The organism is Devosia sp. ZB163, assembly GCF_028613635.1.
GTDB lineage: Bacteria > Pseudomonadota > Alphaproteobacteria > Rhizobiales > Devosiaceae > Devosia_A.
In genome coordinates, this window is record NZ_JAQRMY010000001.1 from 1 (window position 1) to 223,116 (window position 223,116).

Genomic DNA, 223,116 nt, shown 5'->3' on the forward strand with positions numbered 1-223,116 from the left:
CCGCAAGAACCTCGCCGTCCACGTTTCTCTTTCTTCAATCTTCACAATGTCAAAGAGCTGACCCCGGATACGTCTCGCGACGGCGGCGTCGGTGGAAGCACAGCTTCCGAATTTCGAGGACAATGATCTGGTCCCGGTTGCCCGGCAGCAAATCTGCCCTTTCAGTGAGCGCTGAACAGTGGGAGCAGCAAGTGCTCGGCGTCGTCAACGTGGCGGGTTGTATGCGAGACATTTCTGTCTGTCAACACCTCCGCCGACGAGATTGTCAGAAAGTTTGCTGCGCGTTTGAAGTTGCCCCAAAACTCCATCGAACGTGACGGAGACTCGCGTTGGTTTTTGGTCGATTTGGCCGGGGCGGGCGACGAGGGCTGGCAAGGAGGAACGCAGCGCCAGGTCCGTCGCGGGTTTGAAGGTGTCGGCGCATTCGCCAGGCGTCAGCCAACCGAGCCGGTAGCGCGGTCGGTTGAGGTCGTGGTCGGCCGCCACTCGCCACTCCGTCCTCGCCTGCGGGCGCGAGGGGAAGAGTGTCTCGCTGAGCACCGCATCCGTAGTCGCCCGTTGAAGCTCTCGATGAATGCGTTCTGGATCGGATTGCCGGAGCGATGGCGCCGGTCGATCCGCTGCCTGTCCGCGATGCCCAGGATGGCGCTCGCGGTGAACTCGGTGCCGTTGCCAGAGACGATCATTCCGAGTCGGCCACGAGCGTCTCTAGCCCGCGGGCGACCCTCAGGCCAGACATCTGCGTATCGGCGACGAGCCGTCAGGCACTCACGGGTACAGTCGTCGACCACCGGAAGCGCCGGCCGTCAAAGCGGCGAGGAGCTGATTCAGCGCATGGACGTCTCGTCGTTCCTCTTGAGGAGGAAGCCGACGAGAACGGCGGCATCGGGCGGCGCACGAGTCCCCAGCCAGAGCAAAATGCGTCGCTGTGGCCAAACCTATACTCGGCGGTCGCGGCCTGCCGCAGCTTATGGAGACCCTCGCCAGTGTGGATCGCGTTCGCTGGTCCGAAGGCGTGCCAACGCGTCATCCTTGGTGCCCAAGCCCTCCTTGAACTCGGTCTTGCCAAGGATCTCCCGGCAATCCTTCCGGAGCACTTGCCGGCACCGCCAGATCTCGTTCTTTTCCTGATGTAGCGGAGAGGTCATGCGCAGGCGTTACGAGAGTTCCGCAGTACCTGGGATTTCCGTCTTGCCAGTGACTAAAGACAGGAAGTGGCGGAGAGGGAGGGATTCGAACCCCCGGTGGAGTTGCCCCCACGCCGCATTTCGAGTGCGGTGCATTCGACCACTCTGCCACCTCTCCGCGAGGTCGAGCTCGCGTTGCCGCGGCTGGTCGAGACGGGCGGGCTTATGGCATAGCAATTGTGCTGCTGCAACAGTCTTTGGCGCCCTTTCTCATGCACCTGCCCCTCTTCGTCTACGGTACACTGCGCGATCCCGATCTGCTCGCCGGGATACTCGACCGGCCGCTGCGGGGCGAGAAGGTGCATGTGGCGCGCGCGCCGGGATTCCGCGCCGTGCACTACCCCGGTCGCATCTACCCTGCGCTGATCCGCGTGCCCGGCGCAGCAGCGGAGGGACTGCTGCTCACCGACCTCACACCCTTCGAACGCGACCTGCTCGATGCCTTCGAGGGTGAGGAGTACCGGCGCGGTACCGTAGCGGCGATGGTCGAGGAGGAGCTGTTCGAGGCCGACGCCTATCTCCCCGTGATCACCGTCGCCGATACGGGGGAGGACTGGTCGCTCGCCCGCTGGCAGGCCGAGCACAAGCCTCGTGTTCTCGATGCCGAGGCGGCGACGGCCGCCGATCTACGCCTGCGCCTGATTGCCATCCGCCCCCATTGAGGAGTTTTCGATGCTGAAACGACGCGACGTCCTGCTTGGCCTTGCCGGTCTGCCCATCCTCGGCACGATCCGCCCCGCCTTCGCGGCAGAGCCCAATGTGCTCACCACCTCGGCCGGCGATCTCTCCATCATCCCCGTGCGGCACGCGAGCCTCGTCCTGACCATCGGCGATAGCGCCCTCTATTTCGATCCGGCCGGTGGACCCGCGCCCTTCGAGGGCCTGCCTCCCCCCACGGCCATCTTCATCACCCATGCCCATGGCGACCATTTCGACATGGCGACGCTCAATGCCGTCGCCGGCGACACGGCGCCGATCCTCACCTCCGAGGAAGTGTTCGCTCGCCTCCCCGCAGCGCTCAAGGAGCGGGCGACGGCGGTTGCGAATGGCGCGAGCGCCGAGTTCGCCGGCATCCCGGTCGATGTGATCGCCGCCTACAACACGACCGAGGCGCGCCAGCGCTACCACCCGCCAGGCGTCGGGAACGGCTACGTGCTCAACATCGGCGGCAAGCGCATCTATGTCGCCGGCGACACCGAGGACACTGCGGAGATGCGGGCGCTCGAGGCCATCGACGTGGCCTTCCTGCCCATGAACCTGCCCTACACGATGAGCGCCGAGCAGCTGGCCGCCGCAGTCACCGCCTTCAAACCGGCGGTGGTCTATCCCTACCACTACCAGGGCGGCAAACTGGACAAGGTGGTCGAACTGATCGGCAACGCCGCCGAGGTCCGGCTCGCCGAGTGGTATCCGGCCTGACCCCGGCCCCTCCGGATCGTCCTTCCGGCCTTGACTCGTGGTCCGTTTGCATCGATAAGGCCGCTCGAATTGCGTGCGGCGTCTGCTGCGCGCATTTTTGGTTTATTCAACCGCTGTCCGAGGCCGCCGCCGACACAAGTCGGCCGTATCTCGAAGTCCGCAGGATCAGGCATCGCCTGCGGCGCCACAGGGCGCGACAACACGGAGGCCGGGGAAACCCGGCACGCGAATGACGTTTGCAGTGATCAAGACCGGCGGCAAGCAATACAAGGTTGCCGCCAATGATGTGGTGAAGATCGAGAAGATCGACGCTCAGCCCGGCGATGTGGTCACCTTCGACCAGATCCTCATGGTTGGCGACGGCGACAATGTCACCGTTGGCGCGCCCCTCGTGGAAGGTGCCCTGGTCGCAGGCCAGTTCATCGCCACGGAAAAAGAGCGCACCGTCATCATCCTGAAGAAGGAGCGCCGCCAGCACTACGATCGCCGCAACGGCCATCGTCAGCGTCTGTCGACCGTGCGCATCACCGAAATCCTCGTGGGTGGCGCCAAGCCGACCACGAAGGTCGACGAGATCGCCAAGGCCCGCGCCGAAAAGCGCGCCGCCGCCGCCGCCGAGACCGCCAGCGTGATCGAGGCGAAGCACGCCAAGGCCGCCGGCAAGCCGTCGGCTACCGCCGCTGCGCTCAAGGCCGCCGCGCCGAAGAAGGCCTCGGCCAAGAAGGCGGCTCCGGCTGCTGACGCGACCGAGACCAAGGCTCCCGCCAAGAAGGCAGCGCCCAAGAAGGCCGCTGCCGACGCTGGTGACAAGCCCGCGACCGAGAAGAAGGCCGCTGCCAAGAAGGCAGCTCCCAAGGCCGACAAGGAATAAGGAGAGTAACCGATGGCACATAAGAAGGCAGGCGGTTCCTCCCGCAACGGTCGCGATACGGCTGGCCGACGCCTCGGCGTCAAGAAGTTCGGTGGCGAGTCCGTCATCGGCGGCAACATCATCATCCGCCAACGCGGCACCAAGTGGCATCCGGGCAGCGGCGTCGGTATGGGCATCGACCATACCATCTACGCCCTCATTCCCGGCACCGTGGCGTTCAAAACCCGCGCCAACGCCAAAGTCTACGTGTCGGTACTCCCGGCAGCAGAAGCAGCAGAATAACCCGGTGAGGCCTAGCAACCCCTGCCGGAGACCCGCTCCCCGGCAAGGCGACTAGGCAGTCGACCGCGCGACAAGACCCAAGGGGAGCCGGAATCCGGTTCCCCTTTTGTCTTTTTCGTCGTGAGGGCGGCTGAAAATGAGACTGTACCTGAGCTCCTACCGGATCGGCGACCGCGCCGGTTCATTGCTGGCCCTGTTGGGAAACGGCCGGCGCACCGCAATCGTCGAGAACGCACTCGACCATATCCCCGAGGCCGCGCGGCAGCTCTACCGACGCGAAGGCTACGATCCGGCCGCCGAGCTCGCCTCGCTCGGCCTCATGTCCACCCTGCTCGACCTGCGCGACTACTTCGGCAATCCCGAAGGGTTGAGAACCACCCTTTCGGGCTTCGACCTCGTCTGGGTCCTCGGCGGCAATGCGTTCGTCCTCCGCCGTGCCATGAAGCAGTCGGGATTCGATGACGTGATTACCGACATGCTGGACAATGACGAGATCGTCTATGGCGGTTTCTCGGCCGGAGCGGTGGTGACCGCCCCGAGCCTCGAAGGCATCCATCTGATGGATGATCCCGACGAGGTGCCGGCCGGCTACGATCCCGAGGTCGTCTGGGATGGCCTGGGACTCATCGATCATGCCATCGTTCCGCACTATCGCTCACCCCATCCCGAGTGCGCGGCTGCCGAAAGGGCCGTCCGCCACCTCTGCAGCCGCGGTCTGCGCTATCGCGCGCTGCGCGACGGCGAGGTGATCGTGTGGACCGAGGACCGGCAGTCCTCGGTCGATCCGACGCGGAGGATCGCGTGATGAAAGAGATCGAGGACGACATTCTCCCCAAGCGCCGGTCCCATCTGATGGGTCCGGCCGCCCAGGCCAGGGCGCTGGCCGAGGCTACGGCTCAGCTTGCGGCGCGGCGGCAGCGCGATGCCCTGCCGCACCGCATCGAGACGCCCCGCCTCGTGCTGCGCGCGCCCATCCGCGGCGACGTGCCCGCACTGGTCAAGCTCGCCGACAACCTCAAGATCTACGAGGTTCTGGCCCGCCTGCCCCACCCCTATACCCGGGCCGACGGCATCGCCTTTGTCGAACTCATCGCGCAGCGGCCCGATGAGCGTCCCTATGCCATTACCCTCGATGAGCAGTTCATCGGCGTGGTCGGCTTCCACTTCCACGAGGGGCAGCCGCCCGAACTCGGCTACTGGCTGGGCGAACCCTACTGGGGCAAGGGCATCATGAGCGAGGCCGTGAAAGGCCTGCTCGAGGCAGCGTTTGCCACCCGCCTGTTCCCCAGGATCAAGGCCCGCGCCCTGGTCACCAATCTGGGTTCGCTCAACGTACTGGGAAAAGCCGGTTTCCAGCGTCTCGGCGAGGGGCCCGACCCGGTGGGGCAGAATGCCGGTAAGCTCGTGGCCTTCCTCGAGCTGGAGCAGCCCAAATGGACCTGACCATCAGGACGAGCCGGCTCCTGCTCCGGCCCCAGGTCGAAAGCGACATTCCCGCCATTGTCGCGGGGCTCAACGACTATGGCGTGACGGGCTATCTCACGGTGGTGCCCTACCCCTACACCGACGCTGACGCCACGGACTGGATTGCGATGCAGCAGCCGGCGCGGCCGGGAGCCGCGCAATTTGCCATCGACCTCCCCGGCACCGGATTGATCGGCGTCCTCGGGATCGGCAAGGAACTGGGCTACTGGCTCGCGCGCCGCCACCACGGGCACGGATACATGACCGAGGCCAGCGAGGCGCTGCTCGACTGGCATTTTGCGCTACTGCCGCACAGTGTAGTGCCGTCGGGGGCGCACGTTGGCAACGAGGCTTCGCTGCGCGTCCAGAAGAAGCTGGGCTTCGTCGACACGGGCGTTCGCGACATGCGCTTCGCCGCCTCGCAGCGGCGCGAAGTCGAGCACGTCAACACGAGCCTGGTCCGCGCCGACTTCGAAACCGCGCGCAAGAGTCTGCGGAGAGACTGATGGACGTATCTATTCGCACCCCCCGCCTCACGCTGCGCCAGCCGCTGCTCGACGATGCCGCCCGCGTCGCCCGCTTCCTCGACAACTTTGCCGTTTCGGGCAACCTCGCGCGCGTGCCCTATCCCTATCGGCTCTCCGACGCGAAAGCCTGGCTCAGGACCTGGCGGCCCGACCGGCCGGCGAGCGAGACGGCGTTCATGATCGACCTCGAAGGCGAGGGCGCCATCGGCAATGTCGGCTTCCACCGCGACATCGAGGGGACGGTGCTCGGCTACTGGCTGGCCCAGCCCTTCTGGAACCGCGGCCTGATGAGCGAAGCTGTCCGCGCAGCAGTAGACTGGTACTTTGAGAACACGGCCGCCATGAGCGTCGGCTCCGGCGTCTTCCACTTCAACAAGGCCTCGCTCGCCATCCAGAAGAAGATGGGTTTTGCCGAGATCGGCACCTCCATGCGGCTTTGCCTTGCGCGCGGTGAGGAGGTGCGCCATATCGACACCGAACTGACACGTGCCGCCTGGCTGGCCCATCGGCCGGTCGCCCAGGAAAGTACGAAATGAAATTTCTCGACCAGGCCAAAGTCTTTGTGCGCTCGGGCAATGGCGGTGCCGGCTCGGTCAGCTTCCTGCGCGAGAAGTTCCTCGAGTTCGGCGGCCCCAATGGCGGCAACGGCGGTCGCGGCGGCGATGTCATCATCCGCTGCGTCGATGGGCTGAACACGCTGATCGACTACCGCTTTCAGCAGCACTACAAGGCCGGCACCGGCCACCATGGCATGGGCAAGGACCGCCACGGCGCCAAGGGCGACGACATCATCATGAAGGTGCCGGTCGGCACCCAGGTGTTCGAGGAAGACAACGAGACCCTGATCGCCGATTTCACCGAGATCGGCCAGGAGATCGTCCTGCTCTCCGGCGGCAATGGCGGCTTCGGCAACGCCCACTTCAAGACCAGCGCCAACCAGGCGCCGCGCCGCGCCAACCCGGGCCTCGTCGGTACCGAAAAGTGGATCTGGCTGCGCCTGAAGCTCATCGCCGACGCCGGCCTCGTCGGCCTGCCCAACGCCGGCAAGTCGACCTTCCTTGCCGCGGTGTCGGCGGCAAAGCCCAAGATCGCCGACTACCCGTTCACCACGCTCCACCCCAATCTGGGCGTGGTCACCGTGGATGACCGCGATTTCGTCCTCGCCGATATTCCCGGCCTCATCGAGGGCGCCTCCGACGGCCTCGGCCTCGGCACCCGCTTCCTTGGCCACATCGAGCGCTGCTCCATCCTCGTGCACCTCATCGACGGCACGCAGGAGGACATCAAGACCGCCTACAAGACCATCCGCGGCGAGCTTGCGGCCTATGACGACGGCCTTGCCGACAAGCCCGAGCTGGTCGTCCTCAACAAGATCGACGCCATCGATCCCGACGAGCTCAAGGACAAGATCAAGACGCTGAAGCGGCTCTCGAAGACCGACGTGCTGACCTGTTCCGCCGTGACCGGCGAGGGCGTGCGCGAAGTGCTGTTCAAGGTCGTGGCCGCGATCGATGCGGACAAGGCCGAACGCGATGAAGCCGAACGCCGCAAGACCCAGCCGACCTGGACACCCTGATGTCGATGGTCCGTAGCCTCACCCCAAGCACCGGCGGTGCAGCATGACCAACGCCCTCGCGCCCTACCGGCGCCTCACCATCAAGATCGGCTCGGCCCTGCTCGTTGATGGCACGTCCGGCAAGCTCCGCTCCGAGTGGCTCGCGGCCCTCGCGGAGGACCTTGCCGAACTCAAGGCGCTCGGCGTCTCGCTCGTCATCGTCTCGTCGGGCGCCATCGCACTCGGCCGGCGCCTGCTCGGGCTCGACGCCAAGGTACTGCCGCTCGACCAGAGCCAGGCCGCCGCCAGCGCCGGCCAGATTGCCCTCAGCCAGGCCTGGGCCGATGCGCTCGGCAAGCACGGTATCGTCACCGGCCAGATCCTGCTGACACCCAACATCACCGAGGAGCGGCGCTACTTCCTCAACGCCCGCACCACCATCTCGACCCTCCTCGGGCTCGGCGCCATCCCGATCATCAACGAGAACGACAGCGTCGCTACAGCCGAGATCCGCTATGGCGACAATGATCGCCTTAGCGCCCGTGTCGCCACCATGATCGAGGCCGATTGCCTGATCCTGCTGTCCGATGTCGACGGCCTCTACACGGCGCCGCCCGCCAAGGATCCCACCGCCGCGCATATGCCCTTCGTCTCAGCGATCACGCCCGAGATCGACGCCATGGCCGGTGGCGCCGCGAGCCATCTCAGCCGAGGCGGCATGACCACCAAGGTGGAAGCCGGCAAGATCGCGACTCAGGCCGGCACCGCCATGATCATCGCCAAGGGCACCGAAATGCATCCGCTGCACGCCCTGACCGAAGGCGTGCGTCACACCCTGTTCGCGCCCGTCGAAACGCGCGCCCAGGCGCGCAAGCGCTGGATCATGGGCCATCTCGAACTGCTCGGCTCGATCCACGTCGATGCCGGCGCCGCCCGGGCCCTGCTCGATGGCCGCAGCCTGCTGCCGATCGGGGTCACTCGCGTCACCGGCGATTTCGAACGCGGCGACGCCGTCGCCATCTTCGATCCTGACGGTCGCGAGATCGCCCGCGGCCTTGCCGGTCTCGGCCGCGAGAAGGCCGATATCGTCAAGGGCAAGAACTCGAAGTCCGTATCCGACCTTCTCGGGATAGGCACGCGCTCCGAAATGGTCCACCGTGACAACATGGTGGTGCTGATGGGCCTGGAGGCCAAAGTCTGATGGCAATCATCCAAGCAGTCTTCGGCGAGCAGGGTCAGAGCCTCGAGGCGATGATGCTCGAGATCGGCCGCCGCGCCCGCGCTGCCGCCGACAAGCTCGCCTTCGCCGATCCCACAACCAAGACCAGGGCGCTCCACGCCGCCGCCGACGCGCTCGACAGCCGGCGCGACGACATCCTCTCGGCCAACGCGCTCGACATGCGCGCCGCCGAAGGCAAGGGCATCTCCAAGGCCTTCCTCGAGCGTCTGCAGCTCAACGACAAGCGCATCGACGGCATCATCGAGGGCCTGCGCACCATCGCCGATCTGCCCGATCCGGTCGGACGCGTCCTCGCCGACTGGACCCGACCCAACGGTCTCAACATCCGCCGCGTCGCCACCCCGCTCGGCGTCATCGGCGTCATCTTCGAGAGCCGCCCGAACGTCACCGCCGATGCCGGCGCGCTGACGCTCAAGGCCGGCAATGCGGTGATCCTGCGCGGCGGCTCGGACAGCGTGAACTCGACCCGCGCCATCCACGCCTGCCTCGTCGAGGGCTTGCGGGCCGCGGGCCTGCCGGCCGATGCGATCCAGATCGTCCCCACCACCGACCGCGCCGCCGTCGGCGAGATGCTGCGCGGGCTCGGTGGCAGCATCGACGTCATCGTGCCGCGCGGCGGCAAGACGCTCGTCGCGCGCGTCCAGGAAGAGGCGCGCGTGCCCGTCTTCGCTCACCTCGAAGGCATCTGCCACACCTATATCGACAGCTCGGCCACGCTCGACATGGCCGTGTCCGTCACCGTCAACGCCAAGATGCGCCGCACCGGCATCTGCGGCGCCACCGAGACGCTGCTCGTCCACAAGGATGTGGTCGCCACTCACCTCAAGCCCGTCATCGACGCCCTGATCGCCAGGGGCTGCGAGATTCGCGGCGATGAAACCGTGATGGCGATGGTCCCCGCGGCCCGTCCCGCCACCGAGGAAGACTGGCGCACCGAGTATGAGGACGCGATACTCTCGGTGAAGGTCGTCGCCGATGTCGGCGAGGCCATCGCACATATCGGCAAGTACTCCTCGCACCACACCGAGGCGATCATCTCCGAGGACCCGGCCTCCGTCGCCCGCTTCTTCAACGAGATCGACAGCGCCATCCTGCTCCACAATGCCTCGACGCAGTTCGCCGACGGCGGCGAATTCGGCTTCGGCGGCGAGATCGGCATCGCCACCGGCAAGTTCCACGCCCGCGGCCCGGTCGGCGTCGAGCAGCTCTGCTCGTTCAAATACCTCGTCGAAGGCAACGGACAGACAAGGCCTTGAACCCAGAGCACTTGGCCAGGCCCCTCACCCTGGCCCTCTCCCCGGAGGGGCGAGGGGACGATAGGACCACCGCCCGTGCAACAACGCCCCCTCGCCCCTCTGGGGAGAGGGTCGGGGTGAGGGGCGCCCCGCGGCCGGCGAGGGATGCCAGGCGCACATGACCCTCCCCCCCGACATAACCGCCCTCCCCCCCTGCGGCTCCGGCCTGCGCGTCGGCCTCTTCGGCGGCAGCTTCAACCCGATCCACGAGGGCCACCGGCTCGTCGCCGAGCAGTGCCTGAAGCGCCTCGCCCTCGACGCGGTTTGGCTGCTCGTCACCCCGGGCAATCCGCTGAAGGACCATGACGAACTGGCCCCGCTCGAGACCCGCGTCCACGCGGCCCGCGAGCTCACCGCCAACCCCCGTATCCACGCCACCGGCGTCGAGGCCGTGCATAATTTCCGCTACACCGTCGATACGCTCGAATGGCTCGTCGCCGCCTGTCCCGACACCCGCTTCGTCTGGATCATGGGGGCCGACAATCTGAGCCAGTTCGACCGCTGGGAGCGCTGGCAGGATATCGCGGCGCTGATGCCGATCGCCGTCTATGCCCGCCCCGGCTCGACCTTCCGCGCCACGGTTTCGAAGGCCGCCGTCGCACTCAAGAAGCACCGCCTGCCCGAAGCCGAAGCCGAGGCGCTGGCCTCGCGCGAGCCCCCCGCCTGGGTGTATCTCCACGGCATCACCTCACCCCAGTCTTCGAGCGCGATCCGCGCCCGCCGCACTGCCGAGGCAAATTGAATCGACCGCTCGCCTTGCAGAACGGGGCGCAAAGCGTCATATTGAGAGTGTAGTGGCTATTTTTGCCACTAAAGATGGGATTGCACCGATAGCTACGCAGTTGCGAGCCTTTCGACCCAACAACCAAGGACAGCTGAAACACGCATGACCCATGCTTGTGTCGCATGGGCTGAGGCCGCTTGATGGCTCAGCCCAGGAAGAACACCGAAACCGCCCCGGCGGCCGAAATTGCCCCGGAACCCCACATGATCGATCTGGTTCTGAAAAGCCTTGACGATGCCAAGGCAGAGCAGACCGTCGCCATCGATATCGCCGGCAAGTCGTCGCTGACCGACCACATGGTCGTCACGTCCGGCCGCTCGAACCGTCACGTCAGTGCAGTCGCCGACCAGCTGGTGAAAGCGCTGCGCGAGCATGGCTTCGGCAAGCCGCGGATCGAGGGCCTGCCGCACGCGGACTGGGTGCTGGTCGATGCCGGTGACGTCATCGTCCATATCTTCCGGCCCGAAGTGCGCGAGTTCTACAACATCGAGAAGATGTGGGCGGTCGATTTCGCCGCCGACGGCCGCTAGGCAACCTGCGGCCGTCCCGCCTTGCGCATTGCCATAGCCGCCATCGGCCGGATGAAGCAGGGCCCCGAGCGCGAACTGGTTTCGCGCTATCTCGACCGCGCCCGGGCGGCCGGCAAACCGCTTGCGCTCACCGGCTTCGATATCCTCGAATTCGCCGAGTCGCGCGCCGCGACAGCCGATAGCCGCAAGGCCGACGAGGGCGCGACGCTGCGCTCCGCCCTTCCCGAAGGCATCCGCATCGCCCTCGACGAACGCGGCAAGACCATTGGCTCTGCCGCATTCGCCACCCAGCTCGCCCGCTGGCGCGATGATGGCCGCCCGGCCGTCAGCTTCGTCATCGGCGGCGCCGACGGGCTCGATCCTGCCTTCGTCCAGGAAGCCGACCTGACGTTGAGCTTTTCTCCGCTCACCTGGCCGCACCAGTTGGTCCGCATCATGCTGGCCGAGCAGCTCTATCGCACCACCACCATCCTGTCGGGCCACCCCTACCATCGGGAGTGACGGCTCGTCGAAACGTCAGTGAAGACAAGCATGCAGAAGCCGATCGTCCACCACATTCCCGTCTGCCCTTTCTCGCAGCGGCTCGAGATCATGCTGGCCCTGAAAGGACGGCGGGACGCGGTGACGTTCTCGGTCGTCGACATCACGCGCCCCCGCTCGGCTGAACTGCTGAAACTGAGCGGCGGCAGCACTGCACTGCCGATCCTCGAAACTGCGGACGGGGTGCTGAAGGAAAGCCTCGTCATCCTCCGCTATTTCGACGAGATCTTCCCCGAAACGCCGATTGCCCGGGCGACGCCCTACGAGCGGGCCGTCGAGAACATGCTGATCGCCATGGAGGGCGACTTCACATCGAGCGGCTACCGGCTGGTGATGAACCAGGATCCGGCCCGGCGCGTGGCGCTGCATGACGCGGTCCTGGCCCAGTATCGGCGGATCGAGGCGTTTCTTGCGACCCACAATCCCGACGGGACGTTCCTGTTCGACCGCTTCGGGCTGGCGGAGGCCGTCTTCACCCCCATGTTCGTGCGCTTCTCGTTCCTCGAGTATTTCGAGGCGTTCGACCTGCCGGCCGAGGGCTATGAACGGGTCCGCCGCTGGCGCGCCGCCTGCCTCGCGCATCCTGCAGCGCAGCAGGTGAGCAGCGAGGAAGTGGTGAAGGCCTACTATGACTATGCGCGCGGCGCAGGCAACGGCGCGCTGCCGATGGGCCGGACGCTCTCCAGCTTCGTCTTCGAGCCGAGCTGGCGTGTGCGCCCGTGGCCGCCCAAGGACAAGTATGGTCCCGGCGCGACTGATGCGGAACTCGGACTGGTTGCGGCTGGCTGAGCTGCTGGGCGCCTCGTCGGCTGACGAGCAGGCCACGCAAAAGACAAAACGTCGGGATAAGGGCCTTCTGCGCTATGGTCGCACAATCATGATTCGGATGGGACTGAAGATCTGATGCCGGCAAAAGGCTGGTCGAGACATGCTGTCGCTGGAGGTACCCTCCTGGCGCTTGTGCTCGGCACCGCGAGCCTCGCCCAGCAGTCCACCGAACCGGCAGCGCCGGCCCCCGAGGTCACCACGCCCGCTCCGGCCGCCGGCGAACCGCCCGCCGCCCTAGCCCCGGCGACCGACCTGAACCTGCGCCCCTCGGTCGATTCCACGGCTCCAGCCGCTCCCGCCGACCCCGAGATGGCGGCCCAGCAGCAGGCGCTCGACCAGATCGAGGCCTCGATCTCCATTTCCAAGGAGCGCGCCGACGCCCTGAAGAAGGAGATCGTCGACATGCAGGGCGATCGCACCAAGCAGAATGCCGCGCTGATCGCCGCCGCCGCTCGCGTCAAGCGCGCCGAGGGCGACATCGCTGTGCTCGAGGAAAAGCTCGGCGACCTCATCGTCCAGGAGCTCGAAGTGCGCGGCCGCCTCGACGGCGCCGATGCCAACATTTCCAACGTCCTCGCCGCGCTCGAGCGCATCTCGCGCAACCCGCCGCCGGCCCTGATCGTCAACCCGTCCGACGCCCTCGGCTCCGCCCGCTCGGCCATCCTCATCTCGGCCATCCTGCCCGAGCTGCGGGGCAAGGCCGATCTTGTGATGGCCGACCTCGCCAAGCTCAGCGAGATCAAGTCCGCTGCCGTCAAGCAGCAGGAGCAGCTCGAAGCCAATCTGCACATCCTCGAGGAGGAGCAGCTTCGCATCGCGAGCCTGATCGCCGCCCGCAAGGAAAACGAGAACCGGGCCACGATCGCGCTGGCCGCCGAGGAGGCCGAGGCCCAGGCCCTCGCCGACAAGGCGACCTCGCTCAAGCAGTTGATCGACGATCTGCAGAAGCGCGCCGTCGCCGTCAACGCTGCCGCCGAGGCAACTGCGACCGCCAATGCCGGCGGCCCCGCGCCGACCCTCGACCAGGAGACGGTGCGCCTCGCCCTCGCCAATACCGACCGCAGCGAGCCTGCCGTGCCCTTCGCCCAGGCCAGGGGCTTTCTCACCATGCCCTCGAGCGGCGTGACCGTGATCGATTATGGCGCCGGCGACGGCTTCGGCGGCATCTCGCGCGGCCTCTCGGTCGTCACCCGCGCCGACGCCCAGGTGGTGTCCCCGGCCGATGGCTGGGTGCTATTTGCCGGCGAGTACCTTAATTATGGCCAGATCGTCATTCTCAATACTGGCCAGGATTACACCATGCTTCTCGCCGGGCTGGCCAAGGTCGATGTGCAGATCGGTCAGTTTGTGATGATGGGAGAACCCGTCGGCACCATGGGGTCACAGACAATTGGCCGTACCGTTGCGACCAGTGCTGGAGTCTCCCGCCCGACCCTCTATATTGAAATGCGAAAGAACAACGAGCCGGTAGACCCCACAGGATGGTGGGCGACGGTCTCGGTTCCAACCCAAAGTGGATGATTTGATGCGCCTGACGCCCCTCCGCATTGTCGCTTCGATGGCAGCTGTGTTTACGCTCGGCCTCGCCTGCGCCCCGCTGATCGCGCAGGACCAGACGCCCCAGGACACGCCGGCCGAAGTCGCCGGTCCCCGTACATCGGACGAGGTTTACTCCGATCTCGACCTGTTCGGCGAGGTCTTCGACCGCATACGCGCCGAGTATGTCGAGGCGCCCGATGAGCGTAAGCTCATCCACGCCGCGCTTCAGGGCATGCTGACCTCGCTCGACCCGCATTCGGGTTACATGGAGCCGGTCGAGTACTCCGACGTCCAGGAGGATACCTCCGGCCAGTTCGGCGGCCTCGGCATCGAGGTCCAGATGGAAGACGGCGTGATCAAGGTCGTCACTCCCATCGACGATACCCCCGCCGCCAAGGCCGGCATCCTTGCCGGCGACTACATCGTCGAACTCGACGGCACGCAGATCCAGGGCCTGACCCTCGATCAGGCCGTCGAGAAGATGCGCGGCCAGATCGGCACCAAGATCAAGGTGACCGTGGTGCGCGAAGGCGTATCCGAGCCGCTCACCTTCGAGCTCACCCGCGACATCATCGCGACCCGCGCCGCCCGCCTCACCATGCAGGACGACGTGGCCGTGATCCGTCTCGCCCGCTTCTCCGAGCAGGCCTTCCCGGGCATCCAGAAGGCCATCGATGACGCCTACAAGCAGCTTGGCAAGGCGCCCAAGGGCATCGTGCTCGACCTGCGCAACAATCCGGGCGGCCTCGTCGACCAGGCGGTGTTCGTCTCCGACGCCTTCCTCAAGCAGGGCGCAGTCGTTCTGACCCGCGGCCGCATCGAGCAGGAAAGCGCGCGCTACGACGCCAAGCCGGACGCGCTCGACGAGAAGCTCGCCCAGATACCGATGGTCGTGCTCGTCAACGGCGGCTCCGCCTCAGCGGCCGAGATCGTCGCCGGTGCCCTGCAGGACCACAAGCGCGCCACCGTCGTCGGCACGCGCTCGTTCGGCAAGGGTTCGGTGCAGTCGATCATCCCGCTTGGTCCCGATGGCGCCATGCGCCTGACCACGGCGCGCTACTACACGCCGAACAACCGCTCGATCCAGGCGGCCGGCATCCAGCCCGATATCGTCATCACCCAGGACGTCCCCGACGAATTCAAGGGTCGTGACGAGATCATCGGCGAGGCCGCCCTGCCGGGCGAGATCGGCGGCGGCACCGAAGAGCGCGCCACTGTCGGCTCGTCGGTCTACGTCCCGGCCGAGGCCGACAAGGACAACCAGCTGCAATACGCCATCAAGCTGATCCAGGGCACCGAGACCAACGAGGCCTTCCCGCCCAAGGCCGCGGGCTGATCTGGGCTCAGGGTTAACGCTCCGTTACCCATTGCCCACGCACTGTGCCTGATGACGGGGCGGCGATTCGCCGCCCCGCTCCATTTCTGTCCCTCCGGGGACGCGAGGCACGCCGATGACCGATCTCAGCGCCCCCTTGAAGCGCCGGAGCGCCAGGGCCCGCTCGGGCCCGCGCCTTCCCCGCCATATCCCCGTCACGCGTATCGCCCTGGGCCTTCTCGCCATTCTCGCAATCGGCGTCGTCGCGCGCGTTGTGCTGGTCGATGATCCCGACGGTGGCCGTCCGGGCGCGACGGTCGACATCGCCGCAAACACCGGCAACAACAGCCTTGCCGGTGCCATGGCGAGCCCGAGCACCGCGACCATCACCGCCGATCCCGAGATGTTCCCCGCCGACCAGGTCCCGGTGGTTTCGGCCACCTCCGTCAGCGACGCCGATCCTCTTCCCGATCCGGCCGCCACGGACCCCGAACTGCTCGAAGAGACCGAGTTCGGCCCCATTCCGCGCATGTCGGCCACGGGACTGCGTCCGTTCGATGCCTATGCGCGCCCCGTCGTCGCCGGGGATGGCCGGCCGCGCATCGCCCTTGTCGTCTCGGGCCTCGGCCTGAACCTCGACGGCACGCTCGAGGCCATCGAAGCCCTGCCCGATGAAGTGACGCTGGCCTTTGCTCCCTACGGCAAGACGCTCGATCGCACCGTCGGCGCGGCGCGGGTGGGCGGACACGAGATCTTCCTCGAGGTTCCGCTCGAACCCTTCGACTATCCCGACAATGACCCTGGCCCCGACACCCTGCTCACCGGCCAGGCGCCGCGCGACAACTTGCAGAAGCTCTTCCACGTCATGAGCCGTTTCCCGGGCTATGTCGGCGTGATCAACAACATGGGCGCCCGCTTCACCTCGTCCGGCGCCGATTTCGCCCCTGTGATGGAAGAATTGGGCGCGCGCGGTCTCGGCTATCTCGACGACGGCTCGTCCAACCGCTCGCTGGCGCCGCAACTGGCGCGCGCCAACCGCGTCCCCTTCGCGCGCATCGACGCCCTTGTCGACGCCAACCCGGCCCGCGAACCGATCCTGGCCGCGCTGCAGGACCTCGAGAAGAAGGCGTTGCAATCGGGTTCCGCCATCGGCATCGTCTCCGCCCTGCCCGTATCGATCGAAGCCATTGCCGATTGGGCCGCCGACCTTGCCGGCAAGGGCATCGACCTCGTACCGGCCAGTGCTCTGATGGGAGACAGCTGATGCCACGCCGCGAAGACATGCCCTACCGCGACTGTGTCGGGGTTGCTGTGTTCAACCGCGAAGGCCGCGTCTTCATCGGCCGCCGCAAGGCCGAGGGCGACCCGGAAAGCTCGGCCGCGCTCGGCGCCCCCTGGCAGATGCCGCAGGGTGGCATCGACAAGGGCGAGAGCGCCATCGACGCCGCCTGGCGCGAACTCTACGAGGAAACCTCGATCCGGACCGCCGACCTCATCACCGAGGCGCCGGACTGGATCTATTACGACCTGCCCGACGAGGCCCTCGGCATCGCGCTGAAGGGCAAGTATCGCGGCCAGCGCCAGCGCTGGTTTGCCTTCCGCTTCACCGGCGAGGAGAGCGAGATCGACGTCGAGACCCCCGGTGGCGGCGCTCACCCGGCCGAGTTCGACAAGTGGCGCTGGGAGGAACTGGAAAAGCTCCCCGACCTCATCGTCCCCTTCAAGCGCGACGCCTACCTGCAGGTCGTCGACGCCTTCCGCAAAGTGCCGGCCGGCGTTCGGGGCTAGCCACCGGGCGAATTCACTCCCGGTCCACGCCGGGGCGCGCTAGAAGCAACCGCATGAAAACCATCGGCCTCATCGGCGGCATGAGCTGGGAATCCACGGCTCACTACTACGCCATCCTCAATCGCGAGACAGCAGCCCGTCTGGGTGGCCTGCACTCGGCGCCCGTGATCGTCCACTCGGTCGATTTCGCCCCCATCGAGGCGATGCAGCGGGCGGGTGATTGGGAGGGCGCCGGCGCGATTCTCGCACGCATCGCCGCCTCGCTTGAGGCCCAGGGCGCCGGCGTCATCGGCCTGGCCACCAACACCATGCACATCTGCGCCCCGCAGATCGTCGCTGCGCTGAATGTCCCCTTCGTCCACATCTCCGCCCCCACCGCCGATGCCCTGCTGGCCGACGGCATCGGCAAGGTCGGGCTGCTGGGCACCCGCTTCACCATGGAGAAGCGCTTCTACATCGAGGGGCTGGAGCAGCGCGGCCTCGAGGTCCTGGTGCCCGATGTCGGCATCACCAACCTCAACGGCATCATCTACGAGGAACTCTGCCTCGGCATCGTGCGCGACGAGTCCCGCCGCATCTACATCGACGCCATCACCCGGCTGCAAGCCCGCGGCGCCGAAGCCGTGATCCTCGGCTGCACCGAGATCTGCATGCTGATCGACGACAGCGTCAGCCCGCTCCCGACCTACGACACCACCGACCTGCACGCCAAGGCGCTGGTCGCGGCCGCTTTGAGCTGAGCCCTCCCCTTGCCTTCTCCCCTTGTGGGAGAAGGTGGCGCGCAGCGCCGGATGAGGGGTCCCGCAGCCAATGGCTGCGCGATCGGAGCGTAGCGAAGAGCGATGGTGTGCGCGCAGAGATAGCCCTCATCCGCCCTTCGGGCACCTTCTCCCACAAGGGGAGAAGGTTGCCATCGACAGCTTCCGGGCTAAGCCGCCCGCCGCATCCCGCCATGCTGCTCCGACACCTGGAACACCTCGACGATCCGGTCGAGCTCGGAGGCCTGCGCCTCGGTCTGCTCGATCGCCGCATTGGTCTCCTCGACCAGCGCCGCATTATGCTGGGTCATCTCGTCCATCTGGCGGACCGCGGTGTTGACCTCTTCGATCGCCGCCGCCTGCTCCTGGCTGTCATTGGCGATCTTTTCCATCAGCTGGTTCGACGAACGCGCCGCCCCGAGGATGGCCTCGAGCTTTTCGGCTGCCTGGGCCACGAGCCGCGAGCCGGAGCCCACCTCGCTGCCCGATTGCTCGATCAGCGCCTTCACTTCCGCCGAGGCTTCCGCCGCCGACTGCGCGAGCCGCCGCACTTCCACCGCGACAACTGCAAAGCCCTTGCCCGCTTCGCCGGCCCGTGCCGCCTCGACCGAGGCATTGAGCGCGAGGAGGTTGGTCTGGAAGGCGATGTCGTCGATCATCCCGATGATGTTGGAGATCTTGGCCGAGGAGCTGGTGATCCGCTCCATGGCCGCATTGGCCTCCTGCATCACCTGGCCGCCCTGCTCGGCCGCGAGCGTCACCCGCCCTGCCGCCTCGCTTGCCTGCAGCGCGTTCTGGGCATTGGCGCCGACAGTGGTCGCCAGCTGCTCCATGGCCGCCGAGGTTTCCTCGATGGTCGCCGCCTGCTTGGTGGTGCGCTCGCTGAGATCGTTCGCGCCCGACAGGATTTCTCCGGTTGCCGTCTTCAGCCCGCGCGAGGTCTGCTTGAGCTGGCCGACAATCTCGGTGAGCCGTTCGGCCACGAGGTTGGTGTCCTGCTTGAGCCGCTGGAACGCCCCGCCATACTGGCCCGTGACACGCCGGGTAAGGTTCGTCTGCGCCAGCGCCGACAGCACCTCGCCGGTTTCGCCCAGCCCGCGATCCACCGTCTCGACCAGCGAGTTGACGCTGCCCGCGAGCGCATTGAGCTCCTGGTCGGGAAACTCCGCCGACACGCGCCGGGAGAAGTCGCCATCGATCGCGGCATCGACCACGTCGCCGAATGCGGATTGCAGCTCGGCCATCATGCGGGCCCGCTCTTCCTGGTCCCGGATGATGCGCACCGCCTCGGCCTCGGTCATCTCGGCGACTTTCTTGCCGTTCTCGCGGAACACCTCGACGGCGCGGGCCAGCGTGCCCACCTCGTCGATCCGCTCCGTACCCGCCACCGTGACCGAATAGTCGCCGTCGGCCATCGTCTTGACCGTCCGGCCCATCGCGCCGAGCGGACCGCCCACAAGCGTGCGGATCAGGACGAACAGCAGGGCACAGGCGGCGATCACGCAGATCGCCGAGAGCGCGATGATGGTCATCCGGCCCTGGTTCAGGGCCGCCTCGAGCGTCGCCACCGGCACGCTCGCGATCACCACCCAGCGATCCGCGGTCCCCGCGACGCTGAACGGCTGGGCCGTCTGCCGGATGGCTGTGCCGTCGGTGCCGGTGGTGTCGGCTTCCTTGGCGGCGCCGTCGGCAAGTGCGGTCGTGACGATGCCGCTGATCGGGTCGGCCGGATCGACCGTCTTGCCGATCATGGCCGGGTCGGGATGCGCGACGACGATGCCTGTCGCCGAAACGATGGTGATGCTGCCCGTGCCGAACGGCTTGATCTCGGCCATGCGGGTATTGATGTCGTTGAGCGCGAGGTCGACGCCGCCCGTGCCCATGTAGGTATCGCCGGCCTTGATCGGGCCGCTGAACGACATCAGCAGCACGTCCTTGCCCCCCACCACGTAGCTGTAGGGCTCGATCGCAACCATGCGACCCAGTTCCTTGGGCTTGAGGTAATAGTCGCCGGCGCCCGGCTGGTCGTAGCCGGCCAGTGCCTCGAGGACGACCTGGCCCGAGCCGCGGTTCCAATAGGGAATGTAGCGGCCCGTCGCGTCATGCCCCGGCTTGCCGGTGAACGCGGCGTCGTTGCCGTCGAGCGCATTCGGCTCCCAGCCCGACCAGGTGCCCAGAAGGTTCGTGTTGTTCTCGAGGAACCGCCGCAGGGTGGCATCGTAGACGGCGCGGTCCCGGATCCCCGCTGTATGCAGCCCTTCGATCGCGGCGATGATCCCCGCTGCCGCCCGCTCGCCGCGCATCAGCTCCGCCGACACGTCATTGGCGATCCCCTGGGTGGTCTCCGCCTGGAGTTCCCGCGTCTGGGACTCGATGGTGCCGCCGACCTGCTGCACCAGGAACGTCATGCCAACGGCAAACACGGCTGTAAGGGCGGCACCACCAAGCAGTGCCACCTTGAGGGATAGAGAACGTATACGCATGAAGAGCCGCTCCTCCGGCCGTGGAGACTTCTGTCGTGCCCAATAAAGCGGCAACAGTCGTTAATTAACTCTCAACCATGATTGCTGTTCGGCACGCCCGTCTTGGGGCCGTGCCGAACGCCTCGCGGCGCTAGAACTCGGCCCAGTCCCTCGCCACGGCGGCATTGCCGTCGAGGTAGTTGCGGGCTGCCGTCTTCACCCTCTGCTGGAGGGCCTGCACCGAACCTGGCCGGGGCATCTCGGGCGCCGGCATGGTCGGACCGTCCCCGATCGAGAATACGTCGACGATCCGGTCGAGCTCGTTGGCCTGCCCCTCGGTCTGCTCGATCGCTGCGTTGGTCTGTTCAACCAGTGCCGCGTTCTGCTGGGTCATCTCGTCGAGCGTGCGGACTGCGACGTTGACCTCCTCGATCGAGGAGGCCTGCGCCCGGCTCTCGCCGGCAATGCCCTGCAACAGCTCGTAGTTGGTGCGCGCACCCTCGAGCATGACCCCGAGCTTGGCGGCCGCCTCGGCCACCAGCCTTGAACCGCCGGCGACCTCCGTCCCCGATTGCTCGATCAGCGCCTTAACCTCGCTCGAAGCACTCGCGGCCGATTGCGCCAGTCGCCGCACCTCGACAGCGACCACGGCAAAACCCTTGCCCGCGTCGCCGGCTCGTGCCGCTTCCACCGATGCGTTGAGCGCCAGCAGATTGGTCTGGAACGCGATGTCGTCGATCATTCCGATGATGTTGGAGATCTTGGCCGAGCTCTGCGTGATCCGCTCCATCGCGGCAGTCGCCTCGCGCATCACCTCGCCGCCCTGCTCGGCGGTTCGCGATACGTCAGCGGCGTTGCTGCTCGCCGACTCGGCGCGCTTGGCATTCTCCAGCACCGTCACCGCCAGCTGTTCCATCGCCGCCGAGGTCTCTTCGATCGTCGCGGCCTGCTTGGTGGTCCGCTCGGAAAGGTCGTTGGCGCCCGAGAGGATCTCCCCCGTCGCCACCTTGAGCGAACGCGAGGTCGATCGCAGGTTGCTTACGACATCGGTCAGCCGGTCGCCGACCGCGTTGGCATCGTCCTTGAGCCTGAGGAACGCCCCCTCGTACTGACCCTCCACCCGTTGCGTCAGGTCCGTGTTGGCCAGCGCATTGAGCACGCCGCCGGTCTCGGTCAGCCCCCGCTCGACAGTGTCGAACAGCCCGTTGAAGGCCCGCGCGATGCCGGCGAGGCTCTCATCGTCGAAATCGGTGGGCAGCCGGCCGCTGAAATCGCCGCGCATCGCCGCACCGGTATGCTCGGCCAGCAGCGCCCCAAGGCGGTTGCCCTTCTCCTGCCGCACCCGCTCCACTTCCGCCGCGGCATCGCCCTCGGCGGTCATCTGCGCCCGGCTGATCAGCGCAGCACGGAAGTCCGCCAGCACGTCGCCCAGCATCGCCATCTCCGTGACGATGCCGCCACGCGCCGCTGCCACCTCCAGGTCGCCGCTCGACAGGCGCTTGAAGCCGGCCGTCATGCCGGCCAGCGGCCTCAGGAACAGGATGTTGGAAAGGACCAGCGTCGCGATGGCGAGGAGGACGATCATCCCCAGCCCCACGACGCTCGCGATATCGCTCAGCCGTGCCGTCTGCGCCGCCTCGGCCATCACGTCGCCATTGGCGGCCTCGATCGCGTCGGACACGGCGCTCAGCCGGTCCTCGAGCGCCTTGAACGCCTCGTTGAAGCGCGGCAGCGCCGCCTTGGCACCACCAAGATTGCCGCTCGCTACCGAGCTGACCACGTGCTCTGCCGATTCGAGATAGGCGTTGAGCGGTTCCGACACCGATCCGACCGCATCGATCACCGATTGCGGCACCGAGATGCTGGCTGCCGCCCCCACCGCTGCGCGCATCTCGGTCCCATACTCGGCGATCTCGGTGCCGGCTTCCGCCAGCCCGTTCGCATCGTAGGTGATGCCGGAGTACATCGCCCGGTACACCACGCCGCGCAACCCGTCATGGAGCATGTCGGCGGTCATGTGGGCCCGGAGCGCGCTCATGATGGCGGCCGAGTCGCGCGACGCTTGCTGGAAGCTCTGCGACACCATGAAGGTCATCGCCGAGTAGATGCCGCCGATCATGACGATCACGACGCCGAGCGCAAGCACGACCACTCTGGTCGGAATGCCCTTGCCGAGCACCTGACCCAACCCGAACACCATTCCGAACCTCCTGGTTCTCAGCGCGGCGACGACCAGCCTGGTGAAAACGCTTAGGGGGTTATGGTTAATGCACCGTTTCCGGTGGCCGCACCGCCGAGAATTCGGCTCAGTCTTCGGACTTGTTGGCCGTGCTTTCGTGGCTGAAGCAGCTCTGTGCCACCGTTATCTTCCGCGCCGGCCAGGTCTTTACCGCCGCGTATCCAGTTCGGGCACAGCGAACAATCCATGTTCACTTGTCCAATACAGCGGGGGAGGATCGAGGGGAGAAGGAAGAGCATAGGCCCCAACCCTCCTCCCCCTCGGTTGGCCTAGAACTCCGACCACTCGTCGGACTTGATCGCTGCGTTGCCGGAGCTGAGATAGGTCCTCGCCGCAGCCTGCACCTTCTGCCGGCTGACGGCGCCCTCCCGCCGCGGTGGCAACTCGCGAGCGGGAGCGACAGCTTCGTCCCGTCCGTCGAGGGTGAACACCGCCACGATCCGGTCGAGCTCGCTGGCCTGCGTCTCGGTCTGCTCGATGGCAGCGTTGATCTCTTCCACCAGGGCGGCGTTGTGCTGGGTCATCTCGTCCATCTGGCGCACCGCGGTGTTCACCTCCTCGATCGCCGAGGCCTGCTCGCGGCTGTCGCGGGCGATGCCTTCGAGCAGTTCGCGATTGCCGCGGACCGCGACGAGCATCGCCTCGAGCTTGCCTGCGGCGTCGGCGACGAGCTTGGAGCCCGCCTGCACCTCTGTGCCCGATTGCTCGATGAGCGCCTTGACCTCTCTCGAAGCTTCAGCCGCCGACTGGGCTAGCCGCCGGACCTCCACCGCCACAACGGCGAAGCCCTTGCCGGCTTCGCCCGCCCGCGCCGCTTCCACTGACGCGTTGAGGGCCAGCAGGTTGGTCTGGAAGGCGATGTCGTCGATAAGTCCGATGATGTTGGAGATTTTCGCCGAACTGTCGCTGATCCGGCCCATCGCGTCGTTGGCCTTCAGCATCACGGCGCCCCCCTCCTCGGCCGCGTTCGTCACCTGGCCGGCATTGTCGGAGGCGCCGGCGGCGCGTTGCGCATTCGCGAGGACCGTGGTCGCGAGCTGCTCCATGGCCGCGGACGTCTCCTCGATCGTCGCCGCCTGCTTGGTGGTGCGCTCGCTGAGGTCGTTCGCTCCGGCGAGGATCTCGCCGGTCGCATTCTTGAGATCGAACGAGGTCTTCTGCAGCTGGCCGACGATCTCGGTCAGCTTCTCGGCGACAGTGTTGGTGCTGTCCTTGAGGCGCGCGAACTCACCCTGGTACGCCCCTTCCATGCGGCGCGTCAGGTCGGCATGGGCCAGCGCCGAAAGCACGTCTCCCGCCTGGCTCAGGCCCGATGCAACGGTGTCCATCAGTCCGTTGAAGTTGGAGGCGATGCGCCGGATGTCACCATCCGTGAACTCGGCATCGATGCGCTTGCTGAGGTCGCCGCGCAGCGTTGCCGCCACCACGGCGTCGAACTCGTCCTGGAAGCCCTGCATCATGGTGGCACGATCGGCCGCCTTCTGGTGCCGGGTGCGCTCATCCTCGTTCATCTCGGCGACGCGGATGCCGTTCTCCTTGAACACCTGAACGGCGGCCGCCATCTGGCCGATCTCGTTCTTCTCGCCGGCATAGGGGACCTCGGTGGTGAAGTCGCCCTCCGCGATACGCGCCATCGTGTCGGTCACATGGGTCAGCGGCCGCGAGACGTAGCGGGTGCCGACATAGAGGGCCGCGCCCACCCCGGCGAGGAGTCCGAGCAGCGTCGCGCCGATCATCGCCGGCACGATCAGCCCCTGGAAGGCGTGCAACTCGTCCTCGATGGCGACGAAGTTGGCCTGGTCCTGTTCGACCAGCGCGTCGATCTCGGCCTGATAGGCCTTGCGGTTGGCGCGGTTGGCCTCGTTGTTGCCCTGGTCGTTGGCCTGCCGTGGATCGATCGTGCCGAGCCGCGCCGTCTCCGCGCGGAACTCACGGAACTCGGCGGAACGGGCGACGACCTTCTCGAAGGCCTCGAACCCGTCGGGCGTCACCAGCGGACGCCAGGCGGCGAGGTGCGCGTCGATCTTGTCGAGCGACTTGAGAATGCCCTCGCCGAAGGGCGCGGCCGCTTCGGTGTCCTTGGCCGCGTAGATGCCGCGCGCATCCATGACGACGGCCGTGACGAGGCGGTTGAGATGCTCGCCATTGTAGGCGCGCGTCGCAGCCGCTTCGAGCTGCAACATGCGGTCGGAGAAGGACAGCGTGGCGTAGACGGCAAGCCCGCCCAACAGCGACACGACCAGTCCCATGACGGCAACGATGAGAAATAGTCTCGTCCGGATCTTCATTGTCGACTAGGCGCACGGCCTCCCCGAAGTCATTTGGACATGAGCAGGCCGCTCCGGCGCAGGGTCCGGCAAACGGCTTGCGGTTGCTTGGTTGGTGGAATGCATAACGATAACCAGGCTCCGCCCCTCCTGTGGGCAGCGCGATGAATTTCTAGGCATTCCCTACATGACAGCTAGGCTGTTTTGCTTAACGACCGGTGAAGAGAAAGTGAGAGCGGCCGCGAGCACGTTCACGGGATGCTGAAAGCAGAACGGGCGCCCCGTTGGGACGCCCGTTCAAAACAGAGTTCCGGCAGATGCCTTAGTGCGCGGTCGCGCCCGTACCGACCGAGGATTCGAGCAGCAGGTTGCGCCAGCTGTCGATTTCCTGCTGCAGACGCATCTCTTCGTCGGCAGTGGTCGCCGCCTGCTGCGCGGTGAGACCGGCGGCAATCAGCCCTTCGATCTTGGCGCGGTCGAATTCGGCGATGTCCTGCGCTTCTTCGGCGAGGATGGTGAACCCCTCCGGCGACACGTCGGCGAAGCCGCCGCGCACATAGTAGACGTGGCTGATGCCGCCATTGTCCACCACGGTGATGAAGCCCGGCTTCATCGTCGTCATGAACGCGGCATGGTCGCCCAGCACGGTGAAATAGCCTTCGGCGCCCGGCACGGTGACCGACTTCACGGTCTCCGAGAAGAGCAACCGCTCGGGCGAGACGATCTCGAGTTTGACGCCTTCGGCCATGATCCTGCCTCGGAAAGAGTTCGGGTCCGCCTTTGCGGCGAACCCATCGTGTGGGTTGGTGCCCTTAGGCCGCGGCGGCCAGCTTCTGTGCCTTCTTCACCGCGTCCTCGATCGTGCCGACCATGTAGAACGCCGCTTCCGGCAGGTGGTCGTACTCGCCGTTCACCAGGCCCTTGAAGCCCTTGATGGTGTCTTCGAGCTGCACGAACACGCCCGGAGCGCCGGTGAAGGCCTCGGCCACGTGGAACGGCTGGCTCATGAAGCGCTCGACCTTGCGGGCGCGCGCCACGGTCAGCTTGTCCTCTTCGGAAAGCTCGTCCATGCCCAGGATCGCAATGATGTCCTGGAGCGCCTTGTAGCGCTGCAGGATCTGCTGCACCTGGCGGGCGGTGTTGTAGTGCTCTTCGCCGACGATGTTGGCCGAGAGCATGCGCGAGGTGGAGTCCAGCGGATCCACGGCCGGGTAGATGCCCTTCTCGGAGATGGCGCGGTTCAGCGTCGTCGTCGAGTCGAGGTGGGCGAACGAGGTCGCCGGCGCCGGGTCGGTCAGGTCGTCGGCCGGCACGTAAATCGCCTGCACCGAAGTGATCGAGCCCTTGTTGGTGGTGGTGATGCGCTCCTGCAGCGCGCCCATGTCGGTCGCGAGCGTCGGCTGGTAACCCACCGCCGAAGGAATACGGCCGAGCAGAGCCGACATTTCGGCGCCCGCCTGGGTGAAGCGGAAGATGTTGTCCACAAAGAACAGCACGTCCTGGCCCTGGTCGCGGAAGTGCTCGGCGACGGTGAGGCCCGAAAGCGCCACGCGGGCACGGGCCCCCGGGGGCTCGTTCATCTGGCCGAACACGAGGGCGCACTTGGAGCCTTCGGTCGAGCCGCCGTGCTCCTTGGGGTCCTTGTTCACGCCCGATTCGATCATTTCGTGGTAGAGGTCGTTGCCCTCGCGGGTACGCTCACCCACGCCGGCGAACACCGAGTAACCACCGTGCGCCTTGGCGACGTTGTTGATCAGTTCCTGGATCAGCACGGTCTTGCCCACGCCGGCGCCGCCGAACAGGCCGATCTTGCCGCCACGAGCGTAGGGGGCGATCAGGTCCACGACCTTGATGCCGGTGACGAGGATCTGGGCTTCCGAGCTCTGCTCGGTGAAGCTCGGGGCCTCCTGGTGGATAGCGCGACGCGACGAGGTCTTGACCGGGCCGGCTTCGTCGATCGGCTCGCCGATCACGTTCATGATGCGCCCGAGCGTCTCGTCGCCGACCGGCACCGAGATGGCTGCACCGGTGTCAACCACGGCGCCGCCGCGGACCAGACCTTCGGTCGTGTCCATGGCGATGGTGCGGACCGAGTTCTCACCCAGGTGCTGGGCAACTTCGAGCACCAGGCGGTTGCCGTTGTTGTCCGTCTCGAGGGCGTTCAGGATGGCGGGCAGGTGACCATCGAAGGTCACGTCCACCACGGCGCCGATCACCTGCGAGATCCGGCCGACCGACTTGCCGCCGGTGGCGACCGATGCGGTCGTGTCGGAGGCCTTGCGGGCCGGGGACTTCTTCGCGGCGGGAGCCTTTTCGGTCGCCGGGGCTTTTGCTGCAGTCGCTGCGCGGGCCATGTTGTTACCTCGTTCCTGCTAGAGCGCTTCCGCGCCCGAAATGATTTCGATGAGTTCTTTGGTGATCTGGGCCTGGCGCTGGCGGTTGTAGTTCAGCGTCAGCTTCTTGATCATTTCGCCCGCATTGCGCGTGGCGTTGTCCATGGCGCTCATCTGCGCCCCGAAGAAGGATGCGTTGTTCTCGAGCAGCGCGCGGAGCACCTGAACCGAGATGTTGCGCGGCAGGAGATCCTCGAGGATCGCCTCTTCGCTCGGCTCGTATTCGTAGATCAGCGTTTCGCCGGTCGGCGCTTCCGCCGTCTGGAGCTGCGCCGGGATCAGCTGCTGCGCCGTCGGCACCTGGCTGATCACGGACTTGAACTGCGCATAGAACAGCGTCGCGACGTCGAATTCGCCTGCGGCATACATCGCGAGGATCTTCTCGCCCACCAGCGACGCCTGCGCGAAGCCGATATTGCGAACCTCGCGGAAGCTGATCGCCTCGACGATCTTGTCGCCCAGCGTACGCTTGAGGATGTCGTTGCCCTTGCGGCCGACGGTGAGGATCTTCACCGTCTTGCCTTCGGCGAGCAGCTTGATCGCCGTATCGCGGGCGAGGCGCGCGATCGACGAGTTGAAGCCGCCGGCAAGGCCGCGCTCGCCCGTCGCGACGACGAGCAGGTGCACCTGGTCCTTGCCCGTGCCGCCCAGCAGCGCCGGAGCGTCCGCACGGCCGGCATAGGCAGCGCCCAGCGCCGCGAGCACCTTGCCGATGCGCTCGGCATAGGGCCGCGCAGCGACGGCGGCTTCCTGAGCGCGACGCAGCTTGGCAGCGGCCACCATCTGCATGGCCTTGGTGATCTTCTGGGTCGATTTGACCGAGGCGATCCGGTTCTTGAGGTCCTTTAGCGAGGGCATCGGGCCGCTCTTACTCCTCTGGGTGAAGCCGGGAAGGTCCGCGGACCTTCCGCTTCGACTTCACGTCTAGGGTCAACGGGCGCGGCCCGGTCGGGGCCGCGCGTCGATCCGAAGGTGTTACGCGAACGTCTTCTTGAACGCCTCGATGGCGGACTTGAGCTTGGCGCGCAGGTCGTCCGACAGCGCCTTCTCCTTGGCGATCGCCTGGAGAATGTCGGCGTGCTTGGAACGGAGGTTCCCGAGCAGGCCGTTCTCGAACTCGCTGACCTTGTTGAGCGGCAGGTCGTCGAGGAAGCCCTGGCCGCCGGCAAAGATCACCGCGACTTCTTCTTCCGGCTTCAGCGGCGAGAACTGCGGCTGCTTGAGGAGCTCGGTGAGACGGGCGCCGCGGTTCAGCAGGCGCTGCGTGGCGGCGTCGAGGTCCGAACCGAACTGCGCGAAGGCAGCCATCTCGCGATACTGCGAGAGTTCGCCCTTGAGCGAGCCGGCAACCTGCTTCATCGCCTTGATCTGGGCGTTGCCACCCACGCGGGACACCGAGATACCGACGTTCACGGCCGGACGGATACCCTGGAAGAAGAGGTTGGTCTCGAGGAAGATCTGGCCGTCGGTGATCGAGATCACGTTGGTCGGAATGTAGGCCGACACGTCGTTCGCCTGGGTCTCGATGACCGGGAGCGCCGTGAGCGAGCCGAGGCCATGCTCTTCGTTGAGCTTGGCGGCGCGCTCGAGCAGGCGCGAGTGCAGGTAGAACACGTCGCCCGGATAGGCTTCGCGGCCCGGCGGGCGGCGCAGCAGCAGCGACATCTGGCGGTAGGCGACGGCCTGCTTGGAAAGGTCGTCATAGGCGATCACGGCGTGCATGCCGTTGTCGCGGAAATACTCGCCGATCGCGGCGCCGGTCATCGGCGCGAGGAACTGCATCGGAGCCGGGTCCGAAGCGGTGGCTGCGATGACGATCGAGTACTCGAGGGCGCCGGCGTCTTCCAGCACCTTCACGAACTGCGCCACGGTCGAGCGCTTCTGGCCGACGGCGACGTAGATGCAGTAGAGCTTTTCCTGCTCCGAAGCACCGGCCGCATGGGCGGGCTTCTGGTTGAGGAACGTGTCGAGGATCACGGCGGTCTTGCCGGTCTGGCGGTCGCCGATGATCAGCTCGCGCTGGCCGCGGCCGATCGGGATCAGGGCGTCGATGGCCTTGATGCCGGTGGACATGGGCTCGTGCACGGACTTGCGCGGCAGGATGCCCGGGGCCTTCACGTCGACGCGGCGACGCTCGGTGTACTGGAGCGGACCCTTGCCGTCGATCGGGTTGCCCAGCGCGTCGACGACGCGGCCGAGCAGCCCCTTGCCGACCGGGGTGTCCACGATGGCGCCGGTACGCTTGGCGACGTCGCCTTCCTTGATGCCGCGGTCATTGCCGAACAGCACGACGCCGACATTGTCGGTCTCGAGGTTCAGGGCCATGCCCTTGATGCCGCCCGGGAACTCGACGAGCTCACCGGCCTGCACGTTGTCGAGGCCGAAGACGCGGGCGATACCGTCGCCGACGCTCAGCACCTGGCCGACCTCGGATACCTCGGCTTCCTGACCGAAATTCTGAATCTGCTCCTTGAGGATCGCAGAGATTTCCGCGGCTTTGATATCCATTATCCGACCTCTTTCATCGCGATCTTCATCGCCGTGAGCTTGGTTTTGAGTGAGCTGTCGATCATCTGGCTACCGACCTTGACCACGAGGCCACCGATCAGGCTGGAGTCGACATGTTGGTTGAGCGTGACGGACTTGCCGATCTTCGCCTTGAGCGTATCGGCCAGCGCCTTGGCCTGGGCCGCGCTGAGCGCAACGGCCGAAGTGACGTCGGCGGTGACTTCACCGCGATGCGCGGCAGCCCGCTCCTTGAACGCGGCGACGATCGCCGGCAGCGCAAAGAGGCGCCCGTTACGTGCCACGACCTTGACGAAGTTGCCGACCGTGGTGTGCGCCTTGGCCCGCTCGAGCACGGCGTGCATCGCCTGTGCCTTCTCCTCGGTGTTGATCACCGGGGAGCGCAGGAACCGCGCAAAGTCGATATTCTCTTCGGCAAGAGCGAGAAGCTTGTCCAGCCCCTGCTCGACTGCGGCGACGGACTTGTCGGCCTCGGCCAGTTCGAACAGCGCTGCCGCATACGGCCGCGCGATCTGGGAAAGCACTGAATCCTGCGCTGCCAATGCCCCGTCATCCTCGTGCTGCGCAACCCGAACCCGGCCACTGGAGGCGCCGGAGGCTGCTGTCGCTTATGATTGTTCGCCCGGGGAAAAACGTATGTCCCCCGGATTTTCGCGCCCCGTCTATCACGCGATGTTGGGCATCGCAAGGCACCGGAACACGAGTCTTTCGGGGAGTTTTGTCGCAGGGGAAAGCGTCCCGCGCCAAGGGCTTCCTCAAAGAAAACTCTGCGGATCGATATCCACCTGCACCCTGAGGTTGCCACTGACCTTCGGTCCCTGCTCCAGCCAGAAGCGGACATAGCCGGAAAGGTCGAAATCCTTGCCCGATTGCGCGAGGAGCCGCACCCGGTGGCGACCGCGGATCATGGCGATTGGGGCGTCTGCCGGCCCGAAGAGTTTCAGCCCGTCCGCCATCGGGGCCGCGCTGAGCAGCTGCTTGGCAAAACCGAACGCCGCGTCCTGCTCGTTGGCCGACACGATCAGCGCCGCTAGCCGCCCGAATGGCGGCAACTGCCCGGCTTCGCGTGCCAGGAGCTCGTGCCGGTAGAAGGCCTCGCGGTCGCCCTTGACCATGGCCTGCAACACCGCATGGCTGGGATGGTAGGTCTGGAGGAACGCCTTGCCCGCCCGGTTGGCCCGCCCGGCGCGCCCGGTCACCTGCGTGAGGATCTGGAAGGTTCGCTCTGCCGCCCGCGGATCACCGCGATCGAGCCCGAGATCGGCATCGAGCACGCCCACCAGTGTCAGCTTCTCGAAATGGTGCCCCTTGGCCACGAGCTGCGTGCCGATGATGAGGTCATGCTCGCCGTTTTCGATCTCGTCGAACCGCTTCTTGAGCTCGTGGTTCGAGCCCATGTCCGAGGACAGCACCACCGTCCGCGCCCCCGGGAAGCGCGCCGCCGCCTCCTCGGCCACCCGCTCGATCCCCGGCCCGATCGGGGTCAGCGAATCGACGGTGCCGCATTCCGTGCAGGTCTTGGGCGTCCGCACCGTGTAGCCGCAATGGTGGCACATCAGCACGCCGCGGAAGCGGTGCTCGACCAGCCAGGCCGAGCAATCCGGGCACTGGTACTGGTGCCCGCACGATTTGCACAGCGTCAGCGGCGCATAGCCTCGCCGGTTGAGAAAGAGCAGCGCCTGCTCGCCCCGATCGAGCGTCGCAAAGATCTCGCGCGCCAGCCTCGGCGCGATCCAATGCCCCTTCTCGGGCGGCTCCTCGCGCATGTCGATCGGCGTGATGTCGGGCAGCCCCGCCTCGGCAAAGCGCGAGGTCAGCAGCACATGCTTGTAGCGGCCCTGGTTGGCATTGTTCCGGCTCTCGACCGAGGGCGTCGCCGAACTGAGGATCACCCGCGCCTCGGCGAACTTCGCCCGCACCACCGCCATGTCGCGCGCGTGGTAGTTGACCCCGTCCGATTGCTTGAACGCCCCGTCATGCTCCTCGTCGAGGACGATCAGCCCGAGTTCCCTGAACGGGAGGAACAGCGCCGACCGCGCCCCCAGCACGGCGCGCACGTCGCCATTGAGCACGCCGCGCCAGGTCCGCGTCCGCTGCGCCGGCGTCATGTCGGAATGCCACTCGGCCGGTTTCGTGCCGAACCGCCTGGTGAAGCGCTGTACGAACGTCGAGGTCAGCGCGATCTCCGGCAACAGCACCAGCGCCTGCCGCCCTGCCCTCAGCGTATCCGCCACCGCCTCGAAGAATACCTCGGTCTTGCCGCCACCGGTGACGCCATCGAGCAGCGCCACGCCGAAGCCGTCGACCGGTATGTCGCGCAATTGCCCGAGCGCTACCGCCTGCTCCGCACTGAGCGTGGGGGGATCGGCGTCCGGATCGGGCGGCAGGGCGACGGGCGGCGGCGGCATCTCGATCCGCTCGACCGCGCCGGCCTTCTCCAGCCCCTCGATAACCGAAGCGGAAACCCCAGCCGCGCCGACCAGCGCCGATTTCGCCCACGCCTCGCCATCCATCAGCAGCTCGAGCACCTTCTCGCGCGAGCGGGTCATCTTGTCGGGATCGACCCCGGTCGACCGGAACGCCGTGATCGGCCGCTCCGGCTCGAGCGCCTCGGTCGAACGCAGCACGCTCCGCAGCACCAGCCCGGGCGCCGCCAGCGTGTACTTCGAAACCCAGTCGATGGTCTTCAGCAGCTCCTCGCTCAGCGGCGGCGTGTCGTAGACCTGCGCGATGTCCTTGAGCCGGTTATGCGCGAAATTGTCCTTGGGCACGCCCCAGACGACGCCAAGCGTCAGCCGGCCCACCAGCGGCACGGCGACGATCGAGCCGCGCTCCACCTTCATCCCATAGGGCACCCGGTAGCTGTACGGCCCATCGACCGACACGCTCACCATCACCGCCACGATGTCCGGAAGCTCTGCCATCTGTGCCCGCTTTGTTCACGTCCGGGCCGGGAAATGCAAGGCGATTTTGCACGATCCCGGACGGGAGCCTCCGCCCGGCTCTCCGCGTTTGCTTCCACGACTGCTGACAGTGCCTGTCATCGCGCTACCGGAGACTGCCGGGACACCAACCGAAGGAGCGTCTAATGCCCAGCAATATTCCCCAGGGCTACACCGCCGTTACGCCGTGGATCATCTCGGCCGATACCGGCCGCCTGCTCGACTTCATCGCCGAGGCCTTCGGCGGCACCGAGCTGGCCCGCATGACGACCGCCGAAGGGATCGTCGAGCATGCCGAGATCCGCATCGGCGACGCCGTGGTCATGGCCTTCGATGCCCCCGCGGGCACCCCGCCGCAACCCGCCTTCATCCGCCTCTTCCTGCCCGACGCGCGCGTCGCCTTCGCCAGGGCAATCCAGGCCGGCGCCACCGAGGTGACCAAGCCGACCCTGCTCGCCTTCGGCGACCGCGTCGCCCGCGTTCGCGACCCCTTCGGCAACATCTGGTGGCTGCAGCAGCACATCGAGGACGTCAGCGAGGAGGAAATGGGCAAGCGCGGGACCGATCCCAACTGGTCCACCCCCATGGCCTACGTGCAGAAGTCCCTGGCCGAAGCGCTCAAGGGTTAGTTCGGGATCATTCCTCTCCCCGCCGGGGAGAGGAATGGCACAAGTAGCCGGCCCCGCCGCATTCTTCTCCCCCGTCGGGGAGAAGGTGGCGCGTAGCGCCGGATGAGGGGTCCGTCTCCGAAGCTGCGGCTACATCACCAGGATCGGCGAGCCCGACGGCACACGCTGGTAGAGGTCGATCACGTCCTGGTTGAGCAGCCGCACGCAGCCCGACGAGATCGCCTTGCCGATGGTCCGCTCGTCGGTCGCGCCATGCACGCGGTAGATCGTGTCGCGCCCGTCCTTGAAGATGTAGAGCGCCCGCGCGCCGAGCGGGTTCTCGAGGCTCGGAGCCATGCCGCGGCGATAGGGCTCGAGCTCGGGCTGCCGCGCGATCATCTCGCTCGGCGGCGTCCAGGTCGGCCACTCCTTCTTGTACTGGATGACGCCGCGTCCCGACCAGGTGAAGCCATCGCGGCCGATGCCGACGCCATAGCGCATCGCCTTGCCGTTCTCCTGCACGAGGTAGAGGAAGCGGTGGGTCGTATCGACCACCACGGTGCCCGGCCGCTCGCCGGTCGGGTCGTCGACCACCTGCCGCCAGAACTGCGGCTCGATCAGATCCATGCGCGCCGCCGGGATCGGGAAGCGCTCCTCCGGCCGCGCCCCATACATGGCGAGGACGTCGTCGGGAATACGGACGGTCTGCGCTTCCAGCCTGCGCTGGCCGCTGGTCGCACAACCGGCGAGGGAAAGGGCAGCGAGGCTGGCCGCGCCGGCGAGCAGAGCCCGGCGGCCGATCATCAGTTCAGTCATGTGGAAAATCTCGTTGGCGGCCGGAAGGCCGCTGGTCAGTCGGGAGGGTGGAGGTGTCGGGCGCCTAGCCGAGGCGCGGCGGAGGGAGTTCCGCGGCCGGGGCGCGCCCCTCATGCATCGGCTCGTCCGCAAGACCGAGCGCCCACTGGGCCACCATCGCCCGCGGCACTTCGGCAACGAAGCGGGCGAGGTCGGACCGCGACGGCATCACGCGCTTGCCGCCCTGCATCTCGCAGGGGTTGGGCAGCGGCACCGAGCCGTCGTCGCCGGCCACCATCGCCAGGCCTCCATGCGCAACGCATACGCCCGTGGCAAAGCTCGGGCTGGCAAGCGCGAAGAGCGCGACGAAGACGATCAGGATGGAGAGAATCCGGTGCATACCTAGGCCGATAGCCCGCAGAATGCGGCACGCAAAGGGCGCCTCACGCCCGTGTGTCCCCCCAGGCAGCCGCCACCCCCCGAGTGATGCAGATCGGCAACAGTCGGGGACGCCAACCGGATTGCCGCGTTAGAACGAGCCCTTAAGTCCGGCCGAAAGGCTCGCCGCGAACAGGTCGCCCCCTCCGCCATCGACGTACGTGCCGTCATACACTCCATCGGTGATCCGGTAGCTCTCCGTATCGCCGCGCGCCGTGAACACCTGCTCGGCTGTGCCCTCGACGAAGAGGTCGAGTCCGTCTCCGAGCTGGTAGCGCACCGATGCACCGAGCGTGACCAGCGGAGCGGGATTGAGTGTGTCGATGAAGTTCAGGTTACGCTGCCAGTGGTGGTCGTCGCCCTGCGCATAGAAGGTGGCGCCGACCTGTGCTGAACCAGTTACCGTCCATGGCCCGTCGCTGATTTCTCCATCGATGCCGGCCACCAGCGCCGGGAAGGTCTGCCGGTAGGTAATACCCGGTTCCCCGTCGGAAAAGTCGCCGACACAGCCGCGAAAGCCGCAAGGGTCGCCGTCCTCGAAGTCGCTGTAGACGAACGAGCCGCCATAGGCCGCCCATTGCACGTCGGTGTACTTGAGCCCACCGTTGAGATTGACTCGCATCCCCTCGCTCACTGGCATGTCGTATCCAACCAGCAGCGAGCCGTTGAAGTACCAGTCGAGATTGGTGTCGTCGTGCTGCGAACGGTGCGTCCAGTCGTCCGAGTCGAAGCTCACGAATGCCGGCCCGAACCAGTCAAAGTCCTCCATGTAACTGTCGCCCGACATGGCGACCTGCGCCTTGGCGGCAAGGGTCCAGCCTTCCGGCGCCTTCACCGCAATGCCCGCCGACAGCATCGGCGCCGTGCTCTGCCAGATCAGGTGGCTCAACAGCGCCTCGGAGCCGGACCCGGCATAGACGTACTCGTGGGCTTCTAGCCTGACCACGCCGACCCCGCCCGTGAGGCTCACGCCGCTCTCTTCCGGCTCGCCTGTCGCGTAGTCCGACCAGCCAAGCTCACCCGCCACCGTCGTCCCACAGGCAAACAGCACCAGCACTGCCGCGATCTCGCGCGCCCCGATCCGCCCAATCATGAATTCCGCCCCAAAACACGTCGGCGGCCACGCGGCGCGACCACTCGTCTTCCGGCACGCTGCCAAATCAGACTTAACTTTCCGCTCGCGCGCGTGCTTAACGCGCTGTTGACGTCGCGCCGTTTGCCCAATGCTAACCACGCCGCGCTAGGCTGTCCGCATGTCCCACGCCCTGCTCGCCAAGCCCGACCTTGCCGCCGCCATTGCCAGCTGGCAGCGCGATCTCGGCGCCGTCCGCCGGCTCGCCCCCAAGACCCTTGAGGCTTACCTCAGCGATCTCGGCCAGTTCGTCACCTTCCTCAGCGCCCATACCGGCGGCGAAGTCTCGCTCGCAACGCTCAAGGAGCTGCGCGCCGCCGATATCCGCGCCTTCCTCGCCGCACGCCGGGGCGACGACATTGGCCCCCGCTCGCTCGCCCGCGGACTGTCGGCGATCAAGAGCTTCTTCGGCTTCCTCGAGCGCGAAGGCGTCCTCGCGACCGAAGCGCTCAACACCGTGCGCATGCCCAAGCAGCCGCGCTCGCTGCCCAAGGCGCTGACCGTGCTCGAAGCCAAGGCCACGATCCGCACTACCGACGAACTCGAGGACAAGCCCTGGGTCGCTGCCCGCGATATGGCGGTGATCTCACTCTGCTACGGCGCCGGCCTCCGCATCTCGGAAGCCCTCGCCGTCACCCGCGCCGACCTCGAATCGAGCGCTCTGCGCGTCACCGGGAAGGGCGGCAGGACCCGGCTCGTCCCGCTGATCGCGCCCGTGCGGCAGGCCATCGACGCCTATCTCAAGCTCTCGCCCTTCCATCCCGGCCCCGACGAGCCGATCTTCCGCGGCGAGAAGGGCGGCCCACTCTCGCCGCGCCTCATCCAGCTCCGCATGCAGCAACTGCGCGGCGCCCTGGGCCTGCCGCCCTCCGCCACCCCGCACGCCCTCCGCCACAGCTTCGCCACCCACTTGCTCGGCAAGGGCGGCGACCTGCGCACCATCCAGGAGCTCCTCGGCCACGCCTCGCTGTCGACCACGCAGATCTACACGGCCGTCGACACCGAGCGCCTGCTGGAGAGCTACAGGGCAGCGCATCCCAGGGCATGAGCTCTGATCTCACCGCGATCACCTTCTCCCCTTGTGGGAGAAGGTGATCGAAGGCCGGATGAGGGGTGATCCTCCCCTGCGAAGCGGGGGAGGGGGACCAGCGAAGCTGGTGGAGGGGGCGACCACAGGCGCCGGCGTTTCTAGGTGGAGCCCCAAAGGCGCCCACCGAACGCACCGTTCACCCAACCGCCCACTTTACAGCTGCACCGCCCGAGCGTACCTATCCCGCCATGACCGTTTGCATCCTAATTATTGGCAAAACCTGCCTTATCCCCTCCGGGGACCGGGACGCGACGGCCGTTTGACCCTCGATTGCTCACCGGGCCCCGCCATCAGGCGCAGGGACAACCGGTGTTCTGATGGCAGGGCCGCAACTGGACCCGCCAAATGTCTTCCGACACTGCGTCTACGCCGTCCATCTCTCGGCCAGGCTTCCGGCAGTTCGCCTGGGCCGGCATTGTGCTGGCGCTCGCCGGCGCCGCGTTCTTCGCCACCAAGGGCATCGTCATCAAGCTGGCGCTCCTCGAGGGCATCGACTCGGTCACCACCCTCACCTGGCGCATGATCGTCGCCGTGCCGATCTTCCTGACGGTCGGCATCCTCGGCTTTCGCACGAAGCTCGCCCAGCAGCCCGCCGGCGCCCCGCCAGTGCTGACCTGGCCCGTGCTGGCGCAGACCCTCGGCGTCGGCGTCATCGGCTACTATGTCGCGAGCTACCTCGATTTCTCGGCGCTCGAATACATCACCGCGCAGTTCGACCGGCTGATCCTGCTCACCTATCCGTTCTTCGTCGTCTTGTTCGGCGCCATCTTCTTCAAGCGCAGGATCACCCTGCCCATGGTCGTCGCGCTGCTGGTGTCCTACCTCGGCATCGGTGTCATCTTCTGGCATGACCTCCACATCGAGGGCGACAACGTGCTGCTCGGCGCGGCGCTCGTCTTCGGCTCGGCCATTGCCTACGCGGCCTACCAGATCATGGCCAAGCCTTTGATCGACAAGCTCGGCCCGCAGCTCTTCACCTCCATCGCCATGAGCGGCGCCGGCCCGGCGGTGATCGCGCACTTCCTCGTCACCCACCCGGTGAGCGACCTGGCGGTGAGCGGCAACGGCTTCATGCTCATGCTCGCCATCGGCACCATCTCGACGGTGCTGCCGGCCTACTGCATCTCGGGCGCCATCGCGCTGATCGGCCCCGAGCGCACCGCCATCATCGGCAACGTCTCGCCCGTGGTGACCGTCGGCCTCGCCATCTCCATCCTCGGCGAAGCCTTCACCGTCTACCATGCCCTCGGCACCGTGCTCGTCCTCGGCGGCGTCTTCCTCTTCACGCGGAAGGAAAAGCCGAAGGTGAAGGTGCTGGAGGAGACTACGGCCTGAGGGCTGTAGAGGCCCCGGAAAACGAACATCCCCGCTCACGCGGGGACGTTACAAGGCTACTGGATGGCGCAGGGCGAAGCCCCGCACCGAGATCAGATGTGGATGGCGCCATCCCCGCACATCAGCGCGGCTTCCTTCACCGCTTCGCTGAGCGTGGGGTGCGCGTGGGTCGTCCGCCCCAGGTCCTCGGCGCTTCCCGAGAACTCCATGAGCACGGTGATCTCGTGGATCATCTCGCCCGCGTTCTTGGCAATGATCTGTGCGCCCAGCACGCGGTCGGTCGCGGCATCGGCGAGGATCTTCACATAGCCCTGCGTCGCCAGCATCGCCTTGGCGCGGCCATTGGCGGTGTAGGGGAACTTGCCGGTCTTGTACTCGATGCCCGCCGCCTTGAGCTCGTCCTCGGACTTGCCGATCCAGGCGACTTCCGGGCTCGTGTACATCACCGAGGGGATGTTGCCGTAGTTGATATGCGGCTTCTGCCCGGCGATGATCTCGGCCACCGCGTGGCCCTCGTCCATCGCCTTGTGGGCCAGCATCGGCCCGGCGACCACGTCGCCGATGGCGTAGATGCCCCGCACATTGGTGCGGAACTGGGCATCGGTGCGCACCCGGCCGCGCTCGTCGAGCGCGACGCCCGCACCCTCGAGGCCGAGGCCTTCGGTGAAGGGCTTGCGGCCCACCGCGACGAGCACCGCATCGGCTTCCGCATAGGTCGCCTCGCCCCCGGCTGCGGGCTCGAGCCGAGCGCGGACCGAGCCGTCGGCCTGCTTCTCGATAGCCGTCACCTTGGTCGAAAGCTTGAACTCCATGCCCTGCTTCTGCAGCGTGCGCTGCATCTGGCGGGCCGCCTCGCTGTCGAGGCCGGGCAGGATCCGGTCGAGGAACTCGACCACCTGGATCTTGGCGCCAAGCCGGCCCCAGACCGAGCCCAGCTCGAGCCCGATGATGCCGCCGCCGATGACGAGCAGCCGGTTCGGCACCTGCGCGAACTTGAGCGCGCCCGTCGAGGAGACGATCTTTTCCTCGTCGATCGTGATGCCCGGCAGGCTGATCGGCACAGAACCCGTGGCGATCAGGATGTTCTTGGTTTCGATCGTCGTCGGCGCGCCGCTCTCGGGCGTCACCAGCACGCGGCCGGCGGCGGGAATGGAACCGGTGCCGCGGAAGGTCGTGATCTTGTTCTTCTTGAACAGGAATTCGATGCCGCCGACATTGGCCGTGACGGTGTCGTCCTTGTGCGTCAGCATCTGCTTGAGGTTCAGCTTCGGCGCGACCTCGATGCCGAACTGGGAGAACTGGTGGCCGGCTTCCTCGAACAGCTCGGAGGCATGCAGCAGCGCCTTGGAGGGGATGCAGCCGATATTGAGGCAGGTGCCGCCGAAGGTCGGCCACTTCTCGACCACTGCGACCTTCATGCCGAGCTGCGCCGCCCGGATCGCCGCCACATAACCACCCGGGCCGGTGCCGATTACCGTGAGGTCGAAATTGTCCGCCATTTTATCTCCGAGAGGCTGATACGCGCCGGGAGGAACCGGCGCCCGCGCTGCCGATATAGGGCTGAGGAACCGGTTAAACTACCCGCGTTTAGGATGGAACCCCGCACGTCGAGCGAGCCATGCGAAATGCTCATGATTCCTCGGGATTATGCCCCGCCCGTCGGGCAGGTCAGGTAAAGAGCGCGCGCCCCCCGGTCACCGACACCGTCGTGCCGGTCACGTAGGAGGCCTCGTCCGAAAGGAGCCACAGGATCACCTGGGCAACCTCCTCGGCTGTACCCGCACGCTCCATCGGGATGCTCGCTGCCAGCCGCTGCGCCCGGTCCGGCTCGCCGCCCTGGGCATGAAACTCGGTGTCGATGATGCCCGGCCTCACCCCGTTGACCCGGATCCCCTCCCCCGCCACCTCGAGCGCAAGCCCGACCGTGATCGTATCGAGCGCGCCCTTGCTCGCCGCATAGTCGAGATAGGACCCGGCGCCCCCGAGCTTGGCCGCGGCCGACGTCACATTGACGATGCCGCCACCCTTGCCGTCATGGCGGCTCGACATCCGCCGCACCGCTGCGGCTGCACACAGGAGGGCGCCCAGCGTATTGACCCGCAGGATCTCGGCCATGCGGCCCGGTTCCATCGCGTCGAGCCGCGATGCGGGCGCGATCATCCCGGCATTGTTGATCAGCGCCCCGAGCGGCCCCATGCGGTCGGCAGCACGGAAGATGTGCTCCACATCTTCCTCGCGCCCCACATCGCCCCGAACCGCCACCGCCTCCCCGCCATGGGCATGGATATCCGCGCACACCGCTTCCGCCGCCGCGACGTTGCCGAGGTAGTTCACCACCACGCCATAGCCGCGCTTGGCCGCCAGCCGCGCCGTCGCCGCTCCGATCCCCCGGCTCCCGCCGGTGACCACCATCACCTTGTCGGACATGACGCTCCTCCGCTTCGGCACCAGTGTAGCGCCGCGCTCCGCCGAGGCAAGGCGCGGAATCGGCAGCAAAACCAGCGACGTAGGTGAACCGCCGCTGAACGCGGGCTTCGGCTTTCGTTCAAGACGGCGTCCCTAGAAGCGGCGCCATCAACACGCCGGCACCGCGCCGGCCCAATGGACAATAAGATGAACAAGATCATTGCACTGGCGCTCGTTGGCGCCACCCTCGGCCTCGCTGTCGTCCCCACCGCCTTCGCTCTGGACAGCAGCATCTCCAAGCTCTGCGGCCCCGATGCCCCCGCGGGCTACAAGGCCCCCGGCGGCTTCTGCGAGCAGGTCAAGAACACCCAGTCCCTCGTCGAGGACTCAGGCGAGGACTTCGTGGTCATCGTCTACCACGACTGATCATCCGTAACGCCGGAACGAAAAAGGGCCCGCAACGCGGGCCCTTTTGCTTTGTCGATATACGGCGCGATCAGAGATCGAGCACCAGCCGCTCGGGCGCCTCGAGGCTTTCCTTCACCCGCACGAGGAAGGTCACGGCTTCCTTGCCGTCGACGATGCGGTGATCGTAGCTGAGCGCCAGGTACATCATCGGGCGGATGACGATCTCGCCGCCGACGACCACCGGCCGCTCCTGGATCTTGTGCATGCCGAGAATGCCCGACTGCGGGGCATTGAGGATCGGCGTCGACATCAGCGAGCCGTAGACGCCGCCATTCGAGATCGTGAAGGTGCCGCCCTGCATGTCGGCCATCGACAGCGCGCCGTCGCGGGCGAGCTTGCCCAGCCGGGCGATCTCCTTCTCGATGCCGGCAATCGACATCTGGTCGGCATTGCGCACCACCGGCACGACGAGGCCCTTGTCGGTCCCCACCGCGACGCCGATGTGGGCGTAGTTCTTGTAGACGATGTCGTCGCCGTCGATCTCGGCATTGACCGCCGGGATTTCCTTCAGCGCGTGCGTCACCGCCTTGGTGAAGAAGCCCATGAAGCCGAGCTTCACGCCGTGCTTTTTCTCGAACAGCTCCTTGTAGGAGTTCCTGAGGTCCATCACCGGCTTCATGTCCACCTCGTTGAAGGTGGTGAGCATGGCGGCCGTGCTCTGCGCTTCCTTCAGGCGCCGCGCGATGGTCTGGCGCAGCCGGGTCATCTTCACCCGCTCTTCGCGTCCCTCGTCCCCTGCGGCGACCGGACCACGGGCCTGGGGCACCGGTGCCGGCTCGGGAGCCTTGGCCAGCGGGGCCGGAGCGGGTGCCGGCTTGGCCGCCGGAGCTGCTGCCGCCGGAGCAGGCGCAGCCACTGCCGCGGCGCTCGCGGGCTTGGCCAGCGTTGCCAGCACGTCTTCCTTGAGTATCTGGCCGCGCTTGCCCGAGCCGCTGATATCGGCGTCGCCCAGGTTGTTCTCGGCCATCAGCTTCTGCGCGCTCGGGGCCGGCGGCATGGCCGACCCGTTGCCACTGGCGAACTTGAGCGCCGGCTCGGCGGCAACCGCCGCCGGCTGGGCCCCTTCGGCAGGCTTGGCTGCTGCGGCGGGCGCGGCTGCGGCAGCCGCACCGGCAGCGCCGATCGCGCCGATCAGCGCCCCCACGTTGACCGTATCGCCCGGGTTCGCCGTGATCGATTCGAGCACGCCGGCTGCCGGGGCCGGCACCTCGATCGTCACCTTGTCGGTTTCGAGCTCCACCACCGGCTCGTCGGCGGCGACCGTGTCGCCCACCTTCTTGAACCACTGGCCGATCGTCGCCTCGGTGACGCTTTCGCCCAGCGTGGGCACCCGGATGTCAGTCGCCATCAGTTATGGTCCTTTGCCGCCTATTCTAGTTACTTTGCGAAGGCTTCTTCGAGGAAGGCCTGCAGCTGCTGCAGATGCGTGCGCATCAGGCCCGTCGCCGTCGCAGCGGAAGCCGCACGGCCGACATAGCGCGGCCGGTTGCCCGGCTGGCCCATCTGCTCGAGCACCCAGTCGACATAGGGCTGCACGAACGCCCAGGCACCCATGTTCTTGGGCTCTTCCTGGCACCAGACGATCTCGGCGTTCTTGAACCGGTTGAGCTCGTCGAGCAGCGCCTTGGCCGGGAACGGATAGAGCTGCTCCAGCCGGAGCAGGTACACGTCGTTGATGCCGCGCTTCTCGCGATCCTCGAGCAGGTCGTAATAGACCTTGCCCGTGCACAGGATCACCCGGCGGATTTCCGAATCCGGTGCCAGCTTGATCGTCGTCTTGGGCACGCCCGGCGCCTCGGCATCGTCCCACAGCAGCCGATGGAAGGTCGAATCCGGCCCGAATTCGACCAGCCCCGACACCGCCTTCTTGTGGCGCAGCAGCGACTTGGGCGTCATCAGCACGAGCGGCTTGCGGAAGTCGCGCTTCATCTGCCGGCGCAGGATGTGGAAGTAGTTCGCCGGCGTCGTGCAGTTGGCGACCTGCATGTTGTCTTCGGCGCAGCTCTGCAGGTACCGCTCGAGACGGGCCGATGAGTGCTCCGGCCCCTGGCCTTCATAGCCATGCGGCAGCAGCATCACGAGCCCGCTCATGCGGAACCACTTGCGTTCGCCCGACGAGATGAACTGGTCGACCACCACCTGCGCGCCGTTGGCGAAGTCGCCGAACTGGGCTTCCCACAGGGTCAGCGTGTTCGGCTCGGCCAGCGAATAACCGTACTCGAAACCGAGCACCGCCTCTTCCGAGAGCATCGAGTTGATGACCTCGTAGCGCTCCTGATTGTCGGAGACGTTGTTGAGCGGGGTATAGGCGCTCCCGTTCTCCTGGTCGTTGAGCACCGAATGACGCTGGCTGAACGTGCCGCGCTCGACGTCCTGGCCGGAAAGCCGGATCGGGTGGCCTTCGGCGAGCAGCGTGCCGAACGCCAGCGCTTCGCCGGTCGCCCAGTCGATACCTTCGCCGGTTTCGATCGCGGCGAGCCGGTTGTCCATGAACCGCTTCACCGTCTTGTGGACGTTGAAGTCGGCCGGAACCTGGGTCAGCCGCTGGCCGATCCGGGTGAGCTCGGCGATATCGACGCCGGTGTCACCGCGGCGCGGGCCCTCGACATCGGCGCGCTTCAGGTCCTTCCACACGCCGTCGAGCCAGTCGGTCTTGTTCGGGCGGAAGTCCTGCCCCGCCTCGAACTCGGTCTCGAGATGGGCGCGCCAATCGGCCTTCATCCTGTCGACGTCCTCGGACGTCATCAGCCCCTCGGCGACGAGGCGCTTCGAATAGAGGTCGAGCGTCGTCTCGTGGCCACGGATCTTGGAATACATCAGCGGCTGGGTGAAGCTCGGCTCGTCGCCTTCGTTATGGCCGAAGCGGCGGTAGCAGAACATGTCGATGACGACGGGCTTGCCGAAGCGCTGGCGGTACTCGACCGCCACCTTGGTGACGTAGACCACCGCTTCCGGATCGTCGCCGTTCACGTGGAAGACCGGCGCCTCGATCATCTTGGCGACGTCGGTCGGGTACGGCGACGAGCGCGAGTACATCGGCGCCGTGGTGAAGCCGATCTGGTTGTTGATCACGAAGTGGATCGAACCGCCCGTGCGGTGCCCCTTGAGGCCCGACAGGCCCAGGCACTCGGCTACCACGCCCTGGCCGGCGAACGCGGCGTCGCCATGGATGAGCAGCGGCAGCACGACCGAGCGATCGGTCTGGCGCGTATCCATGAGGAAATGGCCGTCGACGGCCGAGCGCTGGTCCTGCTTGGCGCGCGCCTTGCCCAGCACCACCGGATCGACGATCTCGAGGTGGCTGGGGTTGGCCGTGAGGCTCAGGTGCACCGTGTTGCCGTCGAACTCGCGGTCCGACGAAGCACCGAGGTGGTACTTCACGTCGCCCGAACCCTCGACTTCCTCGGGGTAGAAGGCGCCGCCCTTGAACTCGTGGAACAGGGCGCGGTGCGGCTTGGACAGGAACTGCGTCAAGACGTTCAGGCGGCCGCGGTGGGCCATGCCGAGCACGATATCCTTGACGCCCAGCGCGCCGCCGCGCTTGACGATCTGCTCGAGCGCCGGGATCAGCGCCTCGCCGCCGTCAAGGCCGAAGCGCTTGGTGCCGGTGTACTTGACGTCGATGAACTTCTCGAAGCCCTCGGCCTCGACCAGCTTGTTGAGGATCGCCTTCTTGCCCTCGGGCGTGAACTTGATCTCCTTGTCCGGCCCCTCCATGCGCTCCTGAATCCACTGCTTGGCCTCGGGATCGGAGATGTGCATGAACTCGACGCCGACCGTCGAGCAGTAGGTGCGCTTCAGGATCTCCAGCATCTGGGGGATCGTCGCGTATTCGAGACCCAGATAGTTGTCGATGAAGATCTTGCGGCCGTAGTCGGCCTCGGTGAACCCATAGGTCCTGGGATCGAGCTCGGGCGCCGGGTCCTCGTCGCGCATCTTGAGCGGATCGAGATCGGCATGCAGGTGTCCGCGCATGCGATAGGCGCGGATCATCATGATGGCGTGGATCGAGTCGCGCGTCGCCTGCAGCACGTCGATCGCACTCGGCGCTGGTGCCTTCTCGGCCTTGGCCTTGTCGGCCACGGCCTTCTGCACCTTGACCTGGATATCGCCCCAGTTGCCGTCGAAGGCCGAGACCAGCTCGCCATCGGCGGATCGCGGCCAGTCGCTGCGGGCCCAGCTCGGGCCTTCGGCATTCCTGTCGATGTCCTGGGGGGCGTCTTCCAGGCGACCGAAATACGAGGCCCATGTCGGGTCGATCGAATTCGGATCCTGCTTGTAGCGGGCGTACAGCCCTTCGATGTAATCGGCGTTGCCGCCATAGAGGAAGGAAGAGAGCAAGAACTGTTCGTTCTTTTCTTGTCGGGTCATGTCCGTCGCGGGGCGTTGACCCCGCCATCCTTATCAAATGCCCGGGAATGCTCGACCGGGCCCTGCGCGCACGGGCCTAGATGCCCGTGAAGTCCTTTGTTTGACGTTAAGGCGCGGGTCTTTCCCTCCCGCGCCCCGTCATTTCGTCTCGCCTTTGCGTCAGCCTTTTAGAACTTCCGCAAGCGTTTGACCAATCCTTGCAGGCGACTGCGACACCTTTATGCCCGCACGTTCCATCGCCGCGATCTTGTCCTCGGCGCCGCCCTTGCCGCCCGAGATCACCGCACCGGCATGGCCCATCGTGCGGCCCGCCGGAGCCGTACGGCCGGCAATGAAGCCGGCCATCGGCTTCTTGCGGCCGCGCTTGGCCTCGTCGATGAGGAACTGCGCGGCGTCTTCCTCGGCGGAACCGCCGATCTCGCCGATCATGATGATCGACTTGGTGGCATCGTCCTTGAGGAACATCTCGAGCACGTCGATGAACTCCGTGCCCTTGACGGGGTCGCCACCGATGCCGACCGCAGTGGTCTGGCCGAGCCCGGCATTGGTGGTCTGGAACACTGCCTCATAGGTAAGCGTGCCCGAGCGCGAAACAATGCCCACCGAGCCCTTGGAGAAGATCGAGCCCGGCATGATGCCGATCTTGCACTCTTCCGGCGTCAGGACGCCCGGGCAGTTGGGTCCGAGCAGCCGCGACTTCGACTTCTCGAGCCTCGCCTTCACGCGCACCATGTCGAGCACCGGAATGCCCTCGGTGATGCAGACGATCAGCGGGATCTCGGCGTCGATCGCCTCGATGATGGCGTCGGCGGCACCCGGAGGCGGCACATAGACCACCGAGGCCGTCGCGCCCGTGCGCTCCTTGCCTTCGGCAACCGAAGCGAACACCGGCAGCGTCGCCGAAGCGTCGAGACCCGAAGTCCAGATTTCGCCGGCCTTCTTGGGGTTCACGCCACCAACCATCTTGGTGCCGTAGTAGGCGAGCGCCTGCTCGGTATGGAACGTCCCGGTCTTGCCGGTCAGCCCCTGCACCAGAACGCGCGTGTCTTTGTTGACGAGGATCGACATTGCTTCTTCCTGGCTCAGCGGGTCTTCACGGCGGCGACGATCTTCTGCGCCGCGTCGTCGAGGTCGTCGGCAGAGATCACGTCGAGGCCGGACGAATTGAGGATGGCCTTGCCTTCCTTGACGTTGGTGCCTTCGAGGCGCACCACCAGCGGCACCTTGAGGCCCACTTCCTTCACCGCCGCGATCACGCCTTCCGCGATGATGTCGCAGCGCATGATGCCGCCGAAGATGTTGACCAGGATGCCCTTCACCGCCGGATCGGCGGTGATGATCTTGAACGCCGCCGTAACCTTCTCCTTCGATGCGCCGCCACCGACGTCGAGGAAGTTGGCGGGCTCGGCGCCGTAGAGCTTGATGATGTCCATCGTCGCCATGGCGAGGCCGGCGCCGTTGACCATGCAGCCGATATTGCCGTCGAGCGCCACATAGGCGAGGTCGAACTTCGACGCCTCGATTTCCTTGGCGTCCTCTTCGGAGAGGTCACGCAGCGGCTTCAGCTCTTCGTGCCGGAAGCCGGCATTGTTGTCGAAGCTCACCTTGGCGTCGAGCACGCGCAGGTGCCCGTTCTCCATGACGATCAGCGGGTTCACTTCGAGCAGGGACATGTCCTTCTCGACGAAGGCGCGGTAGAGCGCCGGGAACACGAGGCCGGCATCGGTGCGGGCCGGGCCTTCGAGCTCGAGCGCATCGGCGAGCTTTTCGACATCGTCCGTGGTGACGCCCGTCTCGGGATCGATCGCCACGGTGACGATCTTTTCCGGCGTGTGCTCGGCCACCGCCTCGATGTCCATGCCGCCCTCGGTCGAAACCACGAAAGCCACGCGGCCGACGCTGCGATCGACCAGCAGCGAGCAGTAGAGCTCACGGGCGATGTCGGCGCCGTCTTCGATATAGAGCCGGTTCACCTGCTTGCCGGCCGGGCCGGTCTGCTTGGTGACGAGCGTATTGCCCAGCATTTCCCTGGCGTTGGTCACGACGTCGGCGACCGACTTGGCAAGGCGCACGCCGCCCTTGGCGTCAGGACCCAGTTCCTTGAACTTGCCCTTGCCGCGCCCGCCGGCATGGATCTGGCTCTTGACCACATAGAGCGGGCCGGGCAGCTGGGCCGCGGCGGCCTCCGCTTCCTCGGGCTTGAAAATCGCGACGCCCTTGGCCACGGGCAGGCCATAGGTTGCGAGCAGGGCCTTGGCCTGGTGTTCGTGGATGTTCATTGTGTCCTACTGACTTGCGTTCTGAGGAACCTGTCCCACCCACCGGGCTGATCCACGCCGGCGGCGGGAACGGTGTCGGCGATGGTGAGGCACGCTCTGTATCGGCGACGCTCCGGGCTACTCGGAACGCCTCCGGTTAAGGCTGCTCTCCCTTACGCCAGCTTCGGCGCGATCTTCTTGCAGGCATCGACGAGGCCGTTGACCGCAGCCACCGACTTGTCGAACGCCTTCTGCTCGGAGCTCGACAGCGAGATCTCGACGATCTTCTCGGCGCCACCGGCCCCGATCAGCACCGGCACACCTACATAGGTGCCCTTGACGCCGTATTCTCCCTTGAGGAAGGCGGCGCAGGGAAGGATCCGCTTCTTGTCCTTGAGATAGCTCTCGGCCATCTCGATCGCCGAAGCGGCCGGGGCGTAGAAGGCCGAGCCGGTCTTCAGCAGGCCCACGATCTCGGCGCCACCGTCGCGGGTGCGCTGGATGATCTGCTCGAGCTTTTCCTTCGACAGCCAGCCCATCTTGACGAGGTCGGGCAGCGGAATGCCGGCGACCGTCGAGTAGCGGGGGAGCGGCACCATGGTGTCGCCGTGGCCACCGAGCACGAACGCGGTGACGTCCTCGACCGAAACCTTCAGCTCCTCGGCGATGAAGTAGCGGAAGCGCGCCGAGTCGAGCACGCCGGCCATGCCGATCACGCGGTTGGCGGGCAGGCCCGAGAACTTCTGCAGCGCCCACACCATCGCGTCGAGCGGGTTGGTGATGCAGATGACGAAGGCTTCCGGCGCGTACTTGGCGATGCCCGCGCCCACCTGCTCCATCACCTTGAGGTTGATCTCGAGCAGGTCGTCACGGCTCATGCCGGGCTTGCGCGGCACGCCGGCGGTGACGATCACCACATCGGCGCCCTGGATGTCCTTGTACTCGGAGGTGCCCTTGAGCGAGGCGTTGAAGCCTTCCACCGGGCCGGACTGGCTGAGATCGAGCGCCTTGCCCTGCGGAACGCCGTCGACCACGTCGAACAGGATCACATCGCCCAGTTCCTTGGTCGCGGCCAGCAGAGCCAGAGTGCCACCAATCTGCCCCGCACCGATCAGAGCGATCTTCTTGCGCGCCATCCACCGAACCCCGTTTTGCTTATGCTGGAAATTGCGCGCCCCTATTAACCCTAGAGGGTGACGGGGGCAAGTCAGCCGTACGATCTACCTCGCAATTACCATGCCCTCCCGAAGCGCCTGCTTCCCGGGCACTTTTGCGGCTTCACTCGCCCCGGTGCGGGGCCGCGAGGTAGTCCGCCGACTGCATCTCAACCAGACGTGACACGCAGCGGGCGAATTCCGCCTTCGTCTTGTCGTCCTGCCCGAGCTCGTCGAGGGGCACCGCAAAGCTCGCCGCGAGCTTCACGCCGCGGTCGTAGAGCGTGTCGACGAGCAGGATGAAGCGCTTGCTCGCGTCGGTCCTGAGCCGGTTGAACTGCGGCACATGGTCGATCATCAGCGCCTCGTAGGCATGGCTGATCCGCACATAGTCGCGCGCCCCGAGCGGCTTCTCGCAGAGGTCCGCGAACTCGAACCGCGCTGCCCCCATCGCCGCGTGTGGCACATGGATCGTGCGCCCCAGCGACACCAGCTCCTCGGGCTCCCCCGCCTCGCCGCCGGTGAGCTTCAGCCACAACCGGTCCATCGCCCGATCCACCTCGGGCCCGGTGCCGAAGTGATAGACCGCCTCGCCCTCGAACTTCAGGCGCCGGTAATCCGTCGGCCCGTCGAGCTCGACCACCTCGGTATGCTGCTTCAGCTCGGCGATGAAGGGCAGCACCAGTTGCCGGTTGAGCCCGTGCTCGTAGAGGTTGTCCGGCCGGGTGTTGGACGTCGCGACGATCGTCACCCCGCCCTGGAACAGCCGGTCGAACAGCCGCCCCAGCAGCATCGCATTGGTGATGTCCTGCACCTGGAACTCGTCGAGGCAGAGCAGCCGCAGGTCCTCGAGCAGCGGCTTGGTCACCGCCGCCACCGGATCGGCATCCTCGCCTCGCCCCTTCCGCGACTTGCGGAAATCGGCGATCGCCGAATGCATCTCGTCCATGAACTCGTGGAAGTGCACCCGCCGCTTCTTGCTCGTAGGCGCGAGCGAGAAGAACAGGTCCATCAGCATGGTCTTGCCACGCCCCACCTGCCCGACCATGTAGACGCCGCGCACCGGCTCGGGTCCGCCGAAGAACGACGAGAAGAACCCGCGCGGCGCGCTCTGCTCGCCCAGCTCGTTCGCCACCCGGTCGAGCGACGCCGCCGCCCGCAGCTGGAGCGGATCAGCCGCGAGTGCGCCGGCCTCGACCAGCGCATTCAGTCTGTCGGTGATGGGTGTGCCTGCGGGCCCCTTCCGCTGGCTCGGCAAATTAGCCGACCATTGAGATGCCCTGGCCGCCCGCCAGGGTGCCGATGAACTGGCCGGCGGAGAGGATGAGCGAAGCGACGATATCGCCGTTCTCGTCGAACAGCTGGACCTGGTTGCCCACCAGCTGCCACGAGGCGACGACGTTCAGCCCCGTGAGCGCGCAGCCCGGCGTCGAGGCGCGATAGCGCGACGTGCCGGATTTGGCCGTCTGCGTCAGGTTGAGCTTGCACTGGTCCTGACCGGAAACGACGGTCCAGCCGCCGAGCAGCTTTTCGACCGAAAGTCCGGTGGACAGGTCGCGCCCCGGCATCGTCGGCGCACCCACCCCGCCGCCAAGGGAGAGGCTGTCGGCGCTCGCTGCATGAACGGGCGTACCGATCGTGCCGGGCGCTTGCGGCTGGCCCGGCACAAGCGGCGCCGGCTGCCCGAGCGAAGCCGGCTGCACCTGCGTGCCCGGCAGCGCATTGAGGTCGGAACTCGCCACCGGCGTATTCTGGATCGGCGTGATGGTCTCGGTGCTGGCGATGCTGCTGGTGGTCACGCCGCTCGAGGCGCACCCCGAGAGCAGCAACGCCGCCCCGGTGACCATAGCTACGGAAAAGCCCGCACGCTTCGACATCATCATCGGCCCTGCTCCGCCAATGGTTAAGGATATATGACCGGCGATACAGCCTCGACGCCGGAGCCGTCAACCGCCAAAGCCCAGCTTTCCTTAGGGGATAGCAATGTGGCGGAGTTATGGGCCGCAAAGCGGCCATCCCCAGACGGGCGAGCGCCTGGTGCCGCCCCCTCGGTCACCCCAACATCGGCTGTCATCCCTGCCATCACGCGGCCAGTGCCACCGGGAGACTACCGCTGCAGCATTTCCTTGAGCAGCGCCTCGGCCAGCACCCTGCCGTCCGCCGCCTCATCCTCGGGCAGCTCGATCGGGATGCCCTTGGGGCCATACACCCCCGCGAGCCCCGGCAAGCCGTCCTCCCCGCCCTGCTTGGGGTGGAACCCATGGGCCTTCAGCGCCGCGATCAGCACGCGGGCAACAGACGGATCCTCGATCTCGGCGACTGTCTCGTACAGCTTACGCAAACTCCCGCGTGACCATCATCTGCTTGATCTCGGCGATTGCCTTGGCCGGGTTCAGGCCCTTGGGGCAGACCTTGGCGCAGTTCATGATCGTGTGGCAGCGATAGAGCTTGAACGGATCCTCGAGATCGTCGAGCCGCTCCTCGGTCGCCTGGTCACGGCTGTCGATCAGCCAGCGATAGGCCTGCAGCAGCACGGCCGGGCCGAGATACTTCTCGCCGTTCCACCAGTAGCTCGGGCACGAGGTCGAGCAGCAGGCGCAGAGGATACATTCGTAGAGGCCGTCGAGCTTGGCGCGGTCGTCGCGCGACTGCAGCCATTCCTTCTCCGGCGTCGTGGTCGTCGTCTTCAGCCAAGGCTGGATCGAGCGGTGCTGGTCGTAGAAGGTCGTGAGATCCGGCACGAGGTCCTTGATCACCGGCATGTGCGGCAGCGGATAGACGCTGATATGGCCCGAGAAGTCGTCCATGCCCTTGGTGCAGGCAAGCGTATTGGCGCCCCCGATATTCATCGAGCACGACCCGCATATGCCCTCGCGGCACGAGCGGCGCAGCGTCAGCGTCGGATCGACCTTGTTCTTGATCCACAGGAGCGCATCGAGAACCATCGGACCGCAATCGTCGCGATCGACGAAATAGGTGTCGAGCCGCGGGTTTTCGCCGCTATCCGGATCGTACCGGTAGATGCGGAACTCGGTGAGCCGCGTCGCGCCTGCGGGCTTCGGCCAGGTCTTGCCCGGCATGATCCGCGAGTTCTTGGGGAGCGTAAGTTCAGCCATGGCTCAAAGTCCTAGGATACAATCTTGCACGTCTGCAGGGCCGTGGCAGACGTCTGGGTGACCGTGATCACGTCATTGGCACTCACATTGCCGATGACGGCCGGATCGAGAAGCTTTGCCGGGTCCGTCTGCGCATAGGCCGCGAGCCGCATCAGTTCCGGCTTGAGCCTGCTCTGCAGCTCCTTGGCGTAGCACTGGCAGCTCTCGACCGTGGTCCGCGGGATCTTCGCACAGGCATCGGCCACCTGCTGCGCCTCAGGCGACAGCCCGCAGGCGCCCAGCAACAGCGTTGCGAGGGCCCCAGCGATCAGTCCGGCGGTCTTGGGCAACAGGTTCGACACGTTCGGCCTCAGTAGTTCGGCTTGCAGATCTGGTTCGATTTGGCGACGTAGGTATTGTACGCCGAATATTGGTCGGCCGGCGGCGACTTGCCCTTCATCGAGGCGATCACCATCGCCATGAACTCGCCGTCGATCAGCGTCATCGCCGCATCCGCCTTGCAGGTGCAGAGCGCCTCGTCCTCAGCAATGCCATAGCAGGTCTTGTAGAAATCGGCCTTCTGCTCGGCGCTCGGCGCAGCCGCCTGCGCACCGCCAACCATCAGCCCCAGCGCTGCAAGCGCCACCACGAACGTCTTCATTCCTGCCCCGTTTCTCACCGCAACTCCTTGCGGATCATCAGTTTCAAACCCGACCACACGTCGCTGACCGCGGCCACCTTGATATCGACCAACCCGATCGGCAGCACCACCTCCCGGATCACATCTTCCGTGATGTCGGTCGGCACCTTGCTCGCCTTCTTCGGCCACGAGATCCAGATCACCCCATCCCGGGTAATCGCCTCCATCAGCGGCCGCGCATTGCCCTCGAGCACCCCGCGCGAAGCGGTGAACCCATGCACGAAGTCCCAACCCTTGCTGCCGCGCCACGTATCCCACTGCGCGTCACGCACCTCGACGAAATCGCGCGCGGCCTTAAGTTCTCCGAGCTCATCCGGCAACCCAAGAAACAGCACCCGCTGCCCATCCTTCATGCCGAGCTTCTGAGGGAGCGGCGTGCCGGAATAGCCAGGCTCACTAGACATAAACCACCATAATCGCGGCATCGATTGCAGCGAGGTTTGCGAACGGCCCACCCCTGACTTCCTCCGGGAAGATCGCTATGCGTCCATCGGCTTTGAGCCGGTCTGCATAGATTGCAAGCTGACCAATCGCGAGTGCCGCTGACTGCAGACTGGCTTCAGGTTTGACCTCCACCACATAAGTCTTGCCGTCTCTCTCGACGTAGTAGTCGGGGCGCCATCCGGTCCTGCTGACAGGCTCGAACCCTTCGGATTTGAGCCACTCCTGCGCGCGAAGAGAAACGGGATGGTGCTTGGGAAGGACGATGCAACCAGACCTATACCCATTGGCGCTTCGACCGTGATCACCCGCCCCTTCCCAACTGACGTCATCCGACGAAGCGGTGGGCTCGGCCGCGAGGTAGAACTCCATCATGCGGACACCAAGGCCTTCGCCGATCTCTCCAACGACGTACCACTCACGGGCGCCAGCCTGAACGACTGCAAAGGTCGGGCGCGGTCCAATCGCCAGCTGCTCGGGTGAGCGAAGCAGATAGTGCTTGCCGCATTCCACACCGACGGACGAGCGACGCCCTTTCCCCAGATTGAACTCTACAAGGTTCTGGTTTTCTGTTCGCAGCTGAACGAAATGTCCGAAGTACTGCTCATGATCGACGCAGACGATCCGATAGGTATCATCTACGACAATTTCGCTGGCACTCGAATCTGCCCACCTAGTGCGCTTCGCTCCGAAGTCGCCTTCCACCGCTCGCCTTACTTCTTCGGCGAACCTAGCGTTGTCAGACGACACCAGTTCCATCAATACACTCTCGCCTTCGGCGCGATCTTCTTCAGCGAGATCCCGCCCTCGCTCTCCGGCGTCAGTGGGTCGACATGCACCGGCCGATAGCCCAGCGTCACCTTGCCCGACTTGGTGTCGATCCAGCTCAGCGTGTGCTTCCGCCACTCGACGTCGTCGCGGTTCGGGAAGTCCTCGTGCGCATGGGCGCCGCGGCTTTCGTGCCGGGCTTCGGCCGAGACCACCGTGGTCGCGGCGCAGGCCATCAGGTTCTCGAGCTCGAGCGTCTCGACGAGATCGGAATTCCAGATCATCGAACGGTCGGTGACCTTGATGTCGTGGAGCGCGCCCCAGAGCTTGCCGATTCGCTCGACGCCCGACGCGAGCGACTTCGAATCGCGGAACACAGCGGCGTCTTCCTGCATGATCTTCTGCATCTTCTCGCGCACCTCGGCCGTCGGCGAGCCGCCCTTGGCGTTCCGCAGCCGATCGAACCGGGCGAGGATGCGCTCGTCCTCCGACGCGATCGCCGCCGGCACCATGGCGGCCTTGTCGACGGTCTTCGCGGCGCGGAGGGCCGCTGCCCTGCCGAACACGACGAGGTCGGTCAGCGAGTTCGAGCCCAGCCGGTTGGCGCCGTGCACCGAGGCGCAGGCCGCCTCGCCCACCGCCATCAGCCCCGGCACCACGCGATCCGGATCATCGGCGGTCGGGTTCAGCACCTCGCCGTGATAGTTCGCGGGGATGCCTCCCATGTTGTAGTGCACCGTCGGCAGCACCGGGATCGGCTCGCGCGTCAGGTCGACGCCAGCGAAGATCTTGGCGCTCTCCGAAATGCCCGGCAGCCGCTCGTGCAGCACCTTGGGATCCAGATGGTCGAGGTGCAGGTAGATGTGGTCCTTGTTCTTGCCCACCCCCCGCCCTTCGCGGATCTCGATGGTCATGCAGCGCGAAACCACGTCGCGCGACGCGAGATCCTTGGCGTTGGGCGCATAGCGCTCCATGAAACGCTCGCCCTCGGAATTGACGAGATAGCCGCCCTCGCCGCGCGCCCCCTCGGTGATCAGGCACCCCGCGCCGTAGATGCCGGTGGGGTGGAACTGCACGAACTCCATGTCCTGCAGCGGCAGCCCGGCCCGCGCCACCATGCCGTTGCCGTCGCCGGTGCAGGTATGCGCCGAGGTCGCCGAGAAATAGGCCCGGCCATAGCCGCCCGTCGCCAGCACCACGAGCTTGGCGCGGAAGCGGTGGAGCGTGCCGTCGTCGAGCTTCCACGCCATCACGCCCTGGCACGAGCCGTCGGCGCCCATGATCAGGTCGAGCGCAAAATACTCGATGAAGAACTGCGCATTGTTGCGCAGCGACTGGCCGTAGAGCGTGTGGAGGATCGCGTGCCCGGTCCGGTCCGCCGCCGCGCAGGTGCGCTGCACCGGCGGGCCGTCGCCGAATTCCGTCATATGCCCGCCGAACGGGCGCTGGTAGATGGTGCCCTTCTCGGTGCGCGAGAACGGCACGCCGTAGTGCTCGAGCTCGTAGATCGCCGCCGGCGCCTCACGCGCCAGGTATTCCATGGCGTCGTTGTCGCCCAGCCAGTCCGACCCCTTCACGGTGTCGTACATGTGCCACTGCCAGTTGTCGGGCCCCATGTTGCTCAGCGAGGCCGCGATGCCGCCCTGCGCCGCCACGGTATGCGAGCGGGTCGGGAACACCTTGGTGATGCAGGCGGTGTTGAGCCCCTGCTCCGCCATGCCCAGCGTTGCACGCAGGCCCGCGCCGCCGGCGCCGACGATGACCACGTCGAATTCGTGGTCGATGATCTCGTAAGCGGCCATGCGGCTAACCCCAGAAGACGAGCTTGGCGATGGCGCCCAGCGCCACCACGAAGAAGAAACCGGTGAACAGGTTGTTGGCGACCATCGCCCAGCTGTGTGCGCCCTTGTCGAAATAGTCCTCGATCGTGTCGCGCATGCCGTTGCGCATGTGGACCGACACGTTGACGACGAGCAGCACGAGGCCGATTGCGACGAACGGGTTGCGGGCGAGTTCGATCATCTCGGCCGGCGCCTTGCCGGCGAGGCTCACCACGAACCAGACCATGAACAGCGCGAACAGGATGTTGAACGCACCCGTGAGGCGCTGCGTGATGAAGTGCCGGGTCGCGGCCTTGCCATTGCCGTAGTGGGTCGAGGGCGCCTGGATCTGCGCCCGGGTCGGCTTGTCGCTGCTCATTTGAACCACACGAAGATTGCCCAGACGATGAGCGTCAACAGGATCGAGGCACCCAGCTGGATGCGCACCGCGAGCTCGCGGCCGACCGGGTCCATGGCCTTGGCCATGTCCCACACGAAGTGGCGCACGCCGCCAAGCATGTGGTGGAACAGCACCCAGGTGTAGCCGAACAGCACGAGCTGGCCGAACCAGGTGCCGAACAGCCAGGTGACGAAGTTGAAGAAGCCGCCGCCCGTCGCCGCCGCCACCAGCCACAGCACCAGCAGCAGCGTGCCGCCATAGAGCGCGATGCCGGTCGCGCGGTGCACGATCGACATGGTCATGGTGAGGGTGAAGCCATAGATCGACAGATGTGGCGAAAGCGGCCGTGAAGAAGGAGCCATACTCGTCTCGCGCCTCGCCCGGCCTGAGGGAGGAATGGCGGGCGTTCCAGTTTGGAATGGTTCGAGACTTCTAGCGGCGGTTTGCCCGGAGGTCAAAGGCTCTGCTTATGCCGAGCATTCGCCCTTCGGCCCATGCCTGTCAGCGGCCGGCCGGCTCGGGCAAACGAGCCAGGACCCCCGGCGCGGCCCGCAGCGCCTCGAGTGCGAGCACAAGGCTGAGCACTCGCTCGCTGCGGTTGCCGGACGCCACCGATGTGGAGGACGAAAGCGTGGGTGGGAGCACTGGGCTCTCGTTCCCTTGGACCTCCCGTACGAAGCTGCCATTGGTTGCCATGGGGGTGGCTGCAATGACGATGCCTGCGGCGAGTCGATCCATGTCTTTCGTCCCTTGCGGGCGCCCCATGGAGGTCACCGTGGGGTCCGCTGCTTGACGTTGTGTTTAGCGCCGGCTTGTTGGCCCTGCCGTGAAGCCGACATTCACATTGGGTTCAGCAACGCCTGTCATCGCTGCAGGTTCCAGATCGGGGGATGATGTGACAGAGAGAGTGCGGATCGTCGGCGAGGAGTTGCTCTCCGACAACTGGGGCGTGGTCAAGAAGACCACGATCGAACTCCGCCGCTCCAGCGGCGAGTGGCAGCGCCAGGTGCGCGAAACCTACGATCGCGGCGATGGCGCCGCCGTGCTGCTCTATAACCGCGAGCACCGCACCGTCGTCCTCACCCGCCAGTTCCGCTTTCCGGTCTACGTCCATGGCGCCCCGGGCACGAGCGGCGACCGGGGCTGGCTGATCGAAGCCGTGGCCGGCAAGCTCGACGGCGACGACCCGATCACCACGGCGCGCAAGGAGGCCGAGGAAGAATCGGGCTACCACGTCCACGACGTCGAACTGGTGATGTCCGCCTACATGAGCCCCGGCTCGGTCACCGAAAAGCTCTCCCTCTTCATCGCCGAGTACGACAGCACCACCCGGAAGTCGGCCGGCGGCGGCCTCGCCGACGAGGGCGAGGACATCGAGGTGCTGGAATTCGGCATCGACGACGCGCTCGCCATGATCGGCACCGGCGAGATCGCCGACGCCAAGACCATCATGCTGCTCCAGCACGTGCGGCTGAGGGGAATCATTTAGTGCGGAGCTCGGACAGCCCTGCCTGCCCAGTCAGCCCCTCATTGCCGGGCTCGTCCCGGCAATCCAGCCGCTCCGCGTCGGCGGAGCGAGAGGACGCACAGGCCTCACCGCGCGAACGGGTCGCTGTCCACTTCGAGCACGGTGTGGCGCGTCGGCAGCCGCACGGCCAGTTCGGTATTCTCGTAGGGGTCGAGCACCAGCAGCGAAAGAACCTGCGCCGTCTGCAACGACGGCTTGAGCTTGCCCAGGCTGGCGGGCGGCTGGCTGGCGAAAACCGCGAGCGGGAGCGCGACGGCAGCGAGTCCGGCGGCGGCGACAATCAGTTTGATCTGCATTTCGGAACCTCAATCGTGGCGCAATCTCTGCGCGTTGTTGAGGTCTTGTATCGGGGCTCGCCGGAACCGGCCTTGAACCTGCCGTTCAGTTTTCGTTAACGGGCCGCGGGTGGATCTCCTCCCCATCCGCAGCCCCTGCTTGCGACCGATTGTGCCGGCTGCTGGCCGGCGACTCATGCCTACACGTAGTCGACGAGCTTCCTGTCCGGATCGTAGGGCTGGTCGGACACGACCTTGGTCACGGCCTGCCCGCAGCGCATTTTTTTGGTCATTGCGTCATACGCATAACTGGAAGAGCCGTGCAGCTCCCAGCCCTCACTCAACGCCTTGGTAATCTTGTGGCAAAAGCTCGAGTCGTCCTCTCCCGACAGGAAACGATAGATCAACATGCAATATCCCTAACCCCCAGCCCGGTTTGCCCGGGCGATTGAAATTTAGTCCACTTACCGCTAATCGCTTCGGTATGGATCGGTTTCCAGCATTTTTGCTCGACGGCTACAAGTCGTTCATGTCCGACCGCTACGACCCCCAACAGGGCCGTTACCGGGAATTGGCGGACAACGGACAGTCCCCCACCACTATGATCATCGCCTGCTGCGACAGTCGTGCCGCACCAGAGACGATCTTCAACGCCGGCCCGGGCGAACTGTTCGTCCTGCGCAACGTCGCCAACCTCGTGCCGACCTTCCAGCCCGACGGCGGCCAGCACGGCACCTCGGCCGGCATCGAGTTCGCGGTGAACGGGCTCAAGGTCTCGAACATCGTCGTCATGGGCCATGGCCGCTGCGGCGGCATCCGCGCCGCGCTGAACCCCGCCGGCGCCCCACTCGCCCAGGGCGATTTCATCGGCAAGTGGATGAGCATGCTCGCCCCGGTGTCGGAGGCCGTGTCGAAATACACGCTGCTGACCGACAAGGAGCGTCAGACCACGCTCGAACGCTTCTCGATCCGCAACTCGATCGCCAACCTCAGGACCTTCCCCTACGTCCGCAAGCTCGAGGAAGAGGGCAAGCTCGCCGTCCACGGCGCCTGGTTCGACATCTCGACCGGCGAGCTGTGGGTGATGAACAGCGACGGCGACTTCTACCGCCCGGACGTCTAGAGCGCGCTCCGCCGTTTCGGCGAAGCGGTCAATGCTCTAGGCGGTCTTCCGCCGCTCGCGCCGCGAGCGGAACCCGATCACGGTCGCGATCACCACGCCCAGCGCCACGACGCCGATGATGATCGTGGCCAGCGCGTTCACGTCCGGCGACACCCCGAGGCGGATCTTCGAGAAGATCACCATGGGCAGCGTCGACGAGCCGGGGCCGGATACGAAGCTCGCGATCACGAGGTCATCGAGCGACAGGGTGAAGGCGAGCAGCCACCCCGAGACCAGTGCCGGCGCGATGATCGGCAGCGTGATGTCGAAGAACACGCGCGCCGGCGTGGCGCCCAGGTCCATCGCCGCTTCCTCGAGGCTGAGGTCGAGGTCGGAGAGGCGCGACTGCACCACCACCGTCACATAGGCCATGCAGAAGGTCGTGTGCGCGATGATGATCGTGGTGATGCCGCGGCCGGCGGGCCAGCCCAGCGTCGATTCCATCGCGACGAACAGCAAGAGCAGCGCAAGGCCGGTGATCACGTCCGGCATCACCAGCGGCGCCGAGACGGCGCCGGCCAGCACCGTGCGGCCGCGGAAGCGCTTGAAGCGCACCAGCGCCACGGCGCACAGCGTGCCCAGCACCAGCGCGAAGCTCGCCGAGAAGAACGCGATCCTGAGGCTGAGCCAGGCCGCGTTCAGCATCTGCTTGTCTTTGAACAGCTCGACGTACCACTTGGTCGAAAAGCCGGACCACACCGTCACCAGCTTGCTCTCGTTGAACGAGAACACCACCAGCGAGATGATCGGCAGGTAGAGGAAGGCGAAGCCGAGCGTTGCCGCGATGGGAAGGAACCAGCCGCGCCGCATCTACTTTTCCTTTTCGACCACGGCATCCTGCGCCTTCTGCAGCAGCAGGATGGGGATGACGACCACCACCAGCATGGCGACGGCGACAGCGGCGGCACGCGGCCAGTTGGTGGCCGTGAAGAATTCGTCCCACAGCACACGGCCGATCATCAGCGTCTCCGGTCCGCCCAGGAGCGACGGGATCACGAACTCGCCGATCGCCGGGATGAACACCAGCATGGAGCCGGCGATGATGCCCGGCAGCGACAGCGGCAGCGTGACCGAGAGGAACGTCTGCCAGGGGCGCGAGCCGAGATCGGCCGAAGCCTCGAGCAGCGACGTGTCGAGCTTCACCAGCGTCGTGTAGAGCGGCAGGATCATGAACGGCAGGTAGGTGTAGACGATGCCGACATAGACGGCGAAATCGGTCTGCATCATCACCAGCGGCTGGATGCCGAACACGCCCAGCACCTGGTTGATCACGCCATTGCCGCGCATGAAGCCGCTGAGCGCGTAGACCCGCAGCAGGAACGAGGTCCAGAACGGCAGGATCACCAGCATCAGGAGCACGTTGCGCCACGTCTCCGGCGCCCGCGCGATGGCATAGGCCATGGGGTAGCCGATAAAGAGCGTGATTACCGTCGAGATCAGCGAGATGCGGATCGAACTCAGATAGGCCGCCACATAAAGCGGATCGGTGAACAGCTTGACGTAGTTCGAGAGGTGCAGCGTCAGCTGCACCGTGCCGTCCTCGGTCTTGAGCAGCGGCGAGTAAGGCGGGCGGCCGAACTGCTTGGTGGCGAGCGAGATGCCGAACACCACCAGCAGCGGCACGAGGAAAAATACGGTCAGCCAGATTGCCGGCGCCGCGATCACCAGCGTGCGGCCGGAGATCCCGACATCGCGCAGGCGGCGCTCCAGCCCACTCCAGGGGCGGAGGCGACGCGGCGGCGGCAGCTGGTTACCGGTGAGGGTCATACCGTCAGCACCGATCCGGCATTGTCACCCCAGGTGACATAGACCTCTTCTTCCCAGGTGATCGCATCCGGCTTGCCGCGCACCGAGTTGGTCTGGCTGACGCGGATGCGTTTGCCGCTCTCGAGCACCACCTGGTAAACGCTCATGTCGCCCAGGTAGCCGATCTCCTCGACCACGCCCTTGGTGACGTTGGCGCCGTTGAGTTCCTCTGGCTTCTCGCGGCTCAGGTGCATCTTCTCGGGCCGGATCGCCCACCACAGGATCTGGTCCGGTGCGCAGTCGACGCCGTGGCCGACATAGATGTCCGAGCCCAGTTCCGCCGAGCGGATGCGCACATGGTCCGGTTCGTCCTCGGTGACGATGCCCTCGACCATGTTCACCGAGCCGATGAAGCCGGCGACGAAGCGGGAGTTGGGATATTCGTAGATATCGGTGGGCTCGCCGATCATGGCGATCTCGCCCTGGTTCATCACCCCGATGCGGGTGGCGAGCGTCATCGCCTCTTCCTGGTCGTGGGTGACCACGATGAAAGTGACGCCGAGCGATTCCTGGATCTTCACCAGCTCGAACTGGGTTTCCTCGCGCAGCTTCTTGTCGAGCGCGCCGAGCGGTTCGTCGAGCAGCAGCAGCTTGGGGCGCTTGGCGAGCGAGCGGGCGAGCGCCACGCGCTGGCGCTGGCCGCCCGACAGCTGGTGCGGCCGGCGCCGGCCGTAGTCCTGCAGCTTCACCAGCGACAGCAGCTCGGCAACGCGGTCGGCGATCTCGCCGCGGCCCATGCCGTCGCGCTTCAGGCCATAGGCGATGTTCTGCTCCACGTTCATATGCGGGAACAGCGCGTAGGACTGGAACATCATGTTGACGGGCCGGTTGTACGGCGGAACCTCCGTCATGTCCTGGCCATCGATCTCGATGGTGCCGGACGTCGGGTTCTCGAAGCCGGCGAGCATGCGGAGCAGGGTCGACTTGCCCGAGCCCGAGCCGCCCAGCAGGCAGAACAGCTCCGAGCGGTAGATGTCGAGCGACACGTCGGACACGGCCTGAACGTCACCGAATTTCTTGGTGACGTTGCGGATCCGCACAAAAGGCTTGGACGCCGGATCGCGCCAGGGGCGCGTATCGATGGCGAGCTGAGGCTTCTTGGCCATGCTGCACCTGAAAAGGCTGAGGGGGCGGAACGGGCCGCCCCCTGAAGGAGATTACAGACCGGTTTTGATGCGGGTCCAGGTCCGGGTCAAGACCTCTTCGAATTCAGGCGAGTGCGCCTTCATCACGAATGCCTTGGCGACGGTCTCGGCCGGCGGGTAGATGCCCGGGTTGGACTTCACTTCCTCGTTCACGAACTCGAGCGAAGGCAGGTTCGGATTGGCGTAGTAGACGTAGTTCGTGATCGCCGCCACCACCTCGGGCTTGAGGATGTAGTTGATGAACTTGTGGGCGTTGTCCGGATGCGGAGCATCGACCGGGATGGCGAGGAAGTCGAACAGCGTCGCCGCACCTTCCTTGGGGATCAGGTACTGCACCTCGACGCCCTGCCCGGCCTGGGCCGCGGCATCGGCAGCGATGAACACGTCGCCCGAATAACCCAGCGACAGGCAGACTTCGCCGTTGCCGAGGTCATCGATGTACTGCGAGGAATGGAAATAGCGGATGTGCGGCTTGATCGAGTTCAGCAGCGCTTCCGCCTTGGCCAGGTCCTCTTCCTTCTCCGAGTTCGGATCGAGCCCGAGATAGTGGAGCGCAATGCCCACCACTTCGGTCGGGCTGTCGAGCACGGTCACGCCGCAGGAGGCGAGCTTCTCGACCACTTCCGGCTTGAACAGCAGGTCCCAGCTGTCGATCGGAGCGTCGGCGCCCAGCGCTTCCTTCACCTTGGCGACGTTGTAGCCCAACCCGATCGTGTTGATCATGTAGGGCACGCCATGGGCGTTGTCCGGGTCCTGGCCGGCGGCGGTCGCCATCACGGACGGGTCGAGATTACCCAGGTTGGTCAGCTTGGACTTGTCGAGCGGCAGGATGAGGCCGGCCTTGATCTGGCGCTCGAGGAAGTTGCCCGAGGGCACCACGATGTCATAGCCCGAGTTGCCGGCCAGCAGCTTGGCGTCGACGATCTCGTTGTTGTCGTAGACGTCGTAGTTCACCTGGATGCCGGTTTCCGCCGTGAAGTTGGCGATGGTGTCCTCGGCGATGTAGTCCGACCAGTTGTAGACGTTCAGCACCGGCTCTTCCTGGGCCAGGGCGGGCGCGGCAATGGCCAGCGCTCCCAGGGCGATCATCAGGGGCTTCATCATAGTCGTGTTTCCTTGTGCGAGTGCCGAGGGTGGCCGACGGCGCATGGTTGATGGTTCCGGCGCTAGCTGCGTCGGTTGACGGAAGTCCAGTGGGACCAAAGGCGATGAGTGGGAGCTGGGCGCGTTGTACGACGGCGCGCGGATATGAGGGAGGGCAGGCCAAGCAGCGCGAGATCCGCGCCGGGAGAGGAAAGGTTCATCTTGTGCCCGGAGCCGGGCGCCCATCGATCCGGCGGAGGTTCCGGATCAACAATGACCTTAAGCAGTGAAGTTCCCCCTCGCGTCCTGCGCCTTCAGCCGCGCGATTCCTAGTAGCAAATCCCCTGTGGGGCAAGGGGTTTGGGGCAGCGTCCATGCCGCTTTTGTTGCCATGCGGCCGGAGCGCGACCAGTAGTCGCGCCGCACCCCCTCCACGCCGCCCCTCGACCCCATCCAGTTGAATTCGCCCCGGTTTCGGTCCAAGGGAGCAGGCAGCACAACAACAGGGGCCGCACGTGAGCCTTCGCAACCATCTTTCCATCTCGCCTGCCGTGCGCGAGGCCCTCGATTCCGGCCGTCCCGTGGTGGCGCTTGAATCCACCATCATTACCCACGGCATGCCCTATCCGCAGAACCTCGAGATGGCTGAGAACGTCGAGAAGGTGATCGCCGACAACGGCGCGGTCCCCGCCACGGTCGCCATCATGGACGGCAAGTTCAAGATCGGCGTCACCGCCGACGACCTCGAGCGCCTCGCCCGCACCGGCGGCAAGGCTGCCAAGGCCTCGCGCCGCGACGTCGCCGCCCTCCTCGCCTCGGGCGAGATCGCCGGCACCACCGTCGCCACCACCATGATGGGCGCCGAAGCGGCCGGCATCCGCGTCTTCGCCACGGGCGGCATCGGCGGCGTGCACCGCGGCGCCGAGTCGACCTTCGACATCTCCGCCGATCTCGACGAACTCGGCCGCACCCAGGTCGCCGTGGTCTGCGCCGGCGCCAAGTCCATCCTCGATATCCCCAAGACCCTCGAAGTGCTCGAGAGCAAGGGCGTCCCCGTGCTCGGCTTCGGCACCGACGCCTTCCCCGCCTTCTGGGCCCGCGAGAGCGGCGGCAAGGTCGATCACCGCGTCGACGATGGCGAAGCCGCGGCCAAGGTGATCGCCCTCCAGTTCGAGCTCGGTCTCGGCGGCGTCCTCGTCGCCAACCCGATCCCCGCCAGCCACGCGCTCGACCGCGACATGATCGAGGCCCGTATCGACCAGGCCATCAAGGGCGCCGAGGCAGAAGGCGTGAGCCGCAAGGACCTCACGCCGTTCCTTTTGAAGCGCATCTTCGAGTTGACCGACGGCAAGAGCCTCGTCGCCAACATCGCGCTTGTCGAGAACAACGCCCGCGTCGCCGCCCAGATCGCCGTTGCCCTGAGCAAGCGCGGCAAATGAACCAGACCGCCGGCCGGGTCATCGTCATCGGCGACGTGATGACCGACGTCATCGTCATCCCCGAGGGGCCGCTGGTACGCGGCTCCGACCGGCGCGCCTCGATCACCCAGCGCCCCGGCGGCTCTGGCGCCAACCAGGCCGTCTGGTTCGGCTCGATGGGCACCAATGTCAGCTTCGTCGCCCGCGTCGGTGCGCGCGACAAGCCGCATCTCGAGGCCTATCTCCGCGGCTTCCATGTCGACCCGATCCTCGTCGCCGACCCGGCGCGGCCCTCGGGCATCCTCGTCACCATCGTCGATCCCGATGGCGAGCGCAGCTTCCTCACCGATCGCGGCGCGAACCTCCTCCTGTCGCATTCCGACATGCCGGTCTGGCTGCTCGACGACACCCGCTACCTCGTCGTCTCGGGCTATTCGCTGTTTGCCGATCAGCCGCGCCACGCCGCCCGCTGGATGGCCGAGGAAGCCCGCTCGCGCGGCATCCTCGTCGCCGTCGACGCCGCCTCGGTCGGCTTCGTCGAGGAAGTCGGCGCCGGCCAGTTCCTCGAGTGGACCAGGGGTTTCACCACGCTCTTCGCCAACGAGGACGAAGCCCAGGCCCTCTCAGGCACCCCCGACCTCGACGCCCAGATGCGCCTCCTCGGCCCGAACTTCGGCCGCGTCGTCGTCAAGCTCGGCGCGAAGGGCGCGGCGGTAGGCGACGCGAGCGGCGTCCGCCTGCAGCTTCCCGCACCCGTGGTCGACGTCGTCGACACCACCGGCGCCGGCGACGCCTTCGCCGCCGCCTTCATCTCCGCCGAACTCTCGGGCGCCGGCTTGGAGACCTGCCTCGAACGCGCCATCACCGCCGGCTCCGCCGCCGTCACCAAGGTCGGCGGCCAACCGGAATAGCCCGGAATAGCTCCCCTCCCCCTTGAGGGGAGGGAGGCAGTGGCCCAATCATGGATTTCTCAGTCAGGCCTTCTCCCTTGATGGGAGAAGGTGGCCGAAGGCCGGATGAGGGTGGAGCAGCAGGACCGGATCGTCCGCCTGAACCCCTACAGCCCGCACCAATCCAGCCCCTGCCGCTTGAACTCCCCGCGCGTCCCCTCGATGTCGCCAAGCTCCGAGATCATGTGCGAGCGCACATCGTCCATCGTCGCGTGCGGCGCCGTCAGCTCGCAGCCGCGCGCCATCTGGTAGCGGTCGTTGTCGATCGGGGCGACTTCCTTGCCCGCCTCGGTGATCCGCTTCATCACCCGCACCAGCCGCCCGTCGGGCGAGAAATAGAGCCGCCCCTCGCGGGTGATCGCCGGCCCGTCGGCCCCCTGCGCCATGTTGGGCGAGGTCATCTCCGAATAGAGGAAGGCGAGCGTCCCATCCTTGCGGAAACAGGACGTGTCCTTCTGCGTCGCGATGGCGTCGATGAGCCAGGTCTGGACCAGCACGCCCGATCCGTCCGTCGCCTCGTGGAACTCGAAGTGGTCGGCATAGCCGCCGTCGAAATTCCGCCGCCAGCCGGTCCATTCGTTCGGGCTCTGGTCGATGAGGCCCGTGCACGCATCCCAGGCGCGCCGGATTTCCTCGATCTCGGCGTCCTGCGCCAGCACCGGCGTTGCGGCAAGGGCAAGGGCCACGATCAGTGCACGCATCGCCTACTCCTCCCTCAGGAACCGCGACGGCCTGATCGACAGCGCCGACCATGTCGTCAGCATGCCGACCACCACCGCCAGTACGATCGTTCCAGCCGCGACCCAGACGATGAGCCACAGATCGGCCCAGAAGTCGATCTCGAGCACATACTCGACGAAGGCCCATGTCCCGACGAGCCCCAGGATCGCCGCCAGCACCGCGGCGAGCAGCCCCAGTACGCCATACTCGACGAGGAAAGCCCGGATCACGTCGCCGCGCGTCGCGCCCAGCACCTTCGTCACCACCGCATCGGCCTCGCGCTGCTTGCGCCCCGCTGCCATCGCGCCAGCCAGCACCAGCACCCCGCTCACCACCGCCAGCCCGCCGATCACCTCCACTGCCGTCGTGACATTGGCGAGCAGTGCCGCGAACGTCTCGAGCGCCTCGCCCACCGGCAGGAACAGCAAGTCCGGGAAATCCGCCACCAGCCGCTGCTGCACCTCGCGCTCATGCCCCGGCGAGGCCTTGAGCAAACCCAGGTAGCTCAACGGGAAGTCCGCAAGCGCATTGGGCGAGAGCACGAAGCCGAAATTCACGCTGCCCGACCGCCAGGCATAGTCGCGGAAGCTGCCGATCTTCACCGTCACCGGCTCTCCGAAGATACGGAAGGTAATCTCGTCCCCGAGCTTCAATCCCAACGGCCCCTTGAGCCGCTCGAACACCGACACCTCCGGCGGACCGATGAAGTTCGGCGGCCACCAGCTCCCCTCGGTGATCTCCGACTGATCGGGCAAGCCTTCGGACGCGGTGAGCGGAATCTCGCCCTCGAGGACGAAGGCGAACTCGGAAGGCGGCTTGCGCCCCAGCTCCGCCACCGGCACGCCGTTGATGGATTCGATCGCCCCGGTGACCATGGGCAGCGACGCGAAATTCTCGACCTGCTTGTCGTTGACGGTGAAGTCCTTGAGCGCCTCCACCTCGTCATCGAACAGGTCCATGAACACGAAGCTCGGCGCATTCGGGATCGATTCCCGGTTGAGCTGGTGCCTCAGGTTCGCATCGATCAGCGCGATCAGCAGCAGCAGCGCCAGCCCCAGCCCCAGCGACAGGATCACCACCGGCGCCGGCGCCCCCGGCCGGTAGATCGCCTTCACGGCATTGCGCAGCGCCGCATTCGGCGCCGGCGGGATCAGCTTCAGCCCCCGCTGCAGCAGCCACCCTGCCCCGCGCAGCACGAGAAAGGCGAGGATCACCGCCACCGCATACCACAGCACCAGCAGCGGCCGCCCCGTGGTCAGGGCGGCGAGCAGGTAGATGCCGAGCGCCGCCAGCCCGAGCGGCAGCCACAGGCTCGGCCTCGCAAGGTCGCTCCAGCCCAGCCCCCCCTCCACCGCCGACCCCGCCGAGCGGAACAGCAGCGCCGGCTTCAGCTTCTCGGCCCGCACCAGCGGCAGGTAGCCGAAGGCGAAGCCGACCAGCGCCCCGAACCCGGCCGCCGTCCAAAGCGTGCCGATATCGACCACCGGCGGCAGGTTGACCGACAGCAGCCCGCCCAGGATGGGCAGGATCGCCATGCTGAGCAGCGTGCCGATGATGAGCCCCACCGCGATTCCCGCCACCGTCAGCAGCATCACCTGGGTGAGGAAGTGGAACAGGATGCGCGGTCCCGTCGCCCCCAGCGCCTTCATCGTCGCGATCGAGCGCTGCCGCTCGGTCACATAGGCCGAGATGGCATTGGAGACGCCCACCCCGCCGACGAGCAGCGAGGAGAGGCCCACGATGGTGAGGAAGCGCGCGAAGATGTCGAAGAAGCGTGCAAGATCAGCCGTCGCGTCGCGCGGCGCATTCACCTTCCAGCCCACCGTCGGGAACCGGGTCTCGATCGCCGCCTTCGCCGTCTCGAAATCCGTGCCGGGGTTGAGCAGCACCTTGTAGCGATAGGTCGCGAGCACCCCCGGCGCGAGGATGCCGGTGCCGTTCAGCGCCTCGACCGAGATCAGCACCGGCAACCCGAACTGGATGCCCGTCGTCACCTGGTCGGGGAGCTTCCCCAGCACACCCGTCAGCGTGAACTCGGCCTCCCCCACCGTCACCGGGTCTCCCACCTTGAGCCCCAGCCGGTCGAACATCAGCGGGTCGGCGACGAGCCCGAAACGGCCATCGCGCTCGGCCAGCAGCGCCGGCAGCGGCTCCGTCGCCCCCTCGACCGTCAGCGTGCCGATCAGCGGATAACCCGCATCCACCGCCTTGATGGCGAGAAAACTCGACCCGCTCCCGCCGTCGGCCCGCCCCTGCACCTCCACCACTTCGCTGAGCTGGCCGAGGCTCTGGAACAGCGCCCGCTCCTCGGCATTCGCAGCCCGATAGGTGAGCGTCGCCTCGAGGTCCCCGCCCAGCAGCGTCCGAGCATCACGCAGCAGCGCCGATTGCAGCGCCGCGCCCACCGAGCCGACGAGCGTGATCGTCGCCACCCCGAGCGCGAGGCAGGCGAGGAGGATTGCGAAACGCTTGAGGTCGCCGCGCAGGTCGCGCAACGCGACGCGAACCCAGCCCTTCAGCCAGCTCACGCCGGCACCTGCTCGCTGAGATGTCCTTCGTTCATCCTGAGCTGCCGGTCGGCCTTCCGCGCCAGCCCCGGGTCATGCGTGATCAGCAGGATCGCCGTGCCGCGCTCGCGCGCCAGCTTGAACATCAGCTCGATCACATGCGCCCCGGTTTCCTGATCGAGATTGCCGGTCGGCTCGTCCGCGAGAAGCAGTTTGGGATTTCCCACCATGGCGCGCGCCAGCCCCACTCGCTGCTGCTCGCCGCCCGAAAGCGCGCTGGGCAGATGCTCGAGCCGTTCGCCGAGCCCCACGTCGGTCAGCGCCGCTGCCGCCCGCTCGCGCACCGCCGCCCAGGGAAGCGCCGGCTCGGCGATCTCGAGCGTCAGCGCCACGTTCTCGAGCGCGGTCAGCGAGGGAATGAGGTGAAAATTCTGGAACAGGATGCCCAGCGCCTCGCGCCGGAACACCGCAAGCTGGTCCTCGTTGAGATCAGTGATATCGGTGCCGACCACATTGATCGTTCCGTCCGTCGCCTGCTCGAGCCCCGACAGCACCATCAGCAGCGAGGTCTTGCCGCTACCCGAGGGCCCGACGATTGCCACCACCTCGCCGGCCTCGAGCTTCAGCCCGACATCCTTGAGGATATGCAGCGGCGTCCCACCACTCCGCAAATGGAGGTTGACTCCTTGGGCATCGACGACGGAAGCGGTCATGGACTGGCCGTTTGCTATTGCTGGACAAGGAAATAGGCGGATCGCCACCACGGTTCAATGGACCGTGCCGCCGCGCGGTTCCGCAACACTAAAATTCAAGCACGCAATAAGCGCGAGCCGAATTGGACTCGAATGGACCCGCCCCCGGTAACCGCACGGTACGTTCCCGCGCGGTAATCTCAGCCCTGCCTCACTTGCTCCGGCCGTTCCGGGCGCGGCCCAAGGCGAGGACACCATGCGCAAACTGACCGCCCTGATCATCGCGGCGTCGATGGCTGGCTCCATCTACGCCGTGCCCACCATCAGCTTCGCCATGGATTGCAGCCTGCTCTGCTACGGCTTCTACCCACCCCAGTCGCTCCTTTCCGACAGGAACGACGACGACCAGTGCGAGCGCCGCGTCAATGACTCCGGCGGCTTCTGCACCAAGAACGGCAAGCTCAACCTCGGCAAGGACGTCCCCACCCGCGAGGACTATCTCCGCCGCTATCATCGCCAGAGGACCGATCTGCGCTGGTGGTGATCGGCCGCGGAAGGGCTGACGGTCAACCTTCGGGCAGCCCGAGGTCGAACATCGTCTCTAGGATGCCCTCGCTCGCCGCGACATAGGCCGGGCTGGTGTTCAGCGTAGGCGGCGCAACATTATGCGCCGTCGAGCCCGGACGAAGCGCCATCGCCCGGGCGAACGCCTCCCGTGCCTCTGCCGCGCGGCCAAGGCGCTGCTGCGCTACGGCAAGCAACAGGTGACTGCGGCCCGAGGCCGGGGTGATGGCGATGGACCGCTCGATCCACTCCACCGCCTCTTCGTTGCGTCCCAGCAGCAGGCAGGCCCACCCCGCACCCAGCATCCAGGTCCACCGGGACACCGCCGGAGTGTCATAGCGATCGGCCAGCCTGAACGACGCCAGCGCATCGTCGAAGCGGCCGAGGAACAGCTGTGCCAGCCCGATCTGGTAGAGCACCGATCCGTTCCACGGATCGAAGCTGGCCGCCTTCGCGCAGGCGACGAGGCTCTCGACGAAGCTGTTGGTCGCCGACAGGAACCGGCACTGCGCCTCGAGCGCCGCAATCGAGCGCGGCCGGGCAGCGACCGCCCGCTCCAGCAGCAGCTGCCCGCTATCCCGGGCACTGGCCGCGCCATCCGCGTCGTACCACACCATCTGGATGCCGCGGGTCCGCAGCGCAGCCAGCGCCACCTGCAGGTCCACGCTGTCGGGCTCGGCGACGAGCGCCCCTGCGAGCATGGTCTCGGCTGCGGCGAAACGCTCGCGCGATGTCTGGCTGATCGAGGCGGAAGCCTGCTCGATGACGACACGCGCCCCCGCCGCCGAGACCTTGCTGCCGGTATCTCCCTCGAGCAGCTCGTTCAGGTCCCGCGCCAGCGGATCACCCGCACCGGCGGCAAGCCGCACCTCCTGAAGCTCGGCGTCGAGGCCGGCATCCACCGTTGCGGTGGCGACCGACGCGACTTCGCCTGTACCGGTACGGATGGCGCGCAGCTTGAGCGTCCACGATCCGGCATCGCGATGCAGTTCGCCCCGGATCTCGAGCTCCGAGGACGGCCGGGAGCCCGCCCTGGGCACGACGACGCGCAGGTTGTCGATCCCCGCAAGCCCATCGACCAGCTCGTCTGTCACTCCCGCCGCCAGCGTGCCGCCCAGGGGATCGGAACTCACATCGAGGATCGGCAGCACCGCGACGGTCGGCGTCGATCGCTGGAAGACGAAACCGGTCGAGCCCGCAGCCAGCCCGACGACCGCCATCAGCACCACGCCGGCGACCAGCGCCACGCGGGTGCCAGCCCCGCCCCATCTCCGGCGCATCGCCGGTTCGGCGCTCGCTCCCTCGGATACTGCTGCGGCCGGCTCCGCCGATCCCGCCGCCACCTCGACCGCAAGCAGGTAGCCGCGGCCCGAGGCCAGCCTGATCATCTGCCGCTGCTCGTCGCCGAGCGCCGCCCGGATCTCGCGGATGCACTGGAACAGGCTATCCTCGCCGACATGGACGTTCGGCCAGACCGCCTCCATCAGTTCCTGCTTGCTCAGCACCTGTCCGGGATTGGCGGCGAACAGGCGGAGCATCTCGAAGGTCTTGGGGCGGAGCTTGACCATCGCGCCGTCCGGCCCGCGGAGCTCGGCGCGCTGTTCATCCAGCTCGAAACCGGCAAAGCGGAACGCCGTCACCCCTGTGATCCCCCAACCCCTCAACCGCGCCACGATCTATCGATTTCGACCCTAGCAGGCGAAGCACGAAATGCGAATTTCAGAAAATTTCAGAACGAAAACCCCTGCGCTTCAGGACGTAGTGCGTTGCCGGTGGGATGAGGGGTCGGTGATCCCGAGTCCCCGGGGTCCTGGGGGCAGCTCATGTCGGATCTGTTGTCGGCGGACACCGCATCGGTGCGCACCGTGGCACCGCATGAAGATCGCATGCTGATGACGACGGCCCTGTGCGCCCCGGCCGCCGCGCTCGGTCTGCGCGGCGCATATCAATTCGTGGTGGGCCAGGGTGGTCTTGCGACATTCAGCGGTGGCATCGGCTGGCGTCGTGGCTTTGGCGAGGCGCCCACCGCGCAACTCGGGTTCTACGGCGGCTCGCCATTCGTGGCTGAAGCCACCCCCGCCGCCGCGGACTCTCTCCTCGTCGATGCCGGCGACAAACGAGAAAAGCCCCCAAAGGGGCTATCCACAACGCCTGGAAAAGTCAGGAACAGACCGGAATGGTGGAGCTGAGGGGAATCGAACCCCTGACCTCATCATTGCGAACGATGCGCTCTCCCAACTGAGCTACAGCCCCGCTCCGATCGGTGGGCTTGTTAGCCGATCCGATCGGTTTGGGCTAGAGGTTTTTTGTGGGCGTCCGATCGCCCTCAGGCCTTCAGCAGGCCATGGACGAAGAGGCTTTCCGCCGTGGCCGTGACGGCTTCGGGCCCGGGGATGGTGGCGCGGCGCAAGAGCGCCCGGCCGGCATCCCCGTTGACCGGGCGGGTGCGGCCGAGTTCGGCTGTGTTGTCGCGGATCTGGCGGTCGAACAGGGCGACGAGCCGGACCAGCCAGTTCGGCAGCTCGAAGCGCGGCGTGCGCACATTGGGGCGCTTCAGCCCGGTCTGGATGGCATCGGCCATCTCCTGCAGCGTCATCTCGCGATCGGCGAGGATGAAGCGCCGCCCACCCGCCGCAGGGTCGGTCATCGCCGCAACCTGCGCCGCGGCGACGTCGCGCACGTCGATGACCGAGAACGACATCCTGGGCGTCCCCGGCATCGAGCCATTGAGGAGGCGAATGGCGATCAGGCCCGACGTGCCGGGATCGTCGTCCAGCAGCGGCCCGAGGATGGCACCCGGGTTGATCACCGCGAGCCGCTCGCGCGCCCCGAACCCTTCGGCGAGGCGCCAGGCTTCCTGCTCGGCCCGGGTCTTCGATTCCTGGTAGGGCGTGATGCGCGGGCTCTCGAGGTTGCTCCAGTCGGCCTCGGTGAAAGTCCGCTGCTGTTCGCGCTCGTGGCCGTAGGCGATGGCGGCGACCGAGGAGGTGAGGACGATCCGCTCGACGCCGCCCCCCATGGCCGCCGTAACGGCGCGGCGAGCCCCTTCGACGGCGGGTCGGATCAGCTCGTTGCGATCCCTGGGCTGCTCGATGACGAAGGGCGAGGCGACGTGCTGGACGTAGCGCACGCCCTCCATGGCCGCCTCCCAGCCCTCGTCGCTGAGGAGATCGAGCGCCACGAACTCGAGCCGCGAAACGTCCGCGCCATGGGCCGCGAGCGTCTCCCGCACCCTGTCCGCCTTGTCGAGGCTTCGGACGGAGCCGCGAACGGTGTATCCTTTGCGGAGCAGTTCGAGTGCGACGTGGCCGCCGAGGAAGCCGGATACGCCAGTGACGAGAACGCGGTCAGACATGGTCACCTCCATTGAACTGAACGAAATGTACGAATATCGTTCAGTTCGTTCAAGTGACTCGTGAAGGAAAATCGGCGTGGCGGAAAACGACAAAGAGCAGCAGATCCTTTCGGGGGCACGGCGGCTCATCCTGCGCCAGGGCCTGCGCGCCACCTCGATGGAGGCGATTGCCCAGGAGGCGCGGGTCGCCAAGCCCACGCTCTACAAGTACTTCCGGGACAAGAACGAGGTCTTCGAGGCCATCCTTGCCGAGCTCATGACCGAGCTGCACGCGAACTTCGCCAGAGCCCTGCACGGCGATGGCCCTGTCGTCGCCCGGCTGGGCGCGGCGCTCGCGGCCAAGTACGGCGCCATCTCGCGCCTCCTCGGCGATTCCCCGCATGCCGACGAGCTCTATGACGAGCACGAACGCGTCCGGCCCGAGGTGCGGGCCACCGAGAATGTCATCGAGCGGATGGTGGCCGAGGAACTCGGCACGGCCGGCGCCGCCGACCCCGAAGCCCTCGCCTGCCTCGTCCTCGACGCCGCCTACGGCATCAAGCGCAAGGCCCGCCCCACCGACGACATCGGCCCGGCGATCCGCCTGCTGGTCGAGCGGCTGGTGGGGCCGGAAGTGAAGGGGTAGCGACGAGCCACCTGCAAAGTCTCGGTCGGGCCTCCTTCTCCCCTTGTGGGAGAAGGTGCCCGAAGGGCGGATGAGGGGGTCGCCCCCACCCACCAGCCTGCGTGGAAGGTGCCGGCCTAGACCGTCGCCCACCCCCCGCTCTTCTCGCTGGCAAAGATCGCGTCCAGCACCTTCATCGAACTGATCGCATCCTCGACGCCCCACTCCATCGGCTTGCCCTCGAGCACCGCCTTGCAGAACGCATTGGCCTGCTCGGTATACTGGTCGCAGGGCGGGATGATCTCGCGGCGCGACAGGTGCCCATCCGGCGAATAGCCGTTGTCGATGATGATGGCCGTCGCCGTATCCGCCGGAGCGTTGAACGGGACGACCAGTTCCACCCGGCCCTTGGTGCCGATCAGCTCGAGCGACTGGTGCCCCACCGACTGCGTCGAGCACACGAAGCTCGCCTGCTTGCCGCCGCCGAAATCGAGCAGCACCGAAGCGAGCCGGTCGGTCTTCAGCACCGGGTCGCGGTCGACCAGCGATACGGCCCGCAGCGGCTCCGCCCCGAACAGGAAGCGCGAGCCCGTGACCGGATAGCAGCCGATGTCATAGATGCCGCCGCCGCCGATATCGGCCTGGTTGCGCACGTTCGTGGGGTCGGTGAGGTAGTAGGTGAAGACGCCGCGCACCGCCCTCAGCTCGCCCAGCTCGCCCGACCGCGCGATCTCCCGCGCCCGCTGCCATTGCGGGTGCCAGCGCACCATGAAGGCCTCGTAGAACACGATGTCCTTGGGCAGCTGGCGCAGCTGCTCGGCCTCTTTCGCATTGAGCGCGATCGGCTTTTCGCACAGCACGTGCTTGCCGGCCTTGGCGGCGGCGAGCGTCATCGGCACGTGCAGGTGATTGGGCAGCGGATTGTAGATCGCATCGACATTGGGGTCGGCGAGCAGCGCCTCGTAGCTGCCATGGGCCTTCGCCTTGCCGGTGAGCCCGAGCTCGGCGATGTACTCCTCGGCCTTGCCGAGGTCGCGCGAAGCCACCGCCACCACTTCGCTCAGCGGCGACTTCATGATCGCCGGCGTGACCTTCTTGAGCCCGATATTGGCAGTCGACAGAATGCCCCAGCGCACCTTCTTGGTCATGCAAAACCTCCCTGAAATGACGGGCGACCCTAACGGATGGACAGCGTCACTGCCATACATGTTATGACAATCCCGGATCGCGCCTCCGATCAGCCCTTCGTGATTTCCGTTGGCCGGACGCCGGAAGGCGCATAGTCTCTGCCGGTCACTCCCGGAGGAGGCATCGATGCGGCTTCGCACACTGCTCCTGAGTATCGCGCTTGCCACCATGGCGCCCGCGCTGCCTGCGCTGGCGCACCACGGCTGGACCTGGGCCGTGGACGAGCTGTCCGAGCTCACCGGCACCGTCAAGGCGGTCTATGTCGGCAACCCGCACGCCACGCTCGACCTCGATGTCGACGGCGTCGTCTGGCACGTCGAACTCGCACCGCCCGGCCCCACCATGGCGACCGGCTTCACCGAAGAGACGGTCAAGCCCGGCGATCAGGTGACCGCCATCGGCAACCGCTCCAAGGATCCCAACGAGACGCGGATGAAGGCGGTGCGCATCACCGCGGGCGGCAAGAACTACGACATCTACCCGGCGCGCGTACCCCAGGACTGAACATGGAGGAGGCGCTGGGGGCGATAGAGCAATTGGGCGTCGTCCAGGCGCTCAAGACCTCCTTTTTCGCCTACCCCGTCGTCAACGCCCTCCACATCCTCGCGATCGGCGCCCTGGTCACCACCGTCATCCTGATGGACCTCAAGCTGCTCGGCCTCTTCGACGAGATGCCCGAGCCGCATTTCATCCGGCTTCTCCGCCGCATCGCGCTCGGCGCCTTCGTGGTCGCCAGCGCCACCGGCCTCGCGCTCTTTTCCGTCCGCGCCAGCGAATATGCGGCCATGCCGCTGTTCTGGGCCAAGATGGGCCTGATCGGCCTCGCCGCCCTCAACTTCATCGCCTTCATCACGATCCGCAACGGCCCGAGGCGCGTCTTTGCCCTGGTATCGATCACCCTGTGGCCGCTGGCCCTGCTCGCCGGACGCTTCCTCGGCTTCGTGCTTTGAGCAAGGGGCGGGATGGAAACACGCGTCAGTGGAGGACGGCATGCCGGGGTTCGACGTCGGTTTCGTGATCTTCCCGCAGCTCACCCTGCTCGATTTCGCCGGCCCCTTCGAGGTCCTGAGCCGGCTCGGGACCCCGCCCTCGGTCTCGGTGCCGAGCCGTCTCCCCCAGACGAGGGTCCATGTTGCGGCGAGAACCATGGCGCCGGTGATGAGCGACCGCGGCCTCGCGGTCCTCCCCACCTGCACCTTCGAGGATTGCCCGCCGCTCGACCTCATCTGCGTTCCGGGTGGCGGCGGTGTTGCGGAAGCCCTCGGCAATCCCGAAACGGTCGAGTTCGTGCGCCGCCAGGCGGCAGGCGCCACCTATGTGTGCTCGGTCTGCATGGGCGCGTTCCTGCTAGGAGCTGCCGGCCTGCTGCAGGGGCGGAAAGCCGCGACGCACTGGGCCTATGTCGACCTGCTGCCGCTGGTCGGCGCCACTCACGCCCATGGGCGGGTGGTGCAGGATGGCCGCATCTACACCTCCGGCGGCGTCACCGCCGGGATCGACTTCGGCTTCCGCATCCTTGCCGATCTCGCCGGCGCGGAGGTGGCACAGGCCGTCCAGCTCGGGATCGAATACGATCCTGCGCCGCCCTTCGACGCCGGCCACCCGGCAAAGGCCTCCGAGGCCGCCATCGCCCTCATGGTCCAGCGCAACGCCGGCGCCCACGCCGAAATCCGCCGACGCCTCGAAGGCCGCGCGCCGTAGCCCCTAGGCCGCCTGCCCCGCTGCCCAGCCGCTGGCCCAGGCCCACTGGAAGTTATAGCCGCCCAGCCACCCGGTGACATCGACCGCTTCTCCGACGAAATAGAGCCCGGGGACGGTCCGCGCCGCCATGGTGGTGGAGTCGAGGCCGTCCGTGTCGATGCCACCCAGCGTCACCTCCGCCGTGCGATAGCCCTCCGAGCCGGTCGGCTTGATGGTCCAGCGGCGCAGCGCATCCTCGATCTTCTGGAAGCTCTTGTCGCTCATGTCGCCCATCATGGTGGTGATGCCGATCTCTTCGGCCAGCATCTGGGCGAGGCGCTTGGCGAGGTGGTTGGAGAGCACCGTCTGGAGCGCCAGCTTGGGCGTATCGCTGCGAGCCTCGCGCAGGATGTCGCCGAGGTCGCCATTGGGGAACAGGTCGATGACGATCGCGTCGCCCTCGCGCCAGTAGCTCGAAATCTGAAGGATCGCCGGACCGGAAAGCCCGCGATGGGTGAAGAGCATCGCCTCATCGAAGCTCTTCTTGCGCACCGAAATCCGCGTTGGATCGACGGCAATGCCGCTCAGCGGCGCCAGCCGCTCGAGAATGCGCGGCTCGAACGTCAGCGGCACCAGCGCCGGCCGCGTCTCGGTGACCTTCAGCCCGAACTGCGTCGCGAGCTGATAGGCCAGCCCCGTCGCCCCCATCTTGGGGATCGACTTGCCCCCGGTGGCGACGACCAGCGCCGCCCCCGTGAAGGACGCATCGGCAGCATTCACCGTGAACACGCCGTCGGCATGCGTGACGCCCTCGATCACCGTCTCGAGCCGCAGCGTGCCGCCGGCCTTGCGCAGTTCCGCCAGCAGCAGGTTGATGATCTGCTGGCTCGAGCCGTCGCAGAACAGCTGCCCCAGCGTCTTCTCGTGGAACGGGATCGAATAGGCATCGACCAGTGCGATGAACTTGTCCGGCGTGTAGCGGGCCAGGGCCGACAGTGCGAACCGCGGGTTCTGGCTGAGGAAGCGGTCGCGTCCCGCCTTCACCGTCGCGTTGATATTGGTGAAGTTGCAGCGCCCGCCGCCCGAGATGCGGATCTTCTCGCCGGCGGTCTTGGCGTGATCGAGCACGATCACCTTGCGCCCGCGCTTGCCGGCCTCGATCGCGGCCATGAGTCCCGCCGCGCCGGCGCCGAGGACGATGATGTCATATTGGGTCATGCCGATCACCTATCGCGCCCGTCGCAGGGCGACAAGCTGCCGGGGCCGGGTGCGGGTGGGCGACCGCACCACCCCACGACCCGGCCTGCCGCGACAGGACAATCACGAGCAAGAACGATCCATCTCGCTACAGTATTGATGCTTGTTGGATTTGACGAATGCACCATACGTCGCCATAGACACCCACCATCGACCAGAAAGATGTCACGACATATCGGGGGAACATTGCAGGGCATGGTCTGAATGCAGGCAGAAAGGTTCGAACCGCTGCCCTATTTGGAGAAACGGATCATGAGAAAGCACATCCTCGTCATTGCAGCTGCGGGTTTGATTGCCGCGACGGTCGGCGAAGCCGCGGCAGCCAACATCTGGAAAAACTACGGCTCCGGCAACAGCAACGGAGTCATCCAGATCGGCCCCAACTATTCCAGGACCGTGCAGAAGGGCGACGACAACAAGAACTACGGCGTGCAGGCTGGCGCCTACAACAAGGCCGTTACCCGCCAGAATGGCGACGGCAACACCAACGTCTTCGTCCAGGTCGGCAAGGGCAACGAGGCCAAGACCCAGCAGAGCGGCGGCGGCAACACGGCTGTCACGATCCAGGTCGGCAAGGACAACACCTCCTCCATCTCGCAGAGCAATGGCCTGCGGACCACCTCCAATCCCGACTGAGACCGGGCGAGGCCGCCCGGCCCAGCGCCGGGCGGCTACTCCTTCAGTAGCGTAGGCAATTTCCTACAGGTGATTGACTCTTGGCCAAACTGGCGTAGAAACGCGGCGCCGTTTGGAAAGGGATCGGTGCGCCATGCGCATGGACCAGATGATGTCAGCGACGACCGCGGAGGCCACGGGCCCCGGCGCGCTGCTCATGGCGGCGACCAAAACCACCAAAACCCCCTGAGCCGTCCCCGGGCCATCCCCGCCGGGGAGCGGCCCGAGCCATGCGTGCCGCGGACCGGTTGGTCCAGCGCGGGGGACTGAAGGCAAAGAGGACTTTTCAAAATGGGTTATCGCGTCGCTGTCATCGGGGCCACGGGCAATGTGGGCCGTGAAATGCTCAACATCCTCGATGAGCGGAAGTTTCCCGCTTCCGAGGTGATCGCGCTCGCCTCGGCCCGCAGCCAGGGCCAGGAGATCAGCTTCGGCGACAAGCGCCTCAAGGTGCAGAACCTCGAGAATTTCGACTTCTCGAACGTCGATTTCGCCCTGATGAGCGCCGGCTCCACGGTCGCCAAGGAGTATGGCGAGAAGATCGGCGCCACCGGCTGCATCGTCGTCGATAACTCGAGCTTCTGGCGCTACCACGCCGATGTGCCGCTGATCGTGCCCGAGGTGAACGCCCACGTGCTCGATGCGTACATGGCCCGCAACGACCGCAAGAACATCATCGCCAACCCCAACTGCTCGACCGCCCAGATGGTGGTGGCGCTGAAGCCGCTGCACGATCTCGCCAGGATCAAGCGCGTGGTGGTGGCGACCTACCAGTCGGTGTCGGGCGCCGGCAAGGAAGGCGTCGACGAGCTCTGGGCCCAGACCAAGGGCATCTTCGTCAACGACACGCCGACCCCCCGGAAGTTCTCCAAGCAGATCGCCTTCAACGTCATCCCGCACATCGATGTGTTCATGGAGGATGGCTACACGAAGGAAGAGTGGAAGATGGTCGCCGAGACCAAGAAGATCCTCGATCCCAAGATCAAGGTGACCGCAACCTGCGTGCGCGTGCCCGTCTTCGTCGGCCACTCCGAGGCGATCAACCTCGAGTTCGAGAACTCCATCACCGCCGACGAGGCACGTGACGCCCTGCGCGAGGCCGCCGGCATCTCCGTCATCGACAAGCGCGAAGCCGGCGGCTACGCCACCCCGATCGAGGCGGTGGGCGAGTACGACACCTACGTGTCCCGCATCCGCGAGGACGTGACGGTCGAGAACGGCATCGCCATGTGGGTGGTCTCGGACAACCTCCGCAAGGGCGCCGCCCTCAACACCGTCCAGATCCTCGAAACCCTCATCGAGCGCAACCTCGTGGAAAAGAAGGCGGCGTAAGGGAAGGACCTTGGGCCGCATCCCCTCACCCGTCCCGGCTGCGCCGGTCCACCCTCTCCCCGACGGGGGGAGGAACACCGGCGGCACGGCCGGCGCCCTTGTCTTCTCCCCGTCGGGGAGAAGGTGGCGCGCCGCGCCGGATGAGGGGCGCAAGGCACGATCGTCCATTCGCCACGGCGCCCCGAGACATCCATGTCCCCCCGCGACCTGATCCTCGCCCTCTTCGTCGTCACCGTCTGGGGCGTCAACTTCATCGCCATCCGCTGGGGTGTCGACGAGGTGGCCCCGCTCCTGATGACGGCGTTGCGCTACCTGCTCGCCGCCATCCCCGCGGTGTTCTTCATCCGCCGCCCCGCCGTCTCGCTCCCCATCCTCGTCGGCTATGGCTTCGCCATCGGCGTCGCGCAGTTCGGCCTGCTGTTCATGGCCATCCACCTCGGCATGCCCGCCGGGCTGAGCTCGCTGGTGATGCAGCTCCAGGCCTTCTTCACCATCGCGCTCGCCGTCATCTTCCTCGGCGAACGCCCGAGCCCGCTGCAATGGGCCGGCGCCGCCATCGCCTTTCTCGGCATCGGCCTCATCGGCCTCGAGCGGCTCGAGGGCGCCGCGTTCCTGCCGTTGCTGCTCACCATCGCCGCCGCCTTCTTCTGGGGCGTGGGCAACATCGTCACCAAGAAGGCCGGCAAGGTCGACATGCTGAGCTTCGTCGTCTGGTCCTCGCTCGTCCCGCCGCTCCCCATGCTGGCGCTGTCGCTGATCTTCGAGCCCGGCGCCATCCCGGCCGCAGCTGAGAACCTCACCTGGCAGGGCGGCGGCTCGCTGCTCTTCATCGCCTATGCCTCGACCCTGTTCGGCTACGGCGTCTGGTCGATGCTGCTCTCGCGCTACCCGGCCGGGCTCGTCGCCCCCTTCTCGCTGCTGGTCCCCATCGCCGGCATGGGCAGCGCCGCGCTGCTCCTGCACGAGACCATCAGCGGCATCGAGATCGCCGGCAGCCTCCTCGTCTTCGTCGGGCTGCTGATCAACGTCTTCGGCCCGCGCCTCCTGAAACGGGCGCCCGCATGACCACGCTCCGCCTCGCCACGCCCGATGATGCCGAGGCGATCGCCGCCCTCTTCCGCCGCTCGCGCGCCCTCCTCGCCTTCCTCCCCGAGCTCCACACCGCCGAAGAGGATCTCGGCTTCGTCCGCGACGTCCTGCTCGCCACCCACCGCGTCACCCTCGCCGAGCAGGGTGGACAGCTCCTCGGCTTCATGGCCGAGGCGGATGGCTGGATCAACCAGCTCTACCTCGACCCGGACACCCGCCGCTCCGGCATCGGCTCGCTGCTGCTCGACGACGCCAAGTCCCGCAGCGACACCCTCACCCTCTGGTGCTTCGCCGAAAACACCCCCGCCCGCGCCTTCTACGAAAAGCACGGCTTCACGCCCGTCGAGTTCACCGACGGCTCCGGCAACGAAGCCCGCCGCCCCGACGTCCGCTACGAGTGGAAGCGGTAGCAGCGCATGCAGCCATCGCCTCCCTCCCCCTTGAGGGGAGGGACTGAGGGAGGGGGTGGTCCGGTGATCACCGACGGACCCCCACCCCCAACCCCTCCCCTCAAGGGGGAGGGGAGCCCCAGCATCAGTGCCCATGAATGGGTTCAGCCCCTGGCCCCCAACCCAGTATCCCCCGTGTGCCTCCTTGCGCCCAACCGCGCATCGGACTATTTCTCCACCGTTGGCCGGGGTTACCCGGCCGGCATGTTCTCAGGGCGGGGTGTAATTCCCCACCGGCGGTAACGGGAGAAATCCCGAAGCCCGCGAGCGCTTTCCAGTTCACTGGAAGGGTCAGCAGATCCGGTGCGATTCCGGGGCCGACGGTATAGTCCGGATGAAAGAGAACGGGACAACGCGCTGGCATCCGCCGGCGCCCACGCCCCATTCGGGGCACGCTCCCACTAGGGAGCCGGGCGCCATCCCAGGCGGAGCCTGCTCAGGAAAGGTCGAGAGACTTTCCGGTTCGAGCGGGCGACCACCCAAGAGCGCCGATCCCCGTAACTCCCTGAGGGAACTGGTTACGGAAAGGATCGATTGATGAGCCAGATTTCCTCGCCTACCAACTCTGCCACCACCGGCGCCGCATTCATGCTGGCCGCCGCGCTGGCTTTTGCCGGCTCCAACACCTTGCAGGCCGTGCTGCCCACTCCCGTCGAGTATGGCGGCTACGGCATGTCATCCACCGGCATGGCCTTCTGGCAATATGTGATTGCTGGCCTCCTCAGCCTGCCGCTGATCTTCCGCATCGGCCTGGGCAACCTCCGCACCAGCCATCCCCTGGCCCATGAGATCCGCGCCTTCGTGTCGGCGCTCGGCGTCCACGTCTTCGTCTACGGCTTCGCCTCGGGCGTGCCGATCTGGCAGATGGTGACCCTGCTCGCCACCGGGCCGCTGTTCATCATCGTCGGCTCGACCCTGTTCCTCGGCGAACGCGTCTCGAGCGCCCGGATCGGCGCGGCGCTCGTCGGCTTCGCCGGCGCGCTCATCGTCTCGGGCTTCGGCGCCGAGGGCCTCGGCTGGTCGACCCTCGTGCCGATCGTTGCTGCCGCGCTCTGGGCGACGACGGACGTGCTCACCCGCTACCTTGCGCTCAAGGGCGAGAGCCCCGAGACGCTGACCATCTCGCTGCTCGTCCTGATGACGCCGAACCACCTGCTGATCCTCGTCGCCGTCACCGCCTTCGGCTGGCTCGTGCCGTCGCTGCTGCCGGCCGGCGTCGCCACCGGCTTCCCCTTCGCCCTGCCCACGGGCGACGGGCTGTGGCTGCTGCTGCTGCTCGGGGCGCTCACCGGCGCGGCCCAGTACCTGCTCGCCTTCGCCTACAAGGCGGCCGACGCCACCTATCTCCAGCCCTTCGGCGACACCAAGGTGCTGCTGGGCGGGCTGGTCGGCTGGTTCGCCCTCGGCCAGGTCCCCTCGGCCTGGTTCTGGCCCGGCGCCGCGCTGATCGTCCTCGCCTCGGCCTATATCTACTGGGTCGAACGCAAGGGCCCCGCCCCGACCCTCGCCACCGCCTGACTGGCTCCCCTCAAGGGGGAGGGAGGCCCGGGCCGCTGCACGCCCTGGCCTCCCGGAGCCGCTCGTGACTGGCGGCTCCGGACTCCACTCGCGCAGTCAGCGCCTTCTCCCCTTGTGGGAGAAGGTGGCCGACAGGCCGGATGAGGGGTCTGCAGACGAACGTCTGCACGATCGGAGCCATGCGACGAGCGGTGGAGTGCGCGGAGAGATACCCCTTACACCCGCACCCACGCCCCCTCGTGATGGCTCCGCGCCATCGCATGCACCGCCCGCTCGATCTCCAGCCCCGCCTCGAAATCGACGATCTGCGCCGCCTCCCCGCCGATGGCGCGCAGCAGCTCGTGGCACTCGATGATCTTGAGTTCGTTGAACCCCAGCCCATGCCCCGGCGCCGGGATGAACCGCTCGTAGGGCGCATGCACCGGCGCCGTGAGTATGGTCCGGAACCCCTGCTCGGCCGCATGGTCGCTCGCCGTATAGAGTTGGAACTCGTTCATCCGCTCCTGGTCGTAGGCAATCGTCCCCTTCGAGCCGAACACCTGCACCGCGATCCGCCCCTTCCGCCCCCAGGCCGAACGGTCGAGCGCCATCACGCCCGCTGCCCCGTTCGTGAGCTCGATCAGCACCGAAGCAATATCGAACGTCTCGACCTTCCGCCTCCCACCATCCCGGCTTGGCCGGTCGGCATAGGGCATCGAAAGCTGCGCCATCACCCGCGTGACCCCGCCGAACAGGTACTGGATGAGGCTCAGCGGATGGACGCCGAAATCGTCGAGCGCGCCATAGCCGGAGGAGGCCTCGCTCTTCCAGTAGAACAGCGCCTCGGGGTCGGCCATGAAGTCCTCGTCCATCTCGAAGCGGAAATGGTTCACGGTGCCGATCGTCCCCTCCTCGATCAGCCGCTTGATGTGCCGGATCACCGGGTTCTGGATGTAGTTGTAGCCGAGCGCCGTCACCTTGCCCGCCTCGAGCGCTTTCAGCGCCATCCGTTCGGCATCCTCGAGCTTCACCGCCATCGGCTTTTCGCACCAGACGTGCTTGCCCGCCTCGAGCGCCGCGATCGCCATCTCCGCGTGGAACGCATTGGGCGTCGTCACCGACACCACCTCGACCTCCGGGTCGGCGATGAGCTCCCGCCAGTCCGACGTCCATTTCTCGAACCCGAACTCGTCGGCGCGCCGATGCGCCAGCTCCGGCGACACCTCGGCAAGGTGCTTCAGCACCGGCCGCGGCCCATCCCCGAACACCGGCTTCACCGCATTCCAGGCCAGCGCATGGCACTTGCCCATATACCCCGTCCCGATAAGCCCGACGCCGATGGTGCTCATTAGGAAGACTTCCTCTCTCTTCGTCTCGCGCTTCGCGCGATCCACCCTCTCCCCGACGGGAAGAGGAACACCGACTGCACAGTCGGCGCCTTGTTCTTCTCCCCGTCGGGGAGAAGGTGGCGCGCAGCGCCGGATGAGGGGGCCCCATGCACCACCCTCAAGACAACGCCCGGAGCCGAAACCCCGGGCGCCCTTGCTCGCTGGAGGCAAGCTTACTTGTACTGCTCGGCATTGTCCTTGGTGACGAGCACCGTGCCGGTGTCGATCACCGGTTCGATGGTCTTGCCGCCCTTGAGGTCGACCAGCGCCTGGATGCCGAAGCCGCCCATGTTGGCCGGGGCCTGCGCCACCGTCGCCGCCATGTCGCCGGCGAGCACTGCCGCCGCGGCGTCGGGGTTGGCGTCGAACCCGACCACCATCACATCCTTCTTGGCCGCGGCCTTCAGTGCCTCCACGGCGCCCAGCGCCATGTTGTCGTTCGAGCCGAAGATGCCCTTGATGTTGGGGTTGCCGGCGAGGATGTTCTCGGTCACCGACAGGCCCTTGGCGCGATCCCACTCGGCCGTCTGCTCGGCCACCACCTTGAGCCCGCAGGCCTCGAGCCCCTGCTTGGAGCCGTTGGCGCGGAACTGGGCCGTCGAGTGGGCCATCACGCCCTGCAGGATCGCCACTTCCGAGCCGGCCGGCAGGTTGTCGCACATGTACTTGGCGGCGAGCGCGGCGCCCACTTCATTATTGGTGCCGATGAAGGTCACGCCTTCGTTCGAACCGAGCGTATCGACGAACACCACCGGAATGCCGGCGGCCTTGGCCGCATCCACCACCGGGGCGAGCGCACCCGGATCGGTCGGCGCGAGCGCAATGCCCTCGACCTTCTGCGCGATCAGGTCCTCGACCTGCGACACCTGGGCCTGCACGTCCGTCTCGGCCGGCGGCGCCACGACCACCACGTCGACGCCGAGTTCGGCGCCCTTGTCCTTGGCGCCCTTCTCCACCGCCGCCCAGAACGGGTTGCCCGCGCCTGGGCCCTTCATCACCAGCGCGTAGGCGGCATTGGCGCTGCCGATCATGCTGGACATCGCCACGAGCGCCACGCCAGCCATCAGAATATGCTTCATAACCTGGTCCTCCCTGTCTCCAGTTCCTCTTCGCCGCGCCGCCGGAGACGGGTGCGCACGGCGTGTTCGTCGCCCTCTCTCGTCACCTCTCCCTCGGGGGGAGAGGCCGGCGCGACAGCGCCGGTTGAGGGGGCCTTTCCGTAGCCACCGAAATCACCTCCGCACCGCCGCCCGCCGCCGCAGCACGTCGATATAGACCGCGAAGATGATGACGAGCCCGATCAGGATCTGCTGCCAGAAGGCGCTGACATTGTTGATGTTGAGCCCGTTGCGCAGGATCCCCATGATGAGGACGCCCGCCAGCACGCCGATCACCGTGCCGCGCCCGCCGAAGAAGCTCGCCCCGCCGATGATCACCGCCGCGATCGCATCGAGCTCGATGCCGAGCCCCGCATTGGGAAAGCCGCTGTCGGTACGCCCCGCGAGCAGCAGGCCCGAGAGCCCGGCGAAAAAGCCCGAGATCATGTAGACGACCACGAGGGTCCGATCGACATTGATGCCCGACACCCGCGCCGCCTGCGGATTTCCGCCGATGGCGAAGATGTGCCGGCCCATGTTGGTCTTCTCGAGGAAGAACCACAGCACCACCGCGCTGACGGCGACGACGATCAGGCTCGCCGGCAATCCGGCCGGCGGCGGGAAGATGCCGAAATCGTAGTACGCCTGCCCCAGATAGCGCACCTCCGGCTGCAGCCCCGAGATCGGCGCGCCGTTCGAGATGAGATAGGTGAGCCCGCGCGCCACGTTCAGCGTGCCCAGCGTCATGATGAACGGATGCGGCAGCTTCAGCACCGTGAGGCCGACGCCGTTGACCCAGCCCACCGCGAGCCCGATGGCCGGCCCGATCAGCAGCACCAGCGGCCACGGCACCCCGGCCTTCGACGCGATGGCGAGCGCCACCATGCCCAGCGCCATCACCGAGCCGACACTGAGGTCGATACCGGCCGTGACGATCACCACGTACATGCCGAGAGCCAGCAGCGCGAGCGTCGCGTTCTGCTTCAATATGTTGGTGAGGTTCTGCGCCGTGAGGAACACCTCCGGCTTGATCAGCGCCAGCACCAGCATCATCACCACGACGACGAGGATGATGCCGTACCCCTCGAGGAACTTGCTCAGCACCGGCCGGCTGATCCCGAACCCCGGCTTGGCGGCGGGAGTGTCAGACATGGCCCGTCCCCTCATCCGGCGCTAAGCGCCACCTTCTCCCCGACGGGGAGAAGAACACCGCAACATCGGCGATCACCCCTGTTCCTCTCCCCCTCGGGGAGAGGGTGGACCGGCAAAGCCGGGACGGGTGAGGGGTCGAGGTACGGTGGAAGAGAGGTGCAGGCGGCACGCTCTCGCCCACCCACCACCTCTCCCTCGGGGGAGAGGTCGGCGCGCCAGCGCCGGGTGAGGGGGCCTTCTGCCACTGGGAGGTCTGAAGCAAGCTCATCTCCCTCAATGCATGTTGTCATGGGCGAGGCCACTCGTGTGCCCCTTGGTCCCCATGATCCAGCCGATGACCTCGTTGCGCGAGGTCCGGTTGAGTTCGGCTTCCGCGAAATTGGTGCCCTGGTAGAGCGCCATCACCCGGTCGCAGCAGTAGAAGATGTCGTCCATCCGGTGCGAAATGATGATCACCGCCACGCCATGGTCCTTCAGCGATCTGACGAGGTCGAGCACCTTGCCGACCTCCTTGATCGCCAGCGCGGCCGTCGGTTCATCCATGATCACGATCTTGCCGTCGAAGGCGGTGGCGCGCGCGATGGCCACGGCCTGGCGCTGCCCGCCCGAGAGGTCCTCGGTATTCTGCTCCACCGATTTGACGTGGATATGCAGCCGGTCGAGATGGTCCGACGCCATCTGCCGCGCACGCTTGTGGTCGACGATGGTCAGCGGCCCGAACTTCGTTCCCGGCTCGCGGCCGAGATAGATGTTCTCGTAGATCGGCATGTTCCCGGCCAGCGCGAAGTCCTGGTAGACCATCTCGATGCCGAGCTTCTGCGCGTCCTTGGGCGAGCCGAACTTGACCGGCGCGCCGTTGAAGATGAGTTCGCCTTCGCTGGGAGTGAACAGGCCCGAGAGGATCTTCATCAGCGTCGACTTGCCGGCGCCGTTGTCGCCGACCACGCCCAGCACCTCGCCCGGCATGACGTGGAAGTTCACGTCCCGCAACGCGGTGATCGCGCCGAAATACTTGGATATGCCGCGCGCCTCGAGCAGCGGTGCTGCTGACATCCTCCGGCCCTCCCCGACCTTCAGAGTTCGTTCACGGTTGGAACGATTGGTTCCGTATTCCCTATTGATAGAATGTTTATTCCATTCTACGGTTGAGCGTCAAGTGTCCCGGGAATGACTTGGGGCTTTGGTGGATAAGGCGCACCGACCGGCAGAAGTTCATGGACTTCGCTCGGACAATCGTTGGACTTTGTCTGCGCCAGCGCTTCGTAGTATGGGGCCGGTATGGACGACCAGGATATCAATGTTGCGGAAGCTGCCCCGCGCGACTTTCCCGCCCTGCGCGCGCTGATCGCCGCCCGGGCGCCAAGCCTGCCGCGCCGGCTGACGCAGGTCGCCACCTATGCGCTCGACAACCCCGACGAGATCGCCTTCGGCACCGCTGCCAGCATCGCCCAGCACTCGGGCGTCCAGCCCTCGACGCTGGTCCGCTTCAGCCAGGCCCTTGGCTATCAGGGCTTCTCCGACCTGCAGGACGTGTTCCGCGCCCGCCTGCGCGACCGCGTGCCGAGCTACGAGGAACGCCTCAAGCAGCTGCGCGAGCATGGCGGCGCCAGCAAATCCGGCCTCCTGCTCCAGGGCTTCGCCGATGCCGCCGAGCGCTCCGTCGCCGACCTGAGGCTGAAACTCGACCCCGCAACGCTCGAACGCGCCGTCGACATCCTCGCCAAGGCCGAGACCATCTACCTCGTCGGCCTCCGCCGTTCCTTCCCCATCACCAGCTACATGGCCTACGCCATGGGCAAGCTGGGGATCCGGAACCTCCTGGTCGACGGCATCGCCGGGCTGGGCGCCGAGCAGATCGGCTTCATCTCGCCGCGCGACGCGGTGCTGGCCATCAGCTTCACGCCCTATGCCAGCGAGACGGTGAACCTCGCACACGCGGCCAAGAGCCGGCATGCCAGGATCGTGTCGATCACCGATTCCATCTTCTCGCCCATCGCGCCGATCGCCGATGCCTGGCTCGAGATCGTCGAAGCCGACTTCGAAGGCTTCCGCTCCATGGCCGCAACCATGGCGCTCGCCATGACGCTCACGGTCGCAGTGGCGGGAAAACGAGGCGAGAAGTAGAGGCCACCTCTTACCTTCTCCCCTTGTGGGAGAAGGTGGCGCGCAGCGCCGGATGAGGGGTCCCGCAACCCTGGGGTTGCGCGATCGGAGCGAAGCGACGAGCGGTGGAGTGCGCGGAGAGATACCCCTCATCCGCCCCGCGGCGACGGCCTTTGGCCGTCCTTCTCCCACAAGGGGAGAAGGCGATCACTGCCAGGTCGGTGCCTCAGCCCTTCTTCACCGGATAGCCGATCGCTCCACCACCACTCGCCCCGATCACGGTCTGCTCGTACTCGACGCACGACCCCGTCATCGGCGCCGACTCCGGCCCTGCGAGAAAAGCGATGACCCGCGCCACGCCCTCTGGCTTCAGCAGCTGCCCGAACGGCCGCGAGGCCTCGGCCTTCTCCAGCCAGTCGTCCGCCGCATCGTGGAAGGTCTTGAGCGTCACGTGCTCGCCCGGCGTATCGGCCCAGCCGAGGATGATGCCGTTGACGCGGATGCGCATCATGTTGACGGCGTTCGCGGTGTTCTTGGTCAGCGTCATCAGCGCACCCTTCGACGCGCTGTAGGCGGCGAGATTGGGCGAGCCGATATAGGCGTTGACCGAGAGGATGTTGACGATCGACCCGGCGATGCGCTCGCGCTGCATCACCCTGATCGCGTCCTGCATCAGGAAGAACGGCGCCCGTACATTGATGGCGAACATCCGCTCGTAGAGCGCGATGTCCGTATCGAGGATCGTGCCGCGATCGGTCAACCCGGCGATATTGGCCAGCACATCGACCCGGCCGAACGCCTTGTCGGCCGCCGGGATGATGGTCGCAACCTGGGCCGGGTCGGCAAGATCGGCCGTAACGAAGATGGTCGGCGTGCCGGCCTCGGTGAGCGAGCGCGCCACCGCCTCGCCCTTGTCCGCCTGCCGGTCGGTGATCAAGATGCCGGCGGCGCCGCGTTCGGCCAGCAGCCGCGCCGTCGCCTCGCCCAACCCCTGGGCGCCTCCGGTCACAACGGCGATCTTGCCGGCAAACTGGGCGGAGGAATTCTCGGTCATCGCAGGGGACTCAGGGCTGGTATGGTGGCCGGACACTAGGGAGTTGAGGGACGTAAGCCAAGCCCCGTGTTGCAGGCCCGATCCACCGCCGTCATTCCCGCGAAAGCGGGAACCCGGTGGGATACTTCGGCAGCAGCGATATCGGACGAACCCCACAGGGTTTCCGCTGGGCCGTGAAGCGCCCGGAGCAAGCGACCCCACTCCGTCATCCCCGGGCTTGACCCGGGGACCCATGCCCCACGCTCCGGACTATCCGACCCGCACGACCTGCCCGGTCTGCGAGCTTTTCGTCGCCGCCTCGGCCAGCTTCTGAGCTTGCAGCCCATCCTGCCCCGAAGGCGTCGGGGTCGTCCCGTTCGCCATCGCGTCGATGAAGCTGTTCACCTCGGCCGCATAGGCCGCGACATAGCGGTCGATGAAGAAGTTCTGGATCACGTCCTGCGTGAACCCGTTGCCGTCGGCGCGCTCGAGCGTCGTCATGTGCACGTTCCCCGCGCGCAGCATGCCCTTCGACCCATGCACCTCGATCCGCTGGTCATAGCCATACGTGGCGCGGCGCGAGTTGGTGATCACCGCGATCTTGCCCGAGGCCGTCTGCATCTGCACCGCGGCCGTGTCGACATCGCCGGCCGTCCCGATCGCCTTGTCGACCAGCGCGCTGCCCAGCGCATGCACCGTCACGAACTCCTCGCCCACGAGGAAGCGCGCCATGTCGAAATCGTGGATCATCATGTCGCGATAGAGCCCGCCCGAGCGCTCGATATAGCTGACCGGCGGCGGCGCCGGGTCGCGCGAGATGATCGTCACGATCTCGACGTCGCCGATCTCCCCACCCTGGATCCGCTTCTGCACCGCGGCGAAATTCGGGTCGAACCGGCGGTTGAAGCCGATCATCAGCGGCACGCCCGCCTTCTCCACCACCGGCAGGCACGCCTCGATCCGCTCGACCGAAAGCGACACCGGCTTTTCGCAGAGGATGGCCTTGCCCGCCCGCGCCGCCTTCTCGATCAGGTCGGCATGCGTATCGGTGGGGGTCGCGATGAGAACGGCGTCAACATCGGAGCCGATGATTTCGTCAACCGTCGAAACCTGTGCCCCCACGCTCCTCGCGAGCGATACTGCGGCGTCGGGAATGGCGTCAGCGACATAGGCGACGCTGGCACGCGGCGAGTTGGCGATCGTGTTCGCATGCACCTTGCCGATACGCCCGGCGCCCAGAATTCCGAATTTGACCACGAGTGCCCCCCTCATGCACGGCGTCCCGCCGTCGCTGCCACATCAGCTATGGAACATTCATTCCGAATACAGGCATTTCGGAATTGACGTTTCATCCGCGCGAGGGATACAACGGCCAAAACAGGCCGTCCAGTAGAAACACGCGGGGGAGATCATGCCGGAGCCCAGGCTCGATGTCATCACCATCGGGCGCTCGTCGGTGGACCTCTACGGCCAGCAGATCGGCAGCCGGCTCGAAGATATCGGCAGCTTCACCAAGGCCGTCGGCGGCTGCCCCACCAACATCGCGGTCGGCACCGCCCGCCTGGGGCTGAAATCGGCGCTCATCACCCGCGTCGGCGCCGAGCAGATGGGCGGCTTCATCAAGGAACAGCTCGGCCGCGAAGGCGTCGAGACCGCCGGCATCGCCATCGACGCGGAGCGCCTCACCGCCCTCGTGCTCCTCGCCGTCGAGGCCGAGGGCGTCTCGCCCATGATCTTCGTGCGCACCGATTGCGCCGACATGGCGCTGAGCGAAGCCGACATCGATCCCGCCTTCATCGAAAGCGCCGCGGCCATCGTCGTCACGGGCACGCATTTCTCCACCCCCAATGCCGAGGCGGCCCAACTCAAGGCCATCCGCATCGCCAGGGCCGCCGGCCGCAAGGTGGTGTTCGACATCGACTACCGCCCCAATCTCTGGGGCCTCGCCGGCCACGCCGCCGGCTTCGAGCGCTATGTCAGATCCGACTACGTGACCGGCAAGATCAAGCCGATCCTGAGGGATTGCGACCTGATCGTCGGCACCGAGGAAGAAGTGCTCATCGCCGCCGGCGAGAGCGACTTGCTCACTGCCCTCAAGGCCATCCGCGCCGTCTCGGGCGCGACCGTCGTGCTGAAGCGCGGCGCCAGGGGCTGCGTCGTCTATGACGGCGTGATCGGCGACGATCTCGAGCATGGCGTCGTCGGCCAGGGGTTCCCGATCGAGATCTATAACGTGCTCGGCGCCGGCGACGCCTTCATGTCGGGGTTCCTCCGCGGCTGGCTGCGTGGCGAGGATCACGCCACCAGCGCCACCTGGGCCAATGCCTGCGGCGCCTTCGCCGTCTCCCGCCTGCTCTGCGCCCCCGAGTACCCGAGCTGGACCGAGCTCGACCATTTCCTGAAACACGGCAGCAAGCATAGGGCCCTCCGCAAGGACGAAGACCTCAACCACCTGCACTGGGCGACGACCCGCCGCCGGCACTGGCCACGCCTCACCGCCTTCGCCATCGATCATCGGAAGCAGATCGAGGACATCGCCGGCGACAGGGCCGACCGCATCCCCGCCTTCAAGGTCCTCGCCATGCAGGCCGCCGCACAGGTCGCCAATGGCCGACCCGGCTTTGGCATGCTGCTCGACGACAAATGGGGCCGCGACGCCCTGTTCGAAGCACCCAAGGACTTCTGGATCGCGCGGCCGGTGGAACTGCCGGGCTCGATCCCGCTCGAGTTCGAGTTTTCGCAGGATATCGGCAGCCGGCTGATCGAATGGCCGGTCGACCACTGCCTCAAGGTCCTCTGCTTCTGGCACCCGGACGATCCCAAGCAGATCAACAGCCAGCAGCTCGAAAAACTCCGCGCCGCCTACGATGCCTGCCGCAAGGTCGGCCGCGACATCCTCATCGAGATCATCCCCTCCAGGCTCGGCCCGGTCGACGACACGACCACCGCCCGTGCGCTGGGCCAGCTCTACGCCGCCGGCCTCAAGCCCGACTGGTGGAAGCTGGAGTCGCAGCCAAGCACCGCGGCCTGGGAAGCGGTCGACACCGCGATCGAGAACAACGACCCCTTCTGCCGCGGCGTCGTGCTGCTCGGCCTCGACGCCCCGCAGGACGAACTGGCGCGCGGCTTCGCCATCGCCAGAACCGCCCGCACGGTGCGCGGTTTCGCCGTCGGCCGCACCATATTTGGCGAAGCCGCCAAGGCGTGGTTTGCTGGCACCATGACGGACGAACAGGCAGTCGCCGACATGGCTGCAAGGTTCTCGGCGCTGGTCGGAATCTGGGGGGAGTGATGCGGCTCAAACCCCTCACCCGTCCCGGCTTCGCCGGTCCACCCTCTCCCCGACGGGGAGAGGAATACCGACTGCACAGTCGGCGCTCTGTTCTTCTCCCCGTCGGGGAGAAGGTGGCGCGTAGCGCCGGATGAGGGGTTCGCGCCGTAGCGCGTGAGGAGGAATCGCAATGACCGACAAAACCATCCGCCTCACCATGGCGCAGGCGCTGGCGAAGTTCATGACCCGCCAGATGACCGTGATCGACGGCATCGAAGTCCCGATCTTCGGCGGCGTCTTCGCCATCTTCGGCCACGGCAACGTCGCGGGCTTCGGCGAGGCGCTCTATCAGGTGCGCGAGGAACTCCCGACCTATCGCGCCCATAACGAGCAGGGCATGGCGCATGCGGCGATCGCCTTCGCCAAGGCCAGCTTCCGCCGCCGCTTCATGGCCGCGACCTCCTCGATCGGCCCCGGCGCCACCAACATGGTCACCGCCGCGGCGCTGGCGCATGTCAACCGCCTGCCCGTCCTCCTCCTCCCCGGCGACGTCTTCGCCAACCGTGCGCCCGACCCGGTGCTGCAGCAGGTGGAGAGTTTTCAGGACGGCACGGTCAGCGCCAACGACGTCTTCCGTCCGGTCAGCCGCTATTTCGACCGCATCACCCGCCCCGAGCAGATCATCCCGGCGCTCAACCGCGCCATGCAGGTGCTGACCGACCCGGCCGAATGCGGCCCGGTGACCCTCAGCCTCTGCCAGGACGTGCAGGCCGAAGCCTTTGACTACCCCGAGAGCTTCTTCGCCGAACGCATCTGGACCCCGCGCCGCCCGCAGCCGGACACGAACGAGCTCGAACAGGCGTTGGCGGCGATCGTCTCGTCGGAAAAGCCGGTGATCATCGCCGGCGGCGGCGTGCTCTACTCGGAGGCCGCAGGGACGCTGCGGGCCTTCGCCGAAAAGCACGGCGTGCCGGTGATGGAAACCAACGCCGGCAAGTCGAGCCTGCCGCACGACCATCCGCTGAACATGGGATCGGTGGGGGTAACGGGGTCGTCGGCGAGCAACCTGCTCGCCGAACAGGCCGATCTTGTCCTGGCGATCGGCTCGCGGCTGCAGGATTTCACCACCGGCTCGTGGGCACTGTTCAAAGCCGATGGCGTCAAGATCATCGGGCTCAACGCGCAGCCGTTCGATGCGGGCAAGCACCGGGCATTGCCGCTGGTGGCCGATGCGAAGGCCGGGCTCGAGGCAATCGAGCACAAGCTCGGCGACTGGAAGACGGCGGACAGCTGGGTTGCGACGGCCAAGGCGGCAAAGGCCGAGTGGCTGAAGGCGGCCAGGGCCGTGACCGACCCCACCAACGCCCTCCCCTCCGATGCACAGGTCATCGGCGCCGTCGCCCGCGCCCGCGGTTCGGGCGCAACGCTGGTCTGCGCCTCGGGCGGCCTGCCCGGCGAGTTGCACAAGCTGTGGCCGGCCGGCGCGCCGGGCAGCTACCACATGGAATACGGCTACTCGACCATGGGCTACGAGATCGCCGGCGGTCTTGGCGTGAAACTCGCCAAGCCCCATGACGACGTGATCGTCATGCTCGGCGACGGCAGCTACATGATGATGAACTCCGAGATCGCCACCTCGGTGATGCTGGGCAAGAAACTCACCATCGTCGTGCTCGACAACCGCGGCTTCGGCTGCATCAACCGGCTGCAGATGGCCACCGGCGGCGCCAACTTCAACAACCTGCTGAAAGACGCCGTCCACGAGACCCTGCCCGAGATCGACTTCGCCGCACACGCCGCCGCGATGGGCGCCTGGGTGCGCAAGGCCGCCTCGATCGCCGAACTCGAAAGCGCCCTCGCCGAAGCCGAAAAGGTCGAGCGCACCACCGTCCTCGTGATCGACACCGACCCGCTGATCTCCACCGAAGCCGGCGGCCACTGGTGGGACGTCGCGGTGCCCGAAGTAAGCGTCCGACCCTCGGTGAACGCCGCCCGCAAGGAATACGAAGAAGCGCTGAAGGGCCAGCGGCTCTGATCCCCTCATCCGGCGCTACGCGCCACCTTCTCCCCGACGGGGAGAAGAATACCGAAAGACTGGTGGCCACCACTGTTCCTCTCCCCGTCGGGGAGAGGGTGGATCGCGCGTAGCGCGAGACGGGTGAGGGGTCGCGGCACTGATCTTGGAGCGAGTATGCTGAAAGCCAAACTGGGCATGTCCCCCATCGCATGGTGGAACGACGACCTGCCGGAACTCAGCGATGACGTGTCGCTCGAGGAATGCCTCCGCCAGTCCCGCTCGGCCGGCTTCACCGGCATGGAAAAGGGCCGCCGCTTCCCCGACGATCCCGATGTCATGCTGCCGATCCTCAAGGCCGCCGACGTGAACCTCTGCGGCGGCTGGTTCTCGGGCACGCTGGTCGACGAGGACCTTGCGGCCAACAAGGACCGCATCGCCCCCATGATCGAGCTGTTCAAGGCCGTCGATGCCCCCTGCATCGTCTATGGCGAGGTCGGCCGCTCGATCCAGGGCGACCGGACCAGGCCCCTCGCCACCAAGCCAAAGCTCTCGGACGACGAGATGCGGGCCTACGCCAGAAAGCTCACCCAGTTCGGCGAATGGTGCGCCGGGCAAGGCATGCCGCTCAGCTACCACCACCACATGGCCGCCGTGGTCGAGACCGAACCCGAGCTCGATGCCTTCATGCGCCATTCCGGCCCCGGCATCCCGCTGCTGCTCGATGCCGGGCATCTCGCCTTCGCCGGCGGCGACGTGCTGCGCGCCATCGACAATCACCACGCCCGCATCAGCCACGTGCATGTGAAAGACATCCGCCGCGCCGTGGTCGATGGGCTCGATCGCACCCGTCAGAGCTTCCTCGATGCCGTGGCCCTCGGCGCCTTCACCGTGCCCGGTGACGGCTCCCTCGATTTCGCGGCCATCGTCCGGAAGTTCGCCGACTACGGCTACGAAGGCTGGTTTGTAGTGGAAGCCGAGCAGGATCCGAGGAAAAACCCACCTCTCAGGATGGCCCAGGTGGGCTACAAGGAACTGATGCGGGTGATGACTGCGGCCGGTTACACGGTGGAGACGCAGGGTTTCCCCACCCGCTAGAAAGGGAACCGGCGTGTCCGACGAACAGAACAAGAAACCGCGGCTCTTGACCCTGCCCTGGTTCAAGCCCTTCTACCGGCGGGCCATCCTCATCGGGGTGATCGCGATCTGGTGCGGCTGGGAGTGGTTCTACAACCGGGACCAGTTCTGGGGCCTGATCACGCTCGCCGCGCTCGCCTATGCCGTGTGGTCGTTCGGCATCAACTACGACAAGGAACTGAAGAAGTACGAGGATGGCCAACCTAAGAGTTAGGCCCGCGGCTCCGAGCGGGCATGTCCACCACATCACGCCCGGGAATGCCGGCTGGACCTATGTCGGGTTCGACCTGCACCGGCTGCCCAATGCCGGCGACGTAGCGAAGGGCGGGCATTCCGACCGCGAGGCCTGCCTCGTCCTGATCTCGGGCCGCGCCTCGATCGAGGTCGACGGCCTGACCTTCCTCGCCGGCGAGCGCATGAGCCCGTTCGAAGGCCCGCCGCATTCGGTCTATGTCCCGGCCGGCATGAACTGGCGCATCGAGGCGCTGACCCCGCTCGAAGTCGCCGTCTGCACCGCCCCCGGCAAGCCCGGCGCCCGCCCGCCCCGCCTGATCGGGCCCGCCGATGCCGAGCGCCTGACGCGCGGCAAGGGCACCAACACCCGCTACCCCACCAACATCCTGCCCGAGACCGCGGACGCCGATTCCCTCCTCGTCGTCGAGGTCATCACCCCCGGCGGCCACACCTCGAGCTACCCGCCCCACCGGCACGACGAGGACGACCTGCCCCGCCAGAGCTTCCTCGAGGAAACCTACTACCACCGGTTCAGTAAGCCCCAGGGCTTCGGCTTCCAGCGCGTCTACACCGACGACCGCTCGCTCGACGAAACCATGCTGATCGAGGACGGCGACGTCGTCCTCGTTCCCCGCGGCTACCACCCGGTCGCCGCCGTCGCCGGCTACGACATCTACTACCTCAACGTCATGGCCGGCCCGAAACGGACCTGGAAATTCTACAACGCCCCCGAACATGAGTGGATGCTGGGGTAGGCAGCACGCCACGATGCCGAACGCAAACCACCGTCATCCCCGGGCTCGACCCCGGGACCCAGGCGATCCCTCCCAGCGCACGGCGTCCCCCGCAACCCACTCCCCCCGCCGCGCGTTATCGCCGATCCGTGACTTCCGGCTGAGCAAAGCCATGCTCATCCACAGGGGCGGACTTGAGGTTTGTGCAATGCAGGTTCGGCTGCTACCCTCTTCATAGAAAGGTTTTTCGCAACAGCGAAGGGCGGCGACTTGGCGCTTCCTTGAGAATGCCGACTGAACAGGTAGAGTTACGGTAGTTTCTTCACCAGGAGGACATGATGAAGACAACGGCCAGAATTCTTGCGCTTGGCGGCCTTGCCGTAGCGCTCGCCTTCAGCGGCGCGGTGACCGTCCGCGCACAGGACCAGACGCTGCTCAATGTCTCGTATGACCCGACGCGCGAACTCTATGCGCAGTACAACGAGGCCTTCGCCAAGCACTGGAAAGACACCACCGGCGGCAACGTCACCATCGAGCAGAGCCATGGCGGCTCGGGCAAGCAGGCCCAGGCGGTGATCGACGGCCTCGGCGCCGACGTCGTCACGCTGGCGCTCGAAGGCGACATCAACGCCATCGTCACCAAGTCGGGCCTGATCGACGAGAACTGGCGCTCCGCGTTCCCCAACAACTCGACGCCCTACACCTCGACCATCGTGTTCCTCGTCCGTAAGGGCAATCCCAAGGCGATCAATGACTGGGGCGACCTGGTCAAGGACGGCGTCGAGGTGATCACCCCGAACCCCAAGACCTCGGGCGGCGCGCGCTGGAACTACCTCGCGGCCTGGGCCTACGCCAACAAGACCTTCGGCGGCGACGAGGCCAAGAACACCGATTTCATCAAGCAGCTGTTCGCCCACGTGCCGGTGCTCGATACCGGTGCTCGCGGCTCCACCGTGACCTTCGCGCAGAAGGAACTGGGCGACGTGCTGCTGGCCTGGGAGAACGAGGCGTTCCTCGTGCTCGACGAATTCGGCGCCGACAATTTCGACATCGTCTATCCGCCGTCCTCGATCCTCGCCGAGCCGCCGGTGGCGATCGTCACCAAGAACGCGGCGGCGCACGGCACCACCGAGCTGGCCAAGGCCTACCTCGAGTATCTCTACTCGCCGGAGGGCCAGACCATCGCCGCCAAGAACCACTACCGCCCGTCCGACCCCTCGATCGTCACCGACCAGGCGCTGGTCGAAGCCTTCCCAAAGATCGATCTGATCTCTATTGATGATCCGCTTTTCGGCGGCTGGAAGACGGCACAGCCCAAGCACTTCGGGGACGGGGGTATCTTTGACCAGGTCTACACCCCTGCGCAGTGATGCAGCGGCTGGGGCGCCTCGCGGCGCCTCCCGGAACCCATCCCACCCCGCGAAAGCGGGGTGGAGCTTTGTAAAGCCCAGCGTCATCCCGGGCTTCGGGCTGACGTTCGGCTATACCATCCTCTATCTCAGCCTGATCGTCCTGATCCCGATCGCCGGGCTGTTCCTCAAGGCGGCGACCACGCCGCTAGAGCAGATCATCAGGATCGCCACCTCGCCGCGCACCCTCAAGGCGCTTGAGGTGAGCTTCGGCTCGTCGCTGATCGCGGCGCTGGTCAACGTCTTCTTCGGCGTCATCGTCGCCTGGGTGCTGGTGCGCTACAAGTTCCCCGGCCGCCGGCTGCTCGATGCCATCGTCGACCTGCCGTTCGCCCTGCCGACGGCGGTCGCGGGCATCGCGCTCTCGACGCTTTATGCCCCCAAGGGCTGGATCGGCTCGCTGTTCTCCGACAAGGGCCCGCTCTGGCAGTGGTGGCACGCCCAGACCTGGCTGCCGCTGGGGCTGAACGAGTTCTCGCTCAACTTCAAGATCGCCTACACGCCGACCGGCATCGTCATCGCGCTGATTTTCATCGGCCTGCCCTTCGTCGTGCGTACGGTGCAGCCGGTGCTCGAGGAATTCGAGCAGGAGTTGGAAGAGGCCGCCGCGACGCTCGGCGCCAACCGCTGGCAGACCATCACCAGCGTGATCCTGCCGCGCCTCACCCCGGCGCTGCTCACCGGCTTCGCGCTCGCCTTCGCGCGCGCCGTCGGCGAGTACGGCTCGGTGATCTTCATCGCCGGGAACCTGCCGAACATCTCGGAGATCGCCCCGGTGCTCATCGTCATCAAGCTCGAGGAGTTCGATCAGGCGGGTGCGGCGGTCATCGCCGGCATCATGCTGATCATCGCCTTCGTCATGCTGCTGGTCATCAACCTGATCCAGGCCTGGGCGCGCCGGAGGTTCGGCAATGTTTGAGCCAGAAGTCGTCTATGACAGCCGGCGGGTGATCCCCCCCGCCGACCACGCCCGCCCGACCACCGAACGGCCCTGGGTCCGGCGGCTGCTGATCGCCATCGCCATCGCCTTCATGGCGCTGGTCCTCGTGCTGCCGCTGGTCCTCGTGTTCACCGAGGCGTTCCGCAAGGGCGCGGATGCTTACTTCGCCTCGTTCTCCGATCGCCAGTCGCAGCAGGCGATCTACCTGACGCTGCTGGTGGCCGCCATCGCGGTGCCACTCAACCTGGTGTTCGGCGTCGCCGCCGCCTGGTGCGTCGCCAAATACGAGTTCTGGGGCAAGAGCTTCCTCACCACGCTGATCGACCTGCCGTTCTCGGTCTCTCCCGTGGTTTCGGGCATGGTCTACGTGCTGCTGTTCGGGGCGCAGAGCGCGCTCCATCCGCTGCTCAAGGCCTACAATATCGAGATCATCTTCGCGGTGCCGGGCATCGTGCTGGCGACAATCTTCGTCACCTTCCCGTTCATCGCCCGCGAACTGATCCCGCTGATGCAGGACCAGGGCAATACCGACGAGGAAGCAGCCCTTTCGCTGGGCGCAACCGGCTGGCAGACCTTCGCCCGGGTGACGCTCCCCAACATCAAGTGGGGGCTGCTCTACGGGGTGCTGCTCTGCAACGCCCGCGCCATGGGCGAGTTCGGTGCGGTGTCGGTGGTCTCGGGCCATATCCGCGGCAAGACCACGACCATGCCGCTCGACATCGAAATTCTCTACAACGAGTACAACTTCACCGCCGCGTTCGCCGTCGCCTCGCTCCTTGCGTTGCTGGCGCTGGTGACGCTGGTGTTCAAGACCATCCTCGAGTTCCGCTTCGGCGACGAACTCGCCGGCACACGCCGACACTAGGAGCGCGGCCAGGAAAAGTTGCTGACTTTTCCACCTCGGCCGCGCGACAGACCAAGAGACTGAAAGGGCAAAGTTTGGATATTCGTGTCGACACCGTCCGCAAGGAATTCTCGCACTATCCGGCGCTGAATGACGTTTCGCTCGACATCCGTTCGGGCGAACTGATCGCGCTCCTGGGGCCCTCGGGCTCGGGCAAGACGACGTTGCTGCGCCTCATCGCCGGGCTCGAGATGCCGACCGCCGGCCGCATCTACTTCGGCGACGAGGACGCATCGTCGAAGACCGTCCAGGAGCGCAATGTCGGCTTCGTGTTCCAGGCCTATGCGCTGTTCCGGAACATGACCGTCCTCGACAACATCTCGTTTGGCCTCTCGGTCCGCCCGCGCGCCACGCGCCCGCCCAAGGCCGAGATCCGCCGTCGCGCCCTCGAGCTGCTCGACCTCGTGCAGCTCACCGGTCTCGAAAAGCGCTATCCGCAGCAGCTCTCGGGCGGCCAGCGCCAGCGCGTCGCCCTCGCCCGCGCCCTCGCCATCGAGCCGCGCGTGCTGCTGCTCGACGAGCCCTTCGGCGCGCTCGACGCGCAGGTCCGCAAGGAATTGCGCAAGTGGCTGCGCGAGATCCACGATCGCACCGGCCACACCACGGTCTTCGTCACCCACGACCAGGAAGAAGCACTCGAGCTCGCCGACCGTCTGGTGGTGATGAGCCAGGGCAAGATCGAGCAGGTCGGCACGCCCGACGAGGTCTACGACAAGCCCAACGGGCCCTTCGTCTTCTCCTTCATCGGCGAGTCGAGCTCGATGCCGGTCACCGTCGAGAACCACGAGATCTGGGTCGGCGGGCGCGCCATCGGCCTGCCGGCGCCGCACGACGCGATCGGCGAGGCGGTGCTGTTTTTCCGCCCGCATGATGTCGAGCTGGTCGAGGATGGGTCAGGCGCCGCGCTCGCCGGCGTCGTCGCCGCCTCCCGCCGCGTCGGCGGCACGCGCCGCGTCGAACTCGAGGTCGGCGGCAATCCGAACCGCGTCGAAATCGACCTGCCCTTCGACCACCCGGCCGGCGAAAAGACCCGCATCGCCTTCCGCCCCAAACGCTGGCGCGTCTATCCCAAGGGCTAGAAACTACGCTCTGAGCGCGCCCCCATCGTCCCCTCGCCCCTCCTAGGGGACGCAATAGCGTCCCCGGGGGGAGAGGGCTAGGGTGAGGGGCGCCCCCCGACGGAACCCCGCACCGCCGTCGCCAGCCAGATCCCGAGGCTGACCAGCGCCAGCGCGGCAAGGTTCTTCCACTCGAGGAAGGACTCCCCGAGCACCAGCCCCGAAAGCGTGACCCCGAACACCGGGATCAGGCAGTTGAAGATCGCCACCGACCCCACCGGATTGTGCTTGAGCAGCATGGCCCACAGCGCGAACGCCGCCGCCGACAGCGCCGCCAGATAAACGAGCAGCAGCACGGCCTCGAGCCCGAAGGCACCGAGGTGCCCGCCCGTCGCGAGCCCGGCAAGCGTCAGCATCAGCCCGCCCAGCCCGAGCTGCCAGCCCGTCATCACCGTCACGTCGAGATGCCCGCTGACGCGCTTGCCGTAGATGCCGGCCGCCGAAAACAGCAGCGCCGCGATGAGGATGAAACCTTCGCCGAGCAGCGTGAAGCCGAAATCGAGGCCCACGCCGGAGAGATTGACCACCACCACGCCCGCAAAGCCGAGCAGGCATCCGAGCAGGCGCCGCCCCGTCAGCTTGTCATTGGCATAGAGCCAGTGCGCGAGGATGACCGAAAAGAAGGTCGAGGACGACGTGGTGATCGACACCTTCACCCCGGTCGAATGGGCCAGCCCGACATAGTAGAACAGATACTGCCCGGCCGTGGAAACGAGCCCGAGCAGGGATACCTCGCCAAGCGTCCGCGGCGTCAGCCCGACCGGCTTCCCTGTCAGCGCCGCATAGGCGAGCAGCAGCGCCCCCGCGAGCGTGAAGCGCACGCCCGCAAACAGCAGCAGTGACGGCGTGTCCGACGGCGCGATGGCGAGGAGCCCATAGCCAAGCTTGAGCGCAGGAACGGCGCTCCCCCACAGGAAGCAGCAGAAAATCGCGACGAGGAGAACGACGCGGCGGTCGGAGAAGGCGGAAGGCTGGGTCACGCCGCCTTGTGGGCGATTTCATTCAGCGGGGCAAGCTGGCGAGTACCGGCGCACCGTGGAAGCTGCGGCCCCATGCCCGGCACCGATCTGGCCACCATTTCACCGTCATCCGCGGCCTTGACCCGCGGACCCACGCAGGCCTTTCGGCTGCTGAAAGCTCGCCCCTACGCCGCCTTCCCAAACTCCTCCCGCGCCTCGCGGATGGCCCCGTGGTTCTCCTCGGTCCAGGCGACGAGCGCGCTCAGCGGCGCGAGGAAGCTCTTGCCCAAGGGGCTCAGGCGATATTCCACGCTCGGCGGCGTGGTCGGAAACACCTCGCGCTCGATCAGCCCGTCGGCCTGCAGGTCGCGCAGCGTCTGGGTCAGCATGCGCTGGCTGATATCGACGATCTCGCGCTTCAGTTCGCCGAACCGGTGCGGCTTGGCGGCGAGCGCGATGATGATCAGGACGCTCCACTTGTCGGCCAGCTGGTCGAGCACGTCGCGCACCGCGCAGTTCTGCAGCGCCGGATAGCGCTGACGCCACCGCTGCAGCCCGTGCACGAGATGGGTCGCCGGATCGCCGCTCATGGGGTGGTTCTCTCCAGGTAACTACCGGCGGTAAAACTGCCGTCTTGCGCCATCAGGGTGGTTCTCTCCATATACCTACTCTCAAAAAGAGACAAGGCGGCGCTCCCTCGCCGCCCGACCACGGAGACTCCAGATGACCCAACCCACCCTGTTCGTCGCCGGTGCCGGCGGCAAGCTCGGCCGCCGCGTCGTCGAGCTGCTGCGAGAACGCGGCTATCCCGGCAAGATCATCGCCGGCTCGCGCCACCCCGAGAAGCTGGACTTCCCCGGCGTCGAAACCCGCAAGGCCGATTTCTCCGATCCCGCCGGTTTCACCGACGCACTCGCCGGCGTCGACCGCGTCCTCATCATCTCGACCGATGTCATCGGCGAAGCGCGCATCAGGCTGCACACCGACGCGGTCGCGGCTGCCAGGGCCGCGGGCGTCAAGCGCATCCTCTACACGTCCCTGCCCCACCCGGAGCCCGGCAGCATCATCCCGATGGCCGCCGACCACTACGCCACCGAGCAGGCCATCAAGGCGACCGGCATCGACTACACGATCCTGCGCAACAGCTGGTACACCGAGGGCCTCCTCGGCTCGCTCCCCGCGGCAATCGCCAGCGGCAAGTGGTACACGGCGGCGGGCGAGGGCCTCATCTCGCACGTCTCCCGCGAGGACACCGCCAAGGCCGCCGCCGGGGCGCTGATCGCCGATGCCCCCGGCAGCCGCGTCTTCACCATCACTGGCCCCGAGGCGCTGACCGTGCGCGAACTCGCCGCCATCGCATCCGAGGTAACCGGCAAGCCGATCGAAGTGGTCGACGTCTCCGACGAGCAATACGCCGCGGGCCTCCAGCAAGCTGGCTTCTCCGCCGACCTCGCCGCCCTCTTGACCACCTTCGAAATCGGCCACCGTCGCGGCCTGCTCAGCATGGTCACCGACGCAGTCGAGGAACTCTGGGGCGAAAAGCCAACGACGGTGCGCGAATTCCTCACCGCCAACAGGGCCGCGCTGACCCCGGCCGCGTAGCCGCTGCCGAGCTCCCCTCCCCCCTGAGGGGAGGGGCTGGGGGAGGGGGTCCATCAGTGACCCACCGCACCACCCCCACCCTCATTCCCCCGCAAGGGGGAGGGAAAACTCTCACATTAGTTCCGGAGCCAGTGGGACGAAGGCGTGCGAGCGCAAGTCACCTCCCCCCTTGCGGGGGAGGGACAGGGTGGGGGGTACTCTTCCCGCACCAATCTCTCAGTCGTTTCGAACCTCAGGCCGCCTTGGGTCCTCGGCGATGCGCAGGATTGGCGTTCGGCAGGCGCACGACTACCCGAAAACCACCGTCTTCCGTCCGTTCAGCATCACCCGGTTCTCGAGGTGGAGCTTTACCGCGCGGGCCAGCACCCGGCTCTCGATATCCCGCCCGGCGGCCACGAGGTCGTCCGGGCTCATCGCGTGCGTCACCCGCGCCGTCTCCTGCTCGATGATCGGGCCCTCGTCGAGTTCCGGCGTGACGTAATGCGCCGTGGCGCCGATCAGCTTCACCCCACGCTCATGCGCCTGGTGATAGGGCTTGGCGCCCTTGAAGCTGGGCAGGAACGAGTGGTGGATGTTGATGATCTGCCCGTAGAGCCGCGTCGCGAACCGGTCCGAGAGGATCTGCATGTAGCGCGCCAGCACCACGAGATCGGCGCCCGTTTCCTTGAACAGCGCGATGACCTGCTCCTCCTGGGCCTCCTTGTTGTCCTTGCCGACAGGCAGCACGTGGTAGGCGATGCCCTCGTAGTCGGCAGTGCGGCGGCTGTCCTCGTGGTTCGAGACGATCGCCACGACCTCGGCATCGAGCCAGCCGACGCGGATCTGGTAGAGCAGGTGCAGCAGCGTGTGGTCGAACTTCGAAACCATCACGAGGATCTTCTTCTTCTTGGCCCGGTCGACCAGCGTCGTCCGCATGCCGAAGCGCTCGACTGCCGGCTTCAGCCCGCGCTCCACCGCGTCGCGATCCACCCCCTCGGGCGCCGTGAAGGCGAGCCGCATGAAGAACTGCCCGGTCTCGCGATCCCAGAACTGGTTGGATTCCGCGATGTTGCAACCGAGGCCCGCCAGTTCCGTCGTCACCGCGGCTACGATCCCCGGCCGGTCGGCGCAGGAGAGGGTGAGGATGAAATTGGCAGGCATTTGAAGCTCCAAACGAAAGTGGCGGGAGCGATGCACGCGGCCGGGCACGGGGTCAAGGGGAAGGTGCGCCGCAGGGCTGCGGGCAGCGCCCGCGTGCTGGCCTCCCCTCAGCCGGCGCGTCGCGCCACCCTCTCCCTCAGGGGGTGAAGGGAGACCCGACTGAAATGTCGAGAGGTGGCCTTCTCCCCTTGTGGGAGAAGGTGCCCGAAGGGCGGATGAGGGGTAGCCCCCCGCGCCAGCCTTGACCGCTAAGCCAGCACGTCCTGCGCCACCACCGCATCGGCCAGCGTCGTCCGGTCCAGCACCTCGCGCGTCGCGATGGTCACGCGCGCAAACACATGCCGGATTTCGCAGGTGGCCTCGTCGGCACAGTCGACGCAACGGCGATAGGCGATCTTGGACAGGCACGGCAGCGGCGCGATCGGCCCGTCGATCAGCCGCAGCACCTCGCCGAACGTGACCTCGTCGGGCGAGCGCAGCAGCACATAGCCGCCCAGCCGGCCGCGACGGCTCATCACGATGCCCGCGCGCTTGARCTCGAGCAGGATCTGCTCGAGGAACTTCTTGGGGATGGCCTGTCCGCGCGAGATTTCCGAGATCATCACGGACTCGCCTGGCGGCACCTTGGTAAGCGCCACCAGCGCCCGCAGCGCATATTTGGCCTTTTGCGAAATCATCGCCTGGCTTCCGGCAGTCCCAAACTCGACCGCAGGGCTAGGATATAGGAAAGCGAGCGTGAAGAAAGCCTTGCCTTTGGGCTAAGCCTTCTCCTCTTCGGCCAGCGGCGGCGGGATTTCGGGGTTGAATCCGCGGGGGGACGCCTCCCCATGGCTGAACGGACTGCCCGGCGTGGTCGCCGGCCTCAGCTGCCGCCGCTCCGGATTGATCACCGGCTCGGGCACCACCACGACCGGTTCCGGCGCCGGCTCGGCCGGCACGCCGTCCAGCGCCTCGAGATCGGCGATCTCCTCGGCCTCCGCCACGCTCTCCTCGGGCACGTCCAGCTGCTCTACCGCGGCAGCGGCGGCCGCATCGGGCTCCTCGCCATAGGCGGGAACTACGGCCGGCGGCTCGGCCGGTCCGGCGTCGGGATGCTGGACGCGTGCCTGCGCCGCCTCGATCGCCTCGGCCAGGAGATTCGGATCGGCGCGAAGCTTGGGTCCGCTGGCCGCGCCGAGCGGACCGAGCACGGCCTCGACCGCGTCTGCGGCCGTGATCTCGGCCACCGCCTTGCTGTCGCGGTTGATGATGTCGACCATGCCGAGGCCGATCTCGCGCTCGCCGAGGATCACCACGTCGGCGCCCAGCCCCTTGAGGTGACCCTCTTCTTCGTCGGAATGGGCCCTGGCGACGATCAGCACCTTGGGATTCTGCTTGCGCGCCTGCTCGGTCGCCTGCCCCGCCTCGAAGGCATTGGGAATGGCGATGATGACGTTTGAAGCCCCGGCAACATTGGCAAGCGCCAGCACCCGGCTCGCCGCGGCATTGCCCGGCACGACCTCGATGCCCATGGCACGCGCCGCAGCGGCCCGCCCCTCGGAATCCTCGACCACGAGGAACGGCGTCTTCGATTCGAGCAGCGCCTGCCCCACCACCGTGCCGACCCGGCCGAAGCCGACGACGATCACGTGGCCCGACTTGGCCGTCGGTGCCGGCGCGGCTTCGGGCTCTTCCGCCGCCTCGGCCGGGCCCGCCACGGCGCTGGCCGTGAGATCGGGCTCGACCCGAACGCCGGCGGGGGCCATGGCCGGCTCGGCCGGGCGGCCGAAGCGGCTCTCCAGCCAGGGCCTCAGCGCATCGACGGCGAGGAAGATCACCGGGTTGAGGATGATCGAGATGATGGCGCCGGCAAGGATCAGGTCGCGCCCTTCCTCGGGCAGGATCCCGAGGTCGACCCCGAGGGCGGCGAGGATGAACGAGAACTCGCCGATCTGGGCCAGCGAGGCCGAAACGATCAGCGCCGTGCCGATCGGCTTGCGGAACGCCATCACGATGATGAAGGCGAGCACCGACTTGCCGATGAGGATGATGAACACCGTCGCCAGCACCGGCAGCGGATCGTGCAGGAGGATCGCCGGGTCGAACAGCATGCCCACGGCGACGAAGAACAGCACCGCGAACGCATCGCGCAGCGGCAGGCTTTCCTGCGCCGCCCGGTGGCTGAGCTCGCTCTCGGAGAGGATCATGCCGGCAAAGAAGGCGCCGAGCGCCAGCGACACGCCGAACAGGTAGGCCGCGCCGGCAGCGACGCCCAGCGCTATGGCCAGCACGGCGAGGCGGAAGAGTTCGCGGCTGCCGGTATGGGCCGTGTAGTGCAGCACCATGGGAATGAGCCGCCGGCCGACGACCAGCATGAAGCCGACAAAGGCCGCGAGCTTGACGAGGGTGACACCGAGCACGCCGACAAGGCCCAGGTCGGCCCCCGCGATGCGCTCGACGAAATCGACGAACGGATCATGCGACTGCGCCGCCGCGATCCCCGAGATCGAGGCGATCGCCGGAATGAGCACCAGCGCCAGCACCATGGCGAGGTCTTCGACGATCAGCCAGCCGACCGCGATGCGGCCCTTCTCGCTGTCGATCATGTGGCGGTCTTCGAGCGCCTTGAGCAGCACCACCGTCGAGGCGACCGACAGCGCGAGGCCGAAGATCAGGCCGCCGCCGAGGCTCCAGCCCAGGAGCGTCGCGAGCCCCAGCCCCATGATCGTCGCGCCGCCGATCTGGACGATGGCGCCCGGCACGGCGAGCGCGCGCACGCTCAGCAGGTCCTTGAGCGAGAAGTGGAGGCCCACCCCGAACATGAGCAGGATCACGCCGATCTCGCTGAGCTCGGTCGCGAGCTCCGTATCGCCCACGAAACCGGGCGTATTGGGCCCGACCAGCACGCCGGCGATGAGGTAGCCGACGAGCGGCGGCAGCCGGAGACGATTGGCGACCGCACCGAGAACGAAGGCCAGCACAAGTCCCGCGACGATCGTCGAGATCAGTGGCGAACTGTGCGGCATTAGCGGTCCTCCGGCGGGGATCTAACCTGAAGATTCGTTGAAAGATGAGTGGATAGGACGATGCGGCAATAACCCATCGTCCGCAACCGATGAAGGGCGGAAAACTGCGGCGAAATCATGGGAATGCGCGGTTTTCGTCACGACTTTCGCCACTGGCGGGAGCCTCGCGCGTCATCATCACCTTGATCTCGCCCATGGCCGGCGCCGCCCCGATCACCCCGGGCACGTCCTCGAGCCCGATCGTGCGCGTGATCAGCCGGTCGAGCGACAGCGCGCCCGCCGAGATGAGCGCCGCCGCCCGCTGATGCGTCCGCGGGTTGAGCCAAGCACTTTCGAGCCGCAGCTCCCGCGTCAGCAGCTCGAACGGCGAGATCTGCACCCGGTCGTCCTGCGGCACGACGCCGAACAGCACCACCGTACCGCCCCGCCGCGCCAGCCGGATCGCCTGCGTCACCGTCTCGGGCACCCCGGCGCATTCGAACACCACGTCGGCGCCCCCCGGCAGCGCCGCAAGGATTTCGGTGTCGGTGTGCCCCCGGCCCGCCTCGATGGCGTGGCTCGCGCCCAGCGCCAGGGCGAGCTCGCGCCGCGGCGCCTGCCGTGTCGCAACGACCACGGAGCCGGCCCCGGCTTGCCGCGCCAGCTCCAGCATCAGCAGCCCGATCACCCCACCGCCGAGAATCAGCACCGAGCCGCCCGGCGGAATGCGCGCCACGTCGATGGCGTGGAGGCAGCACGAAACCGGCTCGCAGAACGCTCCGTGACGCGGATCGAGGCCGGCCGGCAGCACCGCCGCCTGCCCCTCGGGGACCAGCACATATTCGGCAAACCCGCCGTCGCGCATCACCCCGATCGGGCTCAGCGCCACGCACAGGTTCGGCCGCCCGGCCCGACAGGCCTCGCACACCCCGCACGCGATATTGGGATCGCCGCTGACCCGGTCCCCGACCCGGACGCCCGCCACCTCCGCCCCCACGGCCTCGACGCGCCCGCAGAACTCATGCCCGAGCGTCACGGGCTTCGCGGTCGGGTACTCGCCGCGAAACATGTGCCGGTCGGACCCGCAGATGCCGCAGGCCTCGACCCGCACCAGCAGGTCACGCGCCCCGGGCACAGGCCGCGCCACCTCCTCGACCACCATCTGTCCCGGTGCATGCAATCGCGCCGCGCGCATCCGCCCTCTCCCTCTGCTCCCCTCCCCCGTGAGGGGAGGGGCCGGGGGCGGGGGTCCATCGGTGAGCCACCGCGCCACCCCACCTTCAGATGCCCCTCAGGTGATCAGCCGGTCGATCTTTTCGGCCAGCGCGATGTCCTTGGCCGTCAGCCCCCCGGCCGAATGCGTGCACAGCGTGATCGTCACCTTGTTGTAGGTGTTGGACCAGTCCGGGTGGTGATCCATCTTCTCGGCCGCGAGCGCCACGCGCGTCATGAACGAGAAGGCGTCCGGGAAGGACTTGAACTTGAAATCGTGGCTGATGGCGTCGGCCGCCGGATCGTAGATCCAGCCGTTAAGCCTCCGAAGTGCGGCTTCACGCTGGGCGGGGTCGAGCTTGTCTGCCATTACGATTTCCTCTGCTGCAATGGATCGCAGTCTCCGCAGGCAAAACGCCCGATTGGTGGCAACCGGTTGCGCGGCCGCAAAAATCCCGCATTCTGGCGGCAAGGACACCGTTCCGTTCCACATGCCGGAACAATAGCGGCGGGATCGGGCGCACAGCCTACCAACCGTAAACCATTCGGCGCGAATAGCCCGCATAACCTGGGGTCGGCGAACCGATTTCCCACCTCGAAAGCAGGCATTAACGCCTCCCCCCGCAAGATCATCACGCCTTGGTGAGGTCAATGTTCGAGCCCGCGCATAAGTCATTGCCGCCTGTCGACTACGTGTCGATGATCCGGTCGCTGTACGCTGACCGGCGCGTCATGATTCTTGGCGCGCTGTCGTCGGGTCTGGTCGCCGCCGTCGCCGGCGTGGAATCCGGTTCCTGGGTGCTGCTCGCCGTCGCCCTCGGTTTCATCCTCGTCGGCATTGCGCGCGATTTCGACATGCGCGCCTTCGAGCACGCGCAGCTCGACGACGACGACGTCGCCACCGCCATGAAGTGGGAGCGGCGCTCGACCATCGGCGCCGCCGCCATCGCGGTCCTCTATGCCTTCTGGATGAGCTACAGCTTCCTCGTGGTGAACACCGCGTTCGCCGAGCTGAGCTCGCTCTCGGTCACCGTTTCGGTGCTCGTCGGCGTCGCCGGCCGCAACTTCGCCATCGACCGGCTGGTGACCACGCAGGTCGCCATCATGAGCGTCGGCATGGCCGTGGGCATGCTGTTCGACGGCGCCTTCCACACCGCCATGCTGAGCGTGGTGCTGATCGCCTTCGTCTTCTCGCTGCGCAAGGTCTCGGCCAACATCCGCGCCATCCTCCTGCGCGCCGTGCACGGCCGCATCGAGGCGACCCGCCTCGCCTCCGAGCTCGATACCGCGCTCGAGACCATGCAGCACGGCCTCTGCATGCTGGACGAGCATGGCCTCATCGCCGTCGCCAACGACCGGGCCGAACTGGTCTTTGCCAGCTTCATGCCCGGCAACTGGGCCGGCCGTCCCTTCGCTGCCATGATCGCCGCCGCTGCCCAGCGCGGCACCATCCCGCAGCGTTCCGCCAGCCAGCTCATGGACACCGTCAATGGCGGCGATGGCGGCAAGGTCGTGCTCAAGCTCGCCGACGGCCAGTTCTGCGAAGTCACGGTGTCGTCGCGCCTCGACAAGACCGTGCTGCTCTTCGAAGACATCACCGAGCGCGTGAAGGCCGAAGAGCGCATCAACTACATGGCCCACTACGATACGCTCACGGGCCTGCCCAACCGCGCCTATTTCACCGAGCAGGTCGAGGCCGACCTCGCCCGCCGGCGCCGCAGCCGCAACGGCAAGCTCGCCAACGACACGGCCATGCTGATGATCGTCGACATCGACGACTTCAAGCATGTCAACGACACCATGGGTCACCTCATCGGCGACCGCGTGCTGATCGAGACCAGCGAGCGCCTGACGCGCGTGCTCGGCAAGGATAGCCTCGTCGCCCGCCTCGGCGGCGACGAGTACGTGGTCTATCGCTCGGGCGGCGTCGCGCTGTCCGAAACCGTGACCGACCCCGAGGCCATCCTCGGCGGCTTCCGCGGTCCGTTCGAAGTCGATGGCGAGGTCTTTGCCGTCAACGTGTCGGTCGGCGTCGTCACCGTCACCGACAGCGACGAGGATCTCGACGGGCTGATGACCAAGGCCGACCTTGCGCTCTACAAGGCCAAGGCGCTCGGCAAGGGCCGCAGCCAGGTGTTCCACGACGAGATGGACACCGACTACCGCTACCGCCAGCGGCTCAAGGCCGAACTCAAGGAAGCCGTGGCCACCGGCGGCCTGTCGCTGGTCTTCCAGCCCATCGTCGACCTGCAGACCCGCCGCGTGGTGAGCTGCGAGGCGCTGGCCCGCTGGCACCATCCGGAACTGGGCGCCATCCCGCCCTCGCTCTTCATTCCCATCGCCGAGGAAACCGGCATCATCTCCGAGATCAGCCGCTGGGTGCTGGCCACGGCCTCCGCCGAGTGCCGCAACTGGCCCGAGGAGGTCTCGGTCTCGGTCAACATTTCGGCCCGCGACTTCCGCAACGCCGACGTCGCCGCCATGGTCAAGGGCGCCCTCTCCTCCTCCGGCCTCGCGCCCGACCGGCTCGAGATCGAGGTTACCGAGACCGCCCTGATCGAGGAGCGCACCGCCGCCACCAAGATCCTGCAGAAGCTCGCGCGCCAGGGCATCGGCATCGCGCTCGACGACTTCGGCACCGGCTATTCCTCGCTCAGTTACCTGCAGGCCCTGCCCTTCACCAAGCTGAAGATCGACCGGTCCTTCGTCATGGACATCGTCGATAACCCGCGCTCGCTTAAGCTCCTCTCCAACGTCGCCCAGCTCGGCAAGGACATCAACCTGACCGTCACGGCCGAGGGTGTCGAGACCGAGGAGCAGCTCAACCTGATCGCCGAGCACAGCAAGGTCGACCAGATCCAGGGCTACCTGTTCGGCGTGCCGCTGCCCCGCCGCGAGGTCGCCGAGCTGATCGACCGCATGGCCGCACGCTCGCCGGTCGCGTTGCTGGCCGTTGGTACGGAATCTCGCAAACGTGGTTAATTTGGCCTAAACGCTTCCGGCACCTACGGATTTAGACGTAGCCGCGCGTTGGCGTCTTCACTATGCACGCTCCGCGCCTGTGCCCTGCACACTTGGTGATTTTATTATAGCTAACGAAAGGTTAAGCTTCCGCGGAAAGTTGCGGAGTTATTCATGCGTTCAGACGGTGAGGCTTCGGCGGCCACGTCAGCTGCCCCGGTGTCACGTTTTGCCGGTACGCTCATGGATATTTTGGATCGGGTAGAATATTCGCGCGTCCGCATGGATGTCGCGGACAATCCGATCTATCGCCTGCGCTACGAAGCTTATCGGCGCGAAGAATCGGTGCCGTTCAATGATGCCGGCATAGTCGTCGACGACCTCGATACTGCTCCCAACGGCATGAGCTTCGGCGTCTACATCGACGGAGAGCTGGTGAGCTCGATACGTCTGCATCACGTTAGTGCCAAGTACCCCTTCGGGCCCAGCATGAAAAGCTGTCCCGATGTTCTGCAGCCGCTGCTCGACAAGGGCGAAACCTTCATCGATCCTTCGCGCTTCACCGCCGATTACGAAGCGTCACTTGCCTATCCCGCCCTGCCCTTCCTGACCCTCAGGATCGCGGTAATGGGCTCGATCTTCTTCAAGGCCGACGCCTGCCTCGCGCTGGTGCGCCCCGAGCACACCGCGTTCTATCGCCGCGTCTTCGGCTCCGAGGAAATGTCGGATGTGCGCGTCTACCCCGGCCTCACCTTCCCGGTGACCCTGTTCGGCGCCTACGTGAACACCAAGCTGCCGGGAACGCTCCGGCGCTATCCCTTCTTCATGTCGACCGAGGAAGAGCGCGAGAAGCTCTTTGCCCGCGCCATGGACGAGCATTTCGAGGCGCCCCAGCGCGCCAGCTCCCGCCTCGCCTACGAGCGCGCCCTGCTCGAACAGCAGTTCGGCACCCAGATCGCCGCCGAGTAGGGACAACGTGACCATAAAATGAAAGCGCCGGCAGTTCTGCCGGCGCTTTTTGCATCCCTGGTGCTCCGGATCCATCGCGCCAGCTGTATCCTCCCCCGTTCACGGGGGAGGGGGACCGCCGAAGGCGGTGGAGGGGGCGCCCCGGCCCTCAGTTCTCGGGGATCCACACCACCATCGAGCCCTGCCCGCGGTTGGCCCACAGGTAGTAGGGCAGCGCCGTCAGCGTCGCCGGGCCTTCCTTTGGCGGGCTGGTGCGGTAGAGCGGCTGGAACTCGCCCTCGTCCACCGCCCTGGCCTCGGCCGTGAGCTGGACGATGCCGTCGAACAGGTTCGACTGCTTGATCGCGATGTCGCTCTGCCGCGGTAGCTTGAAGCGCTGCACCGTGCCGCCCGGATTGTCGGCTTCCTCGAGACAGTAGACCAGCGGCCCGCGCGTCAGCGCCACGCGGCCGATGTCCATCACCACATGCGGGTTGGCGTAGACGCGCTCGACCGGCATCGGCAGCGTCAGGCCGATCTTGTCGCCCTTCTTCCACACGCGATTGATCGTGGCGTAACCATTGACCGGTGACAGCGCTACCGCCTCGCCGTTGACCGTGGCCGACGCACCCTTGCACCAGCCGGGGATGCGGAGCTTCACGTCGAACGCCTTGTCGTTCGCCGGATCGATCTCGATGGCGATGTCGCCCGACCACGGATAGTTCGAGGTCTCGCGCACCGCCACCTCGGTGCCGCCGACATCGAGCGTCGTGGCGATGCCGCCATAGAGATGGAAGGCGATGCCGTCCGGCGCGGTCGAGACGAAATAGCCGCCGACCGAGGCGACGAGCCGGCTGACATTCATCGTGCAGCACGGGCAGGTGTGCCAGTCCCAGCGGGTCGGCGTGCCGTTGCTCTCCAGCGGGTTCATGTAGAAGTAGTGCTCGCCGTCGCGGCTGAGCCCCGCGAGCGCGCCGTTGAACAGCGCCGTCTCCAGCACGTCCGCATACTTGCCGTCGAGATCGAGATGCAGCATGCGCTGCGCCCAGAAGATCAGCGCCACCGACGCGCAGGTCTCGGCATAGGCGGTCTGGTTGGGCAGGTCGAAATCGAAGGTGAAGCCCTCGTTATGTGCCGACGGCCCGAGGCCCGCCGTCACATACATCTTGGTCTCCATCACATCCTTCCACAGCGTCTCGCACGCGGCTTTCAGGCCCGCATCGTTCAGCTCGACGGCGAGGTCGGCCATCGCCGTGTACATGTACATGGCGCGCACCGCATGCCCGACCACCTTGTCCTGGCTGCGGACCGGCTTGTGCGACTGGCTGTATTCGTACGTGCCCTGCACGTAGCGCTGCCACTCCCAGCCCTTCTTCTCGCGCTCCTCGCGCTCGACGTCGAAATAGTGCGGGTTGGGATTGCCGCGCTCGTTGATGAAGTAGGCGGCGAGATCGAGGTGCTTCTTCTCTCGAGTCAGGTGATAGAGCTTGATCAGCGCCAGCTCGATTTCCTGGTGCCCGCAATAGCCGCGCTTCTGCCCCGGCCCGGTGCCGAAATTGGTCCGGATATGCTCGACATAGCGCTCCATCACGTCGAGCCAGCGGCGACGGCCGGTGGTCTCGTAATAGGCAATGGCGCCCTCGAGCATGTGGCCGGCATTGTAGAGCTCGTGGTTGTCGCGCATGTTCGACCAGCGCTTCTCCGGCTCGTGCCCGAGATACCAGCAGTTGAGGTAGCCGTCCGGCGCCTGCGCCTTCTCGAAATCGTCGACGATCGCCTCGATCTTGGCCTCGATATCGGCATCGCGCTTGTGGCTCAGCGCATAGGCGGCGGCTTCGATCCACTTGCCGATGTCGCTGTCCCAGAACACCTGCACGGTGAAGCCGTTGGCATGGCGCGGGAAGCGCAGCGGCGGCGGCGGGTTGGGCAGCTTCAGCGAGTCGAGATAGCCGTACTCGGTGAGCTTCTTGTGCTGGCTGGGAATGGTGCGGGCGAGCACGGTGTCGAGCCGCTCTTTCCAGAAGTTGCCTTCGAGGCGGACATCGACGAAACGCACCGGATGATACTGGCTCATTGCAACTCCTCTTGGCCCCGCCGCCGAGCAAGCGGCCGGGTGACGAAATTCAGCCCTGTCTGCTGGTGGATTGGCGCACCACCAGCGTGCAGGGCAGCCGGCGGATGCCCCGCACCTTCTCTCCGCCGATCATGTCGATCAGCAGCCGCCCGGCCTCGTGGCCAAGCGCCGAAAGATTCATGTCGACACTGGTGAGCGGCGGTCGCGCCGCCGTGGTCATCACTTCCCAGTTGTCGAAGCCGACCACCGCCACCTGGCCCGGCACCGAGATGCCGCGCTCGCGCAGCGCATCGACCACGCCGCGGGCGATCTGGTCGTTGCCGCAGAAGATCCCATCGGGCGGCGCGTCGCCGGCAAACAGCAGCTCCGTCGCCTCGCGTCCCCACGCCTCGGACCAGAGGCCCGCCCGGTAGTAGCCCGGATGCTCGGCGAGCCCGGCTTCTGCCAGCGCCGCGTAGTAGCCGCGCTTGCGCTGCTGCACCGCCTCGAAATGCTCGGGGCCGGTGACATGGGCGATGCGGCTGCAGCCGATGTCGGCGAGGTGCTTGACCGCCAGCCGTGCCCCGCCATCCTCGTCGGCGAGCAGCGACAGCGCATCGCCGTCATCGGCCTGCGAGTAGACATAGACCACCGGCAGCCCCGGCGGCAGCGGACCGACCGGCGGGCGCTTGTCGGCCCGGCGCGCGGTGACCACCAGCCCGTCGATGCGCTTGCCCAGCAGCTGGTCGAGATGCTGCCGCTCCCGCTCCGGATCGTCGGTGGCATTGCACATGAAGATCGCGATGCCGCGATCGGCGAACTGCTCCTCCAGCGCCTGGAAGATCGGCAGGGTGAAGCGGCCGAACGAGTCGGTGGAGAGCACCCCCACGGTCATCGAGCGCGTCCGGTGCAGGCTCTGCGCCATGTCGTTAGGCCGGTAGCCGATCTCGCGCGCCACCGCCGTCACCTTGTCGCGCGTCTCCTGCCGCAGCCGCCCGTTCGAGTTGAGCGCCTTCGACGCCGTGCCGATCGACACGCCGGCGATCCGCGCCACGTCGCGGATGGTCGGGCCGTGACGGCCGGTGCGGTCGGTGCTGGGGGGAACGGAAGGGGCGTCGCTCATGCCGGACTGTCAGCCTTTCACCGCGCCGGACATGAAGCCGCGCACATAGTACCGCTGCAGCAGCAGGAACAGGATGATGCACGGCAGCGCCATCACAACCACGCCCGCTTCGGTGGCACCGTAATTGATCACACCCATCGTCTGCTGGCGCAGGTTGGCGACCGTCACCGGCAGGGGCTGCTTGGTCGGGTCGGTCAACAGGATCAGCGGCGCGAAGAAGTCGTTCCACGCGGCAAGGAAGGCGAACAGGCCCACCGTCACCAGACCCGGCGTAACCGATGGCAGCATGATCCGCCAGAGCACCCCGAAACTGTTGCAGCCATCGATCTGCGCCGACTCTTCCAGCTCGCGCGGGATCGCCTCGAACGAGATGCGCATCATGTAGGTGGCGAACGGCAGCTGGAACATGGCGATCATCAGCGCCACGCCGACCAGCGAGTTGGAGAGCCCCACCGCATTGAGCAGCACGTAGAGCGGGATGAGCAGCGTGGCGTACGGCACCATCAGGATCGATAGCGTCAACAGGAACAGCGCGTCCTTGCCCCAAAACTTGAACCGGGCGAAGGCATAGCCGCCCAGCGTCGAGACGGCCAGCGTGATGGCGACGGTGAGGATCGAGATCACCGCGCTGTTGGCTGCGACCGTTGGCAGCCCGGCGCCGAAATCGAACATCGTCTGGTAGTTGCCCCAGCCGAAGCCCTTGCTCTGCGCGGTGCCCGCCTGCGGGCTCACCGAGGCGTAAAAGCTCCAGACCAGTGGGAACAGGAAGATGATGGCGAGGCCGCCCGTCAGGACATAGTACGGAGTGCGGCCGAGTAGCGGCTCTTGTTTGCCGGCAATCATGGTCAGTCTCGCTCCGTTCCGCGCAGGAAGCGGAACTGCAAAATGTTGATCAGCACCAGGACGATGAGGACGAGGATCGACAGCGCCGCGGCAGTGCCGAGGTTCTGGCGCTGGAACGCCTCGCGATAGATGACCTGCACCGCCGTCACCGTGGTGTTGTCCGGCGCGCCCTTGGTCAAGATGAAGAACTGGTCGAAAGCCAGCAGCGAGCCGGTGACGCAAAGGATGGTCGCCAGCGACAGCGAGGGCCTGAGCAGCGGCAGCGTGATATGGAGAAAGTTCTGCCAGCTGGACGCGCCATCGAGCGCGGCCGCCTCGTGGACGTCATCGGGAATGCCCTGCAACCCAACCGTCAGCACCAGCATGTAGAAACCGGCGAACTTCCAAACCACGAGGAACGTCGTCGACAGCAGCGCCGCCAGCGACGTGCCGAGGAAGGCGATCGGATTGTCGATCAGCCCCAGCGCCTCGAGCGGCGGACTGATCGGGCCGATGGCCGGGGAGTAGAAGCCATAGGCGAGCAGCGATGCGGCAGCGAGCCCGAGCGACACCGGCAGCAGGAACACCGTGCGCAGGAACGCCGACCAGCGGGTCACCGTCTGCACCAGCAGCGCCAGCCCCAGCCCCAGCCCGAGCAGCATCACCGTCACCAGCACCGTGTACTGGACGGTGAACCACACCGACGGCCAGAACAGCGGGTTGCGCCAGATCGACACGTAGTTCCGCGGAAAATTGATGCCTTCATCGCCGGTGAGCAGGCCGTATTTGCTCAGCGACATCTTCGCCACCAGCACCAGCGGGGTGAGGAAGAACACCACGATGAACACCAGCGTGGGGATGGTGTAGGCGAAGCCGGTCAACTGGCGGCGCAGGTTGATGCGGGCGCGCCGGACTGGACGTTCGGCCGGCGTGGCCTCCGAGATTGACGTCGTCGTCACCATGTATCCTCACCTTGAGATATCGGCCCGGTTCCGGCGTGAGAACCGGGCCGACAGGCACTGCAGCTTACTCGCTCAGCGATTCGGTCATTGCCTGGTTGTTGCTCTCGAGGTTCGCTCCATCGCCGAACACCGCGTCACGGAACAGCACGATCCACGGCCCCTGCGGGTCGTTGAAGGTGGCGCCGAAGTTCTTGCCGAGCGGCGTCTGGCCCTTGGCGCCGATGGTGTTGAACAGCTTCACGCGCGGATCGGTGATGTACTTGTTGTCGGCGAGATCGGTGCGCGTCAGCACGTTGCCGTTCTTGGCCACGACCTCGACCTGCGCCTCTTCGCTCTGCACCCAGGCGATGAAGTTCCACGCCGCGTCGGCCTTCGTGCTGTCGCGCGAGATGCCGATATCGTCGCCGCCGACAAAGGTCGACTGGCCGCCCTTGAGGCCGGCGATCGGCGCTACGCCGATGTCGGCATCCTCGAGCCCGCTGCCGACGAGCGCCGAAATCTGCGTGGCCGGCATCGGCTGCACGCCGATGACACCCTTGGGGAAGAAGGCGGTCCAGGTCGGACCGGCCTCGTCCTTGCTCTCCGGCATCATCATGGTGCCGTCGGCAACGAGGTCACGGAAGACCTTGTAGATCTGCTGCCATTCCTCGCTGGCGAGGTGCGACTCGGTGCCTTCCGGATTCATCACCGTCTCACCGTCGGCCCAGGCGATCGGGAACCAGGTGAAGGCGTTGCAGCCGCCGCAATTGCCGCCGAAATAGGTGCCATGGACGTCGCCGCCGAGCTTGGCGACGGCGCGGGCCTGGTCGGCGAATTCCTGCAGGGTCGTCGGCCCCTTCTCGGGATCGAGGCCGGCCTCTCTGTAGAGCTTCTTGTTCCACATCCACACCGACAGGTCGGCGATGAACGGCATGCCGTACTTCTTGCCGTCCCAGGTGCCGACATTGATGCCGGCAGGCGCGACCTTGTCGATGTTGGGCATGGCGTCGATGCGGGCGGTCAAGTCCTGGAACAGGCCGGCCGAGGTCCAGTTCGGCATGAACACCACATCTGCCGAGAACAGGTCCGGCAGGCCGTTGGCGGCTGCCGCGGCGCCGATCTTGGTCTGGTAGTCGTCGGTCACGACATAGGTGGCGGTGACCTGGTTCTTGTGCGAGGCGTTATAGGCCTGCACCAGCTGGTCCACCCGAACCTGCGTCGCAGCGCGGGTCCACAGCGTCAGCTGGGTGCCGTCATCGACGCCGAGCGGATCAGCGGCGAGCGCCGTCCCCGGCGCAGTCAGCAGCAGCGCGGCAAGCGCCGTCTGCCAAAGTCTTGGCATTCTCATCAGGTTCCCTCCCATTTGCCGATGCCATCCTCCGGCCCTGCCAAGCAGGTTCCTCCCGGGAAACGGCGACGAAAAACCCCTCGCTGCCATCCACCACCCGCATTTCGTTGCCGGGTTGGCCGATCAGGAAAAGCTTTTCTCGCCTGTTTCGTGCCATGTTTCCCAAAGGGGTGCAAGAGGCAGGGAAAAGCTTTTCGCGGACAGCCCGCGAAGCCTTCGGGTAACTGTTCCAGCCTCCCCATCCCAGCGTACGACCCGTGGCAGCCCGCCCCCACAGCACGGCATGGCTACGCCGTCGTGCCCATTGCCGCCCGCGCACCGCGGCCCCGATCAGGTGACCCTAGAGCAGCCCGCCATCCAGCGCCTTGAGCTCGGCCACCCAGTCGGTGACATTGGCCACCCCCTGCTCGGCCGGAAGGAAGCCCTCGGCCAGTTCCGCGAGGCGCAGGGCCGAGGAATAGAGCATCACCAGCCGGCGATCGACCGGGACGCGCGTCAGTTCCTCGTAGCGCTCGATGATCCTCAGCGTCAGGTCGGCCGAAATCCAGTTGCTGTAGCTGAGGTCGCGGTGGCGCGAGCCGAAGCCGGAATCGGCGAAGTCGAACACCCCGTTCAACAGGCCCGTCTTGTGGTCGAAGGCCATGTTCCAGCCATGGCCGTCGAAATAGCCGTAGACGAGTTCGCGCCCCTCAATGGTGAGCTTGCGATATTCGGCCATGGTGCGCTTGAGGAAGGTCTTGTAGCCGCGCGGCAGCTTCGGCTCCGCCCCGGCGACGATCGCCTCGGGCGCCATCCACGGGTCGACGCCCACGGCGCCCACCTGCCGCATGCGGGCGAGCGGCAAAGCGTGCAGCTCGGCATAGAGCTGCGCCATGCGCATCGCGATCGCATTGCGACGCCCCTCCTCGAGCTCGAGATACTGGGCCCGTTCCAGCGAGGCCCCGTCGATCTTCAGGTGCTGGGTGAACGGCACTGGCCCTTCATGCAGCAGCATGTGCGGCAGCGGCATGGTGATTCGAGGCTTGAGGTAGCCGAGCAGGGCCACCTCGCGCCTCAGCCGCGTCAGGGCCTCGTCATGACGCGCGAACTTGAAGATCCAGCCGTCGCATTCGAGCGCGACACTATCCCAACCCTCTGCAAGGGTTGTGAAAGTCCCGCCCGCGAACTGCGGCAACGTCCCGATGACGTGCGCACGATAGCGCGCGATCTCCGCCGCCGGCACACCCTCCATCCTCACGTCCCCCTGTCCAGGGGACGGAATCTAGATCAGCGGCAGGGAAAGTCCAATCAGGCTGGATGAAGTTCGCGCGGCACCTGGCGGGTTCGCTTGGACTGGGTCTTGACCGCGGCCTTGGTCTTTTCCGGGGCGCGGCGATGCTGTGGCATCCTCACACCCAGGGCGTCGGCGACGGTCTTTTCTAGCAGGCGATCGAGTTCAACCTTTTGCATGACGGCGTCTCTCCGTTCGCACGCGAAGTTGGTCTCCGCGCTTTGTGGCGGGAAAACGCCTGAACGTGACCGGGGTTGCCGGGCTGCCGTTCAGTTTCGGATGACGCCCCGCCGAGGACGTCACCGTCTTCCCTGTGCCATAAATATTACACAGGAAAACGAACTCATTGAGTGAAATAAACGTGATCGAATGCGTACCAAATACAGTAGCCAGCGTGCGAAACCGTACGAACTTAAGTAGTTCTCGTGCGAAATCGCACGAACTCTTGTAGTTCATTTCAACCACGGCAACGGAGCGGTCCGTCACGGCGCCGCACCGGAGCGCCGGACGGCGGCAACCATCGGTTAAGTGGATCACGCGACAATGGGTGCGCCGGAAGCGTCACCGGGTACCTTTGATCACTCATTCCGCCTGGCGGAGGGCGCCCCCATGCGAGCCATCGGTCTTGCAGCGATCCTGCTCAGTTCGCTGTTCTTCCTGTTTCCCTGGTACCGGGAATGGGTTCCCGTCATCGACATGACGAACAACGACACCCGCCTCGTCGCCGGCCTGCTGCTCGCTGTCGGCGCGCTGACCCTCGCCGTCCACCGTCGCTAGGACGCCGGTTCAGTCCTTGTCCGGCTGCTTTGCCGGCACGGGCTCGATGCGCGCATTGGCGAAGGCGTCAGCGAACATCTCCTCGACGCTCTTGCGCGTCGCCGGCTTGACCGGCTGCGGCGCGACGGCCTCGATCCGCTTCGGCTCGGCCGGTCCGGGTTTGGCCTCGACGGGCGCAATGGGCGCGGCCTTCGCGGGTTCCGCTGCTTGCCCGGCAGCGGTGGCGGCCGGCGCCGCGTCAGGCGCCCGCGCGGGCCTCGAAACCGGCTTCGGCTCGAAAGGCCTGGGCGCCGGATCGTTGGCGGGCTTGCCGACCAGCTCACGGGTTGCCGGCTTGGGCGCCGCCACCGGAGCGGCGGGCTGGCGTTCCCGCGCCGCAGGCATCGGCAGTTCGCGTCGCCGCAGCGGCGCGGCGCGCGCGGTCTCCGCCGCCCGCAGGGCCCGTGCCTTCTTCATCCTGCCCTTGAGGCGCAGCCCTTCGAGCGTCGCATACCCGATGAACAGCAGCAGGCTCAGCGCCACGCCGAGCCCCAGCCCCACCAGCAGCCACACCATTGCATCGGGGCCCATGCCGCCCGGCCTCCCAGTCGATTCAATGCCTTGGACATAGGCGTGATGCTATGCCCGCGCAACGGACATGCTATGACGGAAAAAACGCCGAAAGAAGCATCCATGCAGCATGTTCGCGTGCGCCCCCTTTTGCCCGACGTCGTCCGTGCCGAACTGCGCCGCCTGATCATCGGCGGCGAATTCCCGCCCGGCTCGCGCCTGCCCAACGAGGATGCGCTGTGCACGCGCTTCTCGGTGAGCCGCATCACCCTGCGCGAGGCCGTGCGCGGCCTCATCGAGGACGGTTACGTCACCCGCCGCCAGGGCTCGGGCACCTACGTCAATGAGGGGCCGGCGCTGCGCAACTCGCTCGATACCAACTTCAGCTACACCGACTACCTCGAGAGCATCGGGGTCAAGGCGAGCCGTGAGGTCCTCGACGTGTGCCGCACCCCCGCGTCCGACACCGTGGCGCTCGAACTCGGCCTGCCGCTGGGGTCGGAAGTCGTCGTCGTGCGCCGCGTCCGCAGCGCCGATGGCAAGCCCGCCATCTATTCGGTCGACAGCCTCCCCGTCGACCTCGCCGATGCCGAGCGTGACGCCGACCGCTTCACCGGCTCCATCTACCGCCTGCTCTCCGAGCGCGGCCACGATATCGATCACGCCCGCGCCGTGGTCCTGCCGGTCATCGCCGACAGCGAGCTCGCCACCATCCTCCAAGTGCCCGAGGGCACGCCGCTGCAGCATCTGAAGCAGATCGACCACGACACGGCCAACCGCCCTGTGATGCATTCGCTCGAATGGCACGTCCCCTCGGTCATCGAGCTCCGCGTCTACCGCCGCGGCCCCGGCCGCGTGCAGAACTGAACACCGGCCGTTCGCCTCCCTCCCCCTTGAGGGGAGGGACCGAGGGAGGGGGTGGCGCAGGCGGCACTAGCCCGACAGCTTGCTCCGCAGTTCGTCCAGCTCGAGGATGCAGCGCTCGATCTCGGATTTCAGCGAGCGTTTCTCCGCCGGGGTCAGCGCCGGGCGCGGCCGCCCCACGATTTCGCCCAGGGTCGCGATCTCGCGCTTCAGTTTGGCAATCTCGCTTGTCGCTAGCATCGGGCATCTCCGGTCATCCGGCCTTGTCGCCCGATCCGGCCCGCCGCCGCAAGCGCCTTCCGGCGCTCACGCGATCTCTGACGTCCTGGAGGCGACCCAATCAGCCGAAATATTCCAGGTGAATGAGTGGATATGGCCTGCCCTGTCCGTCGACCGGCGAACGGCCTGTCTGCCTGAATCCCATTCGCTCATAGAAGCGAACAGCTTGCTCGTTCTGCTCGTTGACATCGGTTGTCATTCTTGGATGAAGCGTGAGGCCATGCCGCACCAGGGCAGCGCCAATACCGGTTCCGCGCCAGGCGGGATCAACGAACAGCGCCTCCATGTGCCCGCCGTCGATCAGCATGAAGGCTAGCGGGTAGTCATTCTCATCAACTGCCAGCCAGAGTGGAGCCTGCGGAAGGAAACCGCACACCATTTCATCAATGGCGAGCCGATCCTCAGGCGTTAGGAAGTGATGAGTCGCATCAACTGCGCCGCGCCAGATCTCGATGATGCGGGCGCCCTCGTCGGGCCGGGAAGGTCGGATCATGATCATGCTCACCGGATACAATGCTTTCATCAGGTGGGCAAAGCGAGTTGCTGAACAGGCCTCAAAGGCAAGCAAAAAGCCCGCCCGGCAAGCCGGACGGGCATGGATGCATGATGGGAAGATGGGGCCGAGGCTAGTTGGCCGCCACCACCACGCCGGGCGAATAGACGATCGTGCGGTCCGAAAGCTTCACGAAATAGGCCCGGTCCTCGGTATAGAAGTACCCGTAGTCCGGATCGCTCTCGACCACGCGCAGCTGGACGGTCTCGGGCACGGCATAGCCGACCTCGAGACTGCCATCGATCACCACCGGCTCGGTCGGATTGAGCCGCACGTACTCGACCGCGTCGTCGCTGACCACGGAAGATCCGATCACGGCACCGGTGAACCCACCGATGATCGCGCCGATCGGTCCGAAGATCAGCCCGCCGGCAACAGCGCCGGAAACGCCGCCGGCGGTACCACCGACCACCGCGCCGCTATCGCTCTGAGCCATGACCGGGGCGGCGCCGAGCGCCAGGACGGCCACTGAGGCAAGGAGAAGTTTCTTCATTTTTTTCACTCCTAGGCTGTTGGATAGCCAAGGGGGAAAAGCCCGGGAACGCGATCGGTTCCCTATGGCACGCCGATGCCGCAGCACCGTTGCGCATGAGCAACCGCAGGCCGAAATCATCATGTCTGGGAGGAAGGGTGGTGCCGCATGCCGGATTCGAACCAGCGACCCCCTCATTACGAATGAGATGCTCTACCGACTGAGCTAATGCGGCGTACCGGCGCGCGTGGGCGACGGACAATTTGCGTCTCATACAGGCGACGCCGGTCACGCGCAAGACCTTGCAGGCCCTGCTAGGCCTCGGGCAGCGCCAGCGGCCCGGCCTGCGGCTTTTCCGCCTCGGCCGGCGCAGCAGCCGGCGTCGTTTCCGGCAGCGAGGGCAGGCTGGCGCTGGGGCTCGTCCGCGTCGCCACCGCGCTCGTCGGCACCCGCCACTCGAACGCATCGAGCTTGCCGGTGACCGGCGACAGCGGCTCCCACTCGTCGGCCGTGATGCCGTCCGCCGTCCACACCGGATCGCGCGGCGCCCGTACCGCCCGGTTGAGCCAGTCGCGCGCCTTGCCCTTGTCGCCCGTCTGCCCTTCCTCGATCTCGGCCATCAGCAGGCACACCGCCTGCGACGGGTTGGCGTTCGAATAGCCGGCCAGCGCCTGCCGCGCGCCCACCCAGTCGAACGCATCGATCGAGGCGCGCGCCAGCACCAGCGCCGCGGCCTTGTTGGGCGGCGGCACATCGACCAGTTCCTGGATCCGCTTCAGCCGGTCGACGGCCGAAACCCCGGGCACCGCATTGGCGAACAGGGTCGCCACATCCGGATGCGAAGTCGCCCGCCACACGCGACGGAGGAGGCTCATGGCCTTGCGCGCCTCGCCGCGGTTCGAGTAGATCCGCGCCGCGATCAGCGCCGCCGGCACGAAATCGCCCTGCAGCTTCAGCGCCGCCAGCGCATGCTCGAGCGCCGCATTGGGCTCGCGCCCTTCCGCGATCTGGGCCCGCGCCGTCTCGACCACCGCCATGCGGCGGCGCTTGCGCATCTTTTCCTCGCGCGTCACCGCCGGCTCGTCCGCCACCATGCGGTAGGCCTCGTCCCAGCGCCCGTTGCGGGTGAGGTCGTCGAACACCGCCTCGCGCGCCCATGGCGCCTGCGGGGAAATGTCGATCGCCTTCTGTGCGAAAGTCAGCGCCGCATCGGGCCGCCCCTGCTGGCGCGCCTGGTCATAGAGGCCGGACAGCGCCGCGAGCGCGGTCTTGCGATTGGTGATCAGCGCCCGGTAGTGCTCGCGCGCCGAATGCATGTCGCCCAGCGCCAGGTCCGCCCGCGCCTCGAGCAGCTGCGCCGCGGCGTTGCGCGGCAGGTTGGTCTGCGCCTCGCGCGCCAGCTGGCGCGCCCGGTTGGCGTCGCCCGCCTGCAGCGCGATGAACCCGTCCGAGAGCGCGAGGAAGCCCTGGTCCTTGCGCTTTTCGCGCGACCGCCGGGCGATGTAGTAGGGCGCCGCGATGATGCGCTTGACGATGCCCCAGACGAGAATGACCACCACCACCGAGGCGACCGCAAGGAATGCCGCGACGCCCAGCCGCGGCTGCAGGCGATAGTTGAGGAACTCGATGGTGAGCGTCCCCGGCAACCCGATCAGCCAGGCGATGGCCGCGGTGACGAGCAGGCTTCCGATCAGCCAGTAGGCAAGCCGGATCAAGGCGTCGCCTCCGTCGTCGGAGCAAGCGCCCGGGCGCGGAGTTCGGTGAGGAAACCGTCGGCCGCCGCGAGCTTGACCACGTCGGCGCCGGCCGTTCCGGCCCCTGCCTGCATGGCCGGCGGCAGCGCCGCGAGCAGCTGCGCCGCGGCGGCGAAGTCCTGCCGTTCCGCCGCGCCTTCGAGTCGCGAGACGATCGCCTCGGGGCTGTCGCCCTCGAGTTCACCTGTCGGCCGCAAGGCGAGAAGGCCCTTCATCCATTCGACCGCGTCCTGCCCGAGGTCGCCCGTGCTCTGCGCGGCGCGGCCGGCGAGGATCTCGGGCACCGCGGCGCTGAGCCGGGCCGCCACGGCGTCCGGCCGCGGCAATCCGCTCTCGGCCGAAGCCGCGATCGGCTCGGGAATGGCAAGGTCGGGCAGCAGCGCCTTGATGCTGGCGAGTTCGGCCGCGAACGGCCGCCCGTTGGTGATGGCGCTCTCGAGCCCCGATACGACCAGCGGCAGCCGGATGGCCGGACCGACATCGGAGCCCGAAATGGTCTGGTTGGCTGTGGCGACTGCCGTCTGCAGCGCCGCTACCTGCTGGCGCAGCTCGGCAATGCTGCTGTCGAGCGACGTACCCGTGGTCACGCCTTCGCTGAGCTGCTGCTTGAGGCCGGCGATGTCGTTTTCGATCGTGCCGATCGTCTCCGCCAGCGCCGTCGCATCGGCGCCCGAGGCACCGGCGCCGATTGCCGTCACCCGGTCCTCGAGGCTCTTGAGCTGTGTTTCGATGGGCGTGAGGTCGACCGGCTCGGCCGCCGGCACGGCGGCGATCGACTGCCGCACCTCGCCAAGGCCGGTGTCCATCTGTGCGATGGTGGCGTCGAGGCTGACCTGTGTCCGCTTGGCCTGTTCTTCGATCGCGGCGAGCCGCGCCGTGAGGTCGGCAAGCGACGTATCCTGCGCATCGAGCCGGACGGCCGGATCGGCGATCACCGGGACCTTGTTGGGCAGTGGCAGCCAGTTGCCCAGCGCATAGACGAGGCCGGCGCCGAGCAGCGCCCCGCCGACCGTGGCGATGGAAATCGCGCTCCACGGCATGGCCAGCCGCGCCTGAGGACGCGGCGGCGGTGGCGGAGCGGGACGGGCTGTCTCTTCCGACGGCGCGGCCTCGGGCGCGACGGACTCCGGCGCGACGGTCTCCGGCACGACGGTCTCGGCCGCGACCTCCTCGGCCTTGCCCTCGGCGGTCGAAGCGGCCTTTTCCGCCTCGCGCGCCTTCAAATCGATGACCGGTGGCTTCACGGGCCCCGACTTGCGTACAGCCATGCGGCGTTCCTTGCTGGTTCCGGTCAATGAGGGTTCTGATCGCGCGCAAACGACAAGGCAAGCCCCATCATGGCCTCCTCGTCGGGATGCTCGGCGAGTCCCACCCGCACGAAATGGGCATCGATGAGCGGAGCGGCAACCGCTTCGGACATGCAGAGTACGCCTAGCTTCATGCGCCGCTCACGCGCGAGGCCCGCGGTGAGCCGCACGAAGCATTCGGCGGTGCGCTTCGAATAGAACAGGGCGGCGCCGATTTCGCCCGAGGCAAGCCCCGCTTCGGCCACCTCGTCGAGCACCATCACCGGGTTCATCGCGTAGACCGGCACCCCGCTGATGCGCTTTCCGAACGGCTCGAGCGAGCGGCCGAGGTCGGCGGAGACCTCGCGGCCATGCGGGTAGAAGATCGGCCCGTCGATCCGGGCATGGGCAAGCAGTTCCGCGAGGTCCGCGAAGGCGCCGCTGGCGCTCGTCACCATGACGAAGCCCAGCGCTTCGGCAAGGTCGGCCGTGCGGTCGCCCACGGTGTAGACGGGCAGCTCGCGGTAGCGCCCGATGGCATCCATCTCCTGCAGCGCCCGCAGCGCATTGGCGCTGGTGAGCGTGATCGCGGCGACAGAATCGGGGGCCGGCAACTCCGCCGGCAGCGTCTCATGGATCAGCAGCGGCGCAATGACCGGCTCGATGCCGAGCGCCTCCAGCCGCGCCGCCGTGTCGCTCGCGTCGGGGTCGGGCCGGGTCACGAGCATCTTCACTTGAGCAAACCTATCCTTCGAACTGTTTCTGGAATTCGGGCCCTGCCGCTTCCAATAGTCTTTGCCCCAGTTCCGTTCCGAGCCGGGCCGCCTCAGCCGCCTCGCCCTCGACGCTGTCGCGATAGAACTCGCGCCCGTCCGGACTGAGGATTTCAGCCGTCAACCTGCACGAAACCCCATTCAATTCGGTAAACGCACCGATGGGGGTTCGACACGATCCGTCGAGCGTCGCGAGCAATGCCCGCTCCGCCGCGATGCTGGTCGCCGTGGGTGCATGGTTGAGCACCGCCACGAGTTCGGCCGTCCGCGTGTCGTCGCTGCGGATCTCGATGCCGATGGCGCCCTGCGCCGGGGCCGGCGGAAAGGCCTGGGGATCGAGATAGGCCGTGATCTTGTCCTGCTTGCCCAGCCGGTTGAGCCCGGCGACCGCCAGCAGCGTCGCATCGGCGACGCCGGCTTCCAGCTTTTGCAGCCGCGTGTCGACATTGCCCCGGAACTGCACGATCTCGAGGTCGGGCCGCGCCCTCAGCATCTGCGCCCCGCGCCGGATCGAGGACGAGCCGAGCTTGGCGCCCTGTGGCAGGGCCTCGAGGCTCGCATGCTTCAGCGACACGAAGGCGTCGCGCACGTCCTCGCGTTCGAGGAAGGCGGCAAGCATCAGCCCGTCGGGCAGGAAGGAGGCGAGGTCCTTGCTCGAATGGACGCCCAGGTCGATCTCGCCGGCTTCGAGCGCCGCCTCGATCTCCTTGGAGAACAGCCCCTTGCCGCCCGCTTCGCTCAGCGGCCGGTCGGTCAGCCGGTCGCCGCTCGTGGTGATGACGCGGATCGCGATGTCTTCGAGCGCAACCCCGTGCGCCTCGGCGAGGAGCCGCTGCACCAGCCGGGCCTGCGCCATGGCGAGCATGGAGCCGCGGGTGCCGAGCCTGAGGAGCGGTGTCGATTGCATTTCGTTTCAGACCTATGTAGGCGGGAGGCCACGGGCTTACCCCTATAGATAGGACCCGGACAAGCGTGATGAGAGTTCTCGGCATCGAAACCAGCTGCGACGAAACCGCCGCCTCGATCGTCGAGCGCGACGCCGCGGGTCGCGCCACCATCCTCTCCAATGTCGTGCGCAGCCAGCTCGAGGAGCACGCCCCCTATGGCGGCGTCGTGCCCGAACTTGCCGCCCGCGCCCATGTGAGCCATCTCGACCGCATCATCGCCAAGGCTGCCGAAACGGCCGGCGTGAAGCTCGATGAGGTCGACGCCATCGCCGCGACCGCCGGCCCCGGCCTCATCGGCGGCGTGCTGGTCGGCCTCACCACGGCCAAGGCCCTCGCCGCCGCGCTCGGCAAGCCCCTGATCGCGGTGAACCACCTCGAGGCGCATGCGCTGACCGCCCGGCTCACCGACGGCATCGCCTTTCCCTACCTGATGCTGCTCGTCTCCGGCGGGCACAGCCAGTTCGTGCTGGTGCGCGGCGTCGGCGACTACGAGCGCTGGGGCACCACCATCGACGACGCCCTCGGCGAGGCCTTCGACAAGGTGGCCAAGCTTCTCGGCCTCGGTAACCCCGGCGGGCCGGAAGTCGAGAAGATGGCGGCGAAGGGCGATCCGCGCCGCTTCAACTTCCCCAGGCCCCTGCTCAAGGAGGCGCGGCTCGATTTCTCGTTCTCGGGACTGAAGACCGCCGTCCGCCTCGCCGCCGAACAGGCGGCCCCCCTGACCGACCAGGACGTCGCCGACATCTGCGCCAGCTTCCAGCGCACTGTAGCCGAGATCGTCGCGACACGCGCCCGTTCGGCGCTCCAGAAATACGCCGCCGAGCTTCCCGGTCAGCCGCTCCGCCTCGTCGTCGCCGGCGGCGTCGCCGCCAACAAGGCCATCGGGGCCGCCCTGCGTGAGGCGGCCGCAGCGTCGGGGGCCGAGCTGATCATCCCGCCCATTCCGCTCTGTACCGACAATGGCGCGATGGTCGCCTGGGCCGGAGCCGAACGGCTGGCGCTCGGTTCGAGCGACCGGCTCGATATCTCCGCCAAGGCGCGCTGGCCGCTCGACAGCGAGGACATGGGGTTGAACCATGCAGCTTGACCGCGTCGCCATCCTCGGCGCCGGCGCCTGGGGCACCGCACTCGCCCAGGCCGCAGCCATCGCCGGCCGCGAGGTGACGCTGGTCGGCCGCGATCCCATGGTGATCGCCGAGATCAACGAACTGCGCGTCAACAGCGCCCACCTGCCGGGCGTCACGCTGCTCGACACCATCTCCGCCTCCACCAGCCTGCCCGACGCCGACCTCGTCGTCCTCGCCGTGCCGGCCCAGGCGACCCGCTTCGCCGTCGCCGCCCTCGACGGCCGGCTCGATGGCAAGCCCGTCGTGCTGACGGCCAAGGGCCTCGAGCATGGCACGCTCGCCCGCCAGAGCCAGGTGCTCGCCGAAGCCGCGCCCGGCGCCATTCCCTATGTGCTGTCAGGGCCGAGCTTTGCCGCCGACGTGGCATCCGGCCGCCCGACCGCCGTCACCCTTGCCGGCGACCATCCCGATCGCACCTCGGCGGTCGCCGCCGCGCTCGCCGGCCCGACCTTCCGCCTCTATGCCGCCGACGACCGGCTCGGCGTCGAGCTCGCCGGGGCGTTGAAGAACGTCTACGCCATCGGCTGCGGCGCCGTGGACGGCGCCGGCCTCGGCGCCTCCGCCCGTTCGGCCCTCCTCGCTCGCGCCTTTGCCGAACTGACCCGCCTCGTCGTCCGCATGGGCGGCGGCGCCTCGACGCTCACCGGCCTTGCCGGGCTCGGCGACCTGACGCTGAGCTGCACCTCCACCCAGTCGCGCAACTACCGCTACGGCGTGAGCCTCGGCCGTGGCGAGAGCCCCGGATCCGACCTCGCCGAGGGCGCGCTCACCGCGCCGGTCGCGCGCCAGCTGGCCAACCAAGTGCGCATCGACGCCCCGCTCATCGATGCAGTAAACCTGCTCATCGATGGAAACACCTCCATCGCCGATATCGTCGCCGGGCTCATGTCGCGGCCGCTCAAGAGGGAAGAAGACTGATGCCGTTCTATTCGATCATCGCCACCGACAAGCCGAACGGCCTCGAGCACCGCATGGCGGTCCGCCCCGAGCATCTGAAGCACCTCGACAACCTCGGCGACAAGCTGGTGATCGCCGGCCCCTTCCAGACCGAGGAAGGCAAGGCCACCGGCAGCTTCATGGTCATCGAGGCGCCCGACCTCGCCACCGCCACCGCCCTCTATGAAGAGGACCCCTTCATCAAGCAGGGCGTGTTCGAGCGCTACGAGATCAGCCGCTGGGCCCTCACCATCAACAAGGCTGCGGGGCGTTGAGATGGCCTACTGGCTGATGAAATCCGAGCCGAACGTCAACTCCTACGACGATGTCGTGGCGCGTGGCGTTCCCGAGGAGTGGCACGGCGTGCGCAACTACACCGCACGCAACAACATGAAGGCGATGCAGCTCGGCGACGAGGCGTTCTTCTACCACTCCAATATCGGCAAGGAGATCGTCGGCATCATCAAGGTGGTGGCGCTCGCCCACCCCGACTCGACCGCCGAGCCCAACGAGAAGGGCAACATCGTCTGGGAGTGCGTCGATGTGCTCCCGGTCAGGAAACTGCCCAAGCCCGTGACGCTCGAAACGATCAAGAAGACGCCCGAGCTCGCCGACATGGCGCTGGTGAAGCTCTCCCGCCTCTCCGTCTCGCCGGTCACCGACGCCGAATGGAAGCTCATCTGCAAGATGGGCGGCCTCTAGGGCGTAATTCCGTCGGACTGTCCTGGACTTCCGCCGCCTCTTTTTCGGCAATGAGGTGGCGGAAAGGTCCAGGTTCCACCCCGGTCTAGAAGTCCGCGGTCAGGCCCTTGATCTCCCAGTCGCCATAGCGCGCCGGGTCAAGTCCACCGCGCCCGCCCTTCTCTTTTTTGCCCGCGGCCGCCTTCGCATCGATCGCCGCCCGCCGCTCCGCCGCCTCGGCCAAAGCCCGCTGCGCCGCGGGACTCAGGGGCTTGTTCTCGCTCTCTTCGTCCATCTCAGTCTCCACAGGTCCTTGTGGGGAACCCTGCGCCATCCCATCTACTTTCCATTCCGATATCCCCGTGAGGTACAAGACTTACCGGCAATGCTCAACTTCCTCCGCACCACCGTCCTCCTGGCCGCCCTCACCGCCATCTTCATGGCCGTCGGCTACTTTGTCGGCGGTACGAGCGGGATGTGGGTCGCCTTCATCTTCGCCGCGCTCACCAACCTGTTCGCCTACTGGAACTCGGACAAGATGGTGCTGCGCATGCAGAACGCCTACGAGGTCGATCCGCGTACCCAGCCCGATCTCTACCACACCGTGGAAGTGCTCTCGCAGCGCGCCGGCGTGCCCATGCCACGCCTCTACGTGATCAACACCGAGCAGCCCAACGCCTTCGCCACCGGCCGCAACCCGCAGAACGCGGCGGTCGCGGTCTCCGCCGGCCTCCTGCGCTATCTCGAGCCGCGCGAAGTCGCTGGCGTCATCGCGCACGAGCTCGCCCACATCAAGAACCGCGACACGCTGACCATGACGATGACCGCGACGATCGCGGGTGCCATCTCCATGCTGGCGCAGTTCGGCCTGTTCTTCGGCGGCGGCAACAACCGCGACAACCCGCTCGGCCCGATCGGCACGCTGATTGCGGTGATCGTCGCTCCCATCGCCGCTGCCCTCGTGCAGATGGCCGTGAGCCGTACCCGCGAGTACGAGGCCGACAAGGATGGCGCACTGATCTCCAACGATCCACTCGCGCTGGCCTCGGCGCTCAACCAGATCAGCCAGATCGCGCATCGCACGGTGAACATCGGCGCCGAGCGCAACCCGGCCCAGGCGCACATGTACATCATCAACCCGCTCAACGGGCAGCGCATGGACAACCTGTTCTCGACCCACCCAAATGTCGAAAACCGCATCGCCCAGCTGCAGCGCATCGCCTCCCAGATGCAGGTCGACAGCACCGGCCGCCGCTACCAACCGCGGGACGGCGGGCCGGGTCGCAACCCCCATGAGAATGGCGGCGGTTGGCGCATCCCCTCGACAGGCGCGAGCGAGGATGGCAATAGCACCCGCGGACCCTGGGGCTGAGCTCGTTGAAGAAACAGAAAAACCCGCCGGGGCTCGCGCTCCGGCTCTTGGCCGCCGAGAAGCTCGGCGCCGTGCTCAAGGGGGCGAACTTCGCCCCCTTTTCCGTCGCCGACATCGCCGACGGGCGTGATCGTGCGCTCGCCAATCGGCTCGTGACCACGGCGCTGCGCCGCCACGGCCAGATCAACCTGATGCTCGCCCGCTACCTCGATCGCGGCGTGCCCAAGAAGTCCGGGTCGTTCGAGGCCATCCTGCGGCTGAGCCTCGCCCACCTCGTATTCCTGCCTGAGCTCGGCGACCACAGCGCCATCTTCCTCGCAGTCGAAGCGACCAAGCGCGACACGCGCAGCCAGCACCTGTCGAAGCTGACCAATGCCGTGCTGAGGCGCGCCCAGGCCGAAGCGCACTCGCTGCGCCACCTGCCGCACGAGGCGCTGTTCCCCGAAACCCTCGGCCCGCTCTGGCGCGATACCTATGGCGAAGATGCCATCGAGGACTTCGCCGATGCGCTCATCGAGGGCGCCCCCCTCGATCTGACGCTGAAGGACACCGACCCCGAGCTGATCGAGGCGCTTCGCGCCGAGCCCGTCCTGGGCGACACGGTCCGCATCGACGAGCGCGATCGCCCCGTCGAAGCACTTCCCGGCTACACCGAAGGCCGCTGGTGGGTGCAGGACGCCGCCGCCGCCATTCCAGCCCGGTTGCTGACGCTCGCTCCGGGAGCCAGGGTACTCGACCTCTGCGCCGCGCCGGGCGGCAAGACCGCCCAGCTCGTGAAGGCCGGCTACGTCGTCACCGCCGTGGACAACGACGCCGACCGCGTCGGCCGCATGCAGCAGAACCTCGAGCGGCTGGGCTATGCCCCCGAAGTGGTGACCGCCGATGCGCTGGCCTGGGAGCCGGGGCAGAAGTTCGACGGCATTCTGCTCGATGCGCCTTGCTCCGCCACCGGCACCTTCCGTCGCCACCCCGAGGTCATCTGGCACCGCGACGCCGCCGACATCGCCGGTCGCGTCGCCCTTCAGCGCCGGTTCATCGAGCGCGCGCTATCCTGGCTCAATCCGGGCGGGTTGCTCGTCTATTGCGTCTGCTCGCTCGAGCCGGCCGAAGGCGAAGAGCAGGCCCGGTGGCTCTTTCAACGCGACGATGTCGAAGCGGTCCCTGTCGCTGCCGACGAACTTGCCGCCTTCCCGGAGGCTGTCTCGTCGGATGGCTACGTGCGAACCCATCCGGGCATGCCGGTTCCTGGGGATAAGGGCGGCACCCTCGATGGGTTCTTCGTTGCGCGTGCTAGGCGGCGCTAGCTAACTTGGCGGACCTCGGCGAAGGGGCAACAGGGGCCTTGGACGGCTCTCCGGCAACAACGGTTGTGAGGACGTAGTCTTGGCACATTCGCTGCGCTTCCTCGCGCGCCGGGCGCTCCTGTCTGCGGCCGACCATCTCGTCACCAATCCGCTGGTGCGCTGGACCTGGACAGGCCCCGGCAACGAAGACCTGATGGGCGCGCTGAGCGAGTTCCGCCCCACCGACCGTGAAACCGTGCTCGAAATGATGCAGGGGCGCTATCTACTGGCGTCCAAGCTCGTCGATACGCACGGCGTCTCGCCCTTCTCGATCGAAGTCGAACACTCGGACTGGCAGGAAGACCTCCAGGCTTTTGCCTGGCTCCGCCATTTCCGCGATGCCCGCACCGACGAGGAGCGCCGCTTCGCCCGCACACTGACGCTCGACTGGATCGGCCGCGAAGGCCAGTTCGACCGCGACACCTGGGGCCCCTCGCTCACGGCGCGGCGCGTACTCAACTGGCTGCGGCACTACAACATCCTGCTCGAGGGTTCGACGCCGGAGCAGAGCCAGCAGATCACGCGCTCGCTCGCGACCCAGATCTCCTCGCTCCGCCTGCGCGGCGTGCTCGCCACCGATCCTGTCGATGCGCTCCTCGTCGCCATCGCCCTCGTCGGCGTCGCGCTCTGCTCCGACCGGCCCGACACCGAAGTCGAGGCGAGGGTCCGCCACGTCATGCGCCTGCTCGACGAGCAGATCGACGAGGACGGCCTGCACCGCACCCGCTCGGCCAGGACGCAGATCCAGCTCCTCGTCGAACTCATCACCATCAAGCTGGCGCTGCGACGCGACCACGAGCCGCTGGCGGCCGAGGTCGAAGAACTGACCGAGAGCATGCACCGCGCCCTCGATGCCATCTCGCTGGGCACGGGCGAGCCGGCCTATTTCAACGGCACCGGCCAGATGCCGCACGACCAGATCGTCGCCGTCCAGGCCCAGAGCCCGACCCGGGCCCGCGAGACCGGCACGGCCGGCGGCTATGGCCGGCTGGTCACCGGCCGCTCGATCGTGGTCGCCGATTCCGGCCTCGTCCCGGATCCGTCCTTTGCCAAGAATGCCCATGCCAGCGCGCTGGCCTTCGAGTTCAGCCATGGCCGCGATCTTGTCGTATGCAACTGCGGCCCCGCCCCGTCCGGCTACGAGGACGAGCTGCTGTTCCGCCAGGGCATTGCCCACTCGGCCCCCACGATCAACGCGCTGTCGGCGGCTGCCATTCCCACCACCGGCCCGTTTGCCGGCCGGCTGGTGCCGCTTGGCCGCCCGAGCGAGGTTGAGGCGCGCAGCGCCGACGATACGCTGATCATCTCGGCCCACGGCTATGCGGAGCGCTTCGGCGTCACCATCGAGCGCCACCTGACGCTGCTCGCCGAAGGCAAGACCCTGGTCGGGCAAGACCGCTTCATCCGGCACCGCCAACGCGTCTCCGGTGCCGCCACCATCCGCTTCCACCTCGCCTACCAGACCGAAGTCCAGATGACCGACGACCTGGTGCGCCTGCGGCTCGGCTCGGGCGCCGTCTGGACCTTCCTGTGGGAAGGCGCCGAGATGCGCGTCGAGGACAGCGTGCGCCAGTCGGCCTATTTCGGGTTCCACCGCACGAAACAGCTGGTGCTCGAAGTGCTGGTCGCCGACGCCAGCGAAGTGAGCTGGATCTTCACGCTCGAAGAGAACTGAGCGACCCCCGATTTGCCGGGGTGACAGGCGGCGGGGGAAGTGCTAGCGAGCCGCCAACTCAACACATCGCGGGATAATGGGCATGTCTGACGGCAAGGTAGTTCCGGTCAAGCGCGCGCTGCTTTCTGTCTTCGACAAGACGGGAATGGCCGAGTTCGCCAAGGAGCTTGCCGCCCTCGGGGTCGAGCTGGTCTCGACCGGCGGTACGCACAAGCTGATCGCCGGAACCGGCGCCGCCGTCCGCGACATCTCCGATCTTACCGGCTTCCCCGAGATGATGGATGGCCGCGTCAAGACGCTGCACCCCAAGGTTCATGGCGGCCTGCTGGCTGTACGCGACAACCCCGGCCACAAGGCCTCGATGGACGAGCACCAGATCGGCGGCATCGACCTCGTCGTGGTGAACCTCTACCCGTTCGAGGAAACCATCGCCAAGGGCGCCTCCTACGAGGAGACCATCGAGAATATCGATATCGGCGGCCCGGCCATGATCCGCTCGGCGGCCAAGAACCACGCCTACGTCACCGTGGTGGTCGACCCCAGTGACTACGGCACCGTGCTCGAGCACATCCGCACTTCTGGAGGCGTGCCCTACGAGCTGCGCCAGAAGCTCGCCGCCAAGGCCTATGCCCGCACCGCCGCCTATGACTCCGTGATCTCTGGCTGGTTTGCGCAGACCCTCGACTACCCCGAGATGCCGTATCGCTCCTTTGCCGGCCGGCTCAAGGAAGTGATGCGCTATGGCGAGAACCCGCACCAATGGGCCGCCTTCTACACCACCGGCGAGCAGCGCCCTGGTGTCGCCACCGCCCGCCAGGTGCAGGGCAAGGCCCTGAGCTACAACAATCTCAACGATACCGACGCCGCCTTCGAACTCATCTCCGAGTTCGATCCGGCCGTGCCTGCCGTCGCCATCATCAAGCATGCCAACCCCTGCGGCTTTGCCATCGGCAAGACGCTGATCGAAGCCTACCAGCTGGCGTTCCGCACCGACCCGGTGAGCGCCTTCGGCGGCATCGTGGCGCTGAACCAGACCATCGACGGCCCGACCGCTACCGAGATCGTCAAGATCTTCACCGAGGTGATCGTCGCCCCCGACGCGACCGATGAAGCCATCGCCATCATCGCCGCCAAGAAGAACCTGCGCCTCCTCCTCACCGGCGCATTGGCCGACCCCAAGGCCGGCGGCCTGACGGTCAAGTCGCTCGCCGGTGGCCTCCTCGTCCAGAGCCGCGACGACCGCAACGTCGATGACACCGAGTTCAGGGTGGTGACGAAGAAGCAGCCGACCGAGGCTGAATTGCGCGACCTGAAGATCGCCATGAAGGTCGCCAAGCACGTGAAGTCCAACGCCATCATCTACGTCAAGGACGGCGCCACCGTCGGTATCGGCGCCGGGCAGATGAGCCGGCTCGATTCCTCGCGCGTCGCCCACCGCAAGGCGATCGACGCGGCCGAGGCGGCCGGCATCGAAGGCGCCCTGACCAAGGGCTCCGTCGTTGCCTCCGACGCCTTCTTCCCCTTCCCCGATGGCATGCTTGCTGCGGTCGAGGCAGGCGCCACGGCGGTGATCCAGCCTGGCGGGTCGGTCAATGACGACAAGGTGATTGCGGCCGCCGACGAGGCCGGCATCGCCATGATCCTCACCGGCATGCGCCACTTCCGGCACTGACGTCCCGCTCCCCCATCGAGAGGGAAGCTCTAGCTCGACGCCAGGTCTCCGAGGAGGCCTGCCGCGACGCTCAGCCGCGACACGGTCATCTCGCCCTCGGTTAGCCCCCGTACGGCCTCGGCGACGCGGGCGATGGCATCGCCATTGGCGTCGCTCCAGGCGACAAGGCGCTTGCTGACGTCGCCACGCCCGCTCTCGAGCACATCGGCGGCGAGGTCGCGCTGCGCCCGCATCAGGTTGGCGAGCGCCCGGTCGAGCGCCATTCGGTCGAACTTGTCGCTGAGGACGATCGCATGCCCGGCCTCGATCACCCGGGCGAGCCGGAAGGTATCGAGCACGCCGAAGAAGGCCACTGCCGCATCGCGCACGGGAACGGTCGCCCGTTCGGCGACGAGCACGATATCGGTTGCGAGCGACAGCACCGGCATCTCGCCGAAGCGGCGCGCCAGATCGCGAGGCGTCCCGGCCGCCTCGAGTTCGGCCGCCCGCTTCGCCACACTTGCCTCAAGCTCGGGGCCGACGAGATGGCCAAGATGTTCGGCAACCTCGGCTACCCCCTCGCGATAGCGGTCAACGAGTGGCCGCAGGCCCTGACCAAACCGGCCATTGCGCAGGAACCACAGCGTCTCGCGCTTCAGCAGTGCCTGCACCTCGGCATAGAGACCGAGTTGCGCCTCGCCCGACATCAGGCCGTCGAGGGCATCGATCTCGAGGTTGAGCTCCGTCGTGCCGTACACATCGCGCGCCGCGGCGTAGCCCGCCGCCACCGTCCCCGGATCGGCGCTCGAGGCCGAGGTCATTTCGTTGACGAAGCCCGGCCCGCCTCGGTTGATCATCGCGTTGGCGAGGACCGTCGCGATGACTTCGCGCCTCAGCCGGTGGTGCGTCACCGTATCTTCGAACGTCTCGATCAGTCGGTCGGGGAAATAGCGAAAGAGTTCCTTACCCAGGTACGGATCGTCCGGTACCCCGCTGTCCAGGAGGGCCGCATTCGTGACGTTCTTGGCATAAGCGAGCAGCACCGCGATCTCGGGACGGGTGAGGCCCCTGCCCGATTGCAGCCGCGTCCTGAGTCCAGCCGCATCGGGCAAGAACTCGACCGCGCGATTGAGCTCACCCGTGGCCTCGAGCGTCTCCATCAGCCCCACATGCTCGGGGAAGGCGGCGAGACCCCGCCGCTCCTCGACCGACAGCGCCAGGGTCTGGAGGTAATTGTTCCTCAGGCACAAGGCGGCGACTTCGTCGGTCATCGAGGCAAGGAACTCGTTGCGCACCTGCGTGGTGAGCTGCCCGGACCGTGTCAGTGCCCCGAGCGCGATCTTGATGTTGACCTCGAGGTCGGACGAGTTGACGCCGGCCGAGTTGTCGATGGCGTCGGTGTTGATGCGGCCACCCTTGAGCGCATACTCGACACGGCCGAGCTGGGTAACCGCGAGGTTTGCCCCCTCGCCCACCACCTTGGCGCGGATCTCCGCCCCGCTGATGCGCACGCCGTCGTTGCCCTTGTCGCCTACCTGCGCGTCGGTTTCGGCCGTGCTCTTCACATAGGTGCCGATCCCGCCGAACCAGAGGAGGTCCACATCGGCGCGGAGGATGGCGCGGATGACGTCGCTGGGGGTCACCGCATCGGAGTTGAGCCCCAGGATCCTGCGCGCCTCGGCATAGAGCGGCACCGTCTTGAGGCTGCGCGAATAGATCCCGCCGCCCTTGGATAGCGCGGCCGTGCTGTAGTCCTGCCAGCTCGAGCGCGGCAGATCGAAGAGCCGTTTCCGCTCCACAAAACTCACGTCCGGAACGGGATCGGGGTCGATGAAGATGTCGCGATGGTCGAAGGCTGCGATGAGCCTCAGCTCGGGCGAAAGCAGCATGCCGTTGCCGAACACGTCGCCGCTCATGTCGCCGACGCCGACCGCGGTGAAGGCCGAGGTCTGGATATCGCGATCCATCTCGCGGAAATGGCGCTTCACCGCCTCCCACGCACCGCGGGCGGTGATGCCCATCTTCTTGTGGTCATAGCCGGCCGAGCCACCCGAGGCGAAAGCGTCACCGAGCCAGAAATCGCGATCGATGGCGATGGCATTGGCCGTGTCGGAAAAGCTCGCCGTACCCTTGTCTGCCGCCACCACGAGATAGGGGTCGTCCCCGTCGCGCCGCAGCACATCGGGCGGCGGCACCACAGTGTCGCCCTCGAGGTTGTCGGTGACGTCGAGCAGGGTGGAGACGAATATCCTGTAACAGCTCGTCCCCTCTCGCAGCTGCGTCTCTCGATCGGCGCCCACCGGCATCTGCTTGGGAACGAACGCGCCCTTGGCGCCCACCGGGACGATGATGGCGTTCTTGACCTGCTGGGCCTTCACCAGCCCCAGCACCTCGGTGCGGAAATCTTCCGGACGGTCCGACCAGCGCAGCCCGCCGCGCGCAATCGGCCCGAACCTCAGGTGCAGCCCCTCGACCCGCGGCGAATAGACGAAGATTTCGCGATAGGGCCTGGGCTCGGGCAGCTCGGCTACCTTCGAGCAATCGAACTTCAGCGCCAGCGCCGGCCGCCGCGAGCCGGTATGGTCGCGCTGGTAGGCATTGGTCCTCAGCACCGCCTCGGCAAGGTTGAGATAGCGCCTGAGAATCCGGTCCTCGTCGAGCGAGCTGGTCGCCTCGATGGCGGCGAGGATGGTGGCGCGTGCCTTGTCGGCGGCGTCCTTCCGGTCGCCGATGAAATGCGGGTCGTTCTCGGCATGGAACAGCTTCACCAGTGCCGACGAAACGCCGGCGTGGTTCGCCATCACCGTGCTCAGGTAGTTGCGCGAATAGGGGATGCCGACCTGCTTCAGATAGCGGGTCAGCGCCCTCAGGATCTCGACATCCTCCCAGTCGATCGCGGCGCTCACCGTCAGCTGGTTGAGCCGGTCGCTCTCGGCTTCGCGTCGCCACACCGCAAGAATGGCGCGCTCGATCTGCTCGCACCGCTTTCGGTTGTCGAGATCGAGCGCGGCATCGGCTTCGAGCAGCATGTCGTGCAGGTAAGTCTCGGCGCCCCGCTTGGGCCGGACGGTGAAGGTGTCCTCGTCGATGACGCGGAAGCCGAAATTCTCGAGCATCGGCACCCGGTCCGAGAGCGCGATGGGCGCCCCCCGGTGGTAGACCTTGAGCCCCATGCTCGAGCGCCCTTCGCGCGGCCCGAGCCGCAGCGCGATGGCCCGCTCGTCGGGCAGCATCTGGATCACCGCGATGTCGCCCAGCGCGGCCTCGGCCGAGTGTACGGCCTGATAATCCCCGGGGAAGGCCTCGGCATAGTCGGCAATCGCCGACCGGTCGGGCGCCGCTGCCGCCAGCCGGTCGCCAAACGTGCGGATGCGCTCGACGACGCCGTCCTCGAGCTCATCCTGGCTCGGTGTCGGCGTCTCGCCGCCATTGCGGCCGATGATGAAGTGGACGCGCACCAGCTCCCCTTCCGGAAAGCTCGGATAGAAGGCGGAGACGCGCCCCTGGTAGACCTCGGCAAAATAGTCGCCGAGCCGCGCCCGGACCTCCGAGTCGTAGCGGTCGCGCGGCACGTAGACGAGCAGCGAGACGAAATTGTCGAACCGGTCGATGCGGCTGAGCACCCGCACCCGCGGCCGGTCGACGAGGTTGGCGATGGTCGTCGCGAAGTCGTAGAGCTGGTCCTCGTCCACCTGGAACAGCTCGTCGCGCGGGAAGGTGTCGAGCGCGTTCATCAGCGCCTTGCCGGCATGGCCCTTGGGGTCATGCCCGGCGCGCTTCATCACCTCGCTGATCTTCTTTCGGACCAGCGGCACGTCCGTATTGGGCGAGTTGAGCGACATCGAGGTGAACAGCCCCAGGATCCTCAGCTCGCCCGAGGTCTTGCCCTGTGCGTCGTAGAGCTTGACCCCGACATAGTCCATGTAGCTGCGCCGGTGCACGCGCGACCGGATATTGGCCTTGGTGACCATGATCGGCGCCGGTTCCCTCAGGAACGCGTAGTGCTGCGGCGTCATCTCCACCAAGCCGGAGCCCGAGCGCAGGAACAGCACGCTCTTGTCCTCGAGAATGCCCAGCTCGCTGTCATGCACCGGCACCAGTCGCGCCTCACCCCCCTCGCCCTCGAGCTGGTACTCGCGCATGCCGAGAAAGGTGAAGTTGTGCTCGACCAGCCAGCCCAGGAAATGCATGGCCTCGGCGATCTGGGCGGGCGGCGCCTTGGGCGCGTGCGTATGCCAGTCGGTCATCGCCCGCTTGACCCGCGCCAGCATCGGACGCCAGCCGGCGACGGCGCGCCCGACATCGGTCAGCGTCTCGTCGATCTCGCTATGCATCGCCTCACGCACGACGATATCGGCGAGCGGGTCGATCTCGACATGCAGGAAGCTCTCGAGCCGGCTCCCCGGCTGCGGCAACTCGAGCACGCGATAGGTCGCAGGGTCGAACTTGAGGATCGGGTGGGTGAGGAATCGGATGACCCCGCCGCGTGCCCGGATCGCCGCCAGCACGCTGTCGACGATGAACGGCATGTCGGCCGAGAACACCTCGATCGTCTCGGCCCCGCCGGGCCGTTCAGGCGGCGTCACATAGACATTGTGGCTGGCGAGTTCGCGCTTGCCCAACCGTCCGTAGGAGCGCCGGAAGGTCGCCTCGAGCTCGTCGACATTGCGGCCGACCAGATCCTCGGCATCGGTCGCCGCCACCACGGACCTGAGGAAGCGGGCAAAGCTCGGTTCGGTCGTAAGGAATTGCTCCGCCCGCGCAACCAGAGCCGCGCGCACATCGAAAACGGACGCCTCGTTCATGCGCCTGCCTCCCCCGTCCCTCACCCCGACTCTGCGTCCCCGATCACAACTTGTCGAGTGGGCCGTTGAGCGCTTCCCGGTAAGACCTTGTCAGCGCTCCCCTGCCATAGTCCCGCAGCTTCACTGTTACGGCCATTCATGTCCCCTCCCCCCACCGATCTCCGGGCCCTGCTGAGGACAGGACTCAGCAAGTCGCTGGCGTCGCTCCTCATCAAGGTCGCGACTGCGGGGCTGACTTACCTGATGTACGTGGTGCTCTCACGCACCATGGGCGCCGCCGAGTATGGCTGGTTCGCCTTCGGCCTGAGCCTTGCCACGGTACTCGCCATCGGCGCTTCCATGGGCCAGCAGACGGCCGTGCTCCGCTACTGGCCCGAGGAAGAGGTCGCCGGCCGCCACGACCGGGCGCTCGCCGCCCTCCGCTCGGGCGGAGCGCTGACGCTGCTCGCCGGCATCGGCCTGTCGCTCCTCTGCGTCGCCGGAGCGGCTGTGACCGGGCTCGTCGAACGCGACCCGACCTGGCACCTCTATGCCGCCGCCGCGTTGATTCTCCCCATGGCGCTCGCCGAGTACTGGTCCTCGGCCCTGCGCGCCCAGGGTTCGGTATGGACGGCGCTGACGCCACGGGACCTGATGTGGCGGCTGCTGACGCCGCTGAGCGTCGTCGCCCTTGTTCTTGCCGGCTGGCCCTTGAGCGGCTGGCAGGCTCTGCTTCTAACCGCGCTCCTGCTCGTCCTCTCGCTGGCCGTGCAGTATGCGGTGGCGCGGGCCCGCCGCTACGAGATCGCCCCCGGCTTTGCCGGCCTCCGCCCCTACTGGCGCGAACATGGCGGCGCCAGCCGCTGGTTCCTCCTCGGCACGGTGATCGATTCCGCCGCGCTCAACATGGACACCATCTTCATCGGCCTGCTCGTCACCGCCGAAGCCGCCGGCATCTACTTCAATGCCTTCCGCACTGCCGGCCTGCTGACGCTGTTCATGTTCGCCATCACGCTGGTCGTCGCGCCGATGGTGTCGCGCCACTACCACGCCGGCGAGATGCGCGCGGCGCAGGCGGTGACGGCGCTCTGCGCCTGGGCCGGTTTCGTCTTCTCGGTTGCCGTCTTCGTCGGCTACGTGGTCTTCGGAGATCTGATCCTGTCGCTCTTCGGCGACCACTCCACCGAGGGCTACTGGGTCCTGATCCTGCTGTCGGTCGGCCTGCTCTTCGATGCCGCCACCGGCCCCTCGCGCATCGTCATGATGATGACCGGGCACGAGCGCGACTACGTGCGCATCTGGGGCGGCATCATGGTTGCCGGCCTGCTGCTCGAACTCGCCGTCATCCCCTTCTACGGCATCATCGGAGCCGCCGCCGTCAACGCCGGCGCGCGCGCCGTGGCCCAGATCGCCATCGCCTGGTGGAGCCGCCGCAACATCGGCATCGACACCAGCCTCCTGGGCGCGTTCCGCGTTCATAGTCTCGTTGACCGGACCCCACGCATGGCCTCCCCTGGGCCGTCCGCCATCCGTTCATCTTGACCAGACGTACGCCCGGAGCCTATTACCGCTCGTTTTCCCCTAACCGAGTTGGACCTCACCAAGAAATGGCCGGCAGAACTCTGTACGATAAGATCTGGAACGATCACCTTGTTTCGAACAACGAGGATGGGACCAGCCTTATTTACATTGATCGCCACCTGGTCCACGAGGTGACGAGCCCGCAGGCCTTCGAGGGCCTCAGGATGAACGGCCGCAAGGTGCGCCATCCCGAGCGCACGCTGGCCGTGGTGGACCACAACGTCCCCACCACCGACCGGTCGCTCCCCAATCCGGATCCCGAAAGCGCGATCCAGATCGAGACGCTGGCCGAGAACACCCGCGATTTCGGCATCGAGTACTACGATCCCTTCGACAAGCGTCAGGGCATCGTGCACATCGTCGGCCCCGAGCAGGGCTTCACACTGCCGGGCATGACCATCGTCTGCGGCGACAGCCACACCTCGACCCACGGCGCCTTCGGTGCGCTCGCGCACGGCATCGGCACGTCCGAGGTCGAGCACGTGCTCGCCACCCAGACGCTGATCCAGCAGAAGGCCAAGAACATGCTGGTGCGTGTCGATGGCCAGCTGCCCCCCGGCGTCACTGCCAAGGACATCATCCTCGCCATCATCGGCGAGATCGGTACTGCCGGCGGCACCGGCCACGTCATCGAGTTCGCGGGCGAAGCCATTCGCGCGCTGTCGATGGAAGGCCGCATGACCATCTGCAACATGACCATCGAAGGCGGCGCCCGCGCCGGCCTGATCGCGCCCGACGAGAAGACCTTCGAGTACGTCAAGGGCCGTCCGCGCGCACCCAAGGGCGCCGCGTACGACCATGCCGTTGAGTACTGGAAGACGCTCTATTCGGACGAGGATGCGGTCTACGACAAGGTCGTGATCCTCGACGCTGCCAAGCTCCCGCCGATTGTTTCCTGGGGCTCCTCGCCCGAGGACGTGATCTCGGTGAACGGCGTCGTGCCGAACCCCGACGACATCCAGGATCCTAACAAGCGTGCGTCCAAGTGGCGTGCGCTCGAGTACATGGGCCTCGAGCCCGGCACCAGGATCACCGACATTACCGTCGAGCGCGTCTTCGTCGGCTCGTGCACCAACGGCCGCATCGAGGACCTGCGCGCCGCCGCCAAGGTCGTGGCCGGCAAGAAGGTGGCCGCCGGGGTCAACGCCATGGTGGTCCCGGGTTCGGGCCTCGTGAAGGAGCAGGCGGAAGCCGAAGGTCTCGACGTGATCTTCAAGGATGCCGGCTTCGAATGGCGCGAGCCCGGTTGCTCGATGTGCCTCGCCATGAACCCCGACAAGCTGAAGCCGCAGGAGCGCTGCGCTTCGACCTCGAACCGCAACTTCGAGGGGCGTCAGGGCTTCAAGGGCCGCACCCACCTCGTCTCGCCCGCCATGGCGGCGGCAGCGGCGGTGGCCGGCCACTTCGTCGACATCCGCGAGTGGCAGTAAGCCCAAATCAATGGACGGAGCGCACAGCTCCGTCCCTCGACGATTTCGAACAGATTGCGGCGGCGGCCTTTGCGGCCCTGCCCCCCGAGTTCAGGGCGCTCACCGGTAACGTGCCCTGCATCGTCGCCGAGTTCCCTGACGAAGAGACCGTCCGCGAGATGCGTCTCGAGAGCGAGTTCGACATCCTCGGGCTGTTCAGGGGCGTCGGCCTGCCGCAGGGGGCCGCCAATCCGCATACCGGGCAGATGCCCAACATGGTCTGGCTCTACCGCCGCCCCATCCTCGACTACTGGGCCGAAAGTGCGCACGGCGAAACGCTGGGCGAGATCATCACCCACGTGCTGGTGCACGAGATCGGCCACCATTTCGGCTTTTCCGACGACGACATGGAAGCCATCGAAGCGTCCGCTGAACGCGGCGACTAGCTCCTAGCGCAGCTCGTCGCGCTGCACGAACTCGTAGTAGCTGTCGAACGCGCCGGGGCGCTCGTCCTCAACCAGCAGCCCGTACTTCTGCGCATCGAACAGCTCGAACCACTCGTCCCAGCCGACGAGGTCGAGCCCCCCGGGCCGGTCCCCGTACTGGCTCTCGCCGGAGTTGAGGGCCTGCTGGTCGAACACGATGCGCAACACGGGCGGGCCCCCGATCCCGGTGGCCCGATCCTCGATCGCCGGATTGCCCGACCGGGCCCCTGCCCACTGCCGGATTTCGTCGTGCTTCACGAGGACCTGGGTCATGTCACTGCCTTTCTGGTCTTCTTGGCTTGGCTCCTGAGGGGGAGCTTAGCTGGAAATTGCCTCCATCTTAAGTGGTCCTGTTGCCCCTTGGTTCCACCGCCCCTGCAGGGTCCTATCGCCTTGATACGCAATACGGAGAGGGCTCTCGGACGCGACGCTTTGCCACCCCGCTGCCGACTTTCGTTAACGACTTCTTTTGCGGCTCCCGCCTAGTGTTGTTCCGATCTGTGGGACGCGAGATCAGGTATGGCCGGCGCGAGCTTCATTCTCGCCATCAATCTGTTTGTGGCGGCGCTCTTTGCGCTCGCCTTTTTCCTGGTCGGCATCTCCAACCGTGCCGACAGGGTGGCCCACTTTTTCGCCCTCGCCTACGTCTTCGGCCTGATCTACATCGCCTCCGAGTTCGTCCTGCCGCTGCAGGATGTCCCCCAGTTCGGCTACACGGTCGGTTTTGCCAGCTTCCTTGGCGCCGTCACCTCGGTGACGCTCGGCATCGCCCGCCGATACGGCCACCGGCTGCCCTGGACTGGGGTCTGGGTGACCGTAGTGATCTCGGTCGCCGCCAATTGGTTCGCCTATCTCCTGCCGCACGATACCGTGCTGCGGAACCTGATCTACCAGGCGCCATACGCCCTCATGCAAGCCATCGCTGCCTGGTTCATCCTTGTTTCGCGGCGCCGCCAGCCGATCGATATCGGACTCACCGCGCTGTTCGTCCTCAGCGCCCTGCAGTTCCTGACCAAGCCGTTTGCAGCGGTGCTGCTGGGTGGCTCCGGGGACAGTACCAGCACCTATCTCGCTACCACCTACGCGCTCTATTCCCAGTCGCTGGGCGCCATGCTCCAGGTGGCGACGGGCCTCCTGATGCTCACCCTGCTCGTCCGCGACATGCTGGTGGAGGCTACGGCGCGCTCGGAGACCGATCCCCTCTCCGGCGTCCTCAACCGTCGTGGCTTCGATGACCGCGCCACGCCTGGCATGCAGAATACGCTGCCAGCGTCGCTGGTCCTTGCCGACCTCGATTCCTTCAAGCTGGTCAACGATGCCTATGGGCACCCGGTCGGAGACCAGGTGATCGTCGCCTTCGCCCAACTGCTGCGCGACAATGCCCCGCCACAGGCCGTGATCGGACGCCTCGGCGGCGAGGAGTTCGCGGTGTTCCTGCCCGAATCCAATGCCGCGACGGCGCGGCTGCTCGCCGAGAGCCTTCGCATCAACTTTTCCGGCATGAGCATACCCGGTCTGCCCGTCTTTGCCCGCTGCACCGCGAGCTTTGGCGTCGCCGAGCGCATCGGGTCCGAAAGCCTGTCGGACCTGCGTCGCCGCGCCGATGCGGCCCTCTACACTGCCAAGCGTAGCGGTCGCGATCGGGTCATGCAGGCGGCCGACCCGCAGTCAGATGCAATGCCGCTCCACCCCGTGTCCGGCACGTCGCTTGCCCGATCCGCCTGAGCGTCAATGCACCTCGCGCCGATCGACAAACTCGAAGCCTGATCTGTCCCCGACCCTGAGCGCCAGGTTCTGGCGGTCGAGCTCGGCAAGCCAGGCGGTCCACGAGCAGGGGCTCATGCCGTCGTCCTGCGTCGGAGTTTCGGTAGGCGTGGCGGGTCCCGCGAAATGGATGGTGAGCCGGGCGCTGATCCGGCCCATGGTATCGGGCACGCGCCGCAACGCCGGCTGCCCGTGGCGGGCTGTGATCCATTCCTGGATATCGTGGTGTTCTACGAGTGTGTGGCTGTTCATCCTGGCCTCCCCTCAGATGACCTTATGATCCAGAACGTACTTTCGCCGTCCTGGTTCCGCCCCCCTCACCTCACCCTCGGGGCCGATTATGGCCCGTTTCAAATCGGCCGGAACTTAATCCACGGACATGTGGATAACCCTTGCGCGAGCTAGCCGTGAAGACGCCGCAAGACCTTCTCGATCCTGGACTTTTTTGCCGGGGCATCGATGTGGATAACGCGCTCTTCGAGGATATCGCGGAACGCCTGGCGGTGCGCGGCATCGATGACGGGCGCCGCGATCTCTGCATACATCGGGAACTGGTTGGGCGCCGCTTCCCGCACCCGCTCGAGCAGCATCGGCACTACCTCGCCATGCCCCGCAGCCGCGAGCCTAGCGAGAATCTGCACGGCCTTGTCCTTGGCGATCACCGAGCCCTTGTCGGCGGCGGCGATGATCTGCGGCAAGGCCGCCGCCACCTCGTCCGGCACCAGTTCGGTGACCGTCTCGACGGCCTGCAACGCGCCCCAGACGTTGCGATTGTTCTTCGAGCCCACGAGCGTCAGGAAGGCGCCGACATGCGGCGCCACCACGTCGGGCCGGCGAGCGCCCAGCTCGTACAGCACCTTGATCGCGTCGTTGGAAACGGCAACCGGGCCGGTCAGGGCCGCAACCAGTTCGAAGATCCCAGCCGCGTCCGGCTTGCTGGCCAGGGCCTCCGCAAGTTCGACATTCGGCCGCTCGTCGTTACGGCCGAGCGCCGAAGCCAGCCGGTTGAGGACGCTCACGCATCGACCGCCGTGTCGAGCGCCACCGTGATCATCTCCCTGAGCGAGCTCTGCCGGTCCTGGGCGCTCAGTTCCTCATGGGTGATGAGGCAATCGGTCATCGTGCAGATGGTGAGCGCCTTCTGCCCGAACCGCGCCGCCAGCGTGTAGAGGGCGGCCGCCTCCATCTCGACCCCGAGGATGCCATGTGCCGGCAGGCGCCCGTAACCGGCGAGGCCGGGCTCGATATGGTAGAAGATGTCCGACGAGAGCATGTTGCCCACGTGGTAGCGCATGCCTGCCTTCTCGGCCCTCTCCACCGACGAGCGGAGCAGCCCGAAATCGGCGATGGGTGCGAAGTTGAACGGGGCGAAGGCGTCGCGCACGATGGCGGAATCGGTGGTGGCGCCCTGCGCGATGACGAGATCGCGCACCTTCACATTGGCGTTGAGGCCGCCGCAGGTGCCGACGCGGATCAGCGTCTTCAGGCCGTAGACGTTGATCAGCTCATGCACATAGATCGACAGCGAAGGCTGGCCCATGCCGGTCGCCTGGACAGAGACGCGCTTCCCCTTCCACGTGCCGGTGTAGCCTAGGCAGTTGCGGACCGAATTCACCTGCACTGCATTCTCGAAGAAGTTCTCGGCGATCCACTTGGCGCGCAGCGGGTCGCCGGGCAGCAGGACGGCGTCGGCATAGTCTCCGGGCTTGGCATGATTGTGCGGGGTCATTTTCGGCCTCTCGTGAGAATTGTTGCAGGGCAACCAAACCCTTTGCGCCGAGGGGACGCAACCCCTATATCTGCCGCGCATTTCCTCCTCAGTTTGGGAGCCTCAACATGGTCGCGAAGATCTTCATCGATGGCGAAGCCGGTACCACGGGTCTGCAGATCCGCGAGCGCCTCGCCGGTCGCCGCGACCTCGAGGTCATCTCCATCGCCCACGACAAGCGCAAGGACCTCGAGGAGCGCAAGCGCCTCCTGAACCTCGCCGATGTCGCTATCCTCTGCCTGCCCGACGACGCGGCCAGGGAAAGCGTGTCGCTGATCGAGAACGACACTACCAAGGTGATCGACGCCTCGACTGCCCATCGCATCGCCGATGGCTGGGCCTATGGTTTTGCCGAGATGGACAAGGCGCAGTCCGCCGCCATTGCCAGCTCCAGGCGCGTCGGCAACCCCGGCTGCTGGCCGCAGGGAGCCATCGCGACGCTCCGGCCGCTGGTCGAGGCCGGCCTCGTGCCCGCCGACTTCCCCGTCACCGTCAACGGCATCTCCGGCTATTCCGGTGGCGGTCGCACCATGATCGAGGACTATGAGGCAAAGGGCGAGGACGCCAACGAGTTTGCGCTCTACGGCCTCACCTTCAAGCACAAGCACCTGCCCGAGCTGCAGAAATACGCCAGGCTCGCGCATGTCCCGCTGTTCCAGCCCGCCGTCGGCAACTTCCGGCAGGGGATGATCACGGCCGTTCCGCTGCAGCTGTGGTCGCTCGACAAGGTGCCCAGCGGCAAGCAGCTTCACGCCGCCATCGCCGACCACTTCGCTGCCATCGATGGAAGCTTCGTCGATGTCGCGCCGCTGGCCGATCTCGAGCGCACGCCTGAGCTGAACCCCGAAATCTACAACGACACCAACCGCATGCGGCTGCACGTCTTCGCCAATGACGACAAGGCTCAGGCTCTGCTCGTCGCCGTCTACGACAACCTGGGCAAGGGTGCTTCGGGTGCGGCGGTGCAGAACCTCAACCTGATGCTGGGCGTCGCGGCGGATACCAGTCTCGCCGCCTGAGGCCACGAATCGCCCGGCCGCCGGACGGTTCCCTCTATCTCCGACTTGATTCTCTACCTTCGTTGCGCCATTACACGGCCCGACCGAAAGGGACTATTGCAATGGAAAAGTTCACGACCCTCACTGGCGTCGCCGCGCCGCTGCCGATCATCAATATCGACACGGACATGATCATTCCCAAGCAGTACCTCAAGACGATCAAGCGCACCGGACTTGGCACGGCGCTATTTTCGGAGATGCGCTACCAGGAAGACGGCACGGAAAACGCCGACTTCGTGCTGAACAAGCCCGCCTATCGGCAGGCCAAGATCATTGTCGCCGGCGACAATTTCGGCTGTGGTTCCTCGCGCGAGCATGCCCCCTGGGCCCTGCTCGACTTTGGTATCCGCTGCGTGATCTCCACCAGCTTCGCCGACATCTTCTACAACAACTGCTTCAAGAACGGCATCCTGCCCATCAAGGTGACGCCCGAGCAGCTGGCTCTGCTGCAGGACGATGCCGAGCGCGGCTCCAACGCCACGCTGACCGTCGATCTCGAGGCCCAGACCATTTCCGGCCCCGATGGCGGAACCATCCACTTCGATATCGACCCGGCCCGAAAGCAGGTGCTGCTCGAGGGTCTCGACGACATCGCGACCACCCTGAAGTCCGACCCGGCGATCTCGAGCTTCGAACAGACGCTCGGCGCCCAGCGCCCCTGGATCTGACCCCAGCGGGCCCATCCCCGCGGAGGCATTGATGGTCATTCACATCTCGTCGGGTTCGCCGTTCGAAGCCAGGATCGGTTATTCGCGCGCCGTGCTGGACGGCAACATGGTCTATGTCTCGGGCACCACCGGCTACGACTACAAGACCATGGTGATGCCCGACGACGTGCGCGACCAGGCCCGCAACGCCTTCGCCACCATCAGTTACGCGCTCGAGGAAGCCGGCAGCACCATCAAGGATGTCGTGCGGGTGCGCTACTACATCACCGACATGGCCCACTATGACGGCCTGGTCGAAGTCGCAGGCAAGGTGTTCGCCGAGATTCGTCCGGCTGCCACCATGCTGGTCTGCGGCCTCACCCGGCCGGAGATGAAGGTCGAGATCGAGGTCACGGCGCGTCTCGGCGTACACGAGCGCTAGCCGCGTGGACCTCTCCGCCAGATTCCATCGCTTCGGCCCTGCGATACGGCCGTTTCTCGAGCAGACGCGCATAGCGCCGCCTGCCTCCCAGCCGCCCTGACAAGCATCCGGCGGCGACCTCGCCGCCGGGTGGTCCCACCACGGTCAGCCTCGGCTTCCCAATGAGGGGAGCGCTGCGAGCCGCCGCCCTTTCGTTTGCCGTTCCCAAGGAAGTTCCATGTCCGACGATACTTTGCTCGACCGCGCCCTCACCCGCCTCGACGAGGCTGCCAGCCACCTCAGGATCGACCAGGACGTCATCGAGAAGCTGAAGTATCCGCGCGAGACGACCAAGATGCGGCTGATGATCCGCATGGACGACGGCTCGCGGAAGTCCTTCCTCGCCTGGCGCTGCCGCTATGACGACACGCGTGGCCCGACCAAGGGCGGCATCCGCTTCCACCCGGACTCGACCATCGAGGAGGTCGAGACGCTCGCCTTCTGGATGACCTTCAAGTGCGCCGTGATGAACCTGCCCTATGGCGGCGGCAAGGGCGCAGTGCGGGTCGATCCGCGCACGCTCTCGAAGTCGGAGCTGGAGCGGTTGTCGCGTGCCTACATGCAGGCCTTCGCCCGCGTTGTCGGCCCCGATCGCGATATTCCGGCGCCGGACGTCTACACCAACGCCATGATCATGGGCTGGATGGCCGACGAGTACAGCCAGATCGTCGGCCAGCTGAGCCCTGCCGTGATCACAGGCAAGCCGATCGCCTTGGGCGGATCGCTTGGCCGCAACGACGCCACTGCGCGCGGCGGCTTCTACCTGGTGCGGCACCTCGCGAATGAGCTTGGGCTCGGCGCCGGCATGCGCGTCGCCATCCAGGGCTTCGGCAATGCCGGGCAGTATTATGCCCAGCTGGCGGGGGCCGATGGGCACAAGATCGTTGCCGTCTCCGACTCCGCCGGGGCGATCCATCGCGCCGACGGCCTCGACGTCGCTAAGCTGATTGCTGGCAAGGCCGAAGGCAAGCACGTGGCCGAACTCGCGGCCGAACTGGGCGCCGACGTCATTGCCGCAGATGCGCTGATCGCCGTCGACTGCGAGCTGCTGGTGCCGGCGGCGCTCGAGGACATGATCACCATCGAGAATGCCCCCACCATCAAGGCCAAGGTGCTGCTCGAACTCGCCAACGGTCCGGTGACTCCGGATGCCGACAAGGTGCTCGAGGCGCGCGGCATCACCGTGCTGCCCGACATTCTCGCCAATGCCGGCGGCGTGACGGTTTCGTACTTCGAGTGGGTGCAGAACCGGCAGGGCTACTACTGGGACGTCGACGAAATCCACGCCCGCCTGCTGCGCATCATGGAGCGCGAGGGCCGTGCCGTCTGGCAGATCGCCAAGGACCGCAACACCACGATGCGCACCGCCGCCTATGTGCATGCGCTGTCGCGCCTCGCCACCGCCATCGAGGCCCACGGCACCCAGCCGTTCTTCACCAGCTGACCCAGCGCGCCCCGGACTTGAGCCGGGGCGCCCACTGCGGGCACCACTGATCTAGCCTCCGCCTAACCGCGCGCCGCCTTGAAGGCGCCGAGAGCCCGCTCGACCATCTCGTCCGAGGCGGTGAGGCTGATGCGGAAGTGACTTGCCCCGCCCAGGATGCTGCCCGGCATGACGTAGACCTCGCGATCCGCCAGCCGGTTCCAGATCGCTTCGGCATCGCCCGGCCACCTGGCCCACAGGTAGAACGTCCCCTCGGGCTCGAGCACGTCGTAGCCAGCCTCGCCGAGATCGGCGATCAGCAGGTCGCGTCGCCGCGCCAGCGCCGCCTGGTCGATGCTGAGGCTCTCGAGGTCGGCGATGGCGTGCTGCATGATGGCGTTGGGGAAGCACCAGCCCAGCGCCATCTGCACCGGGAACATGGCGTCGCGCAGCGCCTGCCGCTCTGTCTCGGGCATGAGCGGGGAGATGGCGAGGTAGCCTAGCCTCTGCCCCGGCGCCAGCAGCACCTTGCCATAGCTGTAGTCGATCAGCGTCCACGGATAGACCGCCGCCGGGCTGACGAAGCCGCGACCGTCGAAGCGCAGCCGACGGTAGGGCTCGTCCGAGAGGATGAAGATGCGGCGCCCGATCCGCGCCGAGGCGCGCTCGAGCATCGCTGCAAGCGCCTCCCAGGTGGCGCGGTCGTAGATCCGCCCCGTCGGGTTGTGCGGCGAGTTCACCACGACGAGCCGCGTCCTCGGCGTGATCGCCGCCTCGATCGCCTCGATGTCGAGATCGAAACCGGGCTCTCTGAGCCGCACCGGCACCGGCACTGCATCGGCCGCAAGCAGCGTTGGCTCGTAGCAGAACCAGGCGGGTTCGGAGTAGATCACCTCGTCGCCCGCATCGAGCAGCAGGCGGAACGCCACCATGATGGCGGCGAACGCTCCCGACGTCAGCGCGAAATCCTCGGGCGCGAAGTCGAGCCCTAGCTCGGGCCCGACATGCTCGGCGAGGAACTGCTGCGGCTCGGGCTCGCTCGATTTGTAGGCGAACCAGTTCTTGTCCTCGGGCAGCGCCGCCTTCCTGAGGCCGTCGACCAGCCCCTGCAGCGGCATCTCGTGCGGATTGCCGAAGGTGAAGTCGGCTATGGCCGCATCGCCGCGTTTCTCGCCATAGCGCGAGGTGAAGTAGAACTCGGCAACACGTGCAAAGCTTCGGCTCGCCGCCAGCGCGCGCTGCGAGAGGACCGTAGTCAGGCTCTTGTGCATCTCATCCTCCTCGTCTCCCGCGGACATTGTAGAACTGGGCGCCCGCGCCCGGAAGCGGTGTACCGGGCAACGGGATTCCGTACTTTCGCCGCGCCCGCGCATTGGCTAGAAGCTGCACAGGACGGAACAACGGGATCAAAATGGCTAGCAAACTCTTCCTCCTCCCCGGCGACGGCATCGGCACCGAGATCATGCAGGAGGTCGAGAAGGTGATCGCCTGGCTCAACAGCCAGGGCGAGACCGACTTCACCATCGACACCGGCCTCGTCGGCGGCTCGGCCTACGACAAGCATGGCGCCGCCATCTCCGAGGAGGACATGCAGAAGGCGCTGGCCGCCGATGCGGTGATCTTTGGCGCCGTGGGCGGCCCCAAGTGGGACAAGGTGCCCTACGAGGTGCGCCCGGAAGCAGGCCTCCTCCGCCTGCGCAAGGATCTGAAGCTCTTTGCCAACCTGCGCCCGGCCATCTGCTATCCGGCGCTCGCCGACGCCTCCTCGCTCAAGCGCGAGCTGATCGAGGGCCTCGACATCCTCATCGTCCGCGAGCTGACCGGCGGCGTCTATTTCGGCGAGCCCAAGACCATCACCGATCTCGGTGACGGCCAGAAGCGCGCCATCGATACCCAGGTCTACGAGACCTACGAGATCGACCGCATCGTCCGCGTCGCGATGGACCTCGCCCGCACCCGCAAGAACAAGGTGCACTCGGCCGACAAGAAGAACGTCATGAAGTCTGGCGTGCTGTGGGACGAAGTCGCCCAGGCCGTGGCCAAGGACTACCCGGACGTCGAGTTCCATCACATCCTCGCCGACAACGCGGCGATGCAGCTCGTTCGCAACCCCAAGCAGTTCGACGTGATGGTGACCGACAACCTGTTCGGCGACATCCTCTCTGACGCGGCGGCGATGCTGACCGGTTCGCTCGGCATGCTGCCCTCGGCCTCGCTCGGCGCGCCCGACCCGGTGACCGGCAAGCGCAAGGCGCTTTACGAGCCTGTGCACGGCTCGGCCCCCGACATCGCCGGCAGGGGCATCGCCAATCCCATCGCCATGCTCGCGAGCTTTGCCATGGCGCTGCGCTACTCGTTCAACCTCGTGGCGCTGGCCGATCGGCTGGAAGCCGCGATTTCGGCCGTTCTGGCCGATGGCCTGCGCACCGGCGACATCGGCGAACAGAACCGCAAGACCGTCGGCACCGAGGAAATGGGCGCCGCGATCCTCAGGAAGCTGGCGGCGTAGGCGCTCCGGCGCGAACGGATAGGGACGGCCCCCTCCCATCCTCCCCCATGAAGGGGGAGGTGCCCTGCCGGTGAGCGAGGCTCGATCGAGACACAAGCTCGACTCTTCACCTCCCCCTTCATGGGGGAGGCCGGGAGGGGGCCGTCTGCTAATGGTGGGCAACCGTCACTCCTCGCGCCGCATCGGGTTGAACAGCAGCGAACTCTGGCGTCCCTCGAGGGCGTCGATGACGTCCCGCGGTTCGATCCCCATGTCGCGCAGCAGATGCGGATTCATCTGCTCGAGTTCGCCGAGCGTGATCCGCTGCAACTGGCGCACGCGCCGCTTCTCCAACCAGCGCCGGAACCATCCGGTTCGCGTCGGACGTCCAACGTGGATCAGGGTGTCGTTGATTTCGATCGTAGACATTTCGAGCGGTCCTTTCGGCCCCCCGCTCAGATTCAGTCAGTTGAGATGCTGATGATGCTACCCCGGCAGGCACGTCGCGCAGATCGCGTCGATATGCCGGTGGTCTGTGCCGCAGCAGCCGCCGATCACCCGGATATTGGGCAGTGATGGCAGCACCCGCGCGTAACGTTGCGCGAGGTCGGGGATGTTGCCGGTGTCGAGGCTCGGCGCGTTGTCGAGCTCGGCATGGCTCATCATCGAGGCATTGACCCTGAGCCCGCCGATCCGGTCCACCCACTTGCCGCCGTGGCGGACCACGGACGCAAAGTGGATCGGATGCACGCAGTTGATCATGTAGTACGCGGGGTACCAATGGGTCGCCGCGTCCACTTCGCTGATCGCCACCCCGAGCGGCTTGCCTCCCGGCAGGTTGCCGTCGGTCTCGAGCGTGAAGCTCAGCACGACGGGAACGCCGGCCTTCTCGGCTGCCCTGGCGATGCCGACCGCCTCGGGGACATTGGTGAGCGTGTAGGCGCTCACATAGTCCGCGTCGGTATCGGCAAACGCCTCGATCTGCGGCGTGTGGTAGGCGGTCGCTTCTTCGACCGTCATCCAGGCATCGTACCGCCAGGCGTCGCGCCGCGGACCGAGTACGCCCGAAATGATCGACTCGACGCCCGCCGCCGCGAACTCGGCCTGCATCTCCTCGCAGAAGGCTACCGCTATCTGGTTGGCCTCGCGCAGGCGGACGGCGTCATAGCCGGCCCGCGTGCCCCAGTCGGGATTGGCCCGCCAGGTATTGGTGTCGAACAGGAACCCCTGCCCCGCCTTCTGGCAGATCGGGATATAGGCCCGATAGTATTCGCGCATCTTCGCGCGGCCGGCCTCGCTCATGTTGAGCAGGTAGACGGACTGGTCCGGCACGTCCTGCCCTTCGTTGAAGATGAGATGGGTTTCGACGCCACCGTCAGTGACGAACATCTGCCCCCTCAATTGAGGAAGCAGGTGCGTTTGTGTACGCATCGTGTCTCTCCATGGCTCTTGATTGGAACGGCAAACGGGGCTATCGCCCTTCGCCGCGGGTGGCAAGACGTATGACGACTTTACCGGTCCGGTGATAGCGGGCAGATGGTGCAGTCAGGCGTCGTGCAGAATTGGTCAGCAGCCAGAACGGGTTAACGGGTAGGTTCCGCTAGGGACGACAACCCGGATCGGGGCGAGGAACCCGAAAACCGTACTGGAGGTACTGTAAACCGAGAGGGACCTGCCCATGCGCAAGGGTATTGAGACGCGCGAGCGTATACTGGAAATCGCCGAGGCGGCGGTGCTCGCCAAGGGATTCGGCGCCACCTCGATCGACGAGTTGATCGCCGAGGCTGGCATCACGAAGTCCGGCTTCTTCTATCACTTCAAGGACAAGAACGAACTCGCCCGCGGCCTGCTCGCCCGCTACAGCGCGCGCAACAACCTGCTGCTGGCCGGTGTCTTCGGCCGCGCCAACGAACTGACCGAGGATCCGCTCCAGCGCCTGCTGATCGGGCTAAACCTGTTCGCCGAGCACATGGCGGCAATTCCCGAAGGCCATCCGGGCTGTCTCGTCGCGACCATGAGCTACCAGGACCGGCTCTTCAATCGCGAGATCCGTGAGCTCGTGACCGAAACCGTCAAGGGCTGGAACGGCTTCTTCCGTGGGATGATCGAGGACATCCTCGCCATCTACACGCCGCGCGAGGCCATCGACCCCGATCGACTGGCTCGCACCATCTGCTGCTCGATCGACGGCGGCATCATCATGAGCAAGGCCCTCGGCCAGCCCGGCGTCCTGCCCGAGCAGATGCTCATGGCCCGCAACTACGTGAAGATGCTCTTCCACCCCGTGACCGTCCACGCGGTGCAGATCGAGGAAGTCGAGGCGGCCTAATCCGCCTCGACGCTAGGCTCCCAGCCCGAACGCCTCAGCCAAAAGCCGATACGACCGGAGCCGCAGCTCGTAGTCCCACACGGTCGTCGCGATCATCACCTCGTCCGCGCCACTCTCGGCGACCTTGCGATCGATCTCGGCCTTCACCGTCTCGGCCGAACCGACGATCCACAGCGGCCGTTGCTGCTCGATGATCCGCAGCTCGTGCGGCGTGTACTGGTGCGCCGCTGCTTCCTCGGGGGGCACGAGCTTGCGCAACTGCCCCGAATGGAACAGTGCCCAGCTCAGCTCCTGCGAACGCGACAGGAACTGCGCCTCCTCGTCGGTCGGCGCGACCAGCGCCGAGAGCGCGATGATCGCATGAGGCTTGGGGAAGGCATCCGTCGGCGTGAAGGCCGCGCGATAGGCCGCGAAAGCCGGAGCCGCTGGGGTCTGGCTGAAATGCGCCGCGAAGGAATAACCGACGCCCAGTTGCCCCGCCGCCTGCGCACTCGCCCCGCTCGAGCCGAGCAGGTACACGGGCGGCAGTTCGACCCGCTCTGGCGCCACGATCACCGGATGGAAGGGATGGTCGGGAGCGAAATTGCCTTCCTCGAAGGCCAGCATCTCGGCCAGTTCCTGCGCGAAATACTCCCCGCCCACCGAACGCAGCGCCTGGAGCGTCCGCCCGTCGCTGCCGCCGGCCCGGCCGATGCCGAGATCGATGCGGCCCGGATTGAGCCCGTTGAGCGTGCGATAGGTCTCGACGACGCGCAGCGGCACGTGGTTCGGCAGCATGACGCCGCCCGACCCGACGCGGATGCGCGAGGTATTGGCCGCCGCCGTGGCGATCAGCACCTCCGGCGAGGACGAGGCGATCGAGGGCATGCCGTGGTGCTCGGCGTACCACAGCCGGGTGAAGCCAAGCTCGTCGCCGAGCTTGGCCAGTTTCACGATGTTGCCCAGCGCATCCGGCGTCGAGGTGCCTTCGGATACCGGAGCGAGGTCGAGGATGGAGAGGGGGAGGGAAGCCATGGGGGGTTATATCGTCATTCGCCGATGGATGCCAAGGTCGCACACTCCCGTTTGACACCCCTTCCAGATTCACTAGCCTCCCGGCGTTGCGGGAGGAGAGGCTCATGTCGGGGGAGTTCGGCAGGCGCATCGCGCCGATCACCGGATCGGTGATCTTCCTGTTCGTCGCGCCTGGGGTCGTCGCAGGGCTGATGCCCTGGTGGCTTTCTGGCTGGCAGGTGGGACCGCCGCTGGCGGCCATCGAGCCGGTGCGCTGGATCGGCGTGCTGCTGCTGGTGCTGGGCGCGGTGCTGCTGGCCGAAACCTTCGCACGTTTCGCACTCGAGGGGCGCGGCACGCCGGCGCCTGTCTACCCAACCGAGACGCTGGTGGTCACCGGTTCGTACCGCTTCGTGCGCAACCCGATGTATGTGGCGGTGCTCTCGCTGATCCTCGGACAGGGGCTGCTGTTCGGCAATCTCGCCGTGCTCGCCTATGGCGCCGCGATCTGGCTGATCGTCCACCTGTTCGTCGTCAACTACGAGGAGCCGACACTGGCGCGCAGCTTCGGCGCCCAGTACTCGCGCTACAAGGCCAATGTTCGCCGCTGGATTCCGCGGCCGACTCCGTGGACGCCGGAGGACTGACCCGGCCGGAGAACCGGACCGGGTCGTCAGTGCTACTCGGCCGCCTCGAGCCCCTTGATCAGCTCGAGCGCCTGGCGCTCGAACAGGCGGCGGTAGATGCCTTCCGCCCGCTTGACCAGTTGCTCGTGCGTACCCTCCTCGACGATCCGGCCATCATCGAACACCAGCAGGCGGTCGAGGGCGCGGACTGTCGAAAGCCGGTGGGCGATGACGATGGTGGTACGGCCCACCATCAGCCGCTCCATCGCCTCCTGGATCAGCTGCTCGCTCTCGCTGTCGAGGCTCGAGGTCGCCTCGTCGAGGATGAGCACCTTCGCATCGGACAGGAACGCCCGGGCGATGGCGACGCGCTGCCGCTCGCCGCCCGACAGCTTGATGCCGCGCTCGCCCACCAGCGTCTCGTAGCCCTTGGGCAGCCGCATGATGAAATCGTGGGCGTTGGCGAGCTTGGCCGACGCCTCGATTTCGGCCCGGCTGGCGCCCGGCTTGCCATAGGCGATGTTCTCGGCCAGCGAGCGGTGGAACAGCACCGGCTCCTGCTGGACGATGGCGATCTGCTGGCGCAGCGAGGCCTGCTGCACGTCGCGGATGTCGACGCCGTCGATGGCGATCCGGCCGCCGGTCACGTCGTGCAGCCGCTGGATCAGCTTGACGAAGGTCGTCTTGCCCGAGCCCGAATGCCCAACGAGACCAACCTTCTGGCCGGGCGGGATGGTGACGTCGAGATCGGTGTAGAGCGGCTCGAGGTGCGGACCATAGTGGAAGTCGACATGTTCGAACCGGATGCCGCCCTCCTTGACGGTGAACGGCTTGGCGCCCGGCTTGTCCTCGATGCCGAGCTTCTGGTCGTTGAGCCCGACCAGTTCTTCCATGTCGTTCACCGCGCGCTGCAGGTTGCGCACGTGCTGGCCGATGTCCCTGAGGTAACCCTGGAGGACCAGGAACGTGGTGATGACGAAGGTGACGTCACCGGCAGAAGCCGACCCGTTTGCCCACAGCATCAGGCCCGAGCCGATGATGACGCAGCGCAGCACCCACAGCATCGCGTTCTGGACGGTGCCGTTGAACGTTCCCCGGTTCCAGGTCCGCGACGTGCGCTTGCGCCACTTGTCGACGACGAGGCGCAGGCGGCTCTCCTCGCGATCCTCGGCGCCGAAGCCCTTGACCACGATATTGCACGAGATGGCGTCGGCCAGCGCCCCGCCCATCCTCGTGTCCCAGGCATTGGCGAGGCTGGCCGCCGGCGCCACCCACAGTGTAGAGAGGCTGACTGTCACCGCGATGTAGATGAGCGAGCCGATGCCGACGACCAGCCCCATTACCGGCCAGAACAGGCTCAGCATGATGGTCGATCCGATGAGCATCACCAGCGAGGGAAAGAGCGCCATCAGCAGCACGTCGTTGAGGCTGTCGAGCGCCCACATGCCCCGCGTGATCTTGCGCACGGTCGAGCCGGCAAAGGCATTGGCATGCCAGTCCGACGAGAACCGCTGGACGCGGTGGAACGCGTCCTGGGCAATGTCGCTCATCCTCCTCAGCGTCAGTGCGATGATCTGCTGGAAGGCGAACTGACGCAGGATCACCGATCCGGCCCCCAGCGCCACGATGGCGAAGAAGGCCGTCATCGCCGCGTTCCAGGCGACTTCGTTGCTCGCTGCCCCCGTCGCCACCGCCTCGACCAGCCGGCCGGCGAAATAGGGGGTGAGGATATCGGCAACCGTCTCGGTGAAGAACAGCCCGACAATCAGCGCGACGCGCCTGGGCTGCTTGCGCCAGTGTCCGGCGGTAAAGCCCAGCACCTTGGCATAGGCCTGCCCGCGCAGGTTGGATGTGGTGGAAGCCATGTCGATTGTCCGGCGACTGCAGAAGGCAGCCAACCGGTCCCGGTCTGAAAACAAATCTGGAAGAATGAAGCCGGGCTGTCCCCGGCGGCGGGCTGGGTCCGTGGCGGACCGCGGGCTACCTAACGGTGGTAGCCGCTGGCTTGCCCAGCGAGGCGAGGTCGAAATGCTGTCATGTCGCGCCTCCCTGGCTGCAGTCGAGAGCTGTCAGTCATAGAGGGGTTTGGGTGGCGCGGCAAGCCCGCTAGAGCGCGGCCGCAATAGCCATCGGCGCCAATACGAAGAGAATAATCAAGGCGATCGACGGGAAGTCGACGAACTTTGCCTTGTCCTTGAGCGACATGGAACTCTCCTTCCGCCCTCAGAAACGCTGGGCGGAAGGAGACGTTCCGTTGCCGCTCAGAACTCCGGTTCGGCCCCGATCGAGTGGATCGAGAGGTCAGCGCCGCGACGTTGCTGCTCGTCCCCGAGGCGGATGCCGAAGAGCCGGTTGGTTGCGTAGTAGAGTGCATAGCCGGCGACGAAGGCGAAGGCCGAGACCGCCAGCGAGCCGACGAGCTGGCCCAGGGGGCTGACCCCACCCATGCCGCCGAGTGCCTCGAGGCCGAGCACGCCGGCAGCCACCCCGCCCCACAGGCCGCACAGCCCATGCAGCGGCCAGACGCCGAGAACGTCGTCGACCTTGAGCTTCTCCTGCGTCCAGATGAAGCCCCTGACGAAGATCACGCCCGCCACGCCGCCAACGACGAGCGCCGCGATCGGATGATAGAGGTCCGAGCCCGCGCATACGGCGACGAGGCCCGCCAGCGCCCCGTTGTGGGTGAAGCCGGGGTCGCTGCGTCCAACAACGACCGCGGCGATGATGCCGCCAACCATGGCCATCAGCGAGTTGATGGCAACGAGCCCCGAGACCCCCGCCACCGTTTGCGCCGACATGACGTTGAAGCCGAACCAGCCGATGCAGAGCAGCCACGTGCCGAGCGCCAGCCACGGGATCGAGGACGGCGGGAACGGCCGGCCGTTCGGCCCGTAGCGTCCGGTGCGCGCACCGATCCGCAGCACCGCCGCGAGTGCCAGCCAGCCGCCCAGCGCATGCACCTGGATCGAACCGGCGAAATCGTGGAAGCGGGCCCCGAAGGTCGCCTCGAACCAGGCCTGTATGCCGTAGTTTCCGTTCCACACGATGCCTTCTGAGAACGGGTAGATCAGCCCTACGATCACCGCCGCCGAGAAGACCTGCGGCCAGAACCTTGCCCGCTCGGCGATGCCGCCCGAGATGATCGCCGGCACGGCGGCGGCAAAGGTCGCCAGAAAGAAGAACTTCACAAGACTGAAGCCCTGCGGCGCGAAACCGGCACCGCCACCCGACAGCGTCGCCGCATCGTGCAGGAACGTGACGCCATAGGCGATCGTGTAGCCGATTGCGAAATAGGCCAGCGTCGAGAAGGCGAAGTCGACAAGGATCTTCACCAGGGCATTGACCTGGTTCTTGCCACGCACCGTCCCCATTTCGAGGAAGGCGAAGCCGCCATGCATGGCGAAAACGAGAATGGCACCGACGAGCACGAAGAACACGTCGAGTCCGGCATTGGACTCCGTCATCTGAGACCTCCCAAAAGACCCGGCTCGCATCCGGGGTTATTCAGAAGGCAACACAATCAAGCCGCGTGCCATCCCGGGGGATGCCGGATCAGTCAATCAGATCAACTGGTTGAATGAATCGGACAAATATCGACCGCGCCGCGGGAAGCGACGTGCCTACCAAATGGGCGATCAACGGCCAACTGCTGCCCATGAATCAGGCAGACGCGGGTCGTCTGGCGGGACGTCCGGGCCCGTTGCCGGGCATCGGTCCGTTGATCGGGGTGTGCAGCCCACGCATTTGCGAGTGGGAAGCCTCTGTGGCGGGCCAAGAGGTACGCAGGCTGCACGCCGCGATCAGCGGCAGGAGGAGCGTCTTCAAGGAAAAGTTGCAGACTTTTCCGGTTCGAAGGCGCGACCAACCGAAGGCGACGAGATCGGAGAGCCAGGCAGGCCCGGCTCCCCGGAGTTTGGCGCGGGACGGAGGGGAGGAGATCCCCGCCCCACGCCATTCGCTTAGTTGTAGGCGCGCTCGCCGTGGCTCGAGAGGTCGAGGCCATCGCTCTCGGCCGACTCGGAGACACGGGCGCCACCGAACACGGCCTTGACGATCAGCATGGCGATCAGCGCAACCACGGCCGACCAGACGATGGCGATACCGACGCCGGTCAGCTGCTTGATGAACTGGCCCCACATCTCGTAGTCGGGCAGCGGGTAGCCGCCGAACGACGGGTTGGCGACGAAGGCGGTGCCCAGCGCGCCGACGATGCCGCCGACGCCATGGATGCCGAACACGTCGAGCGAGTCGTCGTACTTGAACATCGGCTTCAGCGTCACGACGGCCCACAGGCAGACCACGCCGGCAATGGCGCCGAGGATGATCGCACCGACCGTACCGGCGAAACCGGCGGCCGGGGTGATGGCGACGAGGCCGGCAACCGCACCCGAGGCAAAGCCGAGGAGCGAGGCATGACCGCGGGTGAACTTCTCAGCCACACCCCATGCAAGGGCCGCGGCGGCCGGAGCAGTGATGGTGTTGAGGAAGGCCTGGGCGGTCAGGCCGTTGGCTTCGAGGTTCGAACCTGCGTTGAAGCCGAACCAGCCGAACCAGAGCAGGCCCGTACCGATGAACACGAAGGTCAGGTTGTGCGGCGGAATGGGTTCCTTGAGGAAGCCGGTGCGCGGCCCGAGGACGATCGCGGCGACGAGAGCGGCGACACCCGAGTTGATGTGCACCACGGTACCACCGGCGAAGTCATAGGCGCCGAGGTTGAACAGGTAGCCCGTGCCGGCCCAGACCATGTGGGCGATCGGCAGGTACGAGAAGGTGAACCAGATCGCGAGGAACAGCATCACGGCACCGAACTTCATCCGCTCGGCGATACCGCCGACGATGAGGGTGGTGGTGATGCAGGCGAAGGTGAGCTGGAACACCACGAACACCAGTTCGGGCAGCTGGAAGCCGGCCGAGAAGGTGGCGGCGGTCGACTCGATCGTCACGCCCGAGAGGAACAGCTTGTTGAAGTCGCCGATGATGGCGGAAAGACCGCCCTCCGCGCCGCCGAAGGCCAGCGAGTAGCCGTAGGCGACCCAGAGCAGCGCGATCATGGCGACGCCACCGAGCACCTGGCTGAAGATCGAGAGCACGTTCTTGGCGCGCACGAGGCCACCGTAGAACAGGGCGAGGCCCGGCACGATCATCACGAAGACGACCATGGTCGAGACCAGCATCCAGGCGGTATCGCCCTTGTCGATGACCGGGACGACTTCTGCGACGACCTCAGCCGCCGGAGCGGCCGCTTCCTGCGCAAAGGCGGGCAGTGCGAGAGCCAGCGAGGCCAATGCCGCAGCCCCCAGTACTTTTGACATTTTCACGTCTGTCATTGTTGTTTCTCCGAATGATTGCGGCATCAGAGCGCGGCCGCGCCGGTTTCGCCGGTGCGGATGCGGGTAACGGCCAGGAGGTCCAGGACGAAAATCTTGCCGTCGCCGATGCGGCCCGTCTGGGCGCTCTCGCGGATGGCCGAGACGATGGCGTCGGACTGGGCATCGTCCACGGCGATCTCGATCTTCAGCTTGGGCAGGAAGTGCACGGCGTATTCGGTGCCGCGGTAGATTTCGGAATGACCCTTCTGCCGGCCATAGCCTTTGACTTCGGTCACGGTCATGCCGTGCACGTCGAGCGAGTTGAGGGCCTGCCGGACCTCCTCCAGACGCGACGGTTTGATGATTGCGATCACCAGCTTCATGGATGCCCCTTTCAACACGTGGGTTTTTGACGGTCTCCCAATCGGCTCTTTCAGACTCAAGTCGCGTGCCAAACTGCTGCCGCTATCGACAAGTTTATGATTTTCTTGAAGAATTCTGCATGTGCGTCAGTCTGACTGCCCTATGAGGCAGTCTGCGTCCCACTGCACTGCACACTGTTTAGGCAAAACTGCTCAATATGGTGATGTTTTGTGCAGCAGCTTGCGACGCCGCGCGCCCTTGCGCCGCCCTCGGCAGCGCGCGACAAAGCCCCCACCAACGCGGAGAACGCCATGAACGGGGCCAGCTTTGACATCGCGATCGTGGGGGGCGGCCCTGTCGGCCTCACCATGGCCGTGGCGCTCGGCCGCTCGATGAAGGGCCTCAGGATCGCGCTCATCGACCGCCGCCCCTTCTCCGTGCCACGGGATCAGCGTGCTTCGGCCATCGCCGCAGGCGTGCGCCGCATCTTCGTGGAACTCGGCGTCTGGACCGGCATGGCCATCGGCGCCGAGCCCGTCAGGCAGATGAAGATTACCGATTCCGGCACCGGCGACATCTCGCGCCCGCTCTTTCTCCGCTTCGATGGCGATGTCGCGCCGGGCGAGCCCTTCGCCCATCTCGTGCCCAACCAGCTCGTGGCCGAGACCCTGCTCGGCGCCCTGGGCCCCGATGTCGAGATCATCGCCCCGGCCGAGATCACCGGCTTCACCGCCGGGCCGGCAAGCGCACGACTCGACCTCGCCGACGGCCGTACCATCCTGGCACCACTGGTGATCGCAGCCGACGGCGCGAACTCGGCGCTGCGCCGCATGGCCGACATCGAGGTGATCGCGCACGACTACCAGCAGTCCGGCCTCGTCACGACGATCATGCATGAGCTCGACCATGAGGGGACGGCCTACGAGCATTTCCGGCCCGCCGGCCCCTTCGCCAGCCTGCCGCTGCCGGGCAGGCGCTCGTCGCTGGTATGGACCGAAGGGCGCGCCCGCGCCGAAGAACTGAAGGCCCTGCCGCTCGAGGCGGTGGCCGAGGAGATCGAGGCCGTGATGGGCTCGACCCTGGGCAAGGTGACGCTCGAGGAAGGACTGCAATCCTTCCCGCTGCGCCTGCAGGTCGCAAAGAGCTTCACCGCGCCCCGCCTCGCCCTCATCGGCGACGCCGCGCATGTCATCCATCCGGTCGCCGGCCAGGGCCTCAATCTCGGCCTCAAGGATGTCGCGGCCCTCGCCGAGGTCGCCGTCGACGCCTTCCGCCTCGGCCTCGACCCCGGGGCGGCCGATGCACTCGAGCGCTACCAGCACTGGCGGCGCTTCGATACCGCGCTGATGAGCATGGTCACCGACGGCATGGTGCGGCTGTTCTCGAACGATGTCGCACCCGTACGCGCCCTGCGCGACCTCGGCATGGGCGTCGTCGACCGCCTGCCCCCGATCAAGGATTTCCTGATTCGCCGCGCTGCCGGCCTCGACTCGCGCGGCCCGAAGCTCCTCCGCGGCCTGCCGATCTAGCGCGCTAGTTGTTCCCCGGCAGCTTGGGCAGGCTTCGGCCCATGTCGCCGGGCTCGATCTCGCGCGCCTCGTCGAGGCTGAGCATCGGCACGCCCTCGCGGATGGGGAAGGCGAGATGCGCGGCGACCGAGATGAGCTCGGTGCCGTCGACCGACAGCGACAGCCGTGTCTTGGTCAGCGGACAGACCAGCATTTCGAGCATCTTCACGTCGACGACGTGGCGCGGATTGCTGTCGGGAGGCCGCGTCGCGTCGGTCAATTGAGTGGCGAGGCCCGGTTGCCGCCCTTGGCCATCTCGAACTCGGCCATCGCGATCAGCGTTTCCGCCCGCGCCTCGAGCGACTGCGCCTCGAGCAGCGCCTGCTTCTCGGCCGCGCCGTAGGGCGACACCATGCAGCAGAAGTTGACGAGGTCGGCCGTGCCGGTCTTTTCGATCTCGTCCCAGTTGAGGTCGAAATTGCCGAACTCGGCATAGTCCTTCATCATCCTGAGGAAGCGCGTCCGGTCGACGGCCTCTTCCCCGTACTCCCGGTCGAAGTCGGAGACGAAGGCCTCCGTCGAGACCATGGCGCGCCGGAACGGCGTCATGGTCGGCACTTCCTTGATCAGCTCGAAGCGGGTGAGCCCCTCGAGGATGATGAAGTAGCGCGCCTCCTCGACCTCCTCGAAATGGGTGATCCGTCCGATGGTGCCGATCTTTTCGAGCGGTGCCTCGCCCTGCGGGCTCTCCTCGGACGCGTCGAGCGGCTGGATCAGACCAATCAGCCGGTCGCCCTTGAGCGCATGGTCGACCATCTCGACATAGCGCGGTTCGAACACGTTGAGCGGCCGCCGCGCAAACGGCAGCAGCAGCGCCCCCGAAAGCGGGAACACCGGGATGCTGGCCGGAATGTCGGCTGGCGATTCGGGACGCTTCAGCATGGGCGGGGAACCTCCTAGCTGAACAGGAGCGCCGAAAGCAGCCGGCGTCCTTTCAGGGTAGCCGGATCCTTGGGGCCCCAGGCATCGAACAGCTCGAGCAGCTTCTTGCGAGCGCCGTCCTCGTTCCAGGTCCGGTCGCGCTTCATCAGCGTCATCAGCGCCTCGGCGGCTTCGAGCCGCTTCCCCTCGGCATTGTACTTCACCGCGAGGTCGAAGCGCGCCTGGTGATCGTCGGGGTTCTTCTCGAGCTGGGCGACGGTCTCGTCCGTCTCGCTGAGGTCGGCCGCTTCACCCAGCAGCTTCAGCGACGCGAGCGTCGAGGTATAGTCATCACCCTTGCGTTCCGCTTCGGGCATCGTGTCGAGCACCGCCTGCGCCTGCTCGGAATCGCCCGCCGCGAGAAAGACCTTGGCCATGCCGACGATGGCGCCCGGATGATCCGGCTGATGCTGCAGCACCATGCCGAAGAGTTGCGCCGCCTGGTTGAGGTCACCAACCTTGAGCGCCTCCTGGGCCGCCTCCACGGCATTCTTGATCTCTTCCTCGATCGAGCCCGGGGCCGGCTGGCCGGCCGGGGCACCGGAGATCACCTTCTCGGCGAAGCGCCGGACTTCGCTCTCGGGAATGGCGCCGAGGAACGCATCGACCGGCCGGCCGCCGGCAAAGGCGAAGACGGCCGGGATCGACTGGATGCCGAGCTGCCCGGCGATCCCCGGGTTCTCGTCGATGTTGATCTTCACCAGCCGGATCTTGCCCTGCTTCTCGTTGATGACCTTTTCGAGATTGGGCGTCAGTTGCCGGCACGGCCCGCACCAGGGCGCCCAGAAGTCGACCAGCACGGGCGCTTCGAGCGAGGCGTCGATCACGTCGGCCTTGAAGGCGCGATCGGTCGAATCCTTGATCAGCGCCGCCGGCGGATTCGCGGCGGAAGTGGTGGCGGTATTGAGTTCGTTGAGCGACATGCTGCTTGTTTCCTACTCGGACGGGTCCCTGCGAGGCCCGTATCGCCTTGTTTTTTCTGCGCCCCGAAGGGTCTCATGGGCAAGGTTTAGCATGCCTTGCACAAGACCAGAATTATCGGTTGCAAACCCGCTTTCGATTGGGCATATAGGCCCGCGTCGACGAGATGCCAAGCGCAACTGCGGTTGCCGAGGCGGCGTGGACATGGAGTGCGGGTGTAGCTCAGGGGTAGAGCATAACCTTGCCAAGGTTAGGGTCGAGGGTTCGAATCCCTTCGCCCGCTCCAATATCCTCCCGACATGTACGGGATGCGACAAGAGGCCGGACAGCTGTCCGGCCTTTCGCATTTCTAGGCCCGGTACCGCAGCGCCTCGACCAGGAGGGCAAAGGCCGGCGAGGCCTGTCGCCGATGCGGGTAGTAGAGATGGTAGCCCTGAAAGTAGGGACACCAGTCGGCGAGCACCTCGACCAGCCGCCCCGCCTCGATGTGCGGCTGCACCAGGTCGATGGGAATGTACGCCAGGCCCATCCCGTCGAGCGCCGCGTCGAGAATTGGCATGATGCTGTTGAAGGCGAGCTGGCCATCGACCCGGGCATTGATCTTGCGCCCGTCCTTCTCGAACTCCCAGGCATAAAGACTCCCCGCCGACGTCAGCCGGACGTTGAGGCAGCTGTGGCCGGTGAGGTCCTCCGGCCGTTCGGGTTGCGGATGCGCGGCAAAGTAGTCGGGCGAGGCAACCACAGCGAAACGCCAGTCGGGCCCGATGCGCACCGCGATCATGTCCTTTGCCAGCGCTTCGCCCAGCCGCACGCCCGCGTCGATCCGCTGCTCGACGATATTGGTGAAGCCGTGGTCGATGATGACCTCGACCTTGATGTCGGGGTGCTCTCGGAGGAAGGCGTTGAGCCGAGGCTGCAGCACCATGCTGATCACCGAATCCGAGCAGGTGAGCCGCACCGTCCCGGCCGCCCGGTCTCTCAGGTCACCGAGCGCATCGAGTTCGGTCTCGATCTGCTCCAGGTGCGGGCCGATCGAGCGCAGCAGGCGCTCGCCCGCTTCGGTCGCCGAGACATTGCGGGTCGTGCGCGACAACAGGCGCAGGCCGAGCCGCTCCTCCAGCCCCCTCATCGTATGGCTGAGCGCCGATGGCGACACGCCCAGCTTCTTCGCCGCGCGCGTGAAGCTCCGTTCGCTGGCAACCGCGACGAAGGCCACGAGGTCGTTAATGTTGGCGCGCGGCATTGATGAATTCGCTTCACAGGTTCATGCGAACTCTACCCACTAGTCCCGATTATAGGTGTTGACTAGCTTTTGCACCGCCGCTCCCGGGACCATCACGACGGGGAGCGTTCAGCAAGGAGGCCAGCCATGGAAATCACCCGTGCTGGATCGCAGCCTTCGGGCAAGGGCCCGGCGGACTGGTTCACCGGCACCGTTCGTATCGATCCTCTCTTCAATCGCTTCGACCCGGCTCGCGTCCAGGGGGCAAGCGTCACCTTCGAGCCGGGGGCTCGCACTGCCTGGCACACGCATCCACTGGGCCAGACCCTCCTCGTGCTCTCCGGCGCGGGCCGGGTAAGGCGCTGGGGCGGCCCGATCGAGGAAATCCGTCCCGGCGATATCGTGTGGTTCGCCCCGGGAGAAAAGCACTGGCATGGGGCGGGGCCATCGACCGCCATGACCCATGTCGCGATCCACGAAGTCCAGGACGGCCGGACCGTCGACTGGATGGAACACGTCACGGACGCCGATTACGGCGCCTGACGCCCGTCAACATCACCAGACTGAAAGGGGCAGGGATGCTAGCAACAGTCCTCCACGCACCCGGCGACATCCGTTTCGAGGAGGTCGCCGAACCGAAGATCCTCAAGCCGACCGACGCCATCATCAGGCTCTCCGCCACCTGCGTCTGCGGCTCGGACCTCTGGCCCTATCGCGGGCTCCAACCCGTCACCGGCCCGCAGCACATGGGCCATGAGTATTGTGGCGTCGTCGTCGAGGTCGGCAGCGAGGTCACGACCGTCAGGCCGGGCCAGTTCGTCGTCGGCTCATTCTGCCTCTCCGACAACACCTGCCCGCACTGCCGGCACGGCTTTCAGTCCTCATGCCAGCAACGCGAGTTCATGTCGGGAGCCCAGGCGCCCTACGCCCGTATTCCGCTCGCCGACGGCACCCTCGTTGCGACCGCCGAACTGCCGCCCGAGGACCTCATCCCGAGCCTCCTCGCGGCATCCGACGTGCTGGGAACCGGCTGGTATGCGGCCGACGCCGCACGTGTCCAGCCCGGACAGACCGTCGTGGTCGTCGGCGACGGCGCGGTCGGTCTGATGGGCGTACTCGCGGCCAAGCAACTGGGCGCCGAACGCATCATCGCCATGAGCCGCCACAAGAGTAGGCAGGAACTCGCACTCGAATACGGCGCCACCGACATCGTCGAGGAGCGCGGCGAGGCCGGTATCGCCCGCATCAGGGAGCTGACCGGGAACGTCGGCGCCGACGCCGTGCTCGAATGCGTGGGAACGCAGCAATCCATGCAGCAGGCCTTGAAGGTGGCTCGTCCAGGCTCGATGATCGGCTATGTCGGGGTGCCGCACGGGGTGCAGTTCGACGGGCAGTCCCTGTTCTTCAACCAGGTCGGCATGCTGGGCGGCCCTGCCCCGGTCCGCCGCTTCCTGCCCCACCTCATGGACCTTGTCCTCGAGCGCAAGATCAACCCCGGCAAGGTGTTCGACCTCGAGCTGCCGCTGGCCGATGTCGCCGAAGGCTATCGCGCCATGGACGAACGCCGCGCCATCAAGACCCTGCTGCGCGTCTAGCGCTCACACGGAGGACCACATCATGCAAAAACGCAAGCTCGGCCAAGGACTTGAGGTATCGGCCCTTTCGCTTGGCGCCATGGGCTATGGCAAGTCGCGCGAGATCGAGGACCGCGCCGAGATGATCGACCTGCTGCGCAAGGCGGTCGATCTGGGCGTGGATTTCTTCGATACGGCAGAGGTTTACGGCCCCTGGACCAATGAAGAGATGGTCGGCGAGGCCTTCCGTGGCCTGCGCGACAAGGTGAAGATCGCCACGAAATTCGGCTGGAACATCGACCAAACGACCGGCATTAGCGGCGGTGATGTCAACAGCAAGCCCGCACAAATCCGGCAGGCTATCGAGGGCAGTCTGAAGCGGCTCGGCACCGACTACGTCGACCTCTACTACCAGCACCGCGTCGACCCCGACGTGCCGATGGAAGACGTGGCCGGCGTGGTCAGGGATCTGATCGCCGAGGGCAAGGTCCTCCACTTCGGATTGTCCGAGGCCGGCGCCACTTCGATCCGCCGCGCCCATGGCGTACAGCCGGTGGCGGCGCTCCAGAGCGAGTACTCGCTGTGGACCCGCGAGCCCGAGGCCGAGATCATCCCCACGCTCGAGGAACTCGGCATCGGCTTCGTCCCCTTCAGCCCGCTCGGCAAGGGCTTCCTCACCGGCAAGATCGATGCCTCGACGCAGTTGGCCGACAACGACTTCCGCAGCAAGATCCCGCGCTTCGCGCCCGAGGCCCGCGAGGCCAACCAGGCGCTTGTCGATCTCATCCGCACGATCGGCGAGCGCCACGGCGCAACGCCCGCGCAGGTCGCCCTCGCCTGGATCCTCGCCCAGAAGCCATGGATCGTGCCGCTGTTCGGGACGCGCAAGCTCGAGCGGCTGACCGAGAACCTTGGCGCCCTCGGGGTCACCCTCACCGCCACCGATCTCGCTGAGATCGAGGCGGCCAACATAAGCGTCGAGGGCGCGCGCTACCCCGACGAGATGATGCGCCGCGTCGGGATCTAGCGGTGATGTGAAGGGCCGCCGGCCCTGCTGGCGGCCCGGTCCGGCGCAGGCTATAAGCGCTGCGCCGGGGGGCGTCATTGAGGGTTGATACTCTTATGCGCTTGTTACTGGCCGCCTTCGGGCTTGTTGCCGCCTGCCTGCCTGCCGTTGCGGCGGGCGACCCCTTCCCCGGCGCACCCCGCGCCAAGCTCCATGTCCGCATCGAGTTCGCCGGCGCCAACCGGGTCGATCTTCCCAACAAGGTGGAATGGGCCGCCATCGAGGCCTGGCGCACGCTCGAGGTCGACTTCGCGCTCGTCGATGTCGGCAATGACGGCGTTGCTATCGTCGCGCCGGCCGGCGCCGCGGAGGTGCCGCCGGCCATGGCCGACCTCGAGGGCAAGATCGAGGCCTGCGGCGAGGACCAAAAGTGCCTCGCGGCGACCATGAAGGAATTCGCCGAGGCCAGCGCCGGAACGCCCGACATGTTCGCACAGATGACCGGGCAGCAGCCCGGCCGCTTCCGCAACTTCGCTGCCGACCTCCAAGGCACCTGCGCCACCGGAACCCTTGTGGTCCAGGATATCCTCTCCGGCGTCTACATCCCGCCGCCGGAGCCCGCCCGCGCCTACCGCTTCACCCGCGACGGCAACCTGACGCTGCCCCAGGACGATTTCGGCCTGATGGACTATGCCTGCCGCGTCGAGGTCAGCCTCGACCAGGCGACCGGCAACATGAGCCTGCGTCTCCCCGCCGCCAAGCTCGCCGTACCCGTGAAGCTCGGCCCCGGCGCCTTTACCGACGAAACCGCCGTGCCGCTCGTCGAGGACCTCCAGACCATCGAGATCTTCGATCAGCCCGCCGGTTCGGACGGCGCGTGGACCGGCGTCGCCGAACTGGAGGGGGCAGGAGCCGCCTCGCACAACTCGGGCCAGGTCGTCGCCCCGCTCAAGGCGCGCATCGTCTGGCGCCTCGTCGAGAGCTGATACAGCGCTACTGCGACCGGCCGGCAGGAGCCCCCTTCTGCCGGTCGGTCTAGTCGCTGTCTGCGGCTACTGCGGCCAGCACCCGGCCCCGTCCTTGCGCCCGCAGCACCAGCGGCAGGATCAGCGCGACCGCCGCGAGAAAGAGCAGTACCGCCGAAATCGGCGAGGTGAAGAGCACCATCACATCGCCCTGCGAGATGGCCAGCGCCCGCCGCAACTGCTGCTCGGCCATCGGCCCGAGGATCAGCCCGACGACCACCGGTGCGATCGGGAAGTGGAAGACCCGGAGCCCGTAGCCGAGGAGCCCGAACACCAGCAGCATGGCGAGCTCGAACACCGAGGGGTTGGCCCCGATCGTGCCGAGCGTCGCAAACATCAGGATGCCGCCATAGAGCCAGGGCTTGGGGATGGTGAGCAGCCGGACCCACAGCCCGATCAGCGGCAGGTTGAGGACGATCAGCATCAGGTTGGCGACGAGCAGGCTCGCGATCAGCCCCCAGACCAGCTGCGGGTTGGAGGTGAACAGCAGCGGGCCCGGCTGCAGCCCGTATTGTTGGAAGCCGGCGAGCATGATGGCCGCCGTCGCCGAAGTGGGCAGCCCCAGCGTGAGGAGCGGCACGAGTGTTCCCGCCGCCGAGGCGTTGTTGGCCGCCTCCGGTCCGGCGACACCCTCGATCGCTCCCTCCCCAAATTCCTCGGGGTGCTTGGAGAGCTTCTTTTCGACCGCATAGGAAAAGAAGGTGCCGAGTTCGGCCCCACCCGCCGGCATGGCGCCGATCGGAAAGCCGATCACCGTGCCGCGCAGCCACGCCTTCCACGAGCGCGCCCAGTCCCGGGCGCTCATCCACAGCGACCCGCGCACCGGCTCGATCGATTCGGGCGCGCGCTTGCCCTGCGCCGCGACATAGAGAGTTTCGCCCACCGCGAACATGGCGACGGCCAGCGTCGTCACCTCGATGCCGTCGAGCAGCGAGGGATGGCTGAACGACAGGCGCGCCTGCCCGGTCTGGAGGTCGATGCCGACCAGCCCCAGCGTCAAGCCGATGAAGAGCGAGGTCAGCCCCCGCAGCGCCGAGTCGCCGAAGGCGGCCGAGACGGTGACGAAGGCCAGCACCATCAGCGCGAAGTACTCACGCGGGCCGAAGGCGAGCGCAACGCTCACCACCCATGGCGCAAGGAAGGCAAGCGCCAGCGTGGCGATGAGCCCCGCGACGAAAGAACCGATGGCGGCCGTGGCAAGGGCCGGGCCGCCGCGGCCCTTCTTCGCCATCTTGTTTCCCTCGAGCGCGGTAACGATCGAGGCGCTCTCGCCCGGCGTGTTGAGCAGGATCGACGTGGTCGAGCCGCCATACATGCCGCCATAGTAGATGCCGGCGAACATGATCAGCGAGCCGGCCGGATCGAGCTTGTAGGTGACGGGGAGGAGCAGCGCGACCGTGGTCGCCGGCCCGATGCCGGGGAGGACGCCGACGGCGGTCCCCAGCGTCACGCCGACCAGCGCGTAGAGGAGGTTGATCGGCTGGAGGGCAACTGCGAGGCCCTGCCAGAGGAGGAGGAAAGTATCCATCAGGCAACGCCTCCGAACAGGCTGGACACGGCTGTGCCGATGCCTGTCACGACAGTCACCAGCGCCGCCTCGAGCGGGCCGCGCGGCAGCGTCAGAGACAGCCCGCGCGCGAAGATGAGCCAGATGATGCTGGCGAAAAGGATTCCGGCGGGAATGGTGAGCCACATCTTGCGCGCACCGAACCCGCGCGCGACGAAGCCGAAGAGCAGGCCCGTGGCGATCGAGAAGCCGGCGATGCTGATGGTCGCAAGCTGGAGGACCAGCCCTCCGACGATCCACAGCACCGGGGCGAACTCCTGCGGCTCGCGCTCGGGAAAGTCGCCGCGCCAGGCTTCAATCACGGTCCAGAAGGCGAGGCCGCCCAGGCAGATGGCAATGGCATAGGGGATGGTTTGCGGCCCGATGCGGGCATAAGCGCCGCCACCGCCGAGCCGCGACGCGTCCCAGGCGACCACCGCCGCGAGCAGCGCCAGCCCTGCCGCAATGATGAGCGCCGCCCAATCGGGGCGGCGCGTATTTGCGTTGGTGCCGGTCGGCATCGTCATTCCACGAGGCCGATGTCCTTGAGGATCGCGGTCGTCGCCTCGATCTCGGTGGCGAGCTGGGCCTTGAACGCATCACCGGCAAGCCAGGTGTTGTTCCAGCCCTTGGTCTCGAGCGTCTTCTTCCAGGTTTCCGAGTTCACCATCTTCTCGATGTCGGCGGTGATGGCCGCGACCTGCTCGGCCGAGAGGTCGGGGCCGGCCCAGACGCCGCGCCAGTTCTGCACCACGAGATCGACGCCGCCTTCCTTGAAGGTCGGCCCGTCGATGATGGCGACCTTTTCCGGCGCCGAGACGCCGATGACGCGCAGCGCGCCGGCCTCGACCTGGCTCTGGAACTCGCCATAGCCCGAAATGCCGACGGTGACCTGGCTGCCAAGCACGGCCGCGAGGGCCTCGCCGCCGCCCGAGAAGGCGACATAGTTGACGGCCTTGGGATCGACCCCTGCGGTCTTGGCGAACAGGCCCGCCGTGATGTGGTCGGTGCCGCCGGCCGAGCCGCCGGCCCACGACACGCTGCCCGGGTCGGCCTTGAGCTTGGCGACGAGGTCGGCCAGCGTCTTGATGTCGGAGGCCGCCGGCACGACGATGACTTCGTACTCGCCGGTCAGGCGGGCGATCGGGGTCACCGCGTCGAGCGTCACCGGGGCCTTGTTGGTGAGGATGGCGCCGACCATCACATAGCCGCCCACGATCAGCCGGCTCGGATCGCCCTTGGCTTCCTGCGCGAACTGGGCGAGGCCGATGGTGCCGCCGGCGCCGGGAACGTTGGTCACCTGCACATTGCCCGAGATGCCTTCGGCGGTCAGCGCCTCCTGCATGGCGCGGGCGGTCTGGTCCCAGCCGCCGCCGGGCGCCGCGGGCGCCATGATCGAATAGTCGGCCGCCATGACGCCAGCCGGCAGCGCCAGCGCCCCGGCGAGAAATGCTGTCGCGAGAAGATGCTTCATTGCCAGTCCTCCATGTAGGCCGCGCGTCGGCGACCTGCCCTGTTCACTGGGATGGTGTCCCGGACGGTCATGCGACAGCGCGCGGACTTGGGTTGCCGCGGCACGAGACCGATTGTCGGGGTCCTCCCAGACTCCTCGGCCGAACGTTTTTACGCCTCGGCCATCCGGGAAGCAAAGCACATGAAGCTGTCGCCAACCTGACGCTGGCCGATCCGACGGCTCCCCTCCCCCTTGAGGGGAGGGGTTGGGGGTGGGGGTCCATCGGTGATCGCCGCACCACCCCCTCCCTCGATCCCTCCCCTCAAGGGGGAGGGAGGCGAAGGCCGAGAGTCTCGCGGGCTACTGGATGCTCAACGCGTCGTTCCAGCGCCGGATCAGCCGGGCCCGCTTCACCTGGTCGAGATAGACCATCAGCCCCGGGCTGACCGGTACCGGCCGCAGCTGGTTGCCGAGCGCCTGCTGCATGGCGTTGGCCGTGTTATCGCCGGTGACATCGGGATTGAGCGCCGCGATCTGCAGTTGCTGCGCCATGATCGTCTGGCCCTCGGCCGACATGAAGAACTCGAGATAGCGCCGCCCCAGTTCCGGGTTGGCCGCCGCCTTGGGCACGAGCCCGATGCGCGAGGTGACGATCGTGTAGTCGGCCGGGAGCACGATGCCCAGGTCCGGGTTCCGCGCCGCCGCCTCGGCCGCATAGGAGCCGAGGATGTTGTAGCCGAAGACGAACCTGCCGTCGGCGACGCGATCGACGATGGCCGAGGTGGTCGAATAGAGCTTCACCCCCGCCGCGCCCATGGCGCTGACCAGCGTCCACAGGTCCGAGTACTGCTCCTGGTCGCGCGAGAAGAACATGAAGCCCACGCCCGAGCGCTCGATGTCGTAGGTGCCGATCCGGCCGTGGATCGCGTCGGCATTGGTCTTGAGGTACTGGATCAGCTCGGCCCGCGTCGACGGCGGCTTCGTGCCGGCAAAGCTGGGCTTGTGGTAGATGAAGACCGCCGGCTCGTAGGTGAGCGCATAGGCCGTGTTGCGCCAGTTGGCCCAGCGCGGCCAGCTCTCCGCCAGCGGCACGTCGCTTTCCTGCGCATAGCCGTCATTGGCGAGCTTCACCTGCAGGTCCATCGAGGACGAGAAGGCGAAGTCCGCCGTCACCCCACCAGCATCGGTCTCGGCAACCACGCGGTCGAAGATGTCCACCGTCTGCAGGTCCTCGTAGGCAACCGCGATATCCGGGTTCGCCGCCTGGAACGCGGCGATCATCGGCCGCGCCAGCGGCTCGTCGAGGGACGAATAGACCGTCACCTTGCGCGCCTCCCCGGAGCCGTCGATTGCCGGGTAGAGCTTGAGCTCGGCCAGGGCGGGCGTGGCGAGCAGGACGGTAAGGAACACGAGCAGTCTGATCATGGGGCGGGACCATGCGCTTTGACCCGCGCCTCCCGCAAGACCCCAGCGCCCGCTGCCTGCCCTTCTTCCAGCAGCGCCGGATGAGAGGGGTGGGCAGCAATCGCCGCGCGTTCTAGGTTCCCGCCCCGGGGGAGAACCGCATGCGCATCCTGGTCGTCGAAGACAACCGCACCTTGGCCGATGGTCTCGCGGCCGTGCTGCGCGTTGCCGGCTACGCCGTGGATGTGGTGCATGACGGCGTCTCGGCCGACGCGGTGCTTTCGGCCGAGAGCTTCGACCTCGTGGTGCTCGATCTGAGCCTGCCCGAGATGGACGGCCTCGAGGTCCTCCGCCGCTTGCGGGCGAAGCGGAACACCTCCTCGGTGCTGATCCTCACCGCCCGCGGCGCCCTCGACGAACGCGTCAAGGGCCTCGATCTCGGCGCCGACGACTACATGACCAAGCCCTTCGAGGTTTCCGAACTCGAGGCCCGCATCCGCGTGCTGCTGCGCCGGCGGGCAGGCCTGCACAGCGCCCGCGTTGCCTTCGGCGACATCGAGCTCGATACCACGACGCGCACCCTCTCCGCCTTCGGCCAGACCCTCGACATTCCGGCCCGCGAGCTCAGCGTGCTCGAGACGCTGCTGTTCCGCGCCGGCCGGGTCGTGACCAAGCAGGCGATCATCGAGTCGCTCGCGGGCTTCGACGAGGATCTCAGCGAGAACGCCGTCGAGCTTTATGTCTCGCGCCTCCGCCGCCGCCTCGCTCCCTACGCCCTTACCGTCCGCGTCGCGCGTGGGCTGGGCTACTATCTCGACCGGATCATCGATTGATGGCGCGCCCCTATTCCCTGCGCCGGCGCCTCCTCGTCTGGCTCACCCTCGCGCTGATCGCCGTGGCGGCGCTGGCCATCGCCGATACCTGGCGCGAGGCGCGCGACACCGCCAGCTCGCTCTCCGACCGCGTCCTCGCCGGCTCCGTCCTCGCCATCGCCGAGCGCGTCATCGTCACCGAGGACGGTGCGCTCGAGGTCGACGTGCCCTATGTCGCGCTCGAGATGCTGACCTCCGCCGCGCAGGACCGCGTCTTCTACCGGGTCGATGGGCCGGCGGGCTTCATCACCGGCTACCAGAACCTGCCCACCCTCGCCGGGGCGGGACCGGAGATCGTCTATTCGGATGCCCATTTCCGCGGCGAGCCGATCCGCATCGCCGTGCTCCGCCGCGCCGCCTCGTCGGGCGTCAGCGCCATTCCCTTCACCGTGACCGTGGCCGAGACCACCATCGCGCGAAGCCAGCTGACCCAGACCCTGCTGCTGCGCTCCGCCATCCGCCTGACGCTCCTGATCGTCGTCGCCGGCATCATCCTCTGGCTCGCCGTCGGCTTCGCCCTCGCCCCGCTCTACCGGCTGCGCGACGCCATATCGAAGCGCGCGCTCGATGATCTGAGCCCGATCGAGCAGCAGGTGCCCAAGGAAGTGCAGGGCCTCGTCGATACGATCAACTCGTTCATGACCCGGCTGTCATCCGCGCTGGAGGCGCTGCGCCATTTCACCGGCAATGCCAGCCACCAGCTGCGCACCCAGCTCGCCCTCGCCCAGCGCGCCGAGACGCCCGAGGCCGCCCGCGCCGCCGCCGGCGCCGCCGATGCGGCGGTGGTGCACGCCGAGCGCGTGCTCGCCCAGTTGCTGCTGCTCGCTCGCATCGACGAGGCGGCGTCCGACCGGCTGGGCTTTTCCACCATCGATCTCACCGATCTCGCTCGCGAGCGCACCGGCGAATACGTCGTCCGCGCCCATGCCGCGGGCATCGACCTCGGCTTCGAGGGCGGCGAGCCTGCGCCGGTCGCGGCCGATCCGATGCTGCTCGGCGAACTGATCGGCAACCTGATCGAGAACGCCATGGCCTATGCCGGCGATGGCGCCGAAGCGACGGTTCGCGTGGTGCCGGAGGGCGATGATGTGGTGCTCGAGGTCGCCGATACCGGGCGCGGCCTACCCCAAGGCCAGGTCGCCACGGTGCGCAAGCGCTTCAGCCGCGGCGAAAGCGAAAGGCCGGGCGCGGGGCTCGGCCTTTCGATCGTCGAGGAGATTGCCGCGCTGTTCGGCGGCGCCGTGACGGTCGCCTCCGAAGCGGGCCGGGGCTTTGCCGTCACGGTCCGCCTGCCGCGGGCCAAATCCGATCAGATCACTTCGAGATAGTCGGTATCCGGCAGCGGCTCGAACGGCACGGTCGGCAGCGTCTGGTACCAGAACGCGACGGACGCGATGTCGTCCTGCAGCGGCAGGTAGCGCCGGTCCTTCTTCTCGGTGCGCCAGCCCAGCGCCTGAATGGTGACCTTCATGTCGCTCTCGAAGCGGATCGGGTCGCTCAGGTGCCAGCGATACATGCCGAAGCGGGTCTGGCTGCGATAGGTCCCGTCGGGGCGCAGCACCTGCGGCAGCCCGGAATACGGGGTCGAGAACTCGCGATAGCGGCTGTCCATGGTGTCATCGACCACGCCGCCGTCGAAATTGTAGGCGCCGCAGAAATAGTCCTCGGTGCCCGTGCCGCAGATGGTGGGGAAGTCCTTGTCGCCGTCCATGAAGAACTTGATCTCGCCCTCGCCCCACCAGCCGGCATTGTTGACGCCCCAGGCCATGTAGGTGCCGACATACTGCCCGCGCCCCTTGATGCCGTCGATGATGGTGTAGTCCGTGCCGAACGGCAGCGGGTTGGTGCGGCGGAACTTGGCGTGGAAATAGGCCGCGTCCTCGGGCACCTCGGTGAGGGTGTAGTTGATCTGGTAGTAGATGATGCCGAACTCGGTCTTGTCCGTGTTCTCGATCTCGATGCGCGCGGCCTTCCGGAACGGCATCTCCCAGTAGCAGTTGAAGGCGCGGCCAGGGTTCACGCACACGGCCAGCGAGCTGATCTGGGCGAACTGGCCCCAGCCCGAGCAGAAGAAATCGCCGAGCGGCGCCTCGACCGAGGGGTGCTCCTGCCCGTCCCACCACATGCGGATGATGAGGCTGCGCCACCTGAGGTTCGCCGTGGTGAGCCAGATCTGCTGGATGGCGCCCATGCCCTCGATATCGGCAATGACGCGCTTCTCGCCTGGCTCGATCCGGATCGAGGGCGAGACCTTCCAGCCCAGCCCCGAGCCGTCGGGGCCGAGGCCGCGGGCATGCACGGCGCCGGTGCCTTCGGTGGCCATGCCACCCTTGCCCTTCTCGCCCGTGAAGTTCTCGGGTGAGAGGGAGCGGGTCTTGGCCGGACTCAGCCGGTAGAGGTTGGAGAGGTTGGAGCCGAGTCCGTTGAAAGAAGCCATGTTGGTATCCGTTGGAGGTTTTGGCCCTAGCCCTTGAGGCCGGACGTCTTGATGGAATCCATGATCTGCCGCTGGAAGATCACGAACAGGACGAGCATGGGCACCGCGACGATGGTCGAGGCGGCCATGGTGTAGTTCCAGCTGGCGGCGTACTGGCTCTTGAAGTTGGCAATCGCCACCTGCACGACCCAGAGGTTCGGGTCCGAGGCGACCGTCAGCGGCCACAGGAAGCTGTTCCAGTTGGCGAGGAAGAACAGGATCGCCAGCGCCGCGATGATCGGCCGGCTCAGCGGCAGGATCACGCTGGTATAGATCTTCCAGTAGCCCGCCCCGTCGATCACCGCCGCCTCCTCGAGCTCGCGCGGCAGCGACAGGTAGTACTGCCGGAGGAGGAAGATGCCGAAGGCGTTGAAGATCGCCGGGATGATCAGCCCGCCATAGGAATTGAGCATCCCCATCGTGCGCACGAGGATGAAGAGCGGCACGATGATCACCGGCAGCGACACGAGGAAGGTCGAGAACATGGTGAGGAACAGCGCCTCGCGCCCCGGAAAGCGCAGCCGTGCCAGGGCATAGCCCGCCATCGTGTGGAAGAAGAGCGCCACGGCGGTGATCACCGCCGAAATGAAGAACGTGTTGAGGATGTACCGCCAGAACGGCACCTCGGTCAGCACGTAGACGAAGTTGTCGAGCGTGGGCTTGGCTGGAATGAGGTTGGACTTGAAAACCTCGGTCGGCGCCTTGAAGGCGATCGACAGCATGTAGAGCAGCGGGAAGATCGCCATGATTGCGAGCACCGCCGTCACCAGCATCCAGGTGAGCCGGACGATATTGGCCTGCGAGCGGGAGAGGTTACTCATCGAGACGCTCCCGGGCCGGCGGTCGGGTCTGCTCCCCACCCCCGGCTCCTCCCCTCAAGGGGGATGGGGGCCATCGGCCGCGGCGTCAGAACAAAATCACTCATAGTCGAACCTCCCGCCCTTGGTGACCACGAAGAAGAACACCGTGATGACCATGAGCAGCACCACCAGCAGGGCCGCGAGCGCCGCCGCGTAGCCGAAGGCCGAGTACTGGAAGGCCTGCGCGTAGATGTAGCTGATGAGCAGCGCCGTCGAGTTGGCCGGCCCGCCGCGCGTCATGACGTAGATGAGGTCGAAGGCCTGCGCCCCGGTGACGGCCGCCACCGACGAGGTGAGCAGCACGAAAAAGCTCGTCGGCCGCAGCAGCGGCAGGGTGATCGAGAAGAAGCTCTGGGTCGAGCTCGCCCCATCGATGCGCGCCGCCTCGTAGAGCTCGCGTGGAATGTCCTGCAGACCGCCCAGAAAGATCAGCATGTAGAACCCCATGAGGAACCACACGGCGGCGAGCGTGACGGTGAAGAGCGCGATGTTGGGATCGCCGAGGAACGAGATGCCCCCCAGCCCGATCGAGGCGGCAAAGCGGGTCAGGACGCCCAGCTTGTCGACCACCATCAACTGCCAGACCAGCGCCACGACGACGAGGCTGACCATCTGCGGCGCAAAGAACATCGAGCGCATGACGGTGTTGAACTTGCTCGTCCGCTGGACGAGGAGCGCGAGGCCGAGGCCCATCACATAGAGCAGCGGCACCAGCATCACCATGAAGCGCACCGTCACGCCCAGCGACTGCCAGAACAGCGGATCATTCCACATGCGGATATAGTTGGCCGCCCCGACGAACCTGAAGCCGCCGAAGCCATCGACCTCGAACACCGAGATGCCGAGGGCGAGCACCATGGGCAGGCCGATGAACAGCATCAGCCCGATGGCGTCCGGAGCGACGAACAGGTAGCCGGCGATCGCCTCGCGTTGCCGCGTGGTGAGCCGGAAGGCGGCGGGCTTGGCGCCCGCCACCGAAGTTGCAACGTTGGTCACTGCTTGTTCCCAATGCTCTGGTCTGTGCTCCCCTCCCCCTTGAGGGGAGGGGCGGGGGGTGGGGGTCGCGAGGTGGGCTCGGTGCCGACTGCACCACCCCCTCCCTCGATCCCTCCCCTCAAGGGGGAGGGAGGCGATGTGGAACTGTCCTGCTCCACCGACCGACCCCCGATTGGCGACGTTCCCTAGAGGATCGGCGCGCCCGCATAGGACTCGAGGAACGCATCGAGCTGCTGGCTCGCGGCGGTTGCCGTGGCCTGCGGGTCGGCGCCGCCCAGCTGGGTCGCCTGGATGGCGTCGGAGATGATCTTGTAGACCTCCGGCGGCACGCGCGGCTCGGCGCGGGTACCGGGATGGATGTCCTTCGAAAAGATCCCCATCTTGCCCTTGTTGAAGGCCTCGCCGCCGGCCGTGAGCGCCGAGTTGCGCGGCGGCATGTCGGACTTGGCCACCGTGCACCAGTCGACGACGCGCTGGACCGAATCGGGCGCCATCGAGGCCAGCGCCCAGGCGATGAACTTCGCCGCCGCTTCCGGATTCTTGCCCTTGGCATTGGCAACGAACGCCCAGCCACCACCCACGGTGACGTACTTGCCGCCAGTGGGAACCGGGAGCTTGAAGATGCCGTAGGGGACGTCCGGGGCGTTGTTGTCCATCGCCGAGATGCCCCAGATGCCGACGTTCTGCATGGCGCAGTAGCCGGAGCCGAGGTTGGCGACGATGTCACCGCCACCGCCACCCAGCATCTGGCGCGGCGCCGCGCCCGAGTTGACCGCTTCCTGCCACAGCTTCAGCGCCGCGACCGTCGCCGGCGAGTCGAAGGCCGACTTGCCGTCGGCGGTCTGGAACTCGCCGCCGCCCTGCCACATGAACGGATACCAGGTAAAGTTCTGGTAGTAGCCCGGGTTGGTCTCGAACAGCACGCCGTAGCGCTCGGCCGTGGTCAGCTTCTTGCCCACTTCGAGCAGCTGGTCCCAGGTCTGGGGCACGTCGTTCTCGTTGAGGCCGGCATCCTCGAAAGCCTTGACCGAGTAGTAGAAGGCCATCGGCTCGACTTCCATCGGCACGCCGAAGATCTTGCCGTCCACCATGCGGTTGGCGATCACGCTCTCGGGGAAATCGGCGCGCGCCGCTTCCTCGATCGAGGGCGTCAGGTCGTGCAGCACGCCGCCATTGTAGTAGCGCAGGAAGTCGCCGGGCGAGATGATGAAGATGTCCGGCCCCTGGCCCGAGGCGAACGAGGTCGCAAGCTTGGTGCCGGAGATGTATTCCGAGCCGACGACATACTCGAGCTTGACCTGGTCGGGCTGGGCCGCGTTCCAGTCATTGACCATCTTCACGAACCACTCGACCTGCGGCTTCACCTCGCCGTCGGGCGCGTAGAACTGCCAGAAGCTGAGCGCATTGTCCTGGCCGAACGCCTTGCCCACGAGGGGCATGGTGAGGCCGGCGGCGGCAAGCGCGGTGCCGCCCTTGAGGATAGACCGACGGGACCATCCCGCGGGCATGTTGGACTTGATCATAGTCTCCTCCCATGGAGCTTTCGCATTTGTCCTCGCGCGGCCACCTCCCCCGAAACGGCCGCGAGTTGGTCTTGTTGTCCGCCCTATGCGGACTCGAAGACCTGCAGCGCACAGGGGATGACCTCCGTGCGCGGTGGCCCCTCGAACGTTCCTTCGATCCGTTCGAGCAGCATCTGGGTGGCACGTCGTGCGAGCGCCCCAGGGTTTTCGCCGGCCCGCGTCAGCTTGGGCCGGACGAATTCGAGTTGTGGAAGGTCGCCGAAGATGGCGACGGCGATATCGTCGGGCACCTTGATGCCGAGGTCGTGGAACGCCGCGAGCGCGCCCGTCGCCATCAGGTAGTTGCCGATGAACACCGCTGTCGGCTTGTTCGCGCCGGTGAGGCCCGAAATCCACTCGACCGCCTCGCGGCCCGAGGCCGGCAGGTAGGTGCCCTGGTAGCGTTGCGTCAGGCGGTCGAAGGCGATGCCATGGTCGGCCAGCGCCTTTTCGAAGCCCTCGGCGCGTGACATGGCGGACTCGAAATTGGCCGGGCCGGTGACCTGCACAACCCGCTTGTGGCCGCGTTGGGCAAGGTGCTTGCCCACCATGTAGCCGCCGCCGAAATCGTCGATGTGAACACTGTCGACGACGCGGTTGGTCAGCTGCCCGATGAACACTGCCGGCGTATCGAGCTTGGCCAGCTCCTCGTTGATGCCGTGCAGCGCGAAATCGCCGACGAGCAGCCCGTCGACGCCCTTGCGGGTCAGCTGCCGCAGGTAGTCGCGGCCGTGGACCTGCCAGTTCCCGCCGGGAACGTCGGTATTGTAGATGAGCGCGTCGAGCCCGGCTTCCTCGAGCGCCGCCTGCGCCGCCTTCACCATCTCGGTGTAGAACGGGTTGCCGATATCGGGGATCAGCACCGCCACCATGTTGGTGCGCCCCGTGCGCAGGCTCTTGGCCGCCGGATTGGGCGTGTAGCCGAGCTCGTCGATCGCCGCGAGCACCCGCTCGCGCAGCGGCTTGGACACCCGGTCGGCATGGTTGAGGACATGCGAAACCGTCGTCCGCGACACCCCTGCCCGCTCGGCAACTTTCGAGATCGTGCTCATGGCGGCAACGGCTAGCACCAAACGAAAGGCGCATGCAAATGGATTTGTGAATGCATTTGCAGATCCATTCACAGCTGCTAGGGTTTGCCCTGCCAGAAGACGGAGCTCACTCCGCGGCGGAGGAAATATAACCCAACGCATTTAATGGCTTAGTGAAACAGCGCCCCGATTCCGTTGCCCTTGAGGGGATGCGGTGGCGGGGTTGAGAACGATGTTTTCAAGCGGGCGCGGAAAACCGCGATCCCGAGCCCGGCGGAGCTTTGTCCACAGCCGGGCAAGAGGAGGGAACCATGAAGAAACTACTGGCAGCGCTGCTGCTGACTGCGAGCCTCGTCTCGCCTGCCCTCGCGCAGTCCGACGAGGCCGGCAAGCTGCGGCTGATGACCTTCGGCGGCGAGGCGCAGCTCAAATCCACCCAGGACGCGGTGGCCCGCTTCAACCAGAAGTATCCCAATGTCGAGGTCGAGATCGGCGTCGATCCGATCAGCGGCGGCTGGGGCGATTTCGTCTCGCGCGTGCTGCAGCAGTACAATGCCGGCGAGCAGTACGACGTCTACCACACGGCGGTCGAGACGCTGCAGAGCTTCGCCGCGCGCGACCTGTTCGTGCCCCTCGACGACTACATCGCCGCAGGCGACTTCTCGGACTTCGACCCCAAGCTCTTCGACCTGACCAAGTACAAGGGGAAGACCTATTTCATCCCCTCGACCTGGAACAACATCATGGTCAACTACAACCGCGCCTTGTTCGCAGAGGCCGGTATCGAGACGCCCAGCAAGACCTGGACTTGGGATGAGTTCGCCGCGGTCGCCGAAAAGCTGACCAAGCGCGACGCCAACGGCAACGTCACCCAGTTCGGCTACGAGGTCCCCAACTTCTTCTTCGGCCTGATGCCGTGGTTTCTCTCCAATGGCACCTCGCCGGTGACGGCGGACTGGTCGGCCTCCAACATGACCGATCCCAAGGTCGCCGAGACCCTGCAGTATCTCTACGACCTCATCCACACCAAGAAGGTCTCGCCGGTGCCGGGTCAGGAGGGCATCGAGAACCAGTTCTTCGCCGGCCAGATCGCCATGATCTCGCGCGGCCACTGGATCGTGCAGAATGCCATTTCGTCCAAGCTCGACATGGATATCGCGGTGCAGCCGGGCAAGCTGAGCAACGACACCGTCATCGGCTTCGGCGCCTATGGTATCTCGGCCAAGGCGCAGAACGTGAAGCTCGCCGAAGCACTGGTCACCGAGCTCCTGAGCTACGAGACGCAGGTCGCCGAAGGCGATCTCGGTGGCGCCGTGCCGGGCCGCAAGTCGGCGGCCGAGACCGAGAACTTCCTCAAGTTCCCGCCATCGGCGCCCCTCTACTACGAGACGCTGCCGACCACCCATGCTGTGCCGTCGCCGGCCAACTTCCAGGAAGTGGACCAGATATTCATGCGCTACTTCCAGGCCGTCATGGCCAACGAGATGACCATCCCTGATGCCGTCGCCAAGGCGGACCAGGAACTGACCCGCTCGTTCGAGCGCATCAAGCGCGTCACCCAGTAGTCCTCCCCCGGACTGCCCGCGTCGGACCTGTCCGGCGCGGGCACTTGGTTTGCACTAGCGAGAAGCCTGCCGATGCACGCGTCCGACCCATCCCGGCTGGGGCCATCCCCGCCCTCCGCCCCTCCTCACAAGGAAGCCCATGGCATCGCCGCCTCGGCTCCTGCGGCGATCAGCCGAGGGCGTGCCCCGGCGCGGCGACTGTCCGACCTCCGCAAGGCGCAGATGCGGGCGGGCTACGTCTTCGTCCTGCCGTCCATCGTCCTCTACGCCGCCTTCGTGCTGGCGCCCGTCGCCATCACCATCATCCTCAGCTTCACCTATTACGACATCAGCTTCGGCGCCGATTGGGTGGGCTTCGAGAACTACGTGCGCTTCCTCACCGAGCCGCGCTCGCTCGAGATCTTCTGGAACACGCTGCGCTTCGCCTTCCTCGCGGTCACCTTCAACGTCGCGGTCGGCCTGATCCTGGCGCTGGCGCTGAACCGGGCGATGCCGAAGTTCCTGCTCTACTTCTTCCGCCTCGCCTTCTTCCTGCCGGTGATCATCTCGGCGGCGTTCGTGGCGGTGGTGTGGAGCTATTTCTACAGCTTCGATTTCGGCGTCCTGAACTACTACCTGCAGCAGATCGGCATCCCGGCCGTGCCGTGGCTGTCGTCGTCCAGGTTCGCCATGACCTCGATCGTCATCATGGACGTGTGGAAGAACACCGGCTTCTTCATGATCATCCTGATCGCCGCGCTGCAGGGCGTGCCGAAGCCCATCATGGATGCCGCCTCGATGGATGGCGCCTCGCCCTGGCGCCGGTTCAGCCGCATCACGCTGCCGTTCATTTCGCCGGTTCTGTTCTTCTGCATCGTCTTCGCCTCGATCGGCGCGCTGCAGGTGTTCGAGTCGATCATGATCCTCACCGGCGGCGGCCCCGGGGACTCCACCCGCTCGCTGTCGATCTACCTCGTCGACGAGGCCTTCGGCAGCTTCGAGCTCGGCTACGCCGCCGCCGTCAGCGTCATCATGATGATCCTCGTCCTCATCATCACCATCATCCAGATCGTCGGCTCGCGCCGCTGGGTGCGGGAGTAGCCGCCATGCAAACCAGATCCATGCAGACGCGCGAAGCCAGGAAGTGGGTCGATCGCGCCATCATCGCGGTGCTGCTGCTGATGGGCATCGCGATGCTGATGCCCTTCTTCTGGCTGTTCTCGATGTCGTTCCGGCCGGCGGCCGAAGCCTACAAGATGCCGCCGAGCTTCTTTCCGCCCAGCTTCGACCTCACCAACTACCAGACGGTGCTCGACTCCTCGGTGCCCTTCCTCAGGATCTACTGGAACAGCCTTTACGTCGCGGTGCTGGTGACCATCGGCCAGCTCGTCACCTGCACGCTCGCCGCCTTCGCCTATGCGCGGCTGCGGTTTCCCGGACGCGACAGCCTGTTCTTCGTCATGCTGATCGGGCTGATGTTCCCGGCGCAGGTGACGATCCTGCCGATCTATCTCGGCTACGCCAAGCTCGGGCTGCTCAACAACCCACTCGGCCTCGTGCTGATGGGGCTCACCTCGAGCTTCGGCGTGTTCATGCTGCGCCAGTTCCTGCGCAGCCAGCCCAAGGAACTCGAGGAAGCGGCGCTGATGGATGGCGCCGGCTACTTCAAGATCTTCTGGCGCATCTCGCTGCCGCAACTGAGCCCGGCGCTCGGCGCGCTCGCCATCATCACCTTCACCGGGGCGTGGAACTCCTACTTCCAGCCGCGCGCGCTGATCGAGTCGCAGGCGTCGATGACCCTGCCGATCGCGATGGACCTGCTGCGCGGCTACATGAGCCAGGGCAACCTGTCGGTCGTCATGGCCGCCATGAGCATGGCCATCCTCCCCGTCGTCCTGCTTTTCCTCGTCGCCCAGAGAATGGTGATCGAGGGCGTCACTTTCTCGGGCATCCGGGCCTGACCAATGGATTTCGCTATGACCAAGACCGATCCGCGTTTCATCTACGAAGGCGACCGCACGCGCCACATCGCCTTCCCGCTCGGCGGCATCGGCGCCGGGGGCCTGGCGCTCTCGGGCAGCGGGCGGCTGGTCGACTGGTCGATCCGCAACCGACCGGGCCTCCAGAGTTTCAACGGCTACAGCCACTTCGCCATCAAGGCGGAACGGGGTGGCGAGCTGCTCGACGCGCGCGTGCTCAACGGTCCCTATGAGGGCACCCCGACGGGCTCGCCGACGACGCGGAAATTCTTCGACGGCTTCGGCTGGGGCGCCAACCGCAACACGCTGGCCGGCGTGCCCCACTTCGAGTCCACCACCTTCACCGGGCAGTTCCCGGTGGCGGAGGTGGATTTCCACGACGCGACCTTCCCCGGCAAGGTGAAGCTCACCGCCTGGAGCCCGTTCATCCCCACCAACGAACGCGATTCCTCGCTGCCGGCGGCGATGTTCGAGATCGAGGTCACCAATACCGGCACGACCCCGGTCGACTACAGCATCGGCGGCACGCTCGGGAACCACGGCTGCCAGAACGGCCGGCACGGCTATGCCGAAGCGGGCGGGGTGAAGTCGCTGCTGCTCACCGCCGCCGACGAGCTGCCCGACTGGCAGACCGGCGACGTGTCGATCGCCACCGACGCCGCCGATGTCGACCATATGGACTACCATTTCCGCGGCCAGTGGTTCGACGACCTGAACCTGTTCTGGCGCGAGTTCGCCCGCGCCGGCCGGCTGCCCGAGCGGCACTACGACAAGCCGCGGCTCAACAAGAACATGTTCGACCAGCCCGAGCACGGCACCATCGCCGCCCGCGTCACCGTGGCCCCGGGCGAAAGCAAAACCATCCGCTTCGCCATCAGCTGGCACTTTCCGGTCGGGCAGGTCTACTGGCGTCCGGGGCAGGTCAACGGCGAGACCGGCACCTGGCGCAACTATTATGCGAGCCAGTGGGCCGACAGCCGCGCCGTCCTCGCCGAAGCCTTCGCGCGCTGGGACGAGCTGCGCGCCCCGACCTTTGCCTTCCGCGACACGCTGTTCGGCACCTCGCTCCCCGTAGACATCGTCGATGCGGTGCAGGGCACGATGAGTATCCTCCGCACCGCCACGGTGATGCGGCTCGAGAACGGTGAGTTCTGGGCCTGGGAGGGCCAGTTCACCGACGGGGGCAGTTGCGACGGCAGTTGCACCCATGTCTGGAACTACCAGCAGACGCTGCCCTACCTCTTCCCCGGGCTCGAGCGCACGCTGCGCGAGACCGACTACACCTACAACCAGCTGCCCAATGGCGGCCTGACCTTCCGCCAGGTCATCCCGCTCGGCTCGGGCTTCTTCCCGCTGAACCCCTGCGCCGACGGCCAGTTCGGCTCGATCATCAAGACCTTCCGCGACTGGAAGATTTCCGGCGATACCGAGTGGCTGAAGCGCTACTGGCCGAAGGTGAAGACCGCGCTCGAATATGCCTGGTCCGCCGACAACCCTGACCAGTGGGACCCCGAGCGCACCGGCATCCTCTGGGGCCGCCAGCACCACACGCTCGACATGGAACTGTTCGGGCCCAACTCCTGGCTCTCGACCATGTATGTCGCGGCGCTGAAGGCCGGGGCCGAGATGGGCCGCGCTGCGGGTGATACCGCCTTCGCCGCCGAACTCGAGCGCATGGGCAATGCCGGCGCCGACTATCTCAACCGCGAACTCTTCAACGGCCAATATTTCATCCAGAAGACCGACCTCGGCGACAAGGCGCTGATCGAGAAGTTCGACAAGGCCGTGGGCAAGGTCGGCGTCCTCGCCGATGGCTTCATGGAGACGTACTGGTCGGACGAGTACGGCGAAATGAAGTACCAGTTCAACGATGGCTGCGCGACCGACCAGATCCTCGGCCAGTGGCACGCCGACCTCGCCGGGCTCGGAAGTTTTCTTGACCCGGACAAGGTGAAGACCGCGCTCGCCTCGGCCTATCGCCACAACTACCGCGCCGACCTCAAGGGTCACTTCAACCCCTGCCGCGTCTATGCCTACGAGGACGAAGGCGGCGTGCTGATCGCCACCTGGCCGGAGGGCACCACCAAGCCGGCCGTGCCGGCGCCTTATTCCGAGGAAGTGTGGACCGGGCTCGAATACATGCTCGCCTCGCACCTGATCTTCCGCGGCCTCACCGACGAGGGCCTCGCCATCGTCCGCACCGCCCGCGCCCGCCACGACGGCCATCGCCGCAACCCATGGAACGAGATCGAGTGCGGCAGTTACTACGCCCGCTCCATGTCGAGCTTTGCGCTGGTCAACGCCTGGTCCGGCCTCAGCTACGATCTCACCAGGGGCGCCATCGGCTTCTCCCCCAAGGACGAGGGCGACGGCAGCTGGTTCTGGTCGGTGGGCGAGGGCTGGGGCGTCGTCACCCGCACCGGCAACCGGGTCCGGCTCGAAGTCCGCTACGGCAGCCTCGACCTCAAGGACCTCTCCTTCGCCGGCACGACCGCCCGCATCGGCCGCAAGCTTTGCGCCGGCGACACCGCAGACCTGACCCTCGGAGGCTGACCATGGCCCAATTGCAGCTGCGGCAGGTCCGCAAGAGCTTCCAGAACTTCGAAGTTATCCACGGCATCGATCTGACCGTGGATGACGGCAGCTTCACCGTGTTCGTCGGCCCTTCCGGCTGCGGCAAGTCCACGCTGCTGCGGATGATCTCCGGGCTCGAGGAAACCTCGGACGGAGAGATCTGGCTCGACGGCACCCGCTGCGACCACCTGCTGCCGTCCGCGCGCGGCATGGCCATGGTGTTCCAATCCTACGCGCTCTACCCGCACATGAGCGTCGAGGAGAACCTCCGCTTCGGTCTCGAGAATGCCAGGACGCCCAAGGCCGAGACCGCCGAGCGCGTGGCGAAGGCCGCCGACATCCTGCAGATCAAGCACCTCCTGAAGCGCCGGCCCAACCAGCTCTCGGGTGGCCAGAGCCAGCGCGTCGCCATCGGCCGTGCCATCGTCAAGGAGCCCAAGGTCTTCCTGTTCGACGAGCCGCTCTCGAACCTCGACGCGGAACTGCGCGTGAAGATGCGTTCCGAGATCTCGGCCCTGCATCGCCGCCTCGGCGCGACCATGATCTACGTCACCCACGACCAGGTCGAGGCCATGACCATGGCCGACCGCATCGTCGTGCTGCGCGAGGGGATCATCGAGCAGGCCGGCGCCCCGGTGGAGCTCTATGCCCGGCCGCGCAACCAGTTCGTCGCCGGTTTCCTCGGCGCGCCGCAGATGAACTTCCTCGTCGGCACCGTCGAAGAGGCGGGCGCGCATCTCGTCGTCGCCCTCGCCAATGGCGGCCCGCGCCTCACCCTCGGTGGCCGCAACGGCGCGGCCAAGGTGGGTGACGCAGTGACCGTCGGCATCCGGCCCGAACACCTCGTTCCAGCCGCCAACGGCGCCCTCGCCGTCGAAGTGGTGTCCACTGAGGTACTGGGCGCCGAGACGGTGGTCCACGCCAGGACCGTCAGCGGCACTCCGGTCACGGCCACCATGCGCGGCATCCTCGGCGCAAAGGCCGGCGATCGCCTCCACTACGAGATCGTCGACGCCTTCACCCACGTGTTCGACAAATCCGGCACGACCCTGGAGCCAGCCCGCGCCTGGGCCGACGACTACATGCGGGTTCTCGCCTGATGCAGATTCACCGTAGCAACGCCACTGACGCGCTGGTGCGGGAAGAGCACCCCCACCCCTGTCCCCTCCCCGCAAGGGGGAGGGAGACGCCAACTGCGATGCCGGTGTTCTGGTCTCCTCCCCCCTTGCGGGGGAGGGACAGGGTGGGGGGTACTCTTCTCGCGCTGTGCCATGCCTTGGCTCTGCTTGCCTTCGCCGTCGCCAGCCCCACCCTCGCCGCCGGCTACACCGTCACCTCCGAGAAGGTGAAGGCACTCACCGGCCCCAACGCTCCCGCGCCGATGAAGGGCCCGGACATCTGCGGCACCGACCTCGGCACCATGGCCGAGATCGACGGCAGGATCGTTCTCGCCTTCGGTGACACCTTCGGCTGGAAGGAGAACGCCTGCATCCGCTTCGGGCCGAACTGGCGCTCCAACGTGGTCGCCTTCACCTCGGACCTCGACGCCTCGGACGGCATCGTCATCGACGACTGGGTGACCGGCGACGACGGCAAGGCGGTCGAGATCGCGAGGGGCGGGCACCAGGACGCGTTCAAGGGCGAGCAGACCAAGATCCCCACCGCCATGGTGACGGTCGGCGATACGCTCTACCTCCATTACATGTCGGTGAACGGCTTTTCGTCGATGGGTGGGGTGTGGCTCTGCAACTTCTCGCGCTTCATCTCGTCGACCGATGGCGGCAAGACCTGGAGCCCGGGGCCGGACGAGTTCGGCAGCTTCAAGTCGAGCTTCAACATGCTGGCGCTGTCGGCCCAGCCGGGCGCCGGCAACGAGGACGGCCAGTACGTCTATGCGGTCGGCACGCCCTGCGGCCGCTTCTCCGGAGCCCGCGTCGGCCGTGTTGCGGCGGACAAGGTGCTCGACACCAAGGCCTGGGAATACTTCGACGGCAGCGGCTGGGTCAGCGATCGGGCGCAGGCCGTGGAAGTCATCAAGCCCGGTGCCGGCGAAGGCTCGCTGGTCTGGAACCCCGGCATCAAGCTCTGGATGTACACCACACTCAACGAACTCTCGGAAGCCATCGAGCTGCGCTTCGCCGAGCGGCCGGAAGGCCCGTGGTCGGCGCCCGAGGTGCTGGCCCGCGGCTCCGACTACGCCCAGGCTTACAACGCCTACATGACCCCGTCATGGATCGCCGAGGATGGGCTGAGCTTCTGGTTCGTGATGAGCCAGTTCGGGCCGTACAACACCTACGTGATGAAGGCCACGCTGACGCCGGAGTAAGCCCTCCCTCCCCCTTGAGGGGGGATCGAGGGAGGGGTGGTCCTGTGATCACCGACGGACCCCCACCCCCAGCCCCTCCCCTCAAGGGGGAGGGGTGCGGCCCCTCAATCGTAGGTATCTTCCTCGGCCCCGGCGCTGCGGAATCCCGCCGCACCCGGCATTTCGTGATCGGCCTGCTTGGCGCCGGGCTTGTCCTCCGCCCGCTTCTTGATCTCGTCGCGCTTGTCCTGCTTGGCGTGCCGCGTGTCCTGCTTGTGGCCCTTGTGCTTGTCCATCTCGCGCCTCCTTTCGACTGAAGAGGAAACGCATGAGGGCGGCTTTGGGTCCGTCAGGAACCCGGACTCTGCCGCCTCCCTCCCCCTTGAGGGGAGGGATCGAGGGAGGGGGTGGTCCGGTGATCGCCGATAGACCCCGCCCCCTGAAGCGCTACCGCCCTAGCGCCAGCTGCTCCGACGTGATCCGATCCATCAGCGGATCGAGCTCCATGTTGACCGGCGCATCGGACGTGAGCCGTTCCTTGAGGAAGCCGATCGATTCCGCCAGCACCTCGTCGAGGTCCTCGGAGCATTTGAAATCGCCGGCGACGCGCTTCACCTTGGAATTGTCGAACAGCGCCGACCAGGTCTTGTCGCCGATCAGCGGGCCTTCCCACGCCTTGTTGTAGGCGACGAGCGTGTCCGACGGCACGTGGACGATATTGGGGGCGAGCCCGACCCCGCGGCCGATCGCCTTGTAGATGTCGTCCCAGCTGTAGCCGCGGTCCGAAGTGATGTGGAAAATCTCGCCCAGCGCCGCATCCTTGCCGAACAGGTTGACGAAGGGCACGGCGAAATCGCGGCTCCGCGTCAGCGTCCACGGCGAGGTGCCGTCGCCGGCGACGATCACGGGCTTGCCCTGCTGCATGCGGCGGATGACGATGTCGCCCTCCCCCATCATGGTGGGCAGGCCCGTCCGCACCGTGTGGCTGGGGCGCACGATGGTCCACTGCAGGCCCGTCGCCTCCGCCACCATCTTCTCGCAGGCGATCTTGGCCTGGCTGTAGGCCCAGTACGGGTTCACCGCCGGGGTCTTCTCGGTGATGATGTAGTGCCGCGCCGGCTTCTCGTAGACCGAGGCCGACGAGATAAAGATGTATTGCCCGGTCTTGCCGGCGAAGGTCGCGATGTCCTCGGCCATCTGCTCGGGCGTGAACACCATGAACTGCGCCACGACATCGAAGTGCATGTCGCCGAGTTTGCGGTAGCTCGCCGGGTCCTTCATGTCCCCCACGATCGAGGTCACCCCCGCCGGCAGCGCCGCATCGCGCAGGCCGCGGTTGAACACGCTGACCTTGTGGCCCTCAGCCACCGCATACTCGACGCACGGCAGCGAAATCTGCCCGGTGCCGCCCACGAACAGGACATTGAGCCCCATGCAACCCTCCCTCAAAAACAGCCGGCCGGAAGAGCATCCGGCCGGTCGCTGAAAAACTGACGACGCCCGCGCGCGGCGGGCGCCATCTGACCTTAGGCGGCTATCGCCCGTGCCGCTACCTCATTGCGAAGTGGGCCCGGTCTTCAATCGGGAACCGGTGCCCCCTCGCCCGCGGGAGCCGGTTCTTTCATCGCCCGAGGCTCGCACCATCCGTCGATCAGATGCAGGCCATCGACGCACCCGGTCAGTTCCGCCGGGGATGTGTCCCACCCCGCGGGCGCCCGGTTGACGAAGAGCTTCACCGACAGCCGCGTTACCACGGCCGGTGCTCCCTCGCCCGCGGGAGCCGGCTCCACCTTGGCGCGCGGCTCGCACCATCCGTCGATCAGGTACAGGCCTGCGACGCACCCGGTCGGTGCAACCGAGGCTGGCGCCCCTTGCTGGGCCAGCCGGATCCTTGCTTGCGCCATCTGCGCGGGGTCCTCGGAACCCGGATTGTCGAAGACGAAATTCGCCCCCGCAGCGTGGGCCTCCGCGACGACCGGCATTGCCGGTGCCAACGCCAGAAGAGCCGCGACCGCAAGGCTCGAGAGCAGCTGTTTGGTGTCCATTCCTGGTCTCCTCACCGCGCCCTGCCTGGGCCGAACTAGGTGGAGCGACAAAGGTTCCCCATCATCGGATGCACTGCGCAACCAGTCAGCGCCCTGGTGCGGACCTCAGCCAGCCGTTGCTCCCGCCTCGGTGCGCTGAGGCCCGTCCCGCTACTTCATTGCGAGCCGGGCCTAGTCACCGACCGGCAGGCACCGGCCCTCGACGAGTTGCTGACCCTCGGGACACTGGATCGGGGGAGGCGCCTGTTCGGCAGGAGCTTGCTCAGGGGCGGCCTGCTCGGGGGCAGCCTGCTCGGCAGGAGCGGTTTGCTCCGGAGGAGCGGTTTGCTCCGGGGGAGCAGCTTGTTCCTGCGGCGCAGCTTCCTTGGCTGGAGGCGCCTCCTGCTGGGCGGGCGCTGCCTTCTCCTCGGCCGGGGCCGGCTCCTGCGGGGGCGCGATCGGGGCGCACTGGCCTTCCAGCAGCTCCTGGCCGTCCGGGCACTGAACTGGAGCCTGCTGTTCGGCCGGGGGCTCCTTTTCTGCGGGGGCGGCCTCTTCAGCCGGTGCTGCCTCCTCTGCCGGGGCAGTTTCCTCAGCCGGTTTTGCCTCCTCTGCAGGTTTCGGCTCTTCAGCCGGCTTGGTTTCCTCGGCCCGAGGCGTTGCTTCATCTGCTGCCGGCGCCTGCTCCTCGGCCGGAGCCGTTTCTTCGGCCGGAGCCTGCTCCTCGCCCGATGCGACCGGAGCGCACTGGCCTTCGATCAGTTGCTGACCGGCCGGGCATTCGGTCGGAGTAGCCGGGGTCTCCTCGGCCGGGGCTGCCTCGTCGGCCGGGGCTGCCTCCTCGGCTGGCGCAGCCTGTTCATCCTGCTGGGTCTGCTCCTGGGCCTGCGGCAGTTCCTGCGCCGCCTGCTCGGGCTCGACCGCATCGGGTGGCGCCGCCTCGGGCGTGGGGGGCTCGACCTCGGGCGCAAAGACCGGAACCGTGTCTCCGGTGATGTCGGGGGTCTGCGCCTCGGCCGGATCGCTCACGGGCGTCGCCTCGACCACCGGGACCTCGACCTTGGCCTGTTGCTGGATGAAGTCGAGGTCGATGGCGTCGTTGACGACGACATTGTTCTCGACGCTCACCGGCCCGACCAGCTCGGTCTCGCGCAGGAGCTCGGGTCTCCGATCCTCGAGGATAACGTTCACCGCCAGATTGACCGAAACGAAGTTGACCACCGGCACGAACACCCAGTCGTCATCCGCCGCCGGCTCGCGGACGTTCACCGCCAGGTTGAGCTGGAAGCCTTCCTCTTCGGGCGGCAGCGGCGCCCAGCCGACAATCCGGTCGCTCCGGCGCCAGCTCACCCAGGCGGGAGCCCAGCGGTTCCCCGGCACCCAGCACCAGCCCAGCCGCCGGTCGCGGAACCACCGGCCATAGTGATAGACGGCCCAGGCGAACGGCTCCGGCGACTTGAAGAACCAGCCTCGGCCGGCGAGCCAGACCCAGCGTCCGCGCGTATAGGGCCACCAGCCCGCATCGACGCGCGGGCAGAACACATACCTGTAGCGCGGGTCCCTCACCCACAGGCCATGCGACCCGAGGTTGTCGAAGAAGATGTTGAAGCTCACCCGCACATCCTGGGCCTGCGCGACGCCCGGCATCGCCGGCACCGGCACCGTCGCCGGCGTCACCGCCAGAAGAGCCGCGAGCGCAAGGCTCGAGAGCAGCCGTTTGGTGTCCATTCCTGGTCTCCTCACCGCGCCCTGCCCGGGCCGAACTAGGTGGGACGACAAAGGTTCCGCATTGAGGGGAGTCTGGCCGCGTCAGCTCAGTCGCGCTTGACCTTGCGGATGGCGCCGGCCTGGGGGTCGTAGCCGTGGGAGGCGAGGAGGAAGGCGGCGAGGCCGCAGCCGGTGACGACGGCGAGCGAGACGAGGTTGAGCTGGCCGTACATGGCGAAGCGGATGAGCTCGACCGCGTGGGTGAAGGGGTTGACGACGCTCAGCCAGTAGACGATGTCGGCCCCCGCCTCGCGCAGCTTCCACAGCGGGTAGAGCGCGGAGGAGAGGAAGAACATCGGGAAGACGACGAAGTTCATCATGCCCGCGAAGTTCTCGATCTGCGGGGTGTAGACCGAGACCAGCAGCCCGATCGAGCCCAGCATCAGCCCTGCGAGGATGATGGCCGGAATAGCGGTGAGATAGCCGATATCGGGCACGCCATAGCCGACGAGGCGCGCAATGAGGAGGAAGGCATAGGACTGCAGCAGCGCAAGGATCGTCGCCCCGGTGATCTTGGCAAAGAGCAGGAACCCGCGCGGCAGCGGCGTCACCAGCATCACGCGCATGACGCCGGCCTCGCGGTCATAGACCATCGAGAGGGCCGACTGCATGCACTGGAAGAGGATCACGATGCCCACGAGCCCGGGCAGGATGTACTCCTGGTAGGGCGTGTAGGTCTTGTAGGGCGCGACGATCGAGACGCCGAGCAGGTCGTGCAGGCCCGTCGCGAAGACGAGCAGCCACAGCGCCGGCCGCACCAGCGCCGAGAGCAGCCGCTCGGTCTGGCGCAGGAACTTCTGGATCTCGCGCCAGGTGATGGCATAGACGCCGAGCCAGAGGTGGGCGAGCGTTACTGGCAAGTGTGCTCCGGCTGATCGGTGCCGAGGGTGTCGAGCGTGTTCGTCTCGTGGAGGAACCCTTCGAGCGGCGCCTCGGCGATGACCGCGTTGTGCGTCGCCAGAACGATCGGGAAGCGCATCTGCCCATCCCAGGGCCGGAAATTGAGCTGCACGCCCTTGGCCCCGTCGATCTTCAGCCGGTTGCCGCGGATGTAGTCGGCCGTCTTCTGGTACTCGCCGGTGCGCGCCTTGGCATAGGCGGTGACGACCGCCTTGGCTGCGATCCAGGTCGACCAGTCCTGCCCGGTCATCCGGCGGCCGTCGGTGAGTGTCTCGAAGCGCGAGGTCACCTGGGTCGAGCCGTCCCTGTCCCAGCTCCACTGCCACTCGGAGGCGACGAGCCCGGTCGAGCCGACGACGAGCCGCGGCAGCTGCGTGTCATAGGGCAGGTAGCGCGCGAACTCGCCCTGGTGGTCGGCGACGAAGACGAGGTCGTAGTCGGCATTGCCGGTGACGAGGAGCGTGTTGTTCTTGTCGCGGTTGGCCGGGTCGGTGGCGAGCGTGAACTCGCGCTCGTCGACGATGTTGAGCCGCAGCCGCTCGGCCGAGGCGCGGAACGCCGCCGCCATCGACTTGTCGCGGGCTTCCGGGCCGACCAGCATCAGCACCTTGGTCCAGTTGCGGGTGCGCAGCAGCTGCACCATGGCGTCCGACAGCATCCGGTCCGAGGCCGCGGTATGGAGAAGATTGGGGTAGCACCGGCTGCGCAGGTAGTCCTCGGGCGCCGTGGCGTTGACCAGCGTCACCGGCTGGTCCTTCGTCGCCGCGGCCACCTGGTCGACCAGGTCGGCCGGCAGGTCGAGGATGATGAACTGCTCGCCCGCCGCCGCCATCTCGTTGACCTTGGCGACCAGCGCGGCGGCATCGGCCGCCTCCTGGTGATCCAGCACGACCTGCTGGTCCACCGCGTCGGAGACGACCTTCAGTTCCTCCACGCCCATGGTCGCGCCGTCGATCGGGTTGCCGCCCGGCGCGATCTCGATGCGGGTGTAGACGACGTCCGGGTGATAGCGCGGATCGTCCTTGAGCCCCAGGTAGCCGATCCTGACCTCGGCAGAAAATGCGGCGCCGCTCAGGAGAAGCGACGCCGCCAGGGGGAGGACTGCGAAAGTCGAGGCCAAACCCCTCATCCGGCGCTGCGCGCCACCTTCTCCCCGACGGGGAGAAGAATCGCCGTGGCCAGATCGGGGCACCATTCCTCTCCCCGTCGGGGAGAGGGTGGACCGGCGAAGCCGGGACGGGTGAGGGGTTGGGGCATCAGTCATCGATCACCACCGAATGCGGCACGCGGCCGACAGCGACGGACTGGATCGGCTTCATCGTCGCCATGTCAATGACGGTGATATCGTCGGAAAGCCCGTTGGCGACATAGGCCTTGCTCTCGTCGCTCGAGAGGTCCACCGACCAGGCGCGCTTGCCCACCAGCACATAGCTGAGGAGGTCGTGCGTCTTGGCGTCGATCACGGCCACATGGTTGGCGCGCCCGAGGCTGAGCAGGATCTTCGAGCCATCCCTGGTGACGGCCATGCCCACCGGCGTCACGTCTTCCTCGCGGAAGCCGGGCGGCACGTAGATCAGGCTGTCGCCCTTGATCTCGTTGGTGGCGGTATCGATGATGTAGATCTCGGATGAGAGCTCGCAGCTGACCCAGAGCTCGGTCTGGTCCGGCGTCAGGATGAACCGGCGCGGGCGCGTGCCCACGAGGATGTTCTTGGTGACGGCGCCCGTGGCGGTGTCGACGACATGCACCATGTCTGCGACTTCGGAGGTGACATAGGCGGTCTTGCCGTCGGGCATCACCAGCACGCCCTCCGGCTCGGCGCCGGTCGGGATGTCCTGGATGGAGACGCGCGTCTCCATGTCGATGGCCTCGAGCCGGCTGTCTTCCTCGTTCGAGACGTAGATGATCTTCTCGTCCGGCGAGAAAGCGAACACCTCGGGCGAGGGACCGGTGGGGATGGAATCGACCACTTCGAGGCTCGCGACATCGATCACGTCGATCGCGTCGTCGTCACCGCAGGCGACGTAGAGCAGTTCCTTGGTCGAGTTGAAGTGCATGTCGCGCGGCCGCCGCGAGGTGGCGATGCGCTTGACCACGTTCAGCGCCTGGTCGAGCACGACGACCTCATGCCCCTTCTCGGTCGACACGAAGATCATCCCCGTGCCCTTGGCCGAGACGCGCGGCACGGCAGCGGCGGTCGCCAGAAGCGCCGCCCCTGCCCCGATGAATGTGCGCCGGTCGATCATTTGACGACGAACTTTCCCTTGAGCCCGCGGTTCTCGTAGCCCGGCACGTAGATCTCGTACTCGCCCGGCCGGATCGGCACGAACGAGATGTTGAACGTGCCGGCATCGTCGAATTCGACCGAGTAGAGCCCGTAGCTCTTCACTTCGAGGTCGTTGACGACGATCTGGTTGATCCAGGAATTGCGGAACAGTTCCGGGGCGACGACCGAGATCTCCTCGTTGCCGTCGGACGTGATGTCGAGCTGGTAATACTTGCCGGTCTCGAGTTCCCATACCTCCTGGGAGAACTTGAGGTCCACGGTATTGATCTCGAGCGTCAGGTCGGTGCCGTTGGCCGCGAGATTGCCTTCGGCCTGGGCGCCGCCCGCCAGCGCAAGAACTACCGCCGCAGTAAGGGCCAGCTTCTTCATTATCGTTCCCCCATAGGACATATCGTTTGTCTCGTTCGAGAACGGACAATCGATGGCGCTGGAAGGGCCTGCAATCCCTGGGTCGCAATACGTGATATTGCCAAGCCCAATGAGGTCGGTGATAGCGCTGCATGACCAGAACTCCAGCGTTCCGGGAGGAACAATGCGCAATCTCTTCCGCGTCGCGGCCCTGGGCCTCGCCCTCGCGATCGCAACTGTAACCGGTGCGGCCGCCCAGCATGGCCAGGACCCCAACAAGCTTTCGCTCGGCGTGCAGGCGACCGGGACCGTCAAATGGGAGCTCGCCGCCATGGCGGCGCTCGGCATCGACAAGAAGCACCACCTCGAGCTCGACATCCGCGACGTGGCCGACAGCAAGGCCGGCCAGATCGCGCTGCAGGCCAAGGAAGTCGACGTCATCCTGTCCGACTTCGTCTGGGTCTCGATCCAGCGCCACGAAGGCAACATGGTCACCATGGTGCCGCACTCGCTGACGGTGGGCGGCCTCGTGGTCGATCCCGCTGCCGGCATCACCTCGGTCGCCGACCTCAAGGGCAAGACCCTCGCCGTCTCGGGCAGCCCGGTCGACAAGAGCTATGTCATCCTCGCCGCCTACTACAACAAGCTGACCGGCGGTGACCTGACCGAAGACGCCTCGGCCAAGTTCGGCGCCCCGCCGCTCGTCAACGAGCTCATCACCGGCGGCCAGGCCCAGGCGGCGCTCAACCTCTGGAACTGGAACTCGCGCGCCAAGCTCGCCGGCAAGACCGAGCTGATCTCGGTTGCGGCCATGCTCGCCGACCTCGGCGTCTCCGAGACCCCGCCGCTGCTTGGCTGGGCCTTCTTCGACGACACCGCTCGCACGAAGAAGACCGAACTCAAGGCCTTCCTCGACGCCAGCTTCGAGACCAAGAACGCCCTGCTGACCGATGACGCCGTGTGGGACCAGATCCGCGACGTCATGAATGTCGGCGACGACGACGCGCTCTTTACCCAGCTGCGCGACGACTATCGCGCCGGCATCGTGACGAAGTATGCTTCGTCCAGCATGAAGCCGGCCGAGGAATCCTTCGCGGTGATGGCCAAGTTCGGTGGCGCCGACGTGGTCGGCCCCTCGACGGAACTGGCCGACGGCACCTTCTGGAAGGGCTATCGCAAATAGCGGTTGAACTGCGCGACGGCAGGACCGCTGCCGAAACCGAAGCACGGCAGCAGGCCAGGATCGGGCGGGGCATCCCGCTCGAACTCCTGAGCCTGCTGCTTCTGCTTGTGGCCTGGCAGGTGCTGGCCATGCTGTTTCCGTCGCGGCTGTTCCCCACCCCGATCGAGGTGGGGATCAACCTGGTCAACCTTGCCGTCAACGGCAAGCTGATCCCCGACCTCGGCAAGACGCTCTATCGCGCCACCATCGCCTTCCTCGTCGCGATGACGCTCGGCACGGCCATCGGCATCGCGCTGGGCCGTTCCCGCACCGCCGACCGGCTGTTCTCGACCTGGATCGTGGTCGGGCTCAACGTTCCCGCCATCGTCGTCGCGATCGTCCTCTACATCTGGCTGGGGCTCACCGAGTTCGCCCTCATCCTCGCCGTGGTGCTCAACAAGCTGCCGCTGGTCATCGCCACCATCCGCGAGGGCGTGCGCAGCTTCGATCCGGCCTATGACGAACTCGGGCGTGCCTTCCGCATGCCGTTCGCGCGCCGGCTGCGCCTCGTTTTCCTGCCCCAGCTGATGCCGTTCGTGCTGGCTGCGGCGCGTACCGGGCTGAGCCTCATCTGGAAGATCGTCCTCGTCTTCGAGGTGCTGGGCTCCGATGGCGGCGTCGGCTTCCGCATCTCGGTGTTCTTCCAGTTCTTCGACATCAAGGGGATCCTGGCCTACACCACGGCTTTCATCCTCGTGGTCTTCGTCTTCGAGTACCTCGCGCTGCGCCCGCTTGAGCGGCGCATCCTGCGCTGGCGCCAGGGGAGGACGGCATGAGCACCGGACCGCGTCTACAGATCGAAGTCGACGGCAAGCAGTTCGACCCGGCGGCGGCCCCGCTCTTTGATGGCTTCCGCCTGACGGTCGAGCCCTCCTCCGTCGTCGCGCTGGTCGGGCCCAGCGGGGTGGGCAAATCCACTCTGCTCCGCATGGTCGGCGGCATCGACCAGACCTTTGCCGGCACCGTGCTCGTCGATGACGTGCCCGCCGCCAGCGCGCCCCCCGCCGGCTTCGTCTTCCAGGACGCCCGGCTCCTGCCCTGGCTCACCGCCTCGGACAATATCCGCGCCGTCCGGCCCGAGACGACCGAGGCGGAAGCCGCGGCGCTCCTGATGCGCGTCGGGCTTGCCGGCTTCGAGCACTATTATCCGCACGAGCTTTCGGGCGGCATGCAGCGCCGCGTCGCGCTCGCCCGCGCCTTCTCGGTCAACCCGCGCCTGCTGCTTCTCGACGAGCCCTTCGTCTCGCTCGACCGCACGCTCGTCGCCGAGATGGAGCAGGTGCTGCTGACCCTCATCGACACCAGCCAGCCCACGGCGCTGCTGGTGACCCATCTCCCCGAGGATGCGGCGGCCCTCGCCGATCGCGCCGTCGTCCTCGCCGGGCGGCCGGTCAGGGTCGTCGCCGACTATCGCTTCGAAACCTCTCCCGGCCATCGCTCGCGGGTCGAGCGCGAGCACATCGCCAATCAGATCGCCGCTGCCGCCACCGGGGTCGCCGCATGACCATCCCCGTCCTCGCGCTCACCGACCTGCGCAAGTCGTATGGCAGGCACGAAGCGCTGAAGGGCATTTCGCTCACCATCGCCCCCGGCGAGATCGTTGGCCTGCTCGGCCCCAACGGCGCCGGCAAGTCGACCCTGTTCCAGATTGCCTCCGGCCTGTTCGCTCCCGATGGTGGGGAAGCCCGCCTGTTCGGCCTGTCCTACCGCGACAAGTCCTCCGAGATCCTGCGCCGCCTCGGCGTCGTCTTCCAGTCGCGCTCGCTCGATCTCGACATGAGCGTGCGCGCCAACCTCAGGTTCCACGGCAACCTGTTCGGCCTTTCGGGCAAGCTGCTGGCCGAACGCATCGAGCGCGCGGCCGAGATCTTCGAGGTCACCGACCTGATCGACAAGCCGGTACGCACCCTCTCGGGCGGCAACCAGCGCCGCATCGAGATCGTCCGCGCCCTGCTCAACCTGCCCGACCTGCTGCTGATGGACGAACCCTCGGTCGGGCTCGATCCCACGACGCGCAAGCTGCTCGGCGAACACATCCGCACCGTCCGCGATATCCACAACGTCTCGATCCTGTGGGCCACCCACCTCGTCGAGGAAGTCGAGCACGCCGACCGCATCGCGCTGATTATCGCCGGCCGCATCGTCATGACCGGCACCCCGGCCGAGATCATCGCCGCGTCGGGCGCCAGCAATCTGAACGACGCTTACATCGCGCTCACCGGGGTGAAGCCCGGCGAGACTGAAGCGGGTTCATCGGCTCAGGTTCAGGCATGAAGGTGCGGTAGCTCCCCTCCTCCCTGAGGGGAGGGGCTGGGGGTGGGGGTCCATCGGTGATCCCCAAACCACCCCCTCCCTCGATCCCTCCCCTCAAGGGGGGGGGAGGCGCTGGAGCCGTGAACTTGCCGAACACGACGGAGGGAAGGCGGACCTGACCAGCGGGCCCACGACACCCAACCCATGCGATTGGGAACTGACACCGAACTCTCGCTCCCCTCCCCCCTGAGGGGAGGGGCTGGGGGTGGGGGTCCATCGGTGATCCACCGCACCACCCCCTCCCTCAATCCCTCCCTCAAGGGGGAGGGAGGCGCTGGAGCCGAGAACTGGCCGAACACGACGGAGGGAAGGCGGACCTGGCCAGCGGGCCCACGACACCCACCCATGCGATTGGGAACTGACACCGAACTCTCGCTCCCCTCCCCCCTGAGGGGAGGGGGTGGGGGTGGGGGTCCATCGGGGATCACCCGGACCACCCCCTCCCTCGATCCCTCCCTCAAGGGGGAGGGAGGCGATCGACCGGCTGACTGAATCCTACCGGTAGTTCCGCGGGTCGCGCTTCCGCCAGGCCCAGGGGTCATCGATCTTGGCGCCGGGCTGGAACACGCCGATCTGCGCCGCCTTGGCCTCGCCTTCCTCGGTGAGGTAGTCCTCGCCCTGCTCGACATAGGCCCGCGCCACGCCCAGCCGCACGAGTTCGGCGCCGATATCCTTGCCCGCCGAGGTGCAGACGCCATGGCGGCGGTTGAACTGGTCGGGCTTGCCCTCTTCCAGCGTGCAGCTGGCCTCGCCCGAGGCGATGAGTTCGCCGAGCGCCTGCCGTGCGGCGCCATAGCAATCCCACTTGAGCTCGCCGATGTAGCACTCCTGCGTGCGCTCGGGCGCATCGACGGCCCACAGGATCACGCGCTGCTTTTCGACCATGATGATGTCGGCATCGACCACCTTGGCCGCCCCGCTCACCACCTCCTTCGCCACGGCGCTGCCGGCGAGGGCAAGGCTCAGCGCTGCTGCCGCAATCGCGATCGTCCTGTTCACTGTTCCGTCCCCTGCACCCGTCCGTCGGGCATGATGTTGCGCGTCAGCGCCCCCGGCGCGAACTGGCCGAGGTCGACCCGCGCCCGCGTGAAGCGGTTGTCGTTGGCCTGTGCTCCGGCGAAGCTCGCCTTGTCGAGCTTGGCCCCCCAGAAGTCGGTAAGCGAGATCGTCGCGCCCGCAAAGCTCGCCCCGGCGCCGCTGACTTCGACGAAGCCGGCACTGACGATGGTGGTGCCGTCGAACTTCGTGCGCCCGATGCTGGCCTTCGCGAGGTTGGTGCGCTCCATCGAGGCTGCGGTCAGGTTGGCGTTGTTGAGCCGCACGTCCTTCATGATGGCCCAGTCGAGATTGGCGCCACCGAGATCGGCCCCGGTCAGGCGCGCGTGCTGCATGCGCGTCCTGCTGAAGTCGGCCTCGGTCGCCTTGATGGCCGAGAGCTGTGCTTCGTAGAACATCGCGCCGCTGAAATCGCCGCCCTCCATCACCGCCCCACCGAGGTCGGCGAGGTTGAAATTGGCGTCCCTGGCGACGACACCGGCGAGATTGGCCCCCTTGAGACTGGCGCGATGGAAGCTCGCGCCACTGAGGTTGGCCCCGCTGAGGTCCACGCCGTCGAGGCTGGCCTTCTTGAAACTCTGATTGGAGAGGTCGCAACCGCGGCACTCGGTCCGCGCGCCGCTGATGAGGTCCTCGACCGGACCGGCCAGCGCCGGCAGCGACAGGACCGCGAACGCGAGCGCGAACAGTGTTCTCATCGGCATGTCACCGCACCGGCGTCGTGTCGGGTTGATAGGGTTTCTGCACGACCTCGAGCCGGGTGGCGCTCTGGAAATAGTTGCGCTGCACCTTCTGCGTCTCGAGGTTGATCGAGGTCTGCCCCTTCTTGCGGAAGTAGGTCGCCTCGATCCGCATCGTGGCGTCGGCCGAGGGGCTCGAACCGGTGCAGATTTCGTGGATGAAGATCTGGCCTACCGGGAGCTGCCCGTCGGTTGCCGGAACGTCGGCGCAGTCGGGCGACCAGTCGCGGTACCGGCCCTTGAGGTTGTCGGCGAGCCGCATGGCGACCCGCCGGTCGCGCTCGCTTGCCCGCTCGTCGGTCACGATCCTTATGCCCCGCGCGAGGCCCGCGTCGTCGACAAGGACGGTGAACACCACCGGATGGGCGTAGATCGACGAGCCGCCCTGCACGAAGCGGTATTCCTCCTCCATCGCGCGCGCGATGTAGTCCTGCTCGTCGTCATAGGTGAAGAACACCTCGTGGAGGCCCGAGGGCTCTGCCGGGCAGGTGGCGAACTCGGAGAAATCCCTCAGCGGCGTCGATGGCGGACCGCCATTGGTGCCGCAGGCAATCAGGGCGGTCGCGCTTTCCGGGATCTGGGAGATCGGCTCGCCGAACTTGACGTCCCAGATCGTGAAGGCCGGGACATAGGTCAGGTCGAGCTGCGCCTGCGCCAATGCCGCTGGCGGCGCCATCAGCGCCGTCGCGACAAGCCAGACTGCAGCTGCCCCGGTCCGGCGCATCGGCCTTACGGCTTCATGCCGGCGCAGTTCTTGTCGGCGGTGCCTTCGAACCAGGCCACGCAATCCTCGTAGGTCGCCGCCGGCTTGGCCTGGATCGAGGTCATGATGTAGGCCACGAGGTTGACGATGTCGTTCTTCTTGATCGCCTTGCCCTTGTGCGGCTCGCCACCGGCCTCGAAGTCGGCCTTGGTCATGCCGTAGCAGCGATCGTCCTTGTAGGCCTGGCTGTCGTGGTAGGGCATGGGCGATCCCGGGATGCCGCAGCCGATGATCTCGATGAAGCCCGCAGCGTCGAGGCCGGACTCGCGCAGCAGCGCGGCGTTGCCTTCCGAGCGCGGGTTCTTGCCGAGGCCGTTGCCGTCCCAGCCGTGGCACGAAATGCAGTTGCCGCCCTGCTGGCCGTACATGCGCTTGCCGCGCACGATGTCGGCGCCTTCGAGCTCGGCCACGCCCTCGATCCTGGTGAGATCGGCATTGGCGGGCAGGCCGGCTTCCCCTGCTGCCCCGCCGCCGGCGGGAGCGTTGGCGGCGATGGCGACCGAGGTCGCAGCGATTGCGCCGGCAACGAGCAGCAGCGCGAGGGGTTTGCGAATGGACATCATGCGATCCTGTTTCTGGCAAAGCTGCCGGGCGGCCAAGGCCGCCCGGCGCAATACTCGTTATTGGCCGCGCCGTGCTTAGAGCGCGAACACGTAGAGCACGTTGGCCGCGGGGCGGTTGGCGAGCTCGGGGTAGCCGAAGGTGATCAGCGCGCTGCCGCCCGAGGCGATGGCGATGAATTCCTTGTCGCCGACCTTGAAGGCGATCGGCGGGGCGGTGAACGAACCACCCAGGTTGATCGACCACTTCTGCTCGAGCGTCTTGGCGTCATAGGCGCCGAACGTGCCGTCGAGTTCGCCCGTCCAGACCAGGTCCGGGGTGGACATCACGCCGGCATAGTTCGGATAGGGACGGTCGACCTGGGCGATCTGCTTGCCGGTCGACACGTCGAAGGCGAACAGCGAACCCGTCTGGGCGCCCGAGCCGGCCTGCGAGCCACCCGAGAACGAAGTGCCCTCGGTCGCGGTCTCTTCCTTGTTGGTCAGCGTCGAGCAACCCTCGATGCCGGCGCCGAAGGCAACCGAAGTGGTGGGGTCGAACGCCGGCGGCCAGAAGTTCATGCCGCCCTGGATGTTCGGGCAGGTATCGACCGTCGCGCCGCCGCGGCGGAGGGCACCGGCCGCATATTCCTGCAGCGACTTGGACGCATCATACTCGACCGGCTTGCCGGTCTTGGGGTCGATGCCCTTGGTCCAGTTCAGCTGCTTCACATAGGGGTTGGCAGCGATGAACGAGCCGTTGGTGCGGTCCAGGGTGTAGAAGATGCCGTTGCGGCCGAAGTGGGCCAGCACCTTGCGATCCTCGCCGTCGACCTTGGTATCGACGAGCAGCTGGGCGCCAACTTCGTCATAGTCCATGTAGTCGCCGGGAGTGTACTGGAAGTGCCACTTCAGCTCGCCCGTGTCGGCGTCGAGCGCCACCGAGGAGTTGGTGTAGAGGTTGTCGCCCGGACGGTATTCGGGGTCGAACATCGGCACCGGGTTACCCGTGCCCCAGTAGGTGGTGTTGGTCGCCGGGTCGTAGGAACCCGTCACCCAGGTCGCGCCGCCGCCGGTCTTCCAGCAGTCCGGATTGCCGGCTTCTTCGCACTTCCACGTTTCCGAACCGGGCTGGCCGGGCTCGGGAATGGTGTTGAAGCGCCAGCGCTCTTCGCCGGTCTTGACGTCGAGCGCCGCAACCCAGCCGCGGGTCGCCCAGTCGCCGTAGGACTGGCCGACGAGGACCATGTCCTTGACCACGAGCGGAGCATTGGTGAAGCCTTCGCCCGGCTCGGTGCCGACCTGCTGGTCCCACACCACGTCACCGGTCTCGTCGTCGAAGGCCATGACGCGGCCGTCGTTGAGCACGGTGATGACGAGGTTGTCGACCAGCGCGAGACCGCGCGAGGCGAGGAGGATCCCGCGGCTCGGGTCCTTGTCGATGCCGGTGTCGCCGATCCAGGCGAGCTTGCCGGTCTTGCCGTCGGTCACGTCGATCTTGTAGGGCGTGCCCCACGGATCGGAAATGTAGAGGAACCCGTCCTTGGCGAGCGGGGTCGCTTCCATCGAGCCGATGCCGAAGCCGGCCGGCTCCGTGCCGCCGAGCGGAATCGCGAAGGCGAGCTTGAGCCCCGCGACATTGGCCGCATTGATGTCGTTGAGCGGCGAATGGCGGCTCGCGCTGTAGTCGCGATGAACCATGAGCCAGTTGTTGGCTTCGCTTTCGCTGCCTGCGGCAGCAAGTCGCTCTGCGGTCACGTCCTGGGCCATGGCGAGGCCCGGCAGGACCAGCATGCTGCCCGCCAGCATGGCGGACATCAGGTGTTTGAGGCGCATTGGTTTCCCCCCTCTTTCAGTCGGTTCTTGGGTTGGCGCTGCGCCACATAAGACCGATGCGAGGGGAAGTTTGCCTATTTCATCTATTGGAAATTCTGCTGCAGGTCGCCGGCAAGGGCCAGCACGGGGGCGTGCTCCTTGTCCGTCCGGGGCCTGTCCGGATGCGGCAGTTCCAGCACCGTGCCGGCGGGTACGTTCTGGCTGTACTCGTTGCGGCAGAAGTCCGTGAGGCGCCGGAAGATGTTGGCATAGCCCGGCAGCGTCATGAGGTGTTTGGGCATGGCGAGGACGATCGAGCGGTCCATCGCCGCGAGCGCATAGACCCGGATCTTGCTGCGCACGGAGCCGGCGAGGCTGGGCAGCAGCGACAGCGGCACATGCGTCGTGGCGAGGCCTTCGGCCACGATGTCGGCGGCCGCGACATAGGTCATGGCCGAGAACGCCGGCGTCGAGAACGGCAGGTTGGCGCGGTACCAGGCATCCGACACCGGGCGCATCGGCACGTTCGAGCTGATCTCGACATGGCGCGCGAAGGCCGGATGGAGCTGGGCGGGCTTGGCGCCCTTGGTCAGGGCCTTCTCCAGCATGCCCTCGGGCGCGTCGCTGGGAACGAGGAACACCATCGGATCGCGGAACAGCAGCGCCGTGGCGAAGCTCGAACGATCTTCGGCCAGCGCCTCGTCATTGACGATCACGCAGTTGAGCTGGTGCAGCCGCAACTGCTCGACCAGGTCGCTGCTGGTGGTCGAATAGCTCACCTCGAACTTGGCGAACCCCGGCTCCTCGCTGGCGATGCGCGCCGCCGCCGACAGGAACCGCCCGCGCAGCGTCGGCGACAACCCGATCCTCAGGAACACCCGGCTGTCGACATAGCGCTTCTCGTGCTCGTCGATGGCCTGGTCGAACTTCCTGAGCACCTCGTCGGAGAACTTGAACCAGTACTCGCCCGAGGGCGTGAGACTGACCGTGCCGGTGCGGTTGCGGTTGATGAGCTGCGTGCCCAGCCGCTCCTCGAGTTTGGCCAGTTGCTGGCTGATCGAAGGCTGGCTGAGTCCGACGCGCCGCGACGCCTTGGTGATCGACCCCGCGATCACGACGGCGCGGAAAATCTGCATCTGCTTGAGGGTGATATCCATGCGAGGCCCTGTAATCCGGCGCCCATGTCAGCACAATGCGGCACATTCGATAAGCCAATAGAAGGTCGCACCGATCACATGGTCGGCAGGATACGCCCAAAGTCGTAGGCCAAAGCAAACGGCCCCCTCCGCATGAAGGGGGCCGTTTCACAGAGCGAAACTGCGAGGCGCGCTTACTGCGCCGGGGCCTCGGCAGGCGCCGTCGAGAAGGTCTCGAGATAGGCCACGAGATTGTCGACGTCAGCCGGGTCCTTGAGGCCCGGGAAGCTCATCTTGGTGCCCTTCACGAAGTCCTTCGGCTTGGTCAGGAACTCGTGCAGCGTCTCGGGCGTCCAGGTGAGCCCGCCGGCGCCGGCATCGATCATGGCCTGGGAATACTTGAAATCGGGGACCGAGCCGGCGACGCGGCCGAACAGGTCGTTCAGCTCGGGGCCGACCTTGTTCTTGGCGCCCTCGCCCACCGCATGGCAGGACTGGCACTTCTTGAACACCGCAGCGCCGGCAGCAGCATCGCCCTGCGCGAAGGCGGGGGCGGCGAGCAGCGCCGACATGACCAGACCGAGGGCCAGGATTCTCATGAACTCATCTCCAAACAACGCACCGGCTGGCGATGCAATGCAAAACGGGTGCGCCGGGTTCCCGCGCGTACGCGCGCGGGCAGGACGCACCTCCCCGGCTGCCTAATGCCACGGCTCGCGCCCGGATTTCCCAATACTGGTTATCAGTGCGGGCCCTTGCGGATGCGGCGGATGCCGAGGAACACGAGCAGTATCACCACCGGCGCCGACACCGCCAGCATTTCCCCCTTGGTGAACGGCACCACTTCGTGCAGGCCCTCGAACACATAGCCCAGGATTCCCAGGGCATAATACGAGATGGCGATGATCGAGAGCCCCTCGACCGTCAGCTGCAGCCGGTACTGGCTCTGCGCCGTCCGCGAGATGCCGTCGAGCACCGCCCGGTTCTGCGTCTGGATCGACAGCGTGATGCGCGCGTCGAGCAGCTCGATGGCCCTCTGCACCTTGTCGGTCAGCGCCAGCAGCCGCTTCTCCATCGCCTTGCAGGTGGCAAGCGCCGGCTGCACCCGGTTGTTGATGAAGCGCTCGATGGTGGTGAACTCGCCGATCGCCTTTTCCCTGAGCCGCGTCAGCCGCTCCGCCAGCACCTCGCCATAGGCCTGCGTCGCGGCGAATCGGAAGCTCGTCTCCTCGACCGTCCGGCCGATCTCGGCCGAGAGCCGGTGCAGCGCCTCGAGCGAGGCAGCGTGGGCCTCGACGCTGTCCCCGCCACCCACCTTCTGCATGATGCCGGCGAGCTGGCGCTCGTAGTCCGAGACCCGCCCGTTCGTCTCGCGCGCCAGCGGCAGGCCCATCAGCGCCATGATGCGATAGGTCTCGATCTCGAGCAGCCGCCGGGCGATCACTCCGATCCTCAGCTCGCCACTGCGCGCCGCCGCGACCTCGAAGCGGGTGAACCCCTCCTCGTCGAGATGAAAGTCGGTCGCCGCCTCGGCGCCGCCGTCGAAGATCGAGGAGTAGCAGAGGCTGAGCGGGCTGAAGCCGGCCAGCGCCTTCTTCCCGATCGCCTCCGTCGCAATCACGTCGATGCGGGTGGCGAGCACCAGCAGCAGCTTGTCGTGGAACTCGAGCCCGATACCGGCCGGGCGCGCATCCCAGTCGTCGGGAGACCCCGTCCAGGTGATGGTCGCGAACTCGTTGTGCAGCTCCCAGGTGACCTGCCGCCCGTCGCGCTCGAAGTCGAGCTGCCGGGCCCAGGCCGGGCCCTGCGGGTCGGCACCGGCGATTCGGCCCATCTGCTCGTGCAGCGCCCTGAGGTCGGCACCGCCGTCGGCACTCATGAAGCCCAGCCGCCGGATTCGGATTGGCGGCGACATGGGCAGCACGGGGCGCGCATGCGTCTCCGCCTCGATGATCTGCCGGTACTGATGTTCCTGCCAAGTCACTTGCCGCGTCCTTCCGCCTGCTTCGCCTGGAGCGTGCGCGCACTCGCTCGCCCCCGCAATCGTCACATTGTCGCGTTTGGGCCCATCGGGTTTGGCATTTCCAATGCCATGCATAGGCAGTTGCGATCGGGCCCCCATGCTAGCGGTGGCGCCAGTATCGACGCGCGACAGGAGGGGAGCGGCGTGGACGACGTGAAGGCAAGGGTCATCGGATCGCCCGCCGAAATCCGCGACTATGGCCCGGTGCTGCGCTGGCTGATCGTCACCGTGCTGGTGCTCCTCGGCCTCGCCGTCTTGTGGCAGCTCGGTTTCCTGCACACCGTCCTCGAGTCCGACCACACGCGCATCTCGCTGCTGATCCTCGCGATCTTTGCCATCACGAGCCTCCACTGCCTGTTCCAGTCGATCGACATCAGCCGCGAGCTGGTGGCGGCGCGGAAGGCCCGGGCGGCCATCGAGGCCGAGTCCGCCGCCGGCTTCCGCCTTCTCGGCGAACGCGTCCTGACCGGCGCCGGCACCGTGCTCGAGCCCGGCGTCCTCGCCCGGCACGTCGCGAGCCTCGTCCGCAAGTCCGAACTGGGCGGCCCCGGCCGGCTCGACCAGACGCTGCTGCTGCGCAATGTCGCCGACAAGCTGCGCGGCCGCGAAAAGCTCGGGCTGTTCGTTTCCGAGGGCCTGCTCCGCCTTGCCCTGCTCGGCACCGCCATCGGCTTCATCCTGATGCTGATCCCGATCGCCGGGCTCACCTCGTTCGATGCCGAAACGCTCCGCACCGCGCTCTCGGGCATGACCGGCGGCATGGCCGTGGCGCTCAACGTCACCGTCGCCGGCATCGCCACCGCGCTCGTCCTCAAGTTCCAGTATTTCCAGCTCGATGGCGCGATCGGCGAGCTCTTCTCCTCCATTGCCGAGGTAAGCGAGATCCACGTCGTGCCGGCGCTGGAGAAGGCGCAGAATGGACGGGCCTAGCCTCTTTTCCGGCTCGGAGGGCGACGACGGCACGTTCGTACCGTTCACCGACATCCTGTTCAACGTGCTGCTCGGCTTCACCATGATGGTGTTCGTCGCCTTCGCGTTGATCCGGCCCGACGCCAAGTCGGGCATGATCGACACCAATGCCGAGTTCATCATCACCACGACCTGGCCGGACGACAACGACGACGACATCGACACCTATGTGCAGGACCCGACCGGCAACGTCGTCTGGTACCACGCCATGCAGAAGGGCTTCGTCACGCTCGACCGCGACGACCGCGGCAACTATCTCGACGAAGTGACGGTCAATGGCGTCACCCACCATGTCGCCTTGAACCAGGAGACGGTGACGGTGCGCGGCCTCGTGCCGGGCGAGTACATCGTCAACATCTACCACTTCACCAACCCCACTGCCGCCGCGGTGCCGGTGACCGTGAAGATCGAAAAGATCAACCCCAAGGTCTCGGTCGTCTACTACGACACGCTCGTCCTCGATCATAAGGGCGACGAGAAGACCGTGGTCCGCTTCAATGTCGACGCGTCGGGCGCCGTCAGCGACATCAACACCGTGCCGGTGTCGCTGATCCAGGCCGTCCGCAAGGGCTGACCGGCATGACCACGCTCGTCATCTCCGCCGCGGTCGCCCTCTTCCTGCTGCTCGCGCTGCTGCTGGTCAGCCTCAACCTTTTCTCGCTGTGGAAGTGGTGGGTGAAGGCCGCCGCCATCGTCGTGACGCTCGGCTCCGTCGTGGTGCTCTACTTCGCCATGACCAACGTCGTCGGCTGGGCCACCACCGACCAACTCCCGGCCCGTTTCAGCCTTCTCCACACCCGCATCGTCGAGCCCGACAAGCTGCGCGGCCTCGCCGGCCGCATCTACCTGTGGGTCGAGCAGGTGGACGACAAGCAGGTCGTCATCTCCCCGCCGCGTGCCTACGAAGTGCCCTACGAGGTCGAGACGGCGAGCGAGGTGGCGACGGCCCAGCAGCAGATCGAAGGCGGCGGCAAGGTACTCGGTCAGTTCGCCGCGACCGGCAGCGAGGCGCCGACCAAGGACATCAACCCCACCGAAAAAGGCGAGGTCGTGGTCCACGCCGAAGGCGCCGGCCGCCGCGAGGGCGGCCCCAGCGGCGAGGGCATCGAAACCGTCGGCGACCCCGGCGCGCTCACCTTCTCCGAGATGCCTCCGGTGGAACTGCCCAACAAGGCCGTCATCCAGGTCGGGCAGTAGAACGCTACGCCCGCTTGCTCAACGCCTCCGCGGCGAAAGTCAGCGCGTTCTCGACCGCGCGGATCTCGACCACCACCGGCGCGACCAGCGGGTCGGATTCCCAGGTGTTGAAGCCGCGGTCCTTCGCCATCGCCGCCATCTCGTCACCGCGCCGGCCGACGATCTCGGCGGCCGTGCGGGCTTCGCCGAGGGCATTGGAGCGCATCACTTCGGGGGTCTGCGGGCTGGAGGCGAGCGACTGCAGGCGCCTGGCGTTGATCCGCCATTGCCGCGCGAATTCCTCCGCCCGCTTGAGGCGGAAGGAAATCACCGTGTCGCTCAGAACTTCTCCCATGCCGCCACCATTGATTCGCGCCGTCGTAGTGTCAATTTGCACCCGGCAATTTGATGGCGGCATGGCTAACCCGTGGCCGAAGCGCAGAAATCCTGCGACGGACTAGGGCAGCGGCTTGAGGTCGGCGAGCAGCGCCGGCACCAGTTCGCTCACCGTGGGGTGGACATGCATGGTGCCGATGATCGTATCGACGCTGACGCCCGCCGCCATCGCCTCGAGCAGCGACTGCATCACCTCGTCCCCTTCGATGCCGAGGAGCGCCACGCCGAGGATCTGGCGCGTCACCGCGTCGGCGAACACCTTCATGAACCCCAGCGTCTCGCCGCGCTCGTTGGCCCGGCTCACCCGCGTCATCGGCCGCGTCGCAACCAGCGCCGGCAGGCCCCTCGCCCGCACCTCCCGCTCGCTCATCCCGGCCCGGCCGAGCGGCGGATCGATATAGAGCCCATAGGCCGGGATGCGGTCCGAGACCTTGCGGCTGGCGCCGTCGAGCAGGTTCTGCGAGACGATCTCGAAGTCGTTGTACGAAGTATGGGTGAAGGCCCCGCGCCCGTTGACGTCGCCCAGCGCGAAGATGTGGGGCTGGCTGGTCCTCAGCCTGTCGTCGACCGCGATGTAGCCCGCCGCATCGAGCGCGACGCCGGCCTTGTCGAGCTGAAGATCCTCGACATTGGGCACCCGCCCCACCGCCAGCAGAAGGTGGCTGCCCTCGACCTCGCCGGCATGGTCCTTGCCGTACTTCACCACCACGCCCTCGCCGCGCCGTTCGGCCGCGAAGCACTCGGCATCCGTGATGATGCGGATGCCCTCGCCGGCGAGGATATCGCGGATCGCATCGGAGATGTCGTCATCCTCGCGCGACGCCACCCTTCCGCCCCGCGCCAGCACAGTCACCTGGGCGCCGAAGCGCCGGTACATCTGGGCAAACTCGAGCCCGACATAGGAGCCGCCCACGATGACGAGGTGCTTCGGCAGCGTATCGAGTTCGAGGATCGAGGTGTTGTCGAGATAGGGCACGCCCCGCGCCCAGTCGGGCGCCGACGCCCGCGCCCCGGTATTGAGGAAGATCTGCCGGCCCTCGAGCACCTGCCCGTTGACCTCCACCGCGTTGGGCGAGACGAACGCCGCCGAGCCGCGGATGACGGTGAGGTTCTCGGTGCTCTCCATCCAGCTGTCGAGCCCGTTGCGCGACGCCAGCACCACGCCTTCCTTGCGCGTCCGCACCGCCTTCATGTCGACGCTCACCGGCCCCGTGACGACGCCGAAATCGGCAGCCCGCCGCGCCAGCCACGCCACCCGGGCGCTCGCTACCAGCGCCTTGGTCGGCTGGCAGCCATCGTTGACGCAGGTGCCGCCCATGAAGCGCCGCTCGATCAGCGCGGTCCGCCAGCCCGCCCCGGCGAGCCGCGCCGCGAGGAACGGGCCCGCCTGCCCTCCGCCGATGATGATGGCATCGAATGACTGGCTCATGGGTGCTCCTCATGGGGATCGGCGCGCCCCGGGACCATAGCCGGGCAGCGCCGCTGCGTCATGGCTCGCCTGCAGCCGGTGTGCTTCGCGGCGACCCAATGTGCTGCTAGTGTCCGTCCCGGGTGGTGCGCCATCCCGGCGCGCACCGGCGATCGAGGGAGCCACACGACATGCCCGCCAAATCGAAGTCAGCCGACCCCGCCAGCACGGTCAGCGAAGACGCCATTCGCCACCGCGCCTATTTCATGTGGGAGGCCGACGGCCGTCCCGACGGCAAGCACGAGCACTACTGGCACGAGGCCCATGCCGAGGCTGCGAGGGGCAGGACCCCGGCCGAGCCGAGAGCCAACGGCTCCGGGGCCAAGCCGGTGAAGGCCAAGGCTGCCGCGGACAAGCCGACGAAGAAAGCCGCAACCAGGCCCCGCGCCGCGGTCGCGGCCAGCAAGGCGAAATAGTCCCGGCGACGCATCGCCAGCAATACTGGCGACGGTCACCGCCTCCCTCCCCCGCGAGGGGGAGGGAATGAGGGGGGAGGAATGAGGGAGGGGGTGGTTCAGCGGGCCACCGAGGGACCCAGCACCCCCAAACCCCCTCAGTCCTTGGCCGCGACGGCGATGATCTCGACCTTGAGCGAGGGATGCGCGAGGCGCGCCTCGATGCAGGCGCGGGCCGGCGGGTTGGCCGGGTCGATCCAGGCGTCGTAGACCGTGTTCATCGCGGCGAAATCCGAGATGTTGTTGAGCACGACCTGGCAGTAGAGGACCTTCGACTTGTGCGAGCCGGCTTCGGCGAGGAGCTTGTCGATCGTCTCCAGCACTTCGGACGTCTGCTTCTCGATCGTGCCGTTGTAGTCGGTCGCAACCTGGCCGGCGAGATAGACGGTGTTGCCATGGACCACGGACATGCTCATGCGCTTGCCGGGCTGGTGACGGGTGATGCTCATCTGATGCTCCTGAAGAGTACTGCGCGAGCCTCTTAGCCGCTGCGCCCTCCCGGCGGAAGCGGTCAATTTTGCGCAGCGCTCCCGGCGCGCACCGGCGGCAGGGCTCGCCAGGACGCTCGTCAGGACGGCCGGAGCATGCCTGACGCGTTATCGCGAGCATCTGCTGACGCCGACGGGCGCCATGGACGCCGCTCCCGTGTATGACGCTCACCTGCACTTCGGTATCTCGAACCCCGTGTGTACTATTTCGCACAAGTCATCTTTTACGTGTTTGTCTGACAACAGAGAAACACCCTCCGGAAACCCGATGTGATTACGATTGACCAACTATTGACTAGGTTTCGTTTTGCAGAAAGGATGCTGATGCGTGCCGCTCCAGAGGAGGGAAAGGGAGCTTGGGAGAGCTCCTGAGGTACGTACCTAATGACGCTACGCCGCCGCTGCGGCGGCCAGGGAGGAACAACATGAAGTCTCTAGTCAGTCTGGCGGCCGTGCTGGCCGCCGGGTTGGTCCTGTCGACTGTTGCCTATGCCCAGGACAAGCCCAAGCTCGCCTTCGTCGTCAATGCCGCCTCCGATTTCTGGAAACTCGCCGAGGCCGGCGTGAAGAAGGCGCAGGGCGAACTGCCCAACTACGAACTCGAGTTCAAGTATCCCGCCCAGGGCACCGCGGCCCTGCAGAACGCGCTGATGGACGACCTCGTCGCCGCCGGCACCGACGCGATCATGATCTCGTCGGCCGATCCCAAGAACTCGATCGACGCCTTCAACCGCATCGCCGCCCAGGTGCCGCTCTTCACCACCGACAGCGACGCCCCCGCCTCCAACCGCATCGCCTATCTGGGCTCGTCCAACACCGAAGCCGGCATCCAGGCCGGCGAGGAAATGGTCAAGGCCATGGCCGGCAAGGAAGGCAAGTGCATGGGCTTCGTCGGCTTCCTCGGCGCCGACAACGCCGTCGAGCGCATCAACGGCTTCAAGCAGGCCATCGAGGGCAAGGGCATCGAGCTGCTCGACGTGCGCGGCGACGACGTCGACTTCACCAAGGCCCGGACCAATGTCGACGACGTGCTCGTCGCCAACCCCGAGGTCAACTGCATGGTCGGGTTCTATTCGTACAACTCGCCCAAGATCTACGAGGCCCTGCAGGCCGCCGGAAAGCTCGGCCAGATCACCGTCGTCGCCTTCGACGAGGATCCGGTGACGCTGGGCGCCGTCAAGGAAGGCTCGTTCGTCTCCACCATCGTCCAGCAGCCCTTCGAATGGGGCTACCAGGGCATGTTGCTGATGGCCAAGTATCTCGAGGGCGACAAGTCCGGCATTCCCGAGAACAAGCTGATCATCGTGCCGACCAAGGTGATCAACAAGGAGAACGTCGACGCCTTCGAAGCCGATCTCAAGGCCAAGATCAGCGGCGGCTGATCTCTTTGGCGGGCTCCGGCGGGGCCCGCCCTTCTTCTCCCGGGGTTTACCCGATGATAGCCTCCCCGCTGCGGCAGGGAACGAGTAGGGAAGTTCGATGCCTGATGGCGGCAGCCCGGTGGGGGAACCGGAGATGGCCGGCAAGCCGTTCCTGCGGCTCACCGGCGTACGCAAGACCTATCCCGGCGTGGTGGCCCTCGCCGGCCTCGACATGACCGTGTCGCCCGGCGAGGTCATCGGCATCGTCGGCGAGAACGGCGCCGGCAAGTCCACCCTCATGAAGATCCTGGGCGGCGTCACCAAGCCCGATTCCGGCACGGTCGAGATCGACGGCGTGCGCTATGACGGGCTGACCGTCGGCGGCTCGATGCGCGCCGGCATCGCCTTCGTCCACCAGGAGCTCAACCTCTTCGACAATCTCGACGTCGCCGCCAATGTCTATATCGGCCGCGAGCCGCGCACCGGCGGCATCCTCAACCTCGTCGACGAGAAGAAGATGCGGGCCGACGTCGCCCCCTATCTCCGCCGGCTCGGCGCCCATTTCGCCCCCGATACGCCGGTAGCGCGGCTGTCGCTCGCCCAGCAGCAGATGGTCGAGATCGCCAGGGCCCTGTCGGTCAATGCCCGCCTCGTCATCCTCGACGAGCCGACCTCATCGCTGCCCATCGCCGAGACCGACAAGCTTCTCGAGGTGATCGCCGGGCTCAAGGCCGAGGGCATCGCCGTCATCTTCATCTCGCACCGCCTCGCCGAGGTCGAGCGCGCCTGCGACCGCGTCATCGTCCTCCGCGACGGCGTCCTCGTCGCGCGGCTCGATCGCGCCGAGGTCACCCACGACAAGCTCGTCAAGCTGATGATCGGCCGCGACCTCAAGGTCGCCTATGCCCCGCCCCACGCCGCCCGAGGCGCGCCGGTACTCGCCGCACATGGCCTCCGCACCGCGACCTGGCCCACCCACGATGTCGATCTCGAGCTTCATGCCGGCGAAATCCTCGGCCTTGCGGGGCTGGTCGGCGCCGGCCGCACCGAGCTCGCCCGCGTGCTGTTCGGGGTCGATCGGGCCTATGGCGGCGCCATCCGGCTCGACGGCAAGCCGCTGACCCTGCGCGGCGCTTCAGACGCCGTCGAACGCGGCATCTTCCTCGTTCCCGAGGACAGGAAGGGCGCGGGCATCCTGCTCGACATGACGCTCGCCCAGAACATCACCCTGCCCGACCTGCCGGCCTATGCCCCCGGCGGCCTCGTCTCCGAGACGCGCGAACTGGTGCGCGCCGAGGCGAGCCGCGGCGAGCTCGCCATCAAGGCGCCGTCGGTGACGACGCGCACCGCCAGCCTTTCGGGCGGTAACCAGCAGAAGGTCGTGCTCGCCAAATGGCTGGCCATGAAGCCCCGCGTCCTGATCTTCGACGAACCCACGCGCGGCATCGACGTCGGCGCCAAGGCCGAGATCTACCGGCTGATGCGCGGCCTCGCCGAAGCCGGCGTCGCCGTGCTGATGATCTCGTCCGACATGGAGGAAGTCATAGGCGTCTCCGACCGCGTCGCCGTCATGCACGAGGGTCGCATCACCGGCATACTCGAGCGCGCCCAATGCACCGAGGAGAACATCCTGACCCTTGCCATCGGCGCACCTCTGGCAAGGGCAGGCTAGAGCGTTTCGAGGAAAAAATGGCTGCGGTTTTCGGGTTCGGAAACGCGACAGGAAAGTGACGGGGAAGGCAATGAACAAGAAAGACCTGGGGCTGCTGGTTCTCATCCTCGTCGTCGGACTGGGTGTCTACCTGAAGAACCCGCTGTTCCTCTCGCCCAACAACCTCGCCAACACGGCCAACCTGATTGGCCTCTTCGGCCTGTTCGCCATCGGGCAGGGCTTCGTCATCATCACCGGCGGCATCGAGCTCAGCGTCGGCTCGATGATCGCGCTTCTGGGTGTGCTGTTCGTCGACATGGTCGGCAACAAGGGCGTCCCCTGGCCCATCGCCATGGCCGTGGTGATAGTCCTCGGCCTCGCGCTCGGCCTCGCCCACGGCCTGCTCATCACCAAGCTGAAGATGCAGCCGTTCGTGGTGACGCTGTGCGGCCTGCTCATCTATCGCGGCATCGCGCGCGGCTACACCGCCGACGCCACCGCCGGCTTCCCCTTCGGCTCCGTCTATCCCGGCCTCGATTTCTTCGTTGCCCGCTATTTCGGCATCCCCGTCTCGGTCTACGTGCTGGCCGTCGTCGCCGTGATCGCCTGGTTCACGCTGCACCGCTCGGTCTTCGGCCGCTATCTCTTCGCCATCGGCAAGAACGAGGAGGCCGCGCGGTTCTCGGGCATCCGCACCGACCTCGTCGTCACCTCCGCCTATGTCATCTGTGCCGGCCTCACCGCGCTCGCCGCGATCTTTTTTGCCATGTACACGCGCTCGGTCCAGCCGAGCTCGCAGGGCAATTTCTACGAGCTCTACGCCATCGCCGCGGCGGTGCTCGGCGGCTTCTCGCTGCGCGGCGGCGAGGGCTCGATCGTCGGCGTCATCCTCGGCACGATCCTGCTGCAGGAGTTGCAGAACCTTGTGAACCTCCTCGGCATCCCCTCTTCGCTCAACTTCGCGGTGATGGGCGGCGTCATCCTCATCGGCGTCATCGTCGACCAGCAATGGGGCGCCATCCGCGCCCGCCGCAGGATCGTCGAGGCGGCGCGCGGCACTCCGACGGCAACCGCCAGTCCCGAGCGGGAAGTCTCCTAGGCCGCGTGCCGCGAGCCGCCGCTATAGGCGATCCACAGGATCAGCACGCCGCTGCACAGCATGCTCACGCCCAGCATCAGGCCGAGGAACCAGCCGGCGTTGAAGGGAAAGCGCGTCAGCACGGCCACCGCGAGGACGATGTCGAGGATGCCCGAGGCCAGCAGCCAGGGCCAGATCACGGGTATGCTCGTCCGCTGCGCCACCGCTATGGCCACCTTGGCCAGTCCCGATGCGGCAAAGAACCCGACGAGCACTGAAGTCAGCATGTCCCCGCCGCCTACGGGCGCCCAGAGCAGCAATGCCCCCGCCGCGGCCGCCGCCAGCGCACCGCCGAAACCGAGCCAGGCCTTCCAGCCCTCCCGGCCGGAGAACCAGGTCATCACCCCGGCCGTCAGGCCACCGAGCAGCAGCAGCCAGCCCACGATCCGTTCGATGGCCTGGCCGGTCATGGCCGGCGCGAAGATGGCTCCCAGGCCCAGTATCGCGAGGATCACTCCGGCGATCGTATAGGCCATCCTGCTCTGGCGAATCTTGTCCGTCGTGATCGGAAATGAGCGCATCATCCTGCCTCCGGCTTGCGTTCGCGCATGCGCTTCTCATCGAGTTCGCGCAGCTCCGTCTGGTCGCGTTCGAGGAAGAAGTTGAGGAAGGTCCGGATCCCCGCGATCGCCGCCAGCTTGCCGATATCCTCCCAGTTCGGTGCCAGCGCCGTCTCGATGATGTCGGCGGCAAGCTGGATGGTGAGACCGGCGACGAGCCAGCGCGAGAACTGCAGCCAGACCAGGCGCGCCCGGTGCTGGTCGACCGGCCTGAAGATCAGGCCGACGGAGC

General features: G+C 66.6%; 215 protein-coding genes, 4 tRNA genes, 2 pseudogenes and 1 riboswitch (1 of these 222 only partly in view). Of the genes and pseudogenes, 98 read left to right on the plus strand and 123 right to left on the minus strand.

The features are described 5' to 3' along the window. Positions 1–366: 366 nt before the first annotated feature. Together PRN20_RS00005 and PRN20_RS00010 are read right to left on the minus strand one after the other, a co-directional pair. Positions 367–797 (minus strand): annotated as a pseudogene (locus tag PRN20_RS00005) (integrase core domain-containing protein); the annotation flags it as partial. 418 nt (positions 798–1,215) lie between these two features. Then, a tRNA-Ser gene (locus tag PRN20_RS00010) sits at positions 1,216–1,305 on the minus strand. A 94-nt stretch (positions 1,306–1,399) separates the two neighbouring features. Here PRN20_RS00010 and PRN20_RS00015 point away from each other — a divergent pair. The 20 genes from PRN20_RS00015 (at position 1,400) to PRN20_RS00110 (ending at position 17,904) form a co-directional block, all read left to right on the plus strand. Then, the gene (locus tag PRN20_RS00015; protein ID WP_273954824.1) at positions 1,400–1,849 is read left to right on the plus strand and encodes a gamma-glutamylcyclotransferase family protein; all 450 of its coding nucleotides are present in this window, start codon (positions 1,400–1,402) and stop codon (positions 1,847–1,849) included. A gap of 10 nt (positions 1,850–1,859) precedes the next feature. Beyond that, positions 1,860–2,606: an MBL fold metallo-hydrolase gene (locus PRN20_RS00020; RefSeq protein ID WP_273954826.1), complete on the plus strand. Its 747-nt coding sequence runs from the start codon at positions 1,860–1,862 to the stop codon at positions 2,604–2,606. A gap of 229 nt (positions 2,607–2,835) precedes the next feature. Continuing rightward, on the plus strand, positions 2,836–3,477 hold the full coding sequence (gene rplU, locus PRN20_RS00025) for a 50S ribosomal protein L21 (protein WP_273954827.1): 642 nt from the start codon (positions 2,836–2,838) through the stop codon (positions 3,475–3,477). Positions 3,478–3,489: 12 nt separating this feature from the next. Continuing rightward, entirely contained in the window at positions 3,490–3,759 is a 270-nt protein-coding gene (rpmA, locus tag PRN20_RS00030) for a 50S ribosomal protein L27 (protein ID WP_273954828.1), read from the plus strand. A gap of 136 nt (positions 3,760–3,895) precedes the next feature. Further along, complete coding sequence (locus PRN20_RS00035) at positions 3,896–4,564, plus strand: Type 1 glutamine amidotransferase-like domain-containing protein (RefSeq protein ID WP_273954829.1); 669 nt, start codon at positions 3,896–3,898, stop codon at positions 4,562–4,564. Continuing rightward, entirely contained in the window at positions 4,564–5,202 is a 639-nt protein-coding gene (locus PRN20_RS00040; RefSeq protein ID WP_273954830.1) for a GNAT family N-acetyltransferase, read from the plus strand. The genes PRN20_RS00035 and PRN20_RS00040 overlap by 1 nt, the downstream gene beginning before the upstream one ends. Next, the gene (locus PRN20_RS00045) at positions 5,193–5,729 is read left to right on the plus strand and encodes a GNAT family N-acetyltransferase (protein WP_273954831.1); all 537 of its coding nucleotides are present in this window, start codon (positions 5,193–5,195) and stop codon (positions 5,727–5,729) included. Before PRN20_RS00040 ends, PRN20_RS00045 begins: the two co-directional genes overlap by 10 nt. Next, complete coding sequence (locus PRN20_RS00050; protein ID WP_273954832.1) at positions 5,729–6,286, plus strand: GNAT family N-acetyltransferase; 558 nt, start codon at positions 5,729–5,731, stop codon at positions 6,284–6,286. Before PRN20_RS00045 ends, PRN20_RS00050 begins: the two co-directional genes overlap by 1 nt. Beyond that, complete coding sequence (gene obgE / locus PRN20_RS00055; RefSeq protein WP_273954833.1) at positions 6,283–7,326, plus strand: GTPase ObgE; 1,044 nt, start codon at positions 6,283–6,285, stop codon at positions 7,324–7,326. The genes PRN20_RS00050 and obgE overlap by 4 nt, the downstream gene beginning before the upstream one ends. A gap of 43 nt (positions 7,327–7,369) precedes the next feature. Then, the gene (gene proB / locus PRN20_RS00060) at positions 7,370–8,506 is read left to right on the plus strand and encodes a glutamate 5-kinase (RefSeq protein ID WP_273954834.1); all 1,137 of its coding nucleotides are present in this window, start codon (positions 7,370–7,372) and stop codon (positions 8,504–8,506) included. Beyond that, positions 8,506–9,801: a glutamate-5-semialdehyde dehydrogenase gene (locus tag PRN20_RS00065; protein WP_273954836.1), complete on the plus strand. Its 1,296-nt coding sequence runs from the start codon at positions 8,506–8,508 to the stop codon at positions 9,799–9,801. The genes proB and PRN20_RS00065 overlap by 1 nt, the downstream gene beginning before the upstream one ends. 157 nt (positions 9,802–9,958) lie before the next feature. Continuing rightward, the gene (locus PRN20_RS00070) at positions 9,959–10,582 is read left to right on the plus strand and encodes a nicotinate-nucleotide adenylyltransferase (protein ID WP_273954837.1); all 624 of its coding nucleotides are present in this window, start codon (positions 9,959–9,961) and stop codon (positions 10,580–10,582) included. 245 nt (positions 10,583–10,827) lie between these two features. Then, complete coding sequence (gene rsfS, locus PRN20_RS00075) at positions 10,828–11,154, plus strand: ribosome silencing factor (protein ID WP_273954839.1); 327 nt, start codon at positions 10,828–10,830, stop codon at positions 11,152–11,154. Between the two features lie 21 nt (positions 11,155–11,175). Continuing rightward, entirely contained in the window at positions 11,176–11,655 is a 480-nt protein-coding gene (rlmH, locus tag PRN20_RS00080) for a 23S rRNA (pseudouridine(1915)-N(3))-methyltransferase RlmH (protein ID WP_273954841.1), read from the plus strand. 30 nt (positions 11,656–11,685) lie between these two features. Continuing rightward, the gene (locus tag PRN20_RS00085) at positions 11,686–12,483 is read left to right on the plus strand and encodes a glutathione S-transferase family protein (RefSeq protein WP_273954842.1); all 798 of its coding nucleotides are present in this window, start codon (positions 11,686–11,688) and stop codon (positions 12,481–12,483) included. Between the two features lie 114 nt (positions 12,484–12,597). After that, complete coding sequence (locus PRN20_RS00090; RefSeq protein WP_273954843.1) at positions 12,598–14,043, plus strand: murein hydrolase activator EnvC family protein; 1,446 nt, start codon at positions 12,598–12,600, stop codon at positions 14,041–14,043. 4 nt (positions 14,044–14,047) lie between these two features. Further along, a complete protein-coding gene (locus PRN20_RS00095) occupies positions 14,048–15,397 on the plus strand; it encodes a S41 family peptidase (protein ID WP_273954844.1) in 1,350 nt (449 codons plus the stop codon). A gap of 115 nt (positions 15,398–15,512) precedes the next feature. Further along, on the plus strand, positions 15,513–16,640 hold the full coding sequence (locus tag PRN20_RS00100) for a divergent polysaccharide deacetylase family protein (RefSeq protein ID WP_273954845.1): 1,128 nt from the start codon (positions 15,513–15,515) through the stop codon (positions 16,638–16,640). Further along, positions 16,640–17,164: an RNA pyrophosphohydrolase gene (locus PRN20_RS00105; RefSeq protein ID WP_273954847.1), complete on the plus strand. Its 525-nt coding sequence runs from the start codon at positions 16,640–16,642 to the stop codon at positions 17,162–17,164. The genes PRN20_RS00100 and PRN20_RS00105 overlap by 1 nt, the downstream gene beginning before the upstream one ends. Positions 17,165–17,217: 53 nt before the next feature. Then, positions 17,218–17,904: an aspartate/glutamate racemase family protein gene (locus tag PRN20_RS00110; protein ID WP_273954848.1), complete on the plus strand. Its 687-nt coding sequence runs from the start codon at positions 17,218–17,220 to the stop codon at positions 17,902–17,904. A 188-nt stretch (positions 17,905–18,092) separates the two neighbouring features. Here PRN20_RS00110 and PRN20_RS00115 read toward each other — a convergent pair whose 3' ends face one another. From PRN20_RS00115 to PRN20_RS00155, 9 genes are all read right to left on the minus strand, one after another. Continuing rightward, on the minus strand, positions 18,093–20,405 hold the full coding sequence (locus tag PRN20_RS00115) for a methyl-accepting chemotaxis protein (protein ID WP_273954849.1): 2,313 nt from the start codon (positions 20,403–20,405) through the stop codon (positions 18,093–18,095). Between the two features lie 130 nt (positions 20,406–20,535). After that, positions 20,536–22,584: a methyl-accepting chemotaxis protein gene (locus tag PRN20_RS00120; RefSeq protein WP_273954851.1), complete on the minus strand. Its 2,049-nt coding sequence runs from the start codon at positions 22,582–22,584 to the stop codon at positions 20,536–20,538. Positions 22,585–22,892: 308 nt separating this feature from the next. After that, positions 22,893–24,911 carry a methyl-accepting chemotaxis protein gene (locus PRN20_RS00125; RefSeq protein ID WP_273954853.1) on the minus strand — a complete coding sequence of 673 codons (2,019 nt, stop codon included), beginning with the start codon at positions 24,909–24,911 and terminating at the stop codon, positions 22,893–22,895. A gap of 301 nt (positions 24,912–25,212) precedes the next feature. Further along, the gene (locus PRN20_RS00130) at positions 25,213–25,638 is read right to left on the minus strand and encodes a F0F1 ATP synthase subunit epsilon (protein WP_273954854.1); all 426 of its coding nucleotides are present in this window, start codon (positions 25,636–25,638) and stop codon (positions 25,213–25,215) included. Positions 25,639–25,702: 64 nt separating this feature from the next. Then, positions 25,703–27,244, minus strand: coding sequence for a F0F1 ATP synthase subunit beta (gene atpD, locus PRN20_RS00135; protein ID WP_273954855.1), 1,542 nt, complete (start codon positions 27,242–27,244; stop codon positions 25,703–25,705). 18 nt (positions 27,245–27,262) lie between these two features. Next, positions 27,263–28,141, minus strand: coding sequence for a F0F1 ATP synthase subunit gamma (locus PRN20_RS00140; protein ID WP_273954857.1), 879 nt, complete (start codon positions 28,139–28,141; stop codon positions 27,263–27,265). A gap of 117 nt (positions 28,142–28,258) precedes the next feature. Next, complete coding sequence (atpA, locus tag PRN20_RS00145; protein ID WP_273954858.1) at positions 28,259–29,791, minus strand: F0F1 ATP synthase subunit alpha; 1,533 nt, start codon at positions 29,789–29,791, stop codon at positions 28,259–28,261. Next, positions 29,791–30,351 carry a F0F1 ATP synthase subunit delta gene (locus tag PRN20_RS00150; protein ID WP_273954859.1) on the minus strand — a complete coding sequence of 187 codons (561 nt, stop codon included), beginning with the start codon at positions 30,349–30,351 and terminating at the stop codon, positions 29,791–29,793. Before PRN20_RS00150 ends, atpA begins: the two co-directional genes overlap by 1 nt. A gap of 213 nt (positions 30,352–30,564) precedes the next feature. Beyond that, positions 30,565–32,733, minus strand: a complete 2,169-nt coding sequence (locus tag PRN20_RS00155) for a primosomal protein N' (RefSeq protein WP_273954861.1) — start codon at positions 32,731–32,733, stop codon at positions 30,565–30,567. A 164-nt stretch (positions 32,734–32,897) separates the two neighbouring features. Between PRN20_RS00155 and PRN20_RS00160 the strand changes: the two genes are divergently transcribed. Continuing rightward, the gene (locus PRN20_RS00160) at positions 32,898–33,380 is read left to right on the plus strand and encodes a VOC family protein (RefSeq protein WP_273954862.1); all 483 of its coding nucleotides are present in this window, start codon (positions 32,898–32,900) and stop codon (positions 33,378–33,380) included. A 129-nt stretch (positions 33,381–33,509) separates the two neighbouring features. Here PRN20_RS00160 and PRN20_RS00165 read toward each other — a convergent pair whose 3' ends face one another. From PRN20_RS00165 to PRN20_RS00175, 3 genes are all read right to left on the minus strand, one after another. Beyond that, positions 33,510–34,175, minus strand: coding sequence for a L,D-transpeptidase (locus tag PRN20_RS00165; protein ID WP_273954863.1), 666 nt, complete (start codon positions 34,173–34,175; stop codon positions 33,510–33,512). Between the two features lie 64 nt (positions 34,176–34,239). Continuing rightward, complete coding sequence (locus PRN20_RS00170) at positions 34,240–34,554, minus strand: hypothetical protein (RefSeq protein WP_273954865.1); 315 nt, start codon at positions 34,552–34,554, stop codon at positions 34,240–34,242. Positions 34,555–34,683: 129 nt separating this feature from the next. Further along, positions 34,684–35,685: an omptin family outer membrane protease gene (locus tag PRN20_RS00175; RefSeq protein WP_273954866.1), complete on the minus strand. Its 1,002-nt coding sequence runs from the start codon at positions 35,683–35,685 to the stop codon at positions 34,684–34,686. A gap of 160 nt (positions 35,686–35,845) precedes the next feature. On the opposite strand from PRN20_RS00175, the gene PRN20_RS00180 reads away from it, so the two are divergent. Both PRN20_RS00180 and PRN20_RS00185 read left to right on the plus strand, forming a co-directional pair. Continuing rightward, positions 35,846–36,772 (plus strand): tyrosine recombinase XerC, encoded by a 927-nt coding sequence (locus PRN20_RS00180; protein WP_273954868.1) that lies wholly within the window; start codon positions 35,846–35,848, stop codon positions 36,770–36,772. 387 nt (positions 36,773–37,159) lie between these two features. Next, a complete protein-coding gene (locus PRN20_RS00185) occupies positions 37,160–38,149 on the plus strand; it encodes a DMT family transporter (protein WP_273954869.1) in 990 nt (329 codons plus the stop codon). Positions 38,150–38,241: 92 nt separating this feature from the next. Here PRN20_RS00185 and lpdA read toward each other — a convergent pair whose 3' ends face one another. Both lpdA and PRN20_RS00195 read right to left on the minus strand, forming a co-directional pair. Beyond that, entirely contained in the window at positions 38,242–39,648 is a 1,407-nt protein-coding gene (gene lpdA / locus PRN20_RS00190; protein ID WP_273954871.1) for a dihydrolipoyl dehydrogenase, read from the minus strand. A gap of 169 nt (positions 39,649–39,817) precedes the next feature. Then, a complete protein-coding gene (locus tag PRN20_RS00195; RefSeq protein WP_273954874.1) occupies positions 39,818–40,576 on the minus strand; it encodes an SDR family oxidoreductase in 759 nt (252 codons plus the stop codon). Positions 40,577–40,762: 186 nt separating this feature from the next. Between PRN20_RS00195 and PRN20_RS00200 the strand changes: the two genes are divergently transcribed. Beyond that, positions 40,763–40,981: a hypothetical protein gene (locus tag PRN20_RS00200; protein ID WP_273954876.1), complete on the plus strand. Its 219-nt coding sequence runs from the start codon at positions 40,763–40,765 to the stop codon at positions 40,979–40,981. Between the two features lie 70 nt (positions 40,982–41,051). Here PRN20_RS00200 and odhB read toward each other — a convergent pair whose 3' ends face one another. The 16 genes from odhB to sdhC form a co-directional block, all read right to left on the minus strand. After that, positions 41,052–42,371 (minus strand): 2-oxoglutarate dehydrogenase complex dihydrolipoyllysine-residue succinyltransferase, encoded by a 1,320-nt coding sequence (gene odhB, locus PRN20_RS00205; protein WP_273954878.1) that lies wholly within the window; start codon positions 42,369–42,371, stop codon positions 41,052–41,054. A gap of 29 nt (positions 42,372–42,400) precedes the next feature. Further along, complete coding sequence (locus PRN20_RS00210) at positions 42,401–45,394, minus strand: 2-oxoglutarate dehydrogenase E1 component (RefSeq protein ID WP_273954880.1); 2,994 nt, start codon at positions 45,392–45,394, stop codon at positions 42,401–42,403. Between the two features lie 159 nt (positions 45,395–45,553). Next, complete coding sequence (gene sucD, locus PRN20_RS00215) at positions 45,554–46,462, minus strand: succinate--CoA ligase subunit alpha (RefSeq protein ID WP_273954881.1); 909 nt, start codon at positions 46,460–46,462, stop codon at positions 45,554–45,556. Between the two features lie 14 nt (positions 46,463–46,476). Next, positions 46,477–47,673, minus strand: coding sequence for an ADP-forming succinate--CoA ligase subunit beta (gene sucC / locus PRN20_RS00220; protein WP_273954882.1), 1,197 nt, complete (start codon positions 47,671–47,673; stop codon positions 46,477–46,479). A 152-nt stretch (positions 47,674–47,825) separates the two neighbouring features. Further along, entirely contained in the window at positions 47,826–48,788 is a 963-nt protein-coding gene (gene mdh, locus PRN20_RS00225) for a malate dehydrogenase (RefSeq protein ID WP_273954883.1), read from the minus strand. Between the two features lie 142 nt (positions 48,789–48,930). Next, positions 48,931–50,064, minus strand: coding sequence for a cell division protein ZapE (zapE, locus tag PRN20_RS00230; RefSeq protein WP_273954885.1), 1,134 nt, complete (start codon positions 50,062–50,064; stop codon positions 48,931–48,933). Position 50,065: 1 nt separating this feature from the next. After that, entirely contained in the window at positions 50,066–50,689 is a 624-nt protein-coding gene (locus tag PRN20_RS00235) for an AprI/Inh family metalloprotease inhibitor (RefSeq protein WP_273954887.1), read from the minus strand. A 224-nt stretch (positions 50,690–50,913) separates the two neighbouring features. Next, positions 50,914–51,147, minus strand: coding sequence for a hypothetical protein (locus PRN20_RS00240; protein WP_273954888.1), 234 nt, complete (start codon positions 51,145–51,147; stop codon positions 50,914–50,916). Continuing rightward, entirely contained in the window at positions 51,140–51,922 is a 783-nt protein-coding gene (locus tag PRN20_RS00245) for a succinate dehydrogenase iron-sulfur subunit (protein ID WP_273954889.1), read from the minus strand. The genes PRN20_RS00240 and PRN20_RS00245 overlap by 8 nt, the downstream gene beginning before the upstream one ends. An 11-nt stretch (positions 51,923–51,933) precedes the next feature. Further along, complete coding sequence (locus PRN20_RS00250; RefSeq protein WP_273954890.1) at positions 51,934–52,263, minus strand: hypothetical protein; 330 nt, start codon at positions 52,261–52,263, stop codon at positions 51,934–51,936. A gap of 8 nt (positions 52,264–52,271) precedes the next feature. Beyond that, positions 52,272–52,562 carry a hypothetical protein gene (locus PRN20_RS00255; RefSeq protein WP_273954891.1) on the minus strand — a complete coding sequence of 97 codons (291 nt, stop codon included), beginning with the start codon at positions 52,560–52,562 and terminating at the stop codon, positions 52,272–52,274. Positions 52,563–52,576: 14 nt separating this feature from the next. After that, positions 52,577–53,005 (minus strand): DUF3052 domain-containing protein, encoded by a 429-nt coding sequence (locus PRN20_RS00260; protein WP_273954893.1) that lies wholly within the window; start codon positions 53,003–53,005, stop codon positions 52,577–52,579. Continuing rightward, positions 52,998–53,801, minus strand: coding sequence for a hypothetical protein (locus PRN20_RS00265; RefSeq protein ID WP_273954894.1), 804 nt, complete (start codon positions 53,799–53,801; stop codon positions 52,998–53,000). The genes PRN20_RS00260 and PRN20_RS00265 overlap by 8 nt, the downstream gene beginning before the upstream one ends. After that, positions 53,801–55,612 carry a succinate dehydrogenase flavoprotein subunit gene (sdhA, locus tag PRN20_RS00270; RefSeq protein ID WP_273954895.1) on the minus strand — a complete coding sequence of 604 codons (1,812 nt, stop codon included), beginning with the start codon at positions 55,610–55,612 and terminating at the stop codon, positions 53,801–53,803. Before sdhA ends, PRN20_RS00265 begins: the two co-directional genes overlap by 1 nt. 4 nt (positions 55,613–55,616) lie before the next feature. After that, positions 55,617–56,009 carry a succinate dehydrogenase, hydrophobic membrane anchor protein gene (gene sdhD, locus PRN20_RS00275; RefSeq protein WP_273954896.1) on the minus strand — a complete coding sequence of 131 codons (393 nt, stop codon included), beginning with the start codon at positions 56,007–56,009 and terminating at the stop codon, positions 55,617–55,619. After that, a complete protein-coding gene (sdhC, locus tag PRN20_RS00280) occupies positions 56,006–56,392 on the minus strand; it encodes a succinate dehydrogenase, cytochrome b556 subunit (RefSeq protein WP_273954897.1) in 387 nt (128 codons plus the stop codon). Before sdhC ends, sdhD begins: the two co-directional genes overlap by 4 nt. A 533-nt stretch (positions 56,393–56,925) precedes the next feature. Between sdhC and PRN20_RS00285 the strand changes: the two genes are divergently transcribed. Beyond that, a complete protein-coding gene (locus PRN20_RS00285) occupies positions 56,926–57,519 on the plus strand; it encodes an NUDIX domain-containing protein (RefSeq protein WP_273954898.1) in 594 nt (197 codons plus the stop codon). A gap of 104 nt (positions 57,520–57,623) precedes the next feature. Here PRN20_RS00285 and PRN20_RS00290 read toward each other — a convergent pair whose 3' ends face one another. Then, positions 57,624–57,854 (minus strand): hypothetical protein, encoded by a 231-nt coding sequence (locus PRN20_RS00290; protein WP_273954899.1) that lies wholly within the window; start codon positions 57,852–57,854, stop codon positions 57,624–57,626. A 179-nt stretch (positions 57,855–58,033) separates the two neighbouring features. Next, entirely contained in the window at positions 58,034–58,243 is a 210-nt protein-coding gene (locus PRN20_RS00295) for a DUF1737 domain-containing protein (RefSeq protein WP_273954900.1), read from the minus strand. Between the two features lie 74 nt (positions 58,244–58,317). Here PRN20_RS00295 and PRN20_RS00300 point away from each other — a divergent pair, with 74 nt between their 5' ends. Continuing rightward, positions 58,318–58,956, plus strand: coding sequence for a carbonic anhydrase (locus PRN20_RS00300; RefSeq protein ID WP_273954902.1), 639 nt, complete (start codon positions 58,318–58,320; stop codon positions 58,954–58,956). A 36-nt stretch (positions 58,957–58,992) separates the two neighbouring features. On the opposite strand, the gene PRN20_RS00305 is transcribed toward PRN20_RS00300, so the two are convergent. Genes PRN20_RS00305 through PRN20_RS00320 form a run of 4 tightly spaced genes read right to left on the minus strand, consistent with a single transcriptional unit; the run spans position 58,993 to position 63,050 of the window. Beyond that, positions 58,993–59,805 (minus strand): ABC transporter permease subunit, encoded by an 813-nt coding sequence (locus tag PRN20_RS00305; protein WP_273954903.1) that lies wholly within the window; start codon positions 59,803–59,805, stop codon positions 58,993–58,995. Further along, positions 59,806–60,762 carry an ABC transporter permease subunit gene (locus PRN20_RS00310; RefSeq protein WP_273954904.1) on the minus strand — a complete coding sequence of 319 codons (957 nt, stop codon included), beginning with the start codon at positions 60,760–60,762 and terminating at the stop codon, positions 59,806–59,808. Further along, the gene (locus PRN20_RS00315; protein ID WP_273954906.1) at positions 60,759–61,907 is read right to left on the minus strand and encodes an ABC transporter ATP-binding protein; all 1,149 of its coding nucleotides are present in this window, start codon (positions 61,905–61,907) and stop codon (positions 60,759–60,761) included. The genes PRN20_RS00310 and PRN20_RS00315 overlap by 4 nt, the downstream gene beginning before the upstream one ends. Before the next feature lie 51 nt (positions 61,908–61,958). Continuing rightward, the gene (locus tag PRN20_RS00320; RefSeq protein ID WP_273954907.1) at positions 61,959–63,050 is read right to left on the minus strand and encodes a polyamine ABC transporter substrate-binding protein; all 1,092 of its coding nucleotides are present in this window, start codon (positions 63,048–63,050) and stop codon (positions 61,959–61,961) included. Positions 63,051–63,544: 494 nt separating this feature from the next. On the opposite strand from PRN20_RS00320, the gene PRN20_RS00325 reads away from it, so the two are divergent. Beyond that, on the plus strand, positions 63,545–64,468 hold the full coding sequence (locus PRN20_RS00325) for a pseudouridine-5'-phosphate glycosidase (protein WP_273954908.1): 924 nt from the start codon (positions 63,545–63,547) through the stop codon (positions 64,466–64,468). Further along, the gene (locus PRN20_RS00330; protein ID WP_273954910.1) at positions 64,465–65,358 is read left to right on the plus strand and encodes a carbohydrate kinase family protein; all 894 of its coding nucleotides are present in this window, start codon (positions 64,465–64,467) and stop codon (positions 65,356–65,358) included. Before PRN20_RS00325 ends, PRN20_RS00330 begins: the two co-directional genes overlap by 4 nt. 146 nt (positions 65,359–65,504) lie before the next feature. Here the strand turns inward: PRN20_RS00330 and PRN20_RS00335 are convergent, their stop codons facing one another. The 3 genes from PRN20_RS00335 to PRN20_RS00345 are packed head-to-tail and all read right to left on the minus strand — an operon-like array spanning position 65,505 to position 69,337. Further along, a complete protein-coding gene (locus PRN20_RS00335; protein WP_273954911.1) occupies positions 65,505–66,098 on the minus strand; it encodes a hypothetical protein in 594 nt (197 codons plus the stop codon). A 3-nt stretch (positions 66,099–66,101) separates the two neighbouring features. After that, on the minus strand, positions 66,102–68,645 hold the full coding sequence (locus PRN20_RS00340; RefSeq protein WP_273954912.1) for an ABC transporter permease: 2,544 nt from the start codon (positions 68,643–68,645) through the stop codon (positions 66,102–66,104). Further along, positions 68,642–69,337, minus strand: coding sequence for an ABC transporter ATP-binding protein (locus tag PRN20_RS00345; RefSeq protein WP_273954913.1), 696 nt, complete (start codon positions 69,335–69,337; stop codon positions 68,642–68,644). Before PRN20_RS00345 ends, PRN20_RS00340 begins: the two co-directional genes overlap by 4 nt. Positions 69,338–69,572: 235 nt before the next feature. On the opposite strand from PRN20_RS00345, the gene PRN20_RS00350 reads away from it, so the two are divergent. Beyond that, the gene (locus tag PRN20_RS00350; protein ID WP_273954914.1) at positions 69,573–69,860 is read left to right on the plus strand and encodes a hypothetical protein; all 288 of its coding nucleotides are present in this window, start codon (positions 69,573–69,575) and stop codon (positions 69,858–69,860) included. A 22-nt stretch (positions 69,861–69,882) separates the two neighbouring features. On the opposite strand, the gene PRN20_RS00355 is transcribed toward PRN20_RS00350, so the two are convergent. After that, entirely contained in the window at positions 69,883–71,520 is a 1,638-nt protein-coding gene (locus PRN20_RS00355; protein WP_273954916.1) for a winged helix-turn-helix domain-containing protein, read from the minus strand. 183 nt (positions 71,521–71,703) lie between these two features. Here PRN20_RS00355 and PRN20_RS00360 point away from each other — a divergent pair, with 183 nt between their 5' ends. Then, entirely contained in the window at positions 71,704–72,069 is a 366-nt protein-coding gene (locus PRN20_RS00360) for a hypothetical protein (protein WP_273954917.1), read from the plus strand. Here the strand turns inward: PRN20_RS00360 and PRN20_RS00365 are convergent. Both PRN20_RS00365 and PRN20_RS00370 read right to left on the minus strand, forming a co-directional pair. After that, positions 72,058–72,133, minus strand: a tRNA-Ala gene (locus PRN20_RS00365). The two genes, PRN20_RS00360 and PRN20_RS00365, sit on opposite strands and share 12 nt — an antisense overlap. A gap of 73 nt (positions 72,134–72,206) precedes the next feature. Continuing rightward, positions 72,207–73,235: an SDR family oxidoreductase gene (locus PRN20_RS00370; protein WP_273954919.1), complete on the minus strand. Its 1,029-nt coding sequence runs from the start codon at positions 73,233–73,235 to the stop codon at positions 72,207–72,209. Positions 73,236–73,311: 76 nt separating this feature from the next. Here PRN20_RS00370 and PRN20_RS00375 point away from each other — a divergent pair, with 76 nt between their 5' ends. Continuing rightward, on the plus strand, positions 73,312–73,860 hold the full coding sequence (locus tag PRN20_RS00375; RefSeq protein WP_273954920.1) for a TetR/AcrR family transcriptional regulator: 549 nt from the start codon (positions 73,312–73,314) through the stop codon (positions 73,858–73,860). 116 nt (positions 73,861–73,976) lie between these two features. Here the strand turns inward: PRN20_RS00375 and PRN20_RS00380 are convergent, their stop codons facing one another. Then, positions 73,977–74,987 (minus strand): Gfo/Idh/MocA family protein, encoded by a 1,011-nt coding sequence (locus PRN20_RS00380; protein WP_273954921.1) that lies wholly within the window; start codon positions 74,985–74,987, stop codon positions 73,977–73,979. A gap of 166 nt (positions 74,988–75,153) precedes the next feature. On the opposite strand from PRN20_RS00380, the gene PRN20_RS00385 reads away from it, so the two are divergent. From PRN20_RS00385 to PRN20_RS00395, 3 genes are read left to right on the plus strand one after another with little or no spacing between them, the layout of a single operon-like run. After that, positions 75,154–75,531, plus strand: coding sequence for a DUF6152 family protein (locus tag PRN20_RS00385; protein WP_273954922.1), 378 nt, complete (start codon positions 75,154–75,156; stop codon positions 75,529–75,531). A 2-nt stretch (positions 75,532–75,533) separates the two neighbouring features. Further along, the gene (locus tag PRN20_RS00390) at positions 75,534–75,977 is read left to right on the plus strand and encodes a hypothetical protein (RefSeq protein ID WP_273954923.1); all 444 of its coding nucleotides are present in this window, start codon (positions 75,534–75,536) and stop codon (positions 75,975–75,977) included. A 40-nt stretch (positions 75,978–76,017) separates the two neighbouring features. Beyond that, positions 76,018–76,728 carry a DJ-1/PfpI family protein gene (locus PRN20_RS00395; protein ID WP_273954925.1) on the plus strand — a complete coding sequence of 237 codons (711 nt, stop codon included), beginning with the start codon at positions 76,018–76,020 and terminating at the stop codon, positions 76,726–76,728. A 3-nt stretch (positions 76,729–76,731) separates the two neighbouring features. On the opposite strand, the gene PRN20_RS00400 is transcribed toward PRN20_RS00395, so the two are convergent. After that, on the minus strand, positions 76,732–77,925 hold the full coding sequence (locus PRN20_RS00400) for an NAD(P)/FAD-dependent oxidoreductase (protein ID WP_273954926.1): 1,194 nt from the start codon (positions 77,923–77,925) through the stop codon (positions 76,732–76,734). A 291-nt stretch (positions 77,926–78,216) separates the two neighbouring features. Here PRN20_RS00400 and PRN20_RS00405 point away from each other — a divergent pair, with 291 nt between their 5' ends. The 5 genes from PRN20_RS00405 to PRN20_RS00425 all read left to right on the plus strand — a co-directional run bounded on the left by PRN20_RS00405 (position 78,217) and on the right by PRN20_RS00425 (position 83,027). Next, a complete protein-coding gene (locus PRN20_RS00405; RefSeq protein WP_273954928.1) occupies positions 78,217–78,600 on the plus strand; it encodes a hypothetical protein in 384 nt (127 codons plus the stop codon). 330 nt (positions 78,601–78,930) lie between these two features. Then, positions 78,931–79,971, plus strand: coding sequence for an aspartate-semialdehyde dehydrogenase (locus tag PRN20_RS00410; RefSeq protein ID WP_273954929.1), 1,041 nt, complete (start codon positions 78,931–78,933; stop codon positions 79,969–79,971). Between the two features lie 192 nt (positions 79,972–80,163). Then, positions 80,164–81,036, plus strand: a complete 873-nt coding sequence (locus tag PRN20_RS00415; RefSeq protein WP_273954930.1) for an EamA family transporter — start codon at positions 80,164–80,166, stop codon at positions 81,034–81,036. After that, positions 81,033–81,470, plus strand: coding sequence for a GNAT family N-acetyltransferase (locus tag PRN20_RS00420; protein WP_273954931.1), 438 nt, complete (start codon positions 81,033–81,035; stop codon positions 81,468–81,470). The genes PRN20_RS00415 and PRN20_RS00420 overlap by 4 nt, the downstream gene beginning before the upstream one ends. 241 nt (positions 81,471–81,711) lie before the next feature. Beyond that, positions 81,712–81,859: riboswitch (FMN riboswitch) on the plus strand. Between the two features lie 187 nt (positions 81,860–82,046). After that, positions 82,047–83,027: a DMT family transporter gene (locus PRN20_RS00425; RefSeq protein ID WP_273954932.1), complete on the plus strand. Its 981-nt coding sequence runs from the start codon at positions 82,047–82,049 to the stop codon at positions 83,025–83,027. A 215-nt stretch (positions 83,028–83,242) separates the two neighbouring features. Here the strand turns inward: PRN20_RS00425 and PRN20_RS00430 are convergent, their stop codons facing one another. From PRN20_RS00430 to PRN20_RS00445, 4 genes are all read right to left on the minus strand, one after another. Then, complete coding sequence (locus PRN20_RS00430) at positions 83,243–84,355, minus strand: Gfo/Idh/MocA family protein (RefSeq protein ID WP_273954934.1); 1,113 nt, start codon at positions 84,353–84,355, stop codon at positions 83,243–83,245. A gap of 212 nt (positions 84,356–84,567) precedes the next feature. Continuing rightward, positions 84,568–85,473: a sugar ABC transporter substrate-binding protein gene (locus PRN20_RS00435; protein WP_273954936.1), complete on the minus strand. Its 906-nt coding sequence runs from the start codon at positions 85,471–85,473 to the stop codon at positions 84,568–84,570. Between the two features lie 153 nt (positions 85,474–85,626). Next, a complete protein-coding gene (locus PRN20_RS00440) occupies positions 85,627–86,643 on the minus strand; it encodes an ABC transporter permease (RefSeq protein WP_273954937.1) in 1,017 nt (338 codons plus the stop codon). 273 nt (positions 86,644–86,916) lie between these two features. After that, the gene (locus tag PRN20_RS00445; RefSeq protein ID WP_273954939.1) at positions 86,917–87,696 is read right to left on the minus strand and encodes an ATP-binding cassette domain-containing protein; all 780 of its coding nucleotides are present in this window, start codon (positions 87,694–87,696) and stop codon (positions 86,917–86,919) included. Between the two features lie 225 nt (positions 87,697–87,921). On the opposite strand from PRN20_RS00445, the gene PRN20_RS00450 reads away from it, so the two are divergent. After that, positions 87,922–88,767, plus strand: a complete 846-nt coding sequence (locus tag PRN20_RS00450) for a MurR/RpiR family transcriptional regulator (RefSeq protein WP_273954940.1) — start codon at positions 87,922–87,924, stop codon at positions 88,765–88,767. Between the two features lie 205 nt (positions 88,768–88,972). Here PRN20_RS00450 and PRN20_RS00455 read toward each other — a convergent pair whose 3' ends face one another. Beyond that, positions 88,973–89,800, minus strand: a complete 828-nt coding sequence (locus PRN20_RS00455; protein ID WP_273954941.1) for an SDR family oxidoreductase — start codon at positions 89,798–89,800, stop codon at positions 88,973–88,975. 249 nt (positions 89,801–90,049) lie between these two features. Beyond that, entirely contained in the window at positions 90,050–91,036 is a 987-nt protein-coding gene (gene iolG, locus PRN20_RS00460) for an inositol 2-dehydrogenase (RefSeq protein WP_273954942.1), read from the minus strand. Between the two features lie 154 nt (positions 91,037–91,190). Here iolG and PRN20_RS00465 point away from each other — a divergent pair, with 154 nt between their 5' ends. The 9 genes from PRN20_RS00465 (at position 91,191) to PRN20_RS00505 (ending at position 101,501) form a co-directional block, all read left to right on the plus strand. Then, positions 91,191–93,071: a bifunctional 5-dehydro-2-deoxygluconokinase/5-dehydro-2-deoxyphosphogluconate aldolase gene (locus PRN20_RS00465; RefSeq protein ID WP_273954943.1), complete on the plus strand. Its 1,881-nt coding sequence runs from the start codon at positions 91,191–91,193 to the stop codon at positions 93,069–93,071. A 169-nt stretch (positions 93,072–93,240) separates the two neighbouring features. Continuing rightward, on the plus strand, positions 93,241–95,085 hold the full coding sequence (gene iolD / locus PRN20_RS00470; protein ID WP_273954944.1) for a 3D-(3,5/4)-trihydroxycyclohexane-1,2-dione acylhydrolase (decyclizing): 1,845 nt from the start codon (positions 93,241–93,243) through the stop codon (positions 95,083–95,085). Between the two features lie 159 nt (positions 95,086–95,244). Continuing rightward, positions 95,245–96,162 carry a myo-inosose-2 dehydratase gene (iolE, locus tag PRN20_RS00475; RefSeq protein ID WP_273956746.1) on the plus strand — a complete coding sequence of 306 codons (918 nt, stop codon included), beginning with the start codon at positions 95,245–95,247 and terminating at the stop codon, positions 96,160–96,162. A gap of 13 nt (positions 96,163–96,175) precedes the next feature. After that, positions 96,176–96,415, plus strand: coding sequence for a hypothetical protein (locus PRN20_RS00480; RefSeq protein WP_273954945.1), 240 nt, complete (start codon positions 96,176–96,178; stop codon positions 96,413–96,415). Next, complete coding sequence (gene iolB / locus PRN20_RS00485; protein WP_273954946.1) at positions 96,396–97,190, plus strand: 5-deoxy-glucuronate isomerase; 795 nt, start codon at positions 96,396–96,398, stop codon at positions 97,188–97,190. Before PRN20_RS00480 ends, iolB begins: the two co-directional genes overlap by 20 nt. Before the next feature lie 314 nt (positions 97,191–97,504). Beyond that, positions 97,505–98,539, plus strand: coding sequence for a sulfate ABC transporter substrate-binding protein (locus PRN20_RS00490; protein ID WP_273954947.1), 1,035 nt, complete (start codon positions 97,505–97,507; stop codon positions 98,537–98,539). Between the two features lie 85 nt (positions 98,540–98,624). Beyond that, positions 98,625–99,497: a sulfate ABC transporter permease subunit CysT gene (cysT, locus tag PRN20_RS00495; protein WP_273956747.1), complete on the plus strand. Its 873-nt coding sequence runs from the start codon at positions 98,625–98,627 to the stop codon at positions 99,495–99,497. Further along, positions 99,490–100,383, plus strand: a complete 894-nt coding sequence (cysW, locus tag PRN20_RS00500; RefSeq protein ID WP_273954949.1) for a sulfate ABC transporter permease subunit CysW — start codon at positions 99,490–99,492, stop codon at positions 100,381–100,383. The genes cysT and cysW overlap by 8 nt, the downstream gene beginning before the upstream one ends. Positions 100,384–100,457: 74 nt before the next feature. After that, complete coding sequence (locus PRN20_RS00505; RefSeq protein WP_273954950.1) at positions 100,458–101,501, plus strand: sulfate/molybdate ABC transporter ATP-binding protein; 1,044 nt, start codon at positions 100,458–100,460, stop codon at positions 101,499–101,501. A gap of 77 nt (positions 101,502–101,578) precedes the next feature. On the opposite strand, the gene PRN20_RS00510 is transcribed toward PRN20_RS00505, so the two are convergent. After that, on the minus strand, positions 101,579–102,520 hold the full coding sequence (locus PRN20_RS00510; protein ID WP_273954952.1) for a DMT family transporter: 942 nt from the start codon (positions 102,518–102,520) through the stop codon (positions 101,579–101,581). Positions 102,521–102,684: 164 nt separating this feature from the next. Next, a complete protein-coding gene (locus tag PRN20_RS00515) occupies positions 102,685–103,089 on the minus strand; it encodes a winged helix-turn-helix transcriptional regulator (protein WP_273954953.1) in 405 nt (134 codons plus the stop codon). 133 nt (positions 103,090–103,222) lie between these two features. Between PRN20_RS00515 and PRN20_RS00520 the strand changes: the two genes are divergently transcribed. Further along, positions 103,223–104,101, plus strand: coding sequence for an SDR family oxidoreductase (locus PRN20_RS00520; RefSeq protein WP_273954956.1), 879 nt, complete (start codon positions 103,223–103,225; stop codon positions 104,099–104,101). Between the two features lie 288 nt (positions 104,102–104,389). On the opposite strand, the gene purU is transcribed toward PRN20_RS00520, so the two are convergent. The 5 genes and pseudogenes from purU to PRN20_RS00545 all read right to left on the minus strand — a co-directional run bounded on the left by purU (position 104,390) and on the right by PRN20_RS00545 (position 109,807). Continuing rightward, positions 104,390–105,241 (minus strand): formyltetrahydrofolate deformylase, encoded by an 852-nt coding sequence (gene purU, locus PRN20_RS00525; RefSeq protein WP_273954958.1) that lies wholly within the window; start codon positions 105,239–105,241, stop codon positions 104,390–104,392. A gap of 248 nt (positions 105,242–105,489) precedes the next feature. After that, positions 105,490–105,918, minus strand: coding sequence for an RrF2 family transcriptional regulator (locus PRN20_RS00530; protein ID WP_273954959.1), 429 nt, complete (start codon positions 105,916–105,918; stop codon positions 105,490–105,492). A 573-nt stretch (positions 105,919–106,491) separates the two neighbouring features. Beyond that, positions 106,492–108,246, minus strand: a pseudogene (locus tag PRN20_RS00535) (cation:proton antiporter domain-containing protein); the annotation flags it as partial. A gap of 115 nt (positions 108,247–108,361) precedes the next feature. Beyond that, a complete protein-coding gene (locus PRN20_RS00540) occupies positions 108,362–109,420 on the minus strand; it encodes a zinc-dependent alcohol dehydrogenase family protein (protein WP_273954960.1) in 1,059 nt (352 codons plus the stop codon). A 96-nt stretch (positions 109,421–109,516) separates the two neighbouring features. Then, entirely contained in the window at positions 109,517–109,807 is a 291-nt protein-coding gene (locus PRN20_RS00545; RefSeq protein ID WP_273954962.1) for a 4a-hydroxytetrahydrobiopterin dehydratase, read from the minus strand. A gap of 281 nt (positions 109,808–110,088) precedes the next feature. Here PRN20_RS00545 and PRN20_RS00550 point away from each other — a divergent pair, with 281 nt between their 5' ends. Next, a complete protein-coding gene (locus PRN20_RS00550) occupies positions 110,089–112,419 on the plus strand; it encodes a putative bifunctional diguanylate cyclase/phosphodiesterase (protein ID WP_273954964.1) in 2,331 nt (776 codons plus the stop codon). A 153-nt stretch (positions 112,420–112,572) separates the two neighbouring features. Next, complete coding sequence (locus PRN20_RS00555) at positions 112,573–113,367, plus strand: N-acyl amino acid synthase FeeM domain-containing protein (protein WP_273954965.1); 795 nt, start codon at positions 112,573–112,575, stop codon at positions 113,365–113,367. Between the two features lie 148 nt (positions 113,368–113,515). On the opposite strand, the gene PRN20_RS00560 is transcribed toward PRN20_RS00555, so the two are convergent. The 7 genes from PRN20_RS00560 to PRN20_RS00590 all read right to left on the minus strand — a co-directional run bounded on the left by PRN20_RS00560 (position 113,516) and on the right by PRN20_RS00590 (position 121,082). After that, positions 113,516–115,420, minus strand: coding sequence for a glycoside hydrolase family 127 protein (locus PRN20_RS00560; protein ID WP_273954967.1), 1,905 nt, complete (start codon positions 115,418–115,420; stop codon positions 113,516–113,518). 49 nt (positions 115,421–115,469) lie between these two features. After that, entirely contained in the window at positions 115,470–116,522 is a 1,053-nt protein-coding gene (locus tag PRN20_RS00565; protein ID WP_273954968.1) for a LacI family DNA-binding transcriptional regulator, read from the minus strand. A 9-nt stretch (positions 116,523–116,531) separates the two neighbouring features. Further along, entirely contained in the window at positions 116,532–117,365 is an 834-nt protein-coding gene (locus PRN20_RS00570) for a carbohydrate ABC transporter permease (protein ID WP_273954969.1), read from the minus strand. Between the two features lie 2 nt (positions 117,366–117,367). Continuing rightward, on the minus strand, positions 117,368–118,303 hold the full coding sequence (locus PRN20_RS00575) for a carbohydrate ABC transporter permease (protein ID WP_273954970.1): 936 nt from the start codon (positions 118,301–118,303) through the stop codon (positions 117,368–117,370). Positions 118,304–118,370: 67 nt separating this feature from the next. Further along, on the minus strand, positions 118,371–119,633 hold the full coding sequence (locus tag PRN20_RS00580) for an ABC transporter substrate-binding protein (protein WP_273954972.1): 1,263 nt from the start codon (positions 119,631–119,633) through the stop codon (positions 118,371–118,373). 340 nt (positions 119,634–119,973) lie between these two features. Next, positions 119,974–120,864, minus strand: a complete 891-nt coding sequence (locus PRN20_RS00585) for a phosphotransferase family protein (protein ID WP_273956748.1) — start codon at positions 120,862–120,864, stop codon at positions 119,974–119,976. 56 nt (positions 120,865–120,920) lie between these two features. Then, positions 120,921–121,082, minus strand: coding sequence for a hypothetical protein (locus PRN20_RS00590; protein WP_273954973.1), 162 nt, complete (start codon positions 121,080–121,082; stop codon positions 120,921–120,923). A 430-nt stretch (positions 121,083–121,512) separates the two neighbouring features. Here PRN20_RS00590 and PRN20_RS00595 point away from each other — a divergent pair, with 430 nt between their 5' ends. Next, positions 121,513–121,680: a hypothetical protein gene (locus PRN20_RS00595; protein ID WP_273954975.1), complete on the plus strand. Its 168-nt coding sequence runs from the start codon at positions 121,513–121,515 to the stop codon at positions 121,678–121,680. 9 nt (positions 121,681–121,689) lie between these two features. Here the strand turns inward: PRN20_RS00595 and PRN20_RS00600 are convergent, their stop codons facing one another. Continuing rightward, a complete protein-coding gene (locus PRN20_RS00600; protein WP_273954976.1) occupies positions 121,690–122,250 on the minus strand; it encodes a hypothetical protein in 561 nt (186 codons plus the stop codon). A gap of 102 nt (positions 122,251–122,352) precedes the next feature. On the opposite strand from PRN20_RS00600, the gene PRN20_RS00605 reads away from it, so the two are divergent. After that, positions 122,353–123,096 (plus strand): GntR family transcriptional regulator, encoded by a 744-nt coding sequence (locus PRN20_RS00605; RefSeq protein WP_273954977.1) that lies wholly within the window; start codon positions 122,353–122,355, stop codon positions 123,094–123,096. A gap of 66 nt (positions 123,097–123,162) precedes the next feature. Here PRN20_RS00605 and PRN20_RS00610 read toward each other — a convergent pair whose 3' ends face one another. From PRN20_RS00610 to hemC, 8 genes are all read right to left on the minus strand, one after another. Continuing rightward, positions 123,163–123,333, minus strand: coding sequence for a hypothetical protein (locus PRN20_RS00610; RefSeq protein ID WP_273954978.1), 171 nt, complete (start codon positions 123,331–123,333; stop codon positions 123,163–123,165). A gap of 100 nt (positions 123,334–123,433) precedes the next feature. Further along, the gene (locus tag PRN20_RS00615) at positions 123,434–123,871 is read right to left on the minus strand and encodes an acetyltransferase (RefSeq protein WP_273956749.1); all 438 of its coding nucleotides are present in this window, start codon (positions 123,869–123,871) and stop codon (positions 123,434–123,436) included. A 127-nt stretch (positions 123,872–123,998) separates the two neighbouring features. After that, positions 123,999–124,418, minus strand: a complete 420-nt coding sequence (locus PRN20_RS00620; protein WP_273954979.1) for a DUF1236 domain-containing protein — start codon at positions 124,416–124,418, stop codon at positions 123,999–124,001. 138 nt (positions 124,419–124,556) lie between these two features. Beyond that, a tRNA-Thr gene (locus PRN20_RS00625) sits at positions 124,557–124,632 on the minus strand. 79 nt (positions 124,633–124,711) lie between these two features. Beyond that, positions 124,712–126,112 (minus strand): heme biosynthesis protein HemY, encoded by a 1,401-nt coding sequence (locus PRN20_RS00630; protein ID WP_273954980.1) that lies wholly within the window; start codon positions 126,110–126,112, stop codon positions 124,712–124,714. Beyond that, a complete protein-coding gene (locus PRN20_RS00635) occupies positions 126,109–127,419 on the minus strand; it encodes a COG4223 family protein (protein WP_273954982.1) in 1,311 nt (436 codons plus the stop codon). The genes PRN20_RS00630 and PRN20_RS00635 overlap by 4 nt, the downstream gene beginning before the upstream one ends. 23 nt (positions 127,420–127,442) lie before the next feature. Next, the gene (locus tag PRN20_RS00640) at positions 127,443–128,165 is read right to left on the minus strand and encodes a uroporphyrinogen-III synthase (RefSeq protein ID WP_273956750.1); all 723 of its coding nucleotides are present in this window, start codon (positions 128,163–128,165) and stop codon (positions 127,443–127,445) included. A gap of 16 nt (positions 128,166–128,181) precedes the next feature. After that, positions 128,182–129,117: a hydroxymethylbilane synthase gene (gene hemC / locus PRN20_RS00645; protein ID WP_273954983.1), complete on the minus strand. Its 936-nt coding sequence runs from the start codon at positions 129,115–129,117 to the stop codon at positions 128,182–128,184. A gap of 68 nt (positions 129,118–129,185) precedes the next feature. Here hemC and tsaD point away from each other — a divergent pair, with 68 nt between their 5' ends. The 4 genes from tsaD to PRN20_RS00665 are packed head-to-tail and all read left to right on the plus strand — an operon-like array spanning position 129,186 to position 131,922. Continuing rightward, on the plus strand, positions 129,186–130,244 hold the full coding sequence (gene tsaD, locus PRN20_RS00650; protein ID WP_273954985.1) for a tRNA (adenosine(37)-N6)-threonylcarbamoyltransferase complex transferase subunit TsaD: 1,059 nt from the start codon (positions 129,186–129,188) through the stop codon (positions 130,242–130,244). Beyond that, complete coding sequence (locus PRN20_RS00655) at positions 130,234–131,202, plus strand: NAD(P)H-dependent glycerol-3-phosphate dehydrogenase (protein ID WP_273954987.1); 969 nt, start codon at positions 130,234–130,236, stop codon at positions 131,200–131,202. Before tsaD ends, PRN20_RS00655 begins: the two co-directional genes overlap by 11 nt. After that, positions 131,202–131,495, plus strand: coding sequence for a YciI family protein (locus PRN20_RS00660; protein ID WP_273954989.1), 294 nt, complete (start codon positions 131,202–131,204; stop codon positions 131,493–131,495). Before PRN20_RS00655 ends, PRN20_RS00660 begins: the two co-directional genes overlap by 1 nt. 1 nt (position 131,496) lies before the next feature. Continuing rightward, on the plus strand, positions 131,497–131,922 hold the full coding sequence (locus PRN20_RS00665; RefSeq protein WP_273954990.1) for an EVE domain-containing protein: 426 nt from the start codon (positions 131,497–131,499) through the stop codon (positions 131,920–131,922). An 85-nt stretch (positions 131,923–132,007) separates the two neighbouring features. Here the strand turns inward: PRN20_RS00665 and PRN20_RS00670 are convergent, their stop codons facing one another. Beyond that, positions 132,008–132,196 (minus strand): DUF1674 domain-containing protein, encoded by a 189-nt coding sequence (locus PRN20_RS00670; RefSeq protein ID WP_273954991.1) that lies wholly within the window; start codon positions 132,194–132,196, stop codon positions 132,008–132,010. Positions 132,197–132,286: 90 nt separating this feature from the next. Here PRN20_RS00670 and htpX point away from each other — a divergent pair, with 90 nt between their 5' ends. The 4 genes from htpX (at position 132,287) to purH (ending at position 137,963) form a co-directional block, all read left to right on the plus strand. Continuing rightward, on the plus strand, positions 132,287–133,273 hold the full coding sequence (htpX, locus tag PRN20_RS00675; RefSeq protein ID WP_273954992.1) for a zinc metalloprotease HtpX: 987 nt from the start codon (positions 132,287–132,289) through the stop codon (positions 133,271–133,273). A 5-nt stretch (positions 133,274–133,278) separates the two neighbouring features. After that, entirely contained in the window at positions 133,279–134,577 is a 1,299-nt protein-coding gene (locus PRN20_RS00680) for an RsmB/NOP family class I SAM-dependent RNA methyltransferase (RefSeq protein ID WP_273954993.1), read from the plus strand. 79 nt (positions 134,578–134,656) lie between these two features. Beyond that, entirely contained in the window at positions 134,657–136,291 is a 1,635-nt protein-coding gene (locus PRN20_RS00685) for a heparinase II/III family protein (RefSeq protein WP_273954995.1), read from the plus strand. Between the two features lie 76 nt (positions 136,292–136,367). Continuing rightward, on the plus strand, positions 136,368–137,963 hold the full coding sequence (gene purH, locus PRN20_RS00690; RefSeq protein ID WP_443112516.1) for a bifunctional phosphoribosylaminoimidazolecarboxamide formyltransferase/IMP cyclohydrolase: 1,596 nt from the start codon (positions 136,368–136,370) through the stop codon (positions 137,961–137,963). 29 nt (positions 137,964–137,992) lie between these two features. On the opposite strand, the gene PRN20_RS00695 is transcribed toward purH, so the two are convergent. Then, the gene (locus PRN20_RS00695) at positions 137,993–142,747 is read right to left on the minus strand and encodes an NAD-glutamate dehydrogenase (RefSeq protein ID WP_273954997.1); all 4,755 of its coding nucleotides are present in this window, start codon (positions 142,745–142,747) and stop codon (positions 137,993–137,995) included. A gap of 138 nt (positions 142,748–142,885) precedes the next feature. Between PRN20_RS00695 and PRN20_RS00700 the strand changes: the two genes are divergently transcribed. The 3 genes from PRN20_RS00700 to PRN20_RS00710 all read left to right on the plus strand — a co-directional run bounded on the left by PRN20_RS00700 (position 142,886) and on the right by PRN20_RS00710 (position 146,162). Then, positions 142,886–144,268 carry a lipopolysaccharide biosynthesis protein gene (locus PRN20_RS00700; protein WP_273954998.1) on the plus strand — a complete coding sequence of 461 codons (1,383 nt, stop codon included), beginning with the start codon at positions 142,886–142,888 and terminating at the stop codon, positions 144,266–144,268. Between the two features lie 65 nt (positions 144,269–144,333). Next, a complete protein-coding gene (gene leuC / locus PRN20_RS00705) occupies positions 144,334–145,737 on the plus strand; it encodes a 3-isopropylmalate dehydratase large subunit (protein WP_273954999.1) in 1,404 nt (467 codons plus the stop codon). Next, the gene (locus PRN20_RS00710; RefSeq protein ID WP_273955000.1) at positions 145,728–146,162 is read left to right on the plus strand and encodes a metallopeptidase family protein; all 435 of its coding nucleotides are present in this window, start codon (positions 145,728–145,730) and stop codon (positions 146,160–146,162) included. Before leuC ends, PRN20_RS00710 begins: the two co-directional genes overlap by 10 nt. Positions 146,163–146,165: 3 nt before the next feature. Here the strand turns inward: PRN20_RS00710 and PRN20_RS00715 are convergent, their stop codons facing one another. Further along, positions 146,166–146,474 carry a hypothetical protein gene (locus PRN20_RS00715; RefSeq protein ID WP_273955002.1) on the minus strand — a complete coding sequence of 103 codons (309 nt, stop codon included), beginning with the start codon at positions 146,472–146,474 and terminating at the stop codon, positions 146,166–146,168. Positions 146,475–146,720: 246 nt separating this feature from the next. On the opposite strand from PRN20_RS00715, the gene PRN20_RS00720 reads away from it, so the two are divergent. Beyond that, on the plus strand, positions 146,721–147,926 hold the full coding sequence (locus tag PRN20_RS00720) for a GGDEF domain-containing protein (protein ID WP_273955003.1): 1,206 nt from the start codon (positions 146,721–146,723) through the stop codon (positions 147,924–147,926). 3 nt (positions 147,927–147,929) lie between these two features. Here the strand turns inward: PRN20_RS00720 and PRN20_RS00725 are convergent, their stop codons facing one another. The 3 genes from PRN20_RS00725 to deoD form a co-directional block, all read right to left on the minus strand. Further along, on the minus strand, positions 147,930–148,217 hold the full coding sequence (locus PRN20_RS00725) for a hypothetical protein (protein ID WP_273955005.1): 288 nt from the start codon (positions 148,215–148,217) through the stop codon (positions 147,930–147,932). 149 nt (positions 148,218–148,366) lie between these two features. Then, on the minus strand, positions 148,367–148,984 hold the full coding sequence (locus PRN20_RS00730; protein ID WP_273955006.1) for a hypothetical protein: 618 nt from the start codon (positions 148,982–148,984) through the stop codon (positions 148,367–148,369). Then, positions 148,981–149,694, minus strand: a complete 714-nt coding sequence (gene deoD / locus PRN20_RS00735; RefSeq protein ID WP_273955007.1) for a purine-nucleoside phosphorylase — start codon at positions 149,692–149,694, stop codon at positions 148,981–148,983. Before deoD ends, PRN20_RS00730 begins: the two co-directional genes overlap by 4 nt. Before the next feature lie 107 nt (positions 149,695–149,801). On the opposite strand from deoD, the gene argC reads away from it, so the two are divergent. The 4 genes from argC (at position 149,802) to PRN20_RS00755 (ending at position 153,363) form a co-directional block, all read left to right on the plus strand. Next, the gene (gene argC / locus PRN20_RS00740; RefSeq protein WP_273955008.1) at positions 149,802–150,752 is read left to right on the plus strand and encodes an N-acetyl-gamma-glutamyl-phosphate reductase; all 951 of its coding nucleotides are present in this window, start codon (positions 149,802–149,804) and stop codon (positions 150,750–150,752) included. 101 nt (positions 150,753–150,853) lie between these two features. Continuing rightward, positions 150,854–151,459 carry a 3-isopropylmalate dehydratase small subunit gene (leuD, locus tag PRN20_RS00745; RefSeq protein WP_273955009.1) on the plus strand — a complete coding sequence of 202 codons (606 nt, stop codon included), beginning with the start codon at positions 150,854–150,856 and terminating at the stop codon, positions 151,457–151,459. A 31-nt stretch (positions 151,460–151,490) separates the two neighbouring features. Further along, the gene (locus tag PRN20_RS00750) at positions 151,491–151,880 is read left to right on the plus strand and encodes a RidA family protein (RefSeq protein WP_273955010.1); all 390 of its coding nucleotides are present in this window, start codon (positions 151,491–151,493) and stop codon (positions 151,878–151,880) included. A gap of 217 nt (positions 151,881–152,097) precedes the next feature. Continuing rightward, a complete protein-coding gene (locus PRN20_RS00755) occupies positions 152,098–153,363 on the plus strand; it encodes a Glu/Leu/Phe/Val family dehydrogenase (protein WP_273955011.1) in 1,266 nt (421 codons plus the stop codon). A 62-nt stretch (positions 153,364–153,425) separates the two neighbouring features. Here the strand turns inward: PRN20_RS00755 and PRN20_RS00760 are convergent, their stop codons facing one another. After that, positions 153,426–154,613: an aminotransferase class I/II-fold pyridoxal phosphate-dependent enzyme gene (locus PRN20_RS00760; RefSeq protein WP_273955012.1), complete on the minus strand. Its 1,188-nt coding sequence runs from the start codon at positions 154,611–154,613 to the stop codon at positions 153,426–153,428. Between the two features lie 140 nt (positions 154,614–154,753). On the opposite strand from PRN20_RS00760, the gene leuB reads away from it, so the two are divergent. Then, positions 154,754–155,851 (plus strand): 3-isopropylmalate dehydrogenase, encoded by a 1,098-nt coding sequence (gene leuB, locus PRN20_RS00765; protein ID WP_273955013.1) that lies wholly within the window; start codon positions 154,754–154,756, stop codon positions 155,849–155,851. A gap of 165 nt (positions 155,852–156,016) precedes the next feature. Here the strand turns inward: leuB and PRN20_RS00770 are convergent, their stop codons facing one another. Together PRN20_RS00770 and PRN20_RS00775 are read right to left on the minus strand one after the other, a co-directional pair. Continuing rightward, on the minus strand, positions 156,017–156,259 hold the full coding sequence (locus PRN20_RS00770; protein WP_273955014.1) for a DUF1127 domain-containing protein: 243 nt from the start codon (positions 156,257–156,259) through the stop codon (positions 156,017–156,019). Positions 156,260–156,316: 57 nt separating this feature from the next. Continuing rightward, on the minus strand, positions 156,317–157,219 hold the full coding sequence (locus tag PRN20_RS00775) for a homocysteine S-methyltransferase family protein (RefSeq protein ID WP_273955015.1): 903 nt from the start codon (positions 157,217–157,219) through the stop codon (positions 156,317–156,319). 289 nt (positions 157,220–157,508) lie between these two features. Between PRN20_RS00775 and PRN20_RS00780 the strand changes: the two genes are divergently transcribed. After that, positions 157,509–158,159, plus strand: coding sequence for a TetR/AcrR family transcriptional regulator (locus tag PRN20_RS00780; protein ID WP_273955016.1), 651 nt, complete (start codon positions 157,509–157,511; stop codon positions 158,157–158,159). A gap of 12 nt (positions 158,160–158,171) precedes the next feature. Here PRN20_RS00780 and PRN20_RS00785 read toward each other — a convergent pair whose 3' ends face one another. Further along, positions 158,172–159,173 (minus strand): LLM class flavin-dependent oxidoreductase, encoded by a 1,002-nt coding sequence (locus PRN20_RS00785; RefSeq protein WP_273955017.1) that lies wholly within the window; start codon positions 159,171–159,173, stop codon positions 158,172–158,174. Positions 159,174–159,277: 104 nt separating this feature from the next. Between PRN20_RS00785 and PRN20_RS00790 the strand changes: the two genes are divergently transcribed. Next, positions 159,278–159,799 carry a methyltransferase family protein gene (locus PRN20_RS00790; protein ID WP_273955018.1) on the plus strand — a complete coding sequence of 174 codons (522 nt, stop codon included), beginning with the start codon at positions 159,278–159,280 and terminating at the stop codon, positions 159,797–159,799. 32 nt (positions 159,800–159,831) lie between these two features. Here the strand turns inward: PRN20_RS00790 and PRN20_RS00795 are convergent, their stop codons facing one another. From PRN20_RS00795 to PRN20_RS00810, 4 genes are all read right to left on the minus strand, one after another. Next, positions 159,832–161,643 (minus strand): ABC transporter ATP-binding protein, encoded by a 1,812-nt coding sequence (locus PRN20_RS00795; RefSeq protein ID WP_273955020.1) that lies wholly within the window; start codon positions 161,641–161,643, stop codon positions 159,832–159,834. Positions 161,644–162,039: 396 nt separating this feature from the next. After that, the gene (locus PRN20_RS00800; RefSeq protein WP_273955021.1) at positions 162,040–163,242 is read right to left on the minus strand and encodes an ammonium transporter; all 1,203 of its coding nucleotides are present in this window, start codon (positions 163,240–163,242) and stop codon (positions 162,040–162,042) included. A gap of 495 nt (positions 163,243–163,737) precedes the next feature. Beyond that, entirely contained in the window at positions 163,738–165,105 is a 1,368-nt protein-coding gene (locus tag PRN20_RS00805) for an ammonium transporter (protein ID WP_273955022.1), read from the minus strand. Between the two features lie 26 nt (positions 165,106–165,131). After that, positions 165,132–165,470, minus strand: a complete 339-nt coding sequence (locus tag PRN20_RS00810; protein ID WP_055046886.1) for a P-II family nitrogen regulator — start codon at positions 165,468–165,470, stop codon at positions 165,132–165,134. Between the two features lie 210 nt (positions 165,471–165,680). Between PRN20_RS00810 and PRN20_RS00815 the strand changes: the two genes are divergently transcribed. Further along, positions 165,681–166,979, plus strand: a complete 1,299-nt coding sequence (locus PRN20_RS00815; protein ID WP_337956197.1) for an FAD-dependent monooxygenase — start codon at positions 165,681–165,683, stop codon at positions 166,977–166,979. A gap of 4 nt (positions 166,980–166,983) precedes the next feature. Here PRN20_RS00815 and PRN20_RS00820 read toward each other — a convergent pair whose 3' ends face one another. The 3 genes from PRN20_RS00820 to PRN20_RS00830 are packed head-to-tail and all read right to left on the minus strand — an operon-like array spanning position 166,984 to position 168,862. Next, on the minus strand, positions 166,984–167,181 hold the full coding sequence (locus PRN20_RS00820; RefSeq protein ID WP_273956752.1) for a Trm112 family protein: 198 nt from the start codon (positions 167,179–167,181) through the stop codon (positions 166,984–166,986). Positions 167,182–167,234: 53 nt separating this feature from the next. Then, a complete protein-coding gene (locus PRN20_RS00825) occupies positions 167,235–167,900 on the minus strand; it encodes an LON peptidase substrate-binding domain-containing protein (protein WP_273955027.1) in 666 nt (221 codons plus the stop codon). Between the two features lie 14 nt (positions 167,901–167,914). After that, entirely contained in the window at positions 167,915–168,862 is a 948-nt protein-coding gene (locus tag PRN20_RS00830; RefSeq protein WP_273955029.1) for a thioredoxin family protein, read from the minus strand. Positions 168,863–169,071: 209 nt separating this feature from the next. Between PRN20_RS00830 and PRN20_RS00835 the strand changes: the two genes are divergently transcribed. Continuing rightward, positions 169,072–169,146 (plus strand) — tRNA-Gly (locus PRN20_RS00835). 63 nt (positions 169,147–169,209) lie between these two features. On the opposite strand, the gene PRN20_RS00840 is transcribed toward PRN20_RS00835, so the two are convergent. Then, a complete protein-coding gene (locus PRN20_RS00840; protein ID WP_273955031.1) occupies positions 169,210–170,103 on the minus strand; it encodes a LysR family transcriptional regulator in 894 nt (297 codons plus the stop codon). Positions 170,104–170,229: 126 nt separating this feature from the next. On the opposite strand from PRN20_RS00840, the gene PRN20_RS00845 reads away from it, so the two are divergent. From PRN20_RS00845 to PRN20_RS00860, 4 genes are all read left to right on the plus strand, one after another. After that, complete coding sequence (locus PRN20_RS00845) at positions 170,230–170,625, plus strand: (R)-mandelonitrile lyase (protein ID WP_273955032.1); 396 nt, start codon at positions 170,230–170,232, stop codon at positions 170,623–170,625. A gap of 35 nt (positions 170,626–170,660) precedes the next feature. Then, a complete protein-coding gene (locus PRN20_RS00850; protein ID WP_273955033.1) occupies positions 170,661–171,677 on the plus strand; it encodes a zinc-dependent alcohol dehydrogenase family protein in 1,017 nt (338 codons plus the stop codon). Between the two features lie 22 nt (positions 171,678–171,699). Beyond that, positions 171,700–172,683, plus strand: coding sequence for an aldo/keto reductase (locus tag PRN20_RS00855; RefSeq protein ID WP_273955035.1), 984 nt, complete (start codon positions 171,700–171,702; stop codon positions 172,681–172,683). A 95-nt stretch (positions 172,684–172,778) separates the two neighbouring features. Further along, the gene (locus PRN20_RS00860; protein WP_273955036.1) at positions 172,779–173,648 is read left to right on the plus strand and encodes a hypothetical protein; all 870 of its coding nucleotides are present in this window, start codon (positions 172,779–172,781) and stop codon (positions 173,646–173,648) included. Between the two features lie 49 nt (positions 173,649–173,697). On the opposite strand, the gene PRN20_RS00865 is transcribed toward PRN20_RS00860, so the two are convergent. From PRN20_RS00865 to PRN20_RS00880, 4 genes are all read right to left on the minus strand, one after another. Next, on the minus strand, positions 173,698–175,215 hold the full coding sequence (locus PRN20_RS00865) for a tripartite tricarboxylate transporter permease (protein ID WP_273955037.1): 1,518 nt from the start codon (positions 175,213–175,215) through the stop codon (positions 173,698–173,700). Then, complete coding sequence (locus PRN20_RS00870; RefSeq protein WP_443112517.1) at positions 175,215–175,760, minus strand: tripartite tricarboxylate transporter TctB family protein; 546 nt, start codon at positions 175,758–175,760, stop codon at positions 175,215–175,217. The genes PRN20_RS00865 and PRN20_RS00870 overlap by 1 nt, the downstream gene beginning before the upstream one ends. Further along, positions 175,757–176,707: a Bug family tripartite tricarboxylate transporter substrate binding protein gene (locus tag PRN20_RS00875; RefSeq protein WP_273955038.1), complete on the minus strand. Its 951-nt coding sequence runs from the start codon at positions 176,705–176,707 to the stop codon at positions 175,757–175,759. The genes PRN20_RS00870 and PRN20_RS00875 overlap by 4 nt, the downstream gene beginning before the upstream one ends. 339 nt (positions 176,708–177,046) lie before the next feature. Then, positions 177,047–178,111 carry an ABC transporter substrate-binding protein gene (locus tag PRN20_RS00880; RefSeq protein WP_273955039.1) on the minus strand — a complete coding sequence of 355 codons (1,065 nt, stop codon included), beginning with the start codon at positions 178,109–178,111 and terminating at the stop codon, positions 177,047–177,049. A 140-nt stretch (positions 178,112–178,251) separates the two neighbouring features. Here PRN20_RS00880 and PRN20_RS00885 point away from each other — a divergent pair, with 140 nt between their 5' ends. Both PRN20_RS00885 and PRN20_RS00890 read left to right on the plus strand, forming a co-directional pair. After that, entirely contained in the window at positions 178,252–178,923 is a 672-nt protein-coding gene (locus PRN20_RS00885; RefSeq protein WP_273955040.1) for a response regulator transcription factor, read from the plus strand. Further along, positions 178,923–180,290, plus strand: coding sequence for a sensor histidine kinase (locus PRN20_RS00890; protein WP_273955041.1), 1,368 nt, complete (start codon positions 178,923–178,925; stop codon positions 180,288–180,290). The genes PRN20_RS00885 and PRN20_RS00890 overlap by 1 nt, the downstream gene beginning before the upstream one ends. Here the strand turns inward: PRN20_RS00890 and PRN20_RS00895 are convergent. From PRN20_RS00895 to PRN20_RS00915, 5 genes are all read right to left on the minus strand, one after another. Next, a complete protein-coding gene (locus PRN20_RS00895; protein ID WP_273955042.1) occupies positions 180,272–181,399 on the minus strand; it encodes a glycoside hydrolase family 172 protein in 1,128 nt (375 codons plus the stop codon). The two genes, PRN20_RS00890 and PRN20_RS00895, sit on opposite strands and share 19 nt — an antisense overlap. A gap of 26 nt (positions 181,400–181,425) precedes the next feature. Beyond that, complete coding sequence (locus PRN20_RS00900; protein WP_273955043.1) at positions 181,426–182,259, minus strand: carbohydrate ABC transporter permease; 834 nt, start codon at positions 182,257–182,259, stop codon at positions 181,426–181,428. 96 nt (positions 182,260–182,355) lie between these two features. Next, positions 182,356–183,294 carry a carbohydrate ABC transporter permease gene (locus PRN20_RS00905; RefSeq protein WP_273955044.1) on the minus strand — a complete coding sequence of 313 codons (939 nt, stop codon included), beginning with the start codon at positions 183,292–183,294 and terminating at the stop codon, positions 182,356–182,358. A gap of 185 nt (positions 183,295–183,479) precedes the next feature. Then, the gene (locus PRN20_RS00910) at positions 183,480–184,817 is read right to left on the minus strand and encodes an ABC transporter substrate-binding protein (protein WP_273955045.1); all 1,338 of its coding nucleotides are present in this window, start codon (positions 184,815–184,817) and stop codon (positions 183,480–183,482) included. A gap of 83 nt (positions 184,818–184,900) precedes the next feature. Beyond that, on the minus strand, positions 184,901–185,908 hold the full coding sequence (locus PRN20_RS00915) for a LacI family DNA-binding transcriptional regulator (RefSeq protein ID WP_273955046.1): 1,008 nt from the start codon (positions 185,906–185,908) through the stop codon (positions 184,901–184,903). A gap of 290 nt (positions 185,909–186,198) precedes the next feature. Here PRN20_RS00915 and PRN20_RS00920 point away from each other — a divergent pair, with 290 nt between their 5' ends. The 6 genes from PRN20_RS00920 to PRN20_RS00945 all read left to right on the plus strand — a co-directional run bounded on the left by PRN20_RS00920 (position 186,199) and on the right by PRN20_RS00945 (position 194,310). Continuing rightward, positions 186,199–187,452, plus strand: a complete 1,254-nt coding sequence (locus PRN20_RS00920; protein ID WP_273955047.1) for an ABC transporter substrate-binding protein — start codon at positions 186,199–186,201, stop codon at positions 187,450–187,452. A gap of 72 nt (positions 187,453–187,524) precedes the next feature. After that, a complete protein-coding gene (locus tag PRN20_RS00925) occupies positions 187,525–188,532 on the plus strand; it encodes a carbohydrate ABC transporter permease (RefSeq protein WP_273955048.1) in 1,008 nt (335 codons plus the stop codon). Positions 188,533–188,537: 5 nt separating this feature from the next. Beyond that, a complete protein-coding gene (locus tag PRN20_RS00930; protein WP_273955049.1) occupies positions 188,538–189,392 on the plus strand; it encodes a carbohydrate ABC transporter permease in 855 nt (284 codons plus the stop codon). A 15-nt stretch (positions 189,393–189,407) separates the two neighbouring features. After that, positions 189,408–191,963: a GH116 family glycosyl-hydrolase gene (locus PRN20_RS00935; protein WP_273955050.1), complete on the plus strand. Its 2,556-nt coding sequence runs from the start codon at positions 189,408–189,410 to the stop codon at positions 191,961–191,963. 2 nt (positions 191,964–191,965) lie between these two features. After that, entirely contained in the window at positions 191,966–193,084 is a 1,119-nt protein-coding gene (locus PRN20_RS00940; protein ID WP_273955051.1) for an ABC transporter ATP-binding protein, read from the plus strand. 143 nt (positions 193,085–193,227) lie between these two features. Then, a complete protein-coding gene (locus PRN20_RS00945) occupies positions 193,228–194,310 on the plus strand; it encodes a DUF4185 domain-containing protein (RefSeq protein ID WP_273955052.1) in 1,083 nt (360 codons plus the stop codon). Positions 194,311–194,414: 104 nt separating this feature from the next. Here PRN20_RS00945 and PRN20_RS00950 read toward each other — a convergent pair whose 3' ends face one another. The 8 genes from PRN20_RS00950 to PRN20_RS00985 form a co-directional block, all read right to left on the minus strand. Beyond that, positions 194,415–194,585 (minus strand): hypothetical protein, encoded by a 171-nt coding sequence (locus PRN20_RS00950; protein WP_273955053.1) that lies wholly within the window; start codon positions 194,583–194,585, stop codon positions 194,415–194,417. A 151-nt stretch (positions 194,586–194,736) separates the two neighbouring features. Next, on the minus strand, positions 194,737–195,723 hold the full coding sequence (locus tag PRN20_RS00955) for an SDR family oxidoreductase (RefSeq protein ID WP_273955054.1): 987 nt from the start codon (positions 195,721–195,723) through the stop codon (positions 194,737–194,739). A 143-nt stretch (positions 195,724–195,866) separates the two neighbouring features. After that, positions 195,867–196,334, minus strand: a complete 468-nt coding sequence (locus PRN20_RS00960) for a hypothetical protein (RefSeq protein WP_273955055.1) — start codon at positions 196,332–196,334, stop codon at positions 195,867–195,869. 171 nt (positions 196,335–196,505) lie between these two features. After that, on the minus strand, positions 196,506–198,041 hold the full coding sequence (locus tag PRN20_RS00965; RefSeq protein WP_273955056.1) for a DUF6600 domain-containing protein: 1,536 nt from the start codon (positions 198,039–198,041) through the stop codon (positions 196,506–196,508). Between the two features lie 86 nt (positions 198,042–198,127). Beyond that, a complete protein-coding gene (locus PRN20_RS00970) occupies positions 198,128–198,940 on the minus strand; it encodes an ABC transporter permease (protein WP_273955057.1) in 813 nt (270 codons plus the stop codon). Continuing rightward, positions 198,931–200,100, minus strand: a complete 1,170-nt coding sequence (locus PRN20_RS00975) for an amino acid ABC transporter substrate-binding protein (protein WP_273955058.1) — start codon at positions 200,098–200,100, stop codon at positions 198,931–198,933. The genes PRN20_RS00970 and PRN20_RS00975 overlap by 10 nt, the downstream gene beginning before the upstream one ends. 136 nt (positions 200,101–200,236) lie before the next feature. Then, the gene (locus PRN20_RS00980; protein ID WP_273955059.1) at positions 200,237–201,226 is read right to left on the minus strand and encodes a PQQ-dependent catabolism-associated beta-propeller protein; all 990 of its coding nucleotides are present in this window, start codon (positions 201,224–201,226) and stop codon (positions 200,237–200,239) included. Further along, a complete protein-coding gene (locus tag PRN20_RS00985; protein ID WP_273955060.1) occupies positions 201,223–201,636 on the minus strand; it encodes a hypothetical protein in 414 nt (137 codons plus the stop codon). The genes PRN20_RS00980 and PRN20_RS00985 overlap by 4 nt, the downstream gene beginning before the upstream one ends. Positions 201,637–201,799: 163 nt before the next feature. Here PRN20_RS00985 and PRN20_RS00990 point away from each other — a divergent pair, with 163 nt between their 5' ends. From PRN20_RS00990 to PRN20_RS01005, 4 genes are all read left to right on the plus strand, one after another. After that, entirely contained in the window at positions 201,800–202,798 is a 999-nt protein-coding gene (locus PRN20_RS00990; protein WP_273955061.1) for an ABC transporter substrate-binding protein, read from the plus strand. A gap of 128 nt (positions 202,799–202,926) precedes the next feature. Continuing rightward, entirely contained in the window at positions 202,927–203,613 is a 687-nt protein-coding gene (locus PRN20_RS00995; protein WP_273955062.1) for an ABC transporter permease, read from the plus strand. Then, positions 203,610–204,341 (plus strand): ABC transporter ATP-binding protein, encoded by a 732-nt coding sequence (locus tag PRN20_RS01000; RefSeq protein ID WP_273955063.1) that lies wholly within the window; start codon positions 203,610–203,612, stop codon positions 204,339–204,341. Before PRN20_RS00995 ends, PRN20_RS01000 begins: the two co-directional genes overlap by 4 nt. Continuing rightward, positions 204,338–205,111: an ABC transporter ATP-binding protein gene (locus tag PRN20_RS01005; protein ID WP_273955064.1), complete on the plus strand. Its 774-nt coding sequence runs from the start codon at positions 204,338–204,340 to the stop codon at positions 205,109–205,111. The genes PRN20_RS01000 and PRN20_RS01005 overlap by 4 nt, the downstream gene beginning before the upstream one ends. A 534-nt stretch (positions 205,112–205,645) precedes the next feature. Here PRN20_RS01005 and PRN20_RS01010 read toward each other — a convergent pair. The 8 genes from PRN20_RS01010 to PRN20_RS01045 form a co-directional block, all read right to left on the minus strand. Further along, positions 205,646–206,149, minus strand: coding sequence for a thermonuclease family protein (locus PRN20_RS01010; RefSeq protein ID WP_273955065.1), 504 nt, complete (start codon positions 206,147–206,149; stop codon positions 205,646–205,648). Further along, a complete protein-coding gene (locus PRN20_RS01015; protein WP_273955066.1) occupies positions 206,146–206,904 on the minus strand; it encodes a pentapeptide repeat-containing protein in 759 nt (252 codons plus the stop codon). The genes PRN20_RS01010 and PRN20_RS01015 overlap by 4 nt, the downstream gene beginning before the upstream one ends. A gap of 7 nt (positions 206,905–206,911) precedes the next feature. Continuing rightward, the gene (locus tag PRN20_RS01020; RefSeq protein WP_273955067.1) at positions 206,912–207,670 is read right to left on the minus strand and encodes a hypothetical protein; all 759 of its coding nucleotides are present in this window, start codon (positions 207,668–207,670) and stop codon (positions 206,912–206,914) included. 5 nt (positions 207,671–207,675) lie between these two features. Continuing rightward, positions 207,676–208,269: a c-type cytochrome gene (locus tag PRN20_RS01025; protein WP_273955069.1), complete on the minus strand. Its 594-nt coding sequence runs from the start codon at positions 208,267–208,269 to the stop codon at positions 207,676–207,678. 78 nt (positions 208,270–208,347) lie between these two features. Beyond that, a complete protein-coding gene (locus PRN20_RS01030) occupies positions 208,348–210,084 on the minus strand; it encodes a pyrroloquinoline quinone-dependent dehydrogenase (RefSeq protein ID WP_273955070.1) in 1,737 nt (578 codons plus the stop codon). A gap of 83 nt (positions 210,085–210,167) precedes the next feature. Continuing rightward, entirely contained in the window at positions 210,168–211,220 is a 1,053-nt protein-coding gene (locus tag PRN20_RS01035; RefSeq protein ID WP_273955072.1) for a LysR family transcriptional regulator, read from the minus strand. A gap of 173 nt (positions 211,221–211,393) precedes the next feature. Then, positions 211,394–211,798: a c-type cytochrome gene (locus tag PRN20_RS01040; RefSeq protein ID WP_273955074.1), complete on the minus strand. Its 405-nt coding sequence runs from the start codon at positions 211,796–211,798 to the stop codon at positions 211,394–211,396. Positions 211,799–211,941: 143 nt separating this feature from the next. Next, the gene (locus tag PRN20_RS01045) at positions 211,942–213,183 is read right to left on the minus strand and encodes a DUF3422 family protein (RefSeq protein ID WP_273955075.1); all 1,242 of its coding nucleotides are present in this window, start codon (positions 213,181–213,183) and stop codon (positions 211,942–211,944) included. 183 nt (positions 213,184–213,366) lie between these two features. On the opposite strand from PRN20_RS01045, the gene PRN20_RS01050 reads away from it, so the two are divergent. From PRN20_RS01050 to PRN20_RS01060, 3 genes are read left to right on the plus strand one after another with little or no spacing between them, the layout of a single operon-like run. Then, positions 213,367–214,152: a biopolymer transporter ExbB gene (locus PRN20_RS01050; RefSeq protein ID WP_273955077.1), complete on the plus strand. Its 786-nt coding sequence runs from the start codon at positions 213,367–213,369 to the stop codon at positions 214,150–214,152. Then, positions 214,139–214,765: a hypothetical protein gene (locus PRN20_RS01055; RefSeq protein WP_273955080.1), complete on the plus strand. Its 627-nt coding sequence runs from the start codon at positions 214,139–214,141 to the stop codon at positions 214,763–214,765. Before PRN20_RS01050 ends, PRN20_RS01055 begins: the two co-directional genes overlap by 14 nt. A 5-nt stretch (positions 214,766–214,770) precedes the next feature. Next, a complete protein-coding gene (locus PRN20_RS01060) occupies positions 214,771–215,388 on the plus strand; it encodes a hypothetical protein (protein WP_273955081.1) in 618 nt (205 codons plus the stop codon). A 4-nt stretch (positions 215,389–215,392) separates the two neighbouring features. Here the strand turns inward: PRN20_RS01060 and PRN20_RS01065 are convergent, their stop codons facing one another. Both PRN20_RS01065 and PRN20_RS01070 read right to left on the minus strand, forming a co-directional pair. Then, positions 215,393–215,722 (minus strand): hypothetical protein, encoded by a 330-nt coding sequence (locus PRN20_RS01065; protein ID WP_273955082.1) that lies wholly within the window; start codon positions 215,720–215,722, stop codon positions 215,393–215,395. Between the two features lie 102 nt (positions 215,723–215,824). Then, the gene (locus tag PRN20_RS01070; RefSeq protein WP_273955083.1) at positions 215,825–217,192 is read right to left on the minus strand and encodes an FAD-containing oxidoreductase; all 1,368 of its coding nucleotides are present in this window, start codon (positions 217,190–217,192) and stop codon (positions 215,825–215,827) included. 170 nt (positions 217,193–217,362) lie between these two features. On the opposite strand from PRN20_RS01070, the gene PRN20_RS01075 reads away from it, so the two are divergent. Beyond that, positions 217,363–217,647, plus strand: a complete 285-nt coding sequence (locus tag PRN20_RS01075; RefSeq protein ID WP_273955084.1) for a DUF2934 domain-containing protein — start codon at positions 217,363–217,365, stop codon at positions 217,645–217,647. 137 nt (positions 217,648–217,784) lie between these two features. Here the strand turns inward: PRN20_RS01075 and PRN20_RS01080 are convergent, their stop codons facing one another. After that, a complete protein-coding gene (locus PRN20_RS01080) occupies positions 217,785–218,135 on the minus strand; it encodes a RidA family protein (protein WP_273955085.1) in 351 nt (116 codons plus the stop codon). A gap of 464 nt (positions 218,136–218,599) precedes the next feature. Here PRN20_RS01080 and PRN20_RS01085 point away from each other — a divergent pair, with 464 nt between their 5' ends. The 3 genes from PRN20_RS01085 (at position 218,600) to PRN20_RS01095 (ending at position 222,285) form a co-directional block, all read left to right on the plus strand. Next, positions 218,600–219,556 (plus strand): sugar-binding protein, encoded by a 957-nt coding sequence (locus PRN20_RS01085; protein WP_273955087.1) that lies wholly within the window; start codon positions 218,600–218,602, stop codon positions 219,554–219,556. A 97-nt stretch (positions 219,557–219,653) separates the two neighbouring features. Continuing rightward, positions 219,654–221,207 (plus strand): sugar ABC transporter ATP-binding protein, encoded by a 1,554-nt coding sequence (locus tag PRN20_RS01090; RefSeq protein WP_273955089.1) that lies wholly within the window; start codon positions 219,654–219,656, stop codon positions 221,205–221,207. Between the two features lie 70 nt (positions 221,208–221,277). Further along, positions 221,278–222,285 (plus strand): ABC transporter permease, encoded by a 1,008-nt coding sequence (locus tag PRN20_RS01095; RefSeq protein ID WP_273955091.1) that lies wholly within the window; start codon positions 221,278–221,280, stop codon positions 222,283–222,285. Here PRN20_RS01095 and PRN20_RS01100 read toward each other — a convergent pair. Together PRN20_RS01100 and PRN20_RS01105 are read right to left on the minus strand one after the other, a co-directional pair. Beyond that, positions 222,282–222,848 carry an HdeD family acid-resistance protein gene (locus tag PRN20_RS01100; protein ID WP_273955093.1) on the minus strand — a complete coding sequence of 189 codons (567 nt, stop codon included), beginning with the start codon at positions 222,846–222,848 and terminating at the stop codon, positions 222,282–222,284. The genes PRN20_RS01095 and PRN20_RS01100 overlap by 4 nt on opposite strands. After that, on the minus strand, positions 222,845–223,116 hold the 3' portion of the coding sequence (locus PRN20_RS01105; RefSeq protein WP_273955094.1) for a DUF1622 domain-containing protein. 103 nt of this gene lie beyond the right edge of the window; the window shows 272 of its 375 coding nt (coding positions 104–375); its start codon lies beyond the right edge, outside the window; its stop codon occupies positions 222,845–222,847. Before PRN20_RS01105 ends, PRN20_RS01100 begins: the two co-directional genes overlap by 4 nt.

What these genes read in the sequence shown, in the direction of transcription:
- PRN20_RS00490 (WP_273954947.1), top strand. Translation starts at nt 97,505, where the DNA reads ATGATGAAGACAACGGCCAGAATTCTTGCGCTTGGCGGCCTTGCCGTA.
- atpD (WP_273954855.1), bottom strand. Translation starts at nt 27,244, where the DNA reads ATGGCCCGCGCAGCGACTGCAGCAAAAGCCCCGGCGACCGAAAAGGCT.
- PRN20_RS00265 (WP_273954894.1), bottom strand. Translation starts at nt 53,801, where the DNA reads ATGGAACTGGTGTCGTCTGACAACGCTAGGTTCGCCGAAGAAGTAAGG.
- PRN20_RS00580 (WP_273954972.1), bottom strand. Translation starts at nt 119,633, where the DNA reads ATGAGAATGCCAAGACTTTGGCAGACGGCGCTTGCCGCGCTGCTGCTG.
- PRN20_RS00435 (WP_273954936.1), bottom strand. Translation starts at nt 85,473, where the DNA reads ATGAAGCATATTCTGATGGCTGGCGTGGCGCTCGTGGCGATGTCCAGC.
- PRN20_RS00755 (WP_273955011.1), top strand. Translation starts at nt 152,098, where the DNA reads ATGTCCGACGATACTTTGCTCGACCGCGCCCTCACCCGCCTCGACGAG.
- PRN20_RS00415 (WP_273954930.1), top strand. Translation starts at nt 80,164, where the DNA reads ATGTCCCCCCGCGACCTGATCCTCGCCCTCTTCGTCGTCACCGTCTGG.
- PRN20_RS00565 (WP_273954968.1), bottom strand. Translation starts at nt 116,522, where the DNA reads ATGAGCGACGCCCCTTCCGTTCCCCCCAGCACCGACCGCACCGGCCGT.
- PRN20_RS00050 (WP_273954832.1), top strand. Translation starts at nt 5,729, where the DNA reads ATGGACGTATCTATTCGCACCCCCCGCCTCACGCTGCGCCAGCCGCTG.
- mdh (WP_273954883.1), bottom strand. Translation starts at nt 48,788, where the DNA reads ATGGCGCGCAAGAAGATCGCTCTGATCGGTGCGGGGCAGATTGGTGGC.
- PRN20_RS01055 (WP_273955080.1), top strand. Translation starts at nt 214,139, where the DNA reads ATGGACGGGCCTAGCCTCTTTTCCGGCTCGGAGGGCGACGACGGCACG.
- PRN20_RS01020 (WP_273955067.1), bottom strand. Translation starts at nt 207,670, where the DNA reads ATGCGCCGGACCGGGGCAGCTGCAGTCTGGCTTGTCGCGACGGCGCTG.
- PRN20_RS00550 (WP_273954964.1), top strand. Translation starts at nt 110,089, where the DNA reads ATGTTCGAGCCCGCGCATAAGTCATTGCCGCCTGTCGACTACGTGTCG.
- PRN20_RS00440 (WP_273954937.1), bottom strand. Translation starts at nt 86,643, where the DNA reads ATGTCTGACACTCCCGCCGCCAAGCCGGGGTTCGGGATCAGCCGGCCG.
- PRN20_RS00635 (WP_273954982.1), bottom strand. Translation starts at nt 127,419, where the DNA reads ATGGCTGTACGCAAGTCGGGGCCCGTGAAGCCACCGGTCATCGATTTG.
- PRN20_RS00920 (WP_273955047.1), top strand. Translation starts at nt 186,199, where the DNA reads ATGAAGAAACTACTGGCAGCGCTGCTGCTGACTGCGAGCCTCGTCTCG.
- PRN20_RS00260 (WP_273954893.1), bottom strand. Translation starts at nt 53,005, where the DNA reads ATGTCTAGTGAGCCTGGCTATTCCGGCACGCCGCTCCCTCAGAAGCTC.
- PRN20_RS00105 (WP_273954847.1), top strand. Translation starts at nt 16,640, where the DNA reads ATGCCACGCCGCGAAGACATGCCCTACCGCGACTGTGTCGGGGTTGCT.
- PRN20_RS00605 (WP_273954977.1), top strand. Translation starts at nt 122,353, where the DNA reads ATGCAGCATGTTCGCGTGCGCCCCCTTTTGCCCGACGTCGTCCGTGCC.
- deoD (WP_273955007.1), bottom strand. Translation starts at nt 149,694, where the DNA reads ATGACCCCGCACAATCATGCCAAGCCCGGAGACTATGCCGACGCCGTC.
- iolB (WP_273954946.1), top strand. Translation starts at nt 96,396, where the DNA reads ATGGCCAACCTAAGAGTTAGGCCCGCGGCTCCGAGCGGGCATGTCCAC.
- PRN20_RS00015 (WP_273954824.1), top strand. Translation starts at nt 1,400, where the DNA reads ATGCACCTGCCCCTCTTCGTCTACGGTACACTGCGCGATCCCGATCTG.
- PRN20_RS00855 (WP_273955035.1), top strand. Translation starts at nt 171,700, where the DNA reads ATGCAAAAACGCAAGCTCGGCCAAGGACTTGAGGTATCGGCCCTTTCG.
- PRN20_RS01095 (WP_273955091.1), top strand. Translation starts at nt 221,278, where the DNA reads ATGAACAAGAAAGACCTGGGGCTGCTGGTTCTCATCCTCGTCGTCGGA.
- PRN20_RS00345 (WP_273954913.1), bottom strand. Translation starts at nt 69,337, where the DNA reads ATGACCGCTTCCGTCGTCGATGCCCAAGGAGTCAACCTCCATTTGCGG.
- PRN20_RS00555 (WP_273954965.1), top strand. Translation starts at nt 112,573, where the DNA reads ATGCGTTCAGACGGTGAGGCTTCGGCGGCCACGTCAGCTGCCCCGGTG.
- PRN20_RS00940 (WP_273955051.1), top strand. Translation starts at nt 191,966, where the DNA reads ATGGCCCAATTGCAGCTGCGGCAGGTCCGCAAGAGCTTCCAGAACTTC.
- PRN20_RS00170 (WP_273954865.1), bottom strand. Translation starts at nt 34,554, where the DNA reads ATGCACCGGATTCTCTCCATCCTGATCGTCTTCGTCGCGCTCTTCGCG.
- PRN20_RS00910 (WP_273955045.1), bottom strand. Translation starts at nt 184,817, where the DNA reads ATGATCAAGTCCAACATGCCCGCGGGATGGTCCCGTCGGTCTATCCTC.
- PRN20_RS00610 (WP_273954978.1), bottom strand. Translation starts at nt 123,333, where the DNA reads ATGCTAGCGACAAGCGAGATTGCCAAACTGAAGCGCGAGATCGCGACC.
- PRN20_RS00800 (WP_273955021.1), bottom strand. Translation starts at nt 163,242, where the DNA reads ATGACGGAGTCCAATGCCGGACTCGACGTGTTCTTCGTGCTCGTCGGT.
- PRN20_RS00995 (WP_273955062.1), top strand. Translation starts at nt 202,927, where the DNA reads ATGCTGTTTCCGTCGCGGCTGTTCCCCACCCCGATCGAGGTGGGGATC.
- PRN20_RS00725 (WP_273955005.1), bottom strand. Translation starts at nt 148,217, where the DNA reads ATGAACAGCCACACACTCGTAGAACACCACGATATCCAGGAATGGATC.
- PRN20_RS00880 (WP_273955039.1), bottom strand. Translation starts at nt 178,111, where the DNA reads ATGATCAGACTGCTCGTGTTCCTTACCGTCCTGCTCGCCACGCCCGCC.
- PRN20_RS00795 (WP_273955020.1), bottom strand. Translation starts at nt 161,643, where the DNA reads ATGGCTTCCACCACATCCAACCTGCGCGGGCAGGCCTATGCCAAGGTG.
- PRN20_RS01075 (WP_273955084.1), top strand. Translation starts at nt 217,363, where the DNA reads ATGCCCGCCAAATCGAAGTCAGCCGACCCCGCCAGCACGGTCAGCGAA.
- PRN20_RS00130 (WP_273954854.1), bottom strand. Translation starts at nt 25,638, where the DNA reads ATGGCCGAAGGCGTCAAACTCGAGATCGTCTCGCCCGAGCGGTTGCTC.
- sdhC (WP_273954897.1), bottom strand. Translation starts at nt 56,392, where the DNA reads ATGGCTCCTTCTTCACGGCCGCTTTCGCCACATCTGTCGATCTATGGC.
- PRN20_RS00985 (WP_273955060.1), bottom strand. Translation starts at nt 201,636, where the DNA reads ATGAAGAAGCTGGCCCTTACTGCGGCGGTAGTTCTTGCGCTGGCGGGC.
- PRN20_RS00540 (WP_273954960.1), bottom strand. Translation starts at nt 109,420, where the DNA reads ATGCGCGCGGCGCGATTGCATGCACCGGGACAGATGGTGGTCGAGGAG.
- PRN20_RS00065 (WP_273954836.1), top strand. Translation starts at nt 8,506, where the DNA reads ATGGCAATCATCCAAGCAGTCTTCGGCGAGCAGGGTCAGAGCCTCGAG.
- PRN20_RS00420 (WP_273954931.1), top strand. Translation starts at nt 81,033, where the DNA reads ATGACCACGCTCCGCCTCGCCACGCCCGATGATGCCGAGGCGATCGCC.
- PRN20_RS00670 (WP_273954991.1), bottom strand. Translation starts at nt 132,196, where the DNA reads ATGGACGAAGAGAGCGAGAACAAGCCCCTGAGTCCCGCGGCGCAGCGG.
- PRN20_RS00560 (WP_273954967.1), bottom strand. Translation starts at nt 115,420, where the DNA reads ATGAGCCAGTATCATCCGGTGCGTTTCGTCGATGTCCGCCTCGAAGGC.
- PRN20_RS00175 (WP_273954866.1), bottom strand. Translation starts at nt 35,685, where the DNA reads ATGATTGGGCGGATCGGGGCGCGCGAGATCGCGGCAGTGCTGGTGCTG.
- cysW (WP_273954949.1), top strand. Translation starts at nt 99,490, where the DNA reads ATGTTTGAGCCAGAAGTCGTCTATGACAGCCGGCGGGTGATCCCCCCC.
- PRN20_RS00110 (WP_273954848.1), top strand. Translation starts at nt 17,218, where the DNA reads ATGAAAACCATCGGCCTCATCGGCGGCATGAGCTGGGAATCCACGGCT.
- PRN20_RS00245 (WP_273954889.1), bottom strand. Translation starts at nt 51,922, where the DNA reads ATGGCTGAACTTACGCTCCCCAAGAACTCGCGGATCATGCCGGGCAAG.
- PRN20_RS00805 (WP_273955022.1), bottom strand. Translation starts at nt 165,105, where the DNA reads ATGACAGACGTGAAAATGTCAAAAGTACTGGGGGCTGCGGCATTGGCC.
- PRN20_RS00335 (WP_273954911.1), bottom strand. Translation starts at nt 66,098, where the DNA reads ATGCGTGCACTGATCGTGGCCCTTGCCCTTGCCGCAACGCCGGTGCTG.
- PRN20_RS00310 (WP_273954904.1), bottom strand. Translation starts at nt 60,762, where the DNA reads ATGACCCTCACCGGTAACCAGCTGCCGCCGCCGCGTCGCCTCCGCCCC.
- PRN20_RS00570 (WP_273954969.1), bottom strand. Translation starts at nt 117,365, where the DNA reads ATGATTGCCGGCAAACAAGAGCCGCTACTCGGCCGCACTCCGTACTAT.
- PRN20_RS00990 (WP_273955061.1), top strand. Translation starts at nt 201,800, where the DNA reads ATGCGCAATCTCTTCCGCGTCGCGGCCCTGGGCCTCGCCCTCGCGATC.
- sucC (WP_273954882.1), bottom strand. Translation starts at nt 47,673, where the DNA reads ATGAACATCCACGAACACCAGGCCAAGGCCCTGCTCGCAACCTATGGC.
- PRN20_RS00180 (WP_273954868.1), top strand. Translation starts at nt 35,846, where the DNA reads ATGTCCCACGCCCTGCTCGCCAAGCCCGACCTTGCCGCCGCCATTGCC.
- hemC (WP_273954983.1), bottom strand. Translation starts at nt 129,117, where the DNA reads ATGCAATCGACACCGCTCCTCAGGCTCGGCACCCGCGGCTCCATGCTC.
- PRN20_RS00095 (WP_273954844.1), top strand. Translation starts at nt 14,048, where the DNA reads ATGCGCCTGACGCCCCTCCGCATTGTCGCTTCGATGGCAGCTGTGTTT.
- PRN20_RS00875 (WP_273955038.1), bottom strand. Translation starts at nt 176,707, where the DNA reads ATGAAGCATCTTCTCGCGACAGCATTTCTCGCCGGGGCGCTGGCGCTG.
- PRN20_RS00185 (WP_273954869.1), top strand. Translation starts at nt 37,160, where the DNA reads ATGTCTTCCGACACTGCGTCTACGCCGTCCATCTCTCGGCCAGGCTTC.
- proB (WP_273954834.1), top strand. Translation starts at nt 7,370, where the DNA reads ATGACCAACGCCCTCGCGCCCTACCGGCGCCTCACCATCAAGATCGGC.
- PRN20_RS00640 (WP_273956750.1), bottom strand. Translation starts at nt 128,165, where the DNA reads ATGCTCGTGACCCGGCCCGACCCCGACGCGAGCGACACGGCGGCGCGG.
- PRN20_RS00210 (WP_273954880.1), bottom strand. Translation starts at nt 45,394, where the DNA reads ATGACCCGACAAGAAAAGAACGAACAGTTCTTGCTCTCTTCCTTCCTC.
- PRN20_RS00430 (WP_273954934.1), bottom strand. Translation starts at nt 84,355, where the DNA reads ATGAGCACCATCGGCGTCGGGCTTATCGGGACGGGGTATATGGGCAAG.
- PRN20_RS00615 (WP_273956749.1), bottom strand. Translation starts at nt 123,871, where the DNA reads ATGATCATGATCCGACCTTCCCGGCCCGACGAGGGCGCCCGCATCATC.
- PRN20_RS01080 (WP_273955085.1), bottom strand. Translation starts at nt 218,135, where the DNA reads ATGAGCATCACCCGTCACCAGCCCGGCAAGCGCATGAGCATGTCCGTG.
- PRN20_RS00660 (WP_273954989.1), top strand. Translation starts at nt 131,202, where the DNA reads ATGCCGTTCTATTCGATCATCGCCACCGACAAGCCGAACGGCCTCGAG.
- PRN20_RS00750 (WP_273955010.1), top strand. Translation starts at nt 151,491, where the DNA reads ATGGTCATTCACATCTCGTCGGGTTCGCCGTTCGAAGCCAGGATCGGT.
- PRN20_RS00595 (WP_273954975.1), top strand. Translation starts at nt 121,513, where the DNA reads ATGCGAGCCATCGGTCTTGCAGCGATCCTGCTCAGTTCGCTGTTCTTC.
- PRN20_RS00035 (WP_273954829.1), top strand. Translation starts at nt 3,896, where the DNA reads ATGAGACTGTACCTGAGCTCCTACCGGATCGGCGACCGCGCCGGTTCA.
- PRN20_RS00895 (WP_273955042.1), bottom strand. Translation starts at nt 181,399, where the DNA reads ATGGCTTCTTTCAACGGACTCGGCTCCAACCTCTCCAACCTCTACCGG.
- PRN20_RS00785 (WP_273955017.1), bottom strand. Translation starts at nt 159,173, where the DNA reads ATGGCTTCCCTCCCCCTCTCCATCCTCGACCTCGCTCCGGTATCCGAA.
- PRN20_RS00165 (WP_273954863.1), bottom strand. Translation starts at nt 34,175, where the DNA reads ATGACTGAACTGATGATCGGCCGCCGGGCTCTGCTCGCCGGCGCGGCC.
- PRN20_RS01025 (WP_273955069.1), bottom strand. Translation starts at nt 208,269, where the DNA reads ATGTCCATTCGCAAACCCCTCGCGCTGCTGCTCGTTGCCGGCGCAATC.
- PRN20_RS00620 (WP_273954979.1), bottom strand. Translation starts at nt 124,418, where the DNA reads ATGAAGAAACTTCTCCTTGCCTCAGTGGCCGTCCTGGCGCTCGGCGCC.
- PRN20_RS00720 (WP_273955003.1), top strand. Translation starts at nt 146,721, where the DNA reads ATGGCCGGCGCGAGCTTCATTCTCGCCATCAATCTGTTTGTGGCGGCG.
- PRN20_RS01065 (WP_273955082.1), bottom strand. Translation starts at nt 215,722, where the DNA reads ATGGGAGAAGTTCTGAGCGACACGGTGATTTCCTTCCGCCTCAAGCGG.
- PRN20_RS00715 (WP_273955002.1), bottom strand. Translation starts at nt 146,474, where the DNA reads ATGACCCAGGTCCTCGTGAAGCACGACGAAATCCGGCAGTGGGCAGGG.
- PRN20_RS00545 (WP_273954962.1), bottom strand. Translation starts at nt 109,807, where the DNA reads ATGGCAGACAAGCTCGACCCCGCCCAGCGTGAAGCCGCACTTCGGAGG.
- PRN20_RS00455 (WP_273954941.1), bottom strand. Translation starts at nt 89,800, where the DNA reads ATGACCGAGAATTCCTCCGCCCAGTTTGCCGGCAAGATCGCCGTTGTG.
- PRN20_RS00305 (WP_273954903.1), bottom strand. Translation starts at nt 59,805, where the DNA reads ATGCGGCGCGGCTGGTTCCTTCCCATCGCGGCAACGCTCGGCTTCGCC.
- PRN20_RS00790 (WP_273955018.1), top strand. Translation starts at nt 159,278, where the DNA reads ATGTCGGGGGAGTTCGGCAGGCGCATCGCGCCGATCACCGGATCGGTG.
- PRN20_RS00935 (WP_273955050.1), top strand. Translation starts at nt 189,408, where the DNA reads ATGACCAAGACCGATCCGCGTTTCATCTACGAAGGCGACCGCACGCGC.
- PRN20_RS00520 (WP_273954956.1), top strand. Translation starts at nt 103,223, where the DNA reads ATGACCCAACCCACCCTGTTCGTCGCCGGTGCCGGCGGCAAGCTCGGC.
- PRN20_RS00160 (WP_273954862.1), top strand. Translation starts at nt 32,898, where the DNA reads ATGCCCAGCAATATTCCCCAGGGCTACACCGCCGTTACGCCGTGGATC.
- obgE (WP_273954833.1), top strand. Translation starts at nt 6,283, where the DNA reads ATGAAATTTCTCGACCAGGCCAAAGTCTTTGTGCGCTCGGGCAATGGC.
- purU (WP_273954958.1), bottom strand. Translation starts at nt 105,241, where the DNA reads ATGCCTGCCAATTTCATCCTCACCCTCTCCTGCGCCGACCGGCCGGGG.
- PRN20_RS01015 (WP_273955066.1), bottom strand. Translation starts at nt 206,904, where the DNA reads ATGAGAACACTGTTCGCGCTCGCGTTCGCGGTCCTGTCGCTGCCGGCG.
- lpdA (WP_273954871.1), bottom strand. Translation starts at nt 39,648, where the DNA reads ATGGCGGACAATTTCGACCTCACGGTAATCGGCACCGGCCCGGGTGGT.
- PRN20_RS00870 (WP_443112517.1), bottom strand. Translation starts at nt 175,760, where the DNA reads ATGACGATGCCGACCGGCACCAACGCAAATACGCGCCGCCCCGATTGG.
- PRN20_RS00045 (WP_273954831.1), top strand. Translation starts at nt 5,193, where the DNA reads ATGGACCTGACCATCAGGACGAGCCGGCTCCTGCTCCGGCCCCAGGTC.
- PRN20_RS00845 (WP_273955032.1), top strand. Translation starts at nt 170,230, where the DNA reads ATGGAAATCACCCGTGCTGGATCGCAGCCTTCGGGCAAGGGCCCGGCG.
- PRN20_RS00115 (WP_273954849.1), bottom strand. Translation starts at nt 20,405, where the DNA reads ATGCGTATACGTTCTCTATCCCTCAAGGTGGCACTGCTTGGTGGTGCC.
- htpX (WP_273954992.1), top strand. Translation starts at nt 132,287, where the DNA reads ATGCTCAACTTCCTCCGCACCACCGTCCTCCTGGCCGCCCTCACCGCC.
- PRN20_RS00300 (WP_273954902.1), top strand. Translation starts at nt 58,318, where the DNA reads ATGGATCGGTTTCCAGCATTTTTGCTCGACGGCTACAAGTCGTTCATG.
- PRN20_RS00465 (WP_273954943.1), top strand. Translation starts at nt 91,191, where the DNA reads ATGCCGGAGCCCAGGCTCGATGTCATCACCATCGGGCGCTCGTCGGTG.
- PRN20_RS00125 (WP_273954853.1), bottom strand. Translation starts at nt 24,911, where the DNA reads ATGAAGATCCGGACGAGACTATTTCTCATCGTTGCCGTCATGGGACTG.
- PRN20_RS00450 (WP_273954940.1), top strand. Translation starts at nt 87,922, where the DNA reads ATGGACGACCAGGATATCAATGTTGCGGAAGCTGCCCCGCGCGACTTT.
- PRN20_RS00950 (WP_273955053.1), bottom strand. Translation starts at nt 194,585, where the DNA reads ATGGACAAGCACAAGGGCCACAAGCAGGACACGCGGCACGCCAAGCAG.
- PRN20_RS00410 (WP_273954929.1), top strand. Translation starts at nt 78,931, where the DNA reads ATGGGTTATCGCGTCGCTGTCATCGGGGCCACGGGCAATGTGGGCCGT.
- PRN20_RS00090 (WP_273954843.1), top strand. Translation starts at nt 12,598, where the DNA reads ATGCCGGCAAAAGGCTGGTCGAGACATGCTGTCGCTGGAGGTACCCTC.
- PRN20_RS00965 (WP_273955056.1), bottom strand. Translation starts at nt 198,041, where the DNA reads ATGGACACCAAACGGCTGCTCTCGAGCCTTGCGCTCGCGGCTCTTCTG.
- PRN20_RS00860 (WP_273955036.1), top strand. Translation starts at nt 172,779, where the DNA reads ATGCGCTTGTTACTGGCCGCCTTCGGGCTTGTTGCCGCCTGCCTGCCT.
- PRN20_RS00330 (WP_273954910.1), top strand. Translation starts at nt 64,465, where the DNA reads ATGAACCAGACCGCCGGCCGGGTCATCGTCATCGGCGACGTGATGACC.
- PRN20_RS01090 (WP_273955089.1), top strand. Translation starts at nt 219,654, where the DNA reads ATGCCTGATGGCGGCAGCCCGGTGGGGGAACCGGAGATGGCCGGCAAG.
- PRN20_RS00380 (WP_273954921.1), bottom strand. Translation starts at nt 74,987, where the DNA reads ATGACCAAGAAGGTGCGCTGGGGCATTCTGTCGACTGCCAATATCGGG.
- PRN20_RS01030 (WP_273955070.1), bottom strand. Translation starts at nt 210,084, where the DNA reads ATGCGCCTCAAACACCTGATGTCCGCCATGCTGGCGGGCAGCATGCTG.
- PRN20_RS00385 (WP_273954922.1), top strand. Translation starts at nt 75,154, where the DNA reads ATGCGGCTTCGCACACTGCTCCTGAGTATCGCGCTTGCCACCATGGCG.
- PRN20_RS01040 (WP_273955074.1), bottom strand. Translation starts at nt 211,798, where the DNA reads ATGAGAATCCTGGCCCTCGGTCTGGTCATGTCGGCGCTGCTCGCCGCC.
- PRN20_RS00925 (WP_273955048.1), top strand. Translation starts at nt 187,525, where the DNA reads ATGCACGCGTCCGACCCATCCCGGCTGGGGCCATCCCCGCCCTCCGCC.
- leuD (WP_273955009.1), top strand. Translation starts at nt 150,854, where the DNA reads ATGGAAAAGTTCACGACCCTCACTGGCGTCGCCGCGCCGCTGCCGATC.
- PRN20_RS00955 (WP_273955054.1), bottom strand. Translation starts at nt 195,723, where the DNA reads ATGGGGCTCAATGTCCTGTTCGTGGGCGGCACCGGGCAGATTTCGCTG.
- PRN20_RS00850 (WP_273955033.1), top strand. Translation starts at nt 170,661, where the DNA reads ATGCTAGCAACAGTCCTCCACGCACCCGGCGACATCCGTTTCGAGGAG.
- PRN20_RS00320 (WP_273954907.1), bottom strand. Translation starts at nt 63,050, where the DNA reads ATGATGAAGCCCCTGATGATCGCCCTGGGAGCGCTGGCCATTGCCGCG.
- PRN20_RS00775 (WP_273955015.1), bottom strand. Translation starts at nt 157,219, where the DNA reads ATGTTCGTCACTGACGGTGGCGTCGAAACCCATCTCATCTTCAACGAA.
- PRN20_RS00885 (WP_273955040.1), top strand. Translation starts at nt 178,252, where the DNA reads ATGCGCATCCTGGTCGTCGAAGACAACCGCACCTTGGCCGATGGTCTC.
- PRN20_RS00200 (WP_273954876.1), top strand. Translation starts at nt 40,763, where the DNA reads ATGAACAAGATCATTGCACTGGCGCTCGTTGGCGCCACCCTCGGCCTC.
- PRN20_RS00120 (WP_273954851.1), bottom strand. Translation starts at nt 22,584, where the DNA reads ATGGTGTTCGGGTTGGGTCAGGTGCTCGGCAAGGGCATTCCGACCAGA.
- sdhA (WP_273954895.1), bottom strand. Translation starts at nt 55,612, where the DNA reads ATGGCCGCTTACGAGATCATCGACCACGAATTCGACGTGGTCATCGTC.
- PRN20_RS00810 (WP_055046886.1), bottom strand. Translation starts at nt 165,470, where the DNA reads ATGAAGCTGGTGATCGCAATCATCAAACCGTCGCGTCTGGAGGAGGTC.
- PRN20_RS01035 (WP_273955072.1), bottom strand. Translation starts at nt 211,220, where the DNA reads ATGGATATCACCCTCAAGCAGATGCAGATTTTCCGCGCCGTCGTGATC.
- sdhD (WP_273954896.1), bottom strand. Translation starts at nt 56,009, where the DNA reads ATGAGCAGCGACAAGCCGACCCGGGCGCAGATCCAGGCGCCCTCGACC.
- argC (WP_273955008.1), top strand. Translation starts at nt 149,802, where the DNA reads ATGGTCGCGAAGATCTTCATCGATGGCGAAGCCGGTACCACGGGTCTG.
- atpA (WP_273954858.1), bottom strand. Translation starts at nt 29,791, where the DNA reads ATGGATATCAAAGCCGCGGAAATCTCTGCGATCCTCAAGGAGCAGATT.
- PRN20_RS00155 (WP_273954861.1), bottom strand. Translation starts at nt 32,733, where the DNA reads ATGGCAGAGCTTCCGGACATCGTGGCGGTGATGGTGAGCGTGTCGGTC.
- PRN20_RS00840 (WP_273955031.1), bottom strand. Translation starts at nt 170,103, where the DNA reads ATGCCGCGCGCCAACATTAACGACCTCGTGGCCTTCGTCGCGGTTGCC.
- PRN20_RS00040 (WP_273954830.1), top strand. Translation starts at nt 4,564, where the DNA reads ATGAAAGAGATCGAGGACGACATTCTCCCCAAGCGCCGGTCCCATCTG.
- PRN20_RS00370 (WP_273954919.1), bottom strand. Translation starts at nt 73,235, where the DNA reads ATGTCTGACCGCGTTCTCGTCACTGGCGTATCCGGCTTCCTCGGCGGC.
- PRN20_RS00900 (WP_273955043.1), bottom strand. Translation starts at nt 182,259, where the DNA reads ATGAGTAACCTCTCCCGCTCGCAGGCCAATATCGTCCGGCTCACCTGG.
- PRN20_RS00980 (WP_273955059.1), bottom strand. Translation starts at nt 201,226, where the DNA reads ATGATCGACCGGCGCACATTCATCGGGGCAGGGGCGGCGCTTCTGGCG.
- purH (WP_443112516.1), top strand. Translation starts at nt 136,368, where the DNA reads ATGGGCATGTCTGACGGCAAGGTAGTTCCGGTCAAGCGCGCGCTGCTT.
- PRN20_RS00445 (WP_273954939.1), bottom strand. Translation starts at nt 87,696, where the DNA reads ATGTCAGCAGCACCGCTGCTCGAGGCGCGCGGCATATCCAAGTATTTC.
- rpmA (WP_273954828.1), top strand. Translation starts at nt 3,490, where the DNA reads ATGGCACATAAGAAGGCAGGCGGTTCCTCCCGCAACGGTCGCGATACG.
- PRN20_RS01085 (WP_273955087.1), top strand. Translation starts at nt 218,600, where the DNA reads ATGAAGTCTCTAGTCAGTCTGGCGGCCGTGCTGGCCGCCGGGTTGGTC.
- PRN20_RS00830 (WP_273955029.1), bottom strand. Translation starts at nt 168,862, where the DNA reads ATGTCGCTCAACGAACTCAATACCGCCACCACTTCCGCCGCGAATCCG.
- PRN20_RS00825 (WP_273955027.1), bottom strand. Translation starts at nt 167,900, where the DNA reads ATGCTGAAGCGTCCCGAATCGCCAGCCGACATTCCGGCCAGCATCCCG.
- PRN20_RS00930 (WP_273955049.1), top strand. Translation starts at nt 188,538, where the DNA reads ATGCAAACCAGATCCATGCAGACGCGCGAAGCCAGGAAGTGGGTCGAT.
- rplU (WP_273954827.1), top strand. Translation starts at nt 2,836, where the DNA reads ATGACGTTTGCAGTGATCAAGACCGGCGGCAAGCAATACAAGGTTGCC.
- PRN20_RS01070 (WP_273955083.1), bottom strand. Translation starts at nt 217,192, where the DNA reads ATGAGCCAGTCATTCGATGCCATCATCATCGGCGGAGGGCAGGCGGGC.
- iolD (WP_273954944.1), top strand. Translation starts at nt 93,241, where the DNA reads ATGACCGACAAAACCATCCGCCTCACCATGGCGCAGGCGCTGGCGAAG.
- PRN20_RS00760 (WP_273955012.1), bottom strand. Translation starts at nt 154,613, where the DNA reads ATGCACAAGAGCCTGACTACGGTCCTCTCGCAGCGCGCGCTGGCGGCG.
- PRN20_RS00890 (WP_273955041.1), top strand. Translation starts at nt 178,923, where the DNA reads ATGGCGCGCCCCTATTCCCTGCGCCGGCGCCTCCTCGTCTGGCTCACC.
- PRN20_RS00590 (WP_273954973.1), bottom strand. Translation starts at nt 121,082, where the DNA reads ATGCAAAAGGTTGAACTCGATCGCCTGCTAGAAAAGACCGTCGCCGAC.
- PRN20_RS00400 (WP_273954926.1), bottom strand. Translation starts at nt 77,925, where the DNA reads ATGACCCAATATGACATCATCGTCCTCGGCGCCGGCGCGGCGGGACTC.
- PRN20_RS00780 (WP_273955016.1), top strand. Translation starts at nt 157,509, where the DNA reads ATGCGCAAGGGTATTGAGACGCGCGAGCGTATACTGGAAATCGCCGAG.
- odhB (WP_273954878.1), bottom strand. Translation starts at nt 42,371, where the DNA reads ATGGCGACTGACATCCGGGTGCCCACGCTGGGCGAAAGCGTCACCGAG.
- leuC (WP_273954999.1), top strand. Translation starts at nt 144,334, where the DNA reads ATGGCCGGCAGAACTCTGTACGATAAGATCTGGAACGATCACCTTGTT.
- PRN20_RS00235 (WP_273954887.1), bottom strand. Translation starts at nt 50,689, where the DNA reads ATGATGATGTCGAAGCGTGCGGGCTTTTCCGTAGCTATGGTCACCGGG.
- PRN20_RS01100 (WP_273955093.1), bottom strand. Translation starts at nt 222,848, where the DNA reads ATGATGCGCTCATTTCCGATCACGACGGACAAGATTCGCCAGAGCAGG.
- PRN20_RS00960 (WP_273955055.1), bottom strand. Translation starts at nt 196,334, where the DNA reads ATGGACACCAAACAGCTGCTCTCGAGCCTTGCGGTCGCGGCTCTTCTG.
- rsfS (WP_273954839.1), top strand. Translation starts at nt 10,828, where the DNA reads ATGATCGATCTGGTTCTGAAAAGCCTTGACGATGCCAAGGCAGAGCAG.
- PRN20_RS00395 (WP_273954925.1), top strand. Translation starts at nt 76,018, where the DNA reads ATGCCGGGGTTCGACGTCGGTTTCGTGATCTTCCCGCAGCTCACCCTG.
- PRN20_RS00140 (WP_273954857.1), bottom strand. Translation starts at nt 28,141, where the DNA reads ATGCCCTCGCTAAAGGACCTCAAGAACCGGATCGCCTCGGTCAAATCG.
- PRN20_RS00100 (WP_273954845.1), top strand. Translation starts at nt 15,513, where the DNA reads ATGACCGATCTCAGCGCCCCCTTGAAGCGCCGGAGCGCCAGGGCCCGC.
- PRN20_RS00700 (WP_273954998.1), top strand. Translation starts at nt 142,886, where the DNA reads ATGTCCCCTCCCCCCACCGATCTCCGGGCCCTGCTGAGGACAGGACTC.
- PRN20_RS00665 (WP_273954990.1), top strand. Translation starts at nt 131,497, where the DNA reads ATGGCCTACTGGCTGATGAAATCCGAGCCGAACGTCAACTCCTACGAC.
- PRN20_RS01060 (WP_273955081.1), top strand. Translation starts at nt 214,771, where the DNA reads ATGACCACGCTCGTCATCTCCGCCGCGGTCGCCCTCTTCCTGCTGCTC.
- PRN20_RS00915 (WP_273955046.1), bottom strand. Translation starts at nt 185,908, where the DNA reads ATGAGCACGATCTCGAAAGTTGCCGAGCGGGCAGGGGTGTCGCGGACG.
- sucD (WP_273954881.1), bottom strand. Translation starts at nt 46,462, where the DNA reads ATGTCGATCCTCGTCAACAAAGACACGCGCGTTCTGGTGCAGGGGCTG.
- PRN20_RS00425 (WP_273954932.1), top strand. Translation starts at nt 82,047, where the DNA reads ATGAGCCAGATTTCCTCGCCTACCAACTCTGCCACCACCGGCGCCGCA.
- PRN20_RS01000 (WP_273955063.1), top strand. Translation starts at nt 203,610, where the DNA reads ATGAGCACCGGACCGCGTCTACAGATCGAAGTCGACGGCAAGCAGTTC.
- leuB (WP_273955013.1), top strand. Translation starts at nt 154,754, where the DNA reads ATGGCTAGCAAACTCTTCCTCCTCCCCGGCGACGGCATCGGCACCGAG.
- PRN20_RS00600 (WP_273954976.1), bottom strand. Translation starts at nt 122,250, where the DNA reads ATGGGCCCCGATGCAATGGTGTGGCTGCTGGTGGGGCTGGGGCTCGGC.
- PRN20_RS00585 (WP_273956748.1), bottom strand. Translation starts at nt 120,864, where the DNA reads ATGGAGGGTGTGCCGGCGGCGGAGATCGCGCGCTATCGTGCGCACGTC.
- PRN20_RS00655 (WP_273954987.1), top strand. Translation starts at nt 130,234, where the DNA reads ATGCAGCTTGACCGCGTCGCCATCCTCGGCGCCGGCGCCTGGGGCACC.
- PRN20_RS00360 (WP_273954917.1), top strand. Translation starts at nt 71,704, where the DNA reads ATGTCGGATCTGTTGTCGGCGGACACCGCATCGGTGCGCACCGTGGCA.
- PRN20_RS00255 (WP_273954891.1), bottom strand. Translation starts at nt 52,562, where the DNA reads ATGAAGACGTTCGTGGTGGCGCTTGCAGCGCTGGGGCTGATGGTTGGC.
- PRN20_RS00350 (WP_273954914.1), top strand. Translation starts at nt 69,573, where the DNA reads ATGCGCAAACTGACCGCCCTGATCATCGCGGCGTCGATGGCTGGCTCC.
- PRN20_RS00085 (WP_273954842.1), top strand. Translation starts at nt 11,686, where the DNA reads ATGCAGAAGCCGATCGTCCACCACATTCCCGTCTGCCCTTTCTCGCAG.
- PRN20_RS01005 (WP_273955064.1), top strand. Translation starts at nt 204,338, where the DNA reads ATGACCATCCCCGTCCTCGCGCTCACCGACCTGCGCAAGTCGTATGGC.
- PRN20_RS00020 (WP_273954826.1), top strand. Translation starts at nt 1,860, where the DNA reads ATGCTGAAACGACGCGACGTCCTGCTTGGCCTTGCCGGTCTGCCCATC.
- PRN20_RS00820 (WP_273956752.1), bottom strand. Translation starts at nt 167,181, where the DNA reads ATGCTCGAAATGCTGGTCTGTCCGCTGACCAAGACACGGCTGTCGCTG.
- PRN20_RS00195 (WP_273954874.1), bottom strand. Translation starts at nt 40,576, where the DNA reads ATGTCCGACAAGGTGATGGTGGTCACCGGCGGGAGCCGGGGGATCGGA.
- PRN20_RS00070 (WP_273954837.1), top strand. Translation starts at nt 9,959, where the DNA reads ATGACCCTCCCCCCCGACATAACCGCCCTCCCCCCCTGCGGCTCCGGC.
- PRN20_RS00315 (WP_273954906.1), bottom strand. Translation starts at nt 61,907, where the DNA reads ATGGCCAAGAAGCCTCAGCTCGCCATCGATACGCGCCCCTGGCGCGAT.
- PRN20_RS00405 (WP_273954928.1), top strand. Translation starts at nt 78,217, where the DNA reads ATGAGAAAGCACATCCTCGTCATTGCAGCTGCGGGTTTGATTGCCGCG.
- PRN20_RS00695 (WP_273954997.1), bottom strand. Translation starts at nt 142,747, where the DNA reads ATGAACGAGGCGTCCGTTTTCGATGTGCGCGCGGCTCTGGTTGCGCGG.
- PRN20_RS00515 (WP_273954953.1), bottom strand. Translation starts at nt 103,089, where the DNA reads ATGAGCGGCGATCCGGCGACCCATCTCGTGCACGGGCTGCAGCGGTGG.
- PRN20_RS00390 (WP_273954923.1), top strand. Translation starts at nt 75,534, where the DNA reads ATGGAGGAGGCGCTGGGGGCGATAGAGCAATTGGGCGTCGTCCAGGCG.
- PRN20_RS00770 (WP_273955014.1), bottom strand. Translation starts at nt 156,259, where the DNA reads ATGTCTACGATCGAAATCAACGACACCCTGATCCACGTTGGACGTCCG.
- PRN20_RS00865 (WP_273955037.1), bottom strand. Translation starts at nt 175,215, where the DNA reads ATGGATACTTTCCTCCTCCTCTGGCAGGGCCTCGCAGTTGCCCTCCAG.
- tsaD (WP_273954985.1), top strand. Translation starts at nt 129,186, where the DNA reads ATGAGAGTTCTCGGCATCGAAACCAGCTGCGACGAAACCGCCGCCTCG.
- PRN20_RS00295 (WP_273954900.1), bottom strand. Translation starts at nt 58,243, where the DNA reads ATGTTGATCTATCGTTTCCTGTCGGGAGAGGACGACTCGAGCTTTTGC.
- PRN20_RS00290 (WP_273954899.1), bottom strand. Translation starts at nt 57,854, where the DNA reads ATGCAGATCAAACTGATTGTCGCCGCCGCCGGACTCGCTGCCGTCGCG.